The 226,050-nt window shown below is 59.3% G+C and carries 226 protein-coding genes, 4 tRNA genes and 1 other RNA gene (1 of these 231 only partly in view); 91 read left to right on the top strand and 140 right to left on the bottom strand.

The genetic code is table 11. The features are described 5' to 3' along the window. Positions 1-178, top strand: partial view of a tRNA (adenosine(37)-N6)-threonylcarbamoyltransferase complex transferase subunit TsaD gene (tsaD, locus tag WNY37_RS01155; protein WP_342974859.1) — the end only. 890 nt of this gene lie to the left of the window's left edge; only the last 178 of its 1,068 coding nucleotides appear in the window; its start codon lies beyond the left edge, outside the window; it ends in the stop codon at positions 176-178. On the opposite strand, the gene WNY37_RS01150 is transcribed toward tsaD, so the two are convergent. After that, a complete protein-coding gene (locus tag WNY37_RS01150) occupies positions 175-786 on the bottom strand; it encodes a TetR/AcrR family transcriptional regulator (protein WP_342971618.1) in 612 nt (203 codons plus the stop codon). The two genes, tsaD and WNY37_RS01150, sit on opposite strands and share 4 nt — an antisense overlap. 153 nt (positions 787-939) lie before the next feature. On the opposite strand from WNY37_RS01150, the gene WNY37_RS01145 reads away from it, so the two are divergent. Beyond that, entirely contained in the window at positions 940-1,563 is a 624-nt protein-coding gene (locus WNY37_RS01145; protein WP_342971617.1) for a carbonic anhydrase, read from the top strand. On the opposite strand, the gene WNY37_RS01140 is transcribed toward WNY37_RS01145, so the two are convergent. The 4 genes from WNY37_RS01140 to WNY37_RS01125 all read right to left on the bottom strand — a co-directional run bounded on the left by WNY37_RS01140 (position 1,560) and on the right by WNY37_RS01125 (position 4,391). Continuing rightward, a complete protein-coding gene (locus tag WNY37_RS01140; protein ID WP_342971616.1) occupies positions 1,560-2,183 on the bottom strand; it encodes a LysE family translocator in 624 nt (207 codons plus the stop codon). The two genes, WNY37_RS01145 and WNY37_RS01140, sit on opposite strands and share 4 nt — an antisense overlap. Positions 2,184-2,200: 17 nt before the next feature. Further along, positions 2,201-2,734: an inorganic diphosphatase gene (gene ppa / locus WNY37_RS01135; RefSeq protein ID WP_342971615.1), complete on the bottom strand. Its 534-nt coding sequence runs from the start codon at positions 2,732-2,734 to the stop codon at positions 2,201-2,203. Between the two features lie 97 nt (positions 2,735-2,831). Beyond that, positions 2,832-3,443, bottom strand: a complete 612-nt coding sequence (locus WNY37_RS01130) for a TIGR02466 family protein (protein WP_342971614.1) — start codon at positions 3,441-3,443, stop codon at positions 2,832-2,834. Between the two features lie 42 nt (positions 3,444-3,485). Further along, complete coding sequence (locus WNY37_RS01125; RefSeq protein ID WP_342971613.1) at positions 3,486-4,391, bottom strand: methyltransferase domain-containing protein; 906 nt, start codon at positions 4,389-4,391, stop codon at positions 3,486-3,488. 184 nt (positions 4,392-4,575) lie between these two features. On the opposite strand from WNY37_RS01125, the gene WNY37_RS01120 reads away from it, so the two are divergent. Further along, positions 4,576-5,058: an Hsp20 family protein gene (locus WNY37_RS01120; protein ID WP_342971612.1), complete on the top strand. Its 483-nt coding sequence runs from the start codon at positions 4,576-4,578 to the stop codon at positions 5,056-5,058. 65 nt (positions 5,059-5,123) lie between these two features. On the opposite strand, the gene WNY37_RS01115 is transcribed toward WNY37_RS01120, so the two are convergent. Further along, positions 5,124-6,131 carry a glutathione S-transferase family protein gene (locus WNY37_RS01115; RefSeq protein WP_342971611.1) on the bottom strand — a complete coding sequence of 336 codons (1,008 nt, stop codon included), beginning with the start codon at positions 6,129-6,131 and terminating at the stop codon, positions 5,124-5,126. A 214-nt stretch (positions 6,132-6,345) separates the two neighbouring features. Between WNY37_RS01115 and WNY37_RS01110 the strand changes: the two genes are divergently transcribed. Then, on the top strand, positions 6,346-7,470 hold the full coding sequence (locus WNY37_RS01110) for a glycosyltransferase (protein ID WP_342971610.1): 1,125 nt from the start codon (positions 6,346-6,348) through the stop codon (positions 7,468-7,470). Here WNY37_RS01110 and rimM read toward each other — a convergent pair. From rimM to WNY37_RS01065, 9 genes are all read right to left on the bottom strand, one after another. After that, on the bottom strand, positions 7,467-8,021 hold the full coding sequence (gene rimM, locus WNY37_RS01105; RefSeq protein ID WP_342971609.1) for a ribosome maturation factor RimM: 555 nt from the start codon (positions 8,019-8,021) through the stop codon (positions 7,467-7,469). The genes WNY37_RS01110 and rimM overlap by 4 nt on opposite strands. Positions 8,022-8,074: 53 nt before the next feature. Further along, positions 8,075-8,809, bottom strand: coding sequence for a beta/gamma crystallin-related protein (locus WNY37_RS01100; RefSeq protein WP_342971608.1), 735 nt, complete (start codon positions 8,807-8,809; stop codon positions 8,075-8,077). 140 nt (positions 8,810-8,949) lie between these two features. Continuing rightward, a complete protein-coding gene (locus tag WNY37_RS01095; RefSeq protein ID WP_342971607.1) occupies positions 8,950-9,792 on the bottom strand; it encodes a CheR family methyltransferase in 843 nt (280 codons plus the stop codon). Between the two features lie 71 nt (positions 9,793-9,863). After that, on the bottom strand, positions 9,864-10,229 hold the full coding sequence (locus WNY37_RS01090) for a response regulator (protein WP_342971606.1): 366 nt from the start codon (positions 10,227-10,229) through the stop codon (positions 9,864-9,866). Positions 10,230-10,395: 166 nt separating this feature from the next. After that, the gene (locus tag WNY37_RS01085; RefSeq protein ID WP_342971605.1) at positions 10,396-11,055 is read right to left on the bottom strand and encodes a histidine phosphotransferase family protein; all 660 of its coding nucleotides are present in this window, start codon (positions 11,053-11,055) and stop codon (positions 10,396-10,398) included. A gap of 75 nt (positions 11,056-11,130) precedes the next feature. Beyond that, entirely contained in the window at positions 11,131-11,370 is a 240-nt protein-coding gene (locus WNY37_RS01080; RefSeq protein ID WP_342971604.1) for a hypothetical protein, read from the bottom strand. A gap of 23 nt (positions 11,371-11,393) precedes the next feature. After that, positions 11,394-11,747 (bottom strand): YdbL family protein, encoded by a 354-nt coding sequence (locus tag WNY37_RS01075; protein ID WP_342971603.1) that lies wholly within the window; start codon positions 11,745-11,747, stop codon positions 11,394-11,396. Positions 11,748-11,766: 19 nt separating this feature from the next. Then, entirely contained in the window at positions 11,767-11,955 is a 189-nt protein-coding gene (locus WNY37_RS01070; RefSeq protein WP_342971602.1) for a YnbE family lipoprotein, read from the bottom strand. Positions 11,956-12,023: 68 nt separating this feature from the next. Beyond that, entirely contained in the window at positions 12,024-15,302 is a 3,279-nt protein-coding gene (locus tag WNY37_RS01065) for a YdbH domain-containing protein (protein WP_342971601.1), read from the bottom strand. Between the two features lie 206 nt (positions 15,303-15,508). Between WNY37_RS01065 and WNY37_RS01060 the strand changes: the two genes are divergently transcribed. Next, a complete protein-coding gene (locus WNY37_RS01060; RefSeq protein WP_342971600.1) occupies positions 15,509-16,867 on the top strand; it encodes a M23 family metallopeptidase in 1,359 nt (452 codons plus the stop codon). A gap of 112 nt (positions 16,868-16,979) precedes the next feature. On the opposite strand, the gene WNY37_RS01055 is transcribed toward WNY37_RS01060, so the two are convergent. The 8 genes from WNY37_RS01055 to WNY37_RS01020 form a co-directional block, all read right to left on the bottom strand. Further along, positions 16,980-17,327 (bottom strand): hypothetical protein, encoded by a 348-nt coding sequence (locus tag WNY37_RS01055; RefSeq protein ID WP_342971599.1) that lies wholly within the window; start codon positions 17,325-17,327, stop codon positions 16,980-16,982. Positions 17,328-17,621: 294 nt separating this feature from the next. After that, the gene (gene clpB, locus WNY37_RS01050; RefSeq protein ID WP_342971598.1) at positions 17,622-20,249 is read right to left on the bottom strand and encodes an ATP-dependent chaperone ClpB; all 2,628 of its coding nucleotides are present in this window, start codon (positions 20,247-20,249) and stop codon (positions 17,622-17,624) included. Between the two features lie 182 nt (positions 20,250-20,431). Further along, positions 20,432-21,316 (bottom strand): RNA polymerase factor sigma-32, encoded by an 885-nt coding sequence (locus WNY37_RS01045; RefSeq protein ID WP_342971597.1) that lies wholly within the window; start codon positions 21,314-21,316, stop codon positions 20,432-20,434. Between the two features lie 154 nt (positions 21,317-21,470). Beyond that, positions 21,471-21,998, bottom strand: coding sequence for a CarD family transcriptional regulator (locus WNY37_RS01040; RefSeq protein WP_342971596.1), 528 nt, complete (start codon positions 21,996-21,998; stop codon positions 21,471-21,473). Between the two features lie 155 nt (positions 21,999-22,153). Further along, positions 22,154-22,495 carry a ferredoxin FdxA gene (fdxA, locus tag WNY37_RS01035; protein WP_342971595.1) on the bottom strand — a complete coding sequence of 114 codons (342 nt, stop codon included), beginning with the start codon at positions 22,493-22,495 and terminating at the stop codon, positions 22,154-22,156. 64 nt (positions 22,496-22,559) lie between these two features. Then, complete coding sequence (locus WNY37_RS01030) at positions 22,560-23,003, bottom strand: TerB family tellurite resistance protein (protein ID WP_342971594.1); 444 nt, start codon at positions 23,001-23,003, stop codon at positions 22,560-22,562. Further along, positions 22,996-23,283: a S4 domain-containing protein gene (locus tag WNY37_RS01025; protein ID WP_342974858.1), complete on the bottom strand. Its 288-nt coding sequence runs from the start codon at positions 23,281-23,283 to the stop codon at positions 22,996-22,998. Before WNY37_RS01025 ends, WNY37_RS01030 begins: the two co-directional genes overlap by 8 nt. An 8-nt stretch (positions 23,284-23,291) precedes the next feature. After that, the gene (locus WNY37_RS01020; RefSeq protein WP_342971593.1) at positions 23,292-26,030 is read right to left on the bottom strand and encodes a helicase-related protein; all 2,739 of its coding nucleotides are present in this window, start codon (positions 26,028-26,030) and stop codon (positions 23,292-23,294) included. A gap of 77 nt (positions 26,031-26,107) precedes the next feature. Between WNY37_RS01020 and WNY37_RS01015 the strand changes: the two genes are divergently transcribed. Then, on the top strand, positions 26,108-26,848 hold the full coding sequence (locus WNY37_RS01015) for a hypothetical protein (protein ID WP_342971592.1): 741 nt from the start codon (positions 26,108-26,110) through the stop codon (positions 26,846-26,848). Here WNY37_RS01015 and WNY37_RS01010 read toward each other — a convergent pair. After that, positions 26,845-28,563 (bottom strand): glycosyltransferase family 39 protein, encoded by a 1,719-nt coding sequence (locus WNY37_RS01010; RefSeq protein WP_342971591.1) that lies wholly within the window; start codon positions 28,561-28,563, stop codon positions 26,845-26,847. The genes WNY37_RS01015 and WNY37_RS01010 overlap by 4 nt on opposite strands. 214 nt (positions 28,564-28,777) lie before the next feature. On the opposite strand from WNY37_RS01010, the gene WNY37_RS01005 reads away from it, so the two are divergent. The 4 genes from WNY37_RS01005 to WNY37_RS00990 all read left to right on the top strand — a co-directional run bounded on the left by WNY37_RS01005 (position 28,778) and on the right by WNY37_RS00990 (position 35,074). Then, positions 28,778-31,942 (top strand): TonB-dependent receptor, encoded by a 3,165-nt coding sequence (locus WNY37_RS01005; protein WP_342971590.1) that lies wholly within the window; start codon positions 28,778-28,780, stop codon positions 31,940-31,942. 96 nt (positions 31,943-32,038) lie between these two features. Then, positions 32,039-33,046 (top strand): agmatine deiminase family protein, encoded by a 1,008-nt coding sequence (locus WNY37_RS01000; protein ID WP_342971589.1) that lies wholly within the window; start codon positions 32,039-32,041, stop codon positions 33,044-33,046. After that, positions 33,043-33,885, top strand: coding sequence for an N-carbamoylputrescine amidase (gene aguB / locus WNY37_RS00995; protein WP_342971588.1), 843 nt, complete (start codon positions 33,043-33,045; stop codon positions 33,883-33,885). The genes WNY37_RS01000 and aguB overlap by 4 nt, the downstream gene beginning before the upstream one ends. Before the next feature lie 124 nt (positions 33,886-34,009). Beyond that, on the top strand, positions 34,010-35,074 hold the full coding sequence (locus tag WNY37_RS00990; protein WP_342971587.1) for a putative zinc-binding metallopeptidase: 1,065 nt from the start codon (positions 34,010-34,012) through the stop codon (positions 35,072-35,074). A gap of 34 nt (positions 35,075-35,108) precedes the next feature. Here the strand turns inward: WNY37_RS00990 and WNY37_RS00985 are convergent, their stop codons facing one another. Further along, positions 35,109-35,732, bottom strand: coding sequence for a hypothetical protein (locus WNY37_RS00985; RefSeq protein ID WP_342971586.1), 624 nt, complete (start codon positions 35,730-35,732; stop codon positions 35,109-35,111). 231 nt (positions 35,733-35,963) lie between these two features. Between WNY37_RS00985 and murI the strand changes: the two genes are divergently transcribed. Further along, positions 35,964-36,848: a glutamate racemase gene (murI, locus tag WNY37_RS00980; RefSeq protein ID WP_342971585.1), complete on the top strand. Its 885-nt coding sequence runs from the start codon at positions 35,964-35,966 to the stop codon at positions 36,846-36,848. A 53-nt stretch (positions 36,849-36,901) separates the two neighbouring features. Beyond that, a complete protein-coding gene (locus WNY37_RS00975) occupies positions 36,902-37,993 on the top strand; it encodes a substrate-binding domain-containing protein (RefSeq protein ID WP_342971584.1) in 1,092 nt (363 codons plus the stop codon). On the opposite strand, the gene WNY37_RS00970 is transcribed toward WNY37_RS00975, so the two are convergent. Then, a complete protein-coding gene (locus WNY37_RS00970) occupies positions 37,990-38,874 on the bottom strand; it encodes a phosphotransferase (RefSeq protein WP_342971583.1) in 885 nt (294 codons plus the stop codon). The genes WNY37_RS00975 and WNY37_RS00970 overlap by 4 nt on opposite strands. After that, positions 38,867-39,979 (bottom strand): glycosyltransferase family 1 protein, encoded by a 1,113-nt coding sequence (locus WNY37_RS00965; RefSeq protein WP_342971582.1) that lies wholly within the window; start codon positions 39,977-39,979, stop codon positions 38,867-38,869. The genes WNY37_RS00970 and WNY37_RS00965 overlap by 8 nt, the downstream gene beginning before the upstream one ends. 131 nt (positions 39,980-40,110) lie before the next feature. Here WNY37_RS00965 and putA point away from each other — a divergent pair, with 131 nt between their 5' ends. Both putA and WNY37_RS00955 read left to right on the top strand, forming a co-directional pair. Next, positions 40,111-43,236 carry a bifunctional proline dehydrogenase/L-glutamate gamma-semialdehyde dehydrogenase PutA gene (gene putA / locus WNY37_RS00960; protein ID WP_342971581.1) on the top strand — a complete coding sequence of 1,042 codons (3,126 nt, stop codon included), beginning with the start codon at positions 40,111-40,113 and terminating at the stop codon, positions 43,234-43,236. A gap of 12 nt (positions 43,237-43,248) precedes the next feature. Beyond that, positions 43,249-44,133, top strand: coding sequence for an RsiV family protein (locus tag WNY37_RS00955; protein ID WP_342971580.1), 885 nt, complete (start codon positions 43,249-43,251; stop codon positions 44,131-44,133). Here the strand turns inward: WNY37_RS00955 and WNY37_RS00950 are convergent. Next, entirely contained in the window at positions 44,130-44,447 is a 318-nt protein-coding gene (locus WNY37_RS00950) for a hypothetical protein (RefSeq protein WP_342971579.1), read from the bottom strand. The genes WNY37_RS00955 and WNY37_RS00950 overlap by 4 nt on opposite strands. A gap of 82 nt (positions 44,448-44,529) precedes the next feature. On the opposite strand from WNY37_RS00950, the gene WNY37_RS00945 reads away from it, so the two are divergent. The 5 genes from WNY37_RS00945 (at position 44,530) to WNY37_RS00925 (ending at position 51,207) form a co-directional block, all read left to right on the top strand. After that, a complete protein-coding gene (locus tag WNY37_RS00945) occupies positions 44,530-45,819 on the top strand; it encodes a serine hydrolase (RefSeq protein ID WP_342971578.1) in 1,290 nt (429 codons plus the stop codon). A 56-nt stretch (positions 45,820-45,875) separates the two neighbouring features. After that, entirely contained in the window at positions 45,876-46,529 is a 654-nt protein-coding gene (locus WNY37_RS00940; protein WP_342971577.1) for a hypothetical protein, read from the top strand. A 387-nt stretch (positions 46,530-46,916) separates the two neighbouring features. Continuing rightward, complete coding sequence (locus WNY37_RS00935) at positions 46,917-48,722, top strand: ribonucleoside-diphosphate reductase subunit alpha (RefSeq protein WP_342974857.1); 1,806 nt, start codon at positions 46,917-46,919, stop codon at positions 48,720-48,722. A gap of 422 nt (positions 48,723-49,144) precedes the next feature. Continuing rightward, complete coding sequence (locus WNY37_RS00930) at positions 49,145-49,492, top strand: hypothetical protein (protein WP_342971576.1); 348 nt, start codon at positions 49,145-49,147, stop codon at positions 49,490-49,492. A gap of 98 nt (positions 49,493-49,590) precedes the next feature. Beyond that, positions 49,591-51,207, top strand: a complete 1,617-nt coding sequence (locus WNY37_RS00925; RefSeq protein WP_342971575.1) for a carboxylesterase family protein — start codon at positions 49,591-49,593, stop codon at positions 51,205-51,207. Here the strand turns inward: WNY37_RS00925 and WNY37_RS00920 are convergent. The 3 genes from WNY37_RS00920 to WNY37_RS00910 all read right to left on the bottom strand — a co-directional run bounded on the left by WNY37_RS00920 (position 51,204) and on the right by WNY37_RS00910 (position 54,238). Then, entirely contained in the window at positions 51,204-51,368 is a 165-nt protein-coding gene (locus WNY37_RS00920) for a hypothetical protein (protein ID WP_342971574.1), read from the bottom strand. The genes WNY37_RS00925 and WNY37_RS00920 overlap by 4 nt on opposite strands. A 332-nt stretch (positions 51,369-51,700) precedes the next feature. Next, positions 51,701-53,869 carry a TonB-dependent receptor gene (locus WNY37_RS00915; RefSeq protein ID WP_342971573.1) on the bottom strand — a complete coding sequence of 723 codons (2,169 nt, stop codon included), beginning with the start codon at positions 53,867-53,869 and terminating at the stop codon, positions 51,701-51,703. A 63-nt stretch (positions 53,870-53,932) separates the two neighbouring features. Next, positions 53,933-54,238 carry a hypothetical protein gene (locus tag WNY37_RS00910; protein ID WP_342971572.1) on the bottom strand — a complete coding sequence of 102 codons (306 nt, stop codon included), beginning with the start codon at positions 54,236-54,238 and terminating at the stop codon, positions 53,933-53,935. Between the two features lie 113 nt (positions 54,239-54,351). On the opposite strand from WNY37_RS00910, the gene WNY37_RS00905 reads away from it, so the two are divergent. Then, the gene (locus WNY37_RS00905; RefSeq protein ID WP_342971571.1) at positions 54,352-54,525 is read left to right on the top strand and encodes a DUF1328 family protein; all 174 of its coding nucleotides are present in this window, start codon (positions 54,352-54,354) and stop codon (positions 54,523-54,525) included. Beyond that, positions 54,522-55,583 carry an AI-2E family transporter gene (locus WNY37_RS00900; RefSeq protein ID WP_342971570.1) on the top strand — a complete coding sequence of 354 codons (1,062 nt, stop codon included), beginning with the start codon at positions 54,522-54,524 and terminating at the stop codon, positions 55,581-55,583. Before WNY37_RS00905 ends, WNY37_RS00900 begins: the two co-directional genes overlap by 4 nt. On the opposite strand, the gene WNY37_RS00895 is transcribed toward WNY37_RS00900, so the two are convergent. Continuing rightward, the gene (locus WNY37_RS00895) at positions 55,580-56,191 is read right to left on the bottom strand and encodes a YiiX/YebB-like N1pC/P60 family cysteine hydrolase (protein WP_342971569.1); all 612 of its coding nucleotides are present in this window, start codon (positions 56,189-56,191) and stop codon (positions 55,580-55,582) included. The two genes, WNY37_RS00900 and WNY37_RS00895, sit on opposite strands and share 4 nt — an antisense overlap. A gap of 5 nt (positions 56,192-56,196) precedes the next feature. Next, on the bottom strand, positions 56,197-56,577 hold the full coding sequence (locus WNY37_RS00890; protein WP_342971568.1) for a hypothetical protein: 381 nt from the start codon (positions 56,575-56,577) through the stop codon (positions 56,197-56,199). Between the two features lie 382 nt (positions 56,578-56,959). Between WNY37_RS00890 and WNY37_RS00885 the strand changes: the two genes are divergently transcribed. The 3 genes from WNY37_RS00885 (at position 56,960) to WNY37_RS00875 (ending at position 59,991) form a co-directional block, all read left to right on the top strand. Next, positions 56,960-57,682: a lipid A-modifier LpxR family protein gene (locus tag WNY37_RS00885; RefSeq protein WP_342971567.1), complete on the top strand. Its 723-nt coding sequence runs from the start codon at positions 56,960-56,962 to the stop codon at positions 57,680-57,682. Positions 57,683-57,791: 109 nt separating this feature from the next. Next, positions 57,792-58,850 (top strand): lipid A deacylase LpxR family protein, encoded by a 1,059-nt coding sequence (locus tag WNY37_RS00880; RefSeq protein ID WP_342971566.1) that lies wholly within the window; start codon positions 57,792-57,794, stop codon positions 58,848-58,850. 115 nt (positions 58,851-58,965) lie between these two features. Continuing rightward, the gene (locus WNY37_RS00875) at positions 58,966-59,991 is read left to right on the top strand and encodes a ribonucleotide-diphosphate reductase subunit beta (protein ID WP_342971565.1); all 1,026 of its coding nucleotides are present in this window, start codon (positions 58,966-58,968) and stop codon (positions 59,989-59,991) included. Between the two features lie 85 nt (positions 59,992-60,076). Here the strand turns inward: WNY37_RS00875 and WNY37_RS00870 are convergent, their stop codons facing one another. The 6 genes from WNY37_RS00870 to ispG form a co-directional block, all read right to left on the bottom strand. Further along, positions 60,077-60,700, bottom strand: a complete 624-nt coding sequence (locus tag WNY37_RS00870) for a DUF4167 domain-containing protein (protein ID WP_342971564.1) — start codon at positions 60,698-60,700, stop codon at positions 60,077-60,079. Positions 60,701-60,878: 178 nt separating this feature from the next. After that, positions 60,879-61,751: a peptide chain release factor N(5)-glutamine methyltransferase gene (prmC, locus tag WNY37_RS00865; RefSeq protein ID WP_342971563.1), complete on the bottom strand. Its 873-nt coding sequence runs from the start codon at positions 61,749-61,751 to the stop codon at positions 60,879-60,881. Further along, the gene (gene prfA, locus WNY37_RS00860; RefSeq protein ID WP_342971562.1) at positions 61,726-62,802 is read right to left on the bottom strand and encodes a peptide chain release factor 1; all 1,077 of its coding nucleotides are present in this window, start codon (positions 62,800-62,802) and stop codon (positions 61,726-61,728) included. Before prfA ends, prmC begins: the two co-directional genes overlap by 26 nt. Positions 62,803-62,862: 60 nt before the next feature. After that, positions 62,863-63,309 (bottom strand): MAPEG family protein, encoded by a 447-nt coding sequence (locus WNY37_RS00855; RefSeq protein ID WP_342971561.1) that lies wholly within the window; start codon positions 63,307-63,309, stop codon positions 62,863-62,865. Positions 63,310-63,327: 18 nt separating this feature from the next. Then, positions 63,328-64,647: an alpha/beta hydrolase gene (locus WNY37_RS00850; RefSeq protein ID WP_342971560.1), complete on the bottom strand. Its 1,320-nt coding sequence runs from the start codon at positions 64,645-64,647 to the stop codon at positions 63,328-63,330. Between the two features lie 161 nt (positions 64,648-64,808). Continuing rightward, on the bottom strand, positions 64,809-65,942 hold the full coding sequence (gene ispG, locus WNY37_RS00845; RefSeq protein ID WP_342971559.1) for a flavodoxin-dependent (E)-4-hydroxy-3-methylbut-2-enyl-diphosphate synthase: 1,134 nt from the start codon (positions 65,940-65,942) through the stop codon (positions 64,809-64,811). A gap of 204 nt (positions 65,943-66,146) precedes the next feature. Here ispG and WNY37_RS00840 point away from each other — a divergent pair, with 204 nt between their 5' ends. Beyond that, entirely contained in the window at positions 66,147-66,713 is a 567-nt protein-coding gene (locus WNY37_RS00840; protein ID WP_342971558.1) for a TadE/TadG family type IV pilus assembly protein, read from the top strand. 2 nt (positions 66,714-66,715) lie between these two features. Beyond that, positions 66,716-67,255 carry a TadE/TadG family type IV pilus assembly protein gene (locus WNY37_RS00835; RefSeq protein WP_342971557.1) on the top strand — a complete coding sequence of 180 codons (540 nt, stop codon included), beginning with the start codon at positions 66,716-66,718 and terminating at the stop codon, positions 67,253-67,255. A 13-nt stretch (positions 67,256-67,268) separates the two neighbouring features. On the opposite strand, the gene WNY37_RS00830 is transcribed toward WNY37_RS00835, so the two are convergent. The 5 genes from WNY37_RS00830 to WNY37_RS00810 form a co-directional block, all read right to left on the bottom strand. After that, on the bottom strand, positions 67,269-68,750 hold the full coding sequence (locus tag WNY37_RS00830) for an MFS transporter (protein WP_342971556.1): 1,482 nt from the start codon (positions 68,748-68,750) through the stop codon (positions 67,269-67,271). A gap of 120 nt (positions 68,751-68,870) precedes the next feature. Then, entirely contained in the window at positions 68,871-69,653 is a 783-nt protein-coding gene (locus WNY37_RS00825) for a tyrosine-protein phosphatase (protein WP_342974856.1), read from the bottom strand. A 94-nt stretch (positions 69,654-69,747) separates the two neighbouring features. After that, entirely contained in the window at positions 69,748-70,959 is a 1,212-nt protein-coding gene (locus tag WNY37_RS00820; protein ID WP_342971555.1) for a PAN domain-containing protein, read from the bottom strand. 152 nt (positions 70,960-71,111) lie between these two features. Continuing rightward, positions 71,112-72,563, bottom strand: a complete 1,452-nt coding sequence (locus WNY37_RS00815; RefSeq protein WP_342971554.1) for an AMP nucleosidase — start codon at positions 72,561-72,563, stop codon at positions 71,112-71,114. Between the two features lie 30 nt (positions 72,564-72,593). Continuing rightward, entirely contained in the window at positions 72,594-74,399 is a 1,806-nt protein-coding gene (locus WNY37_RS00810; RefSeq protein WP_342971553.1) for a hypothetical protein, read from the bottom strand. Between the two features lie 66 nt (positions 74,400-74,465). On the opposite strand from WNY37_RS00810, the gene WNY37_RS00805 reads away from it, so the two are divergent. Beyond that, positions 74,466-75,446, top strand: coding sequence for a glycosyltransferase (locus WNY37_RS00805; protein ID WP_342971552.1), 981 nt, complete (start codon positions 74,466-74,468; stop codon positions 75,444-75,446). Positions 75,447-75,507: 61 nt separating this feature from the next. On the opposite strand, the gene WNY37_RS00800 is transcribed toward WNY37_RS00805, so the two are convergent. Further along, positions 75,508-75,783, bottom strand: coding sequence for a hypothetical protein (locus WNY37_RS00800; protein ID WP_342971551.1), 276 nt, complete (start codon positions 75,781-75,783; stop codon positions 75,508-75,510). Between the two features lie 170 nt (positions 75,784-75,953). Here WNY37_RS00800 and WNY37_RS00795 point away from each other — a divergent pair, with 170 nt between their 5' ends. Together WNY37_RS00795 and WNY37_RS00790 are read left to right on the top strand one after the other, a co-directional pair. After that, a complete protein-coding gene (locus tag WNY37_RS00795; RefSeq protein ID WP_342971550.1) occupies positions 75,954-78,197 on the top strand; it encodes a M3 family metallopeptidase in 2,244 nt (747 codons plus the stop codon). Between the two features lie 175 nt (positions 78,198-78,372). After that, positions 78,373-79,842 (top strand): type IV secretory system conjugative DNA transfer family protein, encoded by a 1,470-nt coding sequence (locus WNY37_RS00790; protein WP_342971549.1) that lies wholly within the window; start codon positions 78,373-78,375, stop codon positions 79,840-79,842. Between the two features lie 11 nt (positions 79,843-79,853). Here WNY37_RS00790 and WNY37_RS00785 read toward each other — a convergent pair whose 3' ends face one another. The 3 genes from WNY37_RS00785 to WNY37_RS00775 all read right to left on the bottom strand — a co-directional run bounded on the left by WNY37_RS00785 (position 79,854) and on the right by WNY37_RS00775 (position 82,455). Then, on the bottom strand, positions 79,854-80,720 hold the full coding sequence (locus tag WNY37_RS00785) for a hypothetical protein (protein ID WP_342971548.1): 867 nt from the start codon (positions 80,718-80,720) through the stop codon (positions 79,854-79,856). 72 nt (positions 80,721-80,792) lie between these two features. Continuing rightward, complete coding sequence (locus tag WNY37_RS00780) at positions 80,793-81,650, bottom strand: HupE/UreJ family protein (RefSeq protein WP_342971547.1); 858 nt, start codon at positions 81,648-81,650, stop codon at positions 80,793-80,795. Beyond that, a complete protein-coding gene (locus WNY37_RS00775; RefSeq protein ID WP_342971546.1) occupies positions 81,628-82,455 on the bottom strand; it encodes a ZIP family metal transporter in 828 nt (275 codons plus the stop codon). Before WNY37_RS00775 ends, WNY37_RS00780 begins: the two co-directional genes overlap by 23 nt. Positions 82,456-82,618: 163 nt before the next feature. Here WNY37_RS00775 and WNY37_RS00770 point away from each other — a divergent pair, with 163 nt between their 5' ends. Genes WNY37_RS00770 through WNY37_RS00755 form a run of 4 tightly spaced genes read left to right on the top strand, consistent with a single transcriptional unit; the run spans position 82,619 to position 86,026 of the window. Then, a complete protein-coding gene (locus WNY37_RS00770) occupies positions 82,619-83,257 on the top strand; it encodes a DUF2796 domain-containing protein (protein WP_342971545.1) in 639 nt (212 codons plus the stop codon). A gap of 3 nt (positions 83,258-83,260) precedes the next feature. Beyond that, entirely contained in the window at positions 83,261-83,968 is a 708-nt protein-coding gene (locus WNY37_RS00765; protein ID WP_342971544.1) for an ABC transporter ATP-binding protein, read from the top strand. Further along, entirely contained in the window at positions 83,965-85,236 is a 1,272-nt protein-coding gene (locus WNY37_RS00760) for an FtsX-like permease family protein (RefSeq protein ID WP_342971543.1), read from the top strand. Before WNY37_RS00765 ends, WNY37_RS00760 begins: the two co-directional genes overlap by 4 nt. A gap of 55 nt (positions 85,237-85,291) precedes the next feature. Then, positions 85,292-86,026, top strand: a complete 735-nt coding sequence (locus tag WNY37_RS00755) for a DUF3299 domain-containing protein (RefSeq protein WP_342971542.1) — start codon at positions 85,292-85,294, stop codon at positions 86,024-86,026. 123 nt (positions 86,027-86,149) lie between these two features. Here the strand turns inward: WNY37_RS00755 and mscL are convergent, their stop codons facing one another. From mscL to cmk, 4 genes are all read right to left on the bottom strand, one after another. Further along, positions 86,150-86,569 (bottom strand): large conductance mechanosensitive channel protein MscL, encoded by a 420-nt coding sequence (mscL, locus tag WNY37_RS00750; protein ID WP_342971541.1) that lies wholly within the window; start codon positions 86,567-86,569, stop codon positions 86,150-86,152. Between the two features lie 124 nt (positions 86,570-86,693). Continuing rightward, positions 86,694-86,993 (bottom strand): integration host factor subunit beta, encoded by a 300-nt coding sequence (locus WNY37_RS00745; protein ID WP_342971540.1) that lies wholly within the window; start codon positions 86,991-86,993, stop codon positions 86,694-86,696. A gap of 102 nt (positions 86,994-87,095) precedes the next feature. Then, positions 87,096-89,000 (bottom strand): 30S ribosomal protein S1, encoded by a 1,905-nt coding sequence (gene rpsA / locus WNY37_RS00740; protein WP_342971539.1) that lies wholly within the window; start codon positions 88,998-89,000, stop codon positions 87,096-87,098. Between the two features lie 131 nt (positions 89,001-89,131). After that, positions 89,132-89,764, bottom strand: a complete 633-nt coding sequence (gene cmk / locus WNY37_RS00735; RefSeq protein ID WP_342971538.1) for a (d)CMP kinase — start codon at positions 89,762-89,764, stop codon at positions 89,132-89,134. Between the two features lie 84 nt (positions 89,765-89,848). Between cmk and WNY37_RS00730 the strand changes: the two genes are divergently transcribed. Further along, on the top strand, positions 89,849-90,916 hold the full coding sequence (locus WNY37_RS00730; RefSeq protein WP_342971537.1) for a PLP-dependent cysteine synthase family protein: 1,068 nt from the start codon (positions 89,849-89,851) through the stop codon (positions 90,914-90,916). On the opposite strand, the gene WNY37_RS00725 is transcribed toward WNY37_RS00730, so the two are convergent. The 4 genes from WNY37_RS00725 to aroA all read right to left on the bottom strand — a co-directional run bounded on the left by WNY37_RS00725 (position 90,913) and on the right by aroA (position 97,619). Continuing rightward, positions 90,913-91,590, bottom strand: coding sequence for a Fe2+-dependent dioxygenase (locus tag WNY37_RS00725; protein WP_342971536.1), 678 nt, complete (start codon positions 91,588-91,590; stop codon positions 90,913-90,915). The genes WNY37_RS00730 and WNY37_RS00725 overlap by 4 nt on opposite strands. A 62-nt stretch (positions 91,591-91,652) precedes the next feature. Continuing rightward, positions 91,653-93,869, bottom strand: coding sequence for a TonB-dependent siderophore receptor (locus tag WNY37_RS00720; protein WP_342971535.1), 2,217 nt, complete (start codon positions 93,867-93,869; stop codon positions 91,653-91,655). A 206-nt stretch (positions 93,870-94,075) separates the two neighbouring features. After that, positions 94,076-96,199 (bottom strand): S9 family peptidase, encoded by a 2,124-nt coding sequence (locus tag WNY37_RS00715; RefSeq protein ID WP_342971534.1) that lies wholly within the window; start codon positions 96,197-96,199, stop codon positions 94,076-94,078. A gap of 97 nt (positions 96,200-96,296) precedes the next feature. Then, positions 96,297-97,619 (bottom strand): 3-phosphoshikimate 1-carboxyvinyltransferase, encoded by a 1,323-nt coding sequence (gene aroA, locus WNY37_RS00710; RefSeq protein ID WP_342971533.1) that lies wholly within the window; start codon positions 97,617-97,619, stop codon positions 96,297-96,299. A 102-nt stretch (positions 97,620-97,721) separates the two neighbouring features. On the opposite strand from aroA, the gene WNY37_RS00705 reads away from it, so the two are divergent. From WNY37_RS00705 to WNY37_RS00690, 4 genes are all read left to right on the top strand, one after another. Next, positions 97,722-98,327: a TIGR02300 family protein gene (locus tag WNY37_RS00705; RefSeq protein ID WP_342971532.1), complete on the top strand. Its 606-nt coding sequence runs from the start codon at positions 97,722-97,724 to the stop codon at positions 98,325-98,327. 55 nt (positions 98,328-98,382) lie between these two features. After that, positions 98,383-98,458, top strand: a tRNA-Ala gene (locus WNY37_RS00700). Positions 98,459-98,702: 244 nt separating this feature from the next. Continuing rightward, positions 98,703-99,377 carry an FAD-binding oxidoreductase gene (locus WNY37_RS00695; RefSeq protein ID WP_342971531.1) on the top strand — a complete coding sequence of 225 codons (675 nt, stop codon included), beginning with the start codon at positions 98,703-98,705 and terminating at the stop codon, positions 99,375-99,377. Positions 99,378-99,587: 210 nt separating this feature from the next. Beyond that, the gene (locus WNY37_RS00690; protein ID WP_342971530.1) at positions 99,588-99,833 is read left to right on the top strand and encodes a DUF1150 family protein; all 246 of its coding nucleotides are present in this window, start codon (positions 99,588-99,590) and stop codon (positions 99,831-99,833) included. Between the two features lie 69 nt (positions 99,834-99,902). Here the strand turns inward: WNY37_RS00690 and WNY37_RS00685 are convergent, their stop codons facing one another. Further along, positions 99,903-100,889 (bottom strand): D-glycerate dehydrogenase, encoded by a 987-nt coding sequence (locus WNY37_RS00685; protein WP_342971529.1) that lies wholly within the window; start codon positions 100,887-100,889, stop codon positions 99,903-99,905. A gap of 101 nt (positions 100,890-100,990) precedes the next feature. On the opposite strand from WNY37_RS00685, the gene WNY37_RS00680 reads away from it, so the two are divergent. From WNY37_RS00680 to WNY37_RS00650, 7 genes are all read left to right on the top strand, one after another. After that, positions 100,991-101,506, top strand: coding sequence for an SH3 domain-containing protein (locus WNY37_RS00680; RefSeq protein ID WP_342971528.1), 516 nt, complete (start codon positions 100,991-100,993; stop codon positions 101,504-101,506). A gap of 108 nt (positions 101,507-101,614) precedes the next feature. Continuing rightward, entirely contained in the window at positions 101,615-102,154 is a 540-nt protein-coding gene (fabA, locus tag WNY37_RS00675; protein WP_342971527.1) for a bifunctional 3-hydroxydecanoyl-ACP dehydratase/trans-2-decenoyl-ACP isomerase, read from the top strand. A 306-nt stretch (positions 102,155-102,460) separates the two neighbouring features. After that, a complete protein-coding gene (locus tag WNY37_RS00670) occupies positions 102,461-103,288 on the top strand; it encodes an enoyl-ACP reductase (RefSeq protein ID WP_342971526.1) in 828 nt (275 codons plus the stop codon). A gap of 71 nt (positions 103,289-103,359) precedes the next feature. Beyond that, a complete protein-coding gene (locus tag WNY37_RS00665; RefSeq protein ID WP_342971525.1) occupies positions 103,360-105,330 on the top strand; it encodes a hypothetical protein in 1,971 nt (656 codons plus the stop codon). Between the two features lie 210 nt (positions 105,331-105,540). After that, a complete protein-coding gene (locus tag WNY37_RS00660) occupies positions 105,541-105,795 on the top strand; it encodes a YjhX family toxin (RefSeq protein ID WP_342971524.1) in 255 nt (84 codons plus the stop codon). A 72-nt stretch (positions 105,796-105,867) separates the two neighbouring features. After that, entirely contained in the window at positions 105,868-106,854 is a 987-nt protein-coding gene (locus WNY37_RS00655; protein ID WP_342971523.1) for a hypothetical protein, read from the top strand. A 39-nt stretch (positions 106,855-106,893) separates the two neighbouring features. Further along, a complete protein-coding gene (locus WNY37_RS00650) occupies positions 106,894-107,574 on the top strand; it encodes a nitroreductase family protein (RefSeq protein ID WP_342971522.1) in 681 nt (226 codons plus the stop codon). A gap of 8 nt (positions 107,575-107,582) precedes the next feature. Here WNY37_RS00650 and WNY37_RS00645 read toward each other — a convergent pair whose 3' ends face one another. From WNY37_RS00645 to WNY37_RS00615, 7 genes are all read right to left on the bottom strand, one after another. Continuing rightward, complete coding sequence (locus tag WNY37_RS00645; RefSeq protein WP_342971521.1) at positions 107,583-108,443, bottom strand: CAP domain-containing protein; 861 nt, start codon at positions 108,441-108,443, stop codon at positions 107,583-107,585. A gap of 26 nt (positions 108,444-108,469) precedes the next feature. After that, positions 108,470-109,153, bottom strand: coding sequence for a uridine kinase (locus WNY37_RS00640; RefSeq protein ID WP_342971520.1), 684 nt, complete (start codon positions 109,151-109,153; stop codon positions 108,470-108,472). A gap of 69 nt (positions 109,154-109,222) precedes the next feature. Next, the gene (locus WNY37_RS00635; protein WP_342971519.1) at positions 109,223-110,701 is read right to left on the bottom strand and encodes a hypothetical protein; all 1,479 of its coding nucleotides are present in this window, start codon (positions 110,699-110,701) and stop codon (positions 109,223-109,225) included. Between the two features lie 252 nt (positions 110,702-110,953). Further along, positions 110,954-111,775 (bottom strand): CAP domain-containing protein, encoded by an 822-nt coding sequence (locus WNY37_RS00630; RefSeq protein WP_342971518.1) that lies wholly within the window; start codon positions 111,773-111,775, stop codon positions 110,954-110,956. Positions 111,776-111,969: 194 nt separating this feature from the next. Next, on the bottom strand, positions 111,970-114,102 hold the full coding sequence (gene pnp, locus WNY37_RS00625) for a polyribonucleotide nucleotidyltransferase (RefSeq protein WP_342971517.1): 2,133 nt from the start codon (positions 114,100-114,102) through the stop codon (positions 111,970-111,972). A 75-nt stretch (positions 114,103-114,177) separates the two neighbouring features. After that, the gene (gene rpsO / locus WNY37_RS00620; protein WP_342974855.1) at positions 114,178-114,501 is read right to left on the bottom strand and encodes a 30S ribosomal protein S15; all 324 of its coding nucleotides are present in this window, start codon (positions 114,499-114,501) and stop codon (positions 114,178-114,180) included. Positions 114,502-114,661: 160 nt separating this feature from the next. Next, complete coding sequence (locus WNY37_RS00615) at positions 114,662-115,465, bottom strand: AraC family transcriptional regulator (protein WP_342971516.1); 804 nt, start codon at positions 115,463-115,465, stop codon at positions 114,662-114,664. 79 nt (positions 115,466-115,544) lie between these two features. On the opposite strand from WNY37_RS00615, the gene WNY37_RS00610 reads away from it, so the two are divergent. After that, complete coding sequence (locus WNY37_RS00610) at positions 115,545-116,585, top strand: hypothetical protein (protein WP_342971515.1); 1,041 nt, start codon at positions 115,545-115,547, stop codon at positions 116,583-116,585. A gap of 37 nt (positions 116,586-116,622) precedes the next feature. Next, positions 116,623-117,336, top strand: a complete 714-nt coding sequence (locus tag WNY37_RS00605; protein WP_342971514.1) for a spermidine synthase — start codon at positions 116,623-116,625, stop codon at positions 117,334-117,336. Here the strand turns inward: WNY37_RS00605 and truB are convergent. Further along, on the bottom strand, positions 117,333-118,268 hold the full coding sequence (gene truB, locus WNY37_RS00600; protein WP_342971513.1) for a tRNA pseudouridine(55) synthase TruB: 936 nt from the start codon (positions 118,266-118,268) through the stop codon (positions 117,333-117,335). The genes WNY37_RS00605 and truB overlap by 4 nt on opposite strands. A gap of 110 nt (positions 118,269-118,378) precedes the next feature. Further along, positions 118,379-118,984 (bottom strand): manganese efflux pump MntP family protein, encoded by a 606-nt coding sequence (locus WNY37_RS00595; protein WP_342971512.1) that lies wholly within the window; start codon positions 118,982-118,984, stop codon positions 118,379-118,381. 83 nt (positions 118,985-119,067) lie between these two features. Here WNY37_RS00595 and WNY37_RS00590 point away from each other — a divergent pair, with 83 nt between their 5' ends. Beyond that, positions 119,068-120,441, top strand: a complete 1,374-nt coding sequence (locus tag WNY37_RS00590; RefSeq protein WP_342971511.1) for a mechanosensitive ion channel domain-containing protein — start codon at positions 119,068-119,070, stop codon at positions 120,439-120,441. A 21-nt stretch (positions 120,442-120,462) separates the two neighbouring features. Here WNY37_RS00590 and WNY37_RS00585 read toward each other — a convergent pair whose 3' ends face one another. The 10 genes from WNY37_RS00585 to trmB all read right to left on the bottom strand — a co-directional run bounded on the left by WNY37_RS00585 (position 120,463) and on the right by trmB (position 130,789). Continuing rightward, positions 120,463-120,960 carry a hypothetical protein gene (locus tag WNY37_RS00585; RefSeq protein WP_342971510.1) on the bottom strand — a complete coding sequence of 166 codons (498 nt, stop codon included), beginning with the start codon at positions 120,958-120,960 and terminating at the stop codon, positions 120,463-120,465. Between the two features lie 741 nt (positions 120,961-121,701). Continuing rightward, a complete protein-coding gene (locus WNY37_RS00580) occupies positions 121,702-122,547 on the bottom strand; it encodes a helix-turn-helix domain-containing protein (RefSeq protein WP_342971509.1) in 846 nt (281 codons plus the stop codon). A 326-nt stretch (positions 122,548-122,873) separates the two neighbouring features. Further along, complete coding sequence (gene rbfA, locus WNY37_RS00575; RefSeq protein WP_342971508.1) at positions 122,874-123,287, bottom strand: 30S ribosome-binding factor RbfA; 414 nt, start codon at positions 123,285-123,287, stop codon at positions 122,874-122,876. Then, entirely contained in the window at positions 123,259-123,858 is a 600-nt protein-coding gene (locus WNY37_RS00570; RefSeq protein WP_342971507.1) for a YcxB family protein, read from the bottom strand. The genes rbfA and WNY37_RS00570 overlap by 29 nt, the downstream gene beginning before the upstream one ends. A gap of 90 nt (positions 123,859-123,948) precedes the next feature. Next, positions 123,949-126,501: a translation initiation factor IF-2 gene (gene infB / locus WNY37_RS00565; protein ID WP_342971506.1), complete on the bottom strand. Its 2,553-nt coding sequence runs from the start codon at positions 126,499-126,501 to the stop codon at positions 123,949-123,951. 57 nt (positions 126,502-126,558) lie between these two features. Continuing rightward, a complete protein-coding gene (locus tag WNY37_RS00560; protein ID WP_342971505.1) occupies positions 126,559-127,230 on the bottom strand; it encodes an RNA-binding protein in 672 nt (223 codons plus the stop codon). Then, the gene (gene nusA, locus WNY37_RS00555; RefSeq protein WP_342971504.1) at positions 127,208-128,992 is read right to left on the bottom strand and encodes a transcription termination factor NusA; all 1,785 of its coding nucleotides are present in this window, start codon (positions 128,990-128,992) and stop codon (positions 127,208-127,210) included. The genes WNY37_RS00560 and nusA overlap by 23 nt, the downstream gene beginning before the upstream one ends. Next, the gene (gene rimP / locus WNY37_RS00550; RefSeq protein WP_342971503.1) at positions 128,989-129,588 is read right to left on the bottom strand and encodes a ribosome maturation factor RimP; all 600 of its coding nucleotides are present in this window, start codon (positions 129,586-129,588) and stop codon (positions 128,989-128,991) included. The genes nusA and rimP overlap by 4 nt, the downstream gene beginning before the upstream one ends. A gap of 105 nt (positions 129,589-129,693) precedes the next feature. Beyond that, positions 129,694-129,903, bottom strand: coding sequence for a cold-shock protein (locus tag WNY37_RS00545; protein ID WP_084392751.1), 210 nt, complete (start codon positions 129,901-129,903; stop codon positions 129,694-129,696). Between the two features lie 193 nt (positions 129,904-130,096). Continuing rightward, on the bottom strand, positions 130,097-130,789 hold the full coding sequence (gene trmB, locus WNY37_RS00540; protein WP_342971502.1) for a tRNA (guanosine(46)-N7)-methyltransferase TrmB: 693 nt from the start codon (positions 130,787-130,789) through the stop codon (positions 130,097-130,099). Between the two features lie 92 nt (positions 130,790-130,881). On the opposite strand from trmB, the gene WNY37_RS00535 reads away from it, so the two are divergent. Further along, on the top strand, positions 130,882-132,426 hold the full coding sequence (locus WNY37_RS00535; RefSeq protein ID WP_342971501.1) for a hypothetical protein: 1,545 nt from the start codon (positions 130,882-130,884) through the stop codon (positions 132,424-132,426). Here WNY37_RS00535 and WNY37_RS00530 read toward each other — a convergent pair. The 20 genes from WNY37_RS00530 to WNY37_RS00435 all read right to left on the bottom strand — a co-directional run bounded on the left by WNY37_RS00530 (position 132,423) and on the right by WNY37_RS00435 (position 152,259). Continuing rightward, positions 132,423-132,842 (bottom strand): helix-turn-helix domain-containing protein, encoded by a 420-nt coding sequence (locus tag WNY37_RS00530; protein ID WP_342971500.1) that lies wholly within the window; start codon positions 132,840-132,842, stop codon positions 132,423-132,425. The genes WNY37_RS00535 and WNY37_RS00530 overlap by 4 nt on opposite strands. Positions 132,843-132,875: 33 nt before the next feature. Further along, complete coding sequence (lnt, locus tag WNY37_RS00525) at positions 132,876-134,534, bottom strand: apolipoprotein N-acyltransferase (RefSeq protein WP_342971499.1); 1,659 nt, start codon at positions 134,532-134,534, stop codon at positions 132,876-132,878. Then, positions 134,531-135,304, bottom strand: a complete 774-nt coding sequence (locus tag WNY37_RS00520) for a hemolysin family protein (RefSeq protein WP_342971498.1) — start codon at positions 135,302-135,304, stop codon at positions 134,531-134,533. The genes lnt and WNY37_RS00520 overlap by 4 nt, the downstream gene beginning before the upstream one ends. An 80-nt stretch (positions 135,305-135,384) precedes the next feature. Then, the gene (gene ybeY / locus WNY37_RS00515) at positions 135,385-135,843 is read right to left on the bottom strand and encodes an rRNA maturation RNase YbeY (RefSeq protein ID WP_342971497.1); all 459 of its coding nucleotides are present in this window, start codon (positions 135,841-135,843) and stop codon (positions 135,385-135,387) included. Continuing rightward, complete coding sequence (locus WNY37_RS00510) at positions 135,840-136,820, bottom strand: PhoH family protein (protein ID WP_342971496.1); 981 nt, start codon at positions 136,818-136,820, stop codon at positions 135,840-135,842. Before WNY37_RS00510 ends, ybeY begins: the two co-directional genes overlap by 4 nt. Then, positions 136,801-138,174, bottom strand: a complete 1,374-nt coding sequence (gene miaB / locus WNY37_RS00505; protein ID WP_342971495.1) for a tRNA (N6-isopentenyl adenosine(37)-C2)-methylthiotransferase MiaB — start codon at positions 138,172-138,174, stop codon at positions 136,801-136,803. The genes WNY37_RS00510 and miaB overlap by 20 nt, the downstream gene beginning before the upstream one ends. Before the next feature lie 68 nt (positions 138,175-138,242). Further along, entirely contained in the window at positions 138,243-139,256 is a 1,014-nt protein-coding gene (locus WNY37_RS00500; protein WP_342971494.1) for a histone deacetylase family protein, read from the bottom strand. A 77-nt stretch (positions 139,257-139,333) separates the two neighbouring features. Continuing rightward, on the bottom strand, positions 139,334-139,744 hold the full coding sequence (locus tag WNY37_RS00495; RefSeq protein ID WP_342971493.1) for a Fur family transcriptional regulator: 411 nt from the start codon (positions 139,742-139,744) through the stop codon (positions 139,334-139,336). A 19-nt stretch (positions 139,745-139,763) separates the two neighbouring features. Further along, complete coding sequence (gene rimI / locus WNY37_RS00490) at positions 139,764-140,237, bottom strand: ribosomal protein S18-alanine N-acetyltransferase (protein ID WP_342971492.1); 474 nt, start codon at positions 140,235-140,237, stop codon at positions 139,764-139,766. Continuing rightward, positions 140,234-140,881, bottom strand: a complete 648-nt coding sequence (tsaB, locus tag WNY37_RS00485) for a tRNA (adenosine(37)-N6)-threonylcarbamoyltransferase complex dimerization subunit type 1 TsaB (protein ID WP_342971491.1) — start codon at positions 140,879-140,881, stop codon at positions 140,234-140,236. The genes rimI and tsaB overlap by 4 nt, the downstream gene beginning before the upstream one ends. 12 nt (positions 140,882-140,893) lie before the next feature. Then, positions 140,894-141,496, bottom strand: a complete 603-nt coding sequence (locus tag WNY37_RS00480; protein ID WP_342971490.1) for a malonic semialdehyde reductase — start codon at positions 141,494-141,496, stop codon at positions 140,894-140,896. 22 nt (positions 141,497-141,518) lie between these two features. After that, on the bottom strand, positions 141,519-142,106 hold the full coding sequence (locus WNY37_RS00475; protein WP_342971489.1) for a NifU family protein: 588 nt from the start codon (positions 142,104-142,106) through the stop codon (positions 141,519-141,521). A 75-nt stretch (positions 142,107-142,181) separates the two neighbouring features. After that, positions 142,182-143,264 (bottom strand): hypothetical protein, encoded by a 1,083-nt coding sequence (locus tag WNY37_RS00470; protein ID WP_342971488.1) that lies wholly within the window; start codon positions 143,262-143,264, stop codon positions 142,182-142,184. Between the two features lie 149 nt (positions 143,265-143,413). Next, positions 143,414-144,781, bottom strand: a complete 1,368-nt coding sequence (locus WNY37_RS00465; RefSeq protein ID WP_342971487.1) for a peptidoglycan DD-metalloendopeptidase family protein — start codon at positions 144,779-144,781, stop codon at positions 143,414-143,416. Continuing rightward, entirely contained in the window at positions 144,778-145,458 is a 681-nt protein-coding gene (locus tag WNY37_RS00460) for a hypothetical protein (protein WP_342971486.1), read from the bottom strand. Before WNY37_RS00460 ends, WNY37_RS00465 begins: the two co-directional genes overlap by 4 nt. 5 nt (positions 145,459-145,463) lie before the next feature. Next, positions 145,464-146,030, bottom strand: coding sequence for a hypothetical protein (locus WNY37_RS00455; protein ID WP_342971485.1), 567 nt, complete (start codon positions 146,028-146,030; stop codon positions 145,464-145,466). Between the two features lie 23 nt (positions 146,031-146,053). Then, entirely contained in the window at positions 146,054-148,300 is a 2,247-nt protein-coding gene (locus WNY37_RS00450) for a S8 family serine peptidase (RefSeq protein ID WP_342971484.1), read from the bottom strand. Positions 148,301-148,411: 111 nt separating this feature from the next. Continuing rightward, positions 148,412-149,365, bottom strand: coding sequence for an alpha/beta hydrolase (locus WNY37_RS00445; protein WP_342971483.1), 954 nt, complete (start codon positions 149,363-149,365; stop codon positions 148,412-148,414). A gap of 79 nt (positions 149,366-149,444) precedes the next feature. Next, entirely contained in the window at positions 149,445-150,335 is an 891-nt protein-coding gene (locus WNY37_RS00440) for a hypothetical protein (protein ID WP_342971482.1), read from the bottom strand. 67 nt (positions 150,336-150,402) lie between these two features. Continuing rightward, on the bottom strand, positions 150,403-152,259 hold the full coding sequence (locus WNY37_RS00435; protein ID WP_342971481.1) for an AMP-binding protein: 1,857 nt from the start codon (positions 152,257-152,259) through the stop codon (positions 150,403-150,405). A gap of 74 nt (positions 152,260-152,333) precedes the next feature. Here WNY37_RS00435 and WNY37_RS00430 point away from each other — a divergent pair, with 74 nt between their 5' ends. Beyond that, complete coding sequence (locus WNY37_RS00430) at positions 152,334-152,807, top strand: SAM-dependent methyltransferase (protein WP_342971480.1); 474 nt, start codon at positions 152,334-152,336, stop codon at positions 152,805-152,807. Here the strand turns inward: WNY37_RS00430 and WNY37_RS00425 are convergent. After that, the gene (locus WNY37_RS00425; protein WP_342971479.1) at positions 152,795-153,145 is read right to left on the bottom strand and encodes a hypothetical protein; all 351 of its coding nucleotides are present in this window, start codon (positions 153,143-153,145) and stop codon (positions 152,795-152,797) included. The two genes, WNY37_RS00430 and WNY37_RS00425, sit on opposite strands and share 13 nt — an antisense overlap. A gap of 122 nt (positions 153,146-153,267) precedes the next feature. After that, positions 153,268-154,836, bottom strand: a complete 1,569-nt coding sequence (locus WNY37_RS00420) for a long-chain-fatty-acid--CoA ligase (RefSeq protein ID WP_342971478.1) — start codon at positions 154,834-154,836, stop codon at positions 153,268-153,270. Between the two features lie 118 nt (positions 154,837-154,954). On the opposite strand from WNY37_RS00420, the gene WNY37_RS00415 reads away from it, so the two are divergent. Next, positions 154,955-155,905: a glutathione S-transferase gene (locus tag WNY37_RS00415; RefSeq protein ID WP_342971477.1), complete on the top strand. Its 951-nt coding sequence runs from the start codon at positions 154,955-154,957 to the stop codon at positions 155,903-155,905. 9 nt (positions 155,906-155,914) lie between these two features. Here WNY37_RS00415 and WNY37_RS00410 read toward each other — a convergent pair whose 3' ends face one another. Genes WNY37_RS00410 through WNY37_RS00400 form a run of 3 tightly spaced genes read right to left on the bottom strand, consistent with a single transcriptional unit; the run spans position 155,915 to position 159,023 of the window. Continuing rightward, entirely contained in the window at positions 155,915-157,354 is a 1,440-nt protein-coding gene (locus WNY37_RS00410; RefSeq protein WP_342971476.1) for an MATE family efflux transporter, read from the bottom strand. Between the two features lie 38 nt (positions 157,355-157,392). Further along, positions 157,393-158,334 (bottom strand): ABC transporter ATP-binding protein, encoded by a 942-nt coding sequence (locus tag WNY37_RS00405; RefSeq protein WP_342971475.1) that lies wholly within the window; start codon positions 158,332-158,334, stop codon positions 157,393-157,395. A gap of 41 nt (positions 158,335-158,375) precedes the next feature. Beyond that, positions 158,376-159,023, bottom strand: a complete 648-nt coding sequence (locus WNY37_RS00400) for a glutathione S-transferase family protein (protein ID WP_342971474.1) — start codon at positions 159,021-159,023, stop codon at positions 158,376-158,378. Between the two features lie 124 nt (positions 159,024-159,147). Between WNY37_RS00400 and WNY37_RS00395 the strand changes: the two genes are divergently transcribed. Then, the gene (locus WNY37_RS00395) at positions 159,148-159,351 is read left to right on the top strand and encodes a zinc-finger domain-containing protein (RefSeq protein WP_342971473.1); all 204 of its coding nucleotides are present in this window, start codon (positions 159,148-159,150) and stop codon (positions 159,349-159,351) included. Here the strand turns inward: WNY37_RS00395 and WNY37_RS00390 are convergent, their stop codons facing one another. Together WNY37_RS00390 and pspF are read right to left on the bottom strand one after the other, a co-directional pair. After that, positions 159,352-160,152, bottom strand: coding sequence for a WecB/TagA/CpsF family glycosyltransferase (locus WNY37_RS00390; RefSeq protein ID WP_342971472.1), 801 nt, complete (start codon positions 160,150-160,152; stop codon positions 159,352-159,354). 38 nt (positions 160,153-160,190) lie between these two features. Beyond that, complete coding sequence (gene pspF, locus WNY37_RS00385; RefSeq protein ID WP_342971471.1) at positions 160,191-161,258, bottom strand: phage shock protein operon transcriptional activator; 1,068 nt, start codon at positions 161,256-161,258, stop codon at positions 160,191-160,193. Between the two features lie 207 nt (positions 161,259-161,465). Here pspF and WNY37_RS00380 point away from each other — a divergent pair, with 207 nt between their 5' ends. The 5 genes from WNY37_RS00380 (at position 161,466) to WNY37_RS00360 (ending at position 163,475) form a co-directional block, all read left to right on the top strand. After that, positions 161,466-161,606 (top strand): hypothetical protein, encoded by a 141-nt coding sequence (locus WNY37_RS00380; RefSeq protein ID WP_342971470.1) that lies wholly within the window; start codon positions 161,466-161,468, stop codon positions 161,604-161,606. A gap of 64 nt (positions 161,607-161,670) precedes the next feature. Beyond that, complete coding sequence (gene pspA, locus WNY37_RS00375; RefSeq protein ID WP_342971469.1) at positions 161,671-162,366, top strand: phage shock protein PspA; 696 nt, start codon at positions 161,671-161,673, stop codon at positions 162,364-162,366. Between the two features lie 110 nt (positions 162,367-162,476). Continuing rightward, positions 162,477-162,734, top strand: coding sequence for an envelope stress response membrane protein PspB (pspB, locus tag WNY37_RS00370; protein ID WP_342971468.1), 258 nt, complete (start codon positions 162,477-162,479; stop codon positions 162,732-162,734). A gap of 71 nt (positions 162,735-162,805) precedes the next feature. After that, positions 162,806-163,201, top strand: a complete 396-nt coding sequence (gene pspC / locus WNY37_RS00365) for an envelope stress response membrane protein PspC (RefSeq protein WP_342971467.1) — start codon at positions 162,806-162,808, stop codon at positions 163,199-163,201. Positions 163,202-163,205: 4 nt separating this feature from the next. After that, positions 163,206-163,475 (top strand): hypothetical protein, encoded by a 270-nt coding sequence (locus WNY37_RS00360; RefSeq protein ID WP_342971466.1) that lies wholly within the window; start codon positions 163,206-163,208, stop codon positions 163,473-163,475. Here WNY37_RS00360 and mnmC read toward each other — a convergent pair whose 3' ends face one another. Beyond that, positions 163,476-165,299, bottom strand: a complete 1,824-nt coding sequence (gene mnmC / locus WNY37_RS00355) for an FAD-dependent 5-carboxymethylaminomethyl-2-thiouridine(34) oxidoreductase MnmC (RefSeq protein ID WP_342971465.1) — start codon at positions 165,297-165,299, stop codon at positions 163,476-163,478. 105 nt (positions 165,300-165,404) lie between these two features. Here mnmC and WNY37_RS00350 point away from each other — a divergent pair, with 105 nt between their 5' ends. From WNY37_RS00350 to WNY37_RS00335, 4 genes are all read left to right on the top strand, one after another. Next, entirely contained in the window at positions 165,405-165,587 is a 183-nt protein-coding gene (locus tag WNY37_RS00350; RefSeq protein WP_342971464.1) for a CsbD family protein, read from the top strand. A 134-nt stretch (positions 165,588-165,721) separates the two neighbouring features. Beyond that, positions 165,722-166,000 (top strand): GNAT family N-acetyltransferase, encoded by a 279-nt coding sequence (locus WNY37_RS00345; protein ID WP_342974854.1) that lies wholly within the window; start codon positions 165,722-165,724, stop codon positions 165,998-166,000. Then, the gene (locus WNY37_RS00340; protein ID WP_342971463.1) at positions 165,997-166,272 is read left to right on the top strand and encodes a GNAT family N-acetyltransferase; all 276 of its coding nucleotides are present in this window, start codon (positions 165,997-165,999) and stop codon (positions 166,270-166,272) included. Before WNY37_RS00345 ends, WNY37_RS00340 begins: the two co-directional genes overlap by 4 nt. Before the next feature lie 15 nt (positions 166,273-166,287). Beyond that, positions 166,288-166,737, top strand: a complete 450-nt coding sequence (locus tag WNY37_RS00335; RefSeq protein WP_342971462.1) for a YcgN family cysteine cluster protein — start codon at positions 166,288-166,290, stop codon at positions 166,735-166,737. Between the two features lie 106 nt (positions 166,738-166,843). On the opposite strand, the gene WNY37_RS00330 is transcribed toward WNY37_RS00335, so the two are convergent. After that, on the bottom strand, positions 166,844-167,230 hold the full coding sequence (locus WNY37_RS00330) for a MerC domain-containing protein (RefSeq protein ID WP_342971461.1): 387 nt from the start codon (positions 167,228-167,230) through the stop codon (positions 166,844-166,846). Between the two features lie 200 nt (positions 167,231-167,430). On the opposite strand from WNY37_RS00330, the gene WNY37_RS00325 reads away from it, so the two are divergent. Beyond that, positions 167,431-168,186 carry a DUF3299 domain-containing protein gene (locus WNY37_RS00325; protein WP_342971460.1) on the top strand — a complete coding sequence of 252 codons (756 nt, stop codon included), beginning with the start codon at positions 167,431-167,433 and terminating at the stop codon, positions 168,184-168,186. 79 nt (positions 168,187-168,265) lie between these two features. Further along, entirely contained in the window at positions 168,266-168,646 is a 381-nt protein-coding gene (locus tag WNY37_RS00320) for a hypothetical protein (protein WP_342971459.1), read from the top strand. Between the two features lie 84 nt (positions 168,647-168,730). Here WNY37_RS00320 and WNY37_RS00315 read toward each other — a convergent pair whose 3' ends face one another. From WNY37_RS00315 to WNY37_RS00300, 4 genes are all read right to left on the bottom strand, one after another. After that, on the bottom strand, positions 168,731-170,272 hold the full coding sequence (locus tag WNY37_RS00315) for a TadE/TadG family type IV pilus assembly protein (RefSeq protein WP_342971458.1): 1,542 nt from the start codon (positions 170,270-170,272) through the stop codon (positions 168,731-168,733). Continuing rightward, positions 170,272-170,856 (bottom strand): hypothetical protein, encoded by a 585-nt coding sequence (locus WNY37_RS00310; RefSeq protein ID WP_342971457.1) that lies wholly within the window; start codon positions 170,854-170,856, stop codon positions 170,272-170,274. Before WNY37_RS00310 ends, WNY37_RS00315 begins: the two co-directional genes overlap by 1 nt. Continuing rightward, positions 170,850-171,389 carry a TadE/TadG family type IV pilus assembly protein gene (locus WNY37_RS00305; RefSeq protein ID WP_342971456.1) on the bottom strand — a complete coding sequence of 180 codons (540 nt, stop codon included), beginning with the start codon at positions 171,387-171,389 and terminating at the stop codon, positions 170,850-170,852. The genes WNY37_RS00310 and WNY37_RS00305 overlap by 7 nt, the downstream gene beginning before the upstream one ends. 171 nt (positions 171,390-171,560) lie before the next feature. Then, the gene (locus WNY37_RS00300; RefSeq protein WP_342971455.1) at positions 171,561-172,598 is read right to left on the bottom strand and encodes a TraB/GumN family protein; all 1,038 of its coding nucleotides are present in this window, start codon (positions 172,596-172,598) and stop codon (positions 171,561-171,563) included. 127 nt (positions 172,599-172,725) lie between these two features. Between WNY37_RS00300 and WNY37_RS00295 the strand changes: the two genes are divergently transcribed. Next, positions 172,726-172,802 (top strand) — tRNA-Arg (locus WNY37_RS00295). Between the two features lie 32 nt (positions 172,803-172,834). Here WNY37_RS00295 and WNY37_RS00290 read toward each other — a convergent pair. Further along, positions 172,835-172,908 (bottom strand) — tRNA-Gly (locus WNY37_RS00290). 50 nt (positions 172,909-172,958) lie between these two features. After that, positions 172,959-173,043: transfer RNA gene (locus WNY37_RS00285), tRNA-Tyr, on the bottom strand. Between the two features lie 97 nt (positions 173,044-173,140). On the opposite strand from WNY37_RS00285, the gene WNY37_RS00280 reads away from it, so the two are divergent. From WNY37_RS00280 to WNY37_RS00265, 4 genes are all read left to right on the top strand, one after another. Beyond that, positions 173,141-173,902: an RNA methyltransferase gene (locus tag WNY37_RS00280; RefSeq protein WP_342971454.1), complete on the top strand. Its 762-nt coding sequence runs from the start codon at positions 173,141-173,143 to the stop codon at positions 173,900-173,902. 12 nt (positions 173,903-173,914) lie between these two features. Further along, entirely contained in the window at positions 173,915-174,334 is a 420-nt protein-coding gene (locus WNY37_RS00275; protein ID WP_342971453.1) for a GNAT family N-acetyltransferase, read from the top strand. Positions 174,335-174,445: 111 nt separating this feature from the next. Continuing rightward, positions 174,446-175,315, top strand: coding sequence for an alpha/beta hydrolase (locus tag WNY37_RS00270; RefSeq protein WP_342971452.1), 870 nt, complete (start codon positions 174,446-174,448; stop codon positions 175,313-175,315). A gap of 71 nt (positions 175,316-175,386) precedes the next feature. Next, a complete protein-coding gene (locus tag WNY37_RS00265) occupies positions 175,387-175,764 on the top strand; it encodes a hypothetical protein (RefSeq protein WP_342971451.1) in 378 nt (125 codons plus the stop codon). Positions 175,765-175,777: 13 nt separating this feature from the next. Here WNY37_RS00265 and WNY37_RS00260 read toward each other — a convergent pair whose 3' ends face one another. Continuing rightward, complete coding sequence (locus WNY37_RS00260) at positions 175,778-176,554, bottom strand: hypothetical protein (protein WP_342971450.1); 777 nt, start codon at positions 176,552-176,554, stop codon at positions 175,778-175,780. Positions 176,555-176,645: 91 nt separating this feature from the next. On the opposite strand from WNY37_RS00260, the gene WNY37_RS00255 reads away from it, so the two are divergent. Then, complete coding sequence (locus WNY37_RS00255) at positions 176,646-177,563, top strand: fatty acid desaturase family protein (RefSeq protein ID WP_342971449.1); 918 nt, start codon at positions 176,646-176,648, stop codon at positions 177,561-177,563. 7 nt (positions 177,564-177,570) lie between these two features. Here the strand turns inward: WNY37_RS00255 and WNY37_RS00250 are convergent, their stop codons facing one another. Further along, positions 177,571-178,182 carry a trimeric intracellular cation channel family protein gene (locus WNY37_RS00250; protein WP_342971448.1) on the bottom strand — a complete coding sequence of 204 codons (612 nt, stop codon included), beginning with the start codon at positions 178,180-178,182 and terminating at the stop codon, positions 177,571-177,573. A gap of 178 nt (positions 178,183-178,360) precedes the next feature. Here WNY37_RS00250 and WNY37_RS00245 point away from each other — a divergent pair, with 178 nt between their 5' ends. After that, on the top strand, positions 178,361-178,864 hold the full coding sequence (locus WNY37_RS00245) for a hypothetical protein (protein WP_342971447.1): 504 nt from the start codon (positions 178,361-178,363) through the stop codon (positions 178,862-178,864). Here the strand turns inward: WNY37_RS00245 and WNY37_RS00240 are convergent. Beyond that, the gene (locus tag WNY37_RS00240; RefSeq protein WP_342971446.1) at positions 178,854-180,086 is read right to left on the bottom strand and encodes a hypothetical protein; all 1,233 of its coding nucleotides are present in this window, start codon (positions 180,084-180,086) and stop codon (positions 178,854-178,856) included. The two genes, WNY37_RS00245 and WNY37_RS00240, sit on opposite strands and share 11 nt — an antisense overlap. Positions 180,087-180,253: 167 nt before the next feature. Between WNY37_RS00240 and WNY37_RS00235 the strand changes: the two genes are divergently transcribed. Next, entirely contained in the window at positions 180,254-181,201 is a 948-nt protein-coding gene (locus WNY37_RS00235; RefSeq protein WP_342971445.1) for a radical SAM protein, read from the top strand. Here WNY37_RS00235 and WNY37_RS00230 read toward each other — a convergent pair whose 3' ends face one another. Genes WNY37_RS00230 through WNY37_RS00220 form a run of 3 tightly spaced genes read right to left on the bottom strand, consistent with a single transcriptional unit; the run spans position 181,202 to position 182,297 of the window. Next, a complete protein-coding gene (locus tag WNY37_RS00230) occupies positions 181,202-181,417 on the bottom strand; it encodes a helix-turn-helix transcriptional regulator (protein WP_342971444.1) in 216 nt (71 codons plus the stop codon). An 11-nt stretch (positions 181,418-181,428) separates the two neighbouring features. Next, positions 181,429-181,839 carry a hypothetical protein gene (locus tag WNY37_RS00225; RefSeq protein ID WP_342971443.1) on the bottom strand — a complete coding sequence of 137 codons (411 nt, stop codon included), beginning with the start codon at positions 181,837-181,839 and terminating at the stop codon, positions 181,429-181,431. Between the two features lie 23 nt (positions 181,840-181,862). Then, on the bottom strand, positions 181,863-182,297 hold the full coding sequence (locus tag WNY37_RS00220) for a hypothetical protein (RefSeq protein ID WP_342971442.1): 435 nt from the start codon (positions 182,295-182,297) through the stop codon (positions 181,863-181,865). 117 nt (positions 182,298-182,414) lie between these two features. Here WNY37_RS00220 and WNY37_RS00215 point away from each other — a divergent pair, with 117 nt between their 5' ends. Beyond that, positions 182,415-183,707 carry an MFS transporter gene (locus WNY37_RS00215; RefSeq protein ID WP_342971441.1) on the top strand — a complete coding sequence of 431 codons (1,293 nt, stop codon included), beginning with the start codon at positions 182,415-182,417 and terminating at the stop codon, positions 183,705-183,707. Here the strand turns inward: WNY37_RS00215 and WNY37_RS00210 are convergent. The 3 genes from WNY37_RS00210 to WNY37_RS00200 form a co-directional block, all read right to left on the bottom strand. Beyond that, entirely contained in the window at positions 183,704-183,889 is a 186-nt protein-coding gene (locus WNY37_RS00210) for a hypothetical protein (protein ID WP_342971440.1), read from the bottom strand. The two genes, WNY37_RS00215 and WNY37_RS00210, sit on opposite strands and share 4 nt — an antisense overlap. A gap of 263 nt (positions 183,890-184,152) precedes the next feature. After that, a complete protein-coding gene (locus WNY37_RS00205) occupies positions 184,153-184,593 on the bottom strand; it encodes a hypothetical protein (RefSeq protein WP_342971439.1) in 441 nt (146 codons plus the stop codon). Between the two features lie 67 nt (positions 184,594-184,660). Next, positions 184,661-185,677 carry a 2'-deoxycytidine 5'-triphosphate deaminase gene (locus WNY37_RS00200; protein ID WP_342971438.1) on the bottom strand — a complete coding sequence of 339 codons (1,017 nt, stop codon included), beginning with the start codon at positions 185,675-185,677 and terminating at the stop codon, positions 184,661-184,663. Between the two features lie 64 nt (positions 185,678-185,741). Between WNY37_RS00200 and metZ the strand changes: the two genes are divergently transcribed. The 3 genes from metZ to WNY37_RS00185 all read left to right on the top strand — a co-directional run bounded on the left by metZ (position 185,742) and on the right by WNY37_RS00185 (position 188,249). Further along, positions 185,742-186,932 (top strand): O-succinylhomoserine sulfhydrylase, encoded by a 1,191-nt coding sequence (gene metZ, locus WNY37_RS00195; protein ID WP_342971437.1) that lies wholly within the window; start codon positions 185,742-185,744, stop codon positions 186,930-186,932. A 19-nt stretch (positions 186,933-186,951) separates the two neighbouring features. Then, a complete protein-coding gene (apaG, locus tag WNY37_RS00190) occupies positions 186,952-187,368 on the top strand; it encodes a Co2+/Mg2+ efflux protein ApaG (RefSeq protein WP_342971436.1) in 417 nt (138 codons plus the stop codon). A 194-nt stretch (positions 187,369-187,562) separates the two neighbouring features. Continuing rightward, complete coding sequence (locus WNY37_RS00185; RefSeq protein WP_342971435.1) at positions 187,563-188,249, top strand: N-acetylmuramoyl-L-alanine amidase; 687 nt, start codon at positions 187,563-187,565, stop codon at positions 188,247-188,249. Here the strand turns inward: WNY37_RS00185 and WNY37_RS00180 are convergent. Next, a complete protein-coding gene (locus WNY37_RS00180; protein WP_342971434.1) occupies positions 188,234-189,166 on the bottom strand; it encodes a YhjD/YihY/BrkB family envelope integrity protein in 933 nt (310 codons plus the stop codon). The two genes, WNY37_RS00185 and WNY37_RS00180, sit on opposite strands and share 16 nt — an antisense overlap. Before the next feature lie 137 nt (positions 189,167-189,303). On the opposite strand from WNY37_RS00180, the gene WNY37_RS00175 reads away from it, so the two are divergent. Beyond that, entirely contained in the window at positions 189,304-189,837 is a 534-nt protein-coding gene (locus WNY37_RS00175; protein WP_342971433.1) for a hypothetical protein, read from the top strand. Between the two features lie 6 nt (positions 189,838-189,843). On the opposite strand, the gene WNY37_RS00170 is transcribed toward WNY37_RS00175, so the two are convergent. Then, entirely contained in the window at positions 189,844-190,425 is a 582-nt protein-coding gene (locus WNY37_RS00170; RefSeq protein WP_342971432.1) for a hypothetical protein, read from the bottom strand. Positions 190,426-190,508: 83 nt separating this feature from the next. Between WNY37_RS00170 and rnpB the strand changes: the two genes are divergently transcribed. Further along, an RNA gene (gene rnpB, locus WNY37_RS00165) (RNase P RNA component class A) lies at positions 190,509-190,880 on the top strand. A gap of 85 nt (positions 190,881-190,965) precedes the next feature. After that, complete coding sequence (locus WNY37_RS00160) at positions 190,966-191,385, top strand: hypothetical protein (RefSeq protein WP_342971431.1); 420 nt, start codon at positions 190,966-190,968, stop codon at positions 191,383-191,385. Here WNY37_RS00160 and bchE read toward each other — a convergent pair. After that, positions 191,330-192,892, bottom strand: coding sequence for a magnesium-protoporphyrin IX monomethyl ester anaerobic oxidative cyclase (gene bchE, locus WNY37_RS00155; protein ID WP_342971430.1), 1,563 nt, complete (start codon positions 192,890-192,892; stop codon positions 191,330-191,332). The genes WNY37_RS00160 and bchE overlap by 56 nt on opposite strands. Positions 192,893-193,107: 215 nt before the next feature. Then, positions 193,108-193,605 (bottom strand): DUF2721 domain-containing protein, encoded by a 498-nt coding sequence (locus tag WNY37_RS00150; RefSeq protein WP_342971429.1) that lies wholly within the window; start codon positions 193,603-193,605, stop codon positions 193,108-193,110. Positions 193,606-193,808: 203 nt separating this feature from the next. Between WNY37_RS00150 and WNY37_RS00145 the strand changes: the two genes are divergently transcribed. Continuing rightward, positions 193,809-194,519: a hypothetical protein gene (locus WNY37_RS00145; RefSeq protein ID WP_342971428.1), complete on the top strand. Its 711-nt coding sequence runs from the start codon at positions 193,809-193,811 to the stop codon at positions 194,517-194,519. Between the two features lie 12 nt (positions 194,520-194,531). Here the strand turns inward: WNY37_RS00145 and WNY37_RS00140 are convergent, their stop codons facing one another. Continuing rightward, positions 194,532-194,876 carry a hypothetical protein gene (locus WNY37_RS00140; protein ID WP_342971427.1) on the bottom strand — a complete coding sequence of 115 codons (345 nt, stop codon included), beginning with the start codon at positions 194,874-194,876 and terminating at the stop codon, positions 194,532-194,534. A 142-nt stretch (positions 194,877-195,018) separates the two neighbouring features. Between WNY37_RS00140 and WNY37_RS00135 the strand changes: the two genes are divergently transcribed. Continuing rightward, positions 195,019-195,564, top strand: coding sequence for a hypothetical protein (locus WNY37_RS00135; RefSeq protein ID WP_342971426.1), 546 nt, complete (start codon positions 195,019-195,021; stop codon positions 195,562-195,564). A 68-nt stretch (positions 195,565-195,632) separates the two neighbouring features. Continuing rightward, positions 195,633-197,099 (top strand): phospholipase D-like domain-containing protein, encoded by a 1,467-nt coding sequence (locus WNY37_RS00130; protein WP_342971425.1) that lies wholly within the window; start codon positions 195,633-195,635, stop codon positions 197,097-197,099. On the opposite strand, the gene WNY37_RS00125 is transcribed toward WNY37_RS00130, so the two are convergent. Next, complete coding sequence (locus tag WNY37_RS00125) at positions 197,096-198,724, bottom strand: acyl-CoA dehydrogenase family protein (protein ID WP_342974853.1); 1,629 nt, start codon at positions 198,722-198,724, stop codon at positions 197,096-197,098. The two genes, WNY37_RS00130 and WNY37_RS00125, sit on opposite strands and share 4 nt — an antisense overlap. Positions 198,725-198,886: 162 nt before the next feature. Continuing rightward, positions 198,887-200,314 (bottom strand): YdiU family protein, encoded by a 1,428-nt coding sequence (locus WNY37_RS00120; RefSeq protein WP_342971424.1) that lies wholly within the window; start codon positions 200,312-200,314, stop codon positions 198,887-198,889. Positions 200,315-200,499: 185 nt separating this feature from the next. Here WNY37_RS00120 and galE point away from each other — a divergent pair, with 185 nt between their 5' ends. Then, positions 200,500-201,501 (top strand): UDP-glucose 4-epimerase GalE, encoded by a 1,002-nt coding sequence (galE, locus tag WNY37_RS00115; protein WP_342971423.1) that lies wholly within the window; start codon positions 200,500-200,502, stop codon positions 201,499-201,501. A 17-nt stretch (positions 201,502-201,518) separates the two neighbouring features. On the opposite strand, the gene metK is transcribed toward galE, so the two are convergent. The 5 genes from metK to WNY37_RS00090 form a co-directional block, all read right to left on the bottom strand. Continuing rightward, the gene (gene metK, locus WNY37_RS00110) at positions 201,519-202,715 is read right to left on the bottom strand and encodes a methionine adenosyltransferase (protein WP_342971422.1); all 1,197 of its coding nucleotides are present in this window, start codon (positions 202,713-202,715) and stop codon (positions 201,519-201,521) included. 97 nt (positions 202,716-202,812) lie between these two features. Continuing rightward, positions 202,813-203,625, bottom strand: coding sequence for a 3'(2'),5'-bisphosphate nucleotidase CysQ (cysQ, locus tag WNY37_RS00105; protein ID WP_342971421.1), 813 nt, complete (start codon positions 203,623-203,625; stop codon positions 202,813-202,815). Positions 203,626-203,668: 43 nt separating this feature from the next. Continuing rightward, positions 203,669-204,631: a Gfo/Idh/MocA family oxidoreductase gene (locus tag WNY37_RS00100; RefSeq protein WP_342971420.1), complete on the bottom strand. Its 963-nt coding sequence runs from the start codon at positions 204,629-204,631 to the stop codon at positions 203,669-203,671. A 102-nt stretch (positions 204,632-204,733) separates the two neighbouring features. Continuing rightward, positions 204,734-205,351 (bottom strand): histidine phosphatase family protein, encoded by a 618-nt coding sequence (locus WNY37_RS00095; RefSeq protein WP_342971419.1) that lies wholly within the window; start codon positions 205,349-205,351, stop codon positions 204,734-204,736. After that, positions 205,351-206,166 (bottom strand): manno-octulosonate cytidylyltransferase, encoded by an 816-nt coding sequence (locus WNY37_RS00090; protein WP_342971418.1) that lies wholly within the window; start codon positions 206,164-206,166, stop codon positions 205,351-205,353. The genes WNY37_RS00095 and WNY37_RS00090 overlap by 1 nt, the downstream gene beginning before the upstream one ends. A gap of 229 nt (positions 206,167-206,395) precedes the next feature. On the opposite strand from WNY37_RS00090, the gene cysD reads away from it, so the two are divergent. After that, positions 206,396-207,298, top strand: coding sequence for a sulfate adenylyltransferase subunit CysD (gene cysD / locus WNY37_RS00085; RefSeq protein ID WP_342971417.1), 903 nt, complete (start codon positions 206,396-206,398; stop codon positions 207,296-207,298). Next, positions 207,298-209,202: a sulfate adenylyltransferase subunit CysN gene (gene cysN / locus WNY37_RS00080; RefSeq protein WP_342971416.1), complete on the top strand. Its 1,905-nt coding sequence runs from the start codon at positions 207,298-207,300 to the stop codon at positions 209,200-209,202. The genes cysD and cysN overlap by 1 nt, the downstream gene beginning before the upstream one ends. An 85-nt stretch (positions 209,203-209,287) precedes the next feature. On the opposite strand, the gene WNY37_RS00075 is transcribed toward cysN, so the two are convergent. Then, positions 209,288-210,349, bottom strand: a complete 1,062-nt coding sequence (locus WNY37_RS00075) for a glycosyltransferase family 2 protein (protein ID WP_342971415.1) — start codon at positions 210,347-210,349, stop codon at positions 209,288-209,290. Positions 210,350-210,472: 123 nt separating this feature from the next. On the opposite strand from WNY37_RS00075, the gene rfbC reads away from it, so the two are divergent. The 6 genes from rfbC (at position 210,473) to WNY37_RS00045 (ending at position 215,581) form a co-directional block, all read left to right on the top strand. Next, complete coding sequence (gene rfbC, locus WNY37_RS00070) at positions 210,473-211,027, top strand: dTDP-4-dehydrorhamnose 3,5-epimerase (protein WP_342971414.1); 555 nt, start codon at positions 210,473-210,475, stop codon at positions 211,025-211,027. Positions 211,028-211,060: 33 nt separating this feature from the next. Continuing rightward, positions 211,061-212,116, top strand: a complete 1,056-nt coding sequence (rfbB, locus tag WNY37_RS00065; RefSeq protein ID WP_342971413.1) for a dTDP-glucose 4,6-dehydratase — start codon at positions 211,061-211,063, stop codon at positions 212,114-212,116. Positions 212,117-212,130: 14 nt separating this feature from the next. Then, positions 212,131-213,015, top strand: a complete 885-nt coding sequence (gene rfbD, locus WNY37_RS00060) for a dTDP-4-dehydrorhamnose reductase (protein WP_342971412.1) — start codon at positions 212,131-212,133, stop codon at positions 213,013-213,015. After that, complete coding sequence (gene rfbA / locus WNY37_RS00055; RefSeq protein WP_342971411.1) at positions 213,012-213,875, top strand: glucose-1-phosphate thymidylyltransferase RfbA; 864 nt, start codon at positions 213,012-213,014, stop codon at positions 213,873-213,875. Before rfbD ends, rfbA begins: the two co-directional genes overlap by 4 nt. A 17-nt stretch (positions 213,876-213,892) precedes the next feature. After that, on the top strand, positions 213,893-214,738 hold the full coding sequence (locus tag WNY37_RS00050; RefSeq protein WP_342971410.1) for a sulfotransferase: 846 nt from the start codon (positions 213,893-213,895) through the stop codon (positions 214,736-214,738). A gap of 90 nt (positions 214,739-214,828) precedes the next feature. Then, the gene (locus WNY37_RS00045) at positions 214,829-215,581 is read left to right on the top strand and encodes a sulfotransferase (RefSeq protein ID WP_342971409.1); all 753 of its coding nucleotides are present in this window, start codon (positions 214,829-214,831) and stop codon (positions 215,579-215,581) included. Here the strand turns inward: WNY37_RS00045 and WNY37_RS00040 are convergent. Further along, a complete protein-coding gene (locus WNY37_RS00040; protein WP_342971408.1) occupies positions 215,578-216,468 on the bottom strand; it encodes an NAD-dependent epimerase/dehydratase family protein in 891 nt (296 codons plus the stop codon). The genes WNY37_RS00045 and WNY37_RS00040 overlap by 4 nt on opposite strands. Next, positions 216,469-217,503: a GDP-mannose 4,6-dehydratase gene (gene gmd, locus WNY37_RS00035; protein WP_342971407.1), complete on the bottom strand. Its 1,035-nt coding sequence runs from the start codon at positions 217,501-217,503 to the stop codon at positions 216,469-216,471. Positions 217,504-217,755: 252 nt separating this feature from the next. On the opposite strand from gmd, the gene WNY37_RS00030 reads away from it, so the two are divergent. Then, positions 217,756-218,886: a hypothetical protein gene (locus tag WNY37_RS00030; protein ID WP_342971406.1), complete on the top strand. Its 1,131-nt coding sequence runs from the start codon at positions 217,756-217,758 to the stop codon at positions 218,884-218,886. Positions 218,887-219,042: 156 nt separating this feature from the next. On the opposite strand, the gene WNY37_RS00025 is transcribed toward WNY37_RS00030, so the two are convergent. The 5 genes from WNY37_RS00025 to WNY37_RS00005 all read right to left on the bottom strand — a co-directional run bounded on the left by WNY37_RS00025 (position 219,043) and on the right by WNY37_RS00005 (position 225,880). After that, complete coding sequence (locus WNY37_RS00025; protein ID WP_342971405.1) at positions 219,043-219,651, bottom strand: hypothetical protein; 609 nt, start codon at positions 219,649-219,651, stop codon at positions 219,043-219,045. Positions 219,652-219,665: 14 nt separating this feature from the next. Continuing rightward, entirely contained in the window at positions 219,666-220,433 is a 768-nt protein-coding gene (locus tag WNY37_RS00020) for an FkbM family methyltransferase (RefSeq protein WP_342971404.1), read from the bottom strand. Between the two features lie 179 nt (positions 220,434-220,612). Beyond that, complete coding sequence (locus tag WNY37_RS00015; RefSeq protein ID WP_342971403.1) at positions 220,613-222,652, bottom strand: acyltransferase family protein; 2,040 nt, start codon at positions 222,650-222,652, stop codon at positions 220,613-220,615. 139 nt (positions 222,653-222,791) lie between these two features. Next, the gene (locus WNY37_RS00010) at positions 222,792-224,111 is read right to left on the bottom strand and encodes an HlyD family type I secretion periplasmic adaptor subunit (protein WP_342971402.1); all 1,320 of its coding nucleotides are present in this window, start codon (positions 224,109-224,111) and stop codon (positions 222,792-222,794) included. Then, complete coding sequence (locus WNY37_RS00005) at positions 224,111-225,880, bottom strand: type I secretion system permease/ATPase (protein WP_342971401.1); 1,770 nt, start codon at positions 225,878-225,880, stop codon at positions 224,111-224,113. The genes WNY37_RS00010 and WNY37_RS00005 overlap by 1 nt, the downstream gene beginning before the upstream one ends. Positions 225,881-226,050 lie beyond the last annotated feature (170 nt).

Below are 226,050 nucleotides of genomic sequence, written 5' to 3'. Positions count from 1 at the left end.
GAAACACTGCACAGACAACGCAGCGATGATTGCGCTGGCCGGCGCCGAACGGCTCCAGGCCGGTCTTGTGGTTGATGACAGTCTTGCGTTCACGGCGCGGCCTCGCTGGCCTCTCGACGAGGAGAGCGCAGCCAGCAATCCGGTTTACGGAAGCGGAAAACGCGGCGCGAAAGCCTAGGCCTGCAGGACCTGCAGCAAACGGTTTGCCTGTTCATGCGAAAACCCGGCCTTGAGCGGTGCACGCATGATCAGCAGATTATGCCAGGCCGGCGCCATCAGCAGGTTCACCGCTTCATCAAGGTCGTAATCGCGGCGGATCTTATGCTTGGCGGCGAGTTCAGCGAGGATCAGGCGCAAGGGCGCGCGGACATTGGCCTTCAGCCAGCCACGCCAGGTCTCCCCGGCTTCCTTCTCGTCGGCTGCTGCCATGAGAGCACCGCGAAGGACCGCGTGGCCATTGCCGGTGCGCGTCGCGGCTTCGAACGGATAGAGCAGGGCGGCGATGCGGTCGATCGGCTCGGATGATCCGGCGGACGCGGGTTGAAGCATCGCAGTGGCGGCCTCGAGGCACATATTCCCGGTCGCCGGCCACCAGCGATAAATGGTCTGCTTCGAGGCATGCGCGGTGCGCGCGATACCGTCGACTGAAAGCTTGCGCCAGCCATTTGCCGTCAGTTCCTCGCGCGTCGCGTCAAGAATTGCGGCGCGGGAGGCTTCGCTTCGGCGCGGACCCTGGCGCCGGCGCGTTGTCTTTTTCTTTTTCGGTTTAGTTTCACTCTCGGCCACGCTGAGGCTCCATGATCCGGCAGGTTTGGGGCTATTTGTACCCACCATAATTGCCAAAAGTTTGGCGAAAGTGAACGCAGCGTCTCGATTTGAATTGCACAACCCAGCCGGTGTCGCTATTTCGGGCGCACAATTGAGCAGAAGGACGGTAAAATGAGGACTCCGGAAGAGTTGAAAGAGGGCTACCGCGCATTTCGCCGGGGCACCTACAAGCACCAGTCCCGCCTCTATGAGGAGTTGGGGCGAGGCCAGGATCCGGACGTCATGATCATTGCCTGCGCTGACAGCCGCGCAGAGCCTGCTGACATCTTCAACGCTGCGCCGGGGCAGCTTTTCGTCGTTCGCAATGTCGCAAATCTGGTGCCGCCTTATGAAACCTCCGCCGGCCTGCATGGTGTCAGCGCCGCGGTGGAGTTTGCGGTAACGGCCCTAGAAGTGAAGCACATCGTGATCATGGGTCATGGCGGCTGCGGCGGCGTGAATGCATCGCTCTCTGCCGCCGATGACAAGCCGATTGGCCAGTTCATCGCGCCCTGGGTGAGCCTGCTCGACGGCGCGCGGGATGAGGTCCTGAAGCACGGTCACGACGATAACCAGACGGCGCTGGAATTTGCGGGTGTGCGCACGTCGATCAAGAATCTGATGACGTTTCCATTCGTGAAGGAGCGGGTCGAGGCCGGCACACTGGAGCTGCACGGGGCATGGTTTGCCATCGCGCTTGGCGAGCTGCACTGGTGCGATCCGCAAAGCGGCGAGTTCTCGGTTGTCGAAGCCTAGGGCTGACTGGTCGCCCAGACAGCAAATCCAGCAGAGCCGACCATCAGCGCGGCCGCCCCGCGATTGAACCATTTGGCGAAAACCGGGCTGGCGAAATTCTTCGCCATGCGGTCGGCCGCGCCTGCATAGATCGCGAGGCCGAACATCTCGCTGAAAGTGATTGTCGCGAGCGCGATCAGGATTTGAGGCCACATCGGCCGGCTGGCGTCAAAATAGCCCGGCAGCAGAGCGCCGAAGAAGACCAGTGCATTCGGGTTGGCGAGCTGCAGGCCAAGGCCTTTTCCGAACAGCGCTGCCCGCTTCGGCATGGCTTCGCGCGACAGGCGCAGGTCACGCGGTTTCGCGCGAACCAGGCCGATGGCAAGCCAGATAATGAAGGCGAGGCCTGCAAGCTTCAGGAAGAGGAAAGCCGACGGAAATTGCGTCGCGATGGCGGCCGCGCCGCCTGCGGCCAGTCCGATCCAGACAAAATTCGCCGTCGAGACGCCCATCGCCGGAAGCATGGCTGGCCTGAAGCCGTATCGCAGCGATGATGACACAACGAGCATCACCGCCGGACCGGGCGTCAGCCCGCCAGCCAGAAAAAGGCCGATCAAGGCGAGCCAGACGCTGAGTTCCAAGCCTGATCAGCCCCGGTTTACGCTTCCGGTTTGTAGCGCTCGAGTGACGCCTCGATGAGTTCGCGAGCCTTCTCGACGCCCTCGACTCCTTGCACCTTAACCCATTTATTGGGCTCCATGTCCTTGTAGTGAGTGAAGAAGTGGATGATGCGGTCGACGAGGATTTCAGGAAGATCGGTGTAATTGTGGATCTTCTCATAGAAGCGGGTGAGTTTCTCGTGCGGCACGGCGAGGATTTTCTCGTCCTGACCACCATCATCTTCCATCAGCAGGACGCCAACCGGGCGCGCGCGCACGACGGCGCCGGGCACAAGGGCGCGCTGTCCCACGACCATCACATCGATCGGGTCGCCATCAAGGCTGAGCGTGTGCGGCACGAAACCGTAATTGCAGGGGTAACGCATCGACGTGTAGAGGAAGCGGTCGACGAACATGGCGCCCGATGCCTTGTCGATTTCGTATTTGATCGGTTCACCACCGAGCGGGACTTCAATAATGACGTTGAGGTCGTGGGGCGGGTTCTGCCCGGACGAAATTTTGCTGATATCCATGGTCAAACTTTCTGGCCAAATGTCTTGCGCTGCACTGCACAAGGCGGGCCAGACCGTCAAGTGCGCTTTATGTAGCAAAGGGCAGATCGAAGCTGCCTTAGCTTGCCAGACCGAAATTGAAGCTGATCGAAATGCGCGGCTCTTCCGTCTGGCTGGCCATGACCTCGTGGCGCAGCCAGCTTTCCCACATCAGGACATCGCCCGGCTGTGGCGCGATATAGATAAACCGGCTCAGCGCTTCGGGGGCGTTATCCTGAAGCGGCGGGGCTGCCATCATCATGGCAAGACGCGGGTCTTCAAACCGGATATCGCCAGCACCGGGCGGCAGGGAGACGTAATAGGTGCCGGATATCACGCTGCCGGGGTGGATGTGGCCAGAATGGTTCCCGCCTTCGCCCAGGATATTGATCCAGAAGGCGTCGAGGCTGAGGCCTTTTTTCGGCAGCTCCCAGTGGAGCTCTCTGGCAAATTGTGTGGCCTGTTTTGTCAGCGCTTTCGCCAGCTGCCCGAAGGCGGGAGCACGGCCTGGCAAGTCGTCGAGCGAGGCGTAGGACGTGTAACCGGGATAGCCCTTTTCCTCACACCAGTCGTGGCCGGCTGTGTCGCCATCCTCGATCATCCAGCACGCGGCCTCGGCTTCCTCGCGGAAGGCCTCATCGCCGTAGCGGGTCTGTGAGAGATGCGTCGGAAAAAGAAGGCGGATCGTCATGACCCGCCTTCTAAGCTTGATGTCACGCGTCCGACAAGCGGCCTATTCGGCTGGCTTGACGAATTTCAGCGTCATGCGATCCGACTCGCCGATGCTGGTATAGGCGTCAGCATCGAAACCTTCAGGCGTATTTCCATCGCGGTCTGTCGTCCGGGAGACCGGGGGCAGCGTCCAGACACCGAAAGGGTGATCGGCGGTGTCTGCGGGATTGGCGTTGATCTCACTTGAAGCCTCGAACTCAAAACCGGCCGCCTTGGCGAGCGCTTTGACATAGTCTTCATGCACATAGCCGGTGGGCGCCGATGGGTCCTGCTCTGCCGAGGATGGCAGGCGGTGTTCAACCACGCCGAGCACCCCGCCGGGCTTCAGCACGGCGTAGGCATCATTGAAGAACTTGTCGGCATAGTCACCGCCCATCCAGTTGTGGAGGTTGCGGAAGGTGAGAACGGCATCGACGCTTTCAGGCTCGCCGAGCGGACCGGACTCGGCGTCGTAAGTGGTATACTGGATCTCTCCGAACGTATCGGGGTATTCGGCATAATTCGCCCTGAACGCCTCAAGCGACGAAGCGGCGCGCTCAGACCGTTCCGGATTCACCCAGGCTGCAATGAACTGGCCGCCATTCTCGTAAAGATAGGGGGCGAGAATATTGGTATACCAGCCACCGCCGGGCCAGATCTCGATGACGGTGTCGTCGCCTTCGATACCAAAGAATTCGAGCGTCTCGGCAGGATGACGAAAGTCGTCGCGGGCCACTTCGCCTTCGGTGCGCCAGCTACCTGCCATCGCGTCCGAGACAGAGAAACGGGTCGCGTCTGCCGTGTCAGCGCTCGTATCTGACGTTTCTGCCGGCGGTGTCGGCGAATCGGTTGTTTGATCGACATCGGCATCACTGCCACAACCCGCCAGGACCATAGCCGCGAGGCTCGCACCAAATATCCACTTCATTGTCTTCTCCCTTAGAGACTTGAACAATATTCCTGCCTACCCAAATACATATTGTCTGGGCGCTGCCAAGCGGGCCCGGACCGGTAATCTGCCGGCGCCGATGAACGGGCCGGAGTGACAGAAGAACCGCAAATATGATGGTCCGGCCCTGCCGGACACAGTTGCTTAGAGAGGACTGTAAGTCATGAGCACGATTGATCTCACCCCCCTTTATCGCACCATGGTTGGCTTTGACCGTATGGCCAGCATGATCGATTCCGCGAGCCGTCTGGACGGCACGCAGGGTTATCCCCCCTATAATATTGAGCGCGTTGCAGACGACGCCTTCGCGATCGAAATCGCGGTGGCCGGCTTTGCTGAGGACGACCTGGAAATCGAAACCAAGGACAACCTCCTGACCGTGGCCGGCAAGAAGTCCGGCGATGAGGATGGCGAAGCGCGCCAATTCCTGCATCGTGGCATTGCTGAGCGCGGATTTCTGCGCCGTTTCCAGCTCGCTGATCACGTCATTGTGACCGGTGCAAGCCTGCAGAACGGCATGCTCCGCGTCGATCTGGTTCGTGAGCTTCCTGAAGCCAAGAAGCCGCGCAAGATCGAAATCGGCTCAACGGCCGGTAAAAAGTCGAAGCCGAAACTGATCCAGGGAGACAAGGTCTCGGCCGCCTAGGCGCCGACCTCCCCCTGACAGGAACGAAGCCCCGGTGCCGAAAGGTGCCGGGGTTTTTTGTTTCGCTATTTCTTGTTGCCTTTGTCGAAGAAGGCTGATGCCCCCGCCTTGTCCAGGAAGGCGGACAGGGTTTCATTGTCGCTGAGACGCCGGACGGCTTTCTGGACAGATTTGAACGACGTCGCGGCATAGCGCTGAGTGACCTGCTCGAACGCTTTTTTCTCGATTTTCACGCTCATGCGGTCATTCTTCGACTGGTTGGCATCGAGATTGGCGTCTGCCCATGGCAGATAGGTCTGGGCCACTTCATCGGCGAAAAGCGGAAGAAGGGTCGGCTCCAATTCTTCGAGCGTCTTGAAGGGCGCACCCGCTTTCGGGGCGTCCATGAACTCACACCATGCGGTCACGAAAGGCGCGCTCTTGCGCAAATATTCGCCGGGCGTCGGGTCAAGCAGCATTTGTGACAGCTGACCGGCCAGCGCGAAATCGGCCACTGATGGGCGTCCGCCAAAAATGAAGAGATTATTCTCCAGATGGGCATTGAGCAGCGTGATGAACCGCTCCGCCGATGTCTTGAGAGACTTTTCATTCTTCTTTTCGACGCCAACCAGAGGCAGGCGCTCGCGCATGCGTTTCACGATCTGGTCGCGGGTCTTTTTCTTTGCGCGCGGCAGCTTGCCGGAGAAAAGCTGGTCCATGGTGCGGTCGGCGGCTTCTTCACGGTCAGGCTTGGCGCCCCAGCGATAGAGAAACATCGCCTTGTTGAGCCACTCATCGGCGTAGTCTTCGAGGATGAGGGCAAGCACAGCGCAGGCCGGGTCGTCCGGCACGCAGGACGGGTCGGAGATATCATTCTCAACCAGTGAAAGAATGTCAGTGGAGTCCTGGTTCGGCGCGCGGTTGGGCGACACCAGGAGCGGCACGGTCGGGACCTTGGCGAAGGACTGGAATTCTTCTTCGGTCGCTGATGAGCGCCCGATCCATTCAAAGTCGACACCCTTATATTTCAGGAATGAGCGCACTTTTGCTGAATAAGGTGAAGTTTCGGCGCCGAACAAACGGTAGGCGGTCATGTCGGTGTCCTTGCAGATGCTGAAGCGCGGTCTTAGGCGATGCAGCTTTTGCTGCCAAGACGTGTTTGACGGTTGCCGGACGCTGCAATACTCAGAGCGCTGCTGCGAAATCGAAAGACGACATGTGTGCGCAAGGCGGGGCCGGCGTTGAATCGCGCCTTTGGCCTGCTGGATTGAACGCTGTCGCATCCAACCAGAAAGGGTTCGGTTGTAAATGAGCACCCCGCGATACTTCCTCGCCTATTGCGACAAGCTGTTTACACCATCGGAGAGCTTTATTCCGCGCGGCTATTCTGCCTTCAGCAAACTGAAGCCGCTCTATATTGGCCATGAGCTGAAAGGGCCGGTGCCTGAGGGCGCTGAGGTCATCGAACTTGGCCCGCTTCATGGACCAGGCGGAGAGGCCGCTTTCAAACAGCTGGAGCGTGTGTCCCCAAAGCTGGAAGAGGCGCTGAAAGCCTATGAGCCGGTGGCGCTGCATGCGAGTTTTGGCAAGTCCGGCGCTTACGCCCTGCCCATTGCGAAGAAGCTGGGCCTGCCGCTGGCGGTTACCTATTATGGCGGCGACGCGACAAAGACGACCAATACCAAGAACAGCTTCATCCGGGTCTATAATCGCCGGCGTGCAAAGCTCTGGAAAGAAGCCGAGCTGATCCTGCCATGCTCGAATTTCATCCGGGAGGAATTGCTGTCTAAAGGCGCGCCCGAAGACAAGATGGTGGTGCACCACAATACCGCTGACCCGGCCCGATTCGAGCCCGGCGAGAAAAAGGATCTGATGGTCTTCGCAGGTCGCTGGACCGAGAAGAAAGGGATCGACACGCTGATCGCGGCGCTCGCCCGGCTGGGTGAGGAACTGGAAGGCTGGACGGTGCGTCTGATCGGTGATGGCGACCTTAAAGATGGCCTCGTCGCAGACCTTGAAGCCGCCGGTGTGGAGGTCGAACTGCCAGGCTGGGTGCCGGCCGATGATATGCCCAAACACTGGGCCGAGGCGCGGATTGCGGTGGTGCCTTCGAAACGCGCCAAGTCTGGCGATGCCGAAGGACTACCGCTGGTCTGTATTGAAGCCATGCTGTCAGGCTGCGCGCTGGCGGCGACGCGCCACGCAGGCATCACAGAATGCGTGAAGGATGGGGAGACCGGCTACCTGGTCGACGAGGGCGATGAGGCGGCTCTGGCCGACCGTCTGGCCCGTATGCTGACCGACAAGGCGCGGACCGCCGCGATGGGAGAGGCTGGACGAGAGTTCGCGATGACGGACTTCAACCTGCAGAACCAGAGCCGCAAGCTTGAAACCTATCTTCTTGACCTCGCGGAAAAGGCGGAAACGATCTAGGCGTTTTCGTCATTCTTGCGCGGATCGGACTGGTCGGCCCAGGTCTCTGCATCCCGGATAATGACATAGCCCCCATCAAAGTGGACTTCGGGCACTTCCTTCAGGGAAAATGGGACGAAATAGGCCGGGCCTTTGTCTGGCGCGACCTCGAGCAGGTCACCCGCACCAAAATTCTGGACAGACTTGATGGTGCCGACCGGCTGGCCGTGCATGTCCATCGCTTTCAGGGCGACCAGGTCTTCGACATAGAATTCATCATCGTCGGGCGGCGGTAGCGCGCTTCGGTGCACACAGAGTTTTGCGCCTTTGAGTGCGTCCCATTCTTCTTTCTGCCGCGGCTGTTTTGCAGTGACGATGAAATGGTCGGAGGCGGTCTTCACCTTTGCCGGCTCCAGAAGCGTGTCGCCGCCTTCGGACAAGAGTGGACCGAGTTCGAACAGGTCGTCCGGGATATCGGTAAAACTCTTCACCCGGACATCACCGCGCACGCCATGAGCGCCCGCAAGGACGCCCACAACGATAAGTCTGTCAGAGACGGGCTGGCTGGACATGCCGGGCTTCCTACTCCCCAATCGGCGAGACGGGAAGCCCAAAGACATGCTGTCTACCAGCGCCGGCCACGATCGCGATCATATCCATAGCCGCGTCCTGCGGGCCGGATGGACGAAATCTTGTCGTTCAGACGGACATATCCCAGTTCGTTCATCGAGCCGGTGACAATCTCACAGCGACCACGGAAATTGCCGTCCGTGCAGACTTCCCAGGCGCCGCTCTGAATGGCGATGGACGAAGTTTTGTCGTTGAAGCGCAACTGGCCGAGGCTTGGCACGGCGCCATTGATGGGCAGAGCGTTGCCGCGAAAATTCGGATCCTGGTAAAGCACGAGCGGCGCATTGTAACGCGCGCCATACCCGTAGCGATTACCGCGATTGTAGTCATTGTCGCGGCCATATCTGTCGTGACGGTCGTAGCGGTCATTGCGGCTGCGATAGCCGTAATTCACAGGGCGGATCGAGGTGATCTTGTTGTTCAGACGGACCTCGTTGAGGCGGCCTTCGTGAAATTCGACCACTTCGCAGCGTCCTCTGTAATTGGCATCGACGCAGACTTCCCAGGCGCCGCCAGTGACGCGGATGGATGAGGCCTTGTCGTTAAAGCGATAGTCCGCGAGACGTGGAATAGGGCCTGTGACGCGGAGCGAACGCCCCGTGAAATTCGAGTTTGAGTAAATGATCGCTTCGCCGCCGCGATTGCCGTAGCGAGGGTGGTCGGCCAGGGCGGGCAGAGCAAGCGTGGTGGTGAGGGCGAGACTGAGTCCCAATGTCTTGAGCGGTTTCATACTGAACCTCCTATTCTCTTACCCCTCATTTTTATCAGATGCCGGCTGAACGCACGGCAACCTTGCCTTCAGGAAAGGAGCGGCCGGGGTGGAGGTTCCGGAGTCTTACGTGAATATTAGATTGAGAGGCTTCTGGCGCCTCAGGCGGCGGCCGTCAGGGCGTTCGGCGTGACGTCTCGACTGTAGGCCCCGCGAAGGTCGCGAGACGGTTCGAGCCCTGTCACCAGGCCGGTTGCGGTCTCGCTCTTCGCCAGCACCAGCACGCCGCTATCGGTCAGCTGGCGGCCAAGGTTGACCAGGGCTTTGGCCCGCATCTGTGCGCCCATACCGCTGATCACATTGCAGCAGACAATCACGTCAAACTGACCAAGACCGCTGCAATCCTGGAGAATATTGTGGGTGCGGACGCCGACCCGATTGGCGAGCGTCTGGGAGACCTGCCATTCGCCCGTATCAAGCCTTGAGAAATTGGCGAGCAGGCGATGGATCGAAAGGCCCTTCTGCACGTCGAAATGACCGAATTTCCCGGCGCGGGCGAGGACAGACATTTTCTCGCTGATGTCGGTGGTCAGAATTTCGATCTGAAGGTCTTTCAGGGCCTCATTGTCGGACTCTTCCAGAAGCATGGCGAGAGAATAGGCTTCCTGGCCGCTCCCGCCGCCTGCGCACCAAATCCGCAGTTTTCCATCGGGCGCGGAGGGCGCCATCATTGGCAGGACGTGGCTGACAATACGCTCAAAAGCGGCGCGCTCACGGAAGAATTGAGTCGTCTTGCCGGTCAGCGCGGCGACCATTTCTGCGCCAAATGGGCTGCTTGGCCGGGCCTGAATACAGGCCAGCAAGTCTTCCACGCCCGCAAACTGCTCGCGGCGGAGGATCGGGCCAAGGCGCGTTTCGATGAGGTACGACTTCGTTGGCGGAATATACTGACCGGAGCCATTCAGCGCCAGCGTCGCAATTTCGCGGTAGATCGAGTCGTCCATAGTCTTTCACCAGCCCGGTCAGGTTTCGCCCAGTTCGTTAACAAAAATGCGATCCGGGTTAATAAATTGCTTTAAACGAGGCCGACCTCTGCAAATTTGCTGTGGATGATATCTGCGTCGAAAGGCTTCATGATGAACTCATTGGCGCCGGAGCGCATCGCTTCACCAATATGCTCGGCGTCGTTCTCGGTTGAACAGAACACAACAACCGGCTTTGAGCCGCCTGGTTCGCGGCGCAGCGCTCTCAGAAAATCGAGGCCGTTCATGACCGGCATGTTCCAATCCAGCAGGATGGCATCCGGCATGTTATCGCGGCAGGAGCTGAGCGCATCTGAGCCGTCCCCGGCTTCAGTCACGTTAAACTGAAGGTCCTGGACAATGCGGCCGGCGACTTTGCGGACCACACGAGAATCGTCAACAATCAAACAAGACTTCATAGCGTCTCCCCGGGCAGAAACTATGTCCATTCGGATTCATAATCCACCAAAAGATAAAAAATTGAATTTATCGTTGGCCGCCAATAAGGCGGACCGGCTGATCTGGCCAGAAATTGATTTACCGAAGTTTAAGGCTTCGCCGGTGAGGGCGTTCCGGAACCGTCGCTCAGCCTTCGGCGCTGAGGCCTGTTGAAACGAGCGCGATCTCTCCGCCGTCCCGCGGTTCTGCGCGCAGGTCGCCGCCAAGGCCCTCGGCAATGATGCGGGTAAACAGAGGCTGCACGGTCCGGGCCGACCAACCGTCCTGCGGCTCCTTGCCGGATACAGCGTCGGCCGTGTCTTCGCGAAGTTTGCAGCGGTCACCAGAGGCTGCCACGCTGATCCCCAACCCGTCCGTCTGGTTGCGAACCTTCACATTGATGGTTCCGCCGCGCGGCAAACAGTCAACGGCCAGCATCACCATGTTCATGACGAGGCGGGCATGCGAAAAGCTGAGGTGCTGGGTTTCGATGTCCCAGTTCAACGTCGGTTGATAGTTGTGGCTGGCAACGAAGCGCTCGGTGATCTGTTTGGCTTCGTGAATGTCGGCTGCGCCTTTGGAGAGACCGGCTGAGCCAAACGCATATCTCAGAAATTTCAGCTTGGACGCCGCGCTGTCTGCACCGTCATGCAGAAGCTTTTCAGCCTGGAGCCGCATGTCTGAGTCCTGTGGCTCGTTCATGAAGTCGAGCGCGTTGGTGATGGAGGATACGGACGACACCAGATCGTGACAGATGCGCGATGCGATGTAAGCGGAAAGATGCGCCGGATCGATATTGGCTTGCATGGTCTGGCCCCTTTGGTCGGTGTTCTACGCTACCCGATTCGCCAGATCATTGACTGCCCGATTGCAGGTGATTTGTCACCCGTGCTCGTCGTCGTGGCCCACAAGATCGTCGTGTCCGCCTCTTGCGCTGTGGAAAAGTAGCCAGAACAGGCCCGCTGACAGGGCAAGACAACCGAGCGAGCCGAGTCCGTAGGCAATCCAGCCGTGCATGGTCATGGTGACGCCGAGATTGGACCACAGGACAGCCACGCCCCAACCGGCCAGGAAAAGGGCCAGAGCGCCAGCGATGATGGCAATAATAGACGTTCGGGACATGACTTGCGGGAAACCGGACCAGATTATTTCTGTGTCCAGGCCCCACTGTCGTCCATGACAAACTCACCGGATGCGGCGCCAGCAACAAGCTTCTCGCCGGTTACGCGGGCGACTTGCTCGGGCGTTGTGCCGGTCTGGTTGGCGAGATCGTCATAAGCGGCCCGGCGCTTATTGTTGATGTCCTGCACGCGGCGGATCAGCGACGCGTCTGCGCCACCGTCGACGATGCCTAGATAGCCATCGATACGTTCGCCGACGACACCTTGTTCCTTGGCGGTCTCGATTTGAGGATCCGCCGCCTGGGCAGGGGCGGCCATCGTGATAGTGGCGACGGTCATGAGCGCGACGGCTGAAAGAAGTTTGAAGAAACGGGTCATATGAGACACCTTTGTGGACCTAGAAGATATCAGGATTGCTGGCGATCAGATCTTCGACTTCCTTGTCGAGCTTGATCCGCACTTCCTGATCGATCTTTACATTGAGATTGATCGTGATGGGTTCTGTTGGCGCTTGCAGCTTCACCGTTGGCGAGCACGCGGCCAGTGATGCGATCAATGCCGCAGACAGGAGGAGGGGTCGGGTCACATTGCTATCCTTCATTACGCGGTCATCATGAACCATGTGGCCTGAACGGGGCTTGAATACAAGTTTGACTATTGTTCAGGCGCGGCGGAGCCGGTGTCGGCAGTGTTGGAATTCTTGACCGATTCAGCGGCGACATCCGCAAGCCAGTCACTGGATGTAATGCTGCGCCCGGTACGGATCAGCTGCATCAGCTTGGAATCGATGCCGATGTTAAACGCGAACGGCGCCCCATCCAGCACTTCCGGAGATTTCCCGACAAGGCGCATGGTGATGAGGATGTCGCCGCTGAGATTTCCGTCAGCGCCGATCTCAAGCACCGAAAACCGAAAGTCCTTGAGCGCGTCAAAAGCCATGCTGACCCTCTCATCGGCTGCCGCCGCCGCATCGCCCACATCGCCGGTATAGGCGATCGTCCCGCCTTCACTGTCTGCTGTGAGGGTGGCGTTCCTGATGAATGTGTTCGGGCCGATAATCTCGACCGGGAAGCTGCCGGTGACCGTGCCTTGTGCTTTCACATCCGGCAGATCGAAGATGCTGACGATCTGGGCCAGTTCGAGCGCGCTCGCGGTGATTTCTATGACGTCCCGCGTCCCGGCGATCGTCCAGCTGGACCCGCCGGTAAAGATTTCGCCGCCTGCGAAAGGCCAGCGGGCATCTTCAATCGTGGCTTCAAGCCCTTCATTCAGCTGAAAGCGGATGCGTCCGTCGCGCAGGGGAATACCGGGACTGATCTGACCGATGCGGATTTCCTGCCCTGGCGGTGTCGTCAGCTGCATGATGTCGTCGAACTCTATGCGCCCGTTGACATCGTTCACCGCGCCAAGGCGCAACGTATCGAATCCAAAGTCTTCCGCAGACACCCATCCAGTGCCCGTAGTGCTGCCGGCGGCGATGACGAATTCGGCTGAGGCCTTCAGCGTCCCGCGCGCATTCGACAGAAAGCCTCGCACCCGGTCACTGAGCGCTGTCGGCTGGAAGCCGCGTGGCATGAAGGTCAGGTCAGGCGTAATGACGGACGCCGTGCCGTCCAGCGCAAGGATGTCGAGCTCCAGATTGACGTCAGCAATTTTCTGGCCGGCTGGACGCGTCGTTATCGGGCCTGACAGCTGCATGATGCCGTTATCGAAAATAGCCGACAGATCACCCCTGAGGGGCAGATACAGGGGATCCTCGCCACGATCACGGACTTCGACGCCGGTCGCCGTTGCGTCTCCCTCTATCCCGGTGGATGGCAGGGTCGCCGACAGTGTCAGCTGGTCGAGGCTGATGTCCGCTGGCACGAGCGTGCCGCTGAATGTCGACGCGCCCGTGCTCGCATTGAGCGCGACCGGGCTGGTTGTCGTGAGCGCGATCTCTGGTTCGGTCGAATTGATGATCAGGGTCTTTTCGCCAATCTGCAGCGGCAGCGACATTTGCTGGCCCTTGAGGTCGAGGCGGGCCGTGCTGGTGGCTGACCAGTCGAGGACGGCCTGTTGCAATGACAGTGTGCCCGATGTGCTTTCGCCTCGAAACGGCAGTTTCACGGCTCCAAGGTCGATTGTGCCGGCAGAACCACCCGCCACGGGGCGAACCACGCGGCCATCTCTCGGGCAAAGCTGCAGCGAGACCGGCTCGATGGCATAGTCGGCACCAGTGCGAATACCTTGCGTGTCGAAGCCGAGGCATGGTTCGCGCAGGGTCTGGACGCGCAAGCTGGACCCGCCGGCAGCGTCGATACCGCCAAATACGCGCGTTTTCGCGAAGTCCTGGCCGTAGAGCTTCCCGTCCACGCGAAGCTCCCCAACGGCCTGCAGCCGGGGCGTGCCGTCGGCCCGCTCGAAATGGACCTCGTTCAGGTCACTGGACAGGGTGAGTCCACCGGCCGTCCATGGGCTCAGCGTCACCCCGCCTGTTTCAATGGTGAGATCGCTGCCCAGGCTTGCTCGTGAGAGGTCCACGACAAGCTTCGGCACATGCGGTCCATCCAGCGTGACGAGTCCGGCGAGCTCGACCCCTTCATCGGCGACATTGAGCGCTGGCTTTGCATTTTGGGGGTTGATGGCGAGGTGGGTTCCGTCGGCGCTCTTGATCGACATGGCCCGCGTTGAAACCACAGACCAGTAGCCGCCGTCTTCCAGGGTCAGCTTGAAGCCAGTGCCCCCGCCGACATCAACAAGTGCGTCGGAAAGCGCGCGCCGAAGCGCTGCCGAGTGTGCCTCGAACGGACCGCCGAGCTGCAGGCTGGAGAGCAGATCTGCCCGGTAGGCCGGAGGAATGCTGACACCCTTGAAGCTCAGGTCGCCGCGTGCATCGACAGTCTTGAACGTGTCATCACTTGTCGCGTCTCCGCTCAGAGTCAGTTCATCGGCAGTGACATCTGGACGGTCCACGCCAGAGACGATCAGGCCATAATTTGTCTTCAGCTTGCTGTCCGCGCGCTCGGTTTCGAGCGTTAGCTCTATGGCGTCAGCGCTGTTGTCGAGCCATTTCAGAGACCTAACGCTGCCTTCGGCGGTCCCGGTCTTGATGCGGCTCAGCCAAGAGGCGTTTTCGGCCTTCTCCAGTGGGTTTGCGAGCGACAGCGTCCCGGCAAATTCCGCGTCCGACAGCGACAGGCCGGGGCGCTCGAAGGCGCTGGCTGATGCTGACCAGTCAATGGCCGGGAGGATCCCTTCCTCCATATTGGCACTGAGTTTGATGTCCGAGGCTTCGAGCGTATCGAACGTCGCCTCCGCAAGTTCGAACTCTGCCTGGCCGGCTATCTTAAGGCCGACGATGGAGAGATTGATGCTGCCTTCGCGGATGTCCAGGCGGTTGCCGTCGGTTTCAAGCTCCACAGGCTCGATCTCTGCCTGAAGGTCGACCTGGAGGGGCATCTGGCCGCTCGCTTCACCCGTCATCGCGACCGGCCCGGCTGGCGTCATCAGTTCGATACGGGCATCCCTGACATTGAAGCTCGGAGCGGCGGCTGACGAGCTCTCTCCGGAGGCAAATTTTTCAAGGCCGCCAAAGGTGATGGCATCTTCGCTGTAAGTGCCCCTCAGAATTGGCGAGCGGAGCTCTACTGATTTTACAGCGGGTTTGAACAGGCCCGGCCAGTCCAGCGCAATGACGGCTTCCTCGGCTTCGAAAGGGACTTCGTCTGTTGCCGACTTAACAGAAACCGATGTGGCACGAATGCGTGAGAAGCCGAGGTCTGAAATGCTGGCCGAGCAGGTCAGTGATTGGGACTGGCACCACTGGCGAACGCCATATTGGGCGATCTGGACGCGAAGTAACCATGCAGAAACCAGCGTCAGGACGAGCAGCAGGACAACAAGTCCGAGCCAGAATTGCCATTTTCGCCAGTTTAGAAGATGGCTTTGCATGCCGATCCTGCCTGAAAATTAATACTTCGCGCTGCATAATCATGCAGGTATCGACTTGCATACCCGGTTGTGTAGAAATTAAGACGTTACCGGGCGGGACTGATTAAACCTATGGCGTTATATGGGGCCGGGTGGATCAACCGACAGGGGCAATCACTTGAAGTTTCCCATCGTGTTTGTCACGCTGGAAGCATGGAGGCCCGAATTTGAATATTCAGCTATCGCGCGGCATGACCAGCGTTGCCCTTCTTGGGGTTGCATCTGCTGCCGTCAGTCTTTCGACATTTTATTTCATCGGCCAGGCCCGTAAGGCCGAAGCCCAACCGGTCGTTCAGATCAGCCTTGCTGTGCCGCTGGCGACCACGCTGCTGTCTGCCGACGATATGGACGCCGCGTCCGCCGTCTCGACCCGTGATGGCACTCTGAAATCCCGCGAAACGCTGACCGAGCTGGTTCAGAACCTCGGAGCAACGCCCGCTGAGGCCAGCCGCGCCCTTCGCGCCGTCTATGAGGCTGAGCTGATCGATCCGCGCCGCGTCCGCCCTGGTCTTGAGATCAAGGCGAATTTTGCGGGTCCGGATCATGCGGAACTGACGTCCCTTTCGTTTTCGAATGAAGCCGGCAAGCAAATCCTTTCCAAACGCCTGTCGGATGGCGAATTCATGCCGGTTGTGCTGAGCGCGCAGACCAAACCGGTCGCCCGGCGCATCTCGGCCACCATCGATACCAGCATCTATGAAGCCGCCCTCAAGCAGGGCGCGCATGATCAGCAAGTTGTCGATTTCGCTCGCATCTTTGGCTATGACCTCGACTTCCAGCGCGATATCCACCCGGGCGATTCCTTCGAGATGGTCTATGAGGAAATGGTCGATGAGCGCGGCAATCGCGTCCGTTCCGGCGAGGTGGTCTACGCCGCGATCAATGGCAAGGCGCTGAACAAAGGCTATTACCAATTCACGCCGTCCGATGATGGCGTGATGGATTATTTCGACGCGAACGGCGAAGCGGCGACCAAATTCCTTATGAAGACACCGATCAATGGGGCGCGTCTCTCTTCCAATTTCGGTTATCGCCGTCATCCGATTTCCGGCTACAACAAGCTCCACAAGGGCACCGACTTTGCCGCACCGTCCGGCACGCCGGTCTACGCGGCCGGCCACGGCACGATCGAACGGGCCAATCGCTATGGCGGATACGGCAATTATGTTCGCATCAAGCATGCGAATGGCTATTCGACGGCTTATGCACACCTGTCCCGCTTCGGAAAGTTCCGCTCGGGTCAGCGCGTCCGCCAGGGCGATATTATCGGCTATGTCGGCTCAACCGGAGCCTCGACCGGTCCTCACCTGCATTACGAAGTGCTGGTGCGCGGCAAGCAGGTCAATGCGATGACGCTCGACCTTCCGACCGGACGCAAGCTTGCCGACACGCCTGATATCATGGAGGCCTTCATCCAGCGCCGCGAAGACATTGATCGTCTCGGCGCCGATGAGGCTGGCGTGACGCTTGTTTCCGCCGAGGAGGCTTTTCCAGCTGATGCGGCAGCCGCGCCGCCAGCCCCGTAAATCGCGGGATGGCCCGTCGGGCCGAAGAAAAAAAGAATTCTGATTGTAAAAAAGCCCCGGCCGTTCTGGCTGGGGCTTTTTCAATCAAGCGTTCTTGACGCTGCGGCCAGACCTACAGTCCGGCAAGCTGCATACGGTCAGAGACGGTCTCAACATAAAGGGCTGAGTCAGCATAGGCCGCCGTCAGTTTCGGGTCGGCGATCGTGTTCACCGCCTGAAACAGCATGTCCTTGGCGCAGACTTCGTCGACGACGAGGCCGACGGCAACGCCGGAGACCTTGCGACAATGACGAGCGGCCTGCTTTTCAAGGCTGGCGAGCACTTCCGACGCACCGTCCTGCGTTTCGAGCAGGTCGGTTTCGAAGGTGAGGGTGGCATTCACTTCGGTATAGGTTTCAGCGTGTGCAACGCCGCCGAAGATGGAAAGAGCGAATAGGATGGAGGAAACGCGGTTTTTCATTTTGAAAAGCCTTTCATTATTTGGTTGTGCGGGTCGTTGCCCGTCCCCAATGCCCCACGTGTTTCGCGGGTGCAGCATCAGTTATCTCGCGGGCGCAGCATTTTTGAAGAGCACAATTACGCAAGACAATCATGCAAAAATGCATGCAGCGGGGTGTAAGCTATTCGTTGTGTTGCAAATAATGGGATTTGTGCGGACCGACGTAATTTTCAGGCGCGACACCGACGCCACAAATGCAAACGCCCCCGCCCGGATGTCGAGCAGGGGCGCGCAAGGTTTGTGCAGGATGTAGCCCTAATTCAGGGCTGCAGCCCCTTTGGCGAACTGATTTGGAACGCCGTTGATGGAGAGGGCATCGCCCTCCACATCGACTGTCACCGTTGAATTGTCGGCGATCTTTCCTTCCAGAACGAGGCGAGCGAGGGGATCCTGCAGCTCCTTCTGAATCACGCGCTTCAGCGGACGCGCGCCATAGACCGGGTCGTAACCGCGTTCGGCCAGCCACTTGCGGGCCGCCTCAGACAGCTCGACCTTGATCTTGCGATCGGCCAGCAGTTTCGACAGACGGTCCATCTGGATGTCGACAATATAGTCAATCTGCTCGCGGCCGAGCCGCTTGAAGAAGACGATCTCATCGATCCGGTTGATGAACTCCGGCCGGAAGTGTCCGCGTACGGCCGTCATGACAGCCTCGCGCTGGGCCTCGTTGATCTCGCCGGCGTCACCGCTGGCAAGTGCATCGGCGCCGAGATTGGACGTCATAATGATGATCGTGTTTCGGAAGTCGACCGTGCGGCCATGGCCATCGGTGAGCCGCCCATCATCGAGCACTTGCAACAGCGTATTGAAGAGGTCCGGGTGGGCCTTCTCGACCTCGTCGAACAGGACGACCTGATACGGGCGCCGACGAACGGCTTCCGTCAGAACGCCGCCCTCTTCATAGCCGACATAGCCGGGAGGCGCGCCGATCAGCCGGGCGACCGAATGCTTCTCCTGGAATTCCGACATGTCGAGCCGAAGCACGGCGCTGTCATCATCGAACATGAATTCAGCCAGCGCCTTGGTGAGCTCGGTTTTACCGACGCCGGTCGGGCCGATGAACAGGAAGGAGCCGATCGGGCGATGCGGATCCTGCAGCCCTGCCCGGGCGCGGCGAACCGCGTTCGAGACGGCCGCAAGCGCTTCATCCTGGCCGACGACACGCTCCATGAGTTTGTTTTCCATACTCAGGAGCTTCTCGCGCTCGCCTTCCATCATCTTGTCGACGGGGATGCCCGTCCACTTTGAGACTACAGCGGCAATATGCTCAGGCCGAACCACTTCCGAGACAAGTCCCGGTTCAGCTTCGCCCTCATCGCCTTCGGATTGTTCAACGGACGCAATCTGGGCTTCCAGCTTTGGAATCACGGCGTATTTCAGCTCGGATGCGCGCGAGAGGTCGCCGCGGCGCTGGGCTTCAGCCATTTCCGCATGCGCCCGATCCAGGTCTTCCTTGGCAGAGGCGGCGCCTTTCAGCTTCTCCTTCTCGGCGGCCCAGGCGGTTGTCAGCTCGTCCGATTGGGCTTGAAGATCTTCGATTTCGGTCTCGATGCTGTCTAGCCGGTCCTTGGACGCCTGATCCTTTTCCTTCTTGAGCGCCTCCGCTTCAATGCGCAGCTGCATAAGCCTTCGATCGATCTCGTCGAGCTCTTCTGGTTTGGAGTCGACCTGCATCCGCAAACGGGATGCTGCCTCGTCCATCAGGTCGATGGCCTTGTCCGGCAGGAAGCGGTCGGTGATGTAACGATTGGACAGGCTGGCAGCCGACACGATGGCTGCATCGGAAACCCGAACGCCGTGGTGAGCCTCGTAGCGGCCCTTCAGTCCGCGCAGGATGGAGACGGTGTCTTCCACGGTCGGCTCGTCAATGTAGACGGCCATGAAGCGGCGCGCCAGGGCAGGGTCGCCTTCGACATATTTGCGATACTCATCCAGCGTCGTTGCGCCGACACAGTGAAGTTCACCGCGCGCGAGCGCTGGCTTCAACAGGTTTGACGCGTCCATCGCGCCGTCCGTCTTGCCCGCCCCTACGAGGGTGTGCATCTCGTCGATGAAGAGAACAACGCCGCCTTCGGCCTGTTCGATCTCCTTGATCACCGCCTTGAGGCGTTCCTCGAACTCGCCGCGAAACTTCGCACCGGCAATCAGCGCGCCCATATCGAGAGCGAGCAGGCGTTTGTCCTTGAGGCTTTCTGGCACGTCGCCATTGATGATGCGCAGCGCGAGGCCTTCGGCGATTGCGGTTTTACCGACACCCGGCTCGCCGATCAGGACGGGATTGTTCTTCGAACGCCGTGAGAGGACCTGGATGGTCCGGCGGATTTCCTCATCACGTCCAATAACTGGATCGAGCTTGCCCGACCGCGCATCGGCTGTCAGGTCGCGCGTATATTTCTTGAGCGCTTCATAGCCCTCTTCAGCGTTCTCGGTATCGGCCGTGCGGCCCTGGCGAAGCTGGGTGACGGCGGCGTCAAGACCGGCCTGATCCACGCCGCCGGCTTTCAGGGCATCGTGGACTTTCGAGCCGGAGAGCCCGGCCATGGCGGCAAGCAGGCGCTCAACCGTGATGTAGCTGTCGCCAGCCTGTTTCGAGGCCGCTTCGGCGTCAGCAAAAAGCTTCGCCGTTTTCTGGTCGAGGCGCAGACCGGCATCGCCGCCGGAAACCGAAGGCTGGGCGCGCAGCGCTTCGTCGTTTTTCTGCTGGACGATTTCAGGATTACCGCCGGCCGCGCGTATCAAGTTCGCGGCCATGCGGTCGCGGTCCTCCAGCAGGGCTTTCAGGATGTGTTCCGGAAGAAAAATCTGGTGGCCTGCGGCAAGGGCGCCGGTCTGGGCCGTCTGAATCACGCTTCTGGCGCGTTCTGTGTAGGTATCAAAGTTCATGTCTATCCCCTTTCAAAGGCAGATCTCAGGTCTGTCGACGGGCCGGGCGCGCCGCGCACCGCCGTCTTTTTCAATGAGAGCCCCGCTCAGCGGCAGCCCTTCTGAATGAGATATGGGGACAGTTAAAAGGGGCTGCAAGATCGCTTGCAGCCCCTTCGCTGTCGGCTTGGGTGGGGAGGGGATTAGCCGACAGGTATCATTCCGGTTTCCTCTGGATCACCGACCATGGAAACCAGCGCGTTGCGAAGTTTGCCGAGCGCCTGATGCTCGATCTGGCGCACCCGCTCCTTGGAGATTCCGAGGCGCTTTCCAAGGACTTCAAGCGTTACCGTATCATCGGTGAGACGGCGTTCGCGGATAATCAGGTTTTCCCGGTCTGTCAGCGTGCGCAGGGCCTCGGCAATCCATTGCTTGCGGCGCTCGCCGTCGCGGGTCTCCATGACGCGGTCTTCAGTTACCGAGTTCTCGTCCTCGAGCAGGTCCTGCCACTGGGCTTCGCTATCCGTGCTGAGCGGTGCATTGAGCGAGCGGTCGGATGCTGACAGGCGAGACGCCATCGTCTCGACATCGCGCTCACGAACGCCAAGATGGGTTGCGATCCAGGTCTTGTTTTCCTGTGTCATGATGCCGTCGCCCGTATCGTCAATCTTGGCGCGCAGCCGTTTCAGATTGAAGAAGAGCGACTTCTGCGCCGCCGTCGTGCCTGTGCGGACGATCGACCAGTTGCGCAGGACAAAATCCTGAATGGAGGACCGGATCCACCAGGAGGCATAGGTCGAGAAGCGCACTTCGCGGTCCGGGTCGAAACGCGCGGCGGCCTGCATCAGGCCAACATTCCCCTCCTGAACGAGATCCGGGAGGGCGAGGCCGTAATGGCGAAATTTGGATGCCATCGAGATGACCAGGCGCATATAGGCACTGGTGAGTTCGTGCAGCGCATCCTCATCGCGATCGTCGCGCCAGCGGATGGCAAGGTCGTGCTCGTGCTCTGCGCTGAGCATCGGTTTGTTCATAGCCTTTCGAACAAAACGACGGTCAGCGTTTTCAGACGTCCGGGATGTGGCCATGTCATTACTCCCAACTTGCGCGTGTATCTTTTGACAGTGTCTACGCAGGAGCTTGGGAACCGGATCACAGAATGTATCGATTTTTCAGGGCCAACCAAAAAAGCCCCGCCGGGTGGCAGGGCTTCTTCGTTAGTCTGTAGAGGCTAGTCTGTGGCTAGGCCGCTTTTTTTTTGGCAAGCGACTTGGCAAGACGCTCCATGGCGGTGTCGTGATCGGTATTCTCGACAGCGGCCAGTTCGCGCGCCATGCGGTCAAGGGCGCTCTCATAGAGCTGACGCTCGGAATAGGACTGTTCCGGCTGGTCATCACCGCGGTGCAGGTCGCGAACGACTTCCGCGATTGAGATGAGATTGCCGGAATTGATTTTCGCTTCGTATTCCTGAGCGCGGCGCGACCACATGGTGCGCTTGATGCGTGCCTTGCCGCCGAGCGTCTTCAGGGCGTCGTCAACGAGCTTGGAGCCAGCCAGCGAACGCATGCCGGAGGCCTCTGCGCGATTGGTTGGCACGCGAAGGATCATCTTGTCCTGATCGAAGGAGACGACATAGACTTCGAGTGACATTCCAGCGACAGTTTGTTTTTCGATCGCTGTGATCTCGCCCACACCGTGCGCCGGGTAGACGACGGACTGGCCGATCTCAAACGTGAGTTCCTGAGTATCACCCTGTGTCTTGGTTGCCATGTTTTTGAGTGCCTTTCTACGCAACAAGAGCCCGCGCGCCCCGGTGACAATAAAAAGTCGATCCGGAGATGTAAGCAGGCTCCCTAAAAGTTTGACTGTAAATATATATCAGAAAAACGACTATTTAACAACTCTCATGTGACACTGGAGAGTTATCAGTCACCGTCACCGGGCTTTTCGCTGAAATACTTTTCAAGCTTTCCGGTCTCTTGCGCGAACTCTTCGCGGTCAGATGGCGGCTCTTTCATGCGGGTAATATTCGGCCAGACCTTGGCATATTCAGTATTGAGTTTCAGCCACTTGGAGTCCGGATCGTCTTCGGTATCCGGCTTGATGGCTTCGACCGGGCATTCCGGTTCGCAGACGCCGCAATCGATGCACTCGTCCGGGTGAATGACGAGCATGTTCTCGCCTTCATAGAAGCAGTCCACCGGGCAGACTTCGACACAATCCATGTATTTGCAGCGGATGCAGGCATCGACAACGATATAGGTCATTCAGTATTCCGGGAGGCTGTTTGTTTGACGCGCTGCATTTGGAGGCGAATGGCCTTCAAGTCAATCACTGTGGCTGGCGCGATTCAGCGCGGCGGCGTGCCTGGGCCCGTCTGATATCGTCAACATGGAGCAAACTTGCCACATGACGAATGAAGGCTTCTTCGAATTTACAGGCCGCGCCATCGGCCATGGAGACCAGGTAGAGCCCCTCGATGACACGGACCCGCTCTAGCAGGGGAAGCTTCTTCACATGCTGCGTAAATTCGTGCGCGCCGGTCGCTTCCTCGGCAAGTTCCTCGCCCTGTTCCAGAACATCATCGACCCTGTCGGCATCAAGACCGAGGCTCTCGAGGAGGATTTCGGCAATCTGGTCGCTTTCAAGATTAGCGTATACGCCATCGACAAGGGCGGCCTGAACGAGCAGGGCTGCTGCGGCAACCTGCGGGTCGACGTGACGGGTGACCGGTTTCGGGCGCCCGGAAAACAGTCGCTTCAAGCCATCAAGCATCTTCGTCTCCCCCAGTATCCTGGTCCAGAGTTTCGTAAAGGGTCTGCGCTTCCAGAGCGGGGCCACGCCGGGCGCCGCCCTGCAAGACCCTGACGGTTACAATGTTGGTTCTCAGGGCGAAACTTACAATATCTCCCGGCAGGAGTCGCGTGCCAGCCTTTTTGACCTTGCGCGTGTCGCCCGCGCGAGAAATTCGCACGCCTCGCTTCGAGATGAAATCTGATGCGATCGACCGGGTCCTGAAGAACCGTGCGCGCCACAGCCAGACATCGAGCCGGATGTCTTCGCTTATGACGATGGCTCCGCTGATCCGGCCGGCTTGTCTGGCGTTTGGGGCGTTTTGGGCGACTCTGAAGGTTTGGCGGCTGCGTCCGGCTTCTGAGCGGCAGGCTTCTTCTTTTTTTTCTTTGGCTTCGGCTTGGGCGGTGGAGGCGGTGGCGGGAGCAGGCTCGCCAGCGCCGCGAAGGGGCTGTTCGGATCGGGCTGCTTTTCCTGACGACGCGAGCCGCGACCCCCGCCGCGCTGCTCATGGCGCGGCTTTCCACCTTTGCCCTTGGGCGGACGGCCACCCGGCTTGCCGCCCGGTTTCTTGCCGCGAGGCGGACCATCCTGGCGATGACGCGACAGGTATCGCCACTTTGTGACTGTGCCCGTCTCGGCATCCTTTTCGGCGGGCGCAAGTCCAAAGCCTTTCAGAATGGCCGGAAACTCCTCGCCCGGGCATGAGACGATGGACGCAAGCTCAGCCGGGAGTTCGAAGGTCGGCGTGCCGGCTTCCCGGCGGCGCTTGGAGACTTCCCAGCCAAGGCGTTCGGCAAGGTCTGCCCGAACGGCGCGCGGCCCAAAGCGGATATAGCCCTGCGAGTTGAGTTCGCTCTCAGCCCATTCCCCATCCAGCGGGAAGGAGCCTGCGCCTTCAGGGGCGACGCGCCGGGTCTCGCCCGTGTGGCTGGCCTGAAGGATGGCGATCATGCGCTGGGCGGCAGGTTTCTGCGCATCAGGGATGTGTGCGGCGACACGGCCGGTGCGAAGGCCGGCCCCTTTCATCGCTTCGCGCTGCTCCGGCGTGATCTGGCCGCTGGTCGTATCATTGCGAAGGTCGACGGCTGCGCCGCTTTCGAGCAGCTGGAAGGCCAGCCCGCGGGCCATGCCTTCGAGTTCCTTGCCGGTTTCGCCGGTCTTGAGCTTGGCGTGGGTCGGCAGGACGCGAAGCATCTCTGCGCCGAGCCACTCTTCGATCCGTTTCAGCGCCGCATCCTTGCGGTGGGCTTCGGCGTCTTCAGCGCCGATGAGTTCAAGCTTGGGTGCCAGCCAATCCGGTCCGGCTTGCAGGCGGGCGACCTCTGCCTCTTTCCAGGTGATGGTGCCTGCATCTGTCAGTGCGAACGCATCGGCAGGCGCGCCGGTAATCTCGCCGAGGCGTTCGGCCATGATCGGTCCAAGCGCTGTGACGGCCGCCGAGCGAACGGCTTTTCCCTCGAGCGTCTGCGCGGTGGACGCGGGTTCGAAATGCAGGCCGACGAGCTTTCCGACGACATGGCCTTCGACGGTTACTTCACCGGTATCGGACAATTCAGTCACAAGCAGGTCTTCCCTCTTAAGGCCCGCAAGCAGGGCCGTCGTTCTGCGGTCAACAAAGCGCAATGTGAGCGCTGCGTGAAGGGCATCTGATAACCTGTCTTCAATTTCACGTGTCTGTTCGCGCCAATAGGCCGGGTTTTCCAGCCAGTCTTCACGGTGGGCGGCATAGGTCCAGGTGCGGATCATGGCAAGTCTGTGCTGAAGGCTCGATATGTCGGGGACGTTGGCTTCAAGGTTTTCCATGCGCTTGGCCATGGCTGCATCGCCAAGGCGGGCATCGGGGTCAGCCAGCGTTTCGGCGAGGCCGAGGACAAGGCGACCGTGGCCTTCATGACCGGATTTGCGGAAGTCCGGCAAACGGGCGAGATCCCATAGGCGACGGACGTTTCGTTCACCGCGCACCTCCGGCCCGATATCGGCGTCTTCGGCCATGCGTCGCAGCACCCACTCATCAAGGGCATGCGGATTCTGGCGCAGCGCCGGGTGACCTGACGGGCGCGCCAGGCTTGCGATCAGCGTCTTGATGGAGCGGTAATCGAGACTTGAGTTGCGCCATTGCAGCTCATCAACCGGGTCGAACCGGTTCTCTTCAATGGCGCGCCAGGTTTCTTCCTCGAAAGGCGGGCAGTCGCCCGTCTCGCCAAATTCGCCATCGGTACGAAAGCGCCCGGCCCGGCCAGCGATCTGTCCGCACTCAGCCGCCGACAGGAAGCGGCGCCGACGCCCGTCAAACTTGGAACGGGCCGCAAAGGCGATCCGTTCGACATCGAGATTGAGGCCCATACCGATCGCGTCTGTGGCGACGAGATAGTCCACCTCTCCAGACTGATAGAGGGCGACCTGGGCATTCCGCGTGCGGGGGCTAAGCGCACCCATGACAATGGCGGCGCCGCCCTTTTGTCGCCTGAGCAACTCGCCGATCGCGTAGACCTGCTCGGTCGAGAAAGCGACGACGGCCGTGCGCTTGGGCAGCTTGGTGACTTTGGCCGGTCCGGCATAATGCAGTTCGGAGAAGCGTTCGCGCGTGTCTGTTGAAACATCTAGATCAAGCTCGCGCAGCACGCCGCGCATGGTCTCTGCGCCGAGCAGCATCGTCTCTGCTGTGCCGCGCGCATGCAGGATGCGATCGGTAAAGACGTGGCCGCGATCATCATCCTCAGCCAGCTGGATTTCGTCGATGGCGAGGAATTCGACCCGTTTATGGACAGGCATCGATTCCACCGTGCAGACCCAATAGCGGGCCTGGGGCGGTTCGATCCGCTCCTCACCGGTGATCAGCGCAACGGCCTTCTCGCCCTTGGCCTTCACGACCCGGTCATAGACTTCGCGCGCCAGCAGGCGCAGCGGCAGGCCGATCATGCCCGTGCTGTGGCCCATCATGCGTTCGATGGCGTAGTGCGTCTTGCCAGTATTTGTCGGCCCGAGAACGGCCTTCAGGGTGCCCATGGCTTGGGATGTGAAGTTTCAGGGCGACAAGAGCAAGGCGAAAAGTATGCTGGCCACAGTGTTTGTGGGAGGACGCAATGAGGAATTTCGATCAAGCGCTTGCGGCGGCGGTCCTCGCAATGGGGTTGTCAGGGACCGCCCTGGCGCAGGAGAAGCCGGTCTGTCCGCATGGCGAAGCGGGCGGCTGGCAATGGCGAGCGACGATGAACGACATTGTCGTCGAGAATCCGGACCAGCCGCTGGTCTGGAAAACAATTGATGGCGAGAAGACCAGCAAGGGGGTCGAGATCAGGGTGGCCTCGCTCTACGACCTCGACAAGGTCAGCTCCGTTACTCTCTATGCCGAGCCGCCAACCATCGACCTGAAGCGGGAGTCCAGTGACTATACCTACCGCTTTTTCAACAAGGGCAGTCACATCGAGGGCGGTCAGGGCATCCTTCCGCAGGAAATCTCCTACTTCCTGATGGGGGTGGATTCCACCGGCGGCGAGGACAAGCATTTCATGTCCGGCCGGATCGAGCGCGCGGACCAGGACGAAAAGACGGTGCAGGGCGGCTGGCTTGCCAAAGGTCAGGATGATGATCTCGGCTGGCACATCACTGAGGTCGGCACGCTGCGCATCGTCATCGCGACGCAGGACTTCAAGCCCGCTGTCTACGGCCAGCCGAAGGAAGGCTATGACAATATCGCTGTGAGCGACGCGATTGATTTGTCACCGCTGGCCGATGTGTGGAACGGGGCGATTGCGGCACGCAATGCGGAATCGGAGCGGGCCTACAGGGAAAATATAACCTGCAAGCCGCCCGCGCGCTCCTAGTTAGCGGTGCAAGGTTCTGGTGCGTCCATCGTCTCGCCTTCGAACCGGTCCACCCAGTCCTGCGAACGGGGAAGCGGGTTGAATCCGGACGCTCGATAAAGGACCAGCCGGCGGCTAAGCGGGCAGCCATTCGACCGCGTCCCGAGATCAACGCTGATCTCACCGACCTTGTCGAATGTCTCGAAGTCTGCCGCGATGGCGGGCCGCCGGTTTGGCCGATAGCTGGCGATGAGAACATCGTCGTCAATCTCGTCCGTCATCGGCTGTTGCTCGGCAAAGCTGTGCGCGCCCTCATTATAGCGCCAGAGAATCAGCGGCGCGTCGATGCGGTCTTTCAGATAAAAATCGAGGCCGTGCCAGATTTCGCGCTCATCCACCATGACGGCTGTCGGGGTGCCCTGATCATCGACAAAACTGGAAAGCTTGTCCGACAATTCCTCCCAGCCGATGGTGCGCTTGAACGCATTGTCGAGCCCCAGCGGACCGGCCAGCGTATTTGCGAACGTCATCGCGACCATCATGCCGAGCCCCAGCGCAGCGTGTAGGCCCAGCCCCGTCCAGAACAGCCCCTCCGGCTTGAACTTGGCAGCATAGGCCGCTCCCATCACGGCACCGGCCCAAATGAGGCCGGCAATCACGCGTGTCAGAATGGTGAAGTCCGGTATCAGCAGGAAGCAGACGCCTGTCAGGCCTGCGACCCAGTACCAGAGCTGCCGGTTTGGCCGGGCCCGCATGAAGAACATGGCGATCAGCACCGATGCGGCTGGATAGGCGGTCGCTGCCCAGTTGGCATGGGCCCGAGAGAGGATGGACTGACCGAAAATAATGATAAGAACCGGCAAGATGAAACAGGCGAGCCAGAGTTCCAGCCGTGCTTGATCGCCGGTCGCCGTCTTGCGCATGAAGATCAGCCCACCGATCAGGGCGACAAAGCTGATCGGGCCAAACACACCCATCTGGTCGGCCAGGAATTTGAGCGCGTTTTCCGGATTGAACAGCTCGCCGCCAAGATTGGCATTGTCGACTGTGTGGCCCACCGTCGCGAAATCATGCTGTGCGTTCCAGATGAGATGCGGCGCTATGATGATAAGGGCCGTGACCAGCGTGAGGGCGCCTTTCAGGCTGAGCAGGCTTTGTCGGGTGGGTTTGTCGATGAGGCTCGTCAGCACGATCCCGATCGCGAAGTAGAGCATCGCATACTTGGCCAGAAAGCCGAGCCCGATCGACGCGCCGAGGGCCAGATAGAGCGCCCAATGCGAACGGCCCTCCCGCACGCGCCAGAGCAGGTAGAGGGCCGCCGCCCAGATCGGCATCAGGATACCGTCGGTCGACAGCACTGTTGAGGATAGCCAGACGGCCGGCATCAGCGCGTATCCGACAGCTGCCATCATGCCGATCTTTGCAGACACCATCCGGCGACCCAGCAGGAAGAGGAAATACGCGGCCAGGGTATGCAGGAAAGGCGCCGGCAGGCGGACCGCCCAGGCGGAATCGCCGAAGGTCGCCGTGCTCGCATGGATCACCCAGGCAATCAGGGGCGGTTTTGAGTAATATCCCCATTCCAGCGTCTGTCCCCAGCGCCAGTACTGGGCCTCGTCAGCGTACAGCTCCAAGGGTGAGAGGAGAACGCAGACGAGTCTTATGACCAAAAGTCCCAGAATTATCAGCGCCGTAAGGCGCGCGAATTTGGGACTATCGGCATCATCGTAAAACATGGAAACAGCCTGCTAGCGTGCGGCAAACGAATTGGCCAGCACCGCAGTCTGAGTGTTGCCTTTTTGCAAGCATTTTTCACACTTTGCTGCGGTGCACAGAAGAGTAACAAGACTGTCACAAAACTTTTGCATATGACGAATAGAGGCGCGGTCAATTGGCTTTGGCATTGTGACTGATGGTTGCCGCGGCCGCTTAACCGAAGAGGGGTTCTTCATGTCCAACTGGAAACTATTGTCCGGTGTCGCAGCAGCTTCGCTGTTCACCGCCGCAATCGTCGCACCTGCCGAAGCGCAGGTCACGACCTCGGAAGTCCGTGGTCAGGTCACGTCAGAAGCCGGCACGGCTCTGTCCGGCGCGACGATTGTTATCACCGATCCAACGACCGGTCTTTCACGATCCACAACTGCGAGTTCATCAGGTCAGTATGCGATCCGTAACCTGCCGGTTTCCAGCAGCTACGTCATCGAAGTTACGTCGCCTGATTATCAGGGCCAGCAAATCGAAAATCTTGCTCTGAACCTCGGTGATGCCACCCAGGTCAATTTTGTGCTTTCGAGCGCCGTTGATGGCGAAGCACGTATGCAGACGGTGGTTGTTTCCGGTTCCGCCGGCCTCACTTCGGTTGCGCTTGGGCCGAGCTCGACCTTCGGGGCCGACATTCTCGGCAGTGCCCCGGCGATCAACCGTGACGTAAAGGACATCGTTCGCCTTGATCCGCGCGTCTATCTCGATCCTGACGCTGGTGGCACCCCCGGCGCTGACGGCATCCAGTGTGGCGGCGCAAGCCCGCGTTTCAACTCGCTGACCGTCGATGGCATTCGCCTGAATGACAATTTCGGCCTTAACTCGAACGGCTACCCGACCGAGCGTATTCCGTTCTCTTTCGACTCGATCGATCAGGTTGCCGTCGAGCTGGCACCGTACGATGTCGAATACGGTTCGTTCACGGCCTGTAACATCAATGCTGTCACGAAGTCCGGTTCAAACGAATTTCATGGCAGTGCGTTTGTCGATTACACGAATGACTCGCTGCGCGGTGACACGGCTGACGATGTCGAAGTCGACAATGGCGACTACGATGAGTACCGCTACGGCTTCAGCGTTGGCGGTCCGATCATCCAGGACAAGCTGTTCTTCTTCGGTTCCTATGAGAAGCAGGAAGGCAGCGACCTGTTCGGCAACAACACGCCGACCGGCAAGGGCATCACAGACGCTGAATACCAGCGCATCGTCGACGCCGCCCAGAACGTTTACGGCTACACTGTAGGCGAACTGCCAACCGCGCTCGACAATGAAGACGAAAAATTCCTCGCGAAGATCGACTGGAACATCAACAACGACCACCGCGCTTCGTTCACCTACAACTACAATGAGGGCTTCTCGAACAGCCCGTCTGATGGTGACCCGGACGAGCTTCCGGAATTCAATCACTTCTACAAGCGTGGCGCGACGCTCAATTCCTATGCTGGTTCGCTCTACTCCAACTGGACCAACAATCTGTCGACGGAAGTGCGTGTTTCCTACATCGACCTCGAAAACCTTCAGGAATCCTATGGTGGCCTGACCGACCAGATCGGTGAAGTCCAGATCGAAGTCGGCGACACGACCGTCTATCTTGGACCGGACGATTCCCGCCACGCCAACGAGCTGAACTACGAGCTTTGGACCTACAAGGCCAAGGCAGACTATACGTGGAACGACCACACCTTCACAGCCGGTATCGAACGTGAAGAGTTCGACGTGTTCAACCTGTTCGTTCAGGAAGTTCAGGGTGAGTTCAGCTTCGCAAGCATCGATGACTTCGAAGCCGGCGTCCTGGACGAATTCATCTACGAAAGTGCTTCAGGCACGAACAATGCCGCCGATGGCGCTGCCGAGTTCGGCTATGAGATCACGTCGGTCTACCTGCAGGACGAATGGCAGGTTAATGATGCATTGAACGTTGTGTTCGGTGTTCGCGGAGACTTCTACTCCTCCGACGACAAGCCAACCCTCAACCCGGCCTTCGAAGCTGCATACGGCATTCCGAACAACAACACTCTCGACGGCAAAGAAGTGATCCAGCCACGACTGGGCTTCACCTATGACGTCAGCGATGACCTGTCGCTGCGCGGCGGCGTCGGCCTCTTCGCCGGCGGCAATCCGAACGTCTGGATCTCGAACAACTACTCCAACAATGGTGTGACGCTGTTCGAGTTTTCCGGCGGCGGCAACATCATCAGCGACTACACCTACTCAGGTGGCGGCACGCCGTTGTTCGACATTCCGGACGAAGCCATCGACGCGGTTGCGAACGCAAGCGGCGAAGGCGCTGTCAACGCGCTCGACCCGGACTTCGAAATCCCATCCGAGTGGAAGTACAATATCGGCGCCACCTGGAACTTTGACGGTTCGGCCTACGGCATGGACTGGGCAGGTGACGGCTACACGGTTGTTGCTGACCTCCTGTACAGCCGCGCCAAGGATACGGCCATCATCAAGTCTGCGGGTCTGACAACAATCGGCACCGCACCTGACGGCCGCCCGATTGTGGCTCCTGGCAACTTCAACCCGTTCAGCGATGACTACATCCTGACCAACACGGACTCGACACCGGAAACCTTCGTGGCGTCCATCGGCGTATCGAAGAGCTATGACTTCGGTCTCGACTGGTCGCTGGGCTATGCTTACACGGATGCCAAAGACGTGAACCCGATGACGTCGTCGGTTGCCTCTTCGAACTTTGCGAACTTCGTGACCAGCAACCCAAACAATCCGGGGACTGCGACATCGGATTACGAAATTCCGCATCGCTTCACGATGAGGGCGGATTACGAGGCTGAATTCGTTGCCAGCTTCCCAACCCGGTTCTCGCTCTTCGGCCAGGTTTCCGAGAGCGCACCGTACAGCCTGACCTATGGCAACTCCACTGTTCAGGAAATCAACTTCCTGGATCGTCAGCTGCTATACGTACCGGCTGGTGCGAGTGATCCGATCGTGACCTATGACAGCCAGGCCACGCAGGACGCATTCCTCAGCTTCATCAACAGCGATGAATGCTACTCTGATGCCAAGGGCGGCATCTACAAGCGCAACTCCTGTCACGACGACTGGTGGTCGAAATTTGACCTGAAGATCTCGCAGAGCCTGCCGGGTCTTCGCGCCAACGACCGTACCGAGGCGTTCTTCGTAATCGAGAACCTCGGTAACTTCCTGAACTCCGATTGGGGTGTCCTGCGCCAGCAAGGCTTCCCGGGTGCTCTGGACATCGTCGACGTCGATATCGTCAACGGCCAGTACGTCTACTCGAACTTCCGTGGCAACAATGTCGACAGAGGCTTCGTGGTGACCGAGCCATCGCTCTGGGAAATCCGCTTCGGCCTGAAGTACGAGTTCTAAGACAGCCGGTTCCACAGAACCGATTGAAATCAGGGAAGGGCGGCTCCATGTGGGCCGCCCTTTCTCTTTGGCTCTCACTATGGCAAATCGCGCGATATGACCGATACGACCATCGCTTTTACCCCGCCTGAATGGGCTCCGCAGTCTTCCGTCTGGGTCGGCTGGCCACACCTCAAGGACGCTTGGGCAGACGACTATGAAGGTGCGCAGCGCGAAATTGCGGCGCTGATCAAGGCGCTCGCGCCGGTCGTCAAGGTCAAGCTGGTGATTGGCGATCCGGCTTCGCGCGCCGAAGCGGTCGATCAGATCGGCGATCTTGCGGAAATGTATGACGCCCCGATGGGCGATATCTGGCTGCGCGATATCGGCCCGGTTTTCGTGAAATATCTCAACCGGCTTGAGGGGCTTGGCTTCACCTTCAATGGCTGGGGCGGCAAATATGAGCTTGAAGGCGATACCGAAACGGCCGCAGCGATTGCGCGCCTGGAAGGCCACCCGTTAAAGCGCCTCCCTTTTGTGCTGGAAGGTGGGGCCGTCGAGCAGGATGGTGAGGGCCTGCTGCTGACGACGCGCCAGTGCGTGCTCAACCCGAACCGCAACCCGGAATGGACGGAAGAGAAGGCCGAGGCGCAGCTAAAGCTCGCTTTCAATGTCGACCGGATCATCTGGCTGGGCGACGGGCTGATCGGCGATCATACAGATGGTCATGTCGACAATATCGCCCGCTTTATTGGCCCCGGCCATGTCGTCTGCCAGACCCCGTCGGGCGATGATGATCCCAATGCGGACATCCTTCGTGCAATCGAGGATGAGCTAAGATCGGCCGAACTAGAGGTTTCGACCATCCCGTCGCCGGGCCGGCTGGAGGATGATGATGGCGAGCCGATCCCGGCCAGCCATATGAACTTCCTGATCTCGAATGGACGCGTGATCCTGCCCATCTATGAAGAGACGCATTCAAAGCTCGCGCTGGCCGAGCTTCAGGCGCTGATGCCCGAGCATGAAGTCGTTGCGCTGCCTGCAAACCATATCCTGACCGGTGGCGGCAGCTTCCACTGCATGACCCAACAGGTCCCAGAAGTCGAAGAAGGGCTTTCAACATGAGCCGCAAGATCAAAGTCGCAGCCCTGCAGGCCTCGTTCAGCAAGGACATGCAGGCCAATATCGACAAGGTGAAAACGCTGGTGCGCGAGGCGGCCGCCAAGGGCGCTGAGATCATCCTGCCGTCAGAGCTCTTCTGCGACCATTATTTCTGCAAGGTGCAGGACGAGAAGTTCTTTGCCACGGCCTATCCTTGGGAGGAGCATCCGGCTGTCGTCCAGCTTGAAGAGCTGGCGAAGGAGCTCGGCGTCGTTATCCCGGTCTCGATCTATGAAAAGGACGGCCCGGAATACTATAATTCCATCGTCATCATTGATGCCGACGGCACGCCGCTGGGCGTCTACCGCAAATCCCATATCCCCGACGGGCCGGGCTATATGGAGAAGTTCTACTTCCGCCCCGGCAATACAGGATTTCGTGTCTGGGAGACGATGAAAGGCAATATTGGCGTCGGCATTTGTTGGGACCAGTGGTTCCCCGAGGCCGCCCGCGCCATGGCGCTGATGGGCGCGGATGTGCTGTTTTATCCGACGGCTATCGGCTCAGAGCCGCATGATGACAGCCTCGATACGGCCGCGCGCTGGCGCCGCGCCATGCAGGGCCACGCCGTCTCGAACGTGATCCCGGTTGTCGCTGCCAATCGCACCGGCGATGAGGAGGGGCAGGTCTTTTACGGCACAAGTTTCATCGCAGACCATGCCGGCGAGATCGTCGACGAGCTTGGTCGCGACCAGGAAGGCGTCATCACCGCAGAGTTCGACCTGGATTTCCTCGACCGCCACCGCGCGGCATGGGGCTTCTTCCGCGACAGGCGGACCGACCTCTATGAGGGACTCGGCTAGCGCTCTTCGTCTGCCGATTGGGTTACGCGAACAAATTGTCTGTCATCGCGGCCCTCTCGTGGAACGAGGTAGACCCTGGAAGGGTTTAGCGTTTGGCGAGTAGCGCCAGACTGGACGTTCCCTAATGAAAATCTTCACCTGCCCCGATTGCGGTGGCACGCTCTATTTTGACAATCTGGTCTGCAATTGCGGACTGGAAGTGGCTTTCGACCCGGAGGCCGAGACATTTGTGCGGGCCGGTGACAGCTGCACAAACCGCGCACGGATCGGGTGCAACTGGCAGTCAGCGGCCGGGCCCGCTTCGCTCTGCCGCGCCTGTGCGATGACGAAGATCGTGCCCGATTCCCTCGTCGAGACGAATCTTTCGCTCTGGGCGCTTACCGAAGCGGCAAAACGCTGGGTCCTCGTCAATCTCGGCCAATGGGGCTGGCTGAAAGCGTCTGACACGGGCCCCGCGCCCCTGTTTCATCTTCTGTCCGAAACCACGAGTTACGGGCATGCGCCAGTTACCATGGGCCATGATGACGGTCTGATCACGATCAACGTCATAGAGGCTGACCCGGCAGAACGCGTGGCGAGGCGAGAGCGGTTGAGCGAATCCTATCGCACGCTCGCCGGCCATTTCCGGCACGAACTTGGCCATTATGTTTTTCTGCGGCTCTCAGAAGATGAGACGTTCCTGAAGCAGTTCCGCGCCCTGTTTGGTGATGAGCGGGCCGACTATGGCGAGGCGCTCGCGCGCCACTATGATCAGGGGCCACCAGCCGGATGGGCGGACGATCATGTGACCGGATATGCCTCAAGCCATCCGCATGAAGACTGGGCGGAAACCTTCGCGCACCTGGTTCACCTGACCGATATGCTCGACAGTTATCTCGCCGCTGGTTTTTCCGCGCCGGGCCTCGATGGTGTCTCGCCAGATCCCTATGCCTGCAAGGATCCGAACAAGCTCATTTCGGCAGCTGTCAGCGTCGGGCTCGGCATGAACCATGTGAGCCGATCCATGGGCCAGTTTGACATCTACCCCTTCGTGATCTCCGAAAAAGTGCGCACGAAGCTCGCCTTCATTCATGAATGGGTCGCCAAAACCGGGCCTCTGTCCGGCGCAAAGGCGAGGCCGACTCTGCCGGGCTGGCTGTCGAGCCTGACCGGGCGCAAGCCCCAGAAACAAAACGGCCCAGTCAACTGACCGGGCCGTAAAGACTTGGATTATCCTGCCGATGCTAGTGCAGCGATCCGTTGGCGGCGAATTTCTGCGCCTGCTCGATCCACTGCTCACGGGCAACGCGGCCTTTGAAGGCCAGGAAGTCGTCGACCCATTTTGCTTCAGCGTCCTGCCAGGCGGCGATCTGCTTGAAGTGGAAGATGCCGAGATCGTTGAGCGTCTGTGACAGCTTCGGACCAATTCCCTTGATGCGGGTGAGGTCGTCAGCGCTGCCTTCAGGCGCGGCGAGACCAACCGGGCGCTGCATCGCATTTGCCGGCATGCCCCCAGCGAACTTTTCGAAGTCGAAGAAGTTCGAATAGGCCTCAAGGTCCATTGGACGGCGCATCTGGTCGAACCAGTCGGTCATCACACCGCCGGGAACGGTCTGCGGCCAACGCATCCAGCCAGGAAGCGACTCGACCATTTTGGCGGCGTGTTCCCAATGCTGGAGATTGAGGTCGGCCAGCTTGCGGAAAACGTCGCGGGTCATGTCTTCGGACGTCGCGTTTTCGGAGGTCGTGCCCATCGACATTACGGTCTCGAGCCAGGCTTCACTGGCACTGCGTCCGAGATCACCCCATGCGGTGAGGGATTCGGTAAACAGTTCCATCGGGTTCAGTTTTGTTTCAGCGGTTGTCATCTCGGCGCTCCTTTGCGCGTATGCTGCAGTGCAACATAGTCAATGTTGGCAGTGATTTCAAGCGCTGGAGGAAAGGAGCCGCCGTTTCCGTGTTGCGCTGCAACATGTTGGCGGCCTTGCCCGACAGCCAGCACCGTCCCGCGTTTTTGTAAAACCGCCGCTCATATTTCAGCCGCGAACGCCATATTAACGCCCAAGGCGAACCATCCTATGCTTGGGAAGGATCGCGCCATGCCTATCGAGAAAACCCTTGCCAGCCGCCTCGTGCCCGTCCCGGAAACGGGCCGCGTACTCGTCTTCGATTCGGGTATGGGTGGATTGACCGTCGCGCGGGAAATCATGGCCCGGGCGCCTGGGGTGGCCGTCGACTACGCCGCCGATACCGGTTTTTTTCCCTATGGCGACAAGTCTGACACCGAGCTTCGGGACCGCCTGCCTAAAGTCGCGGCCGACCTTGTGCGGCAGGCGAAGCCAGACGTCTTCGTGATCGCGTGCAATACAGCCAGCACGCTTGCGCTCGATGAGGTGCGGGCGGTGCTCGATATCCCGGTTATTGGCACGGTGCCCGCGATCAAACCCGCCGTCGCAGAAACAAAGACAGGCGTCATTGGCCTTCTGGCCACACCGGGAACCATTCGAAGAGCCTATACCGCGCGTCTCATCAATGAGTTTGCGAGAGATGTTTCGGTCATCCTGCATGGCAGTATCGACCTGGTCCGTCTCGCAGAAGCCTTTGCGGCAGGCGAAGAGGTTCAGCCTTCAGCCATCGCAGCAACACAGACACCCATTTTCGACGCCGAGGGCGGCGGCGAGGTCGACACAATCGTGCTCGCCTGTACGCACTTCCCGCTTGTGCGCGAACAGCTCGCCGCGACTGCGCCGCGCGCTGTGAAGTACATTGATTCTGGTGCAGCGATTGCCCGCCAGACCTTGCGCGTTCTGGCGCGTGAGACCGAGACCCGAAAGCCGACCGACCGGCCGGGCGGGCATGTCTGGCTAACCAGTGATGCCTCGCACAATGAGCGTCTGGTCGCTGTGTGTCGCAAGTTCGGTTTTCCCAATGTGCGCACAGTAAACGTCAGTTCGGATGCAGAAAATGCTTCGGCGCGCATGTGACTGTCACAAAACTTCGATAATTCGGGTTCGATTGAATGAATCGGGGGCCAGACATGCGGTCAATTCTAGCCATTCTCGCAGCCAGCAGCCTGATCGTGGCGTGCGCACCGGAAACGGACCTGTCCGAGATAGATGCCAGCGCAGGCGCGGTGCCGGTCCTGGCGGCCTCGCCGGACGAGAAAATCAAGATTGTCGGCTCGTCCACAGTTGCGCCTTTCTCGACCACGGTCGCCGAGCAGTTTGGCGCCATCTCCGAATTCCCGACGCCAATCGTCGAGACGACGGGGACTGGCGGCGGCTTCAAGGCCTTCTGCAATGGTATCGGCCCGGACCAGCCGTCGATTTCGAATGCCTCGCGCCCGATCAAGCCATCGGAAATCGAGCTGTGCGCCAAGGCGGGCGTTAATCAGATCGTCGAAGTGAAGATCGGCTATGACGGCATCGTGCTCGCCAACGCAAAAGGCTCGCCTGAACTCGACCTCTCAAAGGCGGAAATCTGGCTGGCCCTGGCTAAGGAGATTCCGGACGGCCAGGGTGGCTGGATGAAGAATCCGCACCAGACCTGGAATGATGTCGCCGATCACCTGCCGGACATGCCGATCCTCGTGTCGGGCCCACCGCCCACTTCCGGTACGCGCGACGCCTTCGCCGAGCTGGCGCTTGAAGGCGGCGCCGACGAAGTGCCAGAAGCGGCGGCCCTGAAGGAGACGGACAAAGACCTTTTCAAGAAACGGGCGACCACAATCCGGATGGACGGCAAGTGGATCGATTCAGGTGAAAACGACACGGCCATCGTTCAGACGCTCATGAAGAACCCCGATAGTATAGGCATCATGGGCTATTCCTTTCTGGAGCAGAATCTCGACCGCCTGAAAGGCGCTCACATTGAGGGAAGCGATCCGACGTTTTCAGAGATTGCGAGCGGTGAGTATGGAATCTCTCGCTCCATGTTCTTCTACGTAAAGAAGCAGAATGTGAGCCTGGTGCCGGGCATTACCGATTTCATCTCCGAGTTCACGCAGGAAGATGCCTGGGGCCCGACCGGTTACCTCGTCGAAAAAGGTCTCATTCCGCTGCAGGAAGAAGAGCGGAATGCTGTGCGCGAAAAGGCGCTCGCGCTGGAAGTGATGGCGCCGGACAGCTAGGCGCTTTCCGCCATGATGGTTTCGATCACGCGTCGAGCCCGGCGCACGATGGGCGTGTCACCGTCTCTGTAATGGGCCAGCGCGATCACTGCCGTCGACAAGGCCCAGCCACGTCCGCGGCGCCAGTCGGCCTCGCTTGCATTCATGGCGGCGGCGAAGGCATCGCGCGCAGCGCCGTCAAAGACCGTATACCCTGCCATCAGATCGCAAGCCGGATCTCCAAGACCGCCCAGCCCCCAATCGATGACACCCGTCAGTGCGCCGCTGCGGACGATCAGGTTGCCGGGGTGAAGATCGCCATGGATCCATGTGTAGTCTTTTCGGGGGCATGTCGCGGCATTCACTGATGCGTGCCACAGGCGTCGCAGTTTACCGGCATCGAACGCATCTGACAGGGTGACAATCGATTTGCGCGTCAGCGTATCGCGCTTGGCGAGGCCAATGCCGCGCCAGTGATTGTCCGGGGCGGGCTCGCTGGCCGGTTCCTTTCTGCAGCCCTGAAGGTCGAGCAGGAAGAGGGCGAGACGCCGGGCGTCTGCTTCTGTCGGGACATGGGCGGAAAGCTCCAGGCTTTTGCCCTCCAGCCAGTTGCAGATCATCCAGGGGCGCGTGTCCGGCGCGGGCAGAAAGCCATAGGCAAGGAGTTTCGGGGTCTCAAGCGAGAGGTCCGAAAGCTCTTCCAGGGCGACTTGCTCGCGGCAGATCAGAGCGGGCGCTGTTTCGTCGGAGCAGGCGATTCGCAGCGCCAGATCGTCATCGATCCGGTAGATGTAATTGTCCGTGCCGCGTTGGCTTACCGCGCGGATCCTGGCACTGGACAGTTTTGGAAAGCTGGCTCTGACCAGCGTCCGGATGAGCTTGATATCAGGTCGCTCACTCACGCTTCTCAGATGACTCCAGATTGACGCGTTTCTTGCGCCGGCGCAGGCGGATTTTCTGCCAGAAGCGCTTGCGCTCAGGCACTGGGAGCGGATCGAGGTTTTCAACGAAGGCTTCCGCGCAAGCGCGCCAGCTATAGCCCTCGGCATAGGTCCGCGCTGTCTCTCGTGACAGCTCGAGACAATCGAGACAGGCCTGTTTCAGGTCCTCGCTGATGACGCCGGCATCTGACCCCGGAATAATGTCGCGGGGACCCGGCGCATCATAGGCGGCAACCGGTGTGCCGGCGGCCATCGCCTCCAGAATGACCAGGCCGAACGTATCGGTCAGGCTCGGAAAGCAGAACACGTCCGCGCTCGCAAAGCAGGTCGCAAGGTCTTCGCCAAATCGAGCGCCAAGGAATGTCACCTTGGGATATTTCTTCTTGAGTTCGGCGAGTTGCGGGCCCTCGCCAACGACGACTTTCGAGCCCGGCAGGTCGAGTTCGACAAAGGCCTCGATATTCTTTTCCACGGCGACCCTGCCAACATTGAGGAAGATGGGCCGCGGCAAGCCTTCGAACGGGTCGCCCGGCTGGCCTTCTTCAATGCGGCGGGACGGATCAAACAGTTTGGTATCCACGCCGCGCGTCCATGAGACGACATTGTTGAATTTGTGCTCTTCGAGTTCCTTGCGCATGGACGGCGTCGCGACCATCACCTTGCCGGAATATTTGTGGAACCAGCGGACATAGCCATAGCCCCAGGCGGTGGGCACCGGAATCCGGGCCGAAACATATTCAGGAAACCGGGTGTGGTAGCTTGTCGAGAAGGGGTGCTTTTCCTTCAGGCACATGGCCCGGCCGGCAAGGCCCAGCGTGCCCTCGGTTGCGATATGAACGGCATCGGGCTGGAAGCTCTCAAAGCGCTCGGTGATCTGTTTGCGGGCAAACAGGGCGAGCTTGATCTCGCTATAGGTCGGCAGCGGAACGGTGGTGAAGCCATCGGCAGGCGAGACGACTTCCCATTCATGGCCCATCTCTTCGCATTCCTGGATGACGCGCTTCATGGTCCGTACGACGCCATTCACCTGGGGCTCCCAAGCGTCGGTTATAAGCATGATACGCATTCGCTCTCCTGAATCGAACCGGTAGACTAGGCCCGTTTGCGACAGTTTTAGGTGTATTCGAGCAGGCGTAAACCCGCCAGACCGTTGTATGTGGAACCATATTGCAGCAGGCTTTCGACAGGAGTTATATCATGCCCGATTTCGGAGACACGCTTGTGAGCAGCTGGGACGAGCTGGACGCCCTCAAATTCGCTGACGAGGAAGTCCTTGTCGCCGATATTCTGAAAGCCCTGCCGCTCGATGAGCGCGCCCGGACCGCCGCCGTGAGGCGCGGCCGTGAGCTGGTCCAGATTGCGCGTGCGGCTGGCCGGCCAAAGGGGATGATGGAAAGCTTCCTCGAAGAGTTCGGCCTGTCGAATTCCGAAGGTCTGGCGCTCATGTGCCTCGCCGAAGCGCTGCTGCGTGTGCCCGATGCCGAAACGCGCGACGACCTCATCGCAGAGAAAATCCGCTCCGGTGACTGGGGCGCCCATAAGGGCCAGTCCGATAGCTGGCTGGTCAATGCCTCGACCTGGGGACTGATGCTGACAGGTAAGGTGATCGGGACGCCGGCGGATGCCAAAAAGGGGCCATCCACCTTCATTTCAGGCCTCATCCGCGAGAGCGGCGAACCGGTCATCCGCACAGCCATGATGCAGGCCATGCGCATTATGGGCGAACAGTTCGTTCTGGGCCGGACAGTGAAGGAAGCGCTGAAGCGCGGCTCCAAGATGGTGAAGGCGGGCGATGCGGCCAATTTCAGCTTCGACATGCTGGGCGAGGGCGCGCGCACATCGCAAGACGCCGACGGCTATTATGAAGCCTACAGGCAGGCGATCGACGCTGTCGGCAAGGATGCCGACAAGTCCGCCGCGCCCGAAAGCAAGAATGGCATTTCGGTCAAGCTATCGGCGCTCCATCCGCGCTATGAGGCGGTCAACGAAGCCCGCGTCATGGAGGAGCTTTATCCGAAGCTCTATGCGCTCTGCGAGCAGGCGGCGGGCTATAACATCAATCTCTGTCTCGACGCCGAAGAGGCAGACCGGCTCGTCATTTCGCTGAAGCTTCTGGAACGGCTGATGTGCGAGCCCGGCCTCAAGGGATGGGACGGTCTCGGTCTTGCCGTCCAGGCCTATCAGAAGCGGGCGCACAAGGTGATCGAGCGGCTTTCCGCGCTGGCCGGCGAGACCGGCATGCGGCTCATGGTGCGGCTCGTAAAAGGCGCTTACTGGGACACTGAAATCAAGCACGCCCAGGAAGAGGGCATGCGGAACTTCCCGGTCTTCACGACCAAGCACAATACCGATCTCAACTACATTTCCTGCGCGCATGCCCTCCTCATGGCGAGCCCGCGCATCTATCCGCAATTTGCGACCCACAATGCCCATTCACTCGCCACGATCCTGATGATGGCAGAAGCAGAAGGCATCGAGAATTACGAGTTCCAGCGCCTTCACGGCATGGGCGAGCCGCTATACGGCGCAGCCGAGAAGGGCGGAAATGTGCGGGTTTACGCACCTGTCGGCGCGCATAAGGATTTGTTGCCCTATCTCGTCCGCCGCCTGCTCGAGAATGGCGCGAATACCTCCTTCGTTCACTCCTTCCTCGACCCGGATGTGCCTGTCGAAAAAGTCGTCGATGACCCGATCGCCAAGGTCGAGGCCGGCCCGCGCCGCCATCCGCGCATACCGACGCCGCCGCGTCTCTATGGCCCGATGCGCAAGAACTCGATCGGCGTCGATCTCTCTCAATCGAGCGAGCGTGAAATCCTAGAGGAAAATGTCACGCGCCTGGAGAAGAACAGCCCGCTCGAGGCCGGGCCGGTTATCTCCGGAAAGCCGAAAACCAAGGGTGGCGCAGACGTGTTCGCGCCGTTCAATCTTGCGCAGAAAATCGGCACCGTGCTGGAAGCGACAGAAGACGACGTGAATGCCGCGCTCGACGCAGCGGTGAAGTTCCAGCCGACCTGGGACAAGCTCGGCGGTGCCAAGCGCGCCAAGATCCTCGCTGACATGGGCGACGCCCTCGAAGCCAATATGGACAGGCTCTGTGCGATCATGGCCGAAGAGGGCGGCAAGACGTTTGGAGACGGTGTCGCAGAAGTTCGCGAAGCGGTCGATTTTTGCCGCTACTATGCGGTGCAGGCTGAAGAAAAATTCGAGGGCCGCACGCGTTTGCCTGGACCAGCCGGTGAAACCAACCATATCTCATTGCATGGACGGGGCGTGTTCGCCTGTATCTCACCCTGGAACTTCCCGCTCGCCATCTTCACCGGCCAGATCACGGCGGCGCTGGGCGCGGGCAACACGGTGGTTGCCAAACCGGCTGAACAGACGCCGCTTGTCGCCTATGAGGCGGTCCGTATTTTCCAGGCGGCCGGGTTGCCGGGTGAAGCGTTGCACCTGCTACCGGGACGCGGTGAAACCGTTGGCGCCAAGCTGACAAGTGACCCTCGTGTGGCTGGCGTCTGTTTCACGGGCGGCACCGATACGGCGCGTATCATCAACAAGACGCTGGCTGGGCGCGACGGCCCGATCATTCCTCTGATCGCGGAAACGGGCGGCCTCAATGGCATGTTCGTCGATACAACGGCCCTTCGCGAGCAGGTGATCGATGATGTGCTGGTGTCTGCCTTCGGATCGGCGGGGCAGCGCTGTTCGGCGCTGCGCATCCTCTTCCTGCCCAAGGATACGGCGGACTTTATCATCGAAGGCATTTGCGGCGCGATGGATGAGCTGAAACTCGGCCATCCGGGCCAGGCCGATACCGACGTCGGCCCCGTCATTGATGATGACGCGCTTGGCACACTCGCCGATTATGTCGCTCGAATGAAAGAAGACGCGACCCTTATCAAACAGCTTGATGCGCCGACGGGTGGCCATTTCTTCGGCCCCGCGGTCGTTGAACTCAAATCGCTCGAGCAGATCGAGAAAGAGACGTTTGGCCCAGTCCTTCATATCGTTCGTTATGACCCGGACAATATTGCCGAGGTCGGTGCCGCGCTTGAAGCGAAGGGTTATGGACTGACGCTTGGTGTCCATTCCCGCCTGGAGAGCTTTGCCGCGAAGGTTCAGGCAGCCGTCCATGCCGGTAATACATATGTTAACCGGTCCATGACAGGAGCAGTGGTCGGTGTGCAGCCATTTGGTGGTGAAGGATTGTCCGGCACCGGCCCGAAGGCGGGCGGTCCGCATTACATGTTGCGATTTGCTTCAGAACGTGTGTTAACGGTGAACATTACAGCTCAAGGCGGTGATCCGGAACTGCTGAGTCTGTGATTGAGGGTCTGGATGCTGAACTGTTTTTTCGTATCGAGAAGGGCGGCAGCAACGTCGTTTCTGTCGGCAGGTATGGCCGCACTGGCTGGCTGCGGCGCCGAAACACTGGACAAGCCCGCTGAAACAACGCGGGTCGACGACCGCCCGGCCACCACGCAAGATCTCGATAATGCTTTCTCGGCCCCGCCCGGCAAGGGCATCGCGATCGTGAATGGCAGCCAGGCAGCGACGATCAACGTCACAATGCCGGATTATTTCGATTCCCTGTCAGAGAAGCTCCAGACAGAGCTCAGTGACCGGGCCAACTCCGGTACGGAAGCTTTCATTGCCGCCGCCGAAGCCGATCAGGAAGCGGCCCGCAGCGAAGGATTTGAATTTCGACCTCATGCGCTGGACATCGTATGGGAACGCAGTGGTCCAGCTGAGGGGAGGCTGACAGGTTTCGTCGGCACTTACACAATCTATACAGGCGGGGCGCACTCAAACCTCTCCTTTGACAAGGTCAACTGGGACCTCAAGTCCGATAAGCCCGTCGGCTTCGACGACATCTTTGATGATGCGGACACGGCGCGCGAGCGCATGTCATCGCTTTTGAAGGAAGGCCTGCTGACGCAGAAGCGCGAACGTCTTGGCGACACGCAGTCAACCGACGAAGACATCCTCAAAACGTGGGTCGACCCGGCGCTTGATGCACAGTCCGCCCTGTTCGATCATTTCAGTGTCATCGCATCGACTGAGCCTGAGAAAGCCGGCGGTATTGTTTATCACTTTGCGCCCTATGAAGTCGGTGCCTATGCCGAAGGCGTCTATGTGGTGACGTTGCCGTATCGCGGCTTCGAGGACCTTCTTGGTGACACCTATCGCAGCAGTTTTGGCGGAGAGCCGCGCAAGCCCTAATCCGCATCGACCAGTGTACAGCCAAGGCCCGGTTCAAAAGTCGCTGTTGCGCTGACCAGGCCGGCAGCCGCGCTGGCCATAATGGAATTGCCCGTTTCCTTGAACGTGACTGCGCTGACGTCTTCGGTGAAGTCGTTCTTGCAACTCGCCATTTCACGTTCCGCCACAAAGCGGCAGGAGCAGACGACCTTCGCGCCATAGGCCGTTGCGACTTCGCCGAAAGCGACCTGGTCCTTCAGCCAGAACTGCCATGCCGCGATGGCAACCACGCCGAGGGCGACGACCAGTACCGCAAAGCCTTTGACGAGTTTCATGACCTGCCTCTAGTGTCCGTTGACGCAATGATTAGGGAGCGCGGCCATGTTGGGCAAGTCATTGGTTTTGGGCGCAGCTTTAATGCTTGTCCGCTCGGCGGTCGCGCAGGAGCTTGTCCCGCTGCCGCCGCAGCCTGAAGGCGTCGCCTGGCCCACGGAAGGCTGGGAGATGGGCGAGCTGCCGGAAGACATTGCCGCCGATGTTCAGGCGCATGTCGATGATGCCATGTCGCGTGAGCTTGCTGACGAGTTGGGCGAGACACGGGCTGTGGTCATCATCCATCACGGAAAGCTGGTACTGGAGGCGTATCGCGACGGTTTCGGGCCGGACACGAAACAGGTGTCATGGTCGATGGCGAAGTCGATCACCAGCGCGCTGACGGGCCGAGCGGTTCAACTCGGCCTGATCGAGGACATCGACTATCCGATGCCCTCGCCCTTCGCGGAGGATGACCCGCGCAGCGAGATCACCTGGCGCCAGTGGCTGACCATGACGGACGGGCTCGACTATCTGGAGATCGGCGCCGAGACCATGGATGAGAATGACGTCATCCAGATGACTTACGGGCCGGGGCGGTATGATGTCATCCAGTACATCGTCGACGAGCTGCCGCCCGCGCATGAGCCTGGCGTGCATTGGAATTATTCGACGGCAGGGTTTCATTTGATCGCGTGGGCGTTGCAGGAATTCGACCGACGATTTCTGGCTCTCCGTGGAGGGGCAGGACTCTCGGCGGCTTCCGCTGCTGAAATATCCTCGCTGAACTCCAACTACGGAAAATGCGTGAGCAATGAGGACCAAAACGGGATGCGATGTGACCGCTCCTTAGTCGATTCTGAAAACGTCAGTCTCCAAGCTCTTGCGACGCGTCGAATGGATCTTTGGTTGTTCGACGCCCTCGGCATGGACGCCCAGCCCGAGTTCGATGCCGCCGGCACCTTCCTCGGCGGCTCGCTGGTCTGGGCCTCAGCGCGCGATTTTGCGAAGTTTGGATATCTCTATTTGCGGGACGGGGTCTGGGAGGGCGAGCGCCTGCTGCCGGAAGGCTGGGTCGATTTCTCGCGCACAGGCGCGCAGGGCGATGATGGCAATGTCTACGGCGCCGGCTGGTGGATCACGACTTATGGCGAAGATCCTGCGCCCGAATACCAGCTGCGCAATGCACCGCCCTGGGACAGCTTTGCCGCCGAAGGCCATGAAGGGCAGACACTATATGTTGTGCCTTCGCGGGACCTCGTCATCGTCCGTTTAGGCCTCATGCCGAATGGCGGGAATAACTGGCCGGCGCTGTTTCAGTGGAATCAGACGCTCGCGTCCATGTTCCCCGAAACCCGATTCGCGTCGACGTCCGGTCAGGAGGACGCACAATAAGCTGACCCGCTTTCGCACTTCGCTGCGCCTCTCCCTGTAGAGCGAGGTGGAGGGACATGCCGGTGTATGAAGACGAATCAGTCACGGTGAAGACCGGTTATTGCCGGATCGTGGCGCGCCGCCGCGCCCTGAGCGTGATGCAGTTTTTGGCGTTCGCAGTTCTCATTTTCATACCTGTAGGCTTCATCAGTTTCGGTCTGATTCTCCAGGCATTTGACGCCGGATTTGCTGACGAGACCGCCCTCACAATCGGGTTCTCGGTGCTTGTCGGCCTCGGTGCCCTGCTCATTTCGCTGATCATCGCGCGCGCAACCTTCGGAGAGCCGGGAGAACTGATCTCAACGGTCGCAGGTATCGGACCGGATGGTCTGTCGATTGATGGCAAACCAGCGGTGGTTCTTAAGAAGTGCCGAAAAATTCAGGTGGTGGGAATGGGCAGCAGCATCCCCATCCGCGCCAAGTTCGTTCTGGTGCCAATGATGCTGATCTGGCTGCTATGGACACGCGCATTCGGCAGGTCGCTGCCACGCAGGATTGCCGGTCCGGTGCCGAATGACGTGTGGCTGGTCAAGGTTGGCCCACGCCCATTGCCAGCCTTCTTTTATCGCGAGGATTTAGCCAGACAGCTCGCTTCAGCGCTTCGAGAGCAGTTTGAACGACACTCAGCCTTGAACGAGGCCAGGCAGCGCGCGGCGGGTGAGACAGGCTGACGAAAAACCGATTCGCATCGACTCCCGATAATGCGACCCTGGAATAGTTGAAGCGGCTCAAAAAATTTTCAGGACTATTCCACAGAGCGGTCAGTTTCTGTGCACTGATGAAGTCCAATCGTGGCGGGCGTGTGGCCGGTGTGTTAACAATCTGTTTACCGGTTTTCCACGGTTTAGATGCTGAATCTCTGGGGTCCCCCATTGACCAAGCATTAACCTTCGGACCACTATATCTAGTGTTGGGGAAGGGCTGAAGCACCGCATGTGGCGCTTCAGGGGCTAGATCCCTATATTTATTGGGCCGTCTGAGAGGTTTTGACTATGTCTGCGAGCAATGCTGCCACCACTACAAAAGCCGCCCTTCGCCGGGGCAAGCCTAAGGGGCAGATGAAGCCGGACCTTAAGCTTGTCACGGATATGGAGATCAAGACCGATCCGTCGCGTGACGCCAACCTCACCGAGTTTGGCAAGAAGACGCTCGAAGATCGCTACCTCCTGCCGGGCGAGACCTATCAAGGCATGTTCGCCCGCGTCGCCAAAGCCTTCGCGGATGACCAGGATCACGCCCAGCGCATCTATGATTACATGTCGAATCTCTGGTTCATGCCCGCGACGCCTGTCCTGTCGAATGGCGGCGCCGATCGCGGCCTGCCAATCTCCTGCTTCCTGAACCAGGTCGGTGATTCGCTGGACGATATCGTCGAGACCTGGACGGAGAATGTCTGGCTCGCCTCGAATGGCGGCGGCATCGGCACCTATTGGGGCCATGTCCGCTCCATCGGTGAGAAAGTCGGCCAGAACGGACAGACCTCCGGCATCATTCCATTCATCCGTGTGATGGACTCGCTGACCCTCGCGATCAGCCAGGGCTCGCTGCGCCGCGGATCGGCCGCCTGCTATCTCGACATCCACCACCCGGAAATCGAGGAATTCCTGGAAATCCGGAAGGCCTCGGGCGACTTCAATCGCAAGTCTCTCAACCTGCACCATGGCATCAACATCACCGATGAATTCATGGAAGCGGTTCGCAATGACGCCGAGTTCGGCCTGCGTTCGCCGAAGTCCGGCGAAGTGCTGCGCACGGTCAATGCTCGCAAGATCTGGCAGAAGATCCTTGAGCTTCGCATCCAGACCGGTGAGCCGTACCTGCTTTTCACCGATACGGTGAACAACGCCATGCCAGCGCACCAGCGCAAGCTCGGCCTTCAGGTCCACCAGTCGAATCTTTGCTCGGAAATCACGCTTCCGACCGGCGTCGACCATAATGGCGAAGACCGCACGGCTGTCTGTTGCCTCTCCTCGGTCAATGCCGAGAAGTTTCTTGAATGGTCGAAGAATGACGACTTCCTGGAAGACATTTTCCGCTTCCTCGACAATGTCCTTGAAGACTTCATCTCCCGTGCGCCGGACGAGATGGCCCGCGCCGTCTATTCGGCCCAGCGCGAGCGCTCTGTCGGCCTCGGCCTGATGGGCTTCCACTCCTTCCTGCAGACGATGAACGTGCCGATCGAAAGCGCGATGTCGAAAGTCTGGAACGAGAAGATGTTCAAGCACATCCGCGCTGGCGCTGATGCAGCTTCGGTCAAGCTCGCCAAGGAACGTGGGCCCTGTGAAGATGCCCGTGACGCCGGTATGATGGCCCGCTTCAGCCACAAGATGGCCGTCGCGCCAACCGCGTCGATCTCGATCATCTGCGGCGGTACGTCTGCAGGCATCGAGCCGATCCCGGCCAACGTCTATACGCACAAGACGCTGTCTGGCTCTTTCACCGTGAAGAACCAGCAGCTCCAGAAGCTGCTCGCCTCCAAGGATGCGGACACCGAAGAGACCTGGAACTCGATTCTCGAGAATGAAGGCTCCGTCCAGCATCTCGAATGCCTCGATGAGCATGAGAAAGGTGTGTTCAAAACCGCCTTTGAGCTCGACCAGCGCTGGATCATCGAACTGGCGGCCGATCGCACGCCATATATCTGCCAGAGCCAGTCGCTCAATGTCTTCCTGCCGGCTGATATCAACAAGTGGGACCTCCACATGCTGCACTGGACGGCATGGGAAAAAGGCCTGAAGTCGCTCTATTACTGCCGCTCCAAATCGGTGCAGCGTGCAGGCTTTGCCGGCGCCGCCGACAAGGAAAAGGCACAAGGCATGGACGTGCCGCAAACCGACTATGACGAGTGCCTCGCCTGTCAGTAATCAACAGTCTTAGGGATGAGACTGCGAACCCCGGCCCAAGTGGCCGGGGTTTTCTTTTTAGGATTCGATCAGGTGCCCGCCCTGTATTCATTCGTTTAAATATTTGTTTTCATTAAATAAACAGCATGCTGCTAACAAACCGGTTTTACAGGGTCATATGTATTCAGCGGAATATTATTTCTGCAAAACAAAGGGAATACATTATGTCCGATCATAAAAACGATAAGAATAATAAGGACGATAAAGGCCATCAGCAAACAGCCGGTGACAAGACGAAACAGTCGCAACCGCGGCAGGACCAGTCCAAGCCCGCTTCTGCGCCTAAGAAGTAGCCGATCGGCTACAGGGGAGCGCTATGATGCGGCTCCCCTGTGGTCAGCCCACTTTCCCCCGGCCTCCCCGCGTTTCAGAAGGCGCAAAGCATGGAAAACCGCATTTCGAAGAAGCTCGTTACATTTCAATTCCCGTTCACACTTGATGAGATTGACGAAGAATGCCCCGCCGGGGACTACACGATCGAGACCGAAGATCAGGACCTCGATGGTGCCAATTTTACAGCGCACAAATGTGTCGAAACCATTATGGTCATTCGACCGGCGCCAAGGTCAGGCAAGCCGACCAAATATATAGAAATTGATGCTGCCGGCCTTGAAGCTGCGCTTTCGGCCGACAAGGCTCGGGGGGACGCCGAGTCCAAAAAGGCGTCTGCTGGAACGGGCACTACCGACGAGGCCCAAACGGATCCATTTTCTGCGCTTGGCGGCCGCTAAAATTTCCTGAAAATAGACATCGGCACCTGATTGTCCGACGTCTCGATCTCCCCTATCGTGCTAGTTAACTATAACGTTGCTTTTTGGGAGAGAAATCAATGACGCGCACATTTGCCCCCAGTCGACGCCTTTTTCTGCTGTCGGCTGCTTCTGCAACAGGTGCAACAGGATTGGCGCTTCCGGCCTGGGGCCGGCGCGCGCTCTGGCCGGTCGTCGAGACCTCGAATGGCAAGCTCATGGGCGCAAAATCCGGTGGCATGAACAGCTTCAAGGGCATTCGCTATGGCGCGCCGACCGGTGGATCGAACCGTTTCATGCCGCCACAGCCCGTCGAGAAATGGTCCGGCGTGAAGGAAGCGCTCGCCTTTAGCGATGCAGCCCCGCAAATGCCGAACAATCGCGCCTTTGACTATGGCGACCTCATCGTTTTTGACCGCCACCCCTCCGGCCTTGGCGAGGATTGCCTGGCTCTTAATCTCTGGACCCCAACCCTCGACAAGGACGCGAAAAAGCCCGTCATCGTCGTGCTGCATGGCGGCGGTTTCTATGGCGGCTCCGGCAATTCGTTCGGCATGGACGGTGACCGCATGGCGCGCTTTGCCGATAGCGTCGTGATCGCCGTCAATCACCGCCTCGGCGCGTTCGGTTTCGCCAACCTGGCTGAGCTGGGTGGCGATGACTTCGCGCAATCGGGCGCGGTCGGGATGTTGGATATCGTCGCGGCCCTCGACTGGATTCAGGAAAACGTCGCGCAGTTTGGCGGCGACCCGTCGCGGGTCATGGTCTATGGCCAGTCCGGTGGCGGCGCAAAAGTCTCGACCCTGCTCGCCATGCCGTCGGCGAAAGGCAAGATGCATGCAGCCGGCGTGATGAGCGGCTCCATGCTGACGGCTGGTGACCCCGACGCTGCGACGAAGACCGCCGAACGCCTCATGGCCGCCCTCGACCTTGAGCCAGGCGAGATCGGCAAGATGCAGGCCTTGCCATTCACCACCATCCTGGAGGCTCAAGCCAAGCTGGAGGCGGCTGACCGCGCAAAGGGCGAAGCGCCGCGCAGCTTCGGCCCGGTCGTGGACGGGACGGCTATCCCACGCGATCCGTTCAGCCCGGATGCGCCGGCGGTCTCCAAAGACGTGCCGATGATAATTTCAACGGCCCTTGATGAGCGCACTTATCGAATGGCCGATTTCGATCTCGATGAGGCCGGGCTGCTGGCCTACGCCGAAAAACGGGCTGGCGATGAGGCAGAAGCCGCCGTCGCGCTGTACAAGGCCGAGGATCCAGACGCCTCGCCGCACATGCTCAAGGCGCGGATGGACACAGATCTGTCCTTCCGCAAGAGCGCCTTCCGGCAGGCCGAACTCAAAGCTGCGCAAGCGGCAGACGGCGGCGCTCCGGTCTGGACCTATCTCTGGACATGGCCGAGCCCGGCCTATGGCGGTCGCTATGGCGCCGTCCACGGAATCGATGTGGGGCTCAGCCTCAACAGTGTTCGGGGTGGTCTGACGGGCGCAAGCGCCGAAAGCCAGCTGATGGCGGACCGCATCTCGTCAGCCTGGGCTTCGTTTGCGGCCACGGGTGATCCCAATAATGAGCGGCTGCCAGACTGGCCAGCCTACACGCAGGATGAGCGCGCCACGATGATCTTTGACGTCGACACGCGGGTCGAGAATGACCCACGCGCCGATATCAGAGCCTTCTGGCAAAGCCTCTAGGGCTCGCCGCCGACATCCTTGATCAGATGATCTGAGAGGCGGCCGGAGAGCGATTTACGCACCGCATCGCGATGCTGTTGAGGATTGGGTGCGGGCGCAACCTTTCGGCCACGCCGCAAGCGTTTGCCGGCGCATCGCGCCAGCCATTTGAACGGTTTCATGGGAACCTGAATGATTTGAAATGGATAGCGGGAAGCGGGGGCAGGGCCACCGCTCCATGCGTCACGGATGACGCATCATTTCAGCTCAGCTGGGTCTCAGCCTTGCGCAGAAGAGCGATAATCCGGGCCGGTGGAACGGTAGCCGACGATGGTGAGCTTGCATTCGCAATGGGTCATTCGACGTCTCCTTTCCTCGGTTCGGTTGGCGCTTGTGGCGCGAAGGATCAGGTTCACTACGTGTCAGCCGTGCCTTGGGCAAGGCGGGCAGGGAAAGAATTAATGAGTGTTGCGGGAAATCCCCTCCTCAGCATTGAGGAGGGGATCTCGCCGGATCAGAAAACGAGGCGAACGCCGCCGCGAATATTGCGTCCCGGAGCCGGAACGGTGTCCTTCAGGACAGAGGTCGCATAGCGGACCTCTTCATCGGTCACATTGCGGGCTTCAAGGAAGAGCTCAGTGCCTTCCTGGCCCATTCCGACATCAGCCAGCGAGAACGCAGTCCTGAGGTCGAGCGTGGTGTAGCCGTCAGTCGGCAATTCGCCCTCACCTGTGTCGTCCTGCTCGGCCGCGACGGTCACGCTTGCGCCTGCACTCCACAGGCCCCAGTCAGCATCAAGCGACGCATTGAAGGTCAGGGGCGGGATCAGCGGTAGATTGCCGCCTTCATCAAGGTCAGCCGACACAAAGTCGACATTCGCTTTCGCGCGCCAGTCTGCCCCCAGAGCGCCGTCATCGATTTCATAGTCGGCATAGATCTCGCCGCCGGTGAATGTCGCATCACGCTGAACGAAGGTGTAAACCGGCAGCTCATCAACCTCGTCGACGATAGCGCCCTCTTCCACGGTTGTACCCGGGGCGAGATAAATGAAGCCGTCAAACTCTGAGCGGAAAAGGTTTGCGCCGACACCGAAGCCGTTGTCGCCGCGCCAGCGCACGGTTCCCTCAAGGTTCAGGCCGCGTTCCTTATCGAGGGACGTATCGCCAACCTCGTACTGCTCCGTTGCAAGGTGAGCGCCATCTGCGAAGAGTTCGCTCTCTGTAGGCGCGCGATCCGTCAGGCTGATCTGGCCACCAACAAACAGACCATTGTCCCAATGCTGGTGAATGCCGAATGAGCTGGAATAGAGGTCGAATGTGCGCGTGCCAGCGTTAATGTTTTCCAATTCTGTCGAATCGTAGCGCAGGCCGCCTTCGACGCCGAAACCACTGTCCCATTCGCGTGTCTGATAGAGGAAAAGGCCAGTCGATTTGGTGTCGGTCTTGGTGATGAAGGCTTCATCGCCAAAAGCGTCGAGCGACTTATCGAGGACCTGCAGACCGATTGCACCGTCAAACTCGCCAAAGGCTGTGCCGAGTTCTACCCGGCCCTCTGCGCCATCACTTTCATAGACGGTGCCAGGTTCGCCCGGGGCTTCGAATTCGGTGTGTTCATAGTCTGCGAAGGACGCATTACCGGCGATCCGCGTGAATGGCCCGAAGTCTATATCAGCGCCAGCGCGGATGTCGTAACGGGTCTGCTCGAGGTCGATGAAGGGCATTTCTTCTTCGTGCTCTTCACCTTCTTCCTCTCCTGGCCCTTCTCCTTCTTCTTCCTCGTGCTCATGCTCGTGGCTGTGGCCCGGCAGGCCGTAAAGCGCTGTCTGCTGGCGCACCGCTATGCCGACAAAGGCCGAATCGCCGACCCATGACAGGCCTGCCGCAAGGGAGTCGGTTTCCACGAAGGAGTTCTCGAGCGTATCGCGCACTTCCTCGTGCTCTTCATGCTCTTCTTCTTCGCCTTCCTCTTCCTCATGGTCTGCATCCTCAAGCGCGCGCAGTCTGGAGGACTCTGCGAAGTCAGGAATGTCATAATTGTCAAAATCGCGCGTGCTGGCCGAGAGTGACAGGACGAACGGGCCGGCCACGAACTTGCCTTTTGCGCCGCCTTCGGTGCCGCCATCATTGACGCTGTTCAGCGCGCCATAGGCTTCGCCCGAGACAGGCTCGTCCGGAAGCTCTTCGGCGATCAGGCCGTCAATCACATTGACGACACCGCCAATTGCCTGGCCGCCATAGGCAAGTGCCGCTGGTCCGCGCAGGATTTCGATCTTCTCGGCATCGATCCCGTCCGCGGCGACCTGGTGGTCTGGCGAAGCGGCCGAGGCGTCGATGACGCCGATACCATTGGTCAGGACCAGGACGCGCTCAGCGCCAAGGCCGCGGAGTACGGGGCGGCTTGCAGCCTGTCCGAAGTGGGTGGTCGATACGCCCGGCTGGCTGTCGAGGGTGTTGCCAAGGGAGGCCTGCAGGTTCTGGACGATATCCTCACGCGTGACGGCGGTTGCATTGCCGATCATTTCGTCGGTCTCGCGCTGCGGGCCGACGCCGCTGACGATGACGGTGGAAAGCCGTTCCGGGGTTTCTTCGGGGGCTTCGCTGGTTGCCTGCTGTGCGAATGCGAGTGGGCAACTACCCAGCAGCAGGGTTGCCGCAAGCGTGCGGCGAAAGGTTTGGGATGGCATGTTGAAGGTATCCTTCGATCAATAGGTAGGTTGCCCGTGCCAGATGGCAGGGCTGTTCAGCGTCTATTGATGGAAGGTGGGCGGACTTCGCGGAGGCGGGGCTTGGCCGGGCGGGCGCGACCAGGACCGAAAGTTTTGCACGAAAGGCGTCGCAGTAACCACTGAGACGGGCGGCGCCGGAAGGACATTGCAGACCGGGACCGGGGCGACCTTGGTCGCAACCGCCTTGGTCAGCTCACAGGCGACACCATAGTGATCGTGAGGCGCTTCGCCATGTGCGGCCGCATCAAACAAGGCAGCGCCCTGAACCCAGATAAACAGGGCCGCAAGGATCACCTTGATCGACAGGGAGGAGGTGGCGCTACGCATGATGTTACCAAGTAACAATTGCGGTTGTGAAATCAAGCCAGCTTATGTTGTTCGGAACAATCGCCTGTGCGGCCTGTTGTTCTGGAAATGTTTCGACACACTGGATGGGCCCCATGATCAAGCTTGCTTTTGTCTTTCTTATTATCGCGCTGATAGCCGGACTAGTGGGCCTTACAGGCATCGCCGGGGCGGCTGCCAATATCGCCTTCTTCCTGTTTGGTCTGGCGCTCGTCATCTTCATTGTTCTGCTGGTTCTCGGTTTCACCGTCTTCAAGAAAATAACTTGAGTAAATCCAGCGAAATCCAGGTCGCATCCTCCTTCACTGCACGGTTGCTTCAAATCGTGCTCATCATCGGGCTGGCATTGCTGGTCTGGGCCGTGCGCGATGCGCTGCTTCTCGGCTTTGCGGCCATTTTGCTCGCCATCGCCGTTCATGGCGTCGCCGTTGCGATCAGAAAACTGGTATCGATGCCGAAAGGGCTGTCGCTAGCGCTCGGAGCCCTTGCCATCTTTACCGTGCTGGCGGCCACGCTGACCCTGTTCGGTGCACAATTGGCCTCCGCCCTCTCCGGCGTCGTCGACCGGCTACCAGAAGCGGTGGATCGGGCAAGAGACGCGCTGGAAAGCAATCCGCTCGGCGCCGCCATCGTCAACGAGATCGAAAAGTTCACATCCGGCGATTCAAATGGCGGGTCGGTCCGTGACTTTGCGGCAAGTGCAGGCGGATTTGCTTTCCCATTCGCGTCAGGTCTGACCACGGCGCTGCTCGTCTTCTTCGCGGCCGCGTTCATCACCACGTCCAGCGATGCTTACCGGAAGGGTTTCTTGATGCTCTTTCCCTCGGGCATCGATGAGAAGATCGACGACGCGCTCATCGCGTCCGGCCGGGCGCTCAGGAAATGGCTGCTCGGGATCACGGTGGACATGGTCGTCATCACTGTCCTGATCGGTATCGCGCTCTGGCTGCTCGGCGTACCGGCCTTTATGGGGCTGGCCCTGATCGCCGGGATCGCCCAGTTCGTGCCGACCGTGGGCCCGTTAGTGTCGGCGATTCCCGGTATCCTGCTCGCCTTTACCGTCGGGCCGATGACCGCGCTCTGGACCGCGATCGCCTATCTCGGCATCTCGCAGCTGGAAGCGAACCTCATCTATCCGATGATCCAGAAGAAAGCGGTTTCCATCCCGCCAGCCCTGACCCTGATCGCCATCCTCGCCTTCGGCATGCTGCTGGGGCCGCTTGGCGTCCTCCTCGCCACGCCGATGCTTGTCGTGTTGATGGTTTTCGTGACGAAGCTCTACGTCAACGGTACGCTCGGCAAGGAAGCTGATATCCCCGGGGCCTAATTGCGCGCCTCCACAACTCTGACTTCCTGCGCGAGCGGATGAAGCGAGAGGTCCGACAGGGCGATGTAGACCCGGCCCAGTGATGTGCTCTTTTTGCCTATGGGATCGTGCCCGAGACCAGCGGTCATCGCGCGCCAGATCAGCTCCGTGCAATAGAGATTGTTTTCGCTTTCAATGGAATAGCCGCGGTCGAATGGCGTGTGCGCGCGGGCTTGGCCATCGGCGTACGCGATCATCCGCGCAAGGGCGGCCTGGTCGATGTTCAGGCGGAAGACACCGGCCTGATCGACATCACTCAGAAAACCTTCAAGGGAAACAGATCGAACTTCACCGATCGTCTCGCCGGGCGCGCCGCCGCCAGTGTCGGCGTGAACAACTGAGATCGGATCACAGCATGTCTCCGGAACGGACACGACGATGCCGACATGGCCCCATCGCTTGTCGCCCGTGGACCAGCGCGCCGCCAGTTCTGTCCAAACCGCCGTGCTCGCCCCTTTGAAGATGAGATCTCCCGGCTGAATATAGGGTGAGATCGCATCCGTCATTTCTTGCCCGCGATCGATGGCCGGTTCGGCCTCCGCTGACGCAGCAATGGCCATCAGGGCCATAGAGGCTAACGCTTGGCGAAACACGTATTGACCGAATTGGAGGCCGGGACGCTGATCTTGCTGCGTGCGGTCTCCAGACCTTCGGCGAAGGTTGCGCCTTTATTGATCGCGCCCGCGATCGCCCTGGCATCCTTTATCGGCATCGGGTCTCCCGAGTATGACGACTCTTCATCTGACCAGAGCGGTGTGGTGATGCGTTTAGCGACGCACTCGCACGTGTCGAGGTCGTAGTCATAGTCGCCGGCGGCGCGTGAGCGCTGGATTGATCCGGGGCAGCCGGACAGAGCTCTGGCCTGAATATCGGCAAGGCGCTCTGGCTCAGTGCTTGCACAACTCGCCGCAAGGCAGGCTGATGCCGCGAGAATGGCGGGCAGGTAGAGTTTCATTTTGTCCCCTCGAATCTGATCGAAGTGGAAAAACTAGTCTCAGCAAAAAGAAACCGCAATTGCGCTTTAGGAATGAAAGTTAAAGAAAAAAGTGATCGCGTTAACGTATTGGGCACCGGCTTCTGAGGCCAAAAAACGGCTAAAATACAACAGTGCGGAACCAAAATGCGCTTCTGGAATTAAAACTATGTGAGTTAAGCATGAATGGCGAATATGGGACTCGGAAGCGGTTCGCGTTCATGTTAAGTTAAAGGTCTGAGGTCACGATTTACCCCTGAGTTCTGGGGAGAAAGCGACCGTGAGAGGTGTCAGAAAGAGCATGTTCATAGCTGCTTCAACACTTGCATTCGTAGGCTGCCAAGGGTGCCAGCAGGTTCCCGAGTTGCGTGCCCATGCTCCCGTCAACCGGTTCGAAAATGTCTCTGCGCGCAATGAGCCACTCCCCTTGGTGGATGCTTCAGCAGCGCTGTCATTCCAGAAAAGCGAAACATCCAATGTCGAGGGCCTGGCGCTTACGCCGGTTCGTTCGACAACGACCCCGCCGCTCAACATTGATTTTGCGTCCGCCGGTCAGCTGTCGACCATGCGTATCTCGAACACGCAGGGTGTCCGTAATTTTGAAGGCCGCCGCGCCGCGTCCAATCTGACAAATCCGGTTCGCAATGTCCGGGATTTCGGCGCGACGATGGCTTTCTCTGCGGCTGATGCCCAGACAGGCCTTGGCTTCGACCTCGGTTTCATCCCGCGCGTCAGCGTCACGAAAGACGGTGAATTCGAGCAACGCCGCGTCGGTGGTGAACTGCGCATCGGTCAGAATTTCGACCAGCGTGGCAAAGACGTTGAGGCGACTGGCTGGTACCTGTTTGCCGGTGCTGACGGCGAAGCCCTGGTGTATGAGCCGGATCAGGACCGTAAGTTCACAAACCGCATGGCGCTCCGCGATCAGGTCACGGTTGGTGACATGCAGGCCGGCGTTTCATTCACGCGCGGCGCCGGGCAGCTTTCGCTGAGCTATATCCGCCGCGAAGTGGAATATCGCGAACGTGGCGTACGTGGGCAGGAAACCGAAGACTTTGCTGGCGTGAGCTTCACTGTCCGCAAGTAAGAGAGCCGCGTCCATCGCACCTCTGACCCCTTTCCGACACAAAATAATCACGCGCTCTGTCAGCATTTTAAGCTGACGAACCGCCATGATGAGCGATATAGGGCGCAGCATGTCATCTTCGTCCGCATCGCCAGTTTTTTCGCGCTCGCTTATCGTGTCCGTTCTTGCTCTGGGCGCGCTGAGCGCCGAGCGACCCGCGGCCCATGCGCAAGGTGTCGAGGTGCCGGACGATGCGCCGTCTTACCTCCTGAACAGGGGCGTGTGGTCGGTGACGTCGGAAAATGACCTGTTCGGCGGCACGGACCGCAATTACACGAATGGTATTCGTATTGAGCGGGTGTCGCCGGCGAATCACGTCTCGCCAGTGCTGACCTGGGCCGCCGACAAGCTGCCCTTCCTTGATCTCAATCGTAAGCGGTTGCGCCAGGGGCTCGCCCTGTCCCACGCGATCTTTACGCCTGAAGACATTACCACGACGGTGCCCGACCCGAATGACAGGCCGTATGCGGGCTGGCTTTACATATCTGGTACCGCCGTCGCTGCGGACGATCATATTCAGGACATCCTGCAATTGAACCTCGGCGTTGTCGGGCCGTCTGCTGCAGGCGACTATGTTCAGAGCCAGTGGCACGATCTCATCAATGAACAGAAGCCAATGGGTTGGGACTACCAGTTAAAAGACGAGATCGGCGTTGAACTTGTCGCCCAGCGCATGGCGATGTTTGACGGGCCGAATTTGCCGCTGGGCCTCGAAACTGACTACGGCGTCTATGCAGGCGGCGCGCTCGGTAATGTTCGCACCTATGCTGGGACCGGCCTTGTCGGGCGGATTGGCTGGGATCTGGAGTCCGACTTCGGACCGCCGCGTATCCGGCCGGCCCTGACCGGCGCGGGGACGTTCTCTCCGGCGCAAAACCTGGGCGGCTACCTCTTCGCGGGTGTCGATTCGCGATTCGTCCTGCGAGACATGTTTCTGGACGGAAATGCCTTTCGGGATGGCCCGCGCGTGGCTGACCGAAACAAGATTGTCGGTGACATCCAGGCCGGCGCCGCCGTGCATATCTACAATGTGCAGTGGGCGTTTACCTATGTGCATCGCACCGAAGAGTTCGCCCGCCAGGACGGCGCGCAGCGATTTGGAGCGGTCTCAGTCTCGATCGCCTATTAGTCCACAGCCCGCCCATTGGCTGTGGAAAGCGTTAACCTGCGACAGTATATATCTTGCGTCTGACGCAATGTTTCGGCACTATATGTGGTGCTGATGAGACAGAAAGGGCATCCCCATGGCAGACGGAATCATCCAGGTCCCCGGCCTTCTGAAACCGAGCAAGGCTTATAAGCCGTTTCGTTATCCGTGGGCGTATGATTTCTGGAAGATCCAGCAACAGGTCCATTGGCTGCCGGAAGAAGTTCCGCTTGGCGAGGACTGCAAGGACTGGTCGAACAAGCTGACCGACAAGGAGCGCAACCTCCTTACACAGATTTTCCGTTTCTTCACGCAGTCCGATGTCGAGGTCGGCGCGAACTATATGGAAAACTACATGCCGCTCTTCAAACCGGTTGAAGTGCGCATGATGCTCGCGGCATTTTCCAATATGGAGACCGTACACATTGCGGCTTATGCGCTGCTGCTGGAAACGATCGGCATGCCGGACTCCGAGTTTGGCGCCTTCATGGAATATGAGGAGATGGCCGCAAAGCACGACTATCTCGGACAGTTCGGTTGCGAATCCGACAAGGATATCCTGACCAGTATGGCCGTGTTCGGCGGTTTCACCGAAGGCCTGCAACTGTTTGCATCCTTCGCCATGCTGATGAATTTCCCGCGCTTCAACAAGATGAAGGGCATGGGCCAGATCGTCTCCTGGTCGGTGCGCGACGAGTCGCTGCACTGCGAAGGCATGATGAAGATGTTTCACACCTTCGCTGAAGAGACCGGCGCGCTGACCAAATCGGTGAAGGACGATATCGCCGATTGCTGCCAGACGGTGGTGAAGCTCGAAGACAAGTTCATCGATCTCGCCTTCGAGGCCGGCGAAGTGCAGGGGATGACTCCGCAGGACATCAAGAATTATATCCGTTACATCGCCGACTGGCGCATGGGGCAGCTGAAGCTTGACCCGATCTACGGTGTCGACAAGCACCCGATCCCGTGGCTGACCGAAATCCTGAATGGTGTTGAGCACGCCAACTTCTTCGAGGCGCGCGCGACGGAGTATTCCAAGGGCGCAACGCTGGGTGACTGGCACGGCGACGACGGTGTCTGGTCGATGTTCGACAAGCAAAAGAAAACTGTCGCTGCGGAGTAATAGTCCGGGCTGAATGCCAGACTAGGAGAAAAGAAAAGGGCGCCTTCCGGGGCGCCCTTATTCGTATCGGGATAATGAGGAAGGCTTACTCAGCCGCTTCCTTGGGGCTGGTATCTTCCCGGCCGCGAGACAGGGTCGACATAACGCCCTCATTCTCGTTCGCCGTATCAGCCTTCTTGCGATAGGTGCGCCGACGCGTTTTGGGCTGCTCTTCGCCGTCCGTGGCAGAGGAGTCCTCAGACTTGCCCTTTTTGTCTTCTCCATCGGATGAGGCAGCGACCTTGTCCTTGTCGTCATCCTTGTTGTCGCGCTGTTTCCGGGAATTGCGGCGCGGTTTCTTTTCGGTCTGGTTGTTGTCATTTCCAGACGAATTGTCATTGGACTGATCGTTATTGTCGTCCGACGCGTCATTATCCGACTCATTGTCATTATCGTCGGAATTATTGTCGTCATTCTTGTTGCGCTGCTTGTCCTTCTGGAAGGACGCCACGATGCGCGCATAGTGTTCGGCGTGCTGGAAGTGCGCCTCAGCTTTCACTCTGTCGCCGGCCGTCAGAGCGTCGCGGGCATATTGCTGGTACTTGTCCAGAATCTGCTGCGCCGAGCCGCGGATTTTTACGTCCGGACCGGTGCTCTCATAGTGCCGGTTAGGGTTGTTGCTGTTATTGTTTCCGCCTGATCGGCGTCCACGTCCGCGCTTGCGTTGCATACGCTAAATTCCTGATCCCGTATTTTGTCCGTTGTGTCAGACCCTGCGCGTCACACCCCAATCGGGAAATTCGGTAATGTATCGCTTGCTCCTGGCGGGGCTCCAGAAAGAACGGAGCCGCCTGCCTGATGACTGCTGTAGCGCGCATTTGCCGCTTCGCCAAGCCCCTTGCTGCGCTTCAGCGTCTGGCAGAGACCACCCGGTCGCGTTGTCCATGGTCCTGTCCACAGGAAATGGAGCCGAATCCGGCCTGTTCCAGCAGGCCTGTTACAGCTTCGCGCTGATCGAATCCGATCTCGAGGACGATCCACGCCCCGTCCTTCATCCGCTGTGCAGCAACTCCAATGATGCTTCGATAGGCGTCGAGACCGTCAGTCCCGCCATCAAGGGCCGAATGCGGCTCGAAGCTTCGTACGCTTGGGTCCAGTGTCGCGATGACATCGGTCGCGATATAGGGCGGGTTTGAAACGATCAGGTCGGCCATTTCCCAGCCCCGCCAGCCTTCCCAGCTTTGAACCCTGAACGCCGCTCGGCCCTCGAGGTCGTGACGGCGGAGGTTCAAGTAGGCGACTTCAGCGGCCCTTTTTGAAAGTTCAACGCCAATGCCGGTCGCTCCCGGCTGGTTGGCGAGAATCGCAATCAGAAGACAGCCCGTCCCCGTGCCCAGGTCGCCAATTCGGACGTCGCGCCCAAGTGGCAGGCGCGCCAACGCCTCGTCCACAACGACTTCACTATCGGCGCGAGGGATGAGCGTATCCTTGGTGACCCGGAAGTCGAGCCCGTAGAAATGCGCCTCGCCTGTCAGGTGTTCGAAGGGTTCACCAGCAGCAAGACGCTCGACGAGGTCAAAGAACTCAGCGCGGAATGGAGCAGGCATCTCCTCGATCTCGTCGCGAATGAGTTCGGCCGCCGATCGACCGCTCACATGCTGCATCAGATGCCGCGCTTCGCGTGCGGGATGATCGACACCGGCCGATTTCAGGCGGCGCGATGCGATCGCGATCGCGGTCTTGTATGAGCCATCCTCATGCATCTTCGCCCATCGCGGCAAGTTTGCGGGCCTGATCTTCTGCAATCAGCGCCTTGATGACATCATCCAGCTTGTCGCCGGTAATGATCTTGTCGAGCGAGTAGAGTGTCAGATTGATGCGATGGTCGCTGACCCGGTTTTCCGGATAGTTGTAAGTGCGAACCTTCTGCGAGCGGTCACCCGATCCGATCTGTTCGGCCCGGGCTTCGGCGCGCGCGGCATCTTTTTCTTCGCGCTCGCGCTCATAGAGGCGGATTTTCAGCTGTTGCATCGCCTTGTCGCGGTTCACATGCTGGGACTTCTCCGAGCTGGTCGTCACAATTCCTGTCGGCAGGTGAGTGATCCGCACGGCCGAGTCTGTCGTGTTCACGTGCTGGCCGCCCGCGCCGGATGACCGCATCGTATCAATCCGGATGTCTTCCTGGCGCACTTCGATCTCGATGTTTTCCGGTGCCGGCAGAACCGCGACTGTGGCCGCAGAGGTGTGAATACGCCCGCCGCTTTCGGTTTCCGGAACGCGCTGGACGCGGTGAACACCGCTTTCCCATTTCATGCGCCCGAACACGCCGTCGCCTTCGATGTTCGCGATGATTTCCTTATAGCCGCCGACATCGCCCTCGGAGACAGACACCACATCCACTTTCCAGCCTTCCAGCTGGGCGTAGCGCGAATACATGCGGAAGAGGTCACCAGCAAAAAGCGCCGCCTCGTCTCCGCCTGTTCCTGCGCGCACTTCAAGGACGATGTTCGCCTTGTCGTCGGCATCCTTGGGGATGAGGAGCAGCTGGACTTCTTTCTCCAGCGCCGGAAGCTGTTCCTTGATCTCGTAGAACTCTTCCGAGGCGAGCTCCGCCATATCCTTGTCCGGCCCGTTCATCATCGTTTCGGCGTCTTTGAGCTGCTGTCTCAGATCAGCGAGCTCTTTTGCCTTGTCGGCAACGGGCTTGAGGTCGGCATGCTCACGCGACAGCGCGACGATCTCGTCGCTATCGGTAACAGACCCCATACGGGCTTCGACTTCGTCAAACCGGTCGATGACCTGTTCAAGGCGGGAAATTGGAATATTGGCCATGTCCCGCCTCTAAACCGGAATGGCGAGCGGGGGAAGAACCCTCGCGCCGTGTCCGGCTGTTCAGCCTGTAATCAGCGGATTGGTCAAAATGCGGATCACTTCCTTGCTGGCCATCACAATCAGCACGATTGAGGCGAGCATAAAGACGAAAAAGCGATGGATCACCTTGGGTGACAGCACCTGGACCAGAGAGTGTATCACTCGCAGTCCGACATAAGCCCAGGCCATATACATGAAGACATTGTCGCCGCCGCCTGTCAGCGCTGAGAAGAAGACCAGCGCATAGAAGATGGTCGGCTGTTCGTGCAGGTGATTATAGTTATCGGCAACCGAGCGGACATTCGCAGGAAGCTTGTCGGCATGCGTTCCGGGATGGCGGGCATCATCGGGATTGATTTTCAGCCTCTGCATGGCCGGAATGCGGGTCGCATACATCCAGAGCAACATGATTAGCGTCCAGACGACGAGCGCCAGAACCGGCAGCAGATCCTGCATTTGATATGTCATTGTCTAAGCCTCCCAGACCTATTTGGATGGGGTGACACTAGCCTCATTTGAGCTGCCTGGCACCTCATCACTTTGCGGCATGACATTATCCAGCCAGTCGAGCCAGAAATCCCAGTCACGCTGGGTGATGGAATGGCCGCCGGGGCGCATCCAGAAAACCAGATTGGCGTCATCAGGGGCGTCCTGCATCCCGTCCTGCTTGAGACCACCCGCACCGGAGGCTGCATAGATCGGCGCGGCTTCAAGCGTCGCGCGCCAGGAACCGTTCGGGTCAGACCAGACATCGCGGCGTCCATTGCCGATCAGCAGCGGCGTCGGCGCATTGAGCGCAATGAGAACGTGCATGTCGACGGGCGTCGTATTGGTCCCGTCAGCGTCGAAGCGGGCATATGCAGGGTCGAACCAGTGAGGATAGCTCTTCAGCATGCCATCGACGGTTTCGCCGGGCTTGTCGCGGCTGAGCGCGCTACCGCCGGTGCCTGCCTGATGCGCGACGATGGCATCAATACGGGTGTCATAGACGCCCGCGACCAGGGCTGACTTGGCTGAGCGCGAATGGCCCATAATCGCTTCGCGGCTGGTATCGACGCGCGGATCGGCTTCCAGCACGTCCAGTGCAGCGCTCCATGCGGCGGCCCATCCGGAAACGGCGCCGGTGATCTCACCGCGAGGCCCGTGCGGAAAATCCGGCATCAGCGCGCGCGCCGGTTCTGTCGAATCCGGGATGACTTCAGACGTATAATAGCTGGCATAGGCATAGCCGCGATCGAGCACCTGTTGCATCGGCGGGGTCGAAATGTACCGACCAAAGACTTTCATCACCATGCTGCCCATGAAGGATGGCTCGCCGCCGCCGCAAAAATCGTCGACATTGTCCGGCAGGGGCGGGGTGAGCGCAGGATAGTCGAAGGCGGTCTGGTTTCCACAAAAGGACTGGCTGATGATGATCGGGTGCGGTCCGTCCGTCTTTGGCCAGGCGACGGCCAGCACGAAGTCACGTTGCTTGCCAGACCCTTCAATCGCGATCACGTATTCTTCCAGGACGCCGTGCCCCTCCCAGTATTCTTCATCGACGATCCGGTGTTCGATCAGACGCCCGGTCACGCCTTCGGGGATGGGGCCGGTAATATGAGTTTCCAACCGGTCAATCCAGCGCTCGCGATCAATCAGAAACCCTTCCGGGTCATCGGCGATGGGCGGATAGGCGGCGGGCTTTCCCTCAACATCAAGGCTGGCATAGTTCAGCCCGAGCTGCGTGCAATTGGCCATACCGAGGAGCAGGACACCGAGCACCGCAAGTCGGCCAATCCAGCTCAGAATGCCAAGTACGATGTTCATTTACCTGTCCTCATGTCTGGAGACGTCGATAGCAGCAGTTTCCCCTTTGGCACAGGGCTCAAAGCCCCGTTTCAACAGAATCCGCCGTCGCCGCCGGCAAGCGGCCGCGATATCCGCGCGAGCCGGGCACGGAACAATACGTCCAGGATTGATGGCTGATCTTACTCAGCCGCCACAGTTTCAGCTTCACGCTCAGCGCGAAGCCGTTCGGCCTTTTGCTCGACAAGATCGACAATGTGCTCGATCATGTCGGCATTGGAGACATTATGGTCCGCCTTGCCTGAGACGAACATCTTGCCGCTTTCCTTGCCGCCGCCGGTGAAGCCGAGATCGGTCAGTGCTGCCTCGCCGGGTCCGTTAACGACGCATCCGATGATCGACAGGGAAATAGGCTCAGAAATGTGAGCCAGCCGCTGTTCCAGGATTTCGACCGTCTTGATGACGTCAAAGCCCTGACGCGCGCAACTCGGGCAGGCGACAATGTTCACGCCGCGCGTTCTCAGCCCCAGAGACTTCAACATTTCGAAGCCGACTTTCACTTCCTCAACCGGATCGGCGGACAGTGAGACACGGATTGTGTCGCCGATACCCATCCAGAGGAGATTACCCATGCCTATCGAGGATTTGACGGTCCCGGTGCGAAGTCCGCCGGCCTCTGTAATGCCGAGATGGAGGGGTGCATCCGTTGCTTCAGCCAGCTGCTGATAGGCTGCGACCGTCAGGAACATGTCCGAGGCCTTCACCGAAATCTTGTATTCGTGGAAACCGAGATCATCGAGAATGCGAGCATGGTTAAGCGCGCTCTCGACCATGGCTTCGGGGCAGGGCTCGCCATACTTTTCAAGGAGGTGGCGCTCCAGGGAGCCGCCATTCACCCCGATCCGCATTGAGCAGCCATTTGCGCGGGCCGCGGCAACAACTTCCTTTACCCTGTCATGGCTGCCGATATTGCCAGGATTGATCCGCAGGCAGGCGGCGCCGGCGTCAGCCGCCTCTATGCCGCGCTTATAGTGAAAATGGATGTCGGCCACGATCGGCACCGGGCTTTCACGGCAAATATCTGGCATGGCCGCCGTGGATTCCTCGGTCGGGCAGGACACACGCACGATATCGGCGCCCGCTTCGGCAGCGCGGTTGATCTGCTCGATCGTCGCGGCGGCATCTTCAGTCGGCGTGTTTGTCATCGTTTGCACGGCGATTGGGGCATCGCCGCCAATCTCGACGTCGCCGACACGGATTTTTCGCGACTGTCTGCGCTCAATTGACCGCCAGGGTCTGACCGGATTGTGGCTCATGCAACACCTCTGAACTCGCGTCTTCATAGCATGTGGCGTCACAGTTTGGCGAGGTAAAGGCCGCTGAGGCAGACGCCATGTCACGCACGAGGCGGGTCTTACCGATAGATGAAATTTCACACATCGCCTGAACGGCGTTGAAACGCTGTTCTGTTAACCAGCAAACTCAAGAGAGGCGTGCCACGTGGGAGCGCGTGAGAAAATATGTCAGATCATTTCTTTCCGGGCGTGCTAGCGCCGATCTATTTTCGTCGGCTGACGTCCTGGGCTGAAGACAGGCGCGGCGTTGCGGCGGTTGAGTTCGCGATGATCGCCGTTCCTTTCTTCTTTCTCATCTTCGGCCTTCTCGAAATCTGCGTGATCTTCATCATGTCTTCTGTTCTCGAGCACGGCATTAACGAAGCGGCGCGCGGCATTCGGACCGGCCAGCTGCAGCAAACGGCCGACTTTGAACGTGACGATTTCGAAAAGGTGATCTGCGACGAAATCTTCGACATGTTTCAGTGCGAGGGCAAGATCCAGATCGATGTGAAGACGTTTGACAGCTTCTCCTCGACCAGCAGCCCCAGCCCGATCAATGGCGATGGCGAACTGGATACGACCAGCTTCGATTTTGACCCGGGCGGCGCGAACGATATTGTCGTCGTGCGTGTGTTCTATGAGTGGGAACTCATGACGCCTATCCTGAGCGCGCCACTGGCCAATCTCAAGGACAATAAGCGCCTGCTCCAGTCGACTGTTGTCTTCCGCAACGAGCCTTTCGGGAACTAGCCATGACTTATCTTTCCCGCCGCCTCCGCCAGTTTCGCCGCGCCAATAAAGGCATTTCGGCCGTCGAATTTGCGCTTATCGCGCCGCTGATGATCCTCATCTACTTTGCCTGTATCGAACTGTCTTTCATGATGGTGCTCGACCGCAAGGTGACGACATCCGCCGCGTCCCTCGGTGACCTCGTCGCGCGTGCCTCGACCATCGATGATGATGAGCTCGATGACATCTTCCAGGCGACACGGATGATCTTTCAGCCGAACCCGATCGTGGATGCCCGCATGCGCATCTCGAGCCTTTATGATGATGATGGCACTGTGAAAGTTGCCTGGAGCGACGGGTATAACTTGACGGCTTATGGCGAGGACGATGTGAAAGTCGTCCCAGAAGACCTCGTGCCGGATGGTGGTTCAGTCATCTTTGCTGAAGTCGAATACGACTATGAGTCGACGCTCGGCTACCTCTTCACGACAAAGAAAACGCTGTCTGACGAATTTTACCTGCGCCCACGTCGTGCCGATTATGTCGCCCGGGTTCGCGACTAGGCTTGTCGCCTGATCAGGTTTCAGTCGCCGGATGCTTGCCTGATTTGACCGTGGACAGCACGGCGAGTCCGAGCAGGAAAAGCGCGCCGATCGGTGTCATTCCGATCCGCTGATCATCGGTCCACTTCGTCACCAGCTCAACCAATAGCGGCCCAAGCCATACGGTCACTGTCCCTGCAATCGCGTATAGCCCGAAAAACTCGCCGACCCGTTCGGCGGGCGCCAGATGGACAAGCATGGACCGGCTGGACGATATGCTTGCCGTGGCGGTGATTGCGATAAAGGCCGCCGATGAGAGATAAACCAGATCGGACAGCGTATTGAAGATCGGCCCGTCCCACAGCGCCACATTCTGGATGGTGCCATAGAAGATGGATTGCTGTGTGATCGATAGCTGGAACACCAGCGTCGCGATCATCCCGGTAATCTCAATCATCAGCGCACGCTTTGGGCCAACCTGTCCATCGAGCCAGCCACCGACCAGACCGCCGACAAAGGCAAACAGCGAAGCCAGAATGGCATAGGCTGAGAGCTCCACCAGATTCCACTGCAAGAACAGGCCGATATAGACGGCCCCGAGCGTCAGGAGCGCGGCCATCGCATCTGCGTAGAGCATGCGTGCCCCAAGATATTTGAGAATGTTGTAGTTCTCTCTGGCGCGCCTGAATGTCTGGAAAAGGCTCGCCGCCCCGCGCTTCATTGCCATTGGCCAGCTTGCGCCGTGCGTGCCGCCATCCTCGCTTCTCAAAAAGAAATGGATCGAAAAGACGGCCAGCCACACAGCGCACAGTGGACCGGCCAGACGATAGTGCTCGGCAGCGCCGACATCGAGGCCGAAAAGCGGTTCGGCAAATGGCCACTGAATGAGCTCTGGCATGGCGAATGCCACGACGATGAATAGCATCAACAGCCCGCCAGCCAGATTTCCGAGTGCCAGACCGAGGCCGGAAATCGCTGGCAATGCCGCTCGCCTGCCATTCACGTTCAGCATCGAGTTATGAGTGACTTCGGAATAGGTGTAGGCGACATAGGCAACGACCAGCGCCCCCATCGTCTGCGGGATGGAGAGACCGCTACCGTCGGGTTTGGCGTACCAGAGCGACCACGACGTGATGACGATGATGAAGAGGAAAACGGCCAGAAGCGGTTTGCGCCTGCCGCCCTTGTCGAGCGCGGCGCCGAGGAACGGGGCCGTCAACGCAGCAACAAAACCGGCCATCTTGACGATCGAGGCGATGGTCGCCTGTCCCTTCGCATTGGCAGCTTTCTGGGCTGCCTCCGGGGCGAGACCATCAAGGGCGCCGCTCGCCAGCAAATCCGCGCCGATCACACTGCCAAAATAGACCGGAAAGACGTAAATGACGATCAGGATGTAGTATGGATTGCGAGCCCATTCGAAAACGGCCCAGGCAAAGCCTCGTCGATCTAGCGCGCCGCCAAGGTCGATTCTCGGTTCGACAATGGGTTCGGCTGGCGCTGGGGTGGCATCGCTCATACGTTTTCTCCCTGCGGCGCTCTTGTTGGACGCTTCGCGTCAACAAGCGTCCAACAAAAATGTTCGAAGGGAAAGAGCTTCGCTGTATTGCCCTAACGTCATGCTGCCACCGGTGTTGGATCAGACGAGCAGTTTACTCCTGATCGCCTCGCGGCGCCCCGGCCCGACGCCCAGCGTGTCTTCCAGGTAGGTGTCGAGCGATCCTGACTCGGACTGGATTGACGCCAAAGCGGCCTCCAGGAATTGGCGCTCGACACCGAGGAAGGGCTTATAGACCTCGCCATCATAACTCTTGCCCAGCATGGAGTTGAAATACTCGGTCGCTTCAGGCAGGCGCTCATCGGCCCGGGCGGCTGTATTGGTCAGCTCGTAGTCGGTAAAAATGTCGTCCATCGACACGCCGAGCAGGTGGTGGGTCAACGCGCAGAGAATACCCGTCCGGTCCTTGCCGGCCGCACAGTTGACCAGCCCGGCCTCGTCCTCCGGAAGGGTCTCCAGGCGCTCAAACCATGCACTGTAGGTTGGGACCAGAGACTGGCGGTACGGCGCTTCGGTATAATAGGCGCGCATCCAGCCTTTTGAGGCTTCTGCATCGACCGCAACCTGCTTGAGGAAGTTGACGTGCGGCGCTTCTGTTTCGCGGCCATGGTCGGAAAACAGCTTCGCAACGCCTTTGACCGGCCATTTGTCGCCATGACGTTCGCGCTCGTCCGGACGGCGAAGGTCCGCCTGAACCTTGATGTTCAGCAGCTCGATGCCGGTCAGATCCTGATCCGTGGCTTCACCGAAATGGCCCGACCGGTAGAGCTTTCCGCTTTTGATGCGTGCACCGTCTAGGCCTTCATATCCGCCGAAATCGCGAAAATTACGTACGCCTTCAAATGGCTTCACCCGGTCGTCCATAAGTGTCACTGCCTTCTGCTTGCCGATTGCGCCATGAGCTAGGGCGTTTGAAGGGCAAGGTCCACCGGCACCCTAACGGAAAGGTGGCTCAGGCTCAGCAGGTGCCGAAGACGCAATTGCTGGTGCTGGGAATGTCTTCAACATTATCGAAATCAAGATCGAGTACCGGGCCCAGCGGAGCCTCCGCATTCGTCGATCCCGATTGCGTGACAGCCGCAACCCGCAAATCTGACCGGGCGATCGCAATCTCGTCGCGCATGGCCTGGCCAAGCCCCATCGGAAAATCTGAGAAATCGCCTGCTGGGTCGCCGGACTCGAAATAGTCCTCCATCTGCTCTTGTAGCTCCAGAACTTCCTGGATACTCCGCCCGTCTGCCCAGTCGGCCACCACACGTGCCATCGCCACGGTCTGGACGCACAAGTCAGCCCAACTACTTGCATTCAGGCCGCCATCCGCGTCGGTGTAACCGCCCACTACAGCCGCGCATACGCCCGGTTCGACATGCCTGCCAGCGCCAATCCGGTTAGCAGAGATCATCGTAAGCAGCTGGTCATGTGTCCGGTTGTCTTCGATCAGTTCAAGCAGGTCATAGTCCAGTTCCATTGCCGCAAGGGCTGCAATCCAGACGTCCCTGTCTTCGGTCTCCATATTTCGGATTTTGCTCAGGAACGCAGACCGGTCACCGGTCTCATGTGCGAGAGAAAGATGACACTCCAGCTCCAGGCCTCCGAGGTTTTCTTCATCCATGCAGACAGTGTTGCTCGGAAACTCGACAAACACGGCTCGCAGGCACAGGTCCTTCTTGTCGGCGTCCTGCAATTCATTGCATTTGTTCTTGACGCTCCACGCGACAGAGTCTTTGCAGCTGTCCCTTAGCGGGCCTTGATGAGCATCGCAGAAGCTTGCATCGAACTCTTCTACCGCTTTGTTTACAAGACACAAATCGCTATAATCATGCTTACCGAATTTCTCGTCCTTGCAGGCTTCCCAGGCCGCTGCGGCGGCGTCTGAGGGGGGACGTTCGCCGACCTCCTCATCGGGCGCGACGCGGTCCGGGAACGTGCCCGAGACGGCGCTTTCGCGTTCAAACCCGCGGGAGATTCCATCCTTCAGCCAGCACTGAGGCGTTTCATACTGGTTGAAACCGGCGGGTGTATACGTCCAGGCCTTGCACTGTTCGGTATCGCTGCAAATCCGCTGGCAGAGCTTGTAGTCGTCAACGTGCAGCGTGACCCGATCAAAATCCTTGCCCAGCCGGTCAGAATTGAACTCTACCGTTTGGGCATTTGCGCTTGCCAAAAACATAGCGAACAATAGAGCCGCGCCGACACTTATGAAAATTCGAATGGCCACATGTTGTCCCCCGTTGAATCGGAAGTTTGGTAACACAAAAACCGCCTCCAGGCTCGCCCGGGGCGAACTTTTCAGGATGAAACGCCGATTGTGGACATTCGAATCTAGCGGAAAGGCGGCTCGTCGAACGCCCGTAGTTTGCGGGAATGCAGCGCTGCGCCGCCGTCGCGGGCCAGCCGTTCCAGCGTCTCGATGCCGATGCGGATGTGCTCGCCAATGGCCCGCTCATAGAAGCGATTGGCCGCGCCGGGCAGCTTGATCTCGCCGTGAAGCGGCTTGTCTGACACGCAAAGCAGCACACCATATGGCACCCGCAACCGGTACCCATTGGCCGCGATCGTTGCGCTCTCCATATCGATGCCGATTGCGCGGGACTGGTTGAAGCGTTTCGCCGTCTCGCGGAAGCGCAGCTCCCAATTGCGATCATCCGTCGTGACCACCGTGCCGGTGCGAAGGCGCTTCTTGAGCGCGTCGCCTTCTTCGCCCGTCACGTCAGCCGCAGCCTGCTGAAGCGCAATCTGTACTTCGGCAATGGGCGGGACAGGAATGTCAGGTGGCAGGACGGCGTCCAGAACATGATCATCGCGCAGATAAGCGTGGGCCAGCACATAATCACCAATCTGCTGGGAGTGACGCAGGCCGCCGCAATGGCCGACCATCAGCCAGCATTCGGGACGCAGCACGGCGAGGTGGTCGGTGATCGTCTTGGCATTGGACGGGCCGACACCGATATTGACCAGTGTGATGCCAGTGCGGTTCTCCGCCATCAGGTGATAGGCGGGCATCTGGAAGCGCCGCCACGGGGCTGCATCGATGGCCGCTTTGGCATTTGATGTGTCGCCGTCCACGAGCAATCCACCCGCGACGGACAGCCCGGTATAGCGGCCACCCTTGCGAAGCTGCTCAACGCCCCAGTCACAAAACGCATCGACATATCGATGGTAGTTGGTGAACAGCACATAGCGCTGCATGTGGTCGATAGGCGTGCCGGTATAGTGAGCAAGCCGCTTCAATGAGAAGTCCGTGCGCGGCGCGTCGAACAGCGAAAGCGGGCGATTGGCGCCCGGCTCGTATAGTTCGCCATCGGCGATCTCGTCGCCAATCGCGCTGAGCGACGGCGCGGGGAACCATTTTGCAAGTTCAGCCGGGCTGACCTCGTCCAGCCCTTTGGCCTCGGCCTGATCCCAGACATAGGCATAAGGAATTTCCGAACCCGAAGGGCGAACTTCAACCTCAACCGGGTAATCGCGCATGAGCGGCGCGAGCTGTTCGACCAGATAGGCGCGGAAATAATCGGGCCTGGTAATTGTGGAAATATAGGTTCCTGGCTCTGACATCTTGCCGAAAGCTCTGGAGATCGGAGGGGGCGGACCTTCCGGATCGTACCGGATGATCAGCGCCGGGTAACAGAAGGTTCGCGCCGTGCGCGTTTCCAGTGTCGGCGGCGTGCCGTCTTCGAGGTAGAGTTCAAGGCTATTGGTCAACGCCTCGACAGCATTGCTGTACAGCGTTTCCAGCGCATCAACGACTTTTTCGGGAGTATCCAGTTTTGACATGCCCTCCGTTGCCGCAAAGCGGCTCGCTCGTCAATTCTGCTCGAAGAGGATGGTGTAAATGATCGGTCCACTTTCGCCGTTCACCGGAGCCGTCAGCGGCACCAGCCAATCGGGCAGGTTTCCATTCTCAATATCCGCCGCGAACCCGTCCGGAGACCGGGCGGCATAGGTTTCGAGCTCCCCGAGCCCGGGGCAGTACAACAGGTGCGTCGCGCCTGTCATGGATATCTTCCGGCGGGCGGTATCGGTCGATCCGCCGAACACTGACATGGTCATCTCTATGGATGACGGGTTGCGGTGGTACGGCGCCGCGCTGGCATAATGGCGCGTGTGATAGATGAGCGGCGCACCGAGATCGATGGGCGTGAACACGATCATGCGAGGCGCTGCGGCGATCGCCTGGAAGGCTTCGCCGGATTTACAGTCGATTGCGGCCTCACTGTCTGAGTCTGGCTTGCTGAATAGATAGGTCGGCGACTTCCAGATCGCTGGCGACAGAATGAGAGCCCCGACAAAGAGGGCGAGCGCCGGCATGGCGCCGCGCTTGGTGAGCCAGGTGGAGAAAAGCACGCCGAAGAGCCAACCAGCCGCAATTGATGCGCCGGCATGCGCCAGTGTTGTCCCGCGAACCTGCCATGCAGACAGCAGGAAACCGACCGCACAAAGCACCAGCAGACTCACCCGCGAAAACCGTTCGCCCTTCCTGGATGTGTAGACGGCTATCGCCGCCGCAACGAGGCCAGCAAGGCCGAAACCGTAATAATAGGCACCGTTCGCCCGGTCGGAGGATAAAACCGTCGGCAGACTGCGCGCTTCCGAAACCACGCTCAGCCAGCCCGCCTGAACATCGCCCGAGAGGCGTGTATAGGGATCGCCAACACAGCTAGGATTGATGACCACGAAGCTGATAGACGTGACCGCTCCGGCGATCGCCATGGCCGCGATGCGCATCTTCCAGTCTGGCGTGCGCGGCATGGCGGTTCCGATGGCCGAGAGGCCAGTGCCAGCGACCAGCAAGGCGACGAAGTGCGACTGGCCGAATGCATCGCAGATATTGCGGACCCCGCCGACGCCGGGCGCATCGAAGATGTACGTAATGAGGCCGGCAATAATCAGCGTCGCCCCGAAGGCGCGCAGCCGCGGAGCTTCCGGTTCGCCCCGGATGATCCACGCCATGGCGAACCCCGCAATGGTCAGCATGGCAGCAGGAAGGTTCTCGATGGCAACGGTCAGCATCGCCGCGACGCAGACGCCCGCGACAAGGCCGGAACGGATGGTCATCTTCGGTGAGAGCAGACAGGCCAGGGCCGTCAGCGTCAGCACGAGTCCCAGGCCATGATGATCGACCCGCCCGGGCATGAAGTTGGCGGCTGAATACGACGTCAAAAAGAAGAAGAGCGCGGCGATCTGGCCGCTGAGGGGCGCATTCAGGCGGCGCAGGCAGACCGTAATGGCGGTGAACGCCCAGGCGAGCAGAAAGGCCGGCCACGCCGTCACCGCAATACCTTCCGCCATCTCCCGGCCGAACAGGGGCTGCAGCATCCATACAGTGCCGGCCAGGAAAAGGTCAGGCAGACGTGACCAGTGCATGGCGCCGCCTTCTGGCGTGAGCAGGCGGACCTGATTTACATCGTACCAGCCGTTCTGCCCGGTAATGAGGTCGCGCACTTGCTGCATGCGCATCATGTCGTCGGGGCCCAGCAAGTCGCCGCCAAAGGCGGGTCCTGCATTCAGCAAGGTCCGCAGGATGGCAACACAGCCGAAAGCAAACAGAGGCCACACGGGCGTCTGCGCATGCGGCGCCGTCACCGCTCCTGCATTCCTCTGAAAGCTCATCGTTCGTAACTCGTCGTTCACCAGACCCTGTTATGGCCAGAATGTGGTTACTGAAAGGCTGACTGGATGAGTAGCTTGTCCCTCGGTGCAATTAATTCTGGGCAGCAGAGCGACGTGGCCGAGACCCGGATTGCCGTCGTCCTGCCATGCCACAATGAAGCCGCCACGATCGCATCCGTCATCGAGAACTTTCGGCGCGCGCTTCCGAGCGCTGCGATCTATGTCTTCGACAATAATTCCACCGACGGCACAGCCGATATTGCGCGGCGGGCAGGGGCCATCGTCCGCACCGAGATGCGGCAGGGAAAAGGCCATGTCGTGCGCAGAATGTTTGCCGACGTTGAGGCTGACATCTACGTCATGGCCGATGGCGACGGCACATATGACGCCTCACTTGCACCAACGCTGATCGAGCTGATGAAGCGCAACCATGTCGATATGGTCGTTGGCACACGTGCTGATGTCACAAAGGATGCCGGACGCGGGGGGCATGCCTTTGGAAACAAGATTTTCAACTCCCTCTTCAGCGCGATGTTCGGGCGACAGTTTACAGACATCTTTTCAGGCTATCGCGTTTTCTCGCGGCGCTTCGCCAAATCCTTTCCCGCTGTCTCGGGAGGGTTTGAAATCGAGACCGAAATGTCGGTCCATTCCTGCCAGCTTGGGATACCAACTCTCGAGCGCCCGACGCCTTATGGGATTCGGCCTGAGGATTCGGACTCAAAACTGCGAACCTTCCGCGATGGTTTTCGTATTCTGGGCATGTTTCTCATGCTGGCCAAGGAAACCCGCCCAGCGGCCTTTTTCGGCATGATTGGCCTGGTGCTGACCTTGCTGGCGGTGGGGCTATCTGTGCCGCTTGTGTTCACCTATCTCGAAACCGGGCTGGTTCCACGCGTGCCGACCGCTATCCTTTCAGTTGGTCTGGTTCTGGTTGCGACGGTGACGGCTGTGTGCGGGCTTATCCTGGACAGCCTTGCGCGCTCTCGCGTGGAGGCGAAACGGTCCGTCTTCCTGTCCTATCCGGCAGGTGACTGGTCCAAGTGAGGCGCCCGCAGCCCGGGCGTCCGCCCAAATTCGAAGTCGGAAAGCGTGCGATCCGCGGGGCCTAAAGGCCGGTCACATGCAGGACGAGGAATGCGATCCCGTAGACCTGAAGCGCGACCAGCAACAGCCCGGCAGCGAACGACAGAAAGAAACCGATCCAGCTACCCCGTTGGCTGAGAGCGAGAAGCCCTGCCCCGGTTCCGCCAAGAAGCGTAGACAGGGTTAGCGGATCATACCGCCCAAGCCCAATCAGTGAGTCCACGACATACATGACAAGCGGCGCGCAAATGAGAGCGGCGCCCAGGATCAGCAAACTGTTATCGACACGGGTCATCATCTCTCCAGAACGCGACAGGACGCGATTCGCTCCGATGTAGAGGGATTGGGCGGTTCTGCCCAGAAGATGGAATGTCGTGCGGCAAAAAACGCCGCCTCATTTGTGAAAGTCTGGACACTCTTGCTGTTCACCGGCAAAAACGGGGCAAATCAGTTCCTGAAAGGATCATCATGACTCTCAAGACCATTCTCATGGGGGGCGCGGCCATGCTTGCAGTCGCCATCAGCGCGTGCTCGCCCGCCGAAGACAGTGCAAACTCTGCTTCGAAGGATGCGACCTTGGAGGCTGATACTCCGGCAGCGGCTGGCGCTGAGGCGGCCACGGCAGAGCCCGGCGCCTTGCAGGAAATCAGCGTCACTGATGAGGAACTGGAGGGAAATCCCTTCCTTGAGGAGTGGGACACACCATTCGGTGTGCCGCCATTCTCCGAGATTGATGACGAAGAGTATTTGCCGGCCATCAAGAAGGGCATCCTCGATGCCCGCGCCGAGGTTGAAGCGATCATCGAAAATGAAGAGGAGCCGACCTTCGAGAACACGATCGTCGCCCTCGATGAAACCGCGCCCCTGGTCACGAAGGTCGTCCTGGTCTTCAGCAACATTACGGGCACCGATACCAATGATCGCCTGCGCGAGCTTGAAGGCGTCATCTATCCGATGCTCACGCGTGAACAGGATGCGATGGTTTTCAATCAGGATCTCTGGCAGCGCGTCAAGACGGTCTACGAACAGCGCGATACGCTGGACCTCGATGAGCAGGATGCCCGTCTGCTTGAGCTGACCCATCGTCAGTTCACCCGCGCCGGGGCCGACCTGCCGCAGGACGTCAAAGACCAGGTTGCGGATATCAACTCCCAGATCTCGTCACTCACGACCAAGTTCGGGCAGAACCTGCTGCGCTCGACCAAGGCATTCCGTATCGAAGTCACCGATGAAGCCGAGCTGGCAGGCCTGTCGCAGGACTTCAAGGACGCCATCAAGATGGATGGCGATGAGGACAAATGGCTGCTGACGGTCGATCGGTCCGTCTATGAGACCTTCATGACGCAGTCGGAAAACCGTGACCTTCGCAAGAAGATGTTTGACGGCTATCGCCTGCGCGCCTCCGAAGGCGAGTTCGACAATGGTCCCATCGCGATCGAGATCGCCCAGCTTCGGGCCAAACGCGCCGAGCTGATGGGCTATCCCAACCATGCCGCTTATGTGCTGGAAACCAATATGGCCAAAACGCCGGAAGGGGCTGAGGAATTCCTGCTCCGTGTCTGGCGTCCGGGCCTCGCCCAGGCCAAGGCAGAACGCGCCGAAATGCAGGAGCTAATTGGCGACGAGTTCACTTTTGAAGGTCAGGACTGGTGGTATTATTCAGAAAAGGTCCGCCAGAACAAATATGCCTTCGATGACAATGCGCTGAAGCCGTATTTCGAACTCGGCGCCGTCCAGCAGGGGGCCTTCGATGTCGCCAGCCGGCTTTTCAATATCGAGATCACGCCGGTTGACGTCGAAGGCTGGAACCCGGTCGTCAACTCTTTTGAGGTGACCGATGCTGAGACCGGCGAATTCCTCGGCCTGTTCATGTCAGACATGTATGCCCGCGATTCCAAGCGCGGCGGGGCATGGATGAGCACCTTCCGTGTCGCTTCTGATGTCGATGGCGAGGACATTCGGCCGATCGTCAGCAACAATCTCAATCTGATCCAGCCGCCCGAAGGCCAGCCCACGCTGATGCGGTTCGATGAGGTGACGACGCTGTTTCACGAATTCGGCCACGGTCTGCACGGCCTTCTCACCCAGATTCGGTACAAGAATTTTTCGGGCGTAGACGGACCAAGGGACTATACCGAGTTCCCGGCGCAGATTCTCGAGCACTGGGCTGGTGCGCCTGAAGTGCTCGAGGAATATGCCAAGCACTATGAGACCGGAGAGACGATTCCTCTGGAGCTCATTGAGCGGATGAATGAAGCGTCGAACCACAATCAGGGCTTCTCGACCACGGAGTATATCGCCGCCTCGCTACTCGACCTGAACTGGCACATGCTGTCCTATGACGAAGCCATGGAAATCGAGGATGCGCGGGCGTTCGAAAAGTCTGTACTCGACAAATATGGACTGATTGAAGAGATCGAGCCGCGTTACCGTTCCAACTATTTCAGCCACATCTTCGCTGGTGGATATTCTGCAGGATACTACGCTTATCTCTGGTCCGAAATTCTGGATGCTGACGGGTATGAAGCATTCAAGGAAACCGGCGATATCTTCAATCCGGAGCTCGCGGCGAAACTGAAGCAGTGGGTGTATGAAAGCGGTGGTCTGCGTGAGGCCGATGAGCTGTACCGCAACTTCCGCGGATCAGACCCAACCATCGAACCGCTCCTTCGTAATCGCGGCTTTGAGGTGACAGAGCAGGGCGACGGCTAGACCCGCTATCGTCAGTATACGATCAGAAGCCTCCCGGACCTCGCCGTTCGGGAGGCTTTTTCTATGGCGGGAATCGCCGCCATGAATAAGGCCAATATCTCGAAGTTTTGGGTTGTTCCATTTCCCTGTTTGTTCCAGCCTTTCCACAGGTCCGGCAATCAACAGGGAGTTCCAAATGTCGAGAAACGACACGCTGCCAAACACCTATAGTCCTTTTCGCGACCATGATGGAGAGACCATCGTTCTGGGGTGGCAGACGCCGTCCGATCAGGCGACCGGTATGGGCTTCTCCCAGCCGCCAGGCGATACCGGGGGCAGGCCTGTTGAGCCGATCGAAATGGGCGGCGACGGCCACATCCTGACAATCGCCCCGACCGGGTCGGGCAAGGGCGTGAGCTGCATCATCCCGACATTGTTGACCTATGCTGGTCCGGTCATTGTGATTGACCCCAAGGGCGAGAACGCTGCGGTCACAGCAGAGCGGCGCCGCCAGATGGGACAGGATGTCCACGTCATTGATCCATTCGGTATCAGCGGTCAGGAACCCTCCCGGTTTAACCCGCTTGAACTGGTCGATCCGCAATATGCCGACTGTACCGATGATGCGGCGATGATCGCCAGCATGATCACGCCTGTGCTGAAAACGGACCCCTATTGGTCGAACCGCGCGACGCAGCTCATCACAGGCCTGATCCTGCACGTGTGCCACGACATGCCAGCCGGAGATCGAAACCTGCTCAAGGTGCGTGAGATCCTGCACAGGGCCTCTCTGGAGGAGGAATCGGTGATCGAGGCGCTGCGCACGTCCCGGCACAATGAGGTTCGCATGACCCATGCCGGCATCAGTGGTCCGGCCGAGCGGACGCGCCAGTCCATCGTTTCGATCGCGGCCGATGCGCTGGACGTGTTTCGTGGCGACTCGATGATGAACAGTCTCTACACCTCGTCCTTTGACCTGAACGCCGTCACCCGCGGCGACCCGATGACGATCTACCTCGTCCTGCCACCGCATATGATGCAGTCGCACGGCTCGGTGCTGCGCATGTGGGTCGGGGCGCTGTTTTCACTGATGTGCCGGCGCCGCAAGCGGCCTGACATGCATACGCTCTTCCTGATCGATGAAGCCGCTCAGCTTGGCACATTCGATCCGCTGAGGTCCTCGCTGACCCTGCTCAGGGGCTATGGCGTGCGCACCTGGAGCTTCTGGCAGGACCCGGCGCAGATCAAGCGGCTCTACCCTGACTGGGAGACGCTGATCAGCAATTGCCAGGCGGTGCAGATTTTCGGGCGGCTTGGTGCGGGAAGCGCCAAGGGTGCCGCCGAGGCGCTAGGCATCGACAATCCGACCATCTTTCGTGATCTCAGCCGCGACCAGATGGTGGTCGCGATGAATGGCGATGACCCGAAGCTCTGCCACCGGCCGAGTTATCTGGAAGATCGCATCCTCTCCAGACTGGCTCAGCAGAATCCTTTTTTCGGAGACGAGGTGCCGGGTGAGAGCCGGCGTCCGGCCCAGAGCGACGGAGATGCGTCAAACGATGAGCGCCAGTGCACACTGTTTCCGCTGGAGGCGTACAAGCCTTGGAGGCTCATGCAGGATGAGCGCAAGAAGGTCAGACCTTATCGTCGCCGCCGGGCGAGCTGAGAGGCCGGAGCCTACTGGATTGCAATCGCGTTGCCGGACGTCATGTCCGGCAACATGCGTTGCGCAAACAGGCAGGTTTCGAACTCGCCGGATTTCGGAATGTCAGGGGCAAAAAGATAGGCCTGCAGAGCGGCGGTGGCCGTTGCGGAGATCTCTTCATCTGAAACCGGCTTGCTCCCACGTCCGAGCAATTTGCGGCTGGTGCATCGATAGAGACGGATCAGCTGAAGGTCGCTGGCGTCCTGCCCAGCCCGCATCTTGTGAAAGGCATTGAGCTGGCGATCCGAAGATATGCTGAGGGCCGCCGGCCAGCCAGCGCCATCCGGTTTGACGATCCATAGGCGGGACTGGCGCAGGTCTGCATCGGTCTCGCGGAACCGCAGCGAGATGAGGTCGCCGCCTTTCAGCTCATCAACTTCCACGTCGGCAATGCCGCGGCGGGTCATCCGGGCGAGCCAGAATTCAATCGCCTGGTCGCGCATGCGCCAGGCTCTCTCATTTTCGCCGGTGGCTAAAAGCACTGCGGCGTTCATGAATAGCGACTCGACGTCCGTGACATAGCCGGCCTGTTCAAAGTGGACTGCAGACGCTTCTGCGTCATTTCCCCAACCCGCAGCGAGGGCGGCAATCCGATGGGCCTCGGCGACTTCCGGGCGGTTCGGGCAATCGGTGATGAAGGCTTCGCTGACGCGCTGGACGTAGGCGGGCGTTGCTTCTTCCGTGGGGTTCTCCAGCCTGTCCTGCCAGGCAAAAACATCGTTCATTCCGCAAGCTGGCACTTGAGCCGTGTCTGCGAAGGCGACGCGTTGAAGCCCCGAATAGGTGCAGATGATCGAAACCGTCAGCGCGCTCAGATATCGAAGAAGCCGTTTTTTCATGGCTGACCCTGCTGGTTACCTTTTGATAACCAAGCTGGGTTGCAAAACTGGTGCCGGTCGGCGGGGCGACCCCTAGCCGTAGAGGCGCTGTAAGGTCCAGACGAGACCGGTCACACCGATGGCTAGTGACACTGGAATGACGATCATCGGGCGATAGAGGTCCATTCGGGACGCCTGTTTCAGCACGCCGCGGAAATAAAGCGAGGCGGCGAAAGCCAGGCCGACGACAGCGAGCTGGCCGATCTCGACGCCGATATTGAAGCCGATCAGCGCGGTCCAGAACATGCCGTCGGGCAGGCCCTGGCTCAGGAAATAATCGGCAAAGCCCATGCCGTGGATGAGACCGAATGCGAAAACGAGAATTGGACGGAGCCGCGTCATGCGTCCGAACAGGATGTTCTCGAAGGCGGCGATAGCGATGGTGCCTGCGATCAATGGCTCCACGATGTCCGGGTCCGGGTCGAAAACGCCCGCTGCCACCACAGCCAGCGTGATTGTGTGCGCGACGGTAAAGCAAGAAATCTGGATAAGCAGCGGCTTCATCCGCGGCGAAGCGAGGAAAATGGCGAGGATAAACAGAATGTGGTCATAGCCGCCGGGCAGGATGTGGCGCACGCCCCCGGAGACATAGACAAAGAAGGTCTCGAACCCGGAACGGTCGAGGTCAACATTCTCCATGCCGGAATACTGTGTGGGCTGGGCTGTTTCGATCGTGCCGTCAGCCGTGGACGAGCGGTCCATTTCTGACAAGGCGCGGCAGAGTTCCGGGTCGAGCCCGCCGCCGGGCGTGCAGAACTCATCTGCCGGATGAGCAGCGGCAAGTTGCTGGAACAGGCTCAGCGCCAGGAGGCCGAGCACAAGGGCCAGCCCGGCACGGCGCCAGATGGTCAGGCGTGACCGCGCACCATCAGATTGGGCGTATCTCATCATGCGAACCCTCACTCGCATGGCCAGATGCCGGCAAGGTATGCTCGTCATCATGACCGTCTTCGTGGCCATGGCCCTGGATTGGAGCGAGAACCAGCAGGATCGCGGCCCCGGCACCAGCGGCAATGGCTGTCAGTCCGCGTACGGGTTGCATCTCCTTGAGCGGGGCCATCAGAGGGCCTGTCGCCACAAAGATCAGCAGGCCTGCCGACACCGCAAACAGTGAACCGATCGTGTCATTATCGAGCCCATACATAAAGGGGCCAGCGACAATCACACCGAGCGGCGTCGTTGCAGCGGCAGCCAGAAAGGCCAGCCAGAACGCCTGGACGTTAGAAATACCGTACCGGCGCAGGATTGCGAAAGCGATAACGCCTTCCGGGAATTCATGCAGCGTCAGTCCCACCGCCGCATAGACACCGGCAGAGAAACTCGCGGCGAATGTCACGGCATAGATAACCCCGTCCAGAAAGGAATGGACCGCGATGGCGATGATCGGTGTCAGTGCTTCATGGCGATGCGCGATGCCATCTTCGCTTGGAAAAGCGGTTTTCACGCCATTGTGCAGTAAAAGCCCGCTGAAAAAGCCAACAGCCAGCCAGACAGGCGCATTCAGCGAAAAGTGGAAGGCTTCAGGGATGATGTGCAGAAATGTAAGCGTCGTCAGCATGCCCGCCGCAGCAAGACCAAAGAGGGATGCATTGCGCTCGCTCCAGATGGCACGCTGTGCCACCACAATCAGACCAACTGTCGTGCAGAAACAGGCAATCAGCCCGAAGAAAAGCGGTGCCTGAATCGATGACCACATAGATCGGATGCCGCCCTGCTTTGTGTTGCGCTGAGTTTTGTGCAGTTAATATCTAGCGCAATACGAATTGCCTGAATGGAAACGTTATAGTATCGCATTTACGAGATTGCGACCCGTTTTTTTCTGGTCGTACGGTATTCTCTGTCCTGAAAGGACCCCTCCCATGAAAGCTTCAATAATTATTGCAGGCGTAGCGCTTGTCGGCCTTGTGTCGCTTGCCGGCTGCGAGAAAACCGAACTGGCGGACAAGGAAGTCGCGGCGCCGGCCGCTACAGACGAGGCATCCGAGGATACAGAGGCCGCCGACGCCGACATGGACCGGACATTGCCGCCAGAGGGAACGGCGAACGACCCGAGCCAATCCGAGCGCATGGAAGCTCATGTTCACGGCTCCGGCACGCTGGCAGCCGGCGTCGACGGCGACGCATTGACCATTACCTTCGAAGCGCCCCTGATGTCCTTGATCGGGTTTGAGCATGAAGCAGAAACCGACGAGCAAACCGAAGCGATCAACGCGCTGAAGGATGCTTTCACCGTGCCCGGCGGAATGGTCGAGATTAATCGCGAATCCGGTTGTCTTCCTCTGATGACCACCACCGAGACGCATTTCGCAAACGGCCATGCTGATCTCGATGTCGAGCATGTCTACACGTGCGAAAACGCTGATGAGATCAGTCGCATCGATTTCATCAAAATGGCTGACTATCCGGGACTGGAGACGATTGATGCTGTCTTTGTTTCCGATACCGACCAGGTTGCCGGAGAGCTGACGCAATCGAATTCAGTTTTGGAGCTTCGCTAGTCCTTGTCTGACCAGCCTGCCATTGAAATTCGCGATCTGCGCTTTGCCTGGGATGGCGCCGATACTCCGCTTCTCGACATCGCCGCTTTCAATATGGCGAGCCGTGAGCGGCTCTTTCTGCGCGGGCCAAGCGGGTCGGGCAAGTCAACGCTGCTTGGCTTGATCGCAGGGGTTCTTGAGCCGCAGGCTGGTCACATTCGGGTTCTGGGTGAAGAGATGTCGGCGCTCGGCAGCGCGAAGCGGGACCGGGTTCGCGCCGATCATCTCGGGGTCATCTTCCAGATGTTCAATCTGGTGCCGTATCTTTCCGTTGTGCAGAACGTGACGCTGCCCTGCCGGTTCTCCAAAGCGCGGCGCGCTGTGGTGGCTGAAGGCGGCGGCCCAGTTGAGGAGGCTCGGCGCTTGCTTGCACGCCTTGGCCTGACAGATGAAAAGCTGCTCGCCCGCCCCGTGACAGAGCTTTCAGTCGGCCAGCAGCAGCGGGTTGCCGTCGCGCGTGCGTTGATTGGCGGGCCGAGCTTGCTGATCGCAGATGAGCCCACATCGGCCCTCGACGCCGATGCGCGTGACCGCTTCATTGCGTTGCTGAATGAGGAAGCGTCCCGATCGGGCGCCGCCCTGCTTTTCGTCAGTCATGATGGCGCGCTGGCCTCTCATTTCGACCGAAGCGTCGATCTGACAGAGCTGAATACGGCGAGGGTTCCGGCATGAGCGGTGGATCGATCCTCGGACTGGCCTGGCGAAGCCTGATGAACCGGAAGGGATCTGCCCTTCTGACGATCCTCGCGGTCGCCCTCTCAGTCGCTCTTTTCCTTGGGGTCGACAAGGCGCGCAATGGCGCCCGTGCCGGTTTCGACAATACGATTTCCGGCACGGACCTGATCGTCGGCGCGCCAACAGGCCAGATCAACCTTTTGCTGTATTCGGTGTTCCGGCTGGGCAATGCGACGGCGGAAATCAGCTGGCCGACCTATCAGGAGATCGCGAACCGCAGCGACGTGGCCTGGACCATCCCCGTGTCGCTCGGTGACAGCCACCGTGGTTTCCGCGTGATGGGCACCAATGACGCCTATTTCACCCATTACAAGTATGGCAATGGCACCGCTCTTGAGGTCGCCGAGGGACGAAAGTTCGATGATATCTATCAGGCCGTACTCGGCGCGGGGGTGGCGCGAGAGCTTGGTTATGGGCTTGGCAGCGAGATTGTGCTCACCCACGGTCTCGGTGCGGGCGGGCTGACCGACCATGACGACAAACCCTTCATTGTTACCGGTATTCTGGCGCCGACCGGCACGCCTGTGGACCAGACCATTCATATTCCGCTGGAGGGCATGACCGCGATCCATGTCGGCTGGGAATCGGGTACCAAGAGCCCGCTCGCCGATACCATCACCGAAGACATGATCCGTAGTTTCGACCTGACGCCGAAGACGATCACGGCGGTCTTCCTTGGCCTTGAGCGGCGCGGATCCATCCTCTCAACCCAGCGGGCCCTGAACACCCAGGCTGGCGAGCCTTTGCTGGCGATCATTCCCGGCGTAGCGCTCGGTGAGTTGTGGCAGGTCACAGGCGTGGTTGAGCGCGCTCTGATTGCTGTGTCGATCTTCGTGATCGCTGTCGGTCTAGTCTCTGTCCTGATCAGTATTCTGACCAGCCTCAATGAGCGCCGCCGCGAAATGTCGATCCTGCGCGCGACCGGCGCGAGACCGGGACATATCTTCTTTTTGATGGTCGCTGAAGCGGCGCTTCTCGGCTTTATCGGCGCGGTGTTCGGTGTTGTCGTCGTACAGCTTGGCCTGCTGATGCTGGGACCCGTCCTCTCCTCCAGCTACGGTGTGCAGCTTCAAGGCCTGGGTCTGGCGATGATTGACCTCTGGACCATTCTCGCCGTCACCGGCGCGGCCACTCTGATCGGTGTCATACCCGCTGTGACGGCCCTTCGGCGGTCCCTGGCTGATGGGTTGACCGTGAAGGTTTAGACACGTTTGTGAAAAAGACATGGATGCAGGACGGTAGACGCCTTAAATGGACTGTATGAAAACTCTATTTTTCAGCGCCAGCGCATTTGGCCTACTCGCTCTCGCCGGCTGCGGCGGTCCCCAGGATGATCTGCCAGATCCAGCGATCCCGGAGCAGACGGACACGTCCGACATTGACGCAGCCAAGGATGCGATTCTGATCAAGGCTGAAAGCGGTGACGGCCCGCAGATCGGCGATAAGATCCCCGAGCCGGAGGCGTCGAGCGACGATAGCTCCATAGCGCAGGCCGGCGCTGACGAGAAAGCCAAGGCCGACGCTGTCGCAGCGCGCGGTGTTACGGAAATCGGCTGGGAAGAGCTGATGCCTGAAGGCGAAGAAGAACGCCTCGCCGAGATGTACCAGGCCCAGATGGCGATGCTCTATTCCGGGTCCGGGGTCGCAGAAGGGTCTTCGGCTGACCAGGCGATCCAGATCGGAACGTTCAACACCGTCAAGGACATGGACGGCATGAAAGTCCGCTTGCCGGGCTACACGGTGCCTTTCGAATACGGCAAGGACGCGAACATCCGCGAATTCCTTCTGGTGCCATATTATGGGGCCTGCCTGCACGCGCCGCCGCCGCCGCCAAACCAGACTGTGTTTGTGAAAACGGACAAGGAGATCAAGCTCAGGGATCTGTCTCAGGCGGTCTGGATCGAGGGCACTCTACGCACGCAAACCCAGACGTCAGATCTTGCCGACGCGGCCTATACGATCGAGATGACGGACTGGGAAATCTACGAGTACTAGGCACCTAGGTGCGCTTTTGCGCCCGAGTCATGTGCAAAAATAAAGGGGCGGCACCAGGAAGGTGTCGCCCCATACGCAACTAACTCTACTAAAGAGAGCTTGTCGCGTGGATTGGTTAAAAGTTTACGACTGCTTGGCGAGTAGATTGCGAATTTCTTCCAGTAGAACTTCCTGACGCGGTGGCGGCGGTGCTTCGGCCGGGGCCTCTTCCTGCTTGCGCTTGAGATTGTTGATGCCCTTCACCACAAAGAAGAGCGCCAGCGCCATGATCAGAAAGGAGATGCAGGAATTGACAAACTTGCCCCATGCAATCACCGGCGCGCCTGCTTCGGTGGCTGCAGCGAGTGATTCGTAAGTGCCACCATCAAGTGGAACGAACAGGTCTGTAAAATCCACGCCGCCCAGCGCAAGGCCTAGCGGCGGCATCATGATGTCGTTGACCAGCGACTGGACGATGGTCGAGAACGCTCCGCCGAGGATGAAGCCGACGGCGAGGTCGACGAGATTGCCCTTCACCGCAAACTCTTTGAATTCCTTGAGCATTTTGCCCCTCCTTGCAAGGTCGCGGCCCTGACCGACCGCGCAGCGACAATCGTTCGCTTCCCGACTAGGGTCAATATAAAACAAGTACAGGTCGTGCAGTCGGCGAGAATAACCCGGCTGGGTGTTACCGCGCTTCGGGGTCGACACCGCCGTTTACGCGTGCCCGCAATTCCTTGCCTGGCCGGAAGAAGGGAACCGATTTCGCTTCCACCATGACCTTCTCACCCGTTCTGGGGTTGCGGCCGACGCGCGGCTTCCTCTCCCGCACGGAGAAGGCGCCGAAGCCTCGCAATTCAACGCGGTCACCATTGGCGAGTGCTTCTGCAATCTCATCCAGAATCACCGCGACGATCTTCTCCAGATCGTCGTGTTTCAGGTGGGCGTACTCAACCGCAAGGCGGGATATCAGTTCCGATCTGAGCATGACTTTGAATGTAAACGAAATTTGGGGCGAAAACCAGTGTCTTCGCCCCAAATAGAGTCTTGAATTTTTGTAATTTTCTACGCTGTGTAGAAAATTCAGCCTTTACTCGCCGTCGTCGTCCTTTTTCTTGGTCGTTTTCTTGGCGGTTGTTTTCTTGGCTGCGGGCTTCTTGGCGGCAGCTTTCTTCGGAGCCTTTTCGGCTTCCTCTGTGTCTGCCTCTACCTCTGCCTCTGCTTCGGCTTCTTCAGCGTCCGCTTCGTCAGCCTTCTTGGCTTTTGCCGTGGTCTTCTTGGCCTTCGGCTTCTCTTCGGCTTCTGGAGCTTCGCTCTCGCCACCGCTGAGGGCTGCACCGAGGATATCGCCGAGCGATGCACCGCTGTCTGCAGAACCGTACTGCTTGACGGCTTCCTGCTCTTCGGAGATCTCCAGGGCCTTGATCGAAACCGAGACGCGGCGCGACTTGGTGTCGAGCTGGGTCACTTTGGCGTCGATCTTGTCACCGACAGAGAAACGCTCTGGGCGCTGCTCGGAACGGTCACGCGAGAGGTCCGAACGGCGGATGAAGGCCGTCATGGCCGGCTCGCCGAAGGAAACTTCGATGCCACCGGAGGTGACCTCAGAGACCGTACAGGTGACGATTTCACCGCGGCGAAGCGCCATATCGGACATCGGATCACCAGCAAGCTGCTTGATGCCGAGCGAGATACGCTCTTTCTCGGTGTCGACGTCCAGCACTTTCGCGCGGACAACGTCGCCCTTGTTGAAGTTGGCAATCGCCTGCTCGCCCGGGACGTCCCATGCGATGTCGTTGATGTGCACCATGCCGTCGAGTTCCGGTCCAAGACCGATGAACAGACCGAACTCCGTGATGCCACGGACTTCGCCTTCGACTTCGGTGCCGACCGGATGATCTGCCATGAAGGCCGACCATGGATTGTCCTGGGTCTGCTTCAGGCCGAGAGAGATGCGGCGCTTCTCGGAATCGACGTCGAGAACTTCGACGGTGACTTCCTGAGAGGTCGAGACGATCTTGCCCGGATGGACGTTCTTCTTGGTCCAGCTCATTTCGGAGACGTGGATCAGGCCTTCGACGCCGTCTTCCAGCTCAACGAAAGCACCGTAATCGGTGATGTTCGTGACCTGGCCGTTAAGGCGCGTGCCAACCATGTACTTGCTTTCGACGCCTTCCCAAGGATCGGCTTCGAGTTGCTTCATGCCGAGCGAGATGCGCTGGGTGTCCTGGTTAATCTTGATGATCTGGACTTTGACCGTGTCGCCAACATTGACGACCTGGCTTGGGTGGTTGATGCGCTTCCAGCTCATGTCAGTGACGTGAAGCAGGCCATCGATGCCGCCGAGATCAACGAACGCACCGTAATCGGTGATGTTCTTGACGACGCCCTCACGGGTATCGCCTTCATTCATTGCATCGACGATTTCAGCACGCTGTTCGGCGCGGCTCTCTTCAAGGATCGCACGGCGCGAGACAACGATGTTGCCGCGGGCGCGGTCGAGCTTGAGGATCTGGAATGGCTGGACTTCGCCCATAAGCGGGCCAACGTCGCGAACCGGACGGATGTCCACTTGGCTGCCAGGAAGGAAGGCGTTCACGCCGCCAAGATCGACGGTGAAACCGCCTTTGACGCGGCCAGAGATCGCGCCTTTGACCGGCTCGTCCTTGTTGTGGCTGTCCTCGAGCTTGATCCAGCTTTCTTCGCGGCGAGCCTTGTCGCGCGAAAGAACAGCTTCGCCCATCAGGTTTTCGATACGGTCGAGATAGACTTCGACGATATCGCCAGCCTTTGGCTTTTCGTCCTCGAGGAGGAATTCTTTCATCGGCACGCGGCCTTCGACCTTCAGGCCGACGTCCAGCGTGAGAAAGTCACCGGCGACGCCGATAACGGTTGCAGGGACCACGCGGCCTTCCTGCAGGGTTGAGGCACCGGTGCTCTCTTCGAACATTGCTGCGAAGTCGTCGGTGCTCGGGTTCATGGTTTCAGTTGACATTTTTACTCCAGATGACTGACGAACGCAGGTTCATGCGCCGAGCGGGATTGCCGGCGTCTATACGCTGTCAGGTAAGATCGGAACGGGCGGAGGCTGGCTTTTGGATTTGAAGCGCTAAACTTCAGAGCCGGCTACTCGTTGCGGGCCATGACGTCTTCAATCACAGCTCGTGCCTTATCCACAGCCGCGTCTATAGTCAGATCAGTCGTGTCGATCAAGACCGCATCTGCGGCCTTCTTCATTGGGGCATCCTTGCGATTGGCATCGCGCTCGTCGCGTTCGCGCAGCTGCTGCGTCAGGGCGTCGAGTGAGATCGTGTCGCCAGCCTTGCGCAGTTCCAGATGGCGGCGCTGCGCGCGAACCTCCACATCAGCGTCGATCCAGAGCTTCACCTCGGCTTCAGGGCACACCACAGTGCCGATATCCCGGCCGTCCAGAACCGCCCCCATTTCCTGATGGGCGAAATCTCTCTGCAATTGTAGCAATGCCGCCCGCACCTCAGGAAGGACGGCGACTTTCGACGCCGCGGTGCCCGCCTCGGCCGTGCGCAGCTCGCTCTCTTCGAAATCATTGAGATCAAGCGAGGCGGCGACAGCCGCCACCAGTTCGCCATCGGCGAGGTCGACCTGCTCCTTGAGCGCGGCAACGCCTGTGGCCCGATACAGGCGGCCGGTATCCATATGGGGCAGGCCAAACCAGGCGGCGATGCGCCGGGCGATTGTGCCCTTGCCCGATGCAAGTGTGCCATCAATAGCAATAATCATGGCACTGGGTGATGGTCGAACGGTCTTGCGCCGTCAAGCATCTCCTGCCACTGCCAAGGGCCAGAGCGGTTGAGGAGGACAGAGATGGATGAGATTTGCGCAGATCGCCTCTGGGTGTGCGAAGCCATGCGCCGGATCCAGGCTGATTTCAATCGCTCGGCCGACACGCATCTTATCAAGGCGGAACTCCCCGGGTTCAAAGATCAGACACTCTATCTCAAGGACGAGTCGATCCACCCCTCCGGCAGCCTGAAGCACCGCCTGGCACGCTCACTCTATCTCTATGGCTTGTGCAACGGAAAGATTGGCCCTGACACGGCCATTGTCGAAAGCTCGTCTGGGTCGACCGCCGTGTCGGAAGCCTATTTCGCAAAGATACTGGGGCTGCGCTTCATCGCGGTCGTTCCAAAAGGCACCGCGCAGAGCAAGCTTGATCAGATTCGCTTCTATGGCGGTGAAACGCGCGCCGTCGAAGCCGCCGACATTTACGCTGAGGCCGAGCGGACCGCGCACGAACTGGGCGGGCACTATATGGACCAGTTCACCTATGCCGAGCGCGCCACCGACTGGCGCGGCAATAACAATATCGCCGAGAGCCTGTTCGCGCAGCTGGAGCTGGAAGAGCATAAACTGCCCGACTGGGTCGTCATGAGTGCGGGCACCGGCGGGACATCAGCCACGATTGGACGCTATATCCGCTATCGCGGGGACCTTGCGGCCAAGACGCAGCTATGTGTGGCGGATCCGGAAAACTCCGTTTTTTATGACCACTTCGTGTCAGGCGATCCGTTCCTTCGCCTTGCGACACGCTCAAGGATCGAAGGCATCGGCCGGCCGCGCGTCGAGGCCTCCTTCCAGCCGCAGGTCATCGACCGCATGGTCCAGGTGCCGGATGCGGCCTCCATCGCGACCATTCACTGGCTTGAAGATATTCTTGGCCGCAAATGCGGCGGCTCGACCGGAACAAATGTCTGGGCTGCGCTCCATCTGATGGATGAAATGCGCCGGGCCAGCCGTCCCGGCAGTGTCGCGACACTCATCTGCGATGGCGGGGAACGCTATCTTGATACTTATTATAGCCCGGAATGGCTCGCGGCGCAGGACCTCGATATCGAACCGCACCTTGCAACGCTGAAAGCGATGGCCGGTTAGGCGTCGGCCCAGCGGCGAATGAGATTGTGGTAGACGCCCGTGAGCCGGATGACTTCGCCATCTTCATGGCCACGTTCGCTCGCCAGCGTCTGGATTGACTGGTCCATGTCGAACAAAAGGCTGCGCTCACCATCATCGCGGACCATGCTTTGCAGCCAGAAGAAGCTCGAGACCCGCGCGCCTCGCGTCACCTCTGTGACCCGGTGCAGGCTGGACGATGGATAAAGCACCATGTCGCCGGCTTCGAGTTTGACCTCCTGCGCGCCGAACTGCGTCTCGATTAGCAGCTCGCCGCCATCATAGTCTTCAGCCTCCGTCAGGAACAGCGTCGCTGAAAGATCTGTGCGGATACGGGTTGTTGGTCCGGACCGGATCGCGTTGTCGACATGCGCGCCGAACCGGTCGCCGACGGAATAGCGATTGAAAAGCGGCGGGAAAACCTTGAGGGGAAGGGCGGCCGCCAGAAACAGGGGATGACTGCCAAGCTCGGCGCTGATGATCTTCTGCGCTTCGATGCCCTGCGGGCTGCCAGCTGGAAGCTGCGTATTCTTCTTGGCTTTCGCCGATTGAGCGCCCGCCGTCTCGCGGCCATCAACCCAGTCAGCCGCATCGATCAGTGTGCGAATGTCGGCAACCTGGGCCTTGCTCAGCAGTTGCGGAATACAGATCAGCATGGCGTGCCCCGTCGATAATGGGGGGAAGGGCGAACGCGCCGCCCTTCCCGAATAAGTATGTCCTAGAAGTCGACGTCCAGCGTGACCAGAGCCGAGCGCCCCGGTGCGACATAGCTGAACGGTGTGCCGGACCGGTAGAGCGCATCATAGTAGAGCTCATCGGTTGCGTTCAGCACGTTGAAGGACAGGCTGAGTGTGTCGGTCAGCTGCACGCCGCCGAACACGTCGAAGCGCCAATAGTCCGGCACCTGCGTCGTTCCGGCCGTCAGCGTGCCGCCATACTTCTCACTATTATAGCCAGCCGTGCCGCCAATATGGATGCGGTCGGTAATCTGGTAGCGGGACGTGATCGACAGGCTTTCCTCTGAAACGTTCGGGAACCCTTCGCCGATCTGTGACGGATCTGTGCTGTCGGTGATTTCCGTTTCGAACACAGTGACGCCGCCGAACACGCTCCAGGCATCGGTGATGTTGCCAGCCATGCCGATCTCGAAGCCGGACACTTCCTGGTCCTGCGTGCCGAGGGTCGCCGAAGCGCCGCGGCCCTGGGAGATCGGAACCCCTTCACGTTCAATAAGGAAGAGCGCGCCGGTCAGGTCGAAATGGCCAAACAGGTTATACTTTGCGCCGATTTCGTAAGAGAGGTTATCGACGGGGTCGAGCGCGGTGATCCGAACGTCGCAGCCACCATAATCCAGCGCAAAGGCATCCAGCTGCTCACAGGGCGGGTTCTTGGCAGAAGAGACCGAGCCATAGATCGACGCGTTCTCGACCGGCTTGTAAACCAGGCCGCCATGCCAGTTGAGAAACTGGCTATCCGCGCTGCGGTCAGGCTGTGGTCCGCTCCGGCCTGAGATGTTCGTGGCTTCTGCGGAATAATCGTCCAGGCGCACCCCGACAAAGGCCTTCCATTGCGGCGAGAATTCCATCGTGTCGACAGCGTAGAGCGCCGCCGTTTCCGTGGTTATCAGCGGTCGGGAGGTCACCGCCGTCTCATTGCCGAATGGAATGCCATTGTCGGGATTATCGAGGTCGAGGACCGGGTTCGCGGCCGTGCCGGTGCAGGGCAGGGTGGCGCATTCGGTAAAGGCGCGCTGGCGGTTGAGGATCTCTTCTTTCGAAAGCTCGATACCCGTCACCAGCGTGTGCGCAACACCGCCCGTCGCAAAGTCGATCGTGAAGTAGGACTGGTTGGTCCAGTAATCGGTGATCGCGTCGCGGCGTTTGGCATTGGCACTAACCGTGCGCGCGACAGCGTCCGGACGCTCTGGCGCCGAAGCGGTGTACTTGTTCTTCGACTGGCCATAGCGAAGCACCGTGTCGAACTGCACATTCTCGGCGAAGGCCCAGGACAGGCGACCGGTATAGATATCCGCAAACGTTTCGCCTTCATCGCGTGAAAGCACGCCATAGAAATTGTCCCTGCGGACATTGAATGGCTCGTTTTTGGCCGTGTCATATGGGTGGCCCCAGTCAGGCAGGAAGTCGGTCGACAGGTGATAATAATCAAAGCCCAGCTCGAAATTGTCCGCCGGCTGCCATTCGGCCGCGAACGCTGCACCCCAGCGATCATTGAAGACATGGTCACGGCCTGCCACGCCGGATTCGTGCAGCATGCCGTTGAAACGCACGGCAAACGTGTCGGTGACCTGCTCATTGAGGTCGATCGTGGCCCGCCGCGTGTCGTCGCTGCCGAGGGTGAATTCCGCATCGCCCCAGTCGCCTTCGCCCGGCCGTTTCGAGACGAGGCTGACCGCGCCGCCGGTCGTGCCGCGTCCCCCGAAGGTGGAGGACGGGCCTTTCAGGATTTCGATCTGCTGGACGGCAAAAGTCTCGCGGGAGCCAACACCGGGGTCGCGGACGCCATCGACATAGACGTCGTTGCGGGCGTCATAACCGCGGATGAAAATTCGGTCGCCAAAGGCGTTGCCGCCCTCGCCTGTGCCGAGCGTAATGCCGGGCTGCTGGCGGAAAACTTCGCGGAAGGAGTTCGCGCCGAGGTCCTTGAGGGTCTCATCGGTCAGGACGCTGATGGTCTTGGGCGTGTCCAGAAGGTCTTCGGTGAGCAGGCCGCTCGCTGATTTGATGGCGCGGTATGGGGCTTCCGGATCGGCATAGGGGTTCGTGTCGGCATCCTGGCCAGTCACCACGACCGTATCATTGCGCAGTTCAGCCTCGGGCTCTCGGGCCGTCGCCGGCAGGGCCGCCGTCAGCGCTGCGGCTGAGTAGACAGCCGCCTGCATCCTCAGGCTTTTTGGTTTCCGAATCGCAGAGCTCATCCATATCTCCTGTTAATAAGACGTATTCTCATTCGCAGGAGGCCTGTATTGCAAATGCGAATAACTCGCAAGTGCTGTAGGCGGATAAATGTTTTTGTCGGCTGGGCCGGGTAAAGTTCGTGCTGATTGAGCAACAGTCACGTCGAAACGAAATTGGCCGCCCCGTTCTATGGAGCGGCCAATAAAATCTAAGTCGTGGTGTCGGCCTACTCGCCGCTGGCCTCTTCATCAGCCTGCCTGGCCGCATGAGCCGCGAGGGCCGGTTCCAGGCCATCGACATAAGCTGCGCCTTCAAGAACCTCGACCGTTGAGCCGTCGAAAGCGTTTCCGAAGTCCTCTACGCGCCCACCAAGGCACTCTGACAGGAAACCTTCCATCACAGAGTAGAAGGCGAGCCGGTTTTCCGGGCGGGCAAAGCCGTGTCCTTCATCGGGGAAGTTCACATAGGTGACCGGCAGGCCCTTCTCCTTCATCGTCTCGACCAGCTGGTCGGACTCAAGCTTGGTCACGCGAGGATCGTTCTCGCCCTGACCAATGAGAAGTGGGACCGAGATGGCGTCGACACGGCTGATCGCCGAGCGGTTCAACATGTCCTCGCGCTCTTCAGGCACGGTCGGGTCACCCACAAATTTGTACCACGAGCCTTCAAGCACCGGCTTCCAGTATTCCGGGAAACTCTCGATCAGCGTGGCGAGGCTCGATGGTCCGACAAGATCCACGCCGCAGGCGAAGGTGTCGGGGGTAAAGGTCACGCCAATCAATGTCGCATAGCCGCCATAGGAGCCGCCCGCGATAGCGATTTCGTCCTCATCTGCGATGCCCTCAGCCACCGTCCAGTTCACCGCATCGATCAGATCGTCATGCATCGCCCCGGCAAACTCGCCGACGGCTGCATTGACGAAAGTCTTCCCGAAGCCGGTCGAGCCGCGATAATTGACTGACAGGACGCCATAGCCACGGTTCGCCAGCCACTGATGCCAGGAATTATAACCATAGGAGTCGCGTGACCAAGGGCCACCATGGACATTCAGTACCATCGGCACCGGCGCTTCCGGGCGGCCATCGCCATCGGCATCGCTGCCCGGCGGCAGAGTCAGATAGGAAACGAGCGTCTTGCCATCGCGCGAGGTGATCTCGAGCGGATACATCGGCTGGAGCGGTGCCTCAGCGAGGTCGGGCCGTGTCTTGAACATCTCGGTCAGCGTTTTCGCGTCCCGGTCGTAGACATAATATACGCCGGGCGCGACAGCCGATTCCGAATAGACAACCATGCGCGACAAGTCGTCGGTGGCCGACAGGATCTGGATATCGCCGTCGAGTTCGCTTTCCAGGAATTCAAGATCAGCAGCCGCCTCATCGGTCAGCGGCTCCCACTCGCTGCGAAGATACTCCGACGCATAGGCCAATGGCTCATAGGTCGTCGGATGCAGCAGGGCATCGCTGATGTCCGCCTTGTCGTTTTCAGCAATCAGGGTTGTTTCGCCCGTCTCGGCATCGACCTCGACCAGGGCAGCGGTATCGCGGCCGCGGCTTTCGACCATGTAAATGGCATCATTTGCGCCGTTGAACCCGATGGGATTGGTCGTCATGAAATCTTCTGCCGGGATCGAGAGCAGTTCATTGCCGTCCATGTCGACGATGGATGCGCCGCCGCCTGGCGTCTGCATGTAGCCGAAGCGGGGCGTCAGCGTGTTGTCGACGACCCAGCCGGCATAGCCGGGGTTTTCCGCCGCAAGCTCCATCTCGCCCGTCGCGACATCAACGAGATAGAGATCGAAGAGCTGGGGATTGCGGTCATTGATGCCGATGAGCAGTTTGCCCGGCTCATCGCGCGACACGCCCTGGATCACCGCGCGCGTGCCATCCTCGACCGGGGTAAGGTCGCGAACTTCGCCGGTCGCAACGTCGGACGCATAGACATGGAAATTCTCGTCCCCGCCCTTGTCCTGTGAGTAGTAAATATAGTCCGAGCCCGGCGACCAGAAATGGCCGCTTATGCCTCGATAAGTGTCGTTGGTGATGGGTTTCGCCGCATCAGGATTATCGGCTGGCGCCACCCAGACATTGGTCACGCCATCAACCGGCGCAATCCAGCTGACATACTGGCCGTCAGGGCTGATCCGTCCCTGCGTCTTCTCCGCGTTTCCGAAGATTGCTGATCTGTCGATCAGCGCGAAGTCTTCAAGACTCGCCGTCGCCGCTGGCGCTTCGGTTTCTACGTCCGCCTCGGCGGTTGCGGGGGTCGCATCAAGATTTGTTTCCGGCGTTTCCTGCGTTGCGCAGGCCGCCAGGACTGTGAGAGCCACGCCACCAATCAATAGGTTTCTCATTATGTCTTCTCCCAATTTATATATATCGAATATCGATATTCTCCTCGCACGGGAAAAGCAAGGTCTGGTAGAAAAGATATTTGAGGTCTCTTAGGCGTCAGGCCTGACGGATATCGGCCCCTATGGACGCCATGTGGGCCATGAAGTCCGGATAGGAGGTTGCGATCATGGCCGCGTCGTCGATGGAGACCGGTTTCTGGCTGGCCGTTCCCATAACAAGGGCACTCATCGCGATGCGGTGATCATGATGGGTTTCGACCAGGCCGCCGCCCGGCGGTGGCCCGCCGCAGCCCTGAACGATAAAGCCGTCCTCGTGCTCTTCAACGTCAACGCCGTTGACTCTCAGCATGGCGACGACTGCTGCAATCCGGTCGCTCTCTTTTACGCGCAGCTCATGCGCGCCCGTGACCTTGGTCTCGCCTTCAGCGAAGGCGGCCAGGACAGCAAGGATCGGGAACTCGTCGATCATGGCGGGGACGAGATAATCCGGGATGGCGCACCCCTTCAGGGGGCTTCCAACAGCCTGCATGTCGATCAGGCGTTCACCCGCAGCATCGCCCAGTTCCTCTGCGCCAATGTCAGCCCCCATCATCGAAGCGGCCCGGAAGAAGCCGTCGCGCGTTTCGTTGGACATGACGCCTTCGACAAGCACACCGCCGGCCGGCGAAATAAGGCCGGCTGCGATGAGGAAGGCGGCAGAAGACGGGTCGCCCGGGATCTGCGTGTCGACGGCCTGAAGCGTCTGACCGCCATCGATAGACACGATGGAGCGAGCGCCGTCAGCGTTGACCACGTCGAGATCAACCCCGAAGCCGCGCAGCATCTTCTCTGTATGGTCGCGCGTCGGGCGGTGCTCGGTAACGCGGGTGGTGCCATCAGCATTGAGGCCGGCGAGCAGAACACATGATTTAACCTGGGCCGAGGCGTGCTCAGGCACATAGTCGATGGGTTTCAGCTTCGACGAGCCGTGCAATGTAATCGGCAGCATGCCGCGCCCGTCATGATCAAACTTCGCGCCCATCCGCTCAAGGGGATTGATGACGCGGTTCATTGGCCGCTTCGACAGGCTCTCATCGCCGATGAGCCTGGCCTCGATCGGATAGCCCGCCATCAGACCCATCATCAGGCGCGAGCCGGTGCCGGAATTGCCGAAGTCGAGCGGGGCTCGCGGAGAGGTCAGACCGGCCTTACCCACACCTTTGACAGTCCAGCGCCCACCGCCCTTCTGTTCGGCGTCTGCGCCCAGGGCTGCCATGGCTTTGGCGGTATTGATGACGTCCTCTCCCTCCAGCAATCCAGAGATGTCAGAGGTGCCTTCTGCAATGCCTGCAAACATGAGCGCACGGTGCGAGCAAGACTTGTCGCCGGGCGCCCGAATGGCACCTTGAAGCTTGCTGACGGGGAACGAAGTCCAGGCCAAATGATTTTCCTCTGCTAAAGCACGCGAAAAGCGCTTTGACAGCGGCGAACGTTTCTGGCAAGCGCCCCCGCAACAAAACATTCAGGTTTGGAGACCCACGACATGGCCGATTCCGATCTTGGCACCAAACAGATCTGCCCAAGCTGCGAAGCGAAATTTTACGACCTCAACAAGCGCCCGGCGGTTTGCCCCAAATGCAAGACCGAGTTCGACCCCGAAGATGATGAGGTCCGCACGACCAGTGCAAAGCTGAAAGCCAAACGCGCAAAGTCTGCCGTTCCGAAAGATGAGGACGAAGACGACCTCGAAGAGGAAGAGAAAAAGCGCAAAAAGAAAAAAGCCACCAAGTCCGACATCGATGACGATGATGACATCGAAGATGATGAAGAGGATGATGACGACGAGGACGAAGACGAGGACGATGATGAAACCTCGCGCGAACTCGGCGCCGATGCCGATGAAGTCGTGCTCGAAGGCGGCGATGATGAGGACGACGAGGAAGCGGCGCCTGGCAAGGTGCCAGCCGGCTTCACCGAAGAGGGCCTCGACGACGATGATGACGATGTCGACCTCGACGATGATGAAGAGGATTTCGACCTCGATGACGACATCGACCTGGATGACGATCTGGCGATCGACGACGATGATGACGATGACATCGACGATGATGACGACGCCGAAGACGAGGATGAAGACAAGAAAGGCTGATAAAGAGGCTTGATCAGACGGTCAGGACTTTATATCTCACGCCTTCCCTGAAGATGGGGCCTTAGCTCAGCTGGGAGAGCGCCTGCATGGCATGCAGGAGGTCAGCGGTTCGATCCCGCTAGGCTCCACCATTCGCTGCCGGTCGAACGTCGTTCGAAAAATCGATCCAGTGGATCGATTTTAGGCATGCGAATGACGCGGCAGCGTCTTCCGGTTTATCCCCGCTTCGCTACGCTTCGCGATGGATGCGGCTCAAGGCTGAACCAGTTCGCTCCGAAAAAAATTCGATCCGGCGGACCGCTCGCTTCCGGGCGCAGGGTCAGACCGGAACTCGTTCCAGCACTGCTCCGTTGATCTCCTGAAAAGGAGACAACCATGCCCCACACCCTGACACTGCAAGAAATCGAACCGGTGACGCACGACGTCTTTCGCCTGCGCTTCGACAAGCCGGACGGCCTTGGCGTTGAGCCGGGTCAAGCGGTCGATATCGCGCTTGATCGCGATGGCTGGCGAAACGAGACGCGCCCGTTCACACCGACCAGCCTGCCGTCGGATGGCTTCCTCGAATTCACCATCAAATCCTATCCGGATCATGATGGCGTGACCGAGCAGATCCCGACCCTGAAGCCCGGCGAGACAATTATCGTCAATGATCCCTGGGGCGCGATTCAGGACGAAGGCAAGGGTTGGTTTATCGCCGGCGGCGCCGGCGTCACGCCCTTCATCGCTATCCTGCGCAAGCGCCTCGAGACGCACGGCACGCTTGAGGGGTGCGAGCTTATCTTTTCCAATTCCACAGAGGCCGACATCATCAACCGCGAGGAATTTGAGTCCATGCCGGGCCTGAAGACCTATTTCACGGTCACCGACGATAAATCAGCCGACGTCCACACCGGTCAGATCGATAAAGGGCTGCTGGAGGACAGGGTCAAACCTGGAGCCGGCAAGTGCTATATCTGTGGCCCCGAACCGATGATCGATGACATCGTGCTGGCCCTGAAAGAAATCGGCGTTGGCGAGGACGACATCATCGTTGAGGATTTTATCTAGGTTTCAGCCTCCAATATGAACACCTGTTCAGCCCCGGACGGTTTTGGCGGTCAATTGCCCCAATATCGCCGTTTGTCAGGCTTGAACCGGTCCCTTTCGGACCCCAGATTCATCATGACACAAGACCCGGCGGTTAGAGGAGCTGCCGCTAACGGGGCTTCTGCCGGGATGGAGTGTCGTGGTCCTGTCTTTGAAAGGAAGGAACATGCCATGACGACAGAACTTGAAACCAAAGCTGTGAAGCTGTTTTCGGCGAAAGACCTCGTCTATGTCCGCCGCATTGCGGAAGACGAGCTGGCCGAACTGGCACCAGAAGCCCTCGACGCCGTGAGCGATACAGACTCGCTCTTCGTGCTGGCCAATGGTGAAGGCTTGCAGCTTGCAATCATTGAGGGCCGTGACGCTGCCTTTGCAGCCGCCCGCGCCCACGAAATGCGCCCCGTCAGCGTGCACTAGACACGCATAAGGGTCGAGAGATTGAAAGTAACGGAAAGCCCGGCAGAGATGCCGGGCTTTTTTGATGCTCTAAAGGATTGCCGGAATGACCCGGTCCGGTGGCCTGTGACCATCCGCGAAGGTCTTGATATTGATGATGACCTTCTCGCCCATCTCGATCCGGCCCTCGACGGTCGCCGAGCCCATATGCGGCAGCAGGATCACGTTCGGCAGGCCCTTCAGCTCCGGATTCACAACCGGTTCGCGCTCGAAGACGTCGAGACCGGCGCCGGCGATCTTGCCAGATTTCAAGGCCCGCGCCAGGGCGGCCTCGTCGATGACTTCCCCGCGGGCGGTGTTCACGATGAAAGCATCGGGCTTGATCAGATCAAGGCGCCGCGCGCTGAGAAGGTGAAAGGTTGCCGGCGTGTGCGGGCAGTTGACGGAGATGATGTCCATGCGGGCCAGCATCTGGTCGAGGCTTTCCCAATAGGTCGCCCCAAGCTCCTCAGTGACCTGACGGTTCACCGGCTTGCGGTTGTGATAATGAATCTGCAGGCCGAAAGCCTTGGCGCGGCGCGCGACCGCCTGGCCGATCCGGCCCATGCCGATAATGCCGAGCCGTTTGCCTGACAGGCGACGGCCAAGCATCCAGGTCGGTGCCCAGCCATCGAATTTCCCGGCCTCGAGCAGCTGGATGCCTTCATGCAGGCGGCGCGGAACGCCGAGGATCAGCGCCATGGTGACGTCAGCGGTGTCATCGGTCAGGACGCCTGGTGTATTGGTCACGGTGATGCCGCGCTGCACGGCGCTTTCGATATCGAGATTGTCGACGCCAGCCCCGAACTGGGCGATGTGGCGCAGCTGCGGACCGGCCTGCGCCAGGAGGCGGCCATCAACCTTGTCGGTGACGGTCGGGACCAGAACATCGGCGCGTTTGACCGCATCGATCATCTGCGCGTCTGAGAAGGGGACGTCGGTTTCGTTAAGCTCTGTATCGAACAGTTCTTTCAGCCTCAGCTCGACGGGGTCGGGCAGGCGCCGCGTGACAATTACCTTCAGCCGCTCTGCGGTCATTCATCCATCCCTTTATTCTTGCCAAGTCGAATAGCAGAGCATTCCCGCCTCGCCAATGCGCGCTTTACGCGCGATTCACCCGTTCAGGTGAAACTGTCGTCATGAAACGGTTTGCCTGTCTTCTCAGTTCGGTCTGCCTTATCCTGAGCGGACCACAATTTGCAACTGCTTCGGCTGAACCCGAAGCGGTCAAGATCAGTCAATTTTCAGGAAAACCTGTGCCTCGCTTCGAGTCGTTGCGATACACGGCGGTGCACGGCCGCAAGGGTCCGTCGACCGATCATGAGATCGTCTGGCGCTATGAACGACAGGGACTGCCTGTCCTGGTGGTCAAGGAAACGCGCAACTGGCGACAGGTCCGCGATGCTGACGGTGATGAGACCTGGGTGCAGGCGCGCATGCTCACCGAGACGCGTCATGTCGTGCTGCTGGAAAAGTCGGTCCTGAGAAAACGCCCGGCGGAGCTGTCTCGCGGCATCGCTTCACTGCAGCAGGGCGTCGTTGCAGAGCTTGAGCAATGCGAGGATGGCTGGTGCCGTCTCAAGGCGGAGAAGTTCAAGGGCTGGGTTCCGCAGCAGTCGCTATGGGGGATCGAGACGCGTACTGACGGTCTCTAGCTCCTCCATTCCTGCAAGCCTGCTGATCACCCCGTTTGCTTGACATTGAGGATCAGGGCAGGCTGATGCGCACTTTCCAATTTCGGTAAGCGATTCAGGACGAGTTAAATGAGCGGACCGCACGACTTCCACACGCCAAAGTCTTCCTACACCCGTGAAGACCTTCTCACCTCCGGACAGGGACAGCTGTTTGGTCCCGGTAATGCGCAGCTGCCCATTCCGCCCATGCTTATGATGGACCGGATCACTGAGATCACGCTTGATGGCGGCGAGTTCGGCAAGGGCAGTGTGGTCGGCGAATACGACATCAATCCTGAACTCTGGTTCTTCCAGTGCCACTTCCCGGGTGATCCGGTGATGCCGGGCTGCCTCGGCCTCGATGCGATGTGGCAGGCCGTTGGCTACTGGCTCGGCTGGTCAGGTTCGCCCGGCAAGGGCCGCGCGCTCGGCGTGGGCGAAGTGAAGTTCACCGGCGAAATCACGCCGGACAAGAAGCTCGTGAAATATGTGATCGACATCAAACGTGTGCGCCGCGGCAAGCTCAATCTCGGCATCGCGGATGGCCGTGTCTATGTCGACGATGAGCATGTCTACACGGCCCTCGACATGAAAGTCGGCCTGAAGAACATCCTCGACCCGGCGGGCTGACACGCCTGCAGTCGCTACATTTTCTTTGTAAAACAGACGGCTGCTGAAGGCGAGAAGACCGTGTGAGCCCGATCCGCACTCGCTCCGCCCGCTTGCACGTGTGCAAGGAGGGAGGGGGGAGGTGGGCGGTAGCGAGGCGGTTGGGCGGGCTTGGTCTTTCCAGTGTTAGTATGAGGACTATGCAGAGCCCTGCCAAACCGTTCCATTTTTTTAAGCGGGCGCGCGAGACGCGCCATCTGCTTGACCTTCTGCCCGCCCGCGCCTAGCCCGTTCTGAAGAGAAATTTCGGATTCAAAGAGGGTCATCATGGCTGACGATTGGAACATGCCGGCAGGCGAACTGATGAAGGGCAAGCGCGGCATCGTGATGGGTGTCGCCAACCAGAACTCCATCGCCTGGGGCATCTCGAAACAGCTCGCCGCACAGGGCGCAGAGATCGCTTTCACCTATCAGGGCGAAAGCCTGGAGCGCCGCGTCCGCCCGCTGGTCGAGAGCATCGGCATGGACACGATGATCCCCGCCGACGTCACCGACGACGCTTCGATGGATGCCGCCTTCGCCGCCATCAAGGAGAAGTGGGGCACGATCGACTTCCTGGTCCACTCCATCGCCTTTGCCGGCAAGGATGAGCTTCAGGGCTCCATGGTCGCCAACACGACGCGCGAAGGCTTTCGCCGCGCGATGGACATTTCGGTCTACAGCTTCATCGACTGCGCCCGCCGCGCCTCCGAGATCATGCCCTCAAGGGAAGAAGGAGGCGGCTCGATCATCTGCATGACCTATCTCGGCGCCGAACGTGTCGTTCCGTCCTACAATGTCATGGGCGTCGCCAAAGCCGCGCTCGAAGCCTCGACCCGCTACGCTGCACGTGACCTCGGCCCGCAAGGCATCCGCGTCAACGCGATCTCGGCTGGCGCCATGCGCACGCTGTCGCTCGCCGGCATCAAGGGCGGCAAGTCGCTGATGGGCACTGGCCGCGACATGTCTCTCCTCAAGGAAGACACCCGGATGGAAGGCGTCGCGGGCGCCGCCCTTTACCTCCTCTCCGACATCGGCCACTCCGTGGCCGGCGAAGTACTCCACGTCGACGCAGGCTTCCACGTCGTCGGCGTCCCGGAGATGGGCGAGGAATAAACCTCCGTCCTTGACGTCCCGCTTGGGCGACGACAGCATGAAGCCTCAACCTCGCCCAGGTTGAGGCGCTGATGGGGACGTTTTCGATGAGCATGTCGGGTGCAATCGCCGAATATTTTGGCCGGGCGGTTGAAGACTTCTCCGGCCAGACACCTGCAAACCAGGTCGCCATCGGTGTCACTCTTGCGTCGGTCACGCTGCTGCCCATTCTGGCCAACCTGTGGTCATTCCTGCGCGTGCGAGACAAGACGGGCCGCATCAAACGGCTGGAAGCTGAGAACCGGGCACTGGCCAGCGAACGGGACAAGGCGGAAAAAGAGGCCGAACAGGAGCGCAACTTCGCCGCCCTCTGGATGCCGGAGCGTTGGCAGGAAAAGGCTGATCGCGAACACAGTCAGGGCAATCATGAATCCGCCATCCGGATCCTGTCGAACGGTTTCGACAATGTGTCGGAAGGGCTCGCCAGTGTCTCCCGCCAGCTGGCGGACCACGCCCTTTCACTGATGGCTGAACAGCCGCAGGCTCAGGCCCTGGGTACAGCTGGCCGCTATGCCCAGCTCGCCGCCTTGCTGGAACCCGCCGACCGGGATTCTAAACTGATCATGGATGAAATCATCGCCGCGCGTGCGGACTTCGGCGACTCAATGACAGACGATGACCTGGAGATTTCCAGCCTGCCATCTGATCCTGCGGCCGCTGGTGCTTTGATAGACGCAATTGTCGCCAAGACCCGAAAACTATTTGAACAAGGCCATTATCGAATGGCGCGACGGCTTGCGGGACGCGGCGTTCTGGCCGCGCGGCGCGCAAATCTGTTTGAGACGACGCTCGGGTTGAGTGTTCGTTTCTGGGAGGCGCAATCCCTCGGCTTCGCGGGCGAGTCCCGGAGCGCCCTCGAAAAGGTCACCGCCCTGCTGCCGAACATCGCGCGTGTGCAGGGTGCGGAACATCCGTACGTGCTCTCCACCCGCTATCTAGAAGCCCAGCTCCTGTCCGAAACCGGAGATGCGGGCGCAGCCCTTGAAAAGGTCACCGCCCTCCTGCCGGTCTTCGAGCGGGTTCAGGGCGTGGAACATCCGCACGTGCTCAGCACCCGCCATCTTGAATCGTACCTCCTGTCCGAAACCGGAGATGCGGGGGCGGCTCTCGAAAAGGTCACCGCCCTGCTGCCGGTCTACCAGCGTTTGCAGGGCGCGGAACATCCGCACGTGCTCACCACCCGCTATCTTGAAGCCAGGCTCCTGTCCAAAACCGGAGACGCGGGCGCAGCCCTCGAAAAGGTCACCGCCCTGCTGCCGGTCAGAGAGCGGGTTCAGGGCGCGGAACATCCGTACGTGCTCACCACCCGCTATCTTGAAGCCCAGCTCCTGTCCAACACCGGAGACGCGGGTGCAGCCCTCGAAAAGGTCACCGCCTTGCTGCCGATCAGCGAGCGTGTGCAGGGCGCGGAACATCCGGACGTGCTCTCCACCCGCTATCTTGAAGCCCAACTCCTGTCCAAAACCGGAGACGCGGGCGCAGCCCTCGAAAAGGTCACCGCCTTGCTGCCGGTCTATCAGCGGGTTCAGGGCGCGGAACATCCGGAGGTGCTCGCCACCCGCTATCTTGAAGCCAGGCTCCTGTCCGACATCGGAGACGCGGGCGCAGCCCTCGAAAAGGTCACCGCCTTGCTGCCGGTCTATCAGCGGGTTCAGGGCGCGAAACATCCGGACGTGCTCTCCACCCGCTATCTAGAAGCCCAACTCCTGTCCAAAACCGGAGATGCGGGGGCGGCTCTCGAAAAGGTCACCGCCCTGCTGCCGGTTAGGGAGCGGGTCCTGGGCGCGGAACATCCGCACGTGCTTCGAACACGATGGCTCCAGGCAAGGATCCGGGCAGAGCTGGGTGAGGTAGAAATGGCTCTAGAAGAATGGCGCACCATCCTGCCGCTGCAACGCGAAAAGATGAAGGACACACATCCCGATGTGCGTGATACGCTGGAGATGATCGAGAAACATGAACGGGGCGGTGAGCCGCCGGAATCTGCCGCCCCGGTGTCTTGACGGGCAAATCTATTACGCCCAGATATGAAGCTCCAACGGAGTGTTGATGACACGCAATTTGTCTGAGTCCCGCTAGAGGGGCTTGCCGTACACGCCGAAAGGTAAGGCAGGCCGACAAGCGAAAACCGGTCTCTCATCTTGAGAGGCTGAGACTTGTCATGCGCCCAACCCGTGCGGGTCAAGCGGCGCAAACCTCCGGACTACAGACACATGGATATCTCCCGCGCCGAACAGCGCATCCTCCACCTGCTCGCTCAGGGCGGGCGCATCGAAGTTGTCAGGCAGAAAAAGAAACTCGCCGAACTCCACTGCTTCAGCCGCGATGGCTGGCGCTATCCCGGCCTCGACGAGAACCTCTTCCGCAAGCTGAAACGCAAACGCGCCATCGCTTCGAAAGGCGGCGAGCCCTACCGCATCACACGGCGTGGCCTCGAACTTGTCAGGTCAGAGTTGAACAATCGCTGACCCGGCCTGCCGGATTCCTGCGCCTTTATCAGTAGAGCGGGGCGTCTGAGCCCAAGCGAATTGGAGGCAGTGATGAGCCCAATAAGATCTGTTCTCATTGGATTGGCGAGCATGCTGATGTCCATGTCGTTCAGCCATGCCCAGACGCCAGAGCTGTTGGGGGACGCCCCGGCAAGCTTTGGCCCGCGCCACTTTCCTCTGGCCGTCGATACAGGCGCGTATAAGCCACGCGACGGCTTCAAGGACGGACATCTCGTCATCTACGATTACACGCACGGAAATGATGAGGCCGCAGCCCTGTTCGCCCAGTATAATCAACTTGTGACGCTGAATGGCGAGCGGTTCGAAACCGCGCCGCAGCTATACGAGTACGCCTCGAATCTGCCCACCGGCACCTATGACGCCGATTTTGTCCGCCGTATCGACGGTGAGACAGTGCGTGACACGATCAGCTTGACCGAGGCGCGTTCGAATGCCGGATGCGACGCGCCGCAACTGGCCAATGAGGGCCTCGTCCAGGGGCTTCTCTATTGCGGAGACTTTTTCCGGATCGTGACGCGTGAGCAGCTTCTGTCCTGCGCGTCGACCGGGATTGTCACCAAGTTTCTCCGCACGAAGAGCTCCACGCCCTGCGGCCTTGTCGGGACCAGGGTCGCCCTGACCCTGGGACATGTCACCTGCCGCACCGACATGCCATCGGCGCTCGTCATGGGCTTTGCGCAGGATCCACGTGGGGACAGCGATTATCTGCTCCACATCCGGTCGGATACCGGTGAAACCGCGATGGGCGCTGCCGAAGCGGCCGCCAAATGCGACGAGCTTTTCGGGGGATCGCTCGATCCGTTGGTCATTCTTGGCCACGCGATTATGGCTGATAGCGCGCATTTCTATTATCTCGGAAACCTGCGCGTTGCAGACGACAGCCCGGATGTCGAATGGCTCGATCGAAAGCTCAAACCCGGCGTCATGTACATGCAGACCGACACGGTGCTTTTTGCCGAAAGCGCCAGCGGTTTTGAAATGGACCCGGCAGCCCGAGCGATCATTTTCAGCAATTGATGCGTTCCGGCGCGTGCGTCGATACGCTACCGTCGCGCGATGAAAACATCTCCTGACACCCATGTCCCGCTGGAAGGCTATGGCGAACCTGGCTGGGAAGAGATGCTGGTTCGCGTTCGTGAGTTTCATCAGAAACTCCGGACGCGGCGCTCTGTGCGACACTTCTCCGACAAATATGTCGCCAAGGATGTCATCGAAGGCTGCGTCTGGGCAGCCGGGTCTGCGCCCTCAGGGGCCAACCATCAGCCCTGGTATTTTGCGTGCGTTGGGTCGCCGGAGAAAAAGCGCCAGATACGCGAGGCCGCCGAGGCTGAAGAGCGCGCTTTCTATGCTGGCAGGGCGGGTGATGAATGGCTGGGCGCGCTCGCGCCGATCGGCACCGATGCCGACAAACCCTATCTCGAAACCGCGCCCTGGCTGATCTGCATCTTCGCCCAGCGCCGCGGCGGCGTTGACGCCGGCGACGACAACAAGAATTACTATATCCATGAGAGCGTCGGGATCGCGACGGGTCTGCTGATCGCGGCCTGCCACGAAGCAGGCCTCGCGACGCTGGTGCACACGCCAAACCCGATGAATTTCCTCAACGAGATCTGCGGTCGGCCAAAGACCGAAAAGCCGTTCCTGATCCTTGTTGTCGGCCACCCGGCCGAAGACGCCGTTGTGCCCAAACATGCGCTCAAGAAAAAGCCGCTGAACGAGATTATCGGGTTTCTCTAGTCGGCAGACTAACTGGACCCTGCAGGCTTCGGCACAATTTCGACCCTGGGCCCGGAAAAGTGCATGTAGCGGCAGGAGTCTGGCGTCGGCCCCGGCTTCTCGCCGCGGACAGTGAGCGCATAAACACCGTCGGCGCTGGCCGGAATGCGGTGCCTGGCGCCACGCCTCGTCTTCAGATCATTGACCTTGCCGCCCTGTCGCAGCGCCAGACCTGACCATTCCCAATCCTCAATTGTCGCCGGTTGATCAATCAATGTGCCCGCCGCAAGGCGCAGCGGGACGGGCTGTTCGAAGGCTCCGTCCTGTTTGACGAAAAGCTCCGTCAGCCAGATTCCATTCTTCGCGGTCACAATGCCGATCGCGAGCTGGTTTACATCATCGGCCAGGATCGCCTTGCGGTGACCGGGACTATCCATCAGGCCATCATGCAGGGACTTGATCGCGGTTTCCCAGTCTACATGGCCCGTGATGGCGGCGATATTCTCACGCTGAATGCTGGACAGGAGCGTGCGGTCGAAGGCGGTGATGCGCGCGGCGGGCAGGCGCTCATCCATGCTGACATGAGCGAAGAAGTCGTTCGCCGCCATGTCGAGGCTGTGCCATCGGGCCGCGTCGCGCAGTTCGATGCGCACGGGAAGGGCAGGGAGGTCATGGGCGCGGCGCTCTTCGTTTATCAGATCAACAATCTCGGCTTCGAAAGCGCCGTCGAATGAATAGCCGTCGGGTGGCTCAGCGAGGCAGGCCTGACCGCTCAGGACGTAGTCCGGCAGGTCTGTTGATCGCGCATCAATTGAGGCGTCACAGATGGCATGGGCCCCCAGGGGCACCAGCGCGAAAAGCGCTGCCAGTATCCTCGCTTTCCCAATCATGACGGGCAGCATAGCCCGAAAACGCTTTACAGCACACCGGCACTTTGCAGGCGAGAGATGACCGGAGCGAGCATGCGGTCAATCGCGTCCTCGCCTGGGCAGACTTTCCCATACGCCGGCAGGCCTTCATCGGCGATAACCAGATCAGCCTCGAACTTTGACGGGAAGGTAAAGCGGTAGTGGGCCGCGCGCACCGTATCGAGATAATGCTGCAGCACATTCTCAACCGTCCGGCCGCGTTCGATCACATCCCGGCGCAACCGGCGCGCGAGGCGAAGGTCGTCTGGCGTGTCGACATAGATAGACAGGTCGATCAGTGGGATCATCTCCGGCACCGACAAGGCATGGATGCCTTCAAGAATGATAATCGGCGCAGGATCGATGCGATGCGTCTCGTTAGCTGCGCGGTCATGACGATCGAAATCATAGACTGGCTGGTCGATATACTGGCCGGATTTCAGCGCGGCCAAATCATTGGCGAGATGGCGCGTATCCTTCGAGGCCGGGTCGTCATAATTCGCTGCAGCGATGATCTGTGCGCGCTGCGCCTCGGTTTCACACGGGCCATAGTGGCGCATGGGCCAGTAATACCCATCTTCGTGGAAGATGACGGCCTGGCCGGGCCCGAGGCGGTCGATGAGGGCATCGGCAAGCGTGGACTTGCCGGAGCCGGACCCGCCCGACATGGCGATGAGGAAAGAGCTGATCATGGCCGAGGTCTACCGGTTAGGCCTCACAACGAAAAGCGGCAACCTCGGTTCGAGTGTGTATAATTACCCTCAAGTTCCCGATCCATGAAACATCCAAGATCCATTGGAATTTGTGAAGAGGCCTGACTGGATATGAGAATCTTCAGAACCAAACTGCTTCCAGAAAAAACTCGCAGCGCAACCAGCTGGGTCTCTTTCACATCCGGCTGCGGTGACATCGTATTTGTACGAACAGCGAAACATGGAGTCGGTCAGCTTACGACAGCCAACTTTTGACAGATTTATTGAAGGGTCCTCCCACTCTACAGATCTTACAGATGGATTACGTTTATCCAAAGCCCTTCTGATTGCCTCGCGCATCTCGACGAAGGTCGGCTCTCCGCTTGCCGTTTCTGGCGTCCTTCCTGCTAGTTTCAGCATGTAGTGCTCACATTTCCCGCCTCCCCATTGAAGCGCTGTCAATGCGTCCTCACTATCAATTTCAGGAGCCAACTCCACGCCATATTCAGCAAGTCGTTGAGCAATCTGGTCGAGAAGGAATTGGGATGCTGCTAAGCCCGTCAAATTGGAATCATCACGCTCCGCAATACGAACGTACTCTTCTATGCTGGTAACTGAGAGTTCTCCGTCTAGCTCGACAAATCCAAATGCAGCGGGTGAGATTTCGCCTACTGTTTTTCCGTGTTTTGCGAAGGCTCCAACAACAGGATCGGATGGGCGAGCAAGACGGCCAAAATACGACGCAAGTACTGGCTTTTCTTCTGCTGTCTTGGGCAGAGCAGAATCTGCTATATCTGTAACGACCGCAAGCAGCTGCCCACAAGGGTGTAGTTGGCTGTAGGTCAACAAAACGGGGCGGCGTGCCGCTTCTGTTCGGGCGTAGGTTTCGAATTCAGTAATGGAAAGTGTCGCACCACTTCCGGATTGACGATCTGAATAATAGACAAATTCGAATCCTGGATCATAGCGCCGACTGCCTGAGAGGCTGTTTCGTACGGATTCGCTCGGAGAAAGACTAATGTTGTGGTAGTTGGCCAGCTCATTGCACGCTCCCTCTGCACCAAGCATACACGCCCGGATATAAACATCCTTCGCCTGATTTTTCGCTGTTGGCGCTGAATCAAACTCACGTTCTCGTGCCCAACTGTAGCAGCTTTTTGCGCTGCCCAATTCACAACCCCTCATCAAGGCAAGCATTTTAGGATGACCGGGACGATTATCATCAAGACCTGAATAGCTCACGCCTTTTTCATACTCATAGTATCGACTGTCGCGCTCATAGATCCGAGCGAGCTTATAGCAACTATCGGCATTGCCGGTAGCACACGAGTTTTCGCAGGCTTGGTGTCGTTTTTCCGCGGCATTAATGTCGAGCTTTTTTTCGCCGTAGTTGGTGAAAATCGTAGATATTGGAGCTGCTCGGCAAATAAAGTCACTCGAAGCCGTTTGAGCGGCAGTTGTCATTCGACCCGACAAAAGGAAGCAAAATAGTATACCCAATACTACCCAAGTCGTTCGTCTGAACGGCTGACTTTTAGCTTCAAGCATGCTTATCAAAGCACTTTCCTCCCTCTCCGGTGACCCCAGCTCAACTCAAATAATCTTCGCCCAAGCAAGGACTAAGCACTTCGACTATTTGAAGACCAAAAACTTCATTACTGCAACTATAGGTGGGTTTCCATATATACGGGATACACTTCCGGATTTCAAAATCACAACGTACTTCAAGAAGAAGGGCGCCATTCCGGAGAACAGCGCCCTTCTGGCGGGCGGGAGCTTCCTCCCGTCGCTGGGGGTGATCTACTGCATGGAGACCATCGGGCCTTGCAGGACGTAGGTGTCCGCGTTCATTTTGACGAGCACATTGAGATAGGCCGTCTCTTCAGACGTCAGATCGTCCGCAGCAACGCGCATGATCTTGCCGCCGGCAAGGCGTTGGCCGCCTTCGTCCGACAGGTTCCATCCCGCCGTGCGAAACATCTTGTCATGAATGCGCGGGTCGAGGCTCGTGCCGGATGCGAGCGACAGTGGAAGCGGGGTTTCCAGCTCGCCATCCACCGTCGTCAGCATCTGCACGACATAGATCTTGCCGTTTGCTTCGGCGACGCCAATGCCCGTGTCGGTGAAGGTATCGTGCGTGAGGTTCTCGCGGTTTGCCGCGTCCGAGATGATCATGTCGAACACATCGGTAGAGTCGGCATCAGCGGCCATCACGACGACATTTGAGCCGGTCGACCCGGTCAGCAGCTGGCGGTCCAGCGCGCGCATCCGGTAGACATGGCCACGGCCTTCAAGGTCATTGTGGCCGGCATAGTTGCGGGCCGCCATGTCGAGCGCATGGGCACGGGCTGCCTTGTCGAGAGAGGCGCGGCGAGCCACCGGTTCCAGACCGGCCTTGCTACGCGCAGCATTGGTCAGGTCAGCGAGGCTGGCTTCCATATCTTCGGCGAAGGCGTCACTCTCTGCGAGGCAGGCGTCTACCTCTTCGACATAGGAAACAAGCGAAGTGCCATAGCCATCGGAGAGGTCGCAAACCGTCTCTGCCGAGGCGGCGAAGGCACCGCCCGCTGCCGCAATGGCCAGCAGTGTCGCGGTGCGAAGAGTGTCATATTTCTGTAACATAACGACATCATTTGAAATATGACAGTTATGTGTCAATAGAAAAACTGGGCTGCGGTGCAGCATTTATTAAGTCCGTCTACGGACAGACTCTGATTTTATTGCGCTTTTCAGCAGGCTTATTCCGCCAGCGAAACGAAAAAGGCCGCCCCGAATGGAGCGGCCTTTGACTCTTAAAGCTTTATTCGGCGTGCGGACTATTCGGAGTCGGCCTCGGCCGCTTCCTTGTCCTTGCCGGTTTCCTGGTCGACTGTTTTCATCGACAGGCGAACCTTGCCGCGATCATCGAAGCCCATCAGCTTGACCCAGACCGTGTCGCCTTCCTTGACGATGTCTTTCGGGTGGCCAATGCGCTCTTCCGCCATTTGCGAAACGTGCACCAGACCGTCCTTCGGACCGAAGAAGTTCACGAAAGCGCCGAAATCCTTGATGGAGACGACCTTGCCTTCATAGATCTCGCCAACTTCCGGCTCAGCCGTGAGTTCGCGGATCCGCTTCTTGGCCGCATCGATCGAGGTGCGGTCGAGCGCCGAGATCTGGATCGTGCCATCGTCTTCAACGTTGAGCTTGGCGCCCGTCGTGTCGACAATATCGCGGATCGTCTTGCCGCCCGAACCGATCACGTCACGGATCTTGTCGACCGGGATGTTCACGATTTCCATTTGCGGGGCGTTCTCGGAGAGCTCGCCGCGGGCGGTGTCGAGGGCCTTGTTCATCTCACCGAGGATATGAGCGCGGCCGCCCTTGGCCTGCTCAAGCGCGGTTTGCATGATGTCCTTGGTGATACCGGCGATCTTGATGTCCATCTGGAGCGATGTGACACCCTTTTCGGTCCCGGCGACCTTGAAGTCCATGTCACCGAGATGGTCCTCGTCGCCAAGGATGTCGGAGAGGACTGCAACGCCCTCATCATCCTTGATCAGACCCATGGCAATACCGGACACCGGACGCGAGATCGGAACCCCGGCATCCATCATGGCCAGCGCACAGCCACAAACCGTCGCCATCGAGGACGAGCCATTGGACTCGGTGATCTCTGAGACCAGACGGATCGTGTACGGGAACTGATCTGCTTCTGGCAGGACAGCTTTCAGCGCGCGCCAGGCGAGCTTGCCGTGACCGATTTCGCGGCGGCCAGCGCCGCCCATACGGCCGGTTTCACCGACAGAGTATGGCGGGAAGTTGTAGTGAAGCAGGAACTTCTCTTTGTGGGTGCCGCCAAGACCGTCGATGAATTGCTCATCGTCGGACGTGCCGAGCGTGGCCACACAGATGGCTTGCGTCTCACCGCGCGTGAACAGGGCAGAGCCGTGCGTGCGTGGCAGGAAGCCGGCTTCGGCGACGATCGGGCGAACCTGATCCAGCGCGCGGCCGTCAATGCGCTTGCCGGTCTTGATGATGTCACCACGAACGACTTTCGCTTCGGCTTTCTTGAAGGCGGATTTGAAGACCGACTCGTCCATGCCGTCCGGCTTTTCTTCCGTTGCGACGAGCGCTTCGGCTGCCTTGGTGCGGGCTGCGCCCACAGCTTCCTGGCGGTCCAGCTTCTCAGTGATCTTGTAAGCGGCAGAGAGGTCTGCACCGACAAGGTCCTGGATCTGCTTGAGTTCACCGGAAAGATCTTCGCCTTCGAAGTCGAATGGCTCTTTTGCTGATTTCTCGGCGAGCTTGATGATCGCGTCGATCACCGGCTGCATCGCTTCGTGGCCCGCCATGACGGCGCCAAGCATGACGTCTTCGGGAAGCTCTTTGGCTTCGGATTCAACCATCATCACGGCATCGTTCGTGCCGGCGACAACAAGATCGAGTTCGCTTTCCAGCAGATCGTCTGCCGTCGGGTTGATCAGATAGTCGCCATCCTTGTAGCCGACGCGCGCTGCGCCGATCGGGCCCATGAACGGGGCACCGGACAGGACGAGAGCTGCGGATGCGCCGATCATGCCGACAATATCCGGGTCGTTTTCCATGTCATAGGAGATCGCCGTCAGGACGACCTGGACTTCATTCTTGAAGCCGGAAACGAAAAGCGGACGGATCGGGCGGTCGATGAGGCGAGACGTCAGGGTCTCTTTCTCGGTCGGACGGCCTTCACGCTTGAAGTAGCCACCCGGGATACGGCCCGATGCGTAATATTTTTCCTGGTAGTTGACCGTCAGGGGGAAGAAGTCCTGCCCTGGCTTTGCTTCCTTGCGGAAGGTAGCGGTCGCGAGAACGGTGGTATCACCGTAAGTGACGAGGACGGCCCCGTCAGCCTGACGAGCGACACGGCCCGTCTCGATCGTCAACGTGCGGCCGGCCCATTCCAGCGACACGGTTTGTTTGTCAAACATCAGTTTTCTTCTTTCTCTTCATACGAAAAGCCCGCCCGGACCCCATGTCCTGGCGGGCTATTTGTGAGCCGGCGCCTAGCGGCGGATCCCCAGCTCTTCGATTAGGGTCTTGTAACGGCCCTCGTTCTTCCTCTTCAGATAGTCGAGGAGTTTACGGCGCGTGGCGACGAGATTGAGCAGGCCGCGACGCGAATGGTGGTCTTTTTTGTTGGTCTGGAAGTGCTCGGTCAGGTTGTTGATGCGCTCGGTGAGGATCGCAACCTGGACTTCCGGAGAGCCAGTATCGCCTTCGGTCTGGGCGAATTTCTTGATCAGTTCAGATTTCTTTTCTGCCGTAATCGACATCGGTATACTTTCTCTTTGTCGCCCCTGGGGGCGGTTGTTCGGGTCGCCTTCAATGGCGGGGTTTACGAGCCGGGTCTTGCCATTCAGCCAGGGCCGGGATGTCGTCCAGCCGGGCTAGAGAGCAAGAAGTCCGTCTCAAGGGCGCGCACATCGCACATTTGGGCCGGAAAGGGAAGGGGTCGGGTGCAAGCTGACCCATGTCCCAACATGCCGATCAGGGCGTCGCCAGGCCGAACCGCCGCAAGCTGTGCAGACGCGTCAGCCGCTCTCCTGTCAGGGCTTTCACTTCGCTCGACATATGCGCCTGATCGGAAAAGCCGTGCGCATAGGCGAGGTCGGCCCAGTCAGGGCGGCTCAGCTCATCTGCTCGCAGCAGCAGTCTCTGCAGCCGGACCAGCCGTGCATATTTCTTCGGGGCCAGTGCGACTTCCGCCACAAAACCGCGATGCAGGGTGCGTTCTGAGGTACCAAGCTCATCTGCGATCAAGCGCACAGACCGCCGTCCGCCGCTCGCCCGGATCAGTCTCGCTGCTGCGGCAACCCTCGGCGTGGTGTGCGCCGTCGCAGCATGCCGGGCACACAGTTTCAGCAGCTCAGCTGTCACCGCTTCGGCAGAAGCCGCCTGCTCGGCCAGCCGGCGCACAGAGGCCACCCCTTCCACCGTGCCGATATCGACATCCTCATCGGCGATATCTCCGGGCACGCAGTCCACCAGCCCTGCCGCAGCTTCGGGGTGCAATCGCACAGCAATAATTTCCGTTCCTTGCGAGGGTGCCTGCCAGCGGGGTTTCAGCACCGGCCCGAGCAGCCGAACAGATGCCGCTTCAACGCGTCCCTGCCGCCATTGCCGCTCAACGGCCACGCACAGCTTCCAGTGCGGCGACAGGAGCTGCGCCGACAATGATTTTTCAGGTCCGCCATACGTCCAGGCCGCCTCGGCCACGCTGGCCAGCGCGCCGGTCATGTCCCGCCAGCGATACTCATTCAACGGGTCGCGATGTTGAAACGAAAAGTCCAAGACATGTGTCCGATTTTTCAAAGACGGCTTTGTCACTTGCCTGTAGCGCATCCGAAGGAGTCGATAAAGGAAGTCACCAATGATCATGTCCGCGCTTATGGCTGCCAGCTGCGTGCAACTCGCCAGCTTCGACGTTCCGCCACAGGCTCAAGCTTCGCTTGATGACGATGGCGTTCTGAGTCTGCAGGATGGCCTCGTCTGGACCGACCTGCCGGCGTTTGAAAACGGGACCCTTGAGGCAGATATCCTGCTTGAGCCGGGCCGCGCCTTCACCGGAATACTCTTCCGGGCAGGTGATTCAGGGAATGGCGAAATGATCTATCTGCGCCACCACCAGTCCGGCCTGCCGGATGCCTGGCAATACCATCCGCGGTATCACGGCCATCAGGCTTACCAGATCTATCAGGGCGAAGGTTTCGCGGGCGAGACAGACATTCCGCTTGGCCGCTGGGCCCGGCTTCGCCTCGTCGTCAATGGTGACAGGGCAAGCCTCTCGATTGACGGTGAGGAGGTGGCCTTCATGCACGACCTTCAGCGCAAGGAAGGCCCCGGCCGTTTCGGTTTCTGGGCGCTGCTCGGTGAGCGGTCCATTCGGAACGTTTGCTTCTCGCCGGTCGAAACCGAACTGCCCGAGCCACGGCCATTCGGGACCGATCAGCCGGTCGCAGGACTTGTTCCGGCCTGGCGCGTATCGAGCCCGTTCGATTGGGAGGACCGTCATCAATTGGTCCAGACTTTCAGCCCCGGCGAAGGCGAGATTGTGCGGGCGACGCATCGCGGGATTGCCGACCTCAACCGGGTCGCGCCCCTTGAGCCAGGGGCAGACACCGTCCTTGCCAGTCTCACGCTGGAGAGCGATGCAGCCCGGACCGTCATGTTCGACTTCGGCTTCTCCGACGATGTCGCGATCTATCTGAACGGCACACTGCTTTACGAAGGGAGTGACCGGTTCCGCAGCCGCGACTATCGCTTTCTTGGCACGGTCGGTCTTTATGACAGCCTGCCCCTGCGGCTTGAGGCTGGCAACAACACGCTTGTGCTTGCCATTGGAGAGACCGAAGGTGGGTGGGCTGTCAGCGGCCGGCTGGCAGACGCAGAAGGAGTATCGCTACGCCCATGACCAAGCTGACACCGCCGAATAACGACATCCGGGTCGCATGAGCCGTCTTTTTGAAGAACTGGACTATCAGGTCACGCCCATCGGGGCCGTCAGCCTGCGCCGCCGGCATATCCTGTCGCTGAAGCAGGATGTGTGGGAGGTTCTGCTCGGTGATGAGCATCTCATGTCGAGCCTCTTCACCGCGTCCGAGATCGCTCTGGCGAAGCTCGGCCTCGCCGCGCTTGGCGAGGCGCCGGAGCAGGGCTGGGACGTGGTCGTTGGCGGTCTTGGCCTCGGCTACACGGCGGCGGCTGTGCTGGAAAACCCCAATGTGCGCACGCTCGAAGTGGTCGACTTCCTCGCCCCCGTCATCGAGTGGCATGAGCAACGCCTCGTTCCGCTCGACCCGCCGCTGCTGGACGATGAACGCTGCACGCTCCGCCAAGCCGATTTCTTTGAACTGGCCGCCTCTGATCAGGGCTTCGGCGCACCAAAGGACGCGATCCTGATCGATATCGACCACACGCCGGACTGGTTGCTCGATGAGCGCAGCGGCAGTTTCTACAGCGAAGACGGCCTCGCCAAACTCGCCCGCCACCTCAAACCCGGCGGCGTCATGGGCCTGTGGTCAGATGCCCGAGAGGACGAGGCCTTCACAGCGCGAATGGCAAATGTCTTTGAGAGCGCCTGGAGCGAGCCGGTCACCTTCCACAACCCGCTTCAGGACAACACATTCACGCAGACCGTCTATCTGGCCGGAAAAGCCAGCTAGCCCATCTGGAAGACGCGGTTGGGCTGGAACCGCCCTGCGCGCACTTCCCCCATCGCAACCGCTTCGTCGCCGTCCATGGCGAGGGCGAGGCGGTTGTCGGGTTCGGGGTTCTTTTCCAGCCGCCACTGCTCGACGACGTGTGGCATCAGCATGATATCACGGCCCTGGCGGATCATCGCGGCATCGTCGGCGCTGATTTCCACTTCCGGCACGTCGTCCAGCACGGCCTCGATGGGCGCCAGCGTCTTCAGCAACTCGTCGCGCTCCATATCCTCAAGGTCAGCCAGCTTCACGGCGGCGCCTTCGTGCATCACGCCCACCCGGATACGGCGCAGCTGCGAGACATGCCCCTCACAGCCAAGCGTTGCGGCGAGGTCACGGGCCAGTGCCCGAACATAAAAGCCCTTGCCGGACCGCACATGGATGACGGCATGGTCGGCGTCCGGCATCTCCAGCAGGCGCGCTTCATACACCGTCACCTTGCGAGACGGGATCTCAAACTCTTCGCCATCGCGGGCGAGATCATAGGCGCGTTCCCCATCGACCTTGATGGCGGAATATTTCGGGGGAACCTGCTCGATATCGCCTTCGAACTGTTCCAGCGCGTCTTCGATGCCCTCTTGCGTCGGGCGGACATCGGATGTGGCCACCACGTCGCCCTCGGCATCGAGTGTACGCGTCGTACGGCCCCACTCGACGGTGAAGACATATTCCTTGTCGGCGTCCATCGCCCACTGAACGGTCTTTGTCGCTTCCCCGAAGGCGATGGGCAGGATGCCGTCGGCGAGCGGATCAAGCGTGCCACCATGGCCGCATTTCTGCGCATTGAAGAGCCGTTTCAGAATGCCAACGACCTGCGTTGACGTCACATCCACGGGCTTGTCGACATTGAGCCAGCCATGAACCGGCAGGCCTTTGCGTTTGCGTGCCATTGATTATCTCCTTCAGGGCCGGGCGGCAGCGGTTCGGACGCTGGCCGGTCTTGGATCGGTTGCCGGGCTACTGCGCGAGTAGGGCGCCGTCAACCGGCAATGGATGCAGATCAGGCCGCGCCGGTCAGGTGCTGATACAGGATCAGTGCGCCGATACCGACGAGAACGATCCCGCCCAGGGCCTCCGCCCAGCTGCCCAGCCATTCGCCGGCCTTGCGTCCGATGAGCACGCCAATCGTTGCCATTACGGTGGTGACCCCGCCGATGATGATGGCCGCCTGGATGATGTTCACGCTCATCATGGCAAGGCTGACGCCGACCACCAGCGCGTCGATACTGGTCGCGAAGGCGGCGAGCACCAGCCGGATCCATTTCGGGCCCTTGCCCGACATGTCCGGCGCAACGGTTTCAACAGCGGCTTCAGGGCTGTGCTGCACCTCTCCACGGATCACTTCCCAGATCATGTGCAGGCCAACGGCGGACAGCAGGACGAAGGCGATCCAGTGATCAACGCTGGCGACCTGGTCGGCCACAGCGATCCCGACCGCATAACCGATCAGTGGCATCAGCGCTTCCATCGCGCCGAACACCGCGCCGGTCTTCAGCGCCGCGAGGAGACCGCTCTGCTTGTCGCCGGCGCCTTTTCCGAGCGCGGCCGCAAACGCGTCTACCGAAAGGCCGAGCGCGAGCAAGAAAAGTGTAAGAAGACCTGCCATCGCAGCGCTTCTCGCGCGCGCTGATTGTTCGCGCAAGTCGTAAAGATGGAACTGCGACGCTGTTTCAGGTATTTCGCTATGGAATGGTCCACACGCTTAGACATCTGCTATTCGCGCTCCTGCTCGCCGCTCTGGCGGCGCCCGCCATTGCGCAGGAAGAACCGGTCAGCGAACCGAGCGAGCCTATCGCCGCCGAACGGACCATTTCAGATAGCGCCATCGCCGCGCGCCTGTCTGATATTTTCTCCGAAATTCGCGGGCTCGAAGACATCGTCATTGAGGTCAATGCCGGCGTGGTTTCGCTATCCGGCACTGTCAGCCAGCAAGGCGACGGCGTCCGCGCCGTCGCGATCGCGTCGCGCCTTGAAGGCGTCGTCACGGTTGAAGATGCGGTTGAGCGCAGTCTTGCGGTGGAAACCTCCCTGTCGCCCGCCATCGCCAATCTGGAGAATAGTTTGCGCCGCGGCTGGGAAGCCCTGCCGCTGATCGGGCTGGCCCTGGCTGTCTTCATCATCATCTGGATTGTCGGGCATTTGCTCGCCAGCTGGAAATTCCTCTGGAAGCGGCTCGCGCCAAATCCTTTCCTGGTCGAAATTATCGCTCAGGCGATCCGCTTCATTGCGCTGATTGTCGGCCTGGTCGTCGCGCTGAATCTTGTCGGCGCAACAGCATTGATGGGGGCGATCCTCGGCGGCGCCGGTGTCATCGGCCTCGCGATCGGCTTTGCCGTACGTGACACGGTCGAGAACTATATCTCCTCAATCATGCTGTCGCTGCGCCAGCCATTCCGCGCCAATGACCACGTCCTGATCAATGAGCATGAGGGCAAGGTGGTTCGCCTCACCTCACGCGCCACGATCCTGATGACGCTGGACGGCAATCATCTGCGGATTCCCAATTCCACGGTCTTCAAAGCCATCATCCTCAACTATACGCGCAACCCTGAGCGCCGCTTCGAGTTCGAACTGGGTGTTGACGCCAATGACGATCCCGTCGCCGCCATGGCATGTGGATTTGCAGCGATGGGCGCGCTTGATTTCATCCTTCGCGAGCCGAAACCGGACGCTCATATCAAGGCGGTCGGCGACAGCAATATCGTCATTCGGTTCATGGGCTGGCTCAACCAGTCCGAAGCGGAGTTCCACAAGGCGCGCAGTCTCGCCATCCGGGCCACGAAAGACGCCCTGGAGGAAGACGGCTTCACCCTGCCTGAGCCGATTTATCGCTTGCGCTTCGATGGCAATGTCCCGGCGCTGCTGACAGAGGCGGCCTCAGACGCATCCGCGAAGCCTTCAGCGCAGCCAGCGCCGACGCGTATCCCATCTGCCAGCGACGTGGAGGCCGAAGCCCAGCTCCTGGATGTACGCCCAGACGACCACATCACTGAAAAGGTAGACGAGGAACGCGCCGCCACGGGCGAGGAAGACCTTCTCGATAATGAGCGGCCGGTGGAGTAGGAAGGGGAATTTCCACCTTTCTCAGAAGTATGGCGGCAGATCCTTGATGGTTAAGCCTTGAGAACGCAAGAATTTGATTATCTCTAAAACGAGGTGGTTTGCTTTGACGCCGCCTAGCAGTTTCTTTTCTAGATCCACGCCTATCTCAAGGTCGCAATTGCCCCCTGCGCCGTCTTTACACAAAAACCCAAATTCGGCACGTCGGCCTTTTTCGGCCTTTGGCTGGGCAACATTCCCATCGACGTGAAAAGCTGTGCTCTCAAACGAAAACCTGATTGCGAAGAGTTCTTTGCTAAAGCCGTGAATACGACCGGGCACCCAAATATCACTTCTGCCATTTTGAACTAATGCTTCTATCCTGGCATTCTTGCAGATCTCCGAGCCATCGATCACTCGAGGCGCCATGTAATTAATGAACATTATCGATCGCGCGAACGAGTCTTTGAAAATACCAACGATGGTGTCGAAGACCACTTCTTTGGACGACGTGGTTTCAACGGTGACATAGGATTCTGACATACTCGGCCTTTAAGTTTATTATTGAGCTGTTTTTCGAGATCGACCCATGGCCATTAACCATAAGCGGATGGGCCGTAAGCCGAAGCGATGAAAAATAGAACGACCATTCCGGCGATAGAGCCAAGTGTGGCGAACCAATAGGCGTCGGATTTAAGGAAATAGAACCCCGCAAACTTATAACACGGGGCGGGAACTCGTTGGCCTATTCTTGGGTCCGTTCGCAATATAGGGCTACGCTTGACCATCGGAACGCAATAAAAGAGCGCATTTATAATTCCTAGAAAAGTCAACGAATGAAATAGATACACAGTGATCGGGGGTCGGTGATGGTAATCTAGAATACCCCGAGATGCATAGTCGTAGTGGATCATACGAAACGTTGCGGCGGTCAGCACGAAGCTCAGCGTCCACGCATCGCAAAGCCACTGTGGAACTGAGACGCCGACCAGCGACGGTGCCCACCCAAATGCAAATGACGATATCTCTCGATAAAAATTGATGAATTCCCGGAAGACGCCCTGAAGGTCCAGCTCACTGTGTTGCGCCAGAAAGGAGGAAATGGACATGGAGCCAGTTATCACGCCAAATGCGCTCCAAAGTATTTTCATATAATTGTCCCCAACCACTATTTTCTTTATTCACGGATAGCGTTTTAGTGACAAGATAAATTTTAGGCCAATACTTAGTTATTGGCCCGTTTTGAAGCGTACTTCTGGTCGAAACCAACGTAATTGCCGCTGATTACCCAACCAGGCTATAAGGCGAATGGTGCTCTATCTGGCGGCGTTCATGCAGCGTCTGTCTCACGAGCAGATGCGCGCCCTGGATGAACTCGCGCGGTGTACGGCCGTTGAATTCCTTGAATTCCCGGATGAAGTGCGACTGGTCAAAATAGGCGGTCGTCGCGGCCTCCTGCCAGCTTCTCGCCTCGTCCCAGGCCAGACGGTTGGCCGCATGGAGGGCCCTGAATTTGCGGTGAAGTTTCTTGGGAGAGCTTCCAAAATACTGTTTGGTCAGGCGTTCGATCTGGCGCGGTGACAGGTCCAGTGTTGCTAATAGATCTTCAAGTTCATTCGGCTCCGGGTCGGTCAGCCAGACCGCGACGGCATCGAGGAAAGCGGTGTTGATCTTGCGCCCGGGATTGTCCAGCGCTGCGAAGAGCGTGTCGGCAGCATCGGAGCGTGCATCATGGTCTTCGGCAGTGAGCACGGCTTCAATTTTCGCCTCGTGACCGGCAGGTATGTGAGTACTCAGCGCGCAAAACTGGTCAGAGAGATCATAGGCCGGCACGTCGAATATGCGGGCCCAGCCCGTTGGCGTGATGGCGGCGCCAAAAATGCGGGTGCCCGGGTCGAACCGGATCGAACTCCATCTCTGTGTGGGCCCGCACAGAAGAACCGAGCCGGCTGGACAAGCCTGTTCGTCTCCGCTGATGCCCGTATAGGCCGTGCCTTCCAGGACAAATCGAACATTTGCAATTTCGGCCCGCATGACATCTTCAACGGCTTGCGGGACAACCGCGCAGTAATAGCTGCCGACAAGGTCACGGACACCCGTTCCCGGTCGTCGATAGGTCATCTGCATCATGAAAATTGCGTCCCGGTCTGCGCGCTTCACTGCTGTCCCCATTACTGAACGAGGCAGCTGTCAAAAAGTTCATAATGTCGATTCTGTACAATAGCCCGGATTAATATCGAGCCATTGATGGAATGTCGTTATTTGCTTCGGGCGTCTTGTTGTGGGGACTTTGAGACGGGGCTGAAGGCAGGTGGCGGCGAATCTCCGCTGGCGCGCGATCGATTGACCGCGCACTTGTGGGGGGACGCACCAGCCTTTCCGGACCTTCAATCTCTTCCGGTTTGAGCAGCGCACATCTCTTGGCAGGCTGGCTTCGCGCTGGCCTGCCTTTTTATTCAGTCGAGGTCGCGCCGGACTTCCGGCCTGTTGAAGATCGAATCCATGTACGCGCCATCGTCATAGGAATGATCGGCAATGAAATGCAGCTGCGGCGTGAACTTCATCTCGATATTCTTGCCAAGTTTGCCACGGATGAAGGCCGAGGCGCGATTGAGCGCTTTTGCCAGGTCGTCCTGAGCGGCCGGTTCGGTCACGCCAAGCGGTGAGCAGAAGACATGCGCATGCTTGAGGTCCGGAGATGTCCGCACTTCGCCAATCGTAATATTGACGCCGTGCAGGGCCGGGTCGCGAAACTCCTCGCGTATGAAAATATCAGTCAGGGCATGGCGGACGAGTTCGCCGGCGCGCAGCTGGCGCTGGGAGGGCTCGTTCGATGAGGCGTTACGGCCTCCTTTTGAGTTGCGTGCCATGTGTCAGTCCTTCCTGAAGCTGCTCCCTGAAGGCTTGGGCAGCAGCCTTGTCCTTGCCGAACCAGCGGTTCGGGATCAGTAGCGGGCCGGCCCCGTAGAATGTGATGAGTGTGTCACGTCGCGTCTGCTTTACAGACTCGACCGCACGCCATCCGATCCGGGTTTCGACCTCTCCTCGTCGGATGTGGATACCCTCGGGCATCAGGTCAATGGCTGTTTCTGTATCAACTTCGGACGCGCGGCCATCATGGTGGCGGTAGGACCAGCGCATGAAGATCAAATACCAGCAAATCCCGGACATGGCGGCGATGAAAGAGGAGATCAGCCAGATCCAGTAAGTGGTCATGCCGGAGCTGTCGATCATGGTTCTGACCGTGAGGGCGACGCCGGATGAGATCACCGGCGCGGTCACGCCAGCATAGTAAAGCGCCGTCGGCCCGATATTGGCGCTGCGGGTCTTGGAGACGAGGCGCTTTACGTCCTTCTCGCGGAGCATGCCGCTGATCTTCGTGACGGTGATCGGTGATGCCCCGGTGGGCATGTCGGGGAATTCAAGCTGGCTGACAGGCATGGCGCGACTTAATCAGATGAGTCTTAACCGCAAATGGAAAAAGCCGGGAAATCTCCCGGCTTCATCACGCTTGATTTTGGTTCGGCCAGGCTAGTCCAGCTGGCGCTCGATCATCTCGACTTCGAAGCACTCGATCTTGTCGCCTTCGCGAATATCTTCGTACTTCTCGAACGCCATGCCGCATTCCATGCCGGACGTGACTTCTGCAACTTCGTCCTTGAAGCGCTTCAGCGTTTTCAGCTTGCCTTCGTGAATGACGACATCGTCGCGCAGCAGACGGACACCGCAGCCGCGTTTCACGACGCCTTCGGTCACCTTACAACCGGCAACCTTGCCAGCCTTGGTGATGTTGAAGACTTCCAGAATGTCGGCGTAACCAATGAAGTTCTCGCGCTTCTCTGGTGCCAGCATGCCTGACAGCGTGTCTTTCACATCGTCGATCAGATTGTAGATCACCGAATAGTAGCGGATCTCCACGCCTTCCTTCTCGGCCAGTTCGCGGGCCTGCTTGTTGGCGCGGACGTTGAACGCGAAGACCGGCGCACCGGATGATTTCGCGAGCAGGATGTCGCTTTCGGAGATACCGCCAGCGGCACCGTAGATCACGTTGGCACGAACCTCTTCGGTCGAGATCTTCTCCAGGGAATGCGTGATCGCCTCGACCGAACCCTGCACATCGCCTTTGACGACGATTGGCAGTTCGGAGGCTTCGACGCCGTCCTTGAGGTTGTTCATCAGCGATTCGAGCGATGCACGGGACGAGGCAACGCCCTGCTTCTGGCGCTCCATGCGCTGACGATACTCGGTGATCTCGCGGGCGCGGGCTTCGGAATCGACGACATTGAACATGTCACCTGGCTCAGGAGCACCATCAAGACCGAGGACTTCAGCTGGAACAGCCGGTCCGGCTTCTTTCAGCTGCTGGCCACGTTCGTTGATGAGCGCGCGCACCTTGCCCCACTGCTTGCCGGCCACGACGATCTCGCCGCGCTTCAGCGTGCCGCGATTGACCAGCACAGTTGCGACCGGGCCGCGGCCCTTGTCGAGCTGGGCCTCGACGACAATGCCGTCGGCTTCGCGGTTCGGGTTTGCCTTGAGCTCAAGAATTTCCGCTTGCAGCGAAATGGCTTCATTGAGTTCATCAAGACCGGTCTTCTCAAGCGCAGAGACTTTGATCGCCTGCACGTCGCCGCCCATGGCTTCGACCTGGATGTCGTGCTGGAGCAGTTCGGTGAGGACGTTGTCCGGTTGCGCGTCAGGCTTGTCACACTTGTTGACCGCCACGATGATCGGCGCTTCTGCCGCTTTGGCGTGTTTGATCGCTTCGATCGTCTGCGGCATGACACCGTCATCGGCTGCGACCACCAGGATCACAATGTCGGTGACGTTGGCGCCGCGGGCCCGCATGGCAGAGAAAGCCGCGTGGCCGGGCGTGTCGAGGAAGGTGATCTTGTCGCCAGATTTCACCTGAACCTGATAGGCGCCGATATGCTGCGTGATGCCGCCGGCTTCGCCAGCCACCACATCGGTCTCGCGCAGGGCGTCGAGCAGTGAGGTCTTGCCGTGGTCGACATGGCCCATGACCGTCACGATCGGTGCGCGCGGCTTCAGGTCTTTTTCATCGTCATCGGTGCCTTCAAGGCCAATCTCGACGTCGGATTCGGACACACGCTTCACCGTGTGGCCGAATTCCTCGGCGATGAGTTCGGCGGTGTCGGCATCGACGATATCGTTGGCCCGCATCATCTCGCCTTGGCGCATCATGTATTTCACGACGTCAGCGACGCGTTCATTCATGCGCTGGGCAAGATCCTGAAGGGTGATCGTCTCAGGCAGGGTCACCTCGCGGGAGACTTTTTCCTGCTGCTCATCACCTGACTGGCGGCGTTCGCGTTCGCGTTCACGAGCGCGGCGCACAGAAGCGAGGGACCGCTGGCGATCGCCATCATCGCCAAGCGCGCTGGCGATGGTCAGTTTACCGCGACGACGCTTGGAGTCGTTTCCGCGTCCGCGAGACGAGCTGCCATCGTTAAAGTCACGATCACCGCCGCCTTTGCGGGATTTCTTGCTACGGCCCTGCGTCTGCTCCGGCAGTGGGATGTCGGGTTGAGCTGCAGGAGTACTTGCGCTGCGATCATCGCGTGGTGCGCGCGGCTCAGCCTTTTTCTTCTTGGCTTCAGCTTCTTCGCGGGCCTTGCGCTCTTCTTCCTCAGCCTTGCGGCGAGCTTCAGCCTCTTCGCGTTCCTTGTCTTCCTGGACCTTGCGTTCCTGTTCGGACAAGAGGCGCTCACGAGCCGCTTCCTGGCGTTCTTTCTCAGCTTTCTGTTTGGCTTCAGCCTCGCGGCGTTGCAGCAGCACTTTCTGGCGCGCAACGAGTTCTTCTTCCGTGATCCCGAGCTTGCGGGCGGCTTCAGCGAGTTTGGACGGCTGATTACCAGAGGACGCAGGCGACTTCGCAGCAGGCTTCGATCCGCCGCCGGATTGACCGGAACCAGGACCCACGACCTTGCGCTTCTTCGTTTGGACGATGACCTGCTTCGAGCGGCCATGGCTGAAGCTCTGCTTGACCGTGCCGCTTGATCCGCGGGAAACGGTCAGTGGCTTGCGTCCACCTGTATTGCCTTTGTCTTTCGTATCGCTCATGCGACTCCATATACCTACATATTTGTACGGCTAGGGCCTTTCCCAAGCCGATTAGTCTTACCGATCCCGACCAGAGAACCAGTCAATTTCCGGTGCCGCCCTGAACCCGGTCAGTCGCCTATAGGCGGTCTCGAACGAGTCCGACAGCGAGCCTTCCTGCAGCAGGGCGTGTATCACACGCTCCCTACCGAAGGCCATGCCCAATTCAGCAGATGTTAGTGCACCCGCTACTTTGGGGCTGTCATACATCGCCTTGGCGAGAAAATGAACCTTGTTACGGCCATCTTCACTGCCATCGCTTGCTTCCAGAAGATAGCCAGGCGCATCTTTTCTTAAATAGGCACGAACCTGGTCAAATCCAAGAACGACTGCACCTGCTTTTCGCGCCATGCCCAACTGACCCACGCAACGCTGTACAAGTTGCGCCTCGATCAGCTCCAGAACGCCCTCAGCCATTGGTGTTTTGGCTTTGAAGGCCCGGGACAGGGCGTCCGTCTTGATGGCCTTTTGCACGACAGCGCGATCAGCCTCCAGCCACGCCCCACGACCCGGCAGCTTGGCCGACACATCGGGAACGGCCACGCCATCCGGCGAGCGGACAAAACGGATCAGCTCTTCCTGCGGGAGGCTTTCACGAGTGACGGCACACTGGCGGACGGGCCCGCCAGTGTCCTTTTTCTTGGACGCCTTCAGGCGCCGTCGGGGCTCATTCTTTTGGATCGGCATCATCGCCGTCCTCTGGCTCTTCACCCTCGGCAGCAAGCGCGTCGAGGTCGAAGATCAGCTCTTCTTCGGCAAGCTCTTCGGCTTCTTCGGTCACCTTGCCGATTTCACCAAGCGCTGCCAGCGCCCGTTCTTCTTCAGACAGGTTCGCTGCTTCACCCTCGGCATCGGCGGCCATCTGCGCTTCGAGTTCTGCAAGCGCTTCCGGCTCGATCCAGCCAGCAGCAACGCGGGCGCGCATGATGAAGAGCTGAGCTTCATCCTTACGCATCTCGCCTTTCTTCAGGATACCTTCCTGGAAGACAGGCTTGCCGTCCGGGCCAGGCTCACGCCAGCCAGTGATGTCGTCCGGCACCAGGCCAGCAACGTCCTCAACGGACTTCACATCATTCTCGCCGAACTTCACGGCGAAGGCGACGTTCATGCCGTCGAGCTCCATCATGGCATCGTCGACGCCAAGCTCCTTACGGCGCGCATCCTGCTCGGCGGCGAGTTTCTCCAGATATTCGCGGGCGCGTTCCTGGATCTCGTTTGCGACCTCAAGGTCAAAGCCATCAATGGTGATGAAGTCCTCTGGCGCGACATAGGCGATCTCTTCGACCGTCTCGAAGCCTTCAGAGGCCAGCAGCTGGGCCAGCGTTTCATCGGCGTCGAGCGCCTTCATGAAGAGCTCGGTGCGCAGCTGGAAGTCACGCTGATAACGCTCGGAATCGGCGGTCTCGGTGACGAGATCGATCTGCCAGCCGGTCAGCTGGGACGCGAGACGCACATTCTGACCGCGCCGGCCAATGGCCAGCGGGAACTGATCGTCAGCGACAACGACTTCGACGCGTTGCTCATCCTCGTCGAGCACCACTTTCGACACTTCGGCCGGCTGCAGCGCGTTCACGATGAAGGTCGCCGCGTCATAATTCCATGGAATGATGTCGATCTTTTCGCCCGACAGTTCGCCGACAACGGCCTGTACACGCGCACCGCGCATACCGACACAGGCGCCGACCGGATCGATCGAGCTGTCATTCGAGATCACGCCGATCTTGGCGCGCGAACCTGCATCACGGGCACAGGCACGGATTTCGATGACGCCGTCATACACTTCCGGCACTTCCTGGGCGAACAGCTTGACCATGAAGTCAGGATGCGCACGCGACAGGAAGATTTGCGGACCCTTCGTCTCGCGGGAGACCTTGTAGAGATAGGCGCGCACGCGGTCATTCGGCTGGAAGTTCTCGCGCGGAATGCCGTCATTGCGGCGGATAATGCCTTCGGCGCGGCCCAGGTCCACGATGACGTGGCCATATTCGACGCGCTTGACGATGCCGTTGATGATCTCGCCGACGCGGTCCTTGTACTCTTCATACTGGCGCTCGCGTTCGGCATCACGCACCTTCTGCATGATGACCTGCTTGGCCGTCTGGGCGGCCACGCGGCCGAAATCGAACGGTGGCAGCTCTTCCTTGATCTCGGTTCCGATGTCGTAGCTGTCGTCGATCTTCTTGGCTTCAGACAGCGCAAGCTGCTGGGCAGGATCTTCAACTTCATCATCGGCAACGACGGTCTGGATGCGCCACAGGGTCTGTTCGCCCGTATCGCCGTCGATCAGGGCGCGGATGTCGTGCTCCTGGCCGTAGCGGGACTTGGCAGCTTTCTCGATGGCTTCCTGCATGGCTTCAATAACGATCGACTTGTCGATTGCTTTTTCTTCAGCAACCGCTTTGGCGATCTGCAGGATTTCGAGCCGGTTGGCTGATACGCCGACTGCACTCATCTTGATGCTCCACTTTCTTCTTCATTATTGTCATCGTCTTCGGTCTCATCGACTTCGAGACCGGAGAAATTCTCATCATCCGGCTGGGGCGGAAGACCGCCGCTCGCCTTGGCCGCATCGATCAGCTCATCTGTGAGCACGAGGCTGGCCTTGGACATCTCATGGACCTGGGCAACCAGTTCGCTCTCATCATCGAGCTCGATCGCCACGCCATTTTCGTCTTCTCTTTGTATCACACCCTGAAAGCGCCGCCGACCATTGATCGGCATGGCCAGCTCCACCTTGGCGAGATGGCCGACCCAGCGGCCGAAATCGCCCTCACGGGTGAGCGGGCGATCAATGCCTGGCGTCGACACTTCAAGCCTGTACGCCTCACTGATCGGATCAGCCGCTTCCAGCACCGGGGAAATACCGTGCGAAAGGTCTGCGCAATCTTCGACATTGGTCGGTGCGCCACCTTTTTTCTCGGCCATGATCTGCAGCAGTGGGCGGCGTCCGCCCATCAGGCGAACACGCACAATCTCCATGCCGAGGCCGTCAGCGACGGGCTCAATCATGGCGAGAATGGTTTTTTCCTGCTGCGTAAGCGCGATCAAGGTACAACGTGTCTCCGGGACAAAGAAAAGCGGCGGACCCGTTGCCGGACCCGCCGCCGATATTTTTCGACTTGGCGCCTAGATAGTGAGATCAGGCGCTTTTGTCTAGAGAAGTTTCAGGTCAACAGCCGAGGTCTTGCCGCGGCGCTCATCGGTGTGAAGCTCATATTCAATGGCGGCGTCCTCGGCGAGGGTGCGCATGCCCGAGCGTTCAACCGCAGAGATATGGACGAAGATGTCCGAACCACCGGCGTCCGGCTTGATGAAGCCATAGCCTTTTTGGTCGTTGAACCATTTTACTTTTCCGGTTGCCATAGTGGCTACTCCAGTCTTCTCCCCGCGCCGGGCCCACACCTTGTGGACGGTCGCGAAGGGTCTCGAAGTAACGGGGAGTTGAAGTCAATACCGTCGGTCAGACGGGGCCTTGAAAATCAGACCGACCGTATATTCGATAGACCTATTATGCCTGAAAACGCATCGGTCTTCAAATGGAGTTTCATAGCTCGCGCTAACCATCTCTGTTAAATTCAAAAAACACCGGATCGATGTCGCCGAGCTTCTTTACCTCGTATCGCGTGGTGAAATGATCGGCTGGCGGGACGCGCCAGTCATCGGCCCGATCCGCCTGCCAGATGAACGCCGGATGCTGCAGGAAGCGGTGCAGGGCCTCATCAGCGTAAGAGCGAACATCCGTCGCAAAGCGTAACGCCGCCCCCGGCTTCAGGACCCGTGCCAGTGCGTCCAGAAAGTCGGGCTGGATGATGCGCCGCTTGTGATGCTTCTTCTTCGGCCAGGGATCAGGGAAGAGAATGAACACCCGGTCGAGGCAGGCATCTGGCAACATCGCGACGAGTTCGCGAACATCCTCATCCCAGAGCCGCACATTGGTGAGTTTCTTCTCCTCAATATCGGACAGGCATTTCGCAACGCCCTCCACGAACACCTCGCTCGCCAGGATGCCAGTGTCCGGATTGGCTTCGGCCTGAGCGCTTACATGTTCACCGCCGCCAAATCCGATCTCCAGCCAGAGCGTCTGAGGCGCCGTTTCGAACAGCTGCAGCGGGGTCTTCAGCGCCTCCTTGTCGGCCGGGACCCGCAGGCGGGGCAATAGATTATCAACCAAACTCTGCTGTCTGGCTGACAAGGGCCGACCGCCCGTGCGACCGAAGGAGCGAATGGGTGAGTGTTGGGGATTTTGCATTAGCTGAAAAACCGTCTTTCGGCAGAACTGGGCAGGCTCAAGCGGCAGGTTTTGAAAGATACTGCGTCGATTGGAAAGTCTGGGCGGCCTGGATGGCTGTGTTTTTTGTGTTCTCGGCGATTGCGCCTCGCGATGCTCACTTCGATGCTGCCCACTACCACCTGCAGAATGGCTGGTCCTTCTGGCAGGGCCGTCTCGACCAGGATCTCGCTCCGTCCGAGATGCATTCCTTCCTCAATCCCATCCATAGCGCCATTGTCTGGTTGTTCATCAGCCATCTGCCCGGCCCGCTTGCCATCGGGCTTCTGGGGCTTGTGCAGGCCTCCATCCTGCCGGCGCTCTACGCACTGCTGGCGCGCCTCGCATGGCGCATGAAGGCCGATGTGTCGCCGGCCATGCTCATGGTGATCGCCTTTGTCTCCTTCGCCAGCCAACCCATGATGCTGATGCTCTCCAGCGTGCTCAACGACCATTGGGGCGCGCTTGGGTTTATCCTCGCTTTCGTCCTGCTGATGCCGGTGGACAGACCATCGCCGAGCCTCAAATCGCTCGCCATGGCGTCGGCCATTGTCGGTCTGATGTTCGGCCTGAAGCTCACCAATGCGGTCTATGTCGCCGGCTTTGCAGCGGCGGTGCTCATCGTCACGCCAGACCATGCGTCCCGCCTGAAGGGCGTAGCGGTCTGCGCTGGGGTCGGCCTGGCCGGCGCGATCGTTACAGGCGGCTGGTGGGCCTGGGAAATGTATGAGCGCTTCGGTAATCCCATTTTCCCGAACCTCAACAGCCTGTTCGGCTCGCCCTACGGCCCTGACACCGCCTTCCGCGATGAGAAATTTCTGCCGGCCTCCTTCTGGGAAGGCGTTGTGCGCCCGATCTTCTTCAGCTTCGATGCCAGCCCGATCAATGAACAGGCAACCCGCGATTTCCGCCTGCTCGCCGGATACCTCGCCGCCTTCGCTATCCTGGGCCTCTCGGTCCGCGCCTTGTGGCAGGGCAGGGCAGACGCCCGCCACCGCGTCCTGTGCGCGCTTGCCGCCGGTTTCCTCGTTACATTCACCGTATGGACGTTGATGTTCTCGATCCAGCGCTATGCGATGGGGCTCTACATTATCGGACCGGTTCTGATGATGGGCGCGTTGTGGCTGGTCTGGCCCAAGACGCTGAATGAAGAGCGCCCTCGCCTCGCCTTGTTGGTGCTGATGGGGGCTCTCCTGCTCTCGACCAGCTTCGAGCGCCTGCGCCGCGTGCCATGGCAGAGCATGAGCGAGCCATATGTCTGGACGAAGCTCCCGGAAGGCGTTGATGTGAGCGACGCGATCATCATCCTCTCGTCCTATTACCCTACCGGCTTCACAGCCCCGGCCTTCAAGGATGCGCATATGCTGACCCATGGCGACGCCCGCCCTTGGAGCAAGCCGGCGCTCGCCAATTACCGTCCGCTCATCCAGGCCGAGATTGACGCTTCTGAGCGGGCGATCTTCGCTGTCATGTTTAGGGGGCAGGAATCGGGCCCTGAAGCGCTGGAGCGTCTCGCGGGCGACTATCACCTCAAATCAGACTTTGAGGCGTGCCAGCCGATGCAGACCGCTTTCGACAGCGGGTCGACACACTGGATCCTCTGTCCGCTGACGCGCTAGTTGTTCTCGCTGGCCCGGCTTGCCGCGCCGGCGGCCTTGACCGTGGCCAGCAGCGACTTGCGTAGCGTCTCGTCTTCAATCTTCTGGAAGGCCGCGACCAGTTCCATCGCTTCCTGATCCATCTCCGGCAAAGGCGCTGCTTCGGACTCTTCAGCCAGGCCCGTCGCCGGCAGGCTCAGATACTCCTCGGCCCCTTCGTAGAAATACAGAACCGGAATTTCGAGAACGCTGGAAATCTCATACAGGCGGCCCGCCGAAATGCGGTTCACGCCCTTTTCGTATTTCTGGACCTGTTGAAAGGTCAGGCCCAGCGTCTCGCCGAGCTGCTCCTGAGTCAGTTTCAATTCCTTGCGTCGCCAACGAAGGCGTTGTCCGATAAGGCGGTCAATGCGACTTGGAAGCTTGCTGTCTGACATGAAGAGTCCGGAAATTGCTGCGTTCCTGGGACCCTATCGACGCCAGCTCGTGAAAGCCAGAACGCTGAACAGAACGAGGGTCAGCCAGAACAGGGCAGGGCCGAAACGCTGGTAAGGCGTGGTGGCTATGCCATCGGCATTGATGACCGGCGCAGGCAGCGGGGTTCGCACGACCGAAGAGACCCAGCCATCAGGGTCCCCGGACACGCGCTGGCCCCTGGCAGTTTCGCGCCCAAACGCATCGACCACGGCTGTTGCACCGCGGCTCGCAACGCGCGCCATGGGCAAGCCCGTCTCGATCGAGCGATACCGGTTCTGGGCATAGTGCTGGGCAGGGCCCATGCCGGACCCGAACCAGGCATCATTCGACACCACGACGATCCATCTTGCCTGATCGCGCTGCGGTCCCGCCTTGCGGGTGATTTCGGGGAAGAGGGCCTCATAGCAGATCAACGAGATAAAGGGTGGCAGGTCACGCGGAAACAGAACGGTCGGCTCACTTCCCGGTTCAAAGCCGTTCTTGGCCATTTGCTGCATGGCGCCGGGCAGAAGGCCTGAAAGGGAGTGGCCGAACGGGATGATTTCGGCCGCCGGAAGCTCGCCGAAGGGCACCAGACGATGCTTGTCGTAGAGCCTGATCAGCTCGGCCCGACCGGCTTCGGTCTGAAGGACGGCGATGCTGTTATTGTAGACGCCCTCGGCACCATCGAGGCTGCGACGCGTCGTTCCGACAATCAGCGTCCGGTTGCCGAGATAGGCCGATATCACGTCAAGCGCGTAGGTATTCGCCAGAAGGTCAAACGGCAAAGCCCCTTCCGGCCAGATGATGATGTCGTTCGGGTCGCTCTCGATGTCGCGCAGGAATTCGCCATAGCGCGCCAGCACCTTTTCGCCATTGCCCATATACTTGTCCGCCTGGGGGATGCCGGCATCCATCAGCACGACCGTATTTTCGGACATGACGGGCGGCGTCGCCAGCCTCTGGGCGCCCCAGGCCCAGCCGAACCCGACAAGGATCACCGCGGCCACAACGGGAAAGGCCCGGCCTATTACGCCGCGGGCGTCGCGCGTATCGACCAGGGCGGCAGGCGCGGCGCAGATGAACAGCGTAATGAGCGTCAGCCAGTAGACCCCGCCAAGGGCTGCGGCCTGCGACAGGGCTCCGCCCGGCGACCAGGTCGTTCCGAACAAATTCCATGGGAAGCCGCCGAAGAGATGGCCGCGCACCAGTTCGGCCAGCGCCATGAAGACAGAAAAGATGAAAACCCGCGACGGCGAAGCGGACCAGAATGTGCCGGCAAGCGCTGTGGCAGCCCCCCAGATCAGGGCCATTCCGCCCGGAAGCGCGATCAATGGCATCCATATGAAAACGGCGTGCTTTTCCGGCTCGATCAGGAAGGGCGAGGCCGTCCAGTACATGCCGATGAGAAAGAACCCATAGCCGAACGCCCAGCCGCGCATGAATAAAGCACGGCCCCAGCGCGTTTGACCGCGAGCCCCGTCCATCATCCAGATAAGACCCGTCACCGAAATGATCAGGGCTGGCGTCAGGTGGAATGGCGCAAAGGCCAGAGCCGCAAATGCCCCTAGCAGCGCTGAAAAGCCGAGCGCCGCCCAGCCTCGCAATTTGGCGAGCGCTTCATGCAGCGGACCAAGTGCTGTGAAGCCGTGGCTGCGGATTGGCTCGCTCAAGCCGACGCCTCTTGCGGAAGCCGCCGTACGACGAGCCGCTCAATACGCCGGGCGTCGCCGTCAAGAATTTCGATATCCGCACCGGTCGGGTGACGCAGCACTTCCCCGCGCAGAGGGACCTTGCCCGCCAGCGCGAAGGCCACGCCGCCGAGCGTGTCGATGTCGACATCGGAATCGGGAATATCGAGGTCGAGCCCCGTCTTTTCCTCGAAATCGGAAATTTCCATACGCGCATCTGCCTCCCAGGCATGGCGTCCGCGGCGGATCACCATGGCGGGTTCTTCGTCATGTTCGTCTTCAATGTCACCGACGATTTCTTCCATCAGGTCTTCCAGACAGACGAGGCCGTCAGTGCCCCCATACTCGTCCACAACGAGCGCCATGTGAATCCGGCTTGTCTGCATTTTCACAAGAAGATCAGCGAGCTTCATCGACGCCGGAACGAACAACACATCGCGGCGCAGGCGCTCCAGCGGACGATCCATGCCGTCACCGCCGCGCGCGACCTCTCCCACCACATCCTTGATGTGGACGAGACCGATCGGATCATCGAGCGATTCCCGATAGACCGGCAGGCGTGAATGGGACTCTTCGGCATAAAGCTGGATCAGGCCCGGCAGGTCGGTGCCAAGTTCGACGCCGACGATTTCCGCGCGCGGCACCATCACATCGGCGACGCGGCCCTCCTCGAACTCCGCCAGCCTCAGGCGTAATTGTTGCGGCGTATGGCGCGCCTGCTCTTCGGTGGCGGGCGCAGGCTCTGCTGCCAATTCGCGCCGCCGGCCAAATGGAAATAATCGCGGGCGGCGCTTTGTCTCTCGATCGGTGCTGTCGGTCATTACCTTCAAACTCAGGAGTGGGCGCAGTATGGATCAGCGATGCCAAGGCTGGCAAGCGCGCGCACTTCCATTGCCTCCATTTCGGCGGCCGCTGTGTCTTCCATGTGATCATACCCCAGAAGGTGCAGATACCCATGGATGACGAGGTGGGTCAGGTGGTGGGAAAGCGAGATGTTGCGAGTAGCTGCGTCCGAGCTCGAAACGCCATAGCCTATGGCGATGTCGCCCAGAAACGGCGCTTCCATCTCATCGGCCGGGAAGGACAGGACGTCGGTCGGCTTGTCCTTGCCGCGCCAGTCCTTGTTCAGCTGGTGCATCTCTGCATCATCTGTCAGCAGAAGCGCAACTTCGCCGGCCTTGCCGGTGATGGCGCAACCTGCCTCGAGCGCAGCCAGGCAGGCTTTCTCATGATCGGGGCAGGCAGTTGTCCAGGTCTCGTCTTCGATGCGCAGATCGAGCGTCATGCTCATTTTTGCGTTTCTCCGTCCTTGTCATAGGCGCGGATAATGCGCGAGACGAGTGCATGGCGGCGCACATCAGCAGCCGTAAATTCGACAAAGGCAGCGCCTTCGACGCCTTCGAGAATCCTCAGCGCGTGCGCGAGGCCTGATGGTGTCTTCGGCGGCAGGTCGACCTGTCCCGGATCGCCGGTCACCACCATGCGGCTGTCGCGGCCGAGCCGGGTCAGCACCATCTTGGTCTGGCCGATCGTGGCGTTCTGCGCCTCATCCATGATGACAAAAGCGTTTTTCAGGGTGCGTCCGCGCATGAAGGCGAGCGGAGCGACCTCGATGATCTTTTTCTCGCGCATCCGCTCGACATGGTCAGCGCCGAGAACCTCATTCAGCGAGTCCCAGATGGGCCGCAGATAAGGCTCGACCTTTTCCTCAAGGTCGCCCGGCAGGAAGCCGAGATTTTCACCCGCTTCGACGGCGGGGCGCGTGATGATCAGGCGTTCCTTGGTCTTCTTGCGAAGCTCGGCAGCCCCGGCGGCAACAGCCAGGAAAGTCTTGCCCGTGCCGGCTGGCCCTGTCCCGAAAACGAGATCCGTACCGGGCCGGGTCAGATAGTCGATATACTTCGCCTGCGTATTGGTTTGCGGCATGACCGGAACGCGCAGCCCGGACAGGGAGCCATACGACTCCGCCGGTGCGCGCGCCTGTTCGATCGCGCCTTCAAAGGCGTCTTCGCCAGCATCTGGATCAGATTTCAGCACGCGCTCGAAAGCCGCCAGCGTCGCTTCGGCATTCGCCACGGCATCGGTCGAGCCGGACAGGCGGATGCTGCCGCCCTGGCTCTCGGCCTGCAGCTTTCCGTCGATGAACGCCATTTCCAGCTTCATCAGATTGCGATGCTGCGGTCCGCAGAGAGCTGGCAACTGATCGGGATTGTTGGGCGTGTAGAGGCGGGTGATGGTGCCTTTCAAATCAGGCGGCCTCCACCGCATGGACAAGCTCTCCGGCGAGCGCATTAAGGGTGGCGCCAACGACTTTCACGTCGACGATCTGCCCATAGGTTGAGGCAGGCGCATCGAAGTGCACAGCCTGCTGCCACGGGCTGCGCCCATGCATCTGTCCATCAAGGCGTCCTTTGCCGGTTACGAGCACAGGTATGGTTTGCCCAACTTTGGAAGCGTTGAAGGCGCGCTGTTGTTCCCACAGAAGCGCCTGCAAACGATGCAGCCGCTCTGTTGCGACTTCGTCGGGCACATGGCCGAACATGTCGGCGGCGGGCGTACCGGGGCGCGGCGAATATTTGAAAGAATAGGCCATGGCGTAGTTCACTTCGCGCACGAGGCTCATCGTGTCCTCGAAATCCTGGTCGCTCTCACCCGGAAAACCAACGATGAAGTCGCTTGCCAGCGCAATGTCAGGCTGGGCCGCTTTCAGCTGGCGCATGATGTCGAGATAATGCTCCGCCGTATGGCCACGGTTCATGGCCTTGAGAATGCGGTCCGAGCCGGACTGCACGGGCAGATGCATGAAGGGCATCATGGCCGGCGTGTCGCCATGGGCCGCGATCAGGTCGGCGTCCATATCGCGCGGATGGCTGGTCGAATAGCGGATGCGGTCAATCCCGCCGATTTTCGCGATGTGGCGTGCGAGCTGGCCAAGGCCCCATTCGCTGCCGCCTTCGAGCTTTGGCGCGGCGCCGTGCCAGGCATTGACGTTCTGCCCAAGCAGAGTGACTTCGCGCACGCCCTGGGCCGCCAGATTGCGCGCCTCGAAAACAATATCGTCGACCGGGCGCGAGAGCTCTGCGCCGCGCGTATAAGGCACCACGCAGAACGTGCAGAACTTGTCACAGCCCTCCTGCACGGACAGGAACGCGGTCGGGCCCTCGGCTTCACGCGTCTTCGGCAGCGCGTCGAACTTTTCCAGCGTCTCGAATTCGGTCTCCAGCCGCTCACCCACGGCCCGGCTGGCGCGCGCCACCATCTCCGGCAGCTTGTGATAGGCCTGCGGACCCAGCACCAGATCGACCGCCGGCTGGCGCCGCATGATCTCAGCGCCTTCCGCCTGTGCGACGCAGCCAGCCACCGCAATCGTCATCTTGCCGCCAGCGGCGACTTTCATCTTCTTGATCTGGCCAAGCTCGGAATAGACTTTCTCAGTCGCCTTCTCACGGATGTGGCAGGTGTTCAGCACAACGAGATCGGCATTCTCAGCCGTGTCCACCGGTTGGTAGCCAAGCGGGCGCAACACGTCGCGCATGCGCTCGCTGTCATACACATTCATCTGGCAGCCATACGTCTTGATGAACAGACGCTTCGGCGTGGTTTGCGAAGTCTCGGAAGTCATGCGCGGGCTTATGCCTGAAAAGACAAGATCAGGCCAGCCTTGGTGTTAGTGTGCGCTGACAGGCGTGGCTATGACGCAAAGCCATCGAGAAACCCTGAAACGATACCGCCAATGGCATCGACGGCATATCCCCCTTCCATGACGATGAGCGTCGGAATGGACAGACGCGAAATCGCCGCTGAGAGGCGGGAATAATCGTCCATATGAAACTTGAAGTGCGAAATCGGGTCGTTTTCATACGTATCGGCGCCAAAGCTCACGATGAGAGTATCAGCGCGAAACGCTTCGATCGTCGACAGAGCCGTTTCGAGCGCCGCCATATATGCATCGATCCGTGTGCCCTGGGGCAGAGGCAGATTGAGGGTCGTTCCCGCCCCTCTTGCCTTGCCGGTTTCATCGGCGCGGCCCCAGTAGAATGGATAGTCGGTGCGGGGGTCGGCGTGGAGGGACGCCACAAGCACGTCCGCCCGCTCATAGAAAATATCCTGCGTGCCGTTGCCATGGTGATAGTCCACATCAAGGATTGCGACCCGGTCCGCCCCGGCGTTCAGAGCCGCTTGGGCAGAAATCGCGGCATTGTTCAGGAAGCAATAGCCACCGCAATAGGACGCCCCAGCATGGTGACCCGGCGGACGGCAAAGCGCGAAAACGTGCTCATCGTCTCCGCGCGACAGGTGCGATAGCGCGCTCAATGCCGTCTGCGCACTCCAATAGGCGCTCTCCCAGCTCTGCGGCGTGATCGGCGTTCCCATATCGTAGCAGAACCGCCCGAGCCTCGCCTCGACGCGGTCAAAGTCTTCGTGCATGGGGGCATTCACCGGAAAGACATAAGGCAGCGCATCGCCGTCACGCCCCTCTGCCTTCCACTGTGCCGAGATGGATTGAAGGAAGTCCAGATAGGCGCTGGTGTGAACCGCCCGCAGGGGGCCGTCGCCATGATCGGTCGGGGCAAGGGGTGTTGGCAGGACAGACAGGATCGCATCCAGACGTTCAGGCTTCTCCGCATAAGGCACGAAGGCGCCGTTCTGCAGTTCCTGGCGGGGCGCGTGGGCGGTCTGGCGGGGATCAAAAAAAGTATCCACGTCTAGACCTGTTGGCGCTGGTGTTGGACTTGCGTATTTAAAAGCGCTGACGGCGGCTCTATGCCAGCAGGCATCGCCTAGTCCTTCTTCAGCGGTACGCCATAAAGCTCCAGCCGGTGATCGACCAGCTTGTAGCCAAGCCGTTCAGCAATCTCGACCTGAAGCTTCTCGATCTCTTCGGAGTGGAACTCGACCACATCACCGGATTTCACATCGATGAGGTGATCGTGATGCTCATCCGGCACTTCCTCGAAGCGGGCCCGCCCATCGCGAAATTCGTGGCGTTCAATGATGCCGCTTTCTTCGAACAGCTTCACGGTGCGGTAGACCGTGGCCAGCGAGATGGAGCTGTCCAGCGCATTGGCGCGGCGGTGCAGTTCTTCGGCATCGGGGTGATCGTCAGCCAGGGACAGGACGCGCGCAATGATGCGGCGCTGCTCGGTCATTCGAAGGCCTTTTTCGGCGCAGAGTTTTTCCAGACGATCCATTTGTGACTCATGCCCTCGATTAGTGGTTGTGTCCAGCAGCAGCACGCGACATGAGCAGCGCATCCACCGACCGTCCTTCTGCCCTGTTATAGTAGTTTTTACGACGCCCGTCGGCAAGGAAGCCATGCTTCTCGTAAAATGCGACAGCGCTTTCATTGTCCGCGGCCACATCCAGCAAGAGACGATCCGTACCGTACTGGCCCAGCAGCTGTACGGCGCGCTCGAGCAACAGGCTGGCATATCCGCGCCTCTGAACCTCCGGTGATATGGCGAGCGTCAGGATTTCCGCGTCAGGCGGTGTCTTCTGTAGGAGAATAAAGCCTGTCATCACATCCTCGTCCTCAGTGCAGAGCCCGAGCGTTGTGGACAGGTTCAGCGTATCCCGAAACGCCCAGGCCGACCAGTTGTCGCCATGGGTGAAGGCCTCTTCTTGGATGCGGGCGCAGGCGGCCGCATCCTCAGGCGTCAGCAGCCGGACAGGCGTGTCGCTCATAGCCTTTTGCCGCCAGGCAGCGCAGCGTCCGGGCCACGGACATAGGCCGGGCTCGCTGGCGCGTCTGTCGGGTGACGGTTTTCTGCGAGGCTGGCAGCGTGGCGCGCGGTCGGCTCAGCGGCGTGAAGATCAAGCTCCGGCGCGGCGTTCTGCAGGGCGTCCAGCGACGACCCATAAACAAAGTGCGGATGCGCCGCGAGTTCAGCCTGAACCGCGTCCAGCCCGATTTCCTCGGGCGTATCGACCGCTTCCCCTGTCCGAAACCGCTGTGCCCAGTATGTTATGTCCGGCGGGCGGCGTTTGGCGGGCAGCAGCACAATGGCCGAACCCTGCTGGCCGGCCGGCAAGGCGGCCTCCAGCGCGGTGATACCAAGGCATGGCACCTTAAGCGCGAGCGCAAGCCCCCGCGCAAAGGCCACGCCGACGCGTATCCCGGTAAAGCTTCCAGGGCCTGTCACGACGGCAATGCGTTGAAGATCGGCAAATGACTTATCGGCCGACTGCAGGCAGTCAGCCACGATGGCGGGCAGGCGGGCATCCTGCCCCCGGCTCATCGTCTCCTGAACGTCCGCAAGGCAGGCGCCCCCGTCAACCAGCGCGACATCGCAGGCCGGCCCGGATGTATTGATCCCGAGGGTCAGCATGCCGTCGCCAGATCAGAGGACCTGGCAGGCCTCTTCAAAGCTGAGGCGCGGGCTGCGTGGGAAGAGCGTGCTCTCATCGCCATGGCCGATCGCGACCAGGAAGTTCGAGCGCCAATGCTTGGTTTCTTCCTTGTTGGAGAAGAACTCCATGTCGACACCGTCCTGGCTGAAGCCGGACATCGGTCCACAATCGAGGCCGAGCGCACGCGCCGCCATGATGAGGTAAGCGCCCTGAAGCGTCCCGTTCCGGTCGGCGGTGTCCTTGCGTGTGTCCTTGTCCTCGAACCAGTCCTTGGCGTCCGGATTGTGCGGGAAAAGCTGCGGGATCTTCTCGTGGAACATCATGTCGGTCGCGACGATACACACCCATGGGGCTTTCATCGTCTTGTCGCGATTGCCTTCTGAGAGGTGCGGCGAAAGCCGTTTCTTGGCCTCGGGAGAATTGATGAAAACGAAGCGTGCCGGGCAGCAATTCGCGCTCGTCGGCCCCATCTTTGTGAGGTCATAGACGGCCCGGATCAGCGTTTCAGGGACCGGTTTGTCCAGCCATCCATTATAGGTTCGGCCATTCCGCCAGATGAGGTCCAGCGCATAGTCGTTTACAGGATCGGACATTCACGTCTCCTTGTTCGATGGTCTAGATTGCCGCTTCGACGGCCGTCACTTCCGGCACATACGCTTTCAGCATGTTCTCGATGCCCTGCTTCAGCGTCATTGTCGATGACGGGCAGCCTGCACAGGCGCCGCGCATGGTGAGGTGGACGATGCCGTGCTCGGGGTCGAATTTCTGGAAGGTGATGTCGCCGCCATCCTGGGCGACCGCAGGGCGCACGCGCGTTTCGATCAGTTCGAGGATTTCGCCGACAATTTCCTTCGTCTCGCCTTCATAATCCTCAAGGGAGGTTTCGCTTTCTCCGCCATAATTGGTGGTGGAGCCGTCATTGATGACAGGGAGGCCGGCGACATAGTGATCCATGATCGCGGCGAGCACCATCGGGCGGACATGTTTCCAGTCTGACTTTTCGTCCTTGGAGACAGACAGAAAATCCGCACCGAGAAACACTCCGGTGACGCCGCTGACCTCGAACAGGGCCTGCGCCAGCGGGCTCGACCCCGCTTCTGTCTCATTGGCAAAGTCAAATGGACCGGCTGTTCCAGCGACGGTTTCGCCTGGCAGGAACTTGATCGTATCCGGATTGGGCGTCGGTTCGGTTTGAATGAACATGGGTGTCAGCTCGTCTTTTCGTGACTAGCTGCTCAGATGGACAGTTTGCCCTTGGCTTTCAAGCTCTTGGGCGCGTCAGCCCTCAGTTGCCTCATCGCCGGACCCTTCACCCTCAGACGCGTCTTCGGCGGCAATGGCAGCCGCTTCGCGGGCCGCTCTTTCCTGCAGGAGCGCTGCGCCAAGGTCTTTCGTCGCCTCGGAAGCCTGGCCGAGATAGAAGGCCATCATGGCGAGGTGGTCAGCCATCAGGCGAGCGTCACCCGCCTGGCTGGACACGAAAATCGGGTTCAGCTCGGCGGCCCGCCGCCAAGCGGCTTCCAGCCGGTCCATCCGGGTTTCGACAGCTTCGCTGACGGCGATTTCAGGTTCGGCCAGCAGGGAAGCGGTGATCAGCTGGCTGGCGACATGGGCGCGGGCACGGGCTTCGAAGAAGATGCGAATGTCCTCTTTCGATGCAGGCCAGCCTTCGCGCATGCCGATCCGGGCTTCCAGACGGTCACGGGACGTATCAGCCCAGTTTGCAAAGAGGGCGAGTTCATCAACAACCGCGTCAGTGCCTTTCGGGGCCGTTGCGAGGTCCCGCTCAAGACGGCCTTCATAGCGGGCAAGCGCTTCTGCGGCGGCGGCAAGGCGCGGGGTCTGGGCCAGATCATCCTCTGGCGCCAGCAGGCGCGCGGCGGCTGAAAGGTCGGGATCAGCCGTGAAATCAGATGTGAGGGATTTCGCGGCGATCATGCGGGTAAATTCGCTAAGCGATGAAGAGAGGGATTTCTGCCAGGCGGGCAGGGCGGTCAGGCGGGCTTGCGGGTGCCATCCGGCACGGTCGCTGGCCCAGCCGGGCCCTTCCAGCTCGCGGCCGATCATGCTCAGCATGACGCCTGTTTCAGGCGAGGCCCACGGGGTTTCCGCCGACAGGATAACGGGGTCGTCATTGATGCTGTGCGAGGCCACGATCATCGCCGGGTAGAAACCGACAAGAACCAGCACCAGCAAGATCTGGAATGTTCGAACAATCCGGCGCCACCACAGCGAGGCCGAATGCATGAGCGGGGAGGGTTCAGCTTCTTCCAGATACTGCGCTGGAAGGTCCGTTCCGATAAGGGTAACTGCAGGACCTTCCCGATGCGGCGGTATCGGGAGCTTCTCCACATTGCTCATTGACGTTCTCTCTACCTGTGAACCGCCCCCGGAAATGCCACTTTTGGGGGCAAGCCAGCCGTTAGCAAGTCGTTAACGCATTAAACTTGCGACATCACGCAGATGAGCCTGCAATTTGCGCACCAAATCAGAGCCTTATCTTGAGCGGCCTATTCGATGATGACGAAACCTTCAGGAATGGGCGGCGGGGTCGAGGCAATGCCCACCGTCGCTTCGATGCGTTCACCGACGCCGCTTTCGCGTTCCTCATAGGCCGCAACCAGCGAAGTGTAGGGCGGAACGTGCACCCAGCCATCCTCGGCCGTGTTCTGCAGGAGTTCGAAATGCAGGTGGAAGGTGGTGGCCGTCCCGCCAAAGTCATTCGACACGTAACCCAGCGTCTGGCCCTTGGTGACCGTGTCGCCCGTTGAGACCTGAAGCGCGCGCATGTTCATGTGCATGTATTTGTACACACGCGGGCCTGATCGCATCGTGACGGTGTAGGTGCCGATTGACTGGATGATGCCATCCTCGACCGCGACGACTTCGTACATGGCGCGGTCTGCCGGCGGCGTGCCGCGAAGCGTATTGCAGCCTTCTGCCGTACCGACGCGAATGTCCTGGCCCTGGTGGATTTTGCTCACCGGGCAAAATGGCGAATTGCGATTGGATGACCGTTTTTCGCAGAAATTATCCCGCCAGGGATATTCATAATTGCGCGGATCGCACTGGTCACCGCCTCCGATTCCGCCGCCGAACATCCAGACCTGCGACTGCAGATAGGCGGGAGCCGACTTGATTGGAAAACGCATGTCCGGCGCGAATATGGCTTCGGTCTCAACCGTTCCGGTGCCAGACCCGGGCAGCAGCTGGCCAGGCTCGACATAAGAGAAAACCACGACCGGTTCGGGATCTGGTTCAACGGGATCGGTGACGGGCGTCGGGTCTGTTTCGGAATCAGTCGAATCGACAGGGTCGGTCACCGGATCGCTTTCGGTGGGGTCAGTCTCTACCGGATCAGTATCAACAGGATCAGTCTCGACGGGATCTGTCTCAACAGGGTCACCGTCTACCGGGTCGCTTTCTACAGGATCGGCATCTGTTGTATCCGTATCGGTCGGGTCTGAATCCACCGGATCAGTTTCCGTCGTGTCGGGGTCGGCGGGGTCGCTATCAGGATCGACAAGATCGGAACCGGTATCGGTGTCGTCCGCATCCGGGCTCGTATCGACCGGGTCGACAGGATCTGAGTCCGGCGTTTCGGTATCGTCACCCAAATCAGTCTCGACATCCGTGCCGGTATCCGGCGCGGTGGGATCGGCTGTGTCCACAGGCGTGACAGGGTCGTTATCGGTGCCTGTGTCGCCTGTGTTGTAGGGGTCTTCCACCGGCTCCGATGGCGGCGCAGGGCCGGGCGCACCGGGCGGAATTTCCGCCTTGTACTCGTTTTCGCGGCCATCGCCGGGATAGCGAATCTTGTCGCACGCCGGCACCATAAGCAGAGCGCCAGCGGCAAGTCCCCAAACCAGTTTCATCATTGCGTCCCCGAGATCACGATTTCTTCAGCGACGGCCAGCGCTTCCTCTTCGGTCACGCAATCGCCGCCCTCTGCCCCCGAGCCCAGGCATTCAAATTCTACCATGTAATCGGCGCCATACCGCGAGAATGAAACGATGGCGCCTGTCGTTGTTTCAGCAAATTTCATGTCTTCGCTCTCGTCATTCGCCTCGCCCGGTATATCGGTCACAAGGTTCGTTCCATTGACGATGAGATTGTACTCCGCGCCAGGGAAGACTGCGAAATATCCATCCGGAACAGGCCGAAATTGTGGCTGCTGGCCATCACTTGCGCCTGCAGGGCGGACCGGGCCGGTTGGCAACAGGACAGGCACGGGCGGCGCTGTTGATCCCGACTGGATGTTGAAGGAACTGTCGTCGTCCGGCGGGGAAGACGCCAGATCGGTCCGCGCGGCTTCCCAGTCGATCTCCGCTTTCACGGCGACCGCTGCTGGCCGGACAGTCTCGCTCTCAGCCGGCGCTGCTTCGGACGTCGTTTCCGGCTCAACCGGTGTTTCGGCAAGCTCTGTCTCAGCGGGCTGTTCGCTGACTTCTGGTGGGGCCGACTTGTCTTCGGCATCTTGATTCAGACGAAGGTCGCAGCCTGCAACCGCTATCCCCGCACCAAGCAGGGCCGCAATACCGAAACGGATTCTCATTGTTGTCAGCCTTCCTTGCTGGCCTTTGCCGAATAATCTCGCTCAACATAGACGACATTGTCCATCGCCTCGATTTCAGAGATGACCGAGCTCAGGCTGCGTGCGCCTGAACCGGCCAAGACAACCTCGCCGGAATAGCTGGCCCGCTCAAGGTGCAAGCCGCGCAGCGCAGGCTCGTCAGCGGCCCAACGGGCAAATTTCGCACGCGAGCCCTCAGGGTCCTTGCGAAAAGTCCGGCCAATCTCTTCGATAAGCGGTTCGCGCTCGAACCGAACGATGATGGCGTATTCCACGATTGCGGCGGTCGATGCGGCGCCTGTGACGGATGCCGGGCGGACCAGATCATTGTCGACAACACGATCGCCCGTACCGGAAATGTGCGGCCGTTCAGCGATCGGTGCATCAGCCGTGTGCGTGGATGGCGGCACATAGGACAGAACAGCATTCGAAGAACCGGGGCTGTCGGCGAGCCAAGCAACACCGCAGGCCGCACAGACGGACAGGGCCACAATGGCCAAGCCAATCTGGCCACCATAATAGTGCTTGGTCAACTTTTCGTCACTCTGTGCCACCGCCCATATCTTTCTTTATCGTACTATTCGTCGAGATTCACATCCGACAGGTTCAAAAGCCCTGCCCCGCAGGGCAGTTTGCAGGTTTCAGAGCCCTCACTGACAGGCTCTGCCCCCGGGTATTGATCGCATGGGCCCGAACATTGTTCCTGCGAGCGCGGGTTGAGCGCCGTCAACAAAACGTCAGCGAGGGCCGTGCCCGTCAGGTCAGGACGCTTCGATTTGATAAGCGCAAGCGCCGCTGAAACATGCGGAGCGGCCATGCTGGTGCCCTGCTCATAGGCGTAATAGCAGTCGGTGATTGCTTCATTCGTAACCGGGTCGGTGCAATTGCTTGCATGTTTTGTCGACAGAATGCCGTCAGGACGGCCATCGCCATTGTCGTCACGCTGCAAATCCCCGCCGGGGGCGAGGACATCCACTTCCGCCCCGTAATTGGAATAGGGCGCAATCTGCCCGCGCGCATCGCCTGCGGCCACCGACAGGACATTGTCGCAGCCGCCTGGCGCATAAAACTGCGTCGAGACCGAATCGTTGCCGGCCGCTGCCACAACGACGACGCCACGTTCAGTGACGGCATTGATCGCATCCTGCATCGATGCCGGGCAGAAACGGAACAGGCCGATGGACAAATTGATGATGTCGGCTGGATTGTCATTCCAGATTTCGTTGCCCAGCTCATCATATTCCGGGATCAGGCCGCCGGCCCAACGGATCGCGTCATTGATATCAGACAGCCGCCCGCCGCATTTGCCGAGGGCGCGAACCGGAACGATCTTCACGTTCCAGGCCCCGCCTGCGACGCCATTTTCATTGTTGGAAACCGAAGCGCCAACTGTTCCCGCCACATGTGTGCCGTGGAAGGTATCCTCGAAAACGAACTCTTCTGGGCACTGGTCACCGGGATCATTGGGGTCTGAATCGCGGCTATTGCCGTCATTCGCCATCGCGATGTCGGTCACCATGTCCCAGCCGGGCGCGACATTCGGAGAATCCTTGATGTCCGGATGGTCCATTTCCAGCCCGGTATCGACAATGGCGACGACCACTTCAGGAGAGCCCTGACTGGCCTGTTTCGTCCAGAAATCGACAAAGCCCGATCCGCCCTCGATCTCGCCGTCTCCTGAGCCCTGATTCATGAAGTTCCACTGCAGGGACCAGAGCGGATCATTCGGCGTGACCGCAACATTCGTCACCGGGCCGGAATTCTTTGGCCGGCGCACGAACTGGTTCTGGTACAGCCAGTCCTTCTCGACATATTCGAACTCGCCGCTGGCCTTGAGGTCCTGAATGACGCAGACCGTCGCGAGCACGGCGTCTTCGGAAATCTCTTCAGGGGTCATGCCGGAGGGGCATGTGATCGCCTCGTCATCTTCGGCGATCCAGGGGGTCACATTGTCATCGGGCCCACCATATTTGGTCGGCTTCATGGCGCGAGAGCCAACTTCGATGACCATCTGACCGGATCGCGAGCGCTGGATATTGGCCGCCAGCCCGTAACGCTGCGCCGTTTCGATCATCTGCGATTCCGCACTCACCTGCGCACCGATCGCATCCTGGCGCATCACGAGGCGGCGCTCAGCCGATTTCTGCGGGATGGGTATCGGCGAAGCGGCCGGCGGTGCTGGTTGGATGATCGGGCTGTCGTCGGTCCTTTCCGGAATCTGCACTTGAGGAGACTCCATTCGGTACTCCATCCTTGTGCGCGTATCTTTCAGCACTTCGCGTGGAAGCCCCTGCGCCATTTGCTCGCGTGATTTCGGATCAATTGTGATTGTCCGGCGGCTTTTCATCGCCCGGTCAAGCCGGGAGGGCTCGTCTGACGACATTGTGCGCGATGGGCTTTGCAGTTCGGCGATCTCTTCATCTGTGGGCACGACGATAACCGCGTCGGATTCGAAGCTTTCGACATAGGCATCGTAATCGGCGATGCTTGGCCCTTCGAAGGCTTCCGCAACGGTGTCAGGCTCAGGCATGCTGCGCGGTTTGGCGACAATCGACCCCACGACAAATTTGCTTGGGGCTGTCGCGACGCGAACGGGTGATGCTTCCTGCATCTCGCCCTGGAAGGCACGTGCCTCGACCGGAACGTTTTCCATTCTCGCCTGGTTGCCCGGTCCGCCGACGTCTTCACCGCCGAGCTGTCTCATGACGCCGTCACCAATCTCCGACAGGCGCTCCATGCGTTCATCGGTTCGGTCACACGAGGCCAAGGTCAGGCCAAGACCAATGGCTAGAATGCCTGCTGCAATTCGTTTGCTGGTTGTCATCCTGGATGCAATCCCCACGCTTCTGCCACCCCATTGAGATGCATGATAGCGGCAAGTTAACCAAATGACGAGGCTTGGTTTTGGACGATATTCGGGCAGCTTTACGATGCGCTAGATTGCGCCAAGCGCGTGACCCACAACCTCACCGGCCTCGCGGATCGCTTCGCGGGCCGGCATCGACATGGCTGTAAGGTTCATGAAGCCATGCACCATGCCGGGGTGTTCGCGGATCGTCACCGGAACGCCATGCGCGGCAAGCTTTGACGCATAGGCTTGCCCTTCATCTTTCAGCGGGTCCCAGCCGCAAAGCACAAAATGCGCGGGCGCCAGGCCCCGGAAGTCATCATCCGGCGCAAAGAGCGGCGACACTTTCGGGTCCATCCGGTCGGTTTCGCTATGGATGTAGGCATCGCGGAAATAGTCGAAGAGGTTCGGCGACAGGAAGAAGCCTTCCTGAAAGGTCAGTTTCTTGGCGCGAATGTCGACGAACTGGACGAGCGGATAGAGCAGAAGCTGAAACGCGGGCAACGGGCCGCCGCGCCGCGCCATCTCCTGACAGAGAAAGGCCGAAAGGTTGCCGCCCGCACTATCGCCCGCCACGCAGAGGCGGTCGGGGTCCATATTGAGCAGGTCAGCGCGCGCCGTCGCCCATTCCCAGGCCGCAACAGCATCCTCATGGGCTGCCGGAAAGGGGTTTTCAGGCGCGAGACGGTAGTCGACGGACAGGACACGGCAGCGCGACGCTGATGCAAGCCGGCGGCAAATCATGTCGTGGCTGTCGAGATCGCCGAGGACAAAGCCGCCGCCATGAAAGAAGATAATCCCCGGACCCGGTCCAATCCCCGCGCCGAGCGGCGTATACAGCCGCCCCTTCAGGGACGTTTCCGCACCATCGACAGCAAGGGTCGAAATTTCCGCCAGCTCCGGCGCGTCTCTCTCGACCGAGCGACTGGCGCGGTAGAAGCTCTGGCGCAACCGGTCGGTCGATTGTTTCCAGTCGAGCCCCGAAAAGTCGGGAAGCTTGAAACGGTCCATGAAGCCGCGAATTGTCTCATCCAGTGCCATAGGTGGTAGATGCAGATTCATCGCGACATTTTGAAGACCGAATTTTGAGTAAAGCCGAAAGTTTTCGATCTTGCCTGCTTTAATAGGCGTAGCGGTAGAACATGCGCTCGATTCCGTCGCGCTCTACCTGGATCCAGAGCTCTGCCCACACCCGCCCCTTTGTGCCGTCCGGCAGATCGTTGACCTGTTCGATCAGCTTGGCGCCTAGATCACAGAAATTCACGGACGCCACCGCAGCGTCCATCTCACTGCGGCTTTTGCCTTCCGTTGTCAGGAGGAGCATGAGGTCAGGGTTGGTCATCACCGACAAGCCGAGCCGTTGCAGCGCGCCCATATCGGACGATGTCAGGCGGCCATGGATAATCGGATCGGCCCGCGCGTCGCGGATCGCGTCCAGAAAGATGCCATTCAGCTCCAGCCCGAAATCATATAATCCGGCGCCATGCCCGACGCGGTCGAAGACGGCGGCATACAGCTCCTGGTCCGACAGCTTTGCGAACTGGATCAGGTCTGAGCCCTTGCAATAAGGCGCTCCCGATGCCGAAAGCTCGCGCAGCGCCTGCGACGTGGTTTCCAGGATACGCTCCGCATAGATTTCGTCGGCCATGGACAAGCGGTCTATGCTGGAGGCGACCGCATGTGTGCCCGCCTGCATGACGATCAGGCCGAGTTCGACCTCATCTGCCCCGCGAGACCTGGCTCGAAGAACATCTCGCTCAAGCGCGCTGGCCTCGGACGGAAATGTCCGCCGGAGCTTGCGAATAAACGTTCTCGTGGGCTCGTCCTCAAAAGCGGACAGCAGGGTTATGTTTTCCGGCTGTTCGGAGGCTGCAACTTCGGATTTGCCGGGTCCGGTCAAGGACGGAAAGTAAAGCACGCCGACGAACAGGACACTGACAAGCGCAACCGTGGCCAGGCCGAAAATCAGCCCACCCCCCGATTTCGCTTCAGAGTCACGTGCGTCAAACATCTGCTTCACCTCCCGGACAAGGCGCTAATCCAGGTTAATTGGGCCGGAAAATCCTGAAATTTCGTTATCAGGCTTTAACCACGCCGGGACCTGGCGGATCGGCGTAAAGCGCCTGAACCAGATTTGCACGGCGGTCCACCACACATCTCTGATTGACGTAGCCTTTGTCCGTGATTTCTCCAGCATCGATCGACGGCGGCTCCGTCATCACAAGGAAACGCTTTACCCGTCGCGACGATCCCTTTTCGCCAGCATTGAAGGCTTTAACCTTTGCGGCGAGGTCGCCCACAAGCCTGGCGTAGCCTTGCTGCATGTCGCCGCCCGCCTCTTTCACATAGCTCTGGAAGGTCGCCGGGGCTGGCCAGAAGAGCGCGCCGATGAAATCCTTGTCCTGCCCGGCAATGACCGCGTCAAAGACAAGCGGCGAGCAGGCCGCCACCAGAGCAGGGCGCAGCGTGCCGACACTGACCCAGGTCCCCGTCGACAGTTTGAAGTCTTCGCCCACGCGGCCATCGAAAATGATCCCTTTATTCGGGTCGTTTTCATCGACCATCACGGCCGCGTCGCCAAGCTTGTAGAAGCCTTCCTCGTCAAAGACTTCAGCGGTTTTCTCCGGCATGTCGAGATAACCATGCATGACGCTCGGGCCTTTGACGCGGACTTCGAGCTTGTTGCCGACCGGCACCAGCTTCAGCGTCATGCCTGGCAGGGGCAGGCCGATCAGGCCGACGCGTTCGACCACCCAGTGCACCACGGTAATGCCCTGCGTTTCGGTCGCGCCGTACATGGTCACGATCGGGATGCGTTTGCCGGTTGCCTTGATGGCGAGGGCCTGCAGACGGCCATAAAGATCATCTGACAGCGTTGCGCCACCATACCCGATCGACTTCATGTTCTTGAAGAAGGCGTTGAGCAGCTTGTCGTCTTTCTCCATGGCATCGGCCAGCATGGAGAGCGCGATGGGCGCGGTACCGAACGTCGTTGGCGACACGTCATAGATGTTGCGAATGGTTTCGCCGAACAGGTCCGGCGTCGGCTTGCCGCCATCGATCCAGAAGGTTGCGCCATTCCAGAGCGCGCCATTGAAGTTCACATTCGCGCCGGAAATATGGTTCCAGGGCAACCAGTCGAGCACCTGCGGCACCTCATCTGGGTCATAGTCCGGGTCCCGCGAATTATCGCGCAGGCCCTCGGTTCCGGCGATCATCGAGCACATCGCGCCTTGTGTCGTCGGGACCGGTTTCGGCATGCCGGTCGAGCCGGATGTAAAAAGATACTTGGCGATGGTCTCGTCATTCAGCGTCGCCATCGCCTCCGCCACGGCGGAGGTCGGCTCGGTCCGGGCCAGCGCGTCGAACGACTGGATCTCGTTGGTCGCGCCCTCCTTGGCAAACACCGTACAGCCATGATCACCCAGCGCGTCCAGGGCCTTCTTGAACGGCTCGACCTGCTGAACGAAAATGACCTTGGGCTCGACGGCTTCGAAACAGTGTTTCAGCTTCCCGAAGTCTGAGGACATGGTGGAGTAGGGCACAGAAATCGGGGCCACAGGCGCGCCCATCTTCTGGGCTGCGACGATAATCAGAGCGCTCTCAATCGTATTGCCCGACAGGATCATGACGGGCGCATCGGGGCCCGCGCCCATGTCGATGAAGGCCTGCGCCAGCGCATCGGTCTGCTGTTTCGCTTCGCCATAAGTCAGCGCGCGCCATTCATCGGTGGCGGGATCTCGCTGCTTTAGCCAGGGGCGGTCGGGATGTTCTGCGGCGCGTTCATCAAGGCAGTGCGGGATCGTCTTCGGCCGGTCCCCCGGCTTCTGGCGCGGCGTGAGATAGATCGTGCCATCCGGCTTCTTGATCATCTCAATGTCTGGTTCTTTTTGCGGTAAAGGCCTGAAGGGCGGAAGCGCCTGTCCGTCAGCCATGGTATCCTCCATTATGTCTCTTCTTTGGCTCTGAGTGTATAGGGTGCATTCAACCTGCCAAGGAAGGGGCTGTGATGACCGTGAGCCATTTCACACTAAAGCCTGTCGGCGCCGTTCGCTCCGGGCGGGACGAGCCAATTGACGACGGGTGGGACGCGATCCCGGCTCACATCGAACTGGACGATAACCAGTTCGGTCCCGAAGCGCTGTTCGGTCTTGACGGCTTCTCGCATGCCGAAGTGATCTTCCTGTTCGACAGGGTGGCGGAAGAAAAGATCGAACGCGGTGCCAGACACCCCAGAGGCAACAAGGACTGGCCGCTCATCGGGATTTTCGCGCAGCGCGGAAAGAACCGTCCGAACCGTCTCGGCCACACGATCTGCCGTATCCTGAAGGTCGATGGGCTGACCCTCTATCTCGAAGGCCTCGACGCCATTGACGGCACGCCGGTTCTCGACATCAAACCCGTCATGTCCGGCTTCCTCCCGCGCGGCGAGGTGAGCGAGCCGGACTGGTCACTGGAGCTGATGGCCGGCTACTGGTCCTGACGGTCATGCCAGGCGCGCCAGCCGCGCGCGATGGCTGCACGGATTTCGCTGACAGATTCCGGAGGGCCATCTGCGAGCAATGCCTGCACGGCATCCTCCTGTGTGCCGCCGAGCCCATTGAACCGCTCCACCTCATAGGCCACCCTTGAGGAATAGACGAATGAGCCTTCGCGCATCGACGCGTGGATGGACCTCCCGGCACGCTGCGCACGACGATCCATCTCGGCTCTACGGCGCTGCTTGTCTTCCCGCTCTTCCTCCAGATATCGGCGCAGCGCTTCAAGGTCTATGACGGGCTCTATATCGCCTGCCTGCTCTGGATCGGTTTCGTCGGCCATGCTGAACTCCTGCGTGCCCTCTTATTGAAAAGGCGCAGAATGTACGCGGACGAGGTCAGGCGCTCAGGACGTGAAGAGGCAGCGAACGCGTTGCGGCATTCACTTTATTCGCTCGGCGGGGCCTAGCCGACCTGCCGGCCCGTGCCCTCCCAGAAGGGGTCGCGCAGCTCGCGGCGGAGGATCTTGCCGGACGGGTTGCGCGGCAGCGCTGGAATGAAGTCCACCGATTTCGGGCATTTGTACCCGGCGATCTTCTCCTTCGCCCAGGAAATGATGCTGTCGGCATCCGGGGTGGCCCCCTCCTTCAGCACGATAATGGCTTTGACTTCCTCGCCCCATTTCTCACTCGGAATGCCGATGACGGCGACGTCCGCCACATCCGGATGTCCGAAGATGGCATTCTCGACTTCCGCCGGATAAACATTCTCGCCGCCCGAGACGATCATGTCCTTGATCCGGTCATGGATGAACAGGAAGCCGTCCTCGTCGAAATAGCCGGCATCGCCCGTATGGAAGAAACCGCCGCGCAGCGCGTCCTCGGTTGCCTCTTCGCGGGCCCAGTAGCCCTTCATGACAAAGTCCGACTTGATCACGATCTCGCCGACCTCGCCCTGCGGGACAGGATTTTCGTCGCCATCAACAACCCGCACGATCGACCCTGGATAAGGCACGCCGCAGGAGCGCAGCTTGCCCCAGGCCGGGTCATGGGCTTCCGGTGGAAGGAAGGTGCCGAGGCCGACGGTTTCAGTGAGGCCGTAGAGCTGGGAGAACTTCGCGCCGAACAGGTCCACGGCGCGGCGCAGGAGGTCTTCTGCAATCGGCGAGGCGCCATAGGAAATCGTCTTCAGTGACGAGAAATCACGCTCATCAACGCCGGGCACCTGGCTCAGCATCAGGATGACGGCCGGCACCCAGAAAGTGTGGTTGATCTTATGCTCTTCGACGAGGTTGAGGATCGTCATCGGCTCGATCTCGCGCAGGATGACCGTTTTCGCCCCCTGTGCGACCGCCAGAATGCCGATATTGCAGCCCGCCACATGGAAGAGCGGCATGGCATTCATCACCGCATCGCCCTCGTCATAAAGCGCCCAGTCGAGCTTGGCGACGCATTCGAAAACGGCGCGGTAATTGCCGTTTGTCAGCTGCACGCCCTTGGGCAGGCCGGTTGTGCCGGACGTGTAGAGCTGGATGACATCATCATCATCCTGCGTCTTCAGACCGGGGGCTTCCTCTGACTGCTCGTCGCGCCAGGAGAAAAAGGTAGGCCGGTTGTCGACCCCGCCATCAATCGCGATCACCTGTTTCAGGTCCGGGCACTCCGAGACGATCTGCGCAGCGGCCTGATAGAATTCCTTCGCGACAAACAGAACGGTGGCTTTGCTGTCTGCGAGAATGAACTGCATTTCCGGTGGCGCGAGCCGGTTATTGATGCCGGTCATCGCCGCGCGCGCCTTGGCGCAGCCAAACAGGATCTCGTAATAGACATCCATATTCTTGCCGAGATAGGCGACGCGGTCTCCCGGTTGGACACCGAGACTGATCAGTCCGTTGGCGATCTGATTGGCGCGTTTGTCGAGATCCGCATAGCTGGTCGAAGCGCCTTCAAACCATATGGCGGTTTCGTCAGGGCGCCGCTTCGCCTGTACAGAGGCGATATCGGCGATATGAGGCATGGCAACCGGATCGAGCATCTTCTTGGCTTCCTCTTGAGCTTATCAGCAAATTGTTTACTCGCTTGAAAGCGGTTTCCTGTCGACGGGGCAACCCTTCAACAGTAGCAAGTCTAGCGAAACAGGGAGAAAACGGGCCATGGCTGGAGCACAGACAATCATTCTCCACCAATACGAGATTTCGCCGTTTTCAGAGAAAGTGCGGCTTGCACTTCGCATGAAGAATCTCGGTTGGGCGGCGGTTGAAATTCCGAGCATCATGCCGAAGCCTCTATTGGTCCCGCTTACGGGCGGCTACCGAAAGACGCCTGTCCTTCAGATCGGCGCCGATATTTTTTGCGACACCTCAATGATCCTGCGTGCCCTTGAAGAGCGCTTCCCGATTCCGGGTATCGACCTTCCCGGACATGAGGGCCTGTCGCACATGGTCGCTTCATGGACGGACGGCAAATGGTTCCAGACCAGCGTTGGCGTCATCTTCGGCGCGCTGGGCGACAAAGTCCCCGAAGACTTAAGGAAAGACCGCGAAAAAATGTCCGGCCGGCCGTTCGATACCAAGGCGATGGCCGCAGCCGCGCCCATGTTGCAGGACCAGTGGCGAGCACAGCTCATGTGGATCGAGGAACGGCTCGAAGGCGGCCAGGGGGCCGGCGCCGGCCAGTGGATCGTCGGTATGAAACCGGGCCTCGTCGATGCGCACGCCTTCATGAATCCATGGTTTGTCGAGCAGAATATCCCGGATTTCCTCGAGACATGCTTCAAATCTGCGCCGCGCACAAAGGACTGGTACCAGCGCATGAAGGAAATCGAGGGCCAGGCCCCCGAAATGATCACCGGCGAAGAGGCCCTGAAGATCGCCCGGGATGCCGCCCCACGCCTCAAGGCCGCCAAGACCGAGGGCGAACTGCAGGGCTTCGAGCCCGGCGAGCATGTTGCTGTCGCGCCAGATGATTATGGCCGTGACTGGGTTGAGGGTGAGATCGTCATCGCCACCGCAGAACGCATCATCCTGCACCGCCATGATGACCAGGCCGAGACGGTCAATATCCACTTCCCGCGCACCGGTTTCATGGTCCGCCGTCTGGACTAGGCCCAAGCCCTAGTTCTGGTGTCCTGTATAGGATTCCTCGGTTATGATCTCGTCGCTGACCTTCTTGGCCAGCGCGGCGCGTGGGTCGATGACTTTCTTGTTCTTCCAGTCGCCCTTGGCGATGATCGCAATGCTGATCATCGACACCAGCGCATAGCTGATCGGGAAGGCCCACCAGACGCCCTCGAGGCCGAGGCTGGTATTCTGAGACAGGATATATGCGACCGGGAACAGGATCATCCATTGCGAGATAATGGTCAGCATCATTGTCGTCAGCATATTGCCGGATGCCCGCAGCACACCGCTGAGCGCGAACTGGACGCCGAGCAGGCCCCAGGCCAGCGAGACGGTCCGCAGGAAGGTTGCGCCTGTGGCGATCACTTCTTCCTCGCCGGGCACGAAGAAGGCGACAAAATGCGGCGCAAAGGCAAACACGATGACGCCAAACACGCTGAGCACGCAGAAGGACACAAGCGCGCCCAGCCGTCCGATCCGTTCGGCGCGCGGCAGGTTTCCGGCGCCAATATTCTGGCCGACCAGGGTCGAGATCGCCATGGAAAAGCCCATGGCCGGGATCATCGCCACCTGGATCATGTTTGACCCGACCCCATAGGAGGCGATGGCCAGCGTCCCGAAACTCGCGATCAGGAAGGTCATGATGATCAGGCCGAAGGCCCGCGCCGACAGCTCGATCGAAGCCGGCAGGCCGAGGAAGAAGGCCTTCTTGATGAAGGCGAAGTCCGGCTTGAAATTCTTCAGCGAGACATGGATGCCATATTTGCCGCCAAACAGCACCAGCAGGCCGATACAGGTGGCGATGCTCTGCGTGACGAGTGTTGCGAGCGCGGCCCCCATCACACCCATGGCCGGGAAACTGCCCCATCCGAAGATGAAGAGCGGGTCGAGGAAGAAGTTGAGCAATACGGTGCCCGCGACGATCATGATCGGCAGGCGCATTTCGCCAATGCCGCGCATGATCGCCTGGAACATCATGAAGGAAAAGCTGAAGACAAGCCCCATGAAGGCGACATGCATGAAGCCTTTGGCGCCTGCATAAACATCGGGCTCGACGCCCATCAGCGTCAGCAGGGCAGGGGTCAGTAGATAGCCGGCAAGCCCCATCACAGCTGACGTGATCAGCACCATCAGCATGGTCTGCCCAGCGACGTGATTGACCATCTCCTGGTTCCGCGCGCCGAAATATTGCGCCACCAGGATGGAGCCTGCGATACCCAGACCGGAGCCGATCGCAATCGTCAGAAAGATGACCGGGAAGGAGACCGAGACGGCCGCAATCGCCGCATCGCCGAGACGCCCGACCCAGAACGCATCGATCAGCTGATAGGCCGATTGCAGCACATTCGCGATAATGATCGGGATCGCGAGCATCAGCAGCGATCGAAGGATCGGTCCTTCCAGCAAGGCTGCTGCGCGAGTATTCTGGCTCATGACAATCTCACCACTAAGCGGAAAGACCGTTTCTTAGATCAAGCCGCTTCCGTTGTCATGGCGACAAATACGTCTTCGAGATTGGGCTGATCGGTTGAAAGGTCAGCCACTCCAATACCGGCTTCGCGGACCTGTTCGAGAATGCGGCCGATGCCGGTCTCATTGCCGCGATAGCCGATCTTCAGGTCGCCGGTCGACAGCAGTTCAATTTCGAGATTGTTGAGGCTTTCGGGCACACTTGTGAGGGGCTCACGCGGGGTGACGAACAGAATGCGCTGATCGAGACGCTTCAGAAGTGTCTGCGTCGGTTCGCAGGCAATGATCTCGCCATGATTGACGATGGCGATCTCATCGCAAAGCTCTTCGGCTTCTTCCAGATAGTGTGTCGTCAGGATGATGGTCGTGCCTTCATCGTGCAGGCGGCGGACATATTGCCAGAGCGAGCGGCGAAGCTCGACATCGACACCGGCGGTCGGCTCGTCAAGGATCAGCACAGGCGGGTTGTGCACCAGCGCCTTGGCCACCATCAGGCGCCGCTTCATGCCGCCAGAGAGCTGGCGGACATAGGCGTCGCGCTTGTCGAGCAGGCCCACCGCATCGAGAATTTCATCGGTGCGCCGGTCAGCCTTTGGCACACCATAGAAACCGGCCTGCAGCTCCAGCGCTTCTTCCGGAGTGAAGAACGGGTCCATGGTGATTTCCTGGTTGACCACGCCGATCGCCGCCCGGCTCGCACGCGGATGCTTGTCGATGTCCATGCCCCAGATCTCCGCCTTGCCGGACGTCTTGGTGACGAGGCCCGCCAGGATGTTGATGAAGGTCGACTTGCCGGCGCCGTTCGGGCCGAGCAGGCCGAAAATGTGACCACGAGGAATTTTGAGGTCGATGCCTTTCAGCGCGCGCTTTTCCGGCATCTTGCCGCTGGCCGCGTAAGTCTTGTCGAGATTTTCGACTTCGATTGCATAGTCAGGTGCGGACATGCGCCCTCCGATCCATCAGCTGAAGGCGACATATAGGACGCCTAGCCGTCGATCTGAACCACCGGCGTTTCTTTTTGTCTGGTCTGTGCTCTCTGAAACCCCGGACGTTCGCGCAGCCGGTCGAGATAGACCTTGCAGGTCGATGTAATGCACCTCTCAAGTGGTGGCAGGACAGAGGCCAGCAGAATGGCATAGCCAATCGCAATATCCGCCATCGTAAACCGCCCCCCAGCCATCCACAGATTATGCTCCAGATGCCGGTCAACGCCCATCAGCCGGCCGGCAAACCACATCCGGTAGTCGTCAGCGACCTGTGGCTGGCGCCGGTTCTTGGGTTCCAGCGTCTCATAGCGGAGCACCAGCGTCTGCGGAAAGGTCAGCGTCGCGTCCGCGAAATACATCCAGTTGAGGTAAGCCCCGAAATCCTTCTCATTGGGCCGGATGATCAGGTCATGGCCTTGCTGCGTCTGGCCCAGATAATCGCAGATCGCGGTGGACTCCGTCATCTTCACTGTTCCGTCCGTATAGAACGGGATGGTGCCGAGCGGATTGATCTCAAGATACGGCTTGTACTTTACGCGAGGCGGGAAAGGCAGATTGACCAGCTCATAATCCATTTCCAGCTCCTCCAACGCCCAGAGCGGGCGGAAGGATCGGGCATTGCGGCAATGATAGAGCGTCGGTTTCATCAGTCTCATCCCTCTAAAGCTGTCGGTCTCGTGCCCTTGGCAATTGACTGCGGCGCCGGTCACAGACTACCTATGGCCCACATTTCAGGCAGGCAATGCTGTCATCGCGGAACAGGGTATCATCATGTCCACGACACCACTTCCAGGCGCACCGGAAACCATCATTACGCCAGAGCACCGCGTCGCTTGTGACGGCGGCGGCACAGCGCTTGGCCACCCGAAGGTCTGGTACGAGATGGGCGACGATGAAATGGTCGAGTGCGGCTATTGCGACCGACGCTTCGTCCTCAAGGGCGGCAAGTACGATCCGGATGCGCCAGCCGGCTGATCAGCGGGCGGCCTTGCGCGCTTTCCTGTCGCGTCGCCACATCCCGAATATTGTCGGTCCGTCAATGAGGTAGCGCTTTGCCAGGCGCTGCGGCTCGTTCGTCAGCCTGTGGAGCCATTCGAGCCGGTTCTTGCGCATCCATTCCGGCGCACGCCGCGTCTTGCCGGTGAGAAAATCGATGCTCGCGCCACAACAGATTCCGACGCCCTGAACGTCGCCGCGCTCACGCGCTGCCATCGCGACCATTTCCTGCTGGGGTGAGCCGACACACAGGAAGTGAAAGCGCGCCGGGTTTTCCGACATGAACTCAGCCGCCTTGCGGATCGCGTCCGGATTGTTGCGCAGCCCCATCGGCGCATCATGCCAGCGCACATCTGACAGGCCGAACTTCGCTTTCAGTGCCGTGATCTCGCTCGCCGTGCAGCCAATGACGACCACCGGCTCATCGCGCTCCAGTTCCCTTTCGAAAATCGCTTGCACGATGTCAGCACCCGGCGAGGCGGGCAGGTCCATCCGCTCCCAGCTCGCCAGCAGTTCCAGGATGCGGCTGTCATTCAGGATAAGGCCGGAGCCGTGATACATTTCGCCGAGGTCCGGCTCGCGCTTCAGGCGCACCATATGGTCGACATTCGGGGTCACCACATACCAGAAGCCCTCGCTGCCGAGAGCATTGGCCGCAATGTGCCGGGCAGCATCGCGGGCCTTCATGGCCTGGAAGGGCAGGCCGAGAAATTGCTGCGCGCCGTCGCGAGGCGGTGCGGTGTCGATGGGTGTGTTCGGCGTGATCTGGGAAGCCTGCATGGTAAACTCCTTTGCAGGTATTGCCTAAGAAAGTGCTTCTAGGGCGGGCTTGCTATGTCTTCGGCCGTGTCCGGTTTGCCCGGCTTCTTGCCGTAATCATGTTTTTTAAGAAGGCCGCGCAGCTGGTGATAGGTGAGGCCCAGCGTCTCGGCCGCCTTTCCCTGATGACCATCATGGGCGCCAAGCGCCGCGTCGATCAAGGCGGTTTCAAAAAGTTTAGTCTGCTCCTCGAAGGAGGCCCCAAGCTGAGGTTTGGGCAGGGCCGGTGCGGCTGCCTTAGGTGGGGGCGCAGGACTGCCCGTCAAGACCGCTGGCGGGCGATAAGGTGACTCGAACGGATCCAGCGCCTCCGGATCGAAGCGAACCGGCTCGCCCGTGGGGTTGGTCAGCGCGCGGGCGGTGATGCGCTGCGCGAAATTTCGCAGCTCACGGACATTGCCGGGCCAGTCATGCGCTTCGATGGCCGCGATGGCTGAGGGCGAGAAGCCCGGAAAGTCCTCCAGCATCTCGCGCGCCATCCGCCGGGCAAAGAAGTCGGCGAGCAGCGTCGCGTCGCCTTTCCGCGCTCTCAGCGGCGGCAATGTCACCACATCGAAGGCCAGCCGGTCGAGCAGGTCAGCCCTGAACTTTCCCGCGCGCACAGCCGAGGGCAGATCCACGTTGGTTGCCGCGACAACGCGCACATTGGTGGTCTGGACCTTCTCCCCGCCGAGACGCTGGAACTCTCCATATTCGATCACGCGCAGGAGCTTCTCCTGGACGCGCTGGGAGGCGGTCGCGATCTCATCGAGAAAGATGGTGCCGCCATCAGCCAGCTCGAACCGGCCCTGACGCCGATCGGTCGCGCCGGTAAACGCGCCGCGCTCATGCCCGAACAGTTCAGAATCGAGCAGGTCATTGGAAAGCGCCGCGCAGTTCACCTTCACATAAGGCCCGTCCCAGCGGCGCGAGAGGAAGTGAAGCCGTTCGGCGACCAGCTCCTTGCCCGTCCCCCGCTCGCCAATGACGAGCGCCGGGCGCTCCAGAGGGGCCAGCCTCGAAATATGTTCGAGCGCCGAAAGCCATTCGGGGGCCTCGCCAACAATTTGGGGAGCTTCACCAATCATAAGGGCAATATAACTAAATCACCGGCGAAAACAACTAAAATAGTTGGTCAAAAAGACTAAAAATGACAAGACGGTTTCACGCCAGTAAAAAATAAATCTATAAAAAACAATACACTAACTGGTTACCGCCAAACTGGCACGGTCCTTGAAATACCTATGCCATCACAGGCGATGGGCGTCGCCAAAACTGAAGGACTAAAGAACGAAATGACCGATCCACGTTATGACACACGCTACCAGGAAACCCGGGAAAACTCGGGCAAGTTTGGTCGCTGGCTCGCATCACGTCCCGCCGAATGCTGGATGTTCTTCGCAGCCGGTGTCTTCCTCGGCGGCCTCTTCTTCTAAGCGCCTGACAGAGTTCAACTGACGTCTCCTCCCAGACATCACCGAGTACGAAAGGATAAATACAATGGGACTTTTTTCCCGCCTCGGCGACATCATCAACTCCAACATCAATGCGATGCTGGACAGTGCAGAAAACCCGGAAAAAATCGCGCGCCTGATCATCCAGGAAATGGAAGACACGCTCGTTGAGGTTCGCACCTCCGCCGCCCGCGCCATGGCCGACAAGAAGGAAATGGAACGCGAGATCGACTATTACACCAAGGTCCGCAACGACTGGGAAAACAAGGCCGGCGTTGCCATCGACAAGGGCCGTGAAGACCTCGCCCGCGGTGCGCTGGTTGCCAAACAGAAAGCCGATGGCGAAATCGACCGCCGCAAAAATGCGATGGTTGCTGCCGAAGAAGCCTTCGAGAAGCACCAGGACGATCTTGCCAAGCTGCAGGCCAAGCTCGACGAGGCGAAAGCCAAGCACCGTGCGCTCATGATGCGCCGGGAAGCTGCTGAGCAACGTATCCGTATGCGGTCGCAGACCTATGACGGCAAAGTTGACGACGCCCTTGCCCGCTATGCGAGCGTCGAACGCAAGGTCGATGAGATGGAGGCCTATGCCGACCAGATCAAAGGCTCAGAGCCAAGCCTTGAAGCAGAATTCGCCGCTCTCGAACGCGACGAAGCTGTCGAAAAGGAACTCGAAGCCCTGAAGAAGTCACGCGCCAAGTCGACTGCAAAGTCTGCCAAAGCCAAAGACAGCGAGGACTAATCGATGCTGATCTCACTTATCGTACTCGCGGCCATTCTATCTGTTATTATCGTGCCTGGCCTTATACTCCAGCAAATGGATGAGCAGGTCCCAGGCAAGGAAGGATAGTTATGGATCCCGAATACATCATCGCCATCGTCGCGATCGCATCAATCTTCATCGTCTTTCCGGGCATGGTGTTCCACTACATCACCCTCTGGCGGAAGCAGAAGACCCTCGAACCCGACGATGAGCGCATGCTCGAAGACCTCTGGCGCTCCGCGAAAGCCATGGAGCGCCGCATCGAGACCCTCGAGCAGCTCGTAGACACACCTCAGGAGGATGGGATCTCGGCCCCGCGCCGGCCCCGCTCCCCGCTAGACCGATAGAAAGAAAAAAGAAAATGACCCGTCACCATCGTCATCATCGCCATCATCGTCCCCAAGAAGGTGAAGAAGATATGTTCAGATCGCCAAACCCGAAACGCCTTTACCGCTCGCGCACTGAGCGGGTCTGGGCGGGCGTCTGCGGCGGTATCGCAGAACGCTTCGGGTGGGACCCGCTCGTCGTTCGTCTTCTGGCGGTTGCATCCTTCTTTCTCTTCGCCGGGCCGCTGGTCATCCTCGCCTATATCGTGATGATCCTGCTGGTTCCGAAATCGCCAAAGGGCTACGGCTCGCTGGCGCCCGAGGAAGAAGCCTTCTGGCGCGGTGTTTCTGACCGCCCCAAGGCGACCTATTCCGGCCTGAAGTACAGCTTCATGGATCTCGAAGACCGTCTCCAGAACCTGGAACGCTCTGTCACCTCCGACGAATGGCGTCTTCGCCGCGAATTCCGAAACCTAGAGAAGAACTAAACCGATGTCGGCGCTCATCCTTCCTTTGCCAGTCGAGCAAACCCAGAGGCCAGAGGCCGAGATCATCAACTTTCCAGTCAAGGGGAAAACCAAAATGTCCAGCAACTTACAGACCAGCGGTTGGATCGCATGTATGGCCGCGATCGTTCTGCTGGTCGCCGCCACCGTCATCAGTTTCGCAGGCGGCGTGCATATTGAGGCCGGCGGCGTTCAGATGACGCTCAAGGCTTCGATGGAGCAGGGCGTTCACCTGGTCTTCGCCGCGGCGACCTGATCAGCCGCTTCGCTTCAGGTCGCGCAGGATCTGCCGCATGGGTGAAACGGCCTGAAGCGCCCCAACACTTGCAGGCGCAGGCTCTGAGAGGAGCTGCGCCGCGAGAATTTCACCCGCCCACGGCCCCCAGGTAAAGCCTCGAGAGCCAAACCCTCCCGCAAGATAGAGCCCCGGCACCAGAGGCGCATCCGCCTCAATCACCTGCCCGTGCCGCACCCCGTCAAACACCTCTCGCGCCGCCTCAAAATCCGGCACAGCGCCGATCAGGGGCAACCGGTCCGGCGTTGTTGCGCGAATGCCGGCGCGGCTCTTGATCGACTGCTTCCTTGCATCCTGACGCCAGTACGGATCGAGCGTCTCAAGGGCCGCCATGTTCTGGGCGCGCGCTTGTTCGGTCTCAGTGACCACGCCGCCCTCCCAGGCCTCAAACGTTGCGCCCCAGAGACGGTCCGTTCCGTGTGTCAGCGCATAATGCCCGCTCGCAATCGCTGATGGCGGGGTCGACGCGCTGCCTGTCGTGAACTCGACCTGTCCCTGGCGCCCCGCAATCTTTAGCCACGCCAGCCACTCGGTGATCGCCTGGCCGGTTGCGAGAAGAGTGGGGACGCCGTCTACCAGATCGTCTGGTGAAAGCGCGCGCCCGGTCTCGACCTTGATGCCGTCTAGCAGGCTATCGATCAGCTTGACCGGCTCAAGGATCATCGCGCCCTTGTGCAGCACGCCGCCGCTCGTCGCCTCGAGATTCTCAAGCCCAAGCGGCGGATCGGCGAGCAGCTTTTCAAACCGCTCGCCTTCGCGCGCATCCTTCGGGCGGTGCGCCACCTCCGTCATGATGACGCCGGGGCGGCCTGAATAGAACCGCCGCGCCGCCAGATAGGCATCAATCAGCAGGCGCGCCTGAACCGTGTCACCGGCGTCGAGGCGCGGCATGACAAGCGCCAGCGGGTTACCGCTTGCTGCGCTGGCCGGCCCGGCCGCGTCTATGACTTCCACTTCCAGTCCGCGATCAGCCAGGACGCGCGCCGCAGACGCCCCCGCGATACCAGCCCCGACGACGCGCACCTTGCGGGGCCGTTGGGCAGGGCCGCGAAGGCCGTAAATGTCCGCAGGCCGGGTGTCGCCTCCCGAAAAACGCACCTCCAGCCGCTCGCGCTTGAAACCAAAGCCCGGCGCCTTCTCGACCTCGAAGCCCGCCGCCGCCAAGCCCCGCCTCACGGCGCCGGCCACGGTAAACGTCCCAAGCTTGGCGCCCTCTGCGGAGCGCGCATGCACGAGCGGCCACAGGCTCTCGGCCCACATCGCGTCATTCTTTGCAGGCGAAAATCCGTCCAGGAACCAGGCATCGGCCTTGAACCGGCTCTCAGGCAGCGTTTGCGAAATCTCGCCGACATGAAGCATCAGTGTCAGCCGCTCATCCGGCCAGACCATCCGCTGTACGCCGCTCGCCCGGTCCGGCCACGCATCCGCCAGCTTGCCTGGCAGGTCTTCAAGTTCCGGCCAGGCGCCAAGCGCTCGCGCAGCATCACCCGCATCCAGCAAATAGCCTTCAAACGAGACGAAATGCAGCCATTGCCCCGGCGCTCTCGTTCGCCGCCAGCGCTCCCAGACCGCCAGGAAGTTCAGCCCCGTTCCAAAGCCAAGCTCTGCAATGGTGAACGTGTCGCGCCCGGCCCACCGCTCCGGCAGGCCGCAGCCCTGCATGAAGACGGTCCGCGCTTCCTCCAGCCCGTTATGCCGCGAGAAATAAACGTCGCCCACGCGCTCATCGACGGGCGTTCCATCTTCCTTCCAGCTGAGGTCAGGGCGGGGCGGCAGGCGGCTCATACGTCCTGCTAGCACGAAGATTATATTTTGCGAGTGCCGGAACATGTGCCCCCGCGCAGGGGTTTCTTATGTGGGACTGGAAAACAACCCTGAAAGGAGCTCAGAATGGGCAAGGACCAAGTAAAAGGCGCGGCCAAACAGGCCGAAGGCAAAGTCAAAGAAGTCGCTGGCGTCGCTACCGACAACCGCGAACTCGAAGCCGAAGGCAAGGCCAAGCAGGTCGAAGGCAAAGGCCAGGAAATGGTCGGCAAAGCCAAGGACAAGCTGAAAGACGACGACAAAGACTAGGCCGTCTGAATAGACCGGGCAGGGTTGGGAGGCTGTTGGCCGCACCCGCCCTGCTTTGCGTTGTGGCGGCTTGAATAATCACACCCGCGCCGTCATCTCAGCTGCAACAGTCGAGCGAGCATGATGTGAGCCCTATGAATATCGAGCATGAAGAGACCGAATCTGGCGGGCGGTATTTTATCCGCATCGACGGCCGCGAAGCCGAAATGACCTATTCCAAAGCTGGCGACGGTATCATCATCATCGATCATACCGGCGTGCCCGACGCGCTGGGCGGCCAGGGCATCGGCAAACTGCTCGTGGAGCGCGGCGTCGAGGATGCGCGCAAGGCAGGCAAGAAAATCGTGCCGCTGTGCACCTATGCAAAAGCCCAGATCGAAAAACACCCTGAATGGCAGGACGTGCTGAAATGACAGACCTTACACTGAAAGACAGTGGCCACCGCCTGACCGCAGACGTCGACGGCGAGGAGCTCGAAATTCGCTATGGCTGGGCCAGCAAGGACGTGATGCGCGTCGATTTCGTCGGCGTGCCCTCATCGCTGGGCGGGCGCGGCCTCGGCACGAAACTTGTCGGTAAGCTTGTCGAGAAAGCCCGCAAGGAAGACTTCCGCCTGCAGCCTGTCTGCGGCTTTGCGCGCTTGCAGCTTCAGCGCCATAAGGACTGGCACGACGTCCTCGCCTGAGGCATACCGGCCCGCATGAGCGAGCCTTTCTGGAAAACAAAATCGCTGGCAGAGATGACCCCTGAAGAGTGGGAGTCTGTCTGTGATGGCTGCGCGAAATGCTGCCTGCTAAAGCTTGAGGACGAGGATAGCGGCGACATCGCCTATACGCGCCTTCATTGCCGCCTCCTGGACGCCGATCTCTGCCGCTGCGCCGACTATGAGAACCGCAAATCCATCGTGCCCGATTGCGTGATCCTCACCCCGAAATCAGTTTCCGAGCTGAAATGGATGCCGCAGAGCTGCGCCTATCGCCGCCTGCATGAGGGCCGAGGCCTGCCAGACTGGCACCACCTGATCAGCGGCGACCGGGACCGCGTCCACAAGGACGGTCACTCCATCATGGGCCAGACGGTCAGCGAAGACACCGTCTTCGAGGAAGACCAGATCGACTGGATCATCGACTGGGACGGCAATCCGCCCTAAGGGAAGATCCCATCGTGACGACGGGAATGGGCGCGAACTCTCCCACTTCGCAGACGCCATCCGCGCGGCCTTGCAGGCGAACCGGACATCGCGCCGGCCGGTCAAATCATGCGTGACGCCTTTTGCGGTGGCGCGACCAGCGCCAGATATGGGCGCTGGCAAGCATGAGCGCGCCTGTGACGGTCACCGGTGTCTCGACCTCATGAAGGGGTTCGAGAAAGGCGGCTGCGAGCAACAGGGTAAGACCCGTCACAGCCAGCAGAATAAATCCCGCCCCGGCATGTGAACGGCTGCCACGGACAATTGCAAAGCCAGAGAGCGGCAAGGCGATGAGCACGAAGGCCTTGTGCACCCACTCGGCTTGCGCCCAGGCCCCCGCCAGCGGCAGCATGGCCGCGAGCAGTGGCAGCGCGAGGCAGTGGATCATGCAAAGGCCGGATAGGGTTATCGCAGACGCATCAATTGCCCGCGCGGTCATGGCTCGGCTGGACATCACAGCCGCTCCGGTATGGCGGTATGTCGCGATGGTAGAGGCCGCTGCGGCAGTCGGTTCGACAGCATGAAAAATTTCCCATTTGTGTTATATTATAACGCCATGTATTAAGGGCGTGTGGGCTTGGCAAGAGGTGTTTTGTAAATGGCAGATAAAACAGGCTGTCGTCCTCAAGTGATGCGCCTTTCATGATGCGCCGCATGGCCGGACGATGCCTTGCGGCACTGCTGGTGATCACCAGTGCAGGCTGCGGTGATCGTGCCTTGCCAGCCGCCGAAGCGCCGGCAAACCGCGTTACCAAACCGCCGCCCATACCGGACGGCCGCGAGAACGTAGGCTTCGAAAAACCAGAGGCTGCCACGCAGGAAACGGCCAACAGTGAGACGCAGGCATCAGACGATGCGCCAGCCGCCGAAAGCTCCATGCGCAAATATTGGGGCGTCAAGGAGGGCGAACCGCTCCGTCTGGTCTGGGAAGACCTTCTGCCCGAAGGCGCCGAGGCCGAACTCGCCCGCCAGCAGGCCGAATTTTATGAGATGCTGGAGAAGCGCTACGCGGCCCAATCGACCTCCCTCATGGATGCGCAGCCTTTTGGCGAGATCGCGGAAGGCTCCGACATGGACTACATGCCCCAGCTCGGCACCTTCGATGTGGTTGATGATCTCGATGGCGAATTCATTCGTATCCCCGGCTACATCGTTCCTTTCGATTTCGATGAGAGCCGCAAACACACGGAATTCCTGCTCGTGCCCTATATGGGGGCCTGCATCCACACACCGCCGCCGCCACCGAACCAGGTGATCTTTGTCAGGGCTGATCCTGCGGTGAAGATCGGCGATATCTGGTCGCCTTACTGGCTTGAAGGTACCATCCTCACAGAGAAGAATCAGAACGCCGTCGGTGATGCCGCCTACACGCTGGACCTGACCGAACTGGAGCCCTATCGCGACCGGTAAGCGCAGGGTTTGGGGCCGTCATAGCGGGGAAACGTGCCGAAATATCCAACCCCCTCGCGTCCCATGCTTTACTTCCCGCATGTTCGACCGTGCGTGGATCCTCTCCATTCTTGCGAAGCTTCCGGCCTGTTACTGGCCGGTCTTACTCTGGGATGTGCTGCGGGTTGGCCGCCTCGTTCGCGCCTATCGCGAGGCCAATCCGCAGGGCGGCATGGTCGGTATCGGCGTCACTATTAAGGGCCGCATCCACATCAAATGGGCGATGCCGGCCGATACGCCGTCCGAGACCGACTGGACGCTTTACGCGCGCCGGGCCCCCTGGCTCGGGCAAGACCTCGATGCCGGCTCAGCCGGTTTTGCGCGCTTCAGTGCGCCAGCGGCCGGGCATTGGCTGGAAATCGGCCCACAATCGGCCTGTTTTCCGGCCGCTCTCGAACCCGCTTTCATCGACTCCGGTTAGCGCTGTGCCCATCCCGAATTCAGACCCGCCCGCCGCATGTCGCCAGACTCTGCGGCCGCGGGTGCTGACGCAAATGGCTCGGCCCTAGCGCGTAATGCGCAGCTTGTTGAGGTCGGAGCCGATCGATCCGAAAGCGTCATCCAGCGCATCAGAAGAGGGCGCATACCAGTATTTGCCTTTGTCCGTCGCACAGTTCTGGAATATCGCCCGCGTTCCCGAATCGGCTGAATTGGACAGGACGACCGTATAGACGATGATGTTCATCGCTTTCGCCTCATTGCACAGCTGCGTGACGCGATTGTCGATCTTCTTCGCCACGTTTGACGAATTGGTGGTGTTGAAGAGGTCATTCATCTGAGTTTCGCCCAGGCGGCCATAGCCGGTTATGTCGGATTTCTCAGACCCCTTCTTCACGCGCGAGCCATCATTGCCCGCATTGTAGATGGAGTTGTCGCCGTCCGTCATCAGAACGATCGCGCGGCGCCAGCGCGGCGAATTCCAGATGACCTCGCCGGTCTTCTTGTCGACGATCTTGCTGGATTCGTCGAAAGGCACGCCAGGCGACAGGGTACGGATGCCCCAGGCCATTCCGATGTCGGACAGCGTACCGCCGCGGTTCCAGGCGGTCATATCCTTGAGGGCGTCTTCCACATCCTTTTTCTTGCCTGTGAGCGGGAGGATGGGGGTCGGGCAACCGACATTCGGGCCAGAGAATGAGTTCGAGTTCCTGTTGCCGCCAGGATCGACGCTGCCCGGCTTGATGGTTCCGATGACGAAGCCATTGTCGTGAACCTCGTACTGGTTGTCATTGTAGATCGGCCACAGCATGGGTGTCCACTTTTTGCCGAAACTGGGGGGCGTGTCGGCAATGGAATCGTCGCCGCCACGCTCCAGCACGCAGCCCTTCCACTGGGTCTTGTCTTTGGGGTCATAGTGGAATGTCTGCAGCAGGGGCTCCGCCACGCCGGTGCGGTTCTGGGGATCCTGCAGCTTGAACGCGGCAAGGTCGAGCGGATTGATGATGCCGGGTGCCGCATCGCCCGGATTGACCATCGACGCATAAGGGACGACGGCCATACGCACTTCGTCCTCGGCGTCTTCGCTGTCGAAGAGGGATTTGGTCAGGCTGAGCGATGCAGAGCGCAGCGCCTCGATACGGTTCTTGCCACCGCCCATAGAGCCCCACATCGATCCTGTATTGTCGAGAACAAGCGAGACCATGATCCCGCCGCCGGCGCGCTTCACATCGGTCTCGGCAGAGACCATCACCTGGTCACCCGCCACGATCTGGATGAAGAAGGTATTCATCTTCACCGTGCCCGTCAGGAACACTTTTTCTGCCGAACTCGTGACGGAGACGGACTCAACGGTCACGCCGGGCATGTCGAAGTTTCGGCTGACATAGAGCTGCGCAAGGTCGTTAAGTTCCTGTTGCGAGCCATAGGTCGTGCCGACGGCCAGCGCTGCCGAATCGAGCGCGCCCTGGAAGTTGTACTTCACGAGGTACATGCGCGAGCCATCGACCGCGAGCCCGACACACGCGATGAGTGGGATCACCATGAGCGCGAAGTTCATCGCTATGGCCCCGCTGCGAGCCCTCAGCCAGTCACGGATAAAACCAATCATCAGCTGCCACCTGCCGTATAGCCGTCCCAGGAAATGCCGGCGTCATGGATCTTGCCTTCAAAAGCGATCGCGCGGGTCGTGCGAGGCTTGAAGTAGAGCACGCCTTGCTCGCTGAGGTCATCGCCGCCTGAGAGGACGGTGATCGCCGAGGTGTAGCGCAGCGTGGCGCTGACCTGGATCACACTTTCGCCCGGAGCGGCCAGCCCACGGGCTGCCTCAACATCAACCTCGCCAGGAAGCCCGCCGCGCCAGCGCTGCCACAGCTTGACCGGGTCTCCATTCTGCTGGAAGCCAATGCTGGCGATCGCGATGTCCAGGGCACCTTCTTCGACATTGACCTGCTGCATCATCTGGTCGGCAGCTTCGTAAATGGTGTCCAGATCATCTTCGCTGAGGTCGTCATCCCGAGAGAGAAGATCGCCAAACTGGTAGAGGTAGCGCTCGAACTCGTCGGCCGCCTGAAACCGGAAGGTGATGTCGAAGATCGCGAGCATCATCAGCGCCAGCGGCCCGGCGATCAGCGCGAACTCCAGCGCCGCGAGGCCAGACGTGTCACGCAGCAAGTGTCGAAGGCGCGTCAGCATTTCTTGACACACCCGAACGGTTCGTTCTTGCCCATGGTGAACCCGATCAGGATCATCGGCTCACCGGACGGCTGGAAGATGTCCTGCATGAACGGCGTCACGAAGTGATAGGGCGTCGCCACTCGCATCACGGTGATCTCTTCTGACTTGCCGGGCTTGAAGACAAAGTTGGCTGGCGTGCTGCCATTGAACGCGGCATCCGGAAGCTTTGCGTCCTTCAATTCCTTGAATGAGCGAACGTCGAAATAAAGATCATTGCAGCTGAACAATATGGAGCTGTTGGCACAGACAAGGTCATTGAACGCCGTTTCAGGATCGTCTGCTGTCTGGATTTCGCCGGTCTGGATGTCGCGCGCCATCTCATACAGAACGTGTTTGACGAAGTTTCGCTTGAAGACGTAGATCGAAAATTCAATCGTACCGAGAACCATGATCAGGAATATCGGGACGATCAGGGCGAACTCGACCATTGTCGACGCCCTTATGTCACCGGCAATGCGGCGGCCCGAAGAGGAGGTATTGAAACGGATCACTGGTAGAAAGCCGGTTTCTGTTAACCAGGAGTTCTTTAGTGCAAGTTGAATAATGAATGATGAACCGGAACAAAAGTTTAGCGGCCTTCAGCGCATGCAGAAGGCTTCCACCCTCGCAAGGGCTCAGCTTGAAAGAGTTCGGGATCTGTCGGCTATAGCCTGGCCTGAAGATCAGGGCCCTTCGACCTCATAGCCCTCGTCGCGCAGCATGGTGATGACGCTGTCGGGGCCTGCGAGGTGACCAGCGCCAACCGCGATGAAGACCGTGCCAGGCTCATCCAGCATTGCTTCGATCTGTGGGACCCAGTTGGAATTTCTTTCAAGGAACAGCGCATCATAGATGCCTTCGCCGCCGCCCGTGTCCGGGTTGGCGACGAGCACGCCCAGTCCGGTGACGTCGCCGTCAGCCCACTCATCGACAATCTGATCCAGCATCTGGCTGGACTCTGGCAGGGCGAGCGCCGTCTCGTACAGGAACTCCTCCTGCACGTCTTCCGGCAGGGTGTCGAAGATGTCGGCCTGGAACGCGGCCGTTTCGAGATAGCCGAACGTCTTTCCGTCTTCTCTCGCGTCGGCGATCAGGGTCTTCTCAACGCCGGAATCCGGGTTGAAACCATCACTTTGCAGCTGCAGAACCGATAGCGTTACCGCCGCCATCCACGGTTCCATCGGGTCGAAACTCGTGGCCGGTATGCCCATCGGCTTCAAGGCTTCATTCAGGGCTTCAAGGTCCGTTGAACTTAGCTCTGTCGAGAGTTTGCGGCCATCCTGATAGAGCCCTTTCTTCTGGAAGTCCTGCGCCATGGCGCGCATGCCTTCCTCACTTTCCATGTCGATTTCGAGAACGAGTTTATCGGCACTCTCAAACGCGGCATCAAATTCATCTGTCCGCCATTCCAGCTCCGGGCGTAGAATATGGACCGTGCCGAACATATGGATCGTCGTGTCATCATCGGAGAGCGTCCACAGGGCCGGCGAGCCTGAGCCGCTCGTTGTGCGGGCTTCGGCGAGCGCCTCTTCATATTCGTCGATGATATCCTGTTTGTCGCGGCGCACTTCGGCCTCAGGCGTGTCATCACCCTCGCTTGCAGAAATGTCGTGCGGGTCGCTGGTTGCCGGCGCGGTGTCATCATTGCCGCAAGCGGCAAGTCCTGACAGCAGGGCCACGGCGCAGGCCCCGGCGAAGACAGGTTTGAAACGATTGGCCATGCATGAAGCTCCTTTGAGACAGCGCAGTTGGCGCACCTTTGCATAGCTCGCTGCCGGGTGAAAGCTGTCTTGTCGTGCGGGCAGGTGATTGCCCTTCGGCGCGGCTTCGCCTATGGACTGGCCCAACGCACCTATAGCTCAGCTGGATAGAGCGCTGCCCTCCGAAGGCAGAGGTCACAGGTTCGAATCCTGTTAGGTGCGCCATTCTCTGACATTTGAGACAAGAGAGGCCGGACTGGAGCGGGTACACGGAATCGAACCGAGATCCTCAGCTTGGAAGGCTGCTGCACTACCGTTGTGCTATACCCGCCCGGAGTCTCCGGACTTTCGCTTTGCCGACCCTAGCATCAAACAGGGCAGTGGTGGAGGGGACAGGATTCGAACCTGTGTACGCTATGCGGGCAGATTTACAGTCTGCTGCCTTTAACCACTCGGCCACCCCTCCAGGGCGTGCCCTGCGACGCTCAGATTGACGCCGCCGGAACAGGACGCCAAATGACTGCAACAGCAGGCACCGGCGCACCGAAGCGCGTCTTATAGGGATGAAGACTATCGCACGCAACCATCAGAAACGGCGTTTTACAGCTAGCGGTTCGAGCGATCCGTCCGCGCCGGTTTGGCTGTGGGGCCAACACGCCGTCGAAGCCGCAATTGCCAACCCTGAACGCGAGGTGCTGCGCCAGATCGCGAGCGAGAATGCGGCGCGCCGCCTCAGCCTGTCCGATGTCGAAATCCTCGACCCGAAAGCCATCGATAAACTTCTGCCGCCGGGCGCTGTGCATCAGGGACTGGCCATCCGCGTGAAACCACTTGAGGCGCTCTCGCTTGATGATGTGCTGGCGAGGCCCGACGCCCCGACGCGCATCTGCGTTCTCGATCAACTGTCCGACCCCCATAATCTTGGTGCTATATTCAGGTCTGCGGCGGCCTTTGGTATCGGCGCGATTGTCCTGCAGACGCGCCATACCCCACCGATCACGGGCGTGGCAGCAAAGGCTGCGGCCGGTGCGATCGAGACTGTCGCCGAAGTGCGCGCCGTCAATATTGCGCGGACGATTGACCAGCTTGGCGCGGAAGGCTTTCACACCATCGGCCTTGCCGGAGAGGGAAGCGAGACGATTGTGGATGCTGTCAGCGGTGCCCCGAAAGTGGCGTTCGTCATGGGCGCAGAAGGCTCGGGCCTTCGTCCGGCCGTGGCGAAAGCCTGCGCCAGCCTGGCGCGCATCCCAATGCAGCCGGGCATGGAGAGCCTTAACGTCTCCAATGCCGCGGCGATTGCGTTCTACGAGGCTTTCAGAGGGTAGAGGTCAGCCAGTATGGAAATCAGGCGACTGTCGAAGAGCGATGTCGGCGCGACATACCCCGTCATGTCCCAGCTGCGGCCGCATATTTCGGAAGCTGAGTATCCGGTATGGATAGAACGTGTCCTTGCCGACGGCGCTCATATCATTGCAGCCTGGCGAGACGGTCGCTGCATCGGTTGCGCGACTTATCGTCAGGAATTTCGGCTCGCGACCGGTGATCTTGTCTATGTCGACGATTTGGTGACGGACATGAATGCGCGCTCGACTGGCGTCGGCAAGGCGCTCATTGACTGGGTTGAAGCAGAAGCCAACCGGCTGGGGGCGAAAGTGCTTATCCTTGATTCAGGCACGCAGAGAGAGCGCGCTCACGCCTTTTACTTCCGCGAAGGCTTCACCATCACGTCCTTCAATTTCAAGAAGCCGCTGGATTAGTCCGGCCGTTTCGACCGCTTGGCTTTCTGCCGGAAGCGATTGAGACCGGTTCATCCCCGCTCCCTGCAAAGGGACTCGATCAGGCGCTCGCTTCGGCCTATGAGACACGCCATGACAATACACGGCCCCGTTTCGAACACCTATTTCTCACAGCGTCTCAAGCTTCATTATGTTGACTGGGGCAATGAGGACAAACCGCCGCTTCTGCTGGTTCATGGCGGGCGCGACCATTGCCGCAGCTGGGACTGGGTTGCCCAGGAGTTGCGCCATGACTGGCATGTGATTGCCCCCGACCTTCGGGGCCATGGCGACAGCGCGTGGTCGCCTGAGGGCAACTACAACATGCAGGCCTATATCTATGATCTCGCGCAGCTCATTCACCAGCTGAAGCTCGCGCCGGTCACCATCGTTTCGCACTCGCTCGGCGGCAATATCTGCCTGCGCTATACCGGGCTCTATCCGGAGAATGTGAAGAAGCTCGTCGCGATCGAGGGGCTCGGCCCCAGCCCGAAAATGCTGGAGGAGCGGCAAAAGACGCCCTGGCAGGACCGGTTCCGCAAGATGATCGAGGACAAGCGCGCGCTCTCAGGTCGCCAGCCAAAGCGCTATGACAGCCTTGAACAGGCTTATGCCCGGATGAAGGAAGAGAACAGCTTCCTGTCCGAAGAGCAGGCCCGGCATCTCACAATGAACGGCATCGCCCGCAATGAGGATGGTACGTATAGCTGGAAGTTCGACAATTATCTGCGCGTCTGGGAATCGGTTGATCTCACCCAGGAGCAGATCCAGGATCTCTGGGCGTCGATCACCTGTCCGACGCTATTGCTCTACGGCGAGAAGAGCTGGGCGTCGAACCCGGCTGAGGATGGCCGGGACAAGTATTTCCAGAATGCCGAAGTGAAGCTCTTCCCGGAGGCCGGCCACTGGCTCCATCACGACCGGTTCGACCTCTTCATGGAAACGCTGCGCGACTTCCTCTGAGAGAAATCTCCCCTCTGTGACCCTTCAAACGGAACGTTGACGAGCAAAGCATTTGAGTTTATCGTTTTTCGATGAATTCAAGATTCGACTATCGTCCTGGAGACGTCGTCTCCGTCCGCTTTGGCGGTGTGCTTCGCCATTATGGTGTCGTGACCCATGGCGGGCGCATCATCTCGAATAATGGCCGCTATGGCGGTGTCGTCTCGCAGAGCCTTTCGGAGTTTGCCCGCGGACGGGAGATCCACAATCATGGCCCTGGCGACGGCGAGAGTGACTATCTTGCTTCAGCGCGCGCCACCCGCCGCCTTGGCCACGATTATCATCTGACTGGCTCGAACTGTGTGCATTTCGTCCGTTCAGCGCGAGGTCGAAAACCCACGGCGACGCAAATTGCACGCGGAACCTTCGAGGCCTTTCGCGACATGATGAAACCGCGGCGGCGCCACTGAGCCAAACGTGCTTTCAAACGGATTCGCGGAACGTCTTCCAGCAGGACACGCCGACATCATTATAGCGACGCATCGTTTCAACCATTCTACAGAACCGATCATCCGGCCCGAGTTCTGGCGGTAGCAGCGGATCGAAATTGATCGAGCGAATGACGCTCTGACCAATCAGGAACGTCTCACGCGCCGCCATCGGAACGGTCAGGTCCGGCAGGATGTTGAGGCTCTCCTCCATTGTCCGGATCGCCCGATCATAGGACTCGCGCAAAGCCTCGGTCGACCAGAGGCTCGCCCACCGCTTTTCTTCCGCTGTCGCCGTTGCCGAGACGCGATGAATAAGCAGGTCCTCATCCGCCCCGATATCAACGAGATCATCGCGGTGATCGCTCAGGGGCCGCGACAGGTTCGCGGGGCGAATCCAGAACCCTTGAGGGGTTTCGCGATACCCTGACAGGCCGAGCGCGCGTTCGCGGGCGCGCAGCTGCTTGCGGTCCGTCCGTCCGAGATGCTGCGTCAGCGCGACCAGCCAGTCACCATTCCAGTCACATTTTCGGCTGTTCACATCCTTCCATTGCTGAACACGGGATGTGAGCGCTCTCGCTTTGGGGCCGGGCACATAGACCCCTCGCTGCGGGCTTTTGAGGTGAGCGGTGCTCATGAGACGGGTAACGGCGACCCGCATCGTGGCCGCCTCAATGTCGAAAAGCGACCCCGCCTTGATCAAGGTCCCGATCGTGAGTTGCACTGCATCCGTGCTCGCCAGAAGGGAGAGCACCAGGGAGCGAGCGGACATATCCGTCGACTCTGTCGGACTGAATTGATACAATGGTTGAGACATGCTGCAATTTGGTGTAATATGTATTTTATCGCAAGTGAGGTGGTAAATGTCGTCTTTAATGAAGCTCTCGGATGCCTTGTCAAAGGACGAATTGAGAGCCCTCCGAGAAAAGTCTGATTTCAAGGCGGGCGCGACGCTTGCCTGGAACTGGGGCCTCATCGCTGCGGCCTTCGCCATCGCGATCATCTGGACCAACCCGCTGACGATTGTGCTGGGTATCCTCATCCTTGGCGGCCGCCAGCTGGGGCTTGGCATCATCAATCATGACTGCGCGCACCACGCCTTCTTCAAGTCAAAACTTGTCGATGAGTTTGTCGGCGAGTGGCTGGCCGGCGCACCCATGAATATTTCGCTGGTCGCCTACCGCAACTACCACCTCAAGCACCACAAATTCGCTGGCACGCCGGACGATCCCGACATCGTCTTTGTGAAGAACTACCCGGTGAAGCGGGACAGCCTCATGCGAAAGTTCAAGCGTGACCTGACCGGACAGACCGGCTTTCGCGATACGATGTTCAAGATCCGCAAGTTCAAGCTTTCACGAAACTGGAAATGGCTGGCATTCCATGTGTCCCTGCTGGGCGTGCTGACGCTCGCGGGCGCGCCCTGGGCCTATCTGATGTGGTGGGCCGCCGAGCTGTTCATCTACCCGGCCATCGTTCGCTTGCGCCAGATCGGTGAGCACGGCACCGCGATCGACCGCTCGCAGCTGGACGCAAGGCTCAATACAGGAACGACTGTCGCCCCGTTCTGGCAGCGCGTCTTCATCGCGCCCAACAATGTGAACTACCACCTTGAGCACCATCTGCTCGCCAGCATTCCGCCCTACAATCTTGGCCGTATGCACCGCATTCTGGCGTCACGCGGCTTCTACGATCAGACCGATTGCATCTCACATGGCTATGGCGATGTGCTTCGCCGGGCGGTCCGCCGCGATGAGCCGGCCATGGTGGCGGCAGAGTAGACTCCGGTCAGTTCCGGGCCTTTGGCAGCGCCAGGCCGAAAAGGATGGCTGAGGCACGGAGGATAAAGGCTGTCGCAATTCCAGCGCCAACGGCGACGATCTCGCCGGGGCCGTACCGCACAAGCAGGAAATAGACGATGGAGCCAACGATCGCGCACGTCGCGTAAAGTTCGCCCTCCTTCAGGACCAGCGGCTCTTCATTCGCGACCACATCGCGGATCAGCCCGCCAGCGCTTGCCGTGATCGTGCCCATGATCACGACCACCAGGAAGTTATGTCCCAGCGCCAGCGCCTTGGCGGCGCCGGCAATCGCAAACAGGGCCATCCCCGCCGCATCCGGCCAGCGAAGGGCGCGGAACTGGCTCACATATCGATAGAAGAAGAAGGCTGTGACGCCCCCTGCGATAGCGAGGATGAGCGTCACCGAGTCACTCAGCCAGAACACCGGCTGGTCAAGCAGGAGATCGCGCAATGTCCCTCCGCCGATCGCCGGCAGGAAGGCGAGGACGATCACGCCGAGGAAATCCATTTCCTTTCGTACCGCCACAACGCCGCCCGAAATCGCAAAGACGAAAACGCCGATCCGGTCGGCCAGCATAAGGAGAAACTCTGGATCCATGGGCGAGCGCTATGCCGGAGAATGACGTCGTCGTCCATTCCGGCAAGCCTGGTGTGTACAATTCCATGGCTTGAAATTTACGGGTTCGCTATATGTTTGGAAGTCGTCGTCCGCCTTTGAGGCAGGGCATGCTGCCATCAGGCTCGATCATCACCTAGCAGCCAGACAGGAGTTTCAGATGAGTTCTTCTCAGCGCCCTCGCGATGGCGCCGTCGCATCGCCTCATCCTGGCACGGACTTGCTGAAAATTGTGCTGCCCGCAGCGCTCGGCCTGGGCATTCTTTGTGTTGGACTCTTGCCAAACTTCGGACACCCGCTCGGTGACAAGACCGAGCACGTTCTGGCCTTCGCGGTTTTTGCATCGGTTGTGCGCAATTCGGGGTCAAAGCTGTCCAAACCCCTGGTCTGTTTCGTGGTTCTGGCGGGCGTCGCCGTCTTGCTGGAAGTGTTGCAGGGGCTTCTATTGCGCTCGCGCATTGCCAGTGAAAGCGACGCCCTGGCCTCCATTCTCGGTGTCGGGCTCGGCATTTTTGCGTCCTATCAGACCCGCATGAGACAGGTACTTGCCTGGATCGCGATCATTATCATCGCATTCGCGGCAAACTGGATGCTGAATGTCGGCCGCTACAAGATCCACAACGCCGTTTTTGCGCAGCAGGCAGAAGCCCACTTCAGTCTTTGAGGCGGGTGCTCAGGCCGAAGACGTTGTAGACCACATTTCTTGTCTTCATTGCGGTCGACTTCATCCGCGCGACGCGTGGCAGCCGCTTGCGAATTTCCATCTCCATGGTCGTCAGCCAGACGAATTTGCGCGACCGCTGGATGAGGCGCTCGATCGGTTCGACGACGTCTTGGCGATCAAGCTCGACAGCCCGCGCAAGAATTTCTTCGAACAGGAGGTACTCATTTTCGGTGCGCAGATAGATCTTTTCCGCATTTGCAGGCGTGTAGTGCGTCCAGTCGAAAGAAGTTGCCTGATCGCGATCAATTCCAGCGAGATCAATGGCCAGCATGGTCCGCAGGCACTTCTGACATTTAGAACAATTGAGGTGTTCTGAGCTCTGCCGACCCCGGCTGCACACATTCAGCACGCGCAGAAATTCCGGATTTCTCGCGACGGCGGCGGTTTTGTCGATCCGGCTCGTGGATGTGCCAAAATGATCCAGTGACAGCGTGGAGCTGCCAAACCGCCAGTCCGTGTCCGGATGTGATCCCCACGGCATCAACTGGTCCCAGTTCAGCGACGACGAAATGATTGCGTGCGAAATTTCCCCTGAAAGGAAATGGGTCGCAGCGGCATAGGCGGCGCCATGAGACAGGTGTGCCCAGGCGTCCTGATATTCGGGGATGGCCGTCATCATGTTCGTTGAGATTGTCAGGTGAGAGACATTCATGCGCTGTGCGAACTGGTCGATCTCATCCAGGCCGTCTGTTTCGCTGCGGAAGGGCAGATGGATTGAGTTGCGGTGGATGACGCTGATCAGCGCGTCGATTTCACCCCTGCATTTGAGAAGTGAATACAGCGAATCGACGCCGGCCGTGAAAAGGCAACCTGTCTGTCCAGCATCGGGCGCCGTTCCATCGGAGTCCGTTACCGTGCGCACATCGGCGACAATTTGGGTTCTGTGCCGGTACGGGTACCAATCGTGCCAGATATCGATGACATCTTCGACCTGTTCCAGAAGGCGCTGGTCGACAGCGCCGAGATGCTCGTAATCTTCGTCGAGGACGAATGCCGCTGCGATCCCGTACAGGGCGAAGTGATCATAGGTCGCCGGCTTGGCGCACGTCTCCGGAACTTCGAAAAAGACCGTATATTTCCGGCCACGTTTTTTCGAGCAGTATACAGCTTCCTGGCGGTAAAGGCCTTCGCTGGTGAACTCGTCGATTCTGACAAGCTTCATGGCACTCTAATCCTCGAATTCTGGACGGGCGGGTATCGTCAGTCTTCACATTCCCGTGAAGCAAGATTCCTGCCGCTTGCGTTGCGCCGCCGTAAATTCCACTGCAGGCGCGCGCCTCTGCACGCGGTCGCTTGTTTTGATGTGATCGAGGCCTAGAGTCGTGCCACATGGTTCAAACCACTCTGATAGAACAGAAATTTCAGGATCCGTTTGTCACGGCAAAGGGCGAAGCGCGCGGCAGTGTTGATTGGCGCGGGCTGAAGACGCTCTGGCTGAATACCGGCACGCTCTGCAACATCGAGTGTGTCAATTGCTACATCAAAAGCTCTCCGACGAATGATGACCTGGTCTACCTGACGCTTGGCGATGTGACGCCTTATCTGGACGAGGTGGATGGACTGGGTGAGGGGACCAAAGAGATCGGCATTACGGGCGGCGAGCCCTTTATGTGTCCGGAGATCCTCGCCATCATCGAAGCCATTCTGGAGCGCGGTCACACGCTGCTCCTGCTGACAAATGCCATGCGGCCGATGATGCGGCCGCGTATCCAGACCGGCCTCCTCGACCTGCAAGGCCGGTTCGGTGAGCAGATGGTTCTCAGGGTCTCAATGGATCATCATACCGAATTGCTGCATGATGCTGAGCGCGGCGGCGGCAGTTTCGCCCTGGCCTGCGAGGGACTGTCCTGGCTCAGCGAACATGGCTTCAATGTTGCCATTGCGGGACGCCAGGCACTGGCCGAAAATGAAACACAGGCCCGCGCCGGTTACGCGACGCTCATTGAGCGGCTCGGTCTCAACATTGACCCGTCCGATACCAGACAGCTCGTCCTCTTCCCCGAGATGATCGAAGGGGACAGCCCTCCCGAGATCACCACCGCCTGCTGGGGCATTCTCGATGTCGATCCGGCTGACATGATGTGCGCGAGCCAGCGCATGGTCGTCAAACGCAAGGGTGAGGCGCGGGCGGTTGTCACAGCGTGTACCTTGCTTGCCTATGACAAGCGGTTCGAGCTTGGCACGTCACTCAAGGAAGCGACCGCCAAGCCCGTTCAGCTCAATCACGCCTGGTGCGCAAGCTTCTGTGTATTAGGCGGCGGCAGCTGCTCGGCCTGATCACTCAGCCGCCTTTGCCGGTTGCTGAGGATCCACGAAGATGTCCTCAATGGACTTTTCGAAAAGCCGGGCAATGGCGAAAGCGAGCGGCAGAGACGGGTCGTACTTGCCTGTCTCGATCGCATTCACCGACTGGCGCGACACATCGAGCTTGTCGGCCAGGGCTGCCTGGCTCCATCCATGCTCGGCGCGAAGGGTGCGGATGATATTCTCCATCAGCTGCCCCGTCAGACTGTCTTGCCGAACACTCGCGGGGCGCAAGTCACCCCTCCATAGGTCGCCAGGAAAAAGGGACCGATCCAGAAGACATCGAACTGCTGGACCATGTCGAACCGCTGCAGGAAGCCAATCACAAAGAGCCCCGAAATGGTTATTGCTGTACTTACGGCATACGCCTTCAGATTGCGTAGTCTGGTATACTCATCCGTCTCGACAATCCATCGCAGCTGGGCCCAGATTATGAGACAAGCGGGAAGTGCCATCCCGACAGCAACCAGCGCGGTTACCCAAGGGGCGGGCTCGTTCGTCTTTAGGTACCAAATGCCCGTGAACAGCACTATCACGTACAAAATCATCGCTGGCCAGAATACGCGGTGATAGCGTTTTCGAGCACCATTGAATCCAATTTGCTGAACCATTTTGTATCTCCATCTGTATTTGGTTAGGCGCGCAGTGAGCTGAGGCCGGGAAAACTGCTTCCCTCGGCCAGCGCGGCGCGAAACAATTGGGATTCCAGCGTCTTCAGAATGATGAAGAAGCCAGGCATCGTGTAAATCGGTAGGTGTTTGGCGCCGAACCAGCCCATCTGGGCCGACAGCTCCTGGGCGATCAGCAGGACCATGACTGCCAGGCCTGCATGGACGCTGGTCACCCTGTCTATCGCCCGGTCAAATTCATCGCCTCGCGGATAGTGCGCGAGCATGGTGCCGAATCCGATGATGGCCCCGGCAAGGGCGCCGACACCGCCCCATTGAGCTGCAACGCTTCCTCCGTCGATGAGATAATCAGCGGCGACGCCGACCGTAGCAAGGCCGATGCCGGCAACCGTGCGTGCAAAGTACAACCCCCATCTGAGATCCTGTTTTTCCTCACGCATCGCGTCGCTCCTTTGTCTAGTGTCCTTGACAATATGACAAGGATGCTTGTCATGTCAAGTGACCTTTACAACAAAAGGGTTTGCACCTTTTTGAACGCACGTTAGGAGAGGCGCTCCATGGCGCTCGCTCCGAACCTCCACGTCTTCAGACACAGAGCTTACCTGCACTACTGGCTGATGCGGGTCTCGATCGCGGCTGCCCGCCAGATGGAGGCCGTGGCGATCGGCTGGCAGGTCTACAATGTTGCGCGAGACCCGGCCGAAACAGGTGGGCTTGGCTGGGGTATCGAGCACTCGGCCTTTTTGCTTGGGCTGGTCGGCCTGTCGCAATTCGTGCCAGTGCTTCTCCTGTCCCTTGTGGGCGGGCAGGCGGCGGACCGCCTCAATCGCAAAATGATCCTGCTGGTCACAATCAGCGTCAGGATCCTTGTGTCGTTCGGGCTTCTGGCATCGGTGTTCCTGCCGGCAAGCTATGCCCTGCCAATCATTTTCGGCGTCGCGGCGACGCTTGGCTGCGTGAACGCCTTTGTTCCGGCGGCAGCGAATTCGCTGTTCCCGCGACTGGTGCCCCGTGCAGAGCTGCCAACGGCAATTGCCTGGAATTCCCTTGGCTTCCAGACCGCGACGATCACCGGCCCTGCCATTGGCGGCCTTATCTATGCGTTTGGCGGCGCGGAAGCCGTCTACATAACAGCGATTGTTATTGCCTGCTTCTCATTCACCGCTCTTGCGACAGCCAAGACGCCGCCGCACGAAAAAGTGCTGAACGTTCGCGGATGGTCGATGGTTTTCGAAGGCCTTGGCTATATCCGGCGCAACAAGATCGTTCTCGGCGCGATCTCGCTGGACCTTGTTGTGGTGTTTTTCGGTGGGGCCAAGGCGCTCTTGCCGGTCTTCGCGCGCGACATCCTTTTTGTCGGGGAAGTGGGATTAGGCTTTCTCCAGGCCTCCGTCGCTGTTGGAGCGGCCATCGTGGCCTTCATGCTGGCGACCCGCCCGCTGTCGCGAAATGTCGGGCCATGGATGATGTGGGCTGTGGGCATTTATGGAGCGGCAACACTGGTGTTTGGCCTGTCGACCATGTTCTGGCTGTCCTTTGCGGCCCTGGCTGTCACGGGCGCTGCCGATCAGATTTCGGTGTTTGTGCGCGCATCGCTCATCCAGCTTGCGACACCCGATGAGATGAAGGGGCGCGTGTCGTCGGTCTCCTTCATCTTCATTTCCGCGTCCAATGAACTGGGCGAATTTGAAAGCGGGGTCGCTGCGCGCCTGCTCGGACCGGTGGGGGCCGTTGTCTTGGGAGGCGGTATGGCCATCGTCACGGCCCTCCTCTGGAGCAGGCTGTTTCCCGACCTCACGCGCGCTGACCGGTTTGACGGTGTCGAAGAACAGGCCGTCAGAACTAGCTAGCGCCAGAAATCGCGCCGACGCTCTCGCATGGCGTCGGTCTCCCAGCCGCCATCGCTAAATCCCAGCAATTCATCGATGCGCCACGACTTGTAAAACACAACGACATAGATCGCGCGGACGACGACTATCGCCGCAAAACATGCTCCGACGAAGAGCATGGCCTGTATGGTTTGTTCGCTCACGGTTCGACCCCTCACAATGGAACCTGACGCGACCAGCTAGAAGTTCCCACCTTGCCAGCAGCTTGCCTGAAACCGTGAAATTTGACCTATTCGGCAGCGATCCGCGAATTGATTGGAGAGTGTTGCGCGCCGCGCACAATCGGTCGGGACTTTGCGCCCATTCGTGAGGCTTCGCGGCCAGTCATCTGGCCCGCGAAAAAGCCGCTTCTGATAACAAGATCACGAGTCTGCCTGGTCTCAACAGGCGGACGTCAAACCCAGGCTTAACTTACCGGGCAGGTCTGGTCGTCTTCATAGCTGCCGCTGATTTCGTCGATTGTCTGGCCCACCAGATTGACACCCTTGGCGAAGTCCTCGCCTGCAGTGTCCTGTTCGTCCGCCATCATCAGTTCGCCGACCACGTCTTCAGCGCCCTCGCCGGTTTCCCGCATACCTTCGGCGACCTTGGACAGTGTCATCGTGATCTGAGCCTGCTCCATCTCGGGCTTGGAGGCGATCACCTTGCCCATGCAGTCGCAGAACGTGTCTGCGGTGATGCCGATCTGGTCAAAGGTTTCCTGCGCTTCGGGGTCGCTCGCCACCACTTCGCAATCAGTGCGCTCAGCCGTGACCTGCGTATCGGCGCCCGTTTCGGCGTCGTCGCCAGCGCCGCCGCAGGCTGAAAGGAAAAGCGCAGCTGCGCCGAGATAGATGACGGATTTCATTGGACGGTCCTTCGTGGTGGTCTGGGTTCGCCAGCAGACAAGACTGCAATGGCGGCGCTGTCCAGTCTCAACCGAAATGTTTGGAGAGTTTCAGGCCCTGGCCCTGATAGTTGCTCAGCTTTCCGCCATAGAGAGCGGATGGTTTGGCCGTCATGTCTTCATAGACCAGTTTGGCCACTGGCTGGCCGTGTTCAAGAATGAACGGTACGTCGCGCGAGCGCACTTCCAGGACAGCGCGAGATCCGCCTTTATTGGTGCCGAACCCGGGATCGAAGAAGCCCGCATAATGGGCCCGGAACTCGCCGAGTTCAGGCGCGATCGGTGCCATCTCCGCAGCTTTGGTCCCCGCCACTTTTACAGCTTCCCGGGAGGCGAGGATGTAGAAATCCTCCGGGTTGAGGACCAGGCGCCCCTTGTGCGGGAACAGCGGTTCCCAGAAATCGGCGACTTCATGTTTCGCGATGCCCCGCAGGTCAATCAGGCCTGCATGATGTTTGGCACGCCAGCCGACGGGCTCGCCATTCGCCGCATCCATGTCGATGGAGACTGTCTTCTCGCTGGTGTTTTGCGGTTTCCCTCGGCGCAGGCGTAGCTGGGCGAGGCGGTCACCCGGGCGCGCCAGAATGGAGAATGTACGGGGGCTGATTTCCAGCCAGAGCGGTCCTGAATAGCCGGTCGGGATATCGTCGAACGCCTTGCCGCGATTGGTCACGAGACGCGTAAAGACATCGATACGCCCCGTCGAAGATTTTGGATTGGCCCGCCCGGAAACGCCGGCAGGGAGTTTGAGGTGCTCCATCAGCGGAACGAGATAAACGCAGCCTGTTTCCAGCACCGCGCCCTGTTTTGTCAGGTCTATCCGGTGCAGTTCGATGCCGGGCTCTTGCAGAACGTCCGCGACAGACCGGTCGCCGCCGGGCAGGAAGGAGGCCCGGATGCGGTAAGCGTCCTGTGCCAGGCGAAGATCCAGGCTGGCCGGCTGAATCTGGTCAACGTCCAGCGAGTCGCTCGTGCGAATTGCGCCCGCATCGAACAAGGCCTTGAGTTCGTGATCAGGCAAAACGCCCGGTTTTGCTTCAGCCATCCCTTGATCCCTTTCGAATATGAGGCTTATGACGGTCCGCTCTGTATTGGAAGGACCAAAGGCAATGTCGAAGCGCGACGGAGATGACTGGAAACCGGCGACGAAACTCGTTCGCGGCGGCACCATGCGCTCGCAATTCGGCGAAACCTCGGAAGCCATCTTCCTGACATCGGGTTATGCCTATGAGAGCGCTGAACAGGCGGCGGCGCGGATGGCCGGCGACGAGGAAGGCTTCGTCTATTCGCGCTATGCCAACCCGACTGTGCGCATGCTCGAAGATCGCCTTGCGCTTCTTGAAGGGGCAGAGACCTGCCGTGTTACGGCGTCCGGCATGGGGGCCATCTCCAGCGCGATGATCGCGCCCGTGGGTGCGGGTGACCGGGTGGTTGCCGCGAGCGCGCTGTTCGGATCCTGCCGCGTCATCTGCCAGACGATCCTGCCGCGCTATGGGGTCGAGACAGAGTTCGTGGAGGGGGCGAACCTCGATGCGTGGAAGAAGGCGCTCTCGAAGCCAGCCAAGCTCGTGCTGATCGAATCACCCTCCAATCCCCTGCTTGAAGCTGTCGATATTGAAGCGGTCGCGAAGCTCGCTCACGCTGCAGGTGCAAAACTTGTCGTTGACAATGTTTTCGCAACACCGGTCCTTCAGCGGCCGTTTGATCTGGGTGCTGACGTTTGTGTTTACTCGGCAACGAAGCATATGGACGGGCAGGGCCGCGTGCTCGCAGGGGCCATTCTCGGAAAGACGGACTGGATCGAGGAATTCATCGATCCTTGGCTTCGTCATACCGGCCCAGCGCCCTCGCCATTCAATGCCTGGGTGGTGCTGAAAGGCCTTGAAACACTGGACCTTCGTGTCCGACAGGCGTGCCGGAATGCCTCCCAACTGGCCGACGCGATCGCAGGGCACCCCAATGTGAAAGCCGTACGCTATCCGGGGCGGAAAGATCATCCGCACCATGCTGTGCACGCCAAGCAGATGGATGATGGCGGAACGCTGATTGCGTTCTCGGTAAAAGGTGAGCGTGCCGAAGCCTTCCGTATACTGAATGCGCTTCAGCTTGTGGACATTTCAAACAATTTAGGTGACACGAAATCCCTCGCTTGCCATCCGGCATCGACAACCCATCGTGCGTTGAATGAGGAAGAGCGGGCCTCCATGGGGCTCGATGAAAGCTGGATCCGGCTGTCCGTTGGTCTGGAGGATGCCGACGACCTTCAGAAGGATATCCTCGCTGCGCTGAACGCGATGTGATTTTAGGGAGCACAAGGGTATGGCCGGACGACCGCCGCCGCCCATTTATGAAGCAGAGACAGCTGGCGTGAAAATTCGCGTCCAGCCGCGCTTCATGCACGACGAATCCAAACCTGCGTCCGGAGAGTATGTCTGGTCCTACACGGTAGAGATCGAAAACGGGTCCGAGCGCACCTGGACACTGACAATGCGCCACTGGGATATCATCGATAGTCATGGCCGTCGTCAGCTGGTCGATGGCGAAGGCGTCGTCGGCCAAACCCCGACATTGCAGCCGGGAAAATCGTTTCGCTACTCCTCTGGCGCGCCTCTCGGAGCCCCCTCCGGAATGATGGGCGGCATGTACACGCTTGTCGACGAAGACGGCGAAGAAATGAATGTGCGTATCCCGACTTTTTCTCTCGATAGCCCATATGAGCGCTCCCGGCCGAGTTGAATCTGGTCATTTGGACAATTTATCGCCAGTTTCCAACGCTTTTGGCTGTTAACTTGTGTGCTCTTTTGCTACACAAACCCCGACGATCTGCGAGCGCTATTACAGTGACCGCTACGCTTGGGGGCGTTTCGTCATAGCTGAATGGGGACGGGTTGACGCTGCCGGCGTTGATCGCTGAGGGGGATACCTGACAGATGAGTGTGATCACTCGCATACCTAGCCCGAACTTCGATGATCGGCGCACGGGCGTCGACATGCTTGTCCTGCACTATACAGGCATGCAGACCGGCCAGGATGCGCTGGACCGGATGTGTGACGCAGACGCCTCGGTTTCGGCCCATTACATGGTTTGGGAAAACGGCGATGCGGTGTGTCTCGTGGAAGAGGACAAGCGTGCCTGGCATGCGGGCGTTTCATGCTGGCAGGGAGATCAGGACCTCAATTCCCGGTCCATTGGCATCGAAATCGTCAATGGGGGACATGACTGGCCGCTCAGTAGTGGCAAGCTGCCGCCATATCCGGATGTCCAGATCGAGTCGGTGATGGAGCTTGGCAAGGCCATCGTGGCGCGCTGGGAGATTCCCCAGACGCGTATCGTGGGCCATAGCGATATCGCCCCGACCCGCAAGATTGACCCGGGCGAGCACTTCCCATGGGCACGCCTTGCCCAGAATGGCCTTGGCCTGTGGCCGCTTGTTCTGGCAGAAAAGGAAGGGCCCCTTGAGAAGTCCCTCAGCCAGATCGGGTATGATACGACCGACGTTTCGGCTGCGACGGCGGCGTTCCAGCGCCGGTGGCGACCTGCGCGCGTGGATGGCGAGAGCGACGGCGAAACCCGGCAGATCGCGCAGTCGGTCGCCGATCTCTACGCGTCGGTCTGAGTTTCCGGTTTCTGAACGTCGATAGCGGCGTCCCGTCGCCGCCTGTCGGCGACGCGGTGGGCCCACTCGACCGACAGGGCGGCGCCGAGCAGCAGCGAAGAGACCGACAGCATCAGCCAAATGAAACCGAGAATGACCGATGCCAGCGCACCGTAAAATGTGTCGAGGACGGATATCTTGAGGTAGAGGTGGTAGGCCCAGGTCACGACGCTCCACGCCAGCGCCCCGGCTGCTGCGCCCGCCATCAGGGCCTTGCCGGAGTTGATCCGCCCATGCAGCGACAATGAGATGATCAGGAAGAAGATCGCGAAGCAGGCGAGAAACTTTCCGACCCAAAGGTTTGAGGCGACCTCCGAAATGCTCTCGGCCAGATCAAACGCGATAAACCCCTGTTTCTCGGTGATGAACGACATCAGCAATTGCAATGCGCCCAGCAGCCAGACCAGAAGGATCAACAGCGTCGTCATCAGAAGGGAGACACCCTGAAAGCGGATGATGTTGCTGCGCTTCTCTGACCCGGCGACCATGCGGATGCCGGTAATCGCCGCCTTCGCGCCGGAACTGGCCGTATAGAAGACGATGACGATCGCCAGGACCGCCCGGATCGTCAGCCCCTGCGGCGTCGCATCGCGTATTGTCGTCAGATCAGCCTGTTTCAGCGGCGCCACGGCAGAGGTGAGGACCTGATCAATGGTCTGGGCGAGACCGTCCGCCATGCTGTGTGGCAGCAGTGAAAAGAGCAGGGTCAGGGTCAGATAGATAATCGGAAAAATCGCGAACAAGGCATAGAAGCTGATCCCGCCTGTCACGATGCGGACTTCCGGCTTTGAAAGCCGAACGATGGCTGACCAGACCGGCAGCAGGATCCAGTCCTTGAAGGGCATCGGCAGCGGCAGCGATTTCAACCAGTTTAACATGGATCAAGCCTTTGGCCTGCCTGCGAGTTTCGTCAAGACGCTAGCATGCCGCATAAAGGTCACAATGATCTGAGAACAGAACGCTTCCTCGTATTGCCGCGGCTGCTGAACCGACGAGCAATTTGACGAGGACGATCATGCCACATCCAAACTCGCGCGGCGAGCGCCGCGCCCTTGCGCGCAAACTTGACGGCCATCACGAGCCGCCAACCTCTCGCGGATTCGAAGACAAGAACTGGAAACTCATCTTTCGCCGTGCCAACAAGCTGCACCGCGCCAGACAGATCGGAAAGCTCTGGCCATACCGGGAGTGGGAAAAACTGATGGCCGATGCCAGGCCGCTGAGATTGCTATTCGTCTGCTCGAAAAACCGTCTGCGCAGTCCGACGGGCGAGGCAGTATTCGCCAGTGTTCAGGGTGTTGAAACCAGATCGGCCGGTACCGCACGCGATGCGATCCGGCAGGTCGGGATGGACGACATCCGTTGGTGCGACCTGGTCATCTGCATGGAAGACAAGCACGCAAACCGCTTGAAAGCCGACTTTCGTCAGGCGATCGCGTTCAAGCCGATCCATGTGCTCGGCATTCCTGATGACTACAAATACATGGAGGATGAATTGGTGGACCGGCTGCGAGAGACGGTGATGCCGATCATCAAGCAGGCAGAGTGAGCGAGGCTAGGGGCCGCAAATCCACTCGCCATCATAGACCCGGCTGGCGCCGTCGCCGCGCTGGACGTCCATGCTCGCAAATTTCGACGTTTGTTCCGTGTTCGCGGCCGTCAGCGATTCATCGCCAAGCTCGATCGTGATGGTGAGGCCTTTGCCGCCAAATTCGCCCGGTTCGCGTTCAAGGCGGTTGAAGCCGCCCTCGGATGTGCTGACGAGGATTTCAGAATAGCCATTGTGATTGATGGCGGCGCGCGGCCTGGCGTCATCAGCCACATTCGATTTTGCGACAAGGATGGTGGCACCCGCTGGCGTCTTGAAGCCGCATCCGAGTTCACCCTCAATCGACTGAGCATCTTCGACGCGTATTTCGTTGAGCGTGATTTCAGAGCCATCTCCGCCAATCGTGGCGGTTTCTTCGGCGGGTTTTTTCTCAGCTGCCGGTACGGTCGCATCGTCTGGGATGACGTCATTCCCGTGCGTTTCCATGGGCGGCGTCGGCGCACTTTCTTCAGATGTAGGGGCGTCTGGTGAGCAGGCGGTCATGACAAGCATGGCCGGGGCGAGGAGGAGGGCTGACTTTAGTTTCATCCCTGAAGAACGGGGCAGCCTGCAGCCGGTTCCAGACAAGACTCTGGCGTTTTGTGCGTGGGTTGATTATATGCGCCCCCTGACCAGACGGCCGGGCAGCCGCTGGTATGCTGGTAACGGCATGCTGGAGGAAAGTCCGGGCTCCATGGAGACAAGGCGGCGGATAATGTCCGCCCGGCGCGAGCCGAGGGAAAGTGCCACAGAGAGCAGACCGCCAGCCGCTTGCGGCTGGTAAGGGTGAAAGGGTGGGGTAAGAGCCCACCGCGGGGCTGGTAACAGTCCTGGCATGGTAAACCCCGCCTGGAGCAAGACCAAATAGGGGGCGCGCATGGGCCGTTTCCAGCCCGCGCCCCGGGTGTGTCGCGTGAGGGCTCTCGTAAGAGAGCTCCCAGAGGAATGGCTGCACAGGCGCTTTATGCGCTGGACAGAACCCGGCTTACAGGCCGTCTGGTCAGAATTTGCCATACCTCTTACGCTCTGGCCGACCCGTTCCATCTCCGGTACACGCACAATACAGCCTGCCGATAGGAGAGACATCTGATGGTTGAGCCACTCTTGATTCAGTATCAGGTCCTGTCCGAGCAAAGGCTTCATTTTGGGCGCCTGTACTGGCAATCGGTGGCCTTCCTGTTCGCGCTATTGCTTGCGTCTCTGGCGATATTGCCGGGAACCAACTGGGTGCCATTGGATCTGTTAGGATATGCACTCGGCGGCATCACCATATTGATGGGCTTCGTGGTCGATCGGGTGCGTAAGCTGGAAGGCCAGTATGAAGATAGGCTGGAGGCGATTGAGAAAGCCCTTCAGTCAAAAGGGCATATAGACATCCAGATCGCTCCAAAGGCGGGCAAGTATGGCGCACGCTTCGTCGTCACGCTCGGCCTTTATCTGCTTGGCGCCGCGATCATTCTGCTGGCGGTGCTGAGCCCCGGATTGCCCCTCGGCCAATCGGCAATGTAACGGCCTTTCGCCGCGCCGGCTTCGCGAGCGCTTCTTCCTCATCTTCCAGTGACTCGCCCCAGAACTCGGCGACCGTCGGGCCTTTTTTCCAGCGCTTGTCCCGGACAAGAAAACCGAAGACTTCGTGGAACCAGACGCGTCGACCCATCTGGTAATACCAGTTGCGTGCGTGGCGTAATTTGGGGTCCTTTTCGGTCCACAGGCGCCATAACGCCTTTGGGCGGGCCTGCAGGACGAATTCTATGATCTTGGACCACAGGAAGACGCGCCAGGGCGGCACGTGACGGGTGGCGAGCACCTGGTGTTTGTAATCCCATTTTGACTGGTCGCCCTGAATCACCTCTCGGCCGGCAGCTTCGGAAAAGAATGGCGTCCATCGGTGCGGCGTAACGTAGAGCGATTGGATTTGATCGGGATCATAGGCAAGAAGCTGGCGCAGCGCCCGCCAGTAATCGGCATCGGTTTCTTCCTCGAAGCCGGCCACCCAAGTTGCCATGGACAGCATGCCGTGATCGCGCATGAGCCGGATTGCCTCGCGGTCGGTTGTCGTGGACCCGCCCTTGCGGATTTTCTTCAAGACGGACTCGTCGGTGTTCTCCATTCCCATCAGGAAGCGCTCGACGCCAGCCTGTTTATAGAGATGGAGGTGATCGCGATCGCGCACGATATCGTCGGCGCGCGTCGAGCCAACCAGCGTGACATCGATATTCTCCGCGATCAGGGCTTCAAGGAAGCGCTTCCACATTTTCTTCGACGAGGTCGGGTTCTCGTCGGCGAAGTTGAACACCTCGACTCCATGGTCGCGGTGGAGACGACCGATTTCTGCGGCGAATGTCTCAGGGTTCCTGTGACGCCATTGCGTCCAGAAACCGCGCTGGCCGCAATAACTGCAGGGATGTGGACACCCGCGAGAAAACTGCACAACGACGGCCCGTTTGCCGCCCCAGTAGGAATACCGGGCGTGATCTATCAGCTCCCAGCCAGTCCGGTAGGCGTCGAGGTCGCCGATGATCTCGCGCGCGGGGGTAGAGACAGGTTGATCGTTGCGGCGGTAAGACAGGCCGGCGACTCCATCAAGCGGTTCACCCGCATCGATCGCCCTGACAAGCGCGCGGCAAGTCTCCTCGCCCTCTCCGCGAACGATGATGTCGAATTGCGGCAGTTCGCTCAGGATGTCGCGCCAGTGATAAGTGGGAAAGACGCCGCCATATATCACAATGAGTTCCGGCAGTTCCGCTTTTGCATCTTCCGCGATGCGGCACGACACCGGATGCGCCGTGGTCGATCCAGAGTGGCCAATGAGCAGGAGGTCTGGCGCGTGCCTGGCAATCTCGCCCCTTATGTCTGCAAGCGTCAGCGGCCCGAATTCGGCATCCAGGAGCGTCACGTCATGACCATCATCGAGAAGCGGCCCGCCGATGGACAGAAGGCCCAGCGGCGGAAGGTGGTCGTCAGGAATGCGGCTCCCAATTGCCGGATGAGGCGGATTCACGATGAGTATGCGCACGGCACGAGTGTCCTTCCTGTTTCTCTGCCAAGCTATTATCGATCATGTTCAGCCATTTCTTGCTGAGCAATTGACGATTTTGCAGCAATTGTTGGTGGAACAGGCGATTGTATGGCGGAACGGGTTTGCGATCACCACTTTGCCGTCATTGAGCGCCATCCAACTTGATGCACTGTATAGTCCAGGCGATCACACGGCGTCCGTGGCAGGCTTATCTAGAAGATCTTTTTCCAGAACTTCGCTTTCTTTTCGCGCCGGTTTCGGACCTTTTCCATAAGGTCGGTGCGCACGCGGAGCATCGCGGCCGCGACATGGATCTCCCAGAGAAAGCTGCCCGTCGCGGCAATAAGGGCGGCCATGGCGAGAATGAACAGGACGGCCACGGCACCGGACACGTCGGCTGCGAAAAGCTGTCCGGTGAACAGCGTCATGATGACGAGACAAACCAGCAGGAGCGCTGCGGTGGACAGCACAATCGCCCGGTTGATCCAAGAGATACGCCGATCAAGCAGCCAGATTTCCGCGCGCAACCGTGGGTGGGTATCTATCACGCCTTCTTCGGAAAGCTCGATCTCGAGCCCGCGAGACCGGTCGACCACGCGGCCAAGGCGGTTGGTCAGGACGGTCAGAAGCGCGCCGATACCTGCAATCAGAAACACAGGCGCAACGGCCAGCTCAATGCTGTGTGCGATATTTGTCGGCGATGCGTCCATGTAAGGTGGATCACGCTGAAGCGGAGCGAAGTCAAGCGTGTCCAGCCGCACCGCGCCGCAGCGGGGCCAAAGAATAAGCGTTTGACAGTCAGCTCGCCGGGGCAGATAGATGCTGTATTCTCAAGGTGTCTGACCTTGTTTATCGTGTCGGCCAAATCGTAGCGGACTCGCCTTCAGGCTGTTTTGCTCCGAAAGCCAATCACATGTTTTCCAATTTTCGCGCCGTCCTGCTTGTCGCAGTCGGCCTATGCGTCCTGCCCAGTTTCGGTCTCTCAAAGGCCGCATCGCAAACCATTGAAATTGCCTCCACGGATGGCGGGATCCCGGAGAATTCCGTGGAGCATGCTTACGGCAAGAAATGGCGTTGCAAGAGTGGCTACAAGGAAATCGAACCGGGCTCATGCTCGCAGGTCCAGGTGCCTGACAATGCCTACATCAATGGCCGCGATTTCGGCAAAGGGTGGACCTGCAGGCGCGGGTACACCGAGCGCGGCGATGCCTGCATCGAAATCCCGGTCCCGGACAATGCGTTCCTGAATTCGTCAGGCAGGGGATGGGAATGTGAGCGCGGCTTCCGCCTCCAGCTCGACGAGTGTCTGGCCGTCAACGTCCCTGAAAATGCTTTCATGGTCGATGTCCGGTACGGAAAAGGCTGGGAGTGCGAGCGCGGATACAAGGCTACAGAAACGCAGTGCGAGAAAGTCAGGGTGCCGGAGAACGGTTTCCTGTCTGACTCCATATATGGCCAGTCCTGGACATGTGAGCGGGGGTTCCAGCCTGTCGGCGATCGCTGTGAGCAGATCATCCTGCCGGAGAATGCGCATCTCGATTTTGGCGGTGATCGCTGGGCCTGTGACAAGCCCTTTGAGAAAATCGGCAATCGGTGCGAGCTGCCAGTCGATACCGCCAATTAAGCGGCGGGCCGGCTATTCAGGTTCGGCAAATCCCCAGCCATCCGGCTTGTAACCACGGGCCAGAGCCATTTTGGTCGTGCGCTCTTCGTGCAGCCAGATATCCTGCGGGGTGAAGGGAATGGGGCCTATCGAGGCGGCAACCTGCGGCGCTTCGGCCTCTTCATCGACGGTATAGCCGAACGCGCCGAGCGCCTTCTCGAAAGCCTCGCGGCGCGCATCCTCGCCGTCGATCGGCACAAAGAAGAGATCGAGCATGATCTCACTGTGCGGCTCAACATTCTGCTTGTCGCGCAGCTGTTCGCACGTCCAGACCGTTTCGGCCTGCTGCTCGGTAAAATTCCAGTCGGCTTCGTCCATGCGGCAAGCGTGTAGAGGCGCAGGACCGACATGTCGATCCACCGTGTCAGAGACGGGCCCAAAAAACTTACAGTTAACGGGCCGGCGGACATTGACGAGCGTGGATGGCAGGGCGCTAATGCGAGGTGCGATGAACCGCTGGATGGTCCTTTCAGTTCTGTTGATCCTGTTCGGGATCTGGGTGGGCGTTCCACAGCTCGGCCTGCTGCCGGATGGCGATTCTGTGCACCTGTTTACCGGCCTCGCCCTCGGCGCTTTCGCCTTTGGCTACTTTCCTGAAACCGACACGATCGAAACGACGGAGCCCGTGCTGCTCTGGCGCCGCTTTGCCGCCTTCGCGATTGACCTCACCGCCCTGTTCATGGTGCTGCACCCGCTCATGTCCATGGTGCAGGTCGCAGCGGCGGTGCTGTTCGGCGTGACGCTGGTCTTCTGCTATTTCTGGCTGCACGGTGTCTTCGGGCGCGCGACGCTTGGCCAGTATGTGATGGGCTACACCGTCCTGCCGGCGGAGGGCACCAACAGTGAACCGGAATTTGCGCACCGCACGCTTGCCAGCTTCGTGGCGACCTGCCTGTGGCCGGTCACCTTCATCTCTGCCTCACAGGAAGACGCCACGCCCGGAACCTATCACTGGGACCGGGAGTCTGGCACGCAGGCCGTCAGGCTGATGTCGCTCGAACGCTAAGCAGGTGGCGGGCACAGAGGTGTTCGGCTGACTGGGAAACCGCCTGCATCGCCCCGCGTTACCCTCTTATGCAGACAACGCAAATCCTGGTCCCCGGCGAGACCTGCCAGCGCATTGAGACGGCTGAACGCATGCGCATCATCATCGACGGAAAGGATTATTTCCGGGCGGTGAAGCAGGCCATGCTGAACGCGCAGAAGACCATCATGATGGTCGGCTGGGATTTTGACACACGCATTGCCTTCGAGCCTGACGGCAAGACGCTGGAAGGCCCGAACACTCTCGGCGACTTCCTGTCCTGGATGTCGAAAGAGCGCGAGGATCTGCAGCTTTATATGCTGAAGTGGAATGTCGGCGCGATGCAGTCCGTGATGCGCGGCATGCTGCCCATTGCGCTGAAGCCACTGCGGTTTCACGATAATTTCCATTTCCATCTCGATTCCAGCCACCCCGTTGGCGCCGCACATCATTCCAAGATCATCGTGATCGATAATCAGCTGGCATTCTGCGGTGGCATCGACATGACGGCTGGGCGCTGGGACACGTGTGAACATCTCGATGAGCAGCCCTGCCGCGCGCTGCCGGGCGATGACGAAAGCCCGAAACCCTGGCACGACGCGACAGTCGCTGTTTCCGGGCCGCTAGCGTGCGCACTGGGGAACCTCGCACGTGAGCGCTGGCAACGCGCGACCGATGAAGCGCTTGAACCTCCAAACTGCGACAGTGAATCTGTCTGGCCAGAGCTTGAAACGACTTTTGAAAACCTACCCGTTGCTATCGCCCGCACATATCCCGACTATGAAGACTATGACGAGGTCCGCGAGATCGAAGCGCTTTATCTGCGCGCGATCGAGACCGTCCGCGACACGCTCTACATTGAGAGCCAGTACCTCGCCTCTGCAAAATTGACGCGCGCCATCGCCAACCGTCTGGCCGAAGAGGATGGGCCGGAAGTCATTCTCGTCCTGCCGCGCAATGCCGAAGGGTGGCTGCGCCAGGAGGCAATGGACGGCGCGCGGCGGCGGATGCTGGAACATCTCTGGCAGCATGACAGGCATCACCGCCTGCTGGCCTGCTTCCCGGTTACACAGAGCGAAGCGCCAATATACGTCCACGCCAAGATCATGATTGTGGATGACGGCCTGATCCGGGTCGGCTCGTCCAATCTCAATAATCGGTCCATGGGCTTCGATACCGAGTGCGATCTCGCCGTGGAGGCTAGCCAGTGCGAGGCGCCGGACCAGATCCGGGCGACCATCTCGCACATGCGCAGCGGCCTCGTCAGCGAGCATCTCGGCGTGAGCAGGGACGCGCTGGCGGATGCTGTCGAGCAAGCAGGGGGCAGTCTCGTTGCTGCTATCCGCGCCCTTATGGGCGCTGGCCGATCGCTTCAGCTGTTCGAGCGCGACGAAGTTGAAGGGGAATCAAGCCCTCTTGCCGAAAACGAATTTGCCGACCCGGAAGAAGTCGGTAACGGCCTCGCCGAACGCCTCGTACACGGCGTCAGTGACCTCATCGGCAATCTTGGAGGTTAGTTCCCGCCCTCGACCAGCCGCCTCGCGATCACCATGGCCTGCACTTCGCCGGCGCCTTCGAAAATGTTCATGATGCGGGCGTCAGCGAGGACGCGGGAGATCGGATACTCCATCGCAAAGCCATTGCCGCCATGAATCTGGAGCGCATTGTCCGCCGCAGCCCATGACACGCGCGCGGCGAGCAGTTTCGCCATGCCGGCCTCGAGGTCACAGCGCTTGCCGCTATCTTTCTGGCGGGCCGAGAAATAGGTGAGCTGGCGCAGGCCGACGAGCTCAGCGGCCATCATGACGAGCTTGTTGGACACCCGTGGGAATTCGAAGATCGGCTTGCCGAACTGGGTGCGGTCGAGCGCATAGCGCAGGCCAAGTTCAAAGGCGCATTGGGCGACACCGATGGCGCGGGCAGCGGTCTGGATCCGCGCGCCTTCAAACGTCGCCATCAGATGGCGGAAACCCATATTCTCGGTTTCGCCAAGCAGGTTCTTCGCGGGCACTTCAAACTCATCGAAGCCGATCTCGTATTCCTTCATGCCGCGATAGCCGATGACTTCGATTTCGCCGCCCGTCATGCCGTCAGCAGGAAACGGGGTCGCGTCATCGCCGCGTGGCTTTTCTGCCAGGAACATGGAGAGACCCGAGAAATTATTGGTCGACGGGTCCGTCCGGGCGAGCACCGTCATTAGGTCCGCGCGGACCGGGTGGGTGATCCACGTCTTGTTGCCGGTGATCTTGTAGGTGTCGCCGTCTTTGACAGCGCGTGTCTTCAGGCTGCCGAGGTCGGAGCCGGTATTGGGTTCCGTGAAAACCGCGGTTGGCAGGATTTCGCCGCTCGCAATTGCCGGCAGATATTTTTCTTTCTGCGCGTCCGTTCCGCCGATGAGAATAAGCTCAGCGGCGATCTCGGAGCGCGTACCCAGCGAGCCGGTCCCGATATAGCCGCGCGACAGCTCTTCGGAGACAACACACATCGACGTCTTGCCGAGGCCAAGTCCGCCATATTCTTCCGGGATGGTGAGGCCGAACACGCCGAGCTCGGCCATTTCCTCGACGACAGGCATCGGGATGTAATCATTCTTGAGGTGCCACTCATGCGCATGCGGCACGATCCGGTCATCGGAGAAGCGCCGGAACTGGTCGCGGATCATGGTCAGCGTTTCGTCGAGACCGGTTTCCTCCACCGTGGCGCGGCCAAGGGCATCGGGCAGGTGCTTCGCAGCGGCGGCGAGCGCGTCGGATGTCTTGCCTTCGGTCAGGAAGCGCTGCACAGCCGGGTCGAATAGGCGCTCCATACCAGCCTTGGTCACCCCGAGATCGGCCGGGCGAATGATCTCGCCCTGGTTCATCGGAATGCCGCCGATCAGCTGGGCGCAATATTCGGAGAACAGGATTTGCGACAGCAGCTGCTCGATCTCGCCGAACCTGCCTTCCGCCTGCATCCGCTCGGCCCAATGGGCGGTCTCGCGCAGCGTTTCGACATAGGTGATGACCCATGAGAGACCGTGGGCGGCGTGCTGATGCACTTCCAGAAGCTTGCGGTCGGGCTTTCCGCCGGGCGCAAGTTTCCCCTTCATCGAGGCTTTCGCGTCTTCGCCATAGGCCTCCAGGCTGACGACAGCCTCGTTCATGGCTTCGATCAATCCGCCCATAATGGGGGATGGTTTATCGGTGACGGCTGCGTCCATTTTATTGTCCTCCGGGCCCGGCATTGTGCATGTTCTCAGGCGTTTCATCGCTTGATGACACAAATTTTGCTGCAGCGCAGCGATAAAATCTGTCGCAGGGGCAAGCTATGCCTTCGAAACCGCTTTCTCGAACGGGATGTCGAGCGCAAGTCTCGCGTCCTCGATGTCATCTAGAACCTGATGAAAAGCCGACCAGTCATCACTTTCAGCGATGGGGGCCCAAAGCGCTTCCACGTCATCATAGAGCAGAGTCACAGGCGAGCGGCGCTGCCAATAGGCGTGGGCCAGGCGGTCGGTCCTGTCGGGCTCGAAACCGCTTAGCTGGTCGAAGACGGGCGCGAAGGCTTCGCCTGCATAGAGCTCTCCAATCGGGCTGGCCTTGGCGCGGGCTTCGCTTTGTCGGCCGCAGAACCAGTCGAAGAAGACCTGAGCCCACGGCGCCTTCGTCTCCGACATCCAGTTGTAAAGGGTCTGCAGGAAAGTGAGATCGGTCTTGAGGTCACCGGAGGATTTCAGGCCGAACAGCTTCAGATTGTGATCGGCGAGTGCATGCTGATAGGTGCTCTCATAGGTCTGTAGCGCTTCGCTGAGCGGCTCGGCGTCGCAGATGAGGGTGAAGGTTGCCGCGAGCTGTTGCAGCGCCCAGAGGCCCTGCGTTGGTTGACGCCCAAAGCGGTAAAGGCCTTGCTGGTCAAAATAGGCCGCCGTGAAGTTCGGGTCAGACCAGGGCAGGAAACGCCACGGGCCGTAGTCGAAACTTTCGCCCGTAATGTTGAAATTGTCGGTGTTCATCACCCCGTGCACGAAGCCGCAGGCCATCCATTGCGCGACCATGCGGGCGGTTTGCGCTGTGATGCGATCCAGCAGGGCGGGGGCCATGACGCCGAGGTCGTCGTCGAGCGTGTCGGGATAATAATACTCTGCGCAATGGCGGATCAGGCGGGCCAGGTTCTCGCGCTCATCGAGGTAAGCGACGCGCTGGAAAGTGCCGAAACGGATATGGCTGTGCGACAGGCGCACCAGAACAGATGAGCGCGTCGGTGACGGCTCGTCATTGCGCTGCAAATCCTCGCCTGTCTCGATCAGGCTGAAGGGTTTTGATGTCTTGACGCCATGTGCTTCGAGGTATTGCGCAGCCAGGACTTCGCGCACCCCGCCTTTCAGGGTCAGGCGGCCATCACCCTGGCGCGACCAGCGCGTCTGGCCGGATCCCTTGGTGCCAAGATCGAGAAGCCGGCCGGCCTCGTCTCTGATTTGGGCAAACAGAAAGCCGCGCCCGTCGCCAAGTTCGGGGTTGTAAACGCCGAACTGATGCCCGTGATAGCGCATTGCCAAGGGCTGCTGAAGATTGCCCTCAAGGGGGGTGAATGCTGCGAAATGGGCGATCCATTCATCGTCGCTCAACCGGTCAAGCCCGACCTGGCGGGCCCAGCGCGTATTGCGAAAACGCAGCACAGATTTGCTGAACGTCGCAGCCTTGGACACATCTGCGAAGGCTTCTGATATTTCGAGAATTGGGGGTTTGGTCTGCATAATATTCTGCCGCAATGGCAGGTTCGGCCCGCCTTCACAAGCAAAACCGCCATCTCCTTTTTCACCTGAAAAGCGAATCCGGCCTAGGCGCGGCGGTGAGGACTCATTATTGCATATCTCGATCAAAGGCTGCCTCACGCAGTCAATTGTCCGTCACATGAAATCCAGAGGAACATCACAGAGCCATGACCAGAACCGTTCTCGTGACCGGCGGCGCCGGCTATGTCGGAAGCCATTGCTGCAAGGCGTTTGCTGAAGCCGGCTGGAAAGTCGTTGTGTATGACAATCTCTCGCGAGGCTGGCGGGAATTTGTTCGCTGGGGAGAGCTGGAACAGGGTGACCTGCTGGACAGCGAGGCGCTGGATCGTGCCTTCGCCAAGCACAAACCTGACGCCGTGGCTCACTTTGCGGCGCTCGCTTATGTCGGTGAGTCCGTCGAGAAGCCCGGCATGTACTATGAGAATAACACGCTCGGAACGGTTCGCCTTCTTGATGCGATGGCAAAAGCAGGCTGCGACAAGATCATCTTCTCATCCACCTGCGCGACCTATGGCGTGCCGGAAAAAATGCCGATGACCGAGGACATGTCGCAGAACCCGATCAACCCGTATGGCATGTCCAAGCTCTTCGTCGAAAAAGTGCTCGACGATTATGAAGTTGCGCACGGCATCCGCTCTGTAAAACTACGTTACTTCAACGCGGCTGGCGCCAGCCCTGATGGCGAAGTTGGCGAGCGTCACGAGCCTGAGACCCATCTCATTCCGCTGTGCATTGAAGGCGTTCTGAACGACACGTTCAAACTGACGGTTTTCGGAGACGACTTCGACACGCGCGATGGCACCTGCGTGCGCGACTATATCCATGTCATGGACCTTGCGGATGCGCACCTGAAGGCCCTCGACTATCTGTTTGACGGCGGCACGTCCGAAGCGTTCAACCTTGGCACAGGTACGGGCACCACGGTCATGGAAATCGTTCATGCGGTAGAGCGGGTGACCGGAAAGCCTGTGCCGCGTTCGATCGGTCCGCGCCGCGCCGGTGATCCGCCTGCACTGGTCGCATCAGCCGATAAAGCCGAGAGCATCCTCGGCTGGAAGCCGGTTCAGTCCGATGTCGATAGCGTCATCGAAACAGCTTACAATTGGCACCTGAAGGAAGTCGAACGCAAGAAAGCCGCCGTATCCTGATCCGGTGCGGTCTCTGACTAGCTCGCCAGGTCTTTCAGCTGCTCAACCAGATCAAGGCGCTCCCAGGAGAAGCCGCCTTCATTGTCCGGTGTGCGGCCAAAATGCCCATAAGCGGCTGTGCGCGCAAAGATCGGACGGTTCAGGCCAAGCGTCGTGCGAATCCCGCGCGGCGAAAGGTCCATGATTTCCATCAGTCGTTTTTCGAGCGCGCGCTCATCGGTGTTGGCCGTGTCGTGCAGGTTCACATTGATTGAAAGCGGCTGGGCAACGCCGATGGCATAGGAAAGCTGCAACGTGCAGCGTTTGGCCAGGCCTGCCGCGACAACGTTCTTGGCAAGGTAGCGAGACGCGTAGGCAGCTGACCGGTCGACTTTCGTCGGGTCCTTGCCTGAGAAGGCACCGCCGCCATGCGGGGCTGAGCCGCCATAGGTGTCGACAATGATCTTGCGGCCGGTCAGGCCAGCATCGCCGTCCGGGCCGCCGATCACGAAGTTGCCGGTCGGATTGACGTAGAAACTTTCTTCCTTCGGAAACCAGCCTTCCGGCAGTATGTCGGCAACAATCGGGCGGACGAGTTCGCGGATATCGGATGATGAAAACCCGGCGCCATGTTGGGTGGACACCACCACCGCGTCGACGCCGACGGGTACTCCGTCACGATAGCGCATCGTGACCTGGCTTTTGGCGTCGGGCTCGAATTCCGGGCGTTCGCCCGAATGGCGAAGCTCTGCCATCCGCTTCAGGATGCGGTGCGCAAAGGAGATCGGCGCGGGCATGTACTCATCGGTCTCGTCGCTCGCATAACCGAACATGATACCTTGGTCGCCAGCGCCTTCTTCTGTGTAGGTGCCGGTGCCTTCATCAACGCCCGCCGCAATGTCTTCGGACTGGCCGTGCAGCCAGTTGTCGAGCTTTAGATACTGCCAGTGAAAACCGCTTTGTTCGTAACCGATATCCTTCACGGCGTCGCGGACAACGGCTTCCACCATGTCAGCCGTGATCGTATCGGGGCCGCGCATTTCACCGAGAAGCGCGATCTGATTGGTCGTCGCGGCAGTCTCGCACGCCACGCGAACGCGGGATGTGTCGTAGCCGGCCTTGATCGCCTCGCGGAAATAAAGGTCCACAACCTCATCGGAGATCCGGTCGCAAACCTTGTCGGGATGGCCTTCGGAAACGCTTTCGCTGGTGAAGAGAAAATCTGGTGAGGTCAAAACTATTACTTTCCGAATTTAAGATGCGCACCGCTCAGCTAATGGAAATATCTGCCAACCCGGTATGGTCAATCTTTTTCGCTGCAGTGAAAAGTGTCTAGCGGGTTTCCACACCAGCCGGAACCGTAACGTCGCCATACACAATGAAGTGCGGGTTGTCATAGCCACGCTCTTTCTTGCCATAACGAAGCGGGACACCTTGGTCGGACATTACCCGTGCGCCCGCGGCTTCGGCCACGGCCTGACCGGCCGCAGTGTCCCATTCCATGGTCCGGCCCATGCGGGGGTAGATATCGGCCTCGCCGGCTCCGACAAGGCAGAGTTTGAGTGACGAACCGGCAGAGATAATCTCGTTCACCTTGAACTGAGCCAGAAACTCATCCGTTTCAGGCGATCGATGAGACTTGGACGCAATGGCGGTCAGCCCGGCTTCCGGCGCCTTGCGGATGTGCATCGGCAGTCGCGCATCGCTGGCGGGGACGGCTTCACCGGGTTTGACGTCTGCCTGCCAGGCAGAGCTTGGGCTTTCAGCCATGAACAGGCGGTTCAGAGCCGGCGCATACACAACACCCATGACCGGCTTGCCGTGTTCGATGATCGCAATGTTGACCGTGAACTGGCCGTTCTTGTTGATGAACTCCTTTGTGCCATCCAGCGGATCAACCAGCGCAAAGCGGGCCCCGTGATCTGGAATACGGCCTGCCGCGACCGACTCTTCAGCAATGACATCAAGCTCTGGGTCAGCCTCGGCCAGCCCCTTCAAAATGAGGTCCTCCGCCTTCTGATCTGCTTCGGTGACGGGCGACGAGTCGCCTTTGCGTTCAACATCGAAATCGGTGGAGTAGATCTCCATGATCAGCGCGCCAGCATCGAGGGCGATACGGGCGAGTTGGTCAGGTTTCAAGCTCATGAAAAGGCTCCTCAGGGCCGGATGGTTAGGTGTCCGGACGGGGTTATGCCCATGTTTCACAGGCGGCGCAAATACGCTCCGCGATATTGATCGCGTCGAAGGCCTGATGACTGTTTCCATGGCCGAGGGGCGCTCGGCCAGCGATCGCATCAAGAAACTCCGTCAGTTCTTCCTTTGCGGTGGAATGCTGTGTGAACTCGCGAATTGTTTCGTCCGGATTGGCGACCGGTTCACCGCGCTCCGACTTCGACAGCGTCGCGTGGATCAGCATTTCCGGTCCATAACCCTCAAGACCGGGAAGGTGTCCGTCGAGCCAGACATAACCACGCTCAAAACCGAGTTCGAGTCGGAACGTCTGGCGCCAGGATGTCGATGATGAATGTAACTGCGCGATCGCGCCATCGGCCGTCCGGAGGAGTGCAAAGACGTTTGCTTCATCATTCGGCTGCCCCGATGACATCGCCTTTACGCTTTCAAAAGGGCCGCAAAACAGGTGCAGAAGGTCCAGCATCTGAATACCGTGCCCCTTGAGGATAGAGGTGTTTGCGAAATGGCCGGAGGGCGCGCCCGCATGCCCATAAATGGCACGAGCGGTCAGCAGTTTGCCAAAAGCCCCGTCCGCAATCACGGCTTGCGCCTCGCGAACGCTGCCATGATGTCGTAGGCCGCAGCCGAATTTGAGAATGGCGCCTGAGTCTCGCTCGGCCTCCCGAAGGTTCACAATGTCTTCGACGCTTTGGCCGCCCGGCAGTTCGCTGAAGACGTGAAGCCCCTTTTTCAGAGCCGATATGGATGCGCTGACAGCAATTGCAGGTTCGAGTGCGAAAACCACCGCATCGAGTGTCTCTGTGTCCAGCGCGGCATCCCAGTCGTCGTCTGAATAATGCGCGATATCTTCGCGCGAAAACGTCTTCACGATAATGGTGTCGTCGCATGCAGCGAGAGCGTGGCACCGTGCGGCAGCGAGACCATTCTTACCAAACACAGCGAAGCGGAGAGGGGTCATGGGGTGCCGGCACTTTCCAGAGGAATTGTAAAATTCCGACTATCCAACCCATCGGCCTACGGCAACCGCTGAGGTGACATGTCATTCATGCGCGCCGCCCGATCAGGGACGAAAATTCCAGTCTTTCAGCGCCGGGCCGTCCTCGCCGAGATGGATGACCCCATAGGCGCCGGTTTTCAGCTTAAGAGCGAGGTCCGTGGGTGCTTTTTCTCGTGTGACCGCGAGTAACGCAAATCGAGCGATGCCATTGCTGGTCACGACCAGGGCGGGGCGCTCATCCTCACTCTGGTAGAGCTGCTTGAAAAAATCCTTCCACGCCGTCTCAAGGGCTTCCGGGTCGACGATCCAGCCCGGCGGCGCGGTTGCATAGTGCTCCCAGGCAGACAGAGCTGCGTCACCAATGCGGTCAATAACGACCGGTTCGGGCTGGTTCTCGTCGGGTCCGTAGTCGATCTCCCGCAGGAATTCGCTCACCGTCAGCTCAATTGGTTCAGGCTGAGTGGCCAGAATAGTGCGCGCTGTCTGCAGTGTACGCTTGAGCGGGCCTGCGGTAGCGGAAGAAAACACAATGCCGGCCTGTTTGAAGTGGTGGGCGAGCGCTTCGGCCTGCTGCTGGCCGGACACTGACAAGTCCAGGTCAGTCCGGGCACCAACCCGGGTTACCGTGTCCCCCTTGTCGAAGGTGTTGCCATGGCGAACGATGTAGACGTCACGTGCCATTAGCCGAGTTCATCCATCGGATCGCCATGCTCGGCGATCAGTTTTTCAGCGAAAGCAGCGTCCTCTGGCGTGTCGATACCCCACATCGCCGTCGCGCCGGGCTTTACCGCGACGCTCATGATGGACATTCCATTCTCGAGAAAGCGTAGCTGCTCAAGGCCCTCCAGCGCCTCGTAGGTGCCGACAGGCAGGCTTGCAAACCGCTCAAGCGCGTTCATTCGATAGCCGTAAAGCCCGATATGGCGCCAGACAGGGGAAAGCCCGCCGGATGCCCTCATCGCGGCTTCCTTGCGAATGGACGGGATGATCGTTTTCGAGAACCAGAGCGCCATGCCATCTTCGCGGCGAATGCAGCAGGTGCCGCTGAAGGGTTCTCGTGTTTTCTGGTCGCGCATCACATCAAGCGTCGCCCAGTCCAGTTGCACCACGGGCGTGACGACATCAGCGGTGCTTTGTGAGGCGACTTCGATCAGCGCTTCGAGATAGTCGGCCGGCGTGAAGGGCGCGTCTCCCTGAAGATTGAGGACGAAGTCCGCTTGTTGGTCATATGCTCGCGCCGCCGCGAGCGCGCGGTCAGTACCTGAGGGCAGCGCGGGATCTGTCATGACCGCTGGAGCGCCGATGTCGGCGGCGTGGTCCAGTATCGTCTGGTCGTCGGTTGCAATCACGTAAGCAACATCGGAATTTCGTTCTGAAACGCGCCGCGCAATGGCTGCGACGCGCGATACAAGGGAGTGGCCTGCAATCGGGTGGAGCGGTTTCGCGGGGAAACGCGTTGAACCAATTCTGGCCGGGATAACGATCAAGGTTCGCATGAGGCGTGATTTCGAAGCTTAGGCGGAGGGTTTGCGCGCGGCAGGCAAGGGTGTCAAGCGAATGGCAGGCGCGACAGCGGCAAACGATTTGCGGCCCCGAATGTCGGGAAATGAACATCCCTGAGTTGACGTTAGAAAAATGCCGCGTGTCGGTTGACCGCTACTACATTGTTCGTTCAAACGGCGCCTGTTAACTAGCCGCGTACGTCCCAAATTTTCTGGAAAGCTCATGACCAAACTGACACATCTCGACCGGCTTGAGGCCGAGAGTATCCACATTCTGCGCGAAGTCGCCGCGTCAGCGCAAAATCCAGTTATGATGTACTCCATCGGCAAGGACAGCTCTGTGATGCTGCACCTTGCGCGAAAGGCTTTCTATCCTGGACCGCTGCCATTCCCGCTGCTGCATGTTGATACGACCTGGAAGTTTCAGGAAATGATCGAATTCCGCGACAGGCTGAAGGATGACCCTGCCATCAATCTGCTTGTGCACGTTAATCAGGAAGGCGTCGATCAGGGGATTGGTCCGTTCACGCACGGCTCGGCCATGCATACCGACATCATGAAGACGCAGGCCCTGAAGCAGGCGCTCAACTTGCACAAGTTTGACGCGGCGATTGGCGGTGCACGCCGCGATGAAGAGAAATCCCGCGCAAAGGAGCGCATCTTCTCATTCCGATCCGCGCAGCATCGCTGGGATCCGAAAAACCAGCGTCCCGAACTCTGGTCGCTCTATAATACGCGCATCAAACCGGGCGAGAGTGTGCGCGTTTTCCCGCTGTCCAATTGGACCGAGCTCGATATCTGGCAGTACATATACCAGGAGAATATCGATATCGTGCCGCTATACTTTGCCGATGAGCGCCCAGTGGTTGAGCGCGACGGCATCATGGTGATGGTCGATGATGATCGCCTGCCGCTGGAAGAGGGTGAAAAGCCCGAGATGAAGCGCGTCCGTTTCCGCACGCTCGGCTGTTATCCGCTCACGGGTGCTGTGGAATCCAGCGCTTCCACCATTACGGAAATCATCGAAGAAATGCTTCGCACCACGACGTCTGAGCGGGAAGGCCGGGCCATCGACAAGGATGCGCCGGCGTCAATGGAAATGAAAAAGCAGGAGGGCTATTTCTAATGGCCGGTTACGCTGCACCCGAATTCACCGATATCGAAGCTTATCTCGATAGCCAGTTGAAGAAGTCGCTATTGCGCTTCATCACCTGTGGCTCCGTCGATGATGGCAAATCCACCATGATTGGCCGGCTTCTATACGAGTCGAAGATGATCTTCGATGACCAACTCGCTTCTCTAAAGAACGAGTCGAAGAAATTTGGCACCCAGGGCGAGGAGATCGACTTTGCGCTTCTCGTCGATGGCCTCGCTGCCGAGCGCGAGCAGGGCATCACGATCGACGTCGCCTATCGTTTCTTCTCCACAGATCAGCGTAAATTCATTGTCGCCGATACGCCTGGCCACGAACAGTACACGCGCAACATGGCAACAGGGGCGTCCACGGCTGATCTCGCCATTGTCATGATCGATGCTCGAAAGGGCGTCCTTACCCAGACCCGCCGTCATAGCTTCATCGTGTCGCTGGTGGGCATCAAGCATGTCGTGCTTTGCATCAACAAGATGGACCTCGTCGACTATAGTCAGGAGGTCTACGATAATATCCTGGCTGACTATCGTGAGTTCGCAAAGGATCTCGGTTTCGAGACGATCCAGGCGATCCCTGTTTCCGCGCTAAAGGGCGATAACGTCGTCGAGAATAGCGCCAACACACCGTGGTATGACGGCCCGCCGATCATGACCTATCTCGACACGATCGAAATACAGTCTGACGCGCAGGAAAAAGCGTTCCGGATGCCGGTGCAATGGGTCAACCGACCGAACCTCGATTTCCGCGGCTTTGCCGGTCAGATATTGTCAGGAACCATCAAGCCTGGTGATACGGTTCGAGCGCTGCCGTCAGGCAAGTCCAGCAAGATCGAGCGTGTCGTTGCGATGGGCGGAGATCTTGATGAGGCGGTTGAAGGCCACTCGATCACGCTCACACTGGAAGACGAGATCGACATCTCCCGCGGAGATGTTCTGTGTGCTGACAAAGAGCCGGCAGAAGTCTCGGACCAGTTCCAGGCCACGCTGCTTTGGATGTCGGATGGCGAGATGCTGCCCGGCCGCTCCTATGTCATGAAGGTTGGCGCTCGAGAGTGCCAGGTCCAGATCACGGAGCAGAAGTACAAAATTGACGTGAATACGCGGGCGCATGAAGCGTCCAAGACCCTGCACCTAAATGAAATCGGTATCTGCAACATCGCGCTGGACCGAGAAATCGCATTTGATGCGTACAATGACAATCGCCGGATGGGCGGTTTCATCATCATCGACCGGATGACGAATGAGACCGTTGGCATGGGCTTGATCAATTTTGCACTTCGCCGGGCGTCTAACATCCACAAACAGACGATGGACGTGTCGAAAGAAGTGCGTGCGTCAATGAAGGGTCAAAAGCCGGTCATTCTCTGGTTCACAGGGCTTTCGGGCGCCGGCAAATCGACCGTCGCCAACATTGTTGAAAAGCGCCTCGTTGGCATGAATAAACACACCTATTCGCTGGATGGGGACAATGTTCGCCACGGGCTCAACAACGATTTGGGCTTCACCGATGCCGACCGCGTTGAAAATATCCGCCGCGTTGGTGAGGTTTCGAAGCTAATGGTCGATGCTGGCCTGATTGTGCTGGTCTCTTTCATCTCACCATTCCGTGCCGAGCGCAGGATTGTGCGTCAGATGGTGCCAGATGGCGAATTCTGGGAAGTCTTCGTCGATGCGCCGCTGGAAGTTGCGGAGCAACGCGACGTGAAAGGGCTCTACAAGAAGGCTCGCGCTGGTGAGATCAAGAATTTCACCGGTATCGATAGCCCGTACGAGCCTCCGAGGGAGCCGGAAATTCATCTCGAAACCGACAAGCTCACGCCGGAAGCCGCTGCCGATATGGTCATCCAGCGTCTCGAAATGGCCGGGATTCTGGACCACTAGGCTCATCGTCTAGGCCGTTAGGCCCGAACGGTCTGCTGGTTCTTGGTATGACATCTGAAGGGCGGTGCCGACGAGGCAGCTCTTCTCATGGTCGTTCCGATTTTTCCAACGGATCAAGTGATCGCTTGCCGGATCGGGCGGCGTCTTCGGCGAAGGGTCTCACATCAGCAAGCCTGTTGTGAAGTGTGACCGGATTCCATGTCATGGCGCGCACGAGGTCCAGGCTGGATCGTGTGCGCGTACGCTGAGCTTTCCGCCGGTCCTTCAAAATGCCAGGCAGGCCCAACAGGCCTTCGGTGAAGCCTTGGCGCATGGCTTTTGCATGCGATTTCCCGATGGCGCGAATGTACAGGTACAGGCTTGCCAGAAGATGTCCCGGCAGCGTCAGGGCCAGCGCGAGCGGCGGCATGTTCGTCAGGTAGGTCTTCAGCCTGTTACGTGTGCCCAGGCGCACCGTGAAGTCACTGTAGCGACCGGAAATCGCACTGCCATGATGGCGCACCACCGCGTCAGGTACAAACACACATGTCTCGCCGCCAAGGCGCAGTCGAAATCCCAGATCAACGTCTTCGCAGTAGCAGAAAAACGACTCTGTGAAGCCTCCGGCCTCAAGGAAGGTGTCGCGCTTGAAGAGGGCACTGGCGCCGCAAGGGGAAAAGCACTCGCCTTCGCCAGGCAGTTCGCTCGCCGGACGGCCGAAGCCGCCGCGCCACGGTACACCGAGGACATGATAGGCATCGCCGGCGCCATCGAGGATTTGCGGATTGTCCGCATCAAGCTGGGCGCTCGCGAACATGTTGACGCCTGGGTGGCGGCCAGCCGCCTTCATGAGCTGCGATAGCCAGTCCGGTTCAGCCAATGCGTCGGGATTGAGCAGCGCAAGCCAGTCACCGCTGGCCTGTTCGGCAGCAATATTGTTCGCTCTTGCAAATCCGAGATTTTCGTCGAGCCGGATGAGTCTGGCATTGTCCAGACCGCCCAGTTCCAGATCGTCCACCGATCCGTCTGTCGATGCATTGTCGACAATGATAACTTCATGAGCCGGAAACTGTTGGTGCCGCAAGGTGTCAATCGAGCGATGGATATATTCGCCGCCATTATAATTCACGATAATAACAGTGATTTTGGCGGTGGGTGAGATGGTCAAACTGACATCCTTGGCGGGAGGACGTTCATGCTAGCGATAGCACTACAATTAGTCGACTGGTCCGGGTGGTAATTTCTGCATGGGACGTTAGAGAAGGGCCCTCTAGCAACGGAGCCTCACGCCTTGATTCAGTCCCTGGATATTCCTGAAGTCAAACTCATAACACCGAAGCGTTTTGGCGATGCGAGAGGTTACTTTTCGGAAACCTGGAACAAGCGAACCCTGTCAGAGGCGGGGCTTGATATCGACTTTGTGCAGGACAATCATTCCTACTCTGCCGCCCAGGGCGTTCTGCGCGGACTGCACTTTCAAAAGCCCCCGCATGCTCAGGTGAAACTGGTGCGCTGTACGCGCGGAAGCGTCTATGATGTCGCCGTCGATATCCGCGTCGGGTCCCCCACTTACGGACAGTATGTCGGCGCAGAGCTCAGCGCAGAAAACGGTGTTCAGATCCTCGTACCAGAAGGGTTTGCGCATGGTTTCGTCACGCTTGAGCCCGATAGCGAGCTCCAGTACAAGGTTACCGATTACTACGCGCCCGATTGCGATGCGAATATTCGGTGGGATGATCCGTCGCTTGGCATCGACTGGAAGGTTGACCCTGCCATCATTACGCTGTCTGACAAGGATCAGGTGGCACCCTTACTGTCTGAAGTTGACAGCGGGTTTGTTTACTAGCGCGTCATCGCGCGATCGCGGACGAGGTATCTCATGAAGGTTTTGGTGACAGGTGGAGCGGGCTTTATCGGCTCGGCAGTCTGCCGGTATCTCATCGAAGAAACCGAGCACAAGGTCGTCAATGTCGACAAGCTCACCTATGCGGCCAATCTGGAATCTGTCGCGCTGGTTGCCGATGATGATCGCTATGCGTTCGAAAAGGCCGATATTGCCGACCGCGAGGCCATGGATACCATCTTTGAGCGTCACCAACCTGATGCAGTGATGCACCTTGCCGCCGAAAGCCATGTCGACCGCTCAATCACCGGAGCCGGTGAGTTTATCCAGACCAATATCGTCGGCACATTTGTCATGCTGGAAGCTGCCCGCGCCTATTGGGAAGGCCTATCCGCAGACCGCAAAGATGCCTTTCGGTTCCTTCACGTGTCGACCGACGAAGTTTATGGCTCGCTTGGCGATGAAGGGCTTTTCACCGAAGAAACAGCCTATGATCCAAGTTCGCCATACTCAGCCTCCAAAGCCGCATCGGATCATCTGCTGACCGCCTGGCAGCGCACTTATGGCTTCCCGGGGCTCATTTCGAATTGCTCGAATAATTACGGACCGTACCATTTCCCGGAAAAGCTGATCCCGCTCGTCACGCTGAACGCGCTCGAGATGAAGACGCTGCCAGTTTATGGCGATGGCTCTAACGTCCGCGACTGGCTTTATGTCCGCGACCATGCCCGCGCGCTTCTGCTTATCCTGCAGAAGGGTAAGTTGGGTGAAAAGTACAATGTCGGCGGAAACAATGAGCGCACGAACCTGCAAGTCGTGCACGCAATCTGCGACACGCTGGATGACCTGAGGCCGGCCGACAAGCCGCGTCGCAACCTGATTGAATTCGTGACCGACCGCCCGGGACATGACGCCCGCTACGCGATCGACTCAACGCGCCTCCAGACGGAGCTTGGCTGGAAACCCGAAGAGAATTTTGAAAGTGGGCTCGAAAAGACGATCCGGTGGTATCTCGATAATGAGACCTGGTGGCGCCCGCTTCGCGAGAAGAATTATGCCGGCGAGCGTCTCGGCCTTCTGAAAACGGGCTGAGACGAGATTTCGGCATGACAATTCTCGTAATCGGCAACAAAGGTCAGGTCGCGCGCGCGCTTGTAGAGCGCGCCGGAGGCGATGTTGACGTTGTCGCCCTCGGCCGGCCCGCGCTTGATATCACCGATGAGACATCCATCCGGGCGGCCTTTGAGGCGCATGAACCAGACCTGGTCATTAACGCATCTGCATATACTGCTGTGGACAAGGCTGAATCTGATGAGGCAGCTGCATTCGCGGTGAATCGCGACGGGCCGGCCCATCTGGCCAATGTCTGTGCTGAGACCGGAACGCCCCTCATTCATTACTCGACCGATTATGTGTTCGATGGCAGCAAGCACGGCGCTTATGTTGCAACCGATCCAACGGCCCCACTCGGCGTGTATGGCCGTTCAAAGCTTGCCGGTGAGCAGGCGATCAGCGCCGCGATGAACAATTACGTCATCCTGCGCACAGCCTGGGTCTACAGCCCTTTCGGAGGCAACTTCGTCAAAACGATGCTACGGCTCGCCGCTGACCGGGACGAGCTGTCTGTTGTGGCAGACCAGTATGGCTGTCCGACAAGTGCGCTCGACATTGCGGACGCGACGTTCGTTGTCGCGCGCCAAATTCTGGATGGGCATGGCCGGTACGGAACTTATCACCTGTGCGGGTCTGGAGAGACGAATTGGCATGGCCTTGCTTCGGAGGTTTTTGCCGTGTCCGGAGACCTTGGAGGACCGAGCGCGACCGCCAAACCCATTCCTGCGGCCGATTACCCAACGCCGGCCGCGCGCCCGGCAAATTCGCGTCTCGACGGGGCAGGGCTCAAACAGGACTATGGAATTCAACTGCCAGACTGGCGCGAAAGCGTACGCGCCTGCGTGGCAAGACTGATCAGTGAAGGAACGACCCCATGAAGGGCATTATTCTGGCTGGCGGGGCTGGCACCCGTCTCAATCCGGTGACCAGTGTTGTCTCCAAGCAGCTGCTACCGGTCTATGACAAACCGATGATCCACTATCCCGTCAGCACGTTGATGCTGGCCGGGATCCGCGACATCCTGATTATCACCACGCCGGAGTCGGCTTCGCTGTTCCAGGGCCTGCTCGGAGATGGCAGCAAGCTCGGCATGAACCTTCAATATGCGACGCAGCCCAAGCCGGAGGGGCTGGCGCAGGCGTTTCTGATTGGCGAAGCGTTTATCGGTGGGAGCCCGTGTGCTCTCGCCCTGGGTGACAATATCTTCTACGGCGCCGGGCTCGGCGAGCAGCTGAAGACTGCCGGCGCGCTAACAGAAGGCGCGCGCGTGTTCGCCTATCGGGTCAGCGATCCTCACCGCTTTGGCATTGTCGAAATCGACGATGCCGGAAAGGCGCTTTCGATCGAGGAAAAGCCGAAGGAGCCGAAGAGCGACTGGGCTGTCACGGGGCTCTATTTCTACGACAGCCAGGTCGTCGATATTGCAAAGGACGTGAAGCCATCAAAGCGTGGCGAACTTGAAATCACCAGCGTGAACGATGCGTACTTGCAGCAAGGGTCGCTACAAGTCAGCCGCCTGCCGCGCGGAACGGCATGGCTCGACGCCGGCACGTTCGACAGCCTGCTGGAGGCCTCGCACTTTGTGCAGACGCTGGAAAAACGCCAGAAATTCAAGATCGCTTGCCTGGAAGAAGTGGCTTGGCGCCAGGGCTTCATCGATGACGCCGCGCTCGACAATCTGGCCGGAAAATATAACAATGATTACAAGACCTACTTGCGTGGTTTGCTGCGCAAATAGGTCGGGTTCAGTCGAGTATGATCGAAAAACTTTTCCTCAGCGTCGGCGCCATGAAAGCCGGTACCACCTGGCTGCATCATCAGTTGCAGGATCACCCGGAAATTGTCTTCACGCCTGAAAAAGAAATTCATTATTTCTGCGCGCCGGATGGGCAGTCCGCGCCTATGCGGCAGGTAGACCGGGTTGAACGGTTCAAGCGTGTCGTGTCGAACGTCAATTCGGAGAGATTCAATCGCCGCGTACGTTTCAATCTTTCCTGGTATACTCGGCGATACCTCCACCCCATGGACAATGATGCCTGGTACGAAAGTCTGTTCGCGCATGGACACGATGGTCAGTGGTGCGCAGACTTCTCGAACCTCTACTCTGTGATGGACTCCGGGCGTTGGGAAAAAGTCAGATCAGTCGCTGACAAATTGCGTGTGGTTTACACATTGCGGCACCCGCTGAAGCGTATGTGGTCTCAACTCGTCTTCTTCCACGAATACTCCGGGTCGGGTGTGGATGTGACAAACTGGTCCAAAGGGGATTTTGAACGTTTTTACAATATGGGACAGGAGGGCGACCATGTGGATTATGCTTCAAATGTCGCTCGCCTCAGAGCCTTGCTTTCCGAAGAAGAACTTGAAATTCTGTTCTTCGAAGATGATCGCGAGAAGACGCTGAACAGGATTGAGACGTTCCTGGATATAGAAGTGCGACGTTATTCAGAATCGCGTTTGCAACGTCGAGTTAATGCCTCAAAAAGTCCCCCGCCCACGGCTGACTTTGTTGATTTTGCAGCCCCCATTCATCACCAACAGGTCAAAGCTTTGACCGAGGCTGGATTGCAGTTGCCACAGTCTTGGAATGTCGCAGCTTGAGGCCGCTATGCGTTGGCATTCCCTAGCATGATGTCCTAGAACGTCGACCTGCTGCATCCGCCCCCGCCAATCTATTAGTTGGACACCACCATGTTGAAAGCCATTATCTGTGGAATGGAGCATTCGGGCACGACCTTGCTCAGCGATCTTCTGCGTCAGACCGGTAAATTGGAGTCAGGCTTCGAATGCGGCGTACTGATGGCGTCTTCGCCGCGCGAATTTCCGGATCTCGATCCCTTTTATGGCTTCATGGAAGATGGCTGGCAGATCTCGCCTGATGCGCTTCAAGCGTGCTGCGACACCGACAGCTTCGACGAGTTTTACTCACGGTTGGCGTCTTCGGCCGGCGTGGTCCCGGAAGGATTAGGAATTTTCGATAAAACACCGCGTTACATCGCTGAGCTTTCCGACGTGTTGGCCCGTTCCGAAGCACCCGTCATCATGATCCACAAAGACCCTCTCGCGTCCGTGTTCTCGGACTTCAAACGCGCCAACACGACAGATTTTGATCAATGGCTGGATAGCTATGCCAAACCGAAGAAACGGTACATGCGCCGGTGCTATGAGGGCTACAAGACCGGCCTTCAATATCTCGACAGGGTTTGCTCCGTGTCGTTGGAGGCCCTGTGTTTTTCAGCCCGTGACACGTGTGAGCGCATCTTCGCACAGGTCGGTGAGCCTTTTGATATCGATTACTTGTTGCTCAAGAACCTGCGCTACCGGAACACGAGAGCGAAGTTTGTCTCTGCGAATATCGTTCTTGAATACAAGGAAGCCCTTACGCGTGATCAGCAGACACGGATCGAGACCGAATTCGCCGAGTTTGAGGACTGGTTCTATTAGGTCCGCTGGCTCGATAACATCCAGTCCAGTGTTTCCCGAATTGGCCGGAATTCCAATGGCCCGGCCAACGCTTGAAGACGCGCATTTGACCCGCATAGTTTCTTGATCTCATTCTTGCGCACGAAATCTGGATTAACTGTCACATCAATTGTATGGCCTGCGAGATCACGGCAATGCTCAATGATGTCCTGCAGCGAGGTCAGCTGCCCGGAACAAATGTTCGCGACCGTGGAAGACGCGCCCGATTCCATAAGCCCGATGTAAGAAGCGCACACATCCCGCACGTCTGAAAAATCGCGGGATACGTCGATATTGCCTAATTCGATCGTGGGAGCACGACGAGCGAAATGGGCGACGATCTTTGGAATGAGAAAAGTCTCGGTTTGTCCGCGGCCAGTGTAGTTGAACGGCCTGGTCAGGATAATTGGCAGGCGCTCAAACCAGGTCGCGGCCATGTGCTCCATGGCTAGCTTGCTGCCAGCATAATGATTGACGGGTGCCGGGCACAAAGCTTCGTCCTGCACCTCAGTTTCCGTAACGCCATAAACATTGGCCGAACTGGCCAGCAGAATCTTGCGAACCCCCGGACTGGCATTTGCCGCAGCGTGAAGCAGATTTTCCGTGCCGAATAAATTGGCGTTGTAGATTTCCGCGGGATTGGGGTGAGCGGCGAAACTAATGCCAGCCAGATGAATGATGTAATCCGGCTGCACGTCGGCAACGACGCGCGTGATCTGTGAGCGATCAGTTATGTCGCAGTCGTACCATTCTGACCCGGTCGTCCCCGAATTTGTGGAGCAAAAGGTCTCGTATCCCTGCTGGTGCAGCGCACCCCTCAAATGGGTGCCGGTAAAACTATCGCCGCCCGTGATGAAGACCTTTGCCATCTAAGTTGAAACCTCGCTTGCGACGCGCTTGAGGTCGGCTTCGACCATCATGGCGCACAAGTCCTCAAGCGTGGTCGTTGCTTCCCAGCCGAGCTTTTCGCGTGCCAGTGTTGCGTCGCCGATCAGCAGATCGACTTCGGCCGGGCGATAGAATTTTGGGTTGATCTGAACCACCGTATTTCCGGTGCTGGTATCCACTCCTATTTCCTCTACACCTTGTCCGCGCCATTCAACATCGATACCGGCACCCTTGAAGGCCATGTGAGCGAATTCGCGGACAGTCTCAGTCCGGTTCGTTGCCAGGACATAGGTGTCTGGCTCGTCAACCTGCAGCATCCGCCACATGCCTTCGACGTATTCGTCAGCATAGCCCCAATCGCGCTTGGCATCGATGTTTCCAAGCTCCAGCACCTTCTGGCGCCCCAGTTTTATACGAGCGACGGCATCGGTGATTTTTCGCGTCACAAACTCGATGCCCCGCAAAGGCGATTCGTGATTGAAAAGTATGCCGCTACACCCGAACAGGTCATAGGACTCGCGATAGTTCACGACAGCCCAATGGGCGAAAAGTTTAGCGACGCCATAAGGGCTGCGCGGATGGAACGGCGTTTCTTCGTTTTGCGGAACTTCGCGAACCTTGCCGAACATCTCCGAGGTCGATGCCTGGTAAAACCGTATGGAATTGTTGCACAAGCGGATGGCTTCCAGCAGGTGCAAGGCGCCAAGCCCGGTGGCATGCGCCGTGGTCACCGGTTGAGTGAAAGAGACTCCCACAAAACTCTGGGCGGCCAGATTATAAATCTCATCGGGCTCGTGGTCATTGATGATGGCGATCGCGTTGCCGGGATCCGTCAGATCATATTCGACGAGTTCAAGACTCGGATGATCCAGGCAGCCGAGATAGGCAAGGCGCCAAAGATTGGTGGAGCTCGTTCGACGAAAGGTGCCGCACACCTTGTATCCTTTCGTCAGCAAATTTTTGGTCAGATAGGCGCCATCCTGTCCGGTAACGCCTGTGACGATAGCTTTTTTCATGAAATTGAACTCTTTGGTCAATGGAGAGGCGGCTGGCGAGAATCGTTCGCCCACCGTAAGGGTACGGATCGAGTTTTAGTGATCGATGGAATTGCAATTTCGCCTGTCAAAGTCAATTCACTCAAAGGCGTCGCGGCATGGTGAATGAGCGCTCCGGCGGGCCGGTACTTTTCCTGCTCCGAATGTCTTTCATTACGTTTTGACGGGGCTATGGTCGCGCGTTGAGACCGACCAAGTAAGTAGGAAATTTGTGTGACGACTGAATCGAAATTCGCCGCGAGCATGTCGCAGATAGTCTCCGATAATCCGACGGCAGACATCAGTTGTCTGCAAATGGAGGCCGTTCATGAACAGGTTGTTGCCGGCTTCTTTCGGTCCTTTGCGGAGCTCGGACTAACTTGTAACGCACATTTTAATCGACGAATTCTGAAACAGAATGGCGACTTGTTTCAGCTGCTCAGCTATCCCGGCGTTCACGTGGATTATCCTGTAATGGAAGGCGCTCACTGCTGGAAAGCAATTGCCTCAAGAGTCGTGGATGAAGATCCGAAGTTTATCTTCATGAACACCCTGCAGCGCGAGGGAATTGCAAAGTGGATTGAGCAATTCGATCGTGATGTGGTGGGGGTCATCCACAATCCCAAACTGTTCGCCGCATCAGAAGCCTGTATCCAACTGGCTGAATCGGGACGGCTGACGGCCTTTTGTCTTGCGCCTTATGTGGTCGATAAGCTGAAAGACGCCGTCCCAAGCCTTCGGGACCGGGCCCATGTTCACTATGCGTATGAAGTCCTGCCTCCGGGCGTCGATGAATATGAGTCCGATCCGGGCGTCTTGAATATTCTGATACCAGGAGCGGTTAACTACTCAAATCGTGGTTTTGAGGGATTGATCGACACTTTGCGTAAGACCCACAGCAATTTGCCAAGACCGGTCAAGTTCACGATCGCGGCAGGTGGGCCCGATCGTGCTCGTCTCGAACAGGACATCAAGGACCACGATCTCGACGCCTGTTTCGATCTGATGCCGCTCGACGCACGCAGCGGTCGCGTCCCATACAGACTATACGTCCAGTGTCTGAGCCGATGTCACGCCATCATGCCGCTGCTGCCTCAGGGACGGCAAGATTATCTGCACCAAAAAGTTACCTCCGGCGTATTGGCTGGCATAGGCGCCGCCAGACCGATGATCTGTCCTGAGAATGTCGGTGAGGCCTATGGCTTTGAACCGGTCCTGGTGCCTTCTGATCGACCATTCGATGTGTCAGAGGCAGATTTATCGTCGGAGACGCTGCAGGACCGGCGGCAAAAGTTACTGCGAATTCGCGAGCGCGGTCTTGAGCACAACACAAACACACTTCGAGAAACCCTTTCGCGGCGCTAGAACAGACCGCTCGCTTATCAAACCTGGCTACGCCGGTAAGCATGAAACCGACGTATCTGACGTCCATCAACCGACAGGCCGAACGTCGGCCAACGGCACCGTCTGCTCTCGCGTCGAGCCCGCTAAATCTGAATAGAGTTCTGGTGCAGCGAGCGGCTACTTATACGTGCCTGGTGTGGCAAATGCCGTGATGTCATCATGGTCCAATTCGTCCGTCACGCCAGTGAAGGCCTGAACGTCTTCAGCCAACTTCACTGGATGCCGGACCGCCTTCTCGTAGGACACATGCAGGATTGGCGCGCTAGTCTGACTAACGAATTTGAGATTCTGCGTCTGAATGGAGTGAGCGACCGAGAGGGATTTGTTGAGGTCCCCGGTGTTCTTCGCGCCTCGGGTGGCAACCGATAGCGCGTCGCGCCATACCAGAATGAACATTGGATTTCGCAGCGCGTTCTGCAGATCCGACAAGTAAGCCGCAGCCCGAGGGAACTTCCATCCCCACACGTTGAATTGCTGATCTCTTTGCTTGATGGCGTTGATCATATGATCATGCGATTTGCCGACGAAGTCCTGATCTTCCAGATTTCGTGGCAAGTCAGACCCCATGTGAATCCCGCACCGCTGACAAATACCGGCAACCATGGTGGTGCCGCCGCGAGGCATGCCGAAAACGACCACAGTCCGAGGGGCAGAGATGGCTGCAGCGTGCTTTTCCGGGTCTGTGAATGTCGATGGGATGGTCGGCCGATCAATTTCGATTTGCATCAAATATTCCGATTTCAGCTTGCGAAGACGTGGGTGCCCGCGAGATATCTCGACACAAGTCTGACATATGGTTTCAAGTCAACCAATCGAGGATTGGCATAGATGAAGTTAAATTGGTGTACGCGCTGTGTGTCTCGCGCGAGCGCGACGAAACCGCAAGAACGCAGGAACGCATCAACATCGGCTGCCAGCCACTGACCTTCCCAGATCGGACGGGATTCAACTTCGACAAGCAATGCGGCGGTTCTTTCCAGCGTTTTTTTTGCGGCGCCAAACACTTGAGACGTCGCGCCTTCCACATCCACCCAGAGGGCAATCACGTCTTCTGGTGACGGCAGAACATCATCGTCCAGCCTGACGCAGTCGACCTGAACCTTGTCGACATCGTCAGCGTGCAGGTTCGACATCAAGCTCGCCATCTGGTTGTTGGCCGGACGTCGGATGCCTCGAAAGTCGCGCGGTATCGCTATCTCGATCTGGGAATTTTCCGGGCCGACGCAGCGGTGTCGATAGTCGACGCCTGTGCGCGTTACTTCCTTTTTGAAATGTTCGAACACGTTCGGATTTGCTTCGTAAGCAATCACATTGGAATCTGGATGGCGGCGTTTGAACCGTTTGGCGAAGCTCGCTTCATAAGCGCCCACTTCAACAGCTCTCGTGGCCCCTGAACTCTCGATCAGCTTGTCGAAAATGAAGCGAAGTTGTTCGCCGATTTTTCCTTTGTTTCGCGGTGAGGCGTTCAAAAGCTCCGCTTGCACGCCGCTAAAAAAATCAAATTCCATAGTTACGTTCCGTAATGTGTCCCACACAGAATCTGTATCGGTCTATCTGCTCTGGAGTAAACTGTTCTGAGGCAATTATATGCCGATATGCGATGGTTCTCGTTGGTAGCTGTCTGATGGCCTCATCGTTGACCGAAACCGGGCACGGCACGCGAACGTATGGCAAGCCGCAAACATTGTCATGGGAAGCGGCCTTTCACGGTTCGGTCGATCTCATCCATAATGAGTTCAGCACCAAATACTGAGACGTGGCTTTCATCGAAATAGAGCAGTTTATCGTCCTGCGTAACCGAGCATCTGTCAGTCTCTTGGTCGCAAAAGAGGCGATTTGGAAACACGCGCATGATGCGAGCCGAGTTGGGCACTTTGTCCAGCGCAGCTTTCGCGTCGCGTCTGTACATCCTGTATGTCGAGTAGCTGGTGTCCAGTTTCATCTGTTGGAATGTTTTTAGACGTTGGTCCATCGGGACTTTGGCAAGGGCGCTCAATACCTCGGCCGGCACATCGTATCCCGCTTCAGGAATTGGATACACGACGGCCACGCTGTGTCCCATATTGAGCATATCCTTGATTGTGTTCGGAATTAGATCTGCGACCGTAAGACCTCTGCGCTCAAATCGGGGTTCTACTGAAAGCGTCACCATGTTTTCCCTAATCTTCGGCTCTCGCTCGCCATTGTCGTAGAATTCACGGTTGAGATAGAATGGCAGGTTGGCAGAGTAGATGATGAGCGAGGGCGAGGCCTGCTTCAGATAAGCCTGAATCTTCTTCCAGCGTTCTGGCCCGCAGGTCGGCTTGATGACATCATCGTTGAATTTCGAATAGACGCCGATGATGTAGGGACAACCCGCTGTCGATATCCGGATCAGCTGGCGGTTATTTCGATGAGCATAGTCAATGGCCGCTTGTGTGAGCGCCATCGCGTGGCTGTCACCGATCAGAATAATGTCACCTTGAGACGGTCCGTCGTTCGGAACGGGAGCTTCGCACACGCGAATTGGGTTACGTGGATCGCACGTGGCGCCGAGCTGACGAATGGGCGGCGACCGCAGGTCGGTGAACAGGTTCGCAGCGGCACCAAGCCGGCTGGGCAGCCCGTTGGTGAAATAGATTGCTGCGAATATGGAGACCAGAACAGCAAAACAGACGGTGATCAGCGGGTAGAAAACCTTGTCCGGCGTCACGCGTTGCTTGCGAAGCGGTTGTTCAACAAAGTAATAGGCGCAGAAGGATAGCGCTCCTGAAACGCCAATCGCCGCCAGCATCATCCACTGCGTATATGCAGGTTCATAAATGTGAAGAAACGCGATGGCCGGAAAGTGCCAGAGGTAGAATGAATAGGACGTCAGGCCGAAAAACCGCATCGGCGGTGTGCTGAGCGCGTCGGTTATCAACTCCCCCTGTTTGCAAAACCAGATCAGGAGCGCCGTACCTGCCACGGGTATGGCCGTGAAGTATGAGGGGTGTCGCATGTCATCGGAGAATGTGAGCATCGGGACGACAATCATCGCCAGGGCGATCGGCGGTACCGCCGCAGAAAACGGCCCCTGCGCGCGTTGCACGCCAGATGTTTGCCAACTCGCCAACATGGCACCTGCCAGGAGCTCCCATCCCCTGAAGATGAGGAGGTAAAAATTGGCGTCTGGTGCCGACCGGCTGGCATAATCCGCAGCGACTAGCGATACGATCAATCCGCAGGCAATGACGCCGTCAATATAATGTTTCGCGAACCGCCAGACACCCAGCAGCACGACCGGGAAGACGAGGTAAAACTGTTCCTCAACCGACAATGTCCAGGTGTGCAGAAGGGGTTTAAGAGCGCTGGCTTCGGCAGTGTAGCTATCTTCTTTCCAGAACCAGAAATTTGATCCGAAGAACAGAGACGATAGCGCCGAACCTGCATACTGTTTTGCGGCCTCTGGCAGCATGTACATCCAGGAAAGAGGCAGGGTCGCGAAGAGGACCAGAAACAGGGCAGGCAGGATGCGACGCGCTCGCCGTTTGTAGAATCGCAAAAAACTAAAACCGGTGGACTGCGCTTCTTTCAGGATGATTGTGCTGATCAGATATCCGGAAATGACGAAGAAGATGTCCACGCCCAGAAAGCCGCCCGGCAAAATGTCGAGGCCGTGAAAAACAAACTCGCCGTGGTAAAAGACAACACCAAGAACCGCGATGGCCCGCAATCCATCAATTTCGGGCCGATAGTTCAGTACCATAAATTTGCCTCAGGCCTGTTCGGAACAGGCACGCTCAAGCGGCTTCCAACGCAGCGAACCTGTCGGACTTTCCTGCGAAATACAATCCCCAACGACAAGCATTATGAAGCGGTATCACCCGCTTGAAGCATCGGTTGAATCATTCTCGGAATGTGCGGGAAAACGAATCTGTCAGTGGTTTGAGCAGGTAGGAGATCACGTTGCGTTTTTCTGTTCTCAGCATCGCTTCGACCGGCATTCCAGGGATGAGCGATGAAGGCATATTTTCGATCTCCGACATCGGGATTTCGACCACGACCTCGTAGTATGTTTGCCCGGTTTCCGTGACACTGAAGACATCGGCAGAGATATCCTGCACGGTCGACGATATCTGCGGGGTTTCATTCTGGTTGAAGGAGTTGAAACGCAATACTGCTTTCTGCCCGATCGATATCTTGTCGATGTCTGTCGGCGCGATTTGAACTCTTGCGACGAGATTGTCGTGCTCAGGAACAATGAACATGACGGCTTGTGACGGCGTGATCACGCCTCTCACGGTTTGAGCTTGCACACCGATAACCCGCCCAGTGCTCGGCGCTCTAATGATCGTCCGCTGCTTTTTATCCAGCAGAAATGCGCGCTCCTCTTCTAACTGCTCGATCTGGGTTTTGGCTTCCCGGCTGCGGGTCTGCACCTCTTCTCGAAAGTTCTGCTGGAGCTGCTGCATCTCGATCTCGGCTTCGCCGATGCGGACTTTGGTTGCGGCGATTTCAGCTGAAAGTGCTTCCTTTTCGCCTTCCACTCTCGCCTTTTCTCGTTTGAGCCCCAGAATGCGGGTCAGACTGGCATGACCGTTCTCATAGAGTTTTTCAAGGCGAGAGATTTCGTCTTGTGCCAAGGCGAGCTGAGTGTCCTTCGTATCGATTTCCCGATGCATCCCGGCGATACGAACCTGATATTGGGTCACTCGTTGCTGAAGAATCTCGATCTGTCGCTCAATGCCTTGTCGGCGTGTCTGCATCAGGTCAGTCTGTTCATCCAGGATACCCTGGATCTTTGAGCGATCATCATATTCGGCCATCTCTCTTTGAATTTCTAAGTCATCTTGATCGTAAAACTCCGCGTCCAGACGGGCTTCTTCGCCGAGCAATTCGAACAGCCGCGCTTCGGTCGAAAGAAGCTGTGAGTCGATCTGCGTTGTGTCGAGTTTGATCAGAGGGTCTCCCTGTTCAACACGATCAAATTCTCGCACGAAGATTTCGTCGACAATGCCGCCTTCGAGATGCTGTACGGCCTGCCGGCTCGTTGCAACACCGACCTGGCCTTGCGCGATCACCGCCCCTTCGAATGGGGCAAAGATCGACCAGGCCGTCAGGCCGCCGAAGAGAATAATAATCAGACCCCACCCCATCATCACCAGTTGTCTGGCAGACAATGTCCGAAACTGTGTGCGGACCTGAGCATGTTGGGATATCGCCATCAGTTCGACGTTTCCGCGGGTCTGATCGCTCTGAGCTTTCCGCCTCGTGCTTGGCCTGCCAGGCTCGAGAGAATTTCGTCCCGCGGACCGAACGCTTTCAATTCGCCCTGATCGAGAACGAGAAGCTTGTTGCATGCCATGATCGATTGGGGGCGATGAGCGACGATCATGACGGTCGTCTCATTCTCGCGCATTGCGACGATCGCGTTCTGCAGGGCCTTTTCTCCATCAAGGTCCAGGTTTGAATTCGGCTCATCAAGGAGCACCAGTTTCGGATCTCCGAAGAGGGCGCGCGCCAATCCTATCCTCTGCCGTTGACCGGCCGACAAGTAGGATCCGCTGGGGCCGATCTCGGTGTCATAACCTGCCGACAGTCTCAGGATCAGGTCATGACAGCCTGCTGACTTGGCCGCTTTGATGACGTCTTCCGGCATCGCATCCTCATCGAACCTTGCAATATTCTGGCGAACGGTGCCGCTGAGCAGTTCAATTTGCTGGGGGAGGTAACCCATTTGCTTGCCCAGGACTGAAGGGTCGAACTCTCGTAGCTCCGCTCCATCAATACGGATCGAACCCGTCGTGGGAGGGAGAATGCCGGCAAGCGCCTTTATGAGCGTGGTTTTTCCGGCAGCGCTTGGCCCGAGGATTCCGACAGCGTCTCCTGCATCAATCTTGAAATTGAGAGCCTTCAGAATGGGCGTGCGTGATCCTGCCGCGACAATGTAAATGCCTTCAGCGCTGACGCGCCCTGTGATCGGCGGTAATGCCATCGGCGTACGAGTGTGTTCTCCAGCGGCCGAAATCGTCCGCTCAAGCCGGTTCCAGGAGGAGTAGGCCGAGGCGACGGATTTCCAGGATGCAACCAGTTGCTCGATCGGAGCGATGGCGCGGCCAAGCAGAATAGAGGCGGCGATCATGGCACCGAAGCTTACGCTTCCCTGAATTGCCAGATAGGCGCCGAGACCCAGAATGGCCGATTGCAGGAAAAGTCGAAAGGCGCGCGTGACGGAATCAAACCCAGACAACATGCTGGCGGCGTGCCGACTGGCTTGATCAGATATCGCGCCCGAAGCAGCCCATTGCCCGCGTAATCTTGTCCGCATTCCCAGCGCCTCAGCGGCTTCAGCATTCCGAAACAGCTCACGCGCGCGCGACTGTGCTTCATCCTCTTTTTCCTGAGTAGACCGTAACGAAGCGGCCGTGACGCGTTGATTGAGAATACTGAGCGCAATCAGAATCGCTGCCCCGATCAAACCCCAATACCCGAATGCCGGGTGAAGCATGAAGAGGATGACGAAAAAAATCGGCGTAAACGGGGCGTCCAGTATCGAGGCGACAACAGGGCCTGCCAGAAAATTACGCAGTTTGCGAAGATGCGAGACCGTGCTTTCGTCGAAGTTTTCAGGATCACGAAGACGAAGCGCTATGCTGGCGTCTACGGTCGCCGCATCAAGGTCGCGCTCAAAACTCGAAGCCGCTTCGTTGAGAAGTCCGCTACGAACCCAGAGCAGCACGCCAAGAGAGGCGTACAGGAATAGAATGAGCACCGTCAGAGCGATCAGTGTGGGCACCGATTGAGACGTCACCACGCGATCGTAGACCTGAAGCATGTAGAGAGGCCCGGTCAGCATCAGGATGTTTATGAAAAGGCTGAATAGCCCAGGCTGGAGCAATCGGCGCTTGAACGCCTGCAACGCATCCGTCAGCTCGGGTCGTTTTACAGGCAGCGACATATAAGGTGTGGCTCCATTGGCATCGCGATTGCTCACGAAACCGATATCAGAAATGAGCAGATCGCACGATCAGGCCTACTAAGCGCGCCCTGACCAGATGCCATTCAATCTCGCCGCTGGTTTTTTCGCAACCCCGACTATTTTCTCAGCTTGCCCAGTCTGTATTGTTTGAGAGGGTGTCGTGGTGCGGGGTTAGGGGGTGGTCG

This window comes from Henriciella sp. AS95 (assembly GCF_038900055.1).
Classification (GTDB): domain Bacteria; phylum Pseudomonadota; class Alphaproteobacteria; order Caulobacterales; family Hyphomonadaceae; genus Henriciella.
Note: the sequence above shows the minus strand (reverse complement) of the source record. Positions and strands in the feature narration are given on the sequence as shown.

Coding starts and splice junctions, on each gene's coding strand:
- WNY37_RS01145 (WP_342971617.1), top strand. CDS start 940: ATGAGGACTCCGGAAGAGTTGAAAGAGGGCTACCGCGCATTTCGCCGG.
- ppa (WP_342971615.1), bottom strand. CDS start 2,734: ATGGATATCAGCAAAATTTCGTCCGGGCAGAACCCGCCCCACGACCTC.
- WNY37_RS01130 (WP_342971614.1), bottom strand. CDS start 3,443: ATGACGATCCGCCTTCTTTTTCCGACGCATCTCTCACAGACCCGCTAC.
- WNY37_RS01125 (WP_342971613.1), bottom strand. CDS start 4,391: ATGAAGTGGATATTTGGTGCGAGCCTCGCGGCTATGGTCCTGGCGGGT.
- WNY37_RS01120 (WP_342971612.1), top strand. CDS start 4,576: ATGAGCACGATTGATCTCACCCCCCTTTATCGCACCATGGTTGGCTTT.
- WNY37_RS01115 (WP_342971611.1), bottom strand. CDS start 6,131: ATGACCGCCTACCGTTTGTTCGGCGCCGAAACTTCACCTTATTCAGCA.
- WNY37_RS01110 (WP_342971610.1), top strand. CDS start 6,346: ATGAGCACCCCGCGATACTTCCTCGCCTATTGCGACAAGCTGTTTACA.
- rimM (WP_342971609.1), bottom strand. CDS start 8,021: ATGTCCAGCCAGCCCGTCTCTGACAGACTTATCGTTGTGGGCGTCCTT.
- WNY37_RS01100 (WP_342971608.1), bottom strand. CDS start 8,809: ATGAAACCGCTCAAGACATTGGGACTCAGTCTCGCCCTCACCACCACG.
- WNY37_RS01095 (WP_342971607.1), bottom strand. CDS start 9,792: ATGGACGACTCGATCTACCGCGAAATTGCGACGCTGGCGCTGAATGGC.
- WNY37_RS01090 (WP_342971606.1), bottom strand. CDS start 10,229: ATGAAGTCTTGTTTGATTGTTGACGATTCTCGTGTGGTCCGCAAAGTC.
- WNY37_RS01085 (WP_342971605.1), bottom strand. CDS start 11,055: ATGCAAGCCAATATCGATCCGGCGCATCTTTCCGCTTACATCGCATCG.
- WNY37_RS01080 (WP_342971604.1), bottom strand. CDS start 11,370: ATGTCCCGAACGTCTATTATTGCCATCATCGCTGGCGCTCTGGCCCTT.
- WNY37_RS01075 (WP_342971603.1), bottom strand. CDS start 11,747: ATGACCCGTTTCTTCAAACTTCTTTCAGCCGTCGCGCTCATGACCGTC.
- WNY37_RS01065 (WP_342971601.1), bottom strand. CDS start 15,302: ATGCAAAGCCATCTTCTAAACTGGCGAAAATGGCAATTCTGGCTCGGA.
- WNY37_RS01055 (WP_342971599.1), bottom strand. CDS start 17,327: ATGAAAAACCGCGTTTCCTCCATCCTATTCGCTCTTTCCATCTTCGGC.
- clpB (WP_342971598.1), bottom strand. CDS start 20,249: ATGAACTTTGATACCTACACAGAACGCGCCAGAAGCGTGATTCAGACG.
- WNY37_RS01045 (WP_342971597.1), bottom strand. CDS start 21,316: ATGGCCACATCCCGGACGTCTGAAAACGCTGACCGTCGTTTTGTTCGA.
- WNY37_RS01040 (WP_342971596.1), bottom strand. CDS start 21,998: ATGGCAACCAAGACACAGGGTGATACTCAGGAACTCACGTTTGAGATC.
- fdxA (WP_342971595.1), bottom strand. CDS start 22,495: ATGACCTATATCGTTGTCGATGCCTGCATCCGCTGCAAATACATGGAT.
- WNY37_RS01030 (WP_342971594.1), bottom strand. CDS start 23,003: ATGCTTGATGGCTTGAAGCGACTGTTTTCCGGGCGCCCGAAACCGGTC.
- WNY37_RS01020 (WP_342971593.1), bottom strand. CDS start 26,030: ATGGGCACCCTGAAGGCCGTTCTCGGGCCGACAAATACTGGCAAGACG.
- WNY37_RS01015 (WP_342971592.1), top strand. CDS start 26,108: ATGAGGAATTTCGATCAAGCGCTTGCGGCGGCGGTCCTCGCAATGGGG.
- WNY37_RS01010 (WP_342971591.1), bottom strand. CDS start 28,563: ATGTTTTACGATGATGCCGATAGTCCCAAATTCGCGCGCCTTACGGCG.
- WNY37_RS01005 (WP_342971590.1), top strand. CDS start 28,778: ATGTCCAACTGGAAACTATTGTCCGGTGTCGCAGCAGCTTCGCTGTTC.
- WNY37_RS01000 (WP_342971589.1), top strand. CDS start 32,039: ATGACCGATACGACCATCGCTTTTACCCCGCCTGAATGGGCTCCGCAG.
- aguB (WP_342971588.1), top strand. CDS start 33,043: ATGAGCCGCAAGATCAAAGTCGCAGCCCTGCAGGCCTCGTTCAGCAAG.
- WNY37_RS00990 (WP_342971587.1), top strand. CDS start 34,010: ATGAAAATCTTCACCTGCCCCGATTGCGGTGGCACGCTCTATTTTGAC.
- WNY37_RS00985 (WP_342971586.1), bottom strand. CDS start 35,732: ATGACAACCGCTGAAACAAAACTGAACCCGATGGAACTGTTTACCGAA.
- murI (WP_342971585.1), top strand. CDS start 35,964: ATGCCTATCGAGAAAACCCTTGCCAGCCGCCTCGTGCCCGTCCCGGAA.
- WNY37_RS00975 (WP_342971584.1), top strand. CDS start 36,902: ATGCGGTCAATTCTAGCCATTCTCGCAGCCAGCAGCCTGATCGTGGCG.
- WNY37_RS00965 (WP_342971582.1), bottom strand. CDS start 39,979: ATGCGTATCATGCTTATAACCGACGCTTGGGAGCCCCAGGTGAATGGC.
- putA (WP_342971581.1), top strand. CDS start 40,111: ATGCCCGATTTCGGAGACACGCTTGTGAGCAGCTGGGACGAGCTGGAC.
- WNY37_RS00955 (WP_342971580.1), top strand. CDS start 43,249: ATGCTGAACTGTTTTTTCGTATCGAGAAGGGCGGCAGCAACGTCGTTT.
- WNY37_RS00950 (WP_342971579.1), bottom strand. CDS start 44,447: ATGAAACTCGTCAAAGGCTTTGCGGTACTGGTCGTCGCCCTCGGCGTG.
- WNY37_RS00945 (WP_342971578.1), top strand. CDS start 44,530: ATGCTTGTCCGCTCGGCGGTCGCGCAGGAGCTTGTCCCGCTGCCGCCG.
- WNY37_RS00940 (WP_342971577.1), top strand. CDS start 45,876: ATGCCGGTGTATGAAGACGAATCAGTCACGGTGAAGACCGGTTATTGC.
- WNY37_RS00935 (WP_342974857.1), top strand. CDS start 46,917: ATGAAGCCGGACCTTAAGCTTGTCACGGATATGGAGATCAAGACCGAT.
- WNY37_RS00930 (WP_342971576.1), top strand. CDS start 49,145: ATGGAAAACCGCATTTCGAAGAAGCTCGTTACATTTCAATTCCCGTTC.
- WNY37_RS00925 (WP_342971575.1), top strand. CDS start 49,591: ATGACGCGCACATTTGCCCCCAGTCGACGCCTTTTTCTGCTGTCGGCT.
- WNY37_RS00920 (WP_342971574.1), bottom strand. CDS start 51,368: ATGAAACCGTTCAAATGGCTGGCGCGATGCGCCGGCAAACGCTTGCGG.
- WNY37_RS00915 (WP_342971573.1), bottom strand. CDS start 53,869: ATGCCATCCCAAACCTTTCGCCGCACGCTTGCGGCAACCCTGCTGCTG.
- WNY37_RS00910 (WP_342971572.1), bottom strand. CDS start 54,238: ATGCGTAGCGCCACCTCCTCCCTGTCGATCAAGGTGATCCTTGCGGCC.
- WNY37_RS00905 (WP_342971571.1), top strand. CDS start 54,352: ATGATCAAGCTTGCTTTTGTCTTTCTTATTATCGCGCTGATAGCCGGA.
- WNY37_RS00895 (WP_342971569.1), bottom strand. CDS start 56,191: ATGGCCCTGATGGCCATTGCTGCGTCAGCGGAGGCCGAACCGGCCATC.
- WNY37_RS00890 (WP_342971568.1), bottom strand. CDS start 56,577: ATGAAACTCTACCTGCCCGCCATTCTCGCGGCATCAGCCTGCCTTGCG.
- WNY37_RS00880 (WP_342971566.1), top strand. CDS start 57,792: ATGTCATCTTCGTCCGCATCGCCAGTTTTTTCGCGCTCGCTTATCGTG.
- WNY37_RS00875 (WP_342971565.1), top strand. CDS start 58,966: ATGGCAGACGGAATCATCCAGGTCCCCGGCCTTCTGAAACCGAGCAAG.
- WNY37_RS00870 (WP_342971564.1), bottom strand. CDS start 60,700: ATGCAACGCAAGCGCGGACGTGGACGCCGATCAGGCGGAAACAATAAC.
- prfA (WP_342971562.1), bottom strand. CDS start 62,802: ATGGCCAATATTCCAATTTCCCGCCTTGAACAGGTCATCGACCGGTTT.
- WNY37_RS00855 (WP_342971561.1), bottom strand. CDS start 63,309: ATGACATATCAAATGCAGGATCTGCTGCCGGTTCTGGCGCTCGTCGTC.
- WNY37_RS00850 (WP_342971560.1), bottom strand. CDS start 64,647: ATGAACATCGTACTTGGCATTCTGAGCTGGATTGGCCGACTTGCGGTG.
- ispG (WP_342971559.1), bottom strand. CDS start 65,942: ATGAGCCACAATCCGGTCAGACCCTGGCGGTCAATTGAGCGCAGACAG.
- WNY37_RS00840 (WP_342971558.1), top strand. CDS start 66,147: ATGTCAGATCATTTCTTTCCGGGCGTGCTAGCGCCGATCTATTTTCGT.
- WNY37_RS00835 (WP_342971557.1), top strand. CDS start 66,716: ATGACTTATCTTTCCCGCCGCCTCCGCCAGTTTCGCCGCGCCAATAAA.
- WNY37_RS00830 (WP_342971556.1), bottom strand. CDS start 68,750: ATGAGCGATGCCACCCCAGCGCCAGCCGAACCCATTGTCGAACCGAGA.
- WNY37_RS00825 (WP_342974856.1), bottom strand. CDS start 69,653: ATGGACGACCGGGTGAAGCCATTTGAAGGCGTACGTAATTTTCGCGAT.
- WNY37_RS00820 (WP_342971555.1), bottom strand. CDS start 70,959: ATGTTTTTGGCAAGCGCAAATGCCCAAACGGTAGAGTTCAATTCTGAC.
- WNY37_RS00815 (WP_342971554.1), bottom strand. CDS start 72,563: ATGTCAAAACTGGATACTCCCGAAAAAGTCGTTGATGCGCTGGAAACG.
- WNY37_RS00810 (WP_342971553.1), bottom strand. CDS start 74,399: ATGAGCTTTCAGAGGAATGCAGGAGCGGTGACGGCGCCGCATGCGCAG.
- WNY37_RS00805 (WP_342971552.1), top strand. CDS start 74,466: ATGAGTAGCTTGTCCCTCGGTGCAATTAATTCTGGGCAGCAGAGCGAC.
- WNY37_RS00800 (WP_342971551.1), bottom strand. CDS start 75,783: ATGATGACCCGTGTCGATAACAGTTTGCTGATCCTGGGCGCCGCTCTC.
- WNY37_RS00795 (WP_342971550.1), top strand. CDS start 75,954: ATGACTCTCAAGACCATTCTCATGGGGGGCGCGGCCATGCTTGCAGTC.
- WNY37_RS00790 (WP_342971549.1), top strand. CDS start 78,373: ATGTCGAGAAACGACACGCTGCCAAACACCTATAGTCCTTTTCGCGAC.
- WNY37_RS00785 (WP_342971548.1), bottom strand. CDS start 80,720: ATGAAAAAACGGCTTCTTCGATATCTGAGCGCGCTGACGGTTTCGATC.
- WNY37_RS00780 (WP_342971547.1), bottom strand. CDS start 81,650: ATGATGAGATACGCCCAATCTGATGGTGCGCGGTCACGCCTGACCATC.
- WNY37_RS00775 (WP_342971546.1), bottom strand. CDS start 82,455: ATGTGGTCATCGATTCAGGCACCGCTTTTCTTCGGGCTGATTGCCTGT.
- WNY37_RS00770 (WP_342971545.1), top strand. CDS start 82,619: ATGAAAGCTTCAATAATTATTGCAGGCGTAGCGCTTGTCGGCCTTGTG.
- WNY37_RS00760 (WP_342971543.1), top strand. CDS start 83,965: ATGAGCGGTGGATCGATCCTCGGACTGGCCTGGCGAAGCCTGATGAAC.
- WNY37_RS00755 (WP_342971542.1), top strand. CDS start 85,292: ATGAAAACTCTATTTTTCAGCGCCAGCGCATTTGGCCTACTCGCTCTC.
- mscL (WP_342971541.1), bottom strand. CDS start 86,569: ATGCTCAAGGAATTCAAAGAGTTTGCGGTGAAGGGCAATCTCGTCGAC.
- WNY37_RS00745 (WP_342971540.1), bottom strand. CDS start 86,993: ATGCTCAGATCGGAACTGATATCCCGCCTTGCGGTTGAGTACGCCCAC.
- rpsA (WP_342971539.1), bottom strand. CDS start 89,000: ATGTCAACTGAAACCATGAACCCGAGCACCGACGACTTCGCAGCAATG.
- cmk (WP_342971538.1), bottom strand. CDS start 89,764: ATGATTATTGCTATTGATGGCACACTTGCATCGGGCAAGGGCACAATC.
- WNY37_RS00730 (WP_342971537.1), top strand. CDS start 89,849: ATGGATGAGATTTGCGCAGATCGCCTCTGGGTGTGCGAAGCCATGCGC.
- WNY37_RS00725 (WP_342971536.1), bottom strand. CDS start 91,590: ATGCTGATCTGTATTCCGCAACTGCTGAGCAAGGCCCAGGTTGCCGAC.
- WNY37_RS00720 (WP_342971535.1), bottom strand. CDS start 93,869: ATGAGCTCTGCGATTCGGAAACCAAAAAGCCTGAGGATGCAGGCGGCT.
- WNY37_RS00715 (WP_342971534.1), bottom strand. CDS start 96,199: ATGAGAAACCTATTGATTGGTGGCGTGGCTCTCACAGTCCTGGCGGCC.
- WNY37_RS00705 (WP_342971532.1), top strand. CDS start 97,722: ATGGCCGATTCCGATCTTGGCACCAAACAGATCTGCCCAAGCTGCGAA.
- WNY37_RS00695 (WP_342971531.1), top strand. CDS start 98,703: ATGCCCCACACCCTGACACTGCAAGAAATCGAACCGGTGACGCACGAC.
- WNY37_RS00690 (WP_342971530.1), top strand. CDS start 99,588: ATGACGACAGAACTTGAAACCAAAGCTGTGAAGCTGTTTTCGGCGAAA.
- WNY37_RS00685 (WP_342971529.1), bottom strand. CDS start 100,889: ATGACCGCAGAGCGGCTGAAGGTAATTGTCACGCGGCGCCTGCCCGAC.
- WNY37_RS00680 (WP_342971528.1), top strand. CDS start 100,991: ATGAAACGGTTTGCCTGTCTTCTCAGTTCGGTCTGCCTTATCCTGAGC.
- fabA (WP_342971527.1), top strand. CDS start 101,615: ATGAGCGGACCGCACGACTTCCACACGCCAAAGTCTTCCTACACCCGT.
- WNY37_RS00670 (WP_342971526.1), top strand. CDS start 102,461: ATGGCTGACGATTGGAACATGCCGGCAGGCGAACTGATGAAGGGCAAG.
- WNY37_RS00665 (WP_342971525.1), top strand. CDS start 103,360: ATGGGGACGTTTTCGATGAGCATGTCGGGTGCAATCGCCGAATATTTT.
- WNY37_RS00660 (WP_342971524.1), top strand. CDS start 105,541: ATGGATATCTCCCGCGCCGAACAGCGCATCCTCCACCTGCTCGCTCAG.
- WNY37_RS00655 (WP_342971523.1), top strand. CDS start 105,868: ATGAGCCCAATAAGATCTGTTCTCATTGGATTGGCGAGCATGCTGATG.
- WNY37_RS00650 (WP_342971522.1), top strand. CDS start 106,894: ATGAAAACATCTCCTGACACCCATGTCCCGCTGGAAGGCTATGGCGAA.
- WNY37_RS00645 (WP_342971521.1), bottom strand. CDS start 108,443: ATGATTGGGAAAGCGAGGATACTGGCAGCGCTTTTCGCGCTGGTGCCC.
- WNY37_RS00640 (WP_342971520.1), bottom strand. CDS start 109,153: ATGATCAGCTCTTTCCTCATCGCCATGTCGGGCGGGTCCGGCTCCGGC.
- WNY37_RS00635 (WP_342971519.1), bottom strand. CDS start 110,701: ATGCTTGAAGCTAAAAGTCAGCCGTTCAGACGAACGACTTGGGTAGTA.
- WNY37_RS00630 (WP_342971518.1), bottom strand. CDS start 111,775: ATGTTACAGAAATATGACACTCTTCGCACCGCGACACTGCTGGCCATT.
- pnp (WP_342971517.1), bottom strand. CDS start 114,102: ATGTTTGACAAACAAACCGTGTCGCTGGAATGGGCCGGCCGCACGTTG.
- WNY37_RS00610 (WP_342971515.1), top strand. CDS start 115,545: ATGATCATGTCCGCGCTTATGGCTGCCAGCTGCGTGCAACTCGCCAGC.
- WNY37_RS00605 (WP_342971514.1), top strand. CDS start 116,623: ATGAGCCGTCTTTTTGAAGAACTGGACTATCAGGTCACGCCCATCGGG.
- truB (WP_342971513.1), bottom strand. CDS start 118,268: ATGGCACGCAAACGCAAAGGCCTGCCGGTTCATGGCTGGCTCAATGTC.
- WNY37_RS00595 (WP_342971512.1), bottom strand. CDS start 118,984: ATGGCAGGTCTTCTTACACTTTTCTTGCTCGCGCTCGGCCTTTCGGTA.
- WNY37_RS00590 (WP_342971511.1), top strand. CDS start 119,068: ATGGTCCACACGCTTAGACATCTGCTATTCGCGCTCCTGCTCGCCGCT.
- WNY37_RS00585 (WP_342971510.1), bottom strand. CDS start 120,960: ATGTCAGAATCCTATGTCACCGTTGAAACCACGTCGTCCAAAGAAGTG.
- WNY37_RS00580 (WP_342971509.1), bottom strand. CDS start 122,547: ATGATGCAGATGACCTATCGACGACCGGGAACGGGTGTCCGTGACCTT.
- rbfA (WP_342971508.1), bottom strand. CDS start 123,287: ATGGCACGCAACTCAAAAGGAGGCCGTAACGCCTCATCGAACGAGCCC.
- WNY37_RS00570 (WP_342971507.1), bottom strand. CDS start 123,858: ATGCCTGTCAGCCAGCTTGAATTCCCCGACATGCCCACCGGGGCATCA.
- infB (WP_342971506.1), bottom strand. CDS start 126,501: ATGAGCGATACGAAAGACAAAGGCAATACAGGTGGACGCAAGCCACTG.
- WNY37_RS00560 (WP_342971505.1), bottom strand. CDS start 127,230: ATGATGCCGATCCAAAAGAATGAGCCCCGACGGCGCCTGAAGGCGTCC.
- nusA (WP_342971504.1), bottom strand. CDS start 128,992: ATGAGTGCAGTCGGCGTATCAGCCAACCGGCTCGAAATCCTGCAGATC.
- WNY37_RS00545 (WP_084392751.1), bottom strand. CDS start 129,903: ATGGCAACCGGAAAAGTAAAATGGTTCAACGACCAAAAAGGCTATGGC.
- trmB (WP_342971502.1), bottom strand. CDS start 130,789: ATGCAAAATCCCCAACACTCACCCATTCGCTCCTTCGGTCGCACGGGC.
- WNY37_RS00535 (WP_342971501.1), top strand. CDS start 130,882: ATGGCTGTGTTTTTTGTGTTCTCGGCGATTGCGCCTCGCGATGCTCAC.
- WNY37_RS00530 (WP_342971500.1), bottom strand. CDS start 132,842: ATGTCAGACAGCAAGCTTCCAAGTCGCATTGACCGCCTTATCGGACAA.
- ybeY (WP_342971497.1), bottom strand. CDS start 135,843: ATGAGCATGACGCTCGATCTGCGCATCGAAGACGAGACCTGGACAACT.
- WNY37_RS00510 (WP_342971496.1), bottom strand. CDS start 136,820: ATGCGGTGGAGGCCGCCTGATTTGAAAGGCACCATCACCCGCCTCTAC.
- miaB (WP_342971495.1), bottom strand. CDS start 138,174: ATGACTTCCGAGACTTCGCAAACCACGCCGAAGCGTCTGTTCATCAAG.
- WNY37_RS00495 (WP_342971493.1), bottom strand. CDS start 139,744: ATGGATCGTCTGGAAAAACTCTGCGCCGAAAAAGGCCTTCGAATGACC.
- rimI (WP_342971492.1), bottom strand. CDS start 140,237: ATGAGCGACACGCCTGTCCGGCTGCTGACGCCTGAGGATGCGGCCGCC.
- tsaB (WP_342971491.1), bottom strand. CDS start 140,881: ATGCTGACCCTCGGGATCAATACATCCGGGCCGGCCTGCGATGTCGCG.
- WNY37_RS00480 (WP_342971490.1), bottom strand. CDS start 141,496: ATGTCCGATCCTGTAAACGACTATGCGCTGGACCTCATCTGGCGGAAT.
- WNY37_RS00475 (WP_342971489.1), bottom strand. CDS start 142,106: ATGTTCATTCAAACCGAACCGACGCCCAATCCGGATACGATCAAGTTC.
- WNY37_RS00470 (WP_342971488.1), bottom strand. CDS start 143,264: ATGAGCAATGTGGAGAAGCTCCCGATACCGCCGCATCGGGAAGGTCCT.
- WNY37_RS00465 (WP_342971487.1), bottom strand. CDS start 144,781: ATGATGAAACTGGTTTGGGGACTTGCCGCTGGCGCTCTGCTTATGGTG.
- WNY37_RS00460 (WP_342971486.1), bottom strand. CDS start 145,458: ATGAGAATCCGTTTCGGTATTGCGGCCCTGCTTGGTGCGGGGATAGCG.
- WNY37_RS00450 (WP_342971484.1), bottom strand. CDS start 148,300: ATGACAACCAGCAAACGAATTGCAGCAGGCATTCTAGCCATTGGTCTT.
- WNY37_RS00445 (WP_342971483.1), bottom strand. CDS start 149,365: ATGGCACTGGATGAGACAATTCGCGGCTTCATGGACCGTTTCAAGCTT.
- WNY37_RS00440 (WP_342971482.1), bottom strand. CDS start 150,335: ATGTTTGACGCACGTGACTCTGAAGCGAAATCGGGGGGTGGGCTGATT.
- WNY37_RS00435 (WP_342971481.1), bottom strand. CDS start 152,259: ATGGCTGACGGACAGGCGCTTCCGCCCTTCAGGCCTTTACCGCAAAAA.
- WNY37_RS00430 (WP_342971480.1), top strand. CDS start 152,334: ATGACCGTGAGCCATTTCACACTAAAGCCTGTCGGCGCCGTTCGCTCC.
- WNY37_RS00425 (WP_342971479.1), bottom strand. CDS start 153,145: ATGGCCGACGAAACCGATCCAGAGCAGGCAGGCGATATAGAGCCCGTC.
- WNY37_RS00420 (WP_342971478.1), bottom strand. CDS start 154,836: ATGCTCGATCCGGTTGCCATGCCTCATATCGCCGATATCGCCTCTGTA.
- WNY37_RS00415 (WP_342971477.1), top strand. CDS start 154,955: ATGGCTGGAGCACAGACAATCATTCTCCACCAATACGAGATTTCGCCG.
- WNY37_RS00410 (WP_342971476.1), bottom strand. CDS start 157,354: ATGAGCCAGAATACTCGCGCAGCAGCCTTGCTGGAAGGACCGATCCTT.
- WNY37_RS00405 (WP_342971475.1), bottom strand. CDS start 158,334: ATGTCCGCACCTGACTATGCAATCGAAGTCGAAAATCTCGACAAGACT.
- WNY37_RS00400 (WP_342971474.1), bottom strand. CDS start 159,023: ATGAAACCGACGCTCTATCATTGCCGCAATGCCCGATCCTTCCGCCCG.
- WNY37_RS00395 (WP_342971473.1), top strand. CDS start 159,148: ATGTCCACGACACCACTTCCAGGCGCACCGGAAACCATCATTACGCCA.
- WNY37_RS00390 (WP_342971472.1), bottom strand. CDS start 160,152: ATGCAGGCTTCCCAGATCACGCCGAACACACCCATCGACACCGCACCG.
- pspF (WP_342971471.1), bottom strand. CDS start 161,258: ATGATTGGTGAAGCTCCCCAAATTGTTGGCGAGGCCCCCGAATGGCTT.
- WNY37_RS00380 (WP_342971470.1), top strand. CDS start 161,466: ATGACCGATCCACGTTATGACACACGCTACCAGGAAACCCGGGAAAAC.
- pspA (WP_342971469.1), top strand. CDS start 161,671: ATGGGACTTTTTTCCCGCCTCGGCGACATCATCAACTCCAACATCAAT.
- pspB (WP_342971468.1), top strand. CDS start 162,477: ATGGATCCCGAATACATCATCGCCATCGTCGCGATCGCATCAATCTTC.
- pspC (WP_342971467.1), top strand. CDS start 162,806: ATGTTCAGATCGCCAAACCCGAAACGCCTTTACCGCTCGCGCACTGAG.
- WNY37_RS00360 (WP_342971466.1), top strand. CDS start 163,206: ATGTCGGCGCTCATCCTTCCTTTGCCAGTCGAGCAAACCCAGAGGCCA.
- mnmC (WP_342971465.1), bottom strand. CDS start 165,299: ATGAGCCGCCTGCCGCCCCGCCCTGACCTCAGCTGGAAGGAAGATGGA.
- WNY37_RS00350 (WP_342971464.1), top strand. CDS start 165,405: ATGGGCAAGGACCAAGTAAAAGGCGCGGCCAAACAGGCCGAAGGCAAA.
- WNY37_RS00345 (WP_342974854.1), top strand. CDS start 165,722: ATGAATATCGAGCATGAAGAGACCGAATCTGGCGGGCGGTATTTTATC.
- WNY37_RS00340 (WP_342971463.1), top strand. CDS start 165,997: ATGACAGACCTTACACTGAAAGACAGTGGCCACCGCCTGACCGCAGAC.
- WNY37_RS00335 (WP_342971462.1), top strand. CDS start 166,288: ATGAGCGAGCCTTTCTGGAAAACAAAATCGCTGGCAGAGATGACCCCT.
- WNY37_RS00330 (WP_342971461.1), bottom strand. CDS start 167,230: ATGTCCAGCCGAGCCATGACCGCGCGGGCAATTGATGCGTCTGCGATA.
- WNY37_RS00325 (WP_342971460.1), top strand. CDS start 167,431: ATGGCCGGACGATGCCTTGCGGCACTGCTGGTGATCACCAGTGCAGGC.
- WNY37_RS00320 (WP_342971459.1), top strand. CDS start 168,266: ATGTTCGACCGTGCGTGGATCCTCTCCATTCTTGCGAAGCTTCCGGCC.
- WNY37_RS00315 (WP_342971458.1), bottom strand. CDS start 170,272: ATGATTGGTTTTATCCGTGACTGGCTGAGGGCTCGCAGCGGGGCCATA.
- WNY37_RS00310 (WP_342971457.1), bottom strand. CDS start 170,856: ATGCTGACGCGCCTTCGACACTTGCTGCGTGACACGTCTGGCCTCGCG.
- WNY37_RS00300 (WP_342971455.1), bottom strand. CDS start 172,598: ATGGCCAATCGTTTCAAACCTGTCTTCGCCGGGGCCTGCGCCGTGGCC.
- WNY37_RS00280 (WP_342971454.1), top strand. CDS start 173,141: ATGAAGACTATCGCACGCAACCATCAGAAACGGCGTTTTACAGCTAGC.
- WNY37_RS00275 (WP_342971453.1), top strand. CDS start 173,915: ATGGAAATCAGGCGACTGTCGAAGAGCGATGTCGGCGCGACATACCCC.
- WNY37_RS00270 (WP_342971452.1), top strand. CDS start 174,446: ATGACAATACACGGCCCCGTTTCGAACACCTATTTCTCACAGCGTCTC.
- WNY37_RS00265 (WP_342971451.1), top strand. CDS start 175,387: ATGAATTCAAGATTCGACTATCGTCCTGGAGACGTCGTCTCCGTCCGC.
- WNY37_RS00260 (WP_342971450.1), bottom strand. CDS start 176,554: ATGTCCGCTCGCTCCCTGGTGCTCTCCCTTCTGGCGAGCACGGATGCA.
- WNY37_RS00255 (WP_342971449.1), top strand. CDS start 176,646: ATGTCGTCTTTAATGAAGCTCTCGGATGCCTTGTCAAAGGACGAATTG.
- WNY37_RS00250 (WP_342971448.1), bottom strand. CDS start 178,182: ATGGATCCAGAGTTTCTCCTTATGCTGGCCGACCGGATCGGCGTTTTC.
- WNY37_RS00245 (WP_342971447.1), top strand. CDS start 178,361: ATGAGTTCTTCTCAGCGCCCTCGCGATGGCGCCGTCGCATCGCCTCAT.
- WNY37_RS00240 (WP_342971446.1), bottom strand. CDS start 180,086: ATGAAGCTTGTCAGAATCGACGAGTTCACCAGCGAAGGCCTTTACCGC.
- WNY37_RS00235 (WP_342971445.1), top strand. CDS start 180,254: ATGGTTCAAACCACTCTGATAGAACAGAAATTTCAGGATCCGTTTGTC.
- WNY37_RS00230 (WP_342971444.1), bottom strand. CDS start 181,417: ATGGAGAATATCATCCGCACCCTTCGCGCCGAGCATGGATGGAGCCAG.
- WNY37_RS00225 (WP_342971443.1), bottom strand. CDS start 181,839: ATGGTTCAGCAAATTGGATTCAATGGTGCTCGAAAACGCTATCACCGC.
- WNY37_RS00220 (WP_342971442.1), bottom strand. CDS start 182,297: ATGCGTGAGGAAAAACAGGATCTCAGATGGGGGTTGTACTTTGCACGC.
- WNY37_RS00215 (WP_342971441.1), top strand. CDS start 182,415: ATGGCGCTCGCTCCGAACCTCCACGTCTTCAGACACAGAGCTTACCTG.
- WNY37_RS00205 (WP_342971439.1), bottom strand. CDS start 184,593: ATGAAATCCGTCATCTATCTCGGCGCAGCTGCGCTTTTCCTTTCAGCC.
- WNY37_RS00200 (WP_342971438.1), bottom strand. CDS start 185,677: ATGGCTGAAGCAAAACCGGGCGTTTTGCCTGATCACGAACTCAAGGCC.
- metZ (WP_342971437.1), top strand. CDS start 185,742: ATGTCGAAGCGCGACGGAGATGACTGGAAACCGGCGACGAAACTCGTT.
- apaG (WP_342971436.1), top strand. CDS start 186,952: ATGGCCGGACGACCGCCGCCGCCCATTTATGAAGCAGAGACAGCTGGC.
- WNY37_RS00185 (WP_342971435.1), top strand. CDS start 187,563: ATGAGTGTGATCACTCGCATACCTAGCCCGAACTTCGATGATCGGCGC.
- WNY37_RS00180 (WP_342971434.1), bottom strand. CDS start 189,166: ATGTTAAACTGGTTGAAATCGCTGCCGCTGCCGATGCCCTTCAAGGAC.
- WNY37_RS00175 (WP_342971433.1), top strand. CDS start 189,304: ATGCCACATCCAAACTCGCGCGGCGAGCGCCGCGCCCTTGCGCGCAAA.
- WNY37_RS00170 (WP_342971432.1), bottom strand. CDS start 190,425: ATGAAACTAAAGTCAGCCCTCCTCCTCGCCCCGGCCATGCTTGTCATG.
- WNY37_RS00160 (WP_342971431.1), top strand. CDS start 190,966: ATGGTTGAGCCACTCTTGATTCAGTATCAGGTCCTGTCCGAGCAAAGG.
- WNY37_RS00150 (WP_342971429.1), bottom strand. CDS start 193,605: ATGGACGCATCGCCGACAAATATCGCACACAGCATTGAGCTGGCCGTT.
- WNY37_RS00145 (WP_342971428.1), top strand. CDS start 193,809: ATGTTTTCCAATTTTCGCGCCGTCCTGCTTGTCGCAGTCGGCCTATGC.
- WNY37_RS00140 (WP_342971427.1), bottom strand. CDS start 194,876: ATGGACGAAGCCGACTGGAATTTTACCGAGCAGCAGGCCGAAACGGTC.
- WNY37_RS00135 (WP_342971426.1), top strand. CDS start 195,019: ATGGTCCTTTCAGTTCTGTTGATCCTGTTCGGGATCTGGGTGGGCGTT.
- WNY37_RS00130 (WP_342971425.1), top strand. CDS start 195,633: ATGCAGACAACGCAAATCCTGGTCCCCGGCGAGACCTGCCAGCGCATT.
- WNY37_RS00125 (WP_342974853.1), bottom strand. CDS start 198,724: ATGAACGAGGCTGTCGTCAGCCTGGAGGCCTATGGCGAAGACGCGAAA.
- WNY37_RS00120 (WP_342971424.1), bottom strand. CDS start 200,314: ATGCAGACCAAACCCCCAATTCTCGAAATATCAGAAGCCTTCGCAGAT.
- galE (WP_342971423.1), top strand. CDS start 200,500: ATGACCAGAACCGTTCTCGTGACCGGCGGCGCCGGCTATGTCGGAAGC.
- cysQ (WP_342971421.1), bottom strand. CDS start 203,625: ATGAGCTTGAAACCTGACCAACTCGCCCGTATCGCCCTCGATGCTGGC.
- WNY37_RS00100 (WP_342971420.1), bottom strand. CDS start 204,631: ATGACCCCTCTCCGCTTCGCTGTGTTTGGTAAGAATGGTCTCGCTGCC.
- WNY37_RS00095 (WP_342971419.1), bottom strand. CDS start 205,351: ATGGCACGTGACGTCTACATCGTTCGCCATGGCAACACCTTCGACAAG.
- WNY37_RS00090 (WP_342971418.1), bottom strand. CDS start 206,166: ATGCGAACCTTGATCGTTATCCCGGCCAGAATTGGTTCAACGCGTTTC.
- cysD (WP_342971417.1), top strand. CDS start 206,396: ATGACCAAACTGACACATCTCGACCGGCTTGAGGCCGAGAGTATCCAC.
- cysN (WP_342971416.1), top strand. CDS start 207,298: ATGGCCGGTTACGCTGCACCCGAATTCACCGATATCGAAGCTTATCTC.
- rfbB (WP_342971413.1), top strand. CDS start 211,061: ATGAAGGTTTTGGTGACAGGTGGAGCGGGCTTTATCGGCTCGGCAGTC.
- rfbD (WP_342971412.1), top strand. CDS start 212,131: ATGACAATTCTCGTAATCGGCAACAAAGGTCAGGTCGCGCGCGCGCTT.
- rfbA (WP_342971411.1), top strand. CDS start 213,012: ATGAAGGGCATTATTCTGGCTGGCGGGGCTGGCACCCGTCTCAATCCG.
- WNY37_RS00050 (WP_342971410.1), top strand. CDS start 213,893: ATGATCGAAAAACTTTTCCTCAGCGTCGGCGCCATGAAAGCCGGTACC.
- WNY37_RS00045 (WP_342971409.1), top strand. CDS start 214,829: ATGTTGAAAGCCATTATCTGTGGAATGGAGCATTCGGGCACGACCTTG.
- WNY37_RS00040 (WP_342971408.1), bottom strand. CDS start 216,468: ATGGCAAAGGTCTTCATCACGGGCGGCGATAGTTTTACCGGCACCCAT.
- gmd (WP_342971407.1), bottom strand. CDS start 217,503: ATGAAAAAAGCTATCGTCACAGGCGTTACCGGACAGGATGGCGCCTAT.
- WNY37_RS00025 (WP_342971405.1), bottom strand. CDS start 219,651: ATGCAAATCGAAATTGATCGGCCGACCATCCCATCGACATTCACAGAC.
- WNY37_RS00020 (WP_342971404.1), bottom strand. CDS start 220,433: ATGGAATTTGATTTTTTTAGCGGCGTGCAAGCGGAGCTTTTGAACGCC.
- WNY37_RS00015 (WP_342971403.1), bottom strand. CDS start 222,652: ATGGTACTGAACTATCGGCCCGAAATTGATGGATTGCGGGCCATCGCG.
- WNY37_RS00010 (WP_342971402.1), bottom strand. CDS start 224,111: ATGGCGATATCCCAACATGCTCAGGTCCGCACACAGTTTCGGACATTG.